Genomic DNA, 227010 nt, shown 5'->3' with positions numbered 1-227010 from the left:
GCGCCGAAGCAGCATGCCGTCCGTCCGCGGCAACCCGCACCGCAGCCGTACACCGTCCGTCCGCGGCAACCCGCACCGCAGCCGTACACCGTCCGTCCGCGGCAACCTGCACCGCAGCCACGCCGCCCCTCCCGCCTCGATCTGCGCCGAAGCGGTATCCCCCGGCCGGACGGACCCCCGGCCGGACGGACCCCCCGTCCGGACGGACCCCCCGTCCGGACGGCCGGAGACCGCGCGCCGCGGCCGTCGGCCGTCCGGCCGCACACCCGCGGCATGCCCCGGGGCCCGGGGCATGCCGCGCGGTCGTACACCGGGCGACCGCAACGCCGTACGCCGCGACGACGCCCGCCGTAACGGCGTACGCCCGCACGCGGTGCGGCCGTCGGGCCGTCCGTCGTGCCGCCGTACGTCATTCCGTCGCACGCCGTGCGGCCGTGCGGCCGTACCTCGTGCGGCGGTCCCGGCCGCACGCCGTGCGGCCGTGCCCGTGGGCAGCCGCAAGGTCCCAGGTCCGTGGCCCGGACCGGTCACGCACGGCTGTCACGTGCGGGTACATCCGACCGCGCCCATGGCCTCCACGTCCAGCCGTCCGGAGGGTCGAACATCTCCTCGCCCGCGTGGTCTTGTCCGATCGGCCCGGCAGAGGCTAGCTTCTCTCTGGATAGAAAGCGCTTGCTGTCCTGCTCACCAGTAGGGCGGGACGGCGCGGAACTCGCGTACGAAGGGAATGACGTGACACGCAAGACGGTGCGGATCGCCATGAACGGCGTGACGGGACGCATGGGCTACCGCCAGCACCTCGTCCGCTCGATTCTCGCCCTGCGCGACCAGGGCGGCCTCGACCTCGGGGACGGCACCGTGCTGTGGCCCGAACCCGTCCTCGTGGGCCGCCGCGAGCACGCCCTGCGGGCCCTCGCCGAGCAGCACGGCCTCGAGCACTGGTCGACGGACCTGGACTCCGTCCTCGCCGACCCGACGACCGACATCTACTTCGACGCGCAGGTCACCTCCGCCCGCGAGGAGGCCATCCGGAAGGCCGTCGCCGCCGGCAAGCACATCTACACCGAGAAGCCCACCGCCACCGGCCTCGACGGCGCCCTCGAACTGGCCCGGCTCGCCCACGAGAAGGGCGTCAAGCACGGCGTCGTCCAGGACAAGCTCTTCCTCCCCGGCCTGCTGAAGCTGAAGCGGCTCGTCGACGGCGGCTTCTTCGGGCGGATCCTGTCCGTCCGCGGCGAGTTCGGCTACTGGGTCTTCGAGGGCGACTGGCAGAGCGCCCAGCGCCCCTCCTGGAACTACCGCGCGGAGGACGGCGGCGGCATCGTCGTCGACATGTTCCCGCACTGGGAGTACGTCCTGCACGAGCTGTTCGGGCGGGTGACCTCCGTGCAGGCGCTCACCGCCACCCACGTCCCGCAGCGCTGGGACGAGCAGGACAAGCCGTACGACGCCACCGCCGACGACGCCGCGTACGGCATCTTCGAGCTGGAGGGCGGCGCCGTCGCCCAGATCAACTCGTCCTGGGCCGTGCGCGTCAACCGCGACGAGCTCGTCGAGTTCCAGGTCGACGGCACCGAGGGCTCCGCCGTCGCGGGGCTGCGCAACTGCCGCGTCCAGCACCGGTCCGCGACCCCCAAGCCGGTCTGGAACCCGGACATCCCCGCCACCTACTCCTTTCGCGACCAATGGCAGGAGGTCCCCGACAACACGGAGTTCGACAACGGCTTCAAGGCCCAGTGGGAGCTCTTCCTCAAGCACGTCTACGCCGGTACGCCCTACCACTGGGACCTGCTCGCCGGCGCCCGCGGCGTCCAGCTCGCCGAGCTGGGACTGAAGTCCTCGGCCGAGGGCCGCCGCCTCGACGTGCCGGAGATCTCCCTGTGACCCTCCGACTCCCGGACGCGGCCGGCCGGCTGAGGACGTACCGGCCGCGCACCGAACCGCTCACCGTCACCACCGGGGCGCCGCTCGCCTCCCGCACGGTCTACTCGGCCGCGCACGTCGTCGCCGATCCGTACGCCGACGTCTCGCCCGACTCGCCCGCCGCGATCGACTGGGACGCCACCCTCGCCTTCCGGCGCCACCTGTGGTCGCACGGCCTCGGTGTCGCCGAGGCCATGGACACCGCGCAGCGCGGGATGGGCCTGGACTGGGCGGGCGCGGCCGAACTCGTCCGCCGCAGCGCCGCCGAGGCCCGCGCCGTCGGCGGCCGGATCGCCTGCGGAGTGGGCACGGACCAGCTGACGGGCCCGGCCTCCCTGGCGGAGATCCGCACGGCCTACGAGGAACAGCTCGCCGTGGCCGAGGAGGCGGGCGGCCGGGCGATCCTCATGGCGTCCCGGGCGCTGGCCGCGACCGCCGCCGGACCGGAGGACTACCTGGAGGTCTACGGCCATCTGCTCCGGCAGTCCGCCGACCCGGTGATCCTGCACTGGCTGGGCCCGATGTTCGACCCGGCCCTGGAGGGCTACTGGGGCTCGTCCGACCTCGACGCCGCGACCGACACCTTCCTGGAGGTCATCGCCGCCCACCCGGACAAGGTCGACGGCATCAAGGTCTCGCTGCTGGACGCACAGCGGGAGGTCGACCTGCGCCGCCGCCTCCCGGACGGCGTCCGCTGCTACACCGGCGACGACTTCAACTACCCGGAGCTGATCGCGGGAGACGAGCGGGGCTTCAGCCACGCGCTCCTCGGCATCTTCGACCCACTGGGCCCGCTCGCCGCGCAGGCGGTACGGGTCCTGGACACCGGCGACGTCAAGGGCTTCCGCGAACTCCTCGACCCCACGGTCGAGTTGTCCCGCCACCTGTTCCAGGCACCGACGCGCTTCTACAAGACGGGCGTGGTGTTCCTGGCCTGGCTGGCCGGCCACCAGGAGCACTTCACCATGGTGGGCGGACTCCAGTCGGCCCGCTCGCTGCCGCACTTCGCCCGTGCCTACGAACTGGCGGACGGACTCGGCCTGTTCCCGAACCCGGAGCCGGCCGAGGCACGGATGAAGTCCCTGCTGGCCCTGTACGGAGTGACCCCATGAGCCTCGCCCGTTTCTCCATCAACCAGATGACGGTCAAGCAGCTGTCCCTGCCGGAACTCGTCGACGCCTGCCGGGAACTGGGCGTCCCCGGCGTCGGCCTGTGGCGCGAGCCCGTCCGGGCCCACGGACTCGAGGCCACGGCCGCCCTCGTCCGCGACGCGGGCCTGGCGGTGACGACACTGTGCCGCGGCGGCTTCCTCACCGCGACCGACCCGGCCGAGCGCGCGCGGGCCCTGGACGACAACCGGGCCGCGGTCGACGAGGCGGCGACGCTCGGCACGGACACCCTGGTGCTGGTGTCCGGCGGTCTGCCGGCCGGCTCCAAGGACCTGCACGGCGCGCGGGAGCGCATCGCCGACGCCCTCGGCGAACTGGGCCCGTACGCCGCCGCCCGTGGTGTGCGCCTGGCCGTCGAACCGCTGCACCCCATGTACGCGGCGGACCGCTGTGTGGTGTCGACCCTCGCCCAGGCCCTCGACCTCGCGGAGCGCTTCCCCGCCGAGCAGGTCGGCGTCACGGTCGACACGTACCACCTCTGGTGGGACGACACGGCACCCGCCCAGATCGCCCGCGCGGGTGCCTCCGGCCGCATCCACTCCTTCCAGCTGGCCGACTGGACCACCCCGCTGCCGGAGGGCGTCCTCAACGGCCGCGGCCAGATCGGCGACGGCGCGATCGACATGCGTGAGTGGCGGTCCTACGTCGAGAAGGCCGGGTACGACGGCCCGATCGAGGTCGAGCTCTTCAACGACGCGCTGTGGGCGCGGGACGGGCGGGAGGTGCTGGCCGAGACCGCGCAGCGGTTCCTCGCCCACGCCGTCTGAGGCGCCCGGCGCCCGGAACAGACCACCGGAAAAAATCTTGGAAAGCCCGTGCAACCCTCCCCGTACCTCGCGGGTCGTACTTGGCATCAGGACTTCTGGAGGGGGGATCTGGGGGGATCCGCGGGGGTTCTGATACGGAGGGGAAAGCCGAGGGGCCCGGTCGACGGACCGGGCCCCTCGAAGTCTTCCGGCACGTCTTCCGGTAGGAATGTGCGCGCCCGTCGCCCCCGGCAGGCCCCCGCGGTCGGCGCCGGTGCGGCGCGCGCCCGCGGTCCGCCGCGGAGCCCGTCCGTACCGCCGGGCGCCACAGGACCGGCCTAGAAGAAGACCCCGCAGTGCAGCAGCACGTTCGCGTAGGGTCGCGCCTCGCCGGTGCGGACGATCAGCTTCGCGCCCGCCGACAGCGCCTTGAGCTCCTCGTGCGGCACGAGTTCGAGGGCGGGGAAGTGCCGCGTGAGCAGCCGCGTCGCCGCCGGATTGACCTCGCGGACCTCGCGCGCGGCCGTCGCGCCCTCGATCACCAGCTCGTCCAGCAGACCTTCCAGGACCTCGGCGAAGGACGGCACTCCGGCCCGGAACGCGAGGTCGACGAGGAGCGGGCCGGCGGGCACGGGCATCCCCGCGTCGCACACCAGGACACCGTCGCCGTGGCCCAGTCCGGCGAGCGCGCCCGCGAGATGACGGTTCAGGATTCCGGCCTTCTTCACAGCGCCGCCACCTCCTCGGCGGTGGGGAAGGACTCCTGCGCCCCCGGCCGGGTGACGGCGGCGGCGCCGACCCGGGCGGCGTACCCGGCGGCCTGTGCCAGCGACTCCCCGCGGCCCAGCCGCCAGGCCAGCGCCGCGGTGAACGCGTCGCCCGCACCCGTGGTGTCCACGGCCGCCACCGGCACGGACGGTACCCGGACCCGGGCGCCCGCCCGCTCGGCCACCAGCGCGCCCCGGGCGCCCAGCGTGATGACCACCGAACGGGGGCCGAGCGCGAGCAGGGCCTCCGCCCAGTCCTCGGGACGCTCCCCGAGCTCCGTGCCGGCGATCACCCGCGCCTCGTGCTCGTTCACGATCAGCGGGTCGCAGGCCGCGAGCACCTCGGCGGGCAGGGCCTGCGGGGGCGAGGGGTTCAGCACGAAACGACCGCCGTCCGCGAGATGCCGTACTGCCTCCGTGACCGACTCCAGCGGTACCTCCAGCTGTGCCGACACCACCCGGGAGGCCTGGAACAGGCTTCCCGCCGCGCGCACGTCCTCGGGCGTCAGCCGCCCGTTGGCGCCGGGCGAGACCACGATGCTGTTGTCCCCGGACGGGTCCACCGTGATCAGCGCGACGCCGGTGGGCGCCCCGCCGACCAGCACGCCGACGGTGTCGACGCCGGCCTCCCGCTGCGAGTCGAGCAGCAGCCGGCCGTGCGCGTCGTCGCCGACCCGGGCCAGCAGGGCGGTACGGGCGCCGAGGCGGGCGGCGGCGACCGCCTGGTTGGCGCCCTTGCCGCCCGGGTGGACGACGAGGTCGGAGCCGAGCACCGTCTCACCGGCCGCGGGCCGCCGCTCGACCCCGATCACCAGGTCGGCGTTGGCCGATCCGACGACCAGAAGGTCGTAGTCGTACATGAACTGTCTCCCTGCTCGGGTGCTGCTCGGGTGGGTCGGAGCGGCGGTGCGGCATTGCGTCGAGCGCCGTCAGGTGGGCCGGGGCGGTGTCCCCAGGGGTTCCCGCGCATCCGGGCGGGTGCCCGGGACGGGGTGCAAGGGAGGCCGGTGCGGCCTCCCTTGCACCCGCCGTCCGTGGCCGGGTCAGCCGCCGAAGCCGGCCACGTTCTCCTTCGTGACCACCTTCACCGGCACCTTCACCGTCTCCTCGACCTTCTTGCCCTCGGCGGCCTTCAGCGCGTTCTCCACCGCGATCCGGCCGAGCTCCTTGGGCTGCTGGGCGACGGACGCGTACAGCGTGCCCGCCTGGACCGCCTTGAGACCGTCGGGGGTGCCGTCGAAGCCGATGACCGACACCGACTTGCCCGCCTTGGAGCCGAGCGCCTTGATCGCGCCGAGCGCCATCTCGTCGTTCTCGGCGAAGACGCCCTGGATGTCGGGGTGGGCCTGCAGCAGGTTCGTCATGACGTCGAGGCCCTTGGTGCGGTCGAAGTCGGCGGGCTGCCGGGCGACGACCTGGATACCGGGGTAGGCCTTGAGGCCCTCGGCGAAGCCCGCGCCGCGCTCACGGCTCGCGGACGTGCCCGCCAGACCCTGAAGGATCACGATCTTGCCCTTGCCGCCCAGCTTCTCGGCCAGCGCCTGGGCGCCCAGCTTGCCGCCCGCGACGTTGTCGGAGGCGACCAGCGCCGCGGTGTCCGCCTTGTTCACGCCCCGGTCGACGCCGACGACGGGGATGTCGGCCTTGTTCGCCGAACGGACCGCGGGGCCCGCCGCGTCCGAGTCCACCGGGTTGACGATGATCGAACCGACGCCGGAACTGGTGAAGTTCTGGAGCTGGTTGGCCTGCTGCGAGGCGTCGTTCTGGGCGTCCGTGACGGTCAGGTCCGCGCCGAGCTTCTTCGCCTCCTGCTGCGCACCCGCCTTGATCTGGACGAAGAACGGGTTGTTCAGGGTGGACAGCGACAGGCCCACCTTCTGCGTCGTCGACGAGGACGAACCGGTGTGCAGGAAGGACATGGCGCCGACGACGGCCGCCGCGACCACCGCGGCGATGACGTACGTCGCCGCCTGCTTGCCCTTGCCGCCCGGGGTGCCCGCCCCGGCGGCGACCGGAGTCGCCCCGGCCTTGCGCCGCACCGTGTCGAGCAGCACCGCCAGCGCGATCACCACACCGATGACGACCTGCTGCCAGAAGGCCGACACGGACAGGAGGTTGAGGCCGTTGCGCAGCACCGCCAGGATCAGCGCGCCGATCAGCGTGCCGGACGCCTTGCCCGTGCCGCCGGCCAGCGAGGCGCCGCCGATGACGACCGCGGCGATCGCGTCGAGCTCGTAGCCCTGCGCGGCCTGCGGCTGCGCGGAGGAGAGCCGGGAGGCGAGCACGATGCCCGCGGCGGCCGCGAAGAGACCGGACAGGGCGTAGATGGCGAGCTTCTGCTTCTTCACGCGCAGCCCGGACAGGCGCGCGGCCTCCTCGTTGCCGCCGATCGCGTACATGGAGCGGCCGATGTAGGTACGGCCCAGGATCACCGCGGTGATCAGGCCCATCACGACCATCACCAGGACCGGGACGGGCAGCCAGCCGCCCAGGGTGTCACCGAGGTGCGAGATCGAGTCGGGGAACGGGATCGGGCTGCCCTGCGAGATCACCAGGGAGAGTCCGCGGCCCACCGAGAGCATGGCGAGCGTCGCGATGAACGGCGGCAGCTTCCCGTACGAGATCAGCACGCCGTTGACCAGGCCGCAGGCGATGCCCGTGGCGATCGCGAGGATCACCGCGATCCAGACCGGCACGCCCTGTGAGGTCGCCGTCCAGGCGAGGACGGTGGCGGAGAGTGCCGCGACCGAACCGACCGACAGGTCGATGCCCGCCGAGACGATGACGAAGGTGACGCCGAAGGCGAGGATGGCCGTCACGGCCGCCTGGACGCCGATGTTGAGCAGGTTGTCCGTCGTCAGGAAGTCGCCGGACAGCGCCGACATCACGATGACGAGGACGATGAGCGCGGTGAGCGCTCCGTTGTCGAGCAGGAGGCGGCGGACCGCCGAGGCGCCACTGGCGCGCGATGTGCTCGTTTGCGTGTCAGTGGCCACGGGAGCCCTCCACAGCGGTTTCGGAGTCGGAGTCGGTGGTCGGTGTGCTGACGGCGAGCGCCATCACGGAGTCCTGCGTGGCCTCGTCGGCGGACAGTTCGCCCGCGATCCGGCCCTGTGCCATCACGAGGACGCGGTCGCTCATCCCGAGGACCTCGGGAAGGTCGCTGGAGATCATCAGGACGGCGGCACCGGCGGCGGTCAGTTCGTTGACGAGCTGGTAGATCTCGACCTTGGCTCCGACGTCGATGCCGCGGGTCGGCTCGTCGAGGATCAGCACCCTGGTCTCGGCGAGCAGCCACTTCCCGATGACGACCTTCTGCTGGTTGCCGCCGGAGAGGGTGCGCACATGCTGGCCGAGGCCCGCCATCCGGACACCGAGCTGTCCGGCGATCCGGGCGGCAGCGGTCCGCTGGCCCTTGAGGTCGACGAGCCCGCCGTGCGTGGCGGAGCGCAGGGTGACCAGGCCGAGGTTCTCCTCGACGGAGGCGTCGAGGACGAGGCCCTGGCCCTTGCGGTCCTCGGGGACGAGCCCGATGCCGGCCTCCATCGCGGCGTTCACGTCGTGCCGGCGCAGCGCGGCCCCGGCGACCTTCACGGCGCCCTTGTCGTACGGGTCGGCGCCGAAGACGGCGCGCGCGACCTCGGTGCGGCCCGCGCCCACGAGGCCCGCGATACCGACGACCTCGCCGGCCCGCACCTCGAAGCTCACGTCGTGGAAGACACCGTCCCGGGTGAGCCCCTCGACGGTGAGCAGCGCCGAGTCGGCCGCCGCCCCGTCGCCGGTGCCGTCCCCGGACACGGGGCGCACCCGCGGGTACTGCTGCTCGATGGAACGGCCCACCATCAGGCGTACGAGTTCGTCCTCGGGCGTGGACGCGGGCACCTGGCCCACGCTCTTCCCGTCACGGATCACCGTGACCCTGTCTCCCAGGGCGGCGATCTCCTCCAGGTGGTGGGTGATGAAGACGACGCCGACGCCGTCCTCGCGCAGGGCACGCACGATCGCGAAGAGCTTCTCGACCTCCTCGGAGGTGAGCACGGCGGTCGGCTCGTCCATGATCAGGACGCGGGCCCGCAGGCTCAGCGCCTTCGCGATCTCGACCATCTGGAGGCGGGCTATGCCCAGTTCGCGCACCCGTGCGCGGGGGGACACGTTCACGCCGACGCGCCGGAGCAGCTCCGCGGCGTCCGCCTCCATCGCCTTGCGGTCGATCATCCCGAAGCGGCGCGGCTGCCGGCCCAGGAAGATGTTCTCGGCGACCGTGAGATCGGGGACCAGGTTGAACTCCTGGTAGATGGTGGCGATCCCGAGGCGCTCGGAGTCCTGCGCCCCATGGATGCGGACCTCCTCGCCGTCGACGAGGACCCGCCCGGCGTCGGGGTGGTAGGCGCCGGAGAGCATCTTGATGAGCGTGCTCTTGCCGGCGCCGTTCTCGCCGAGCAGCACGTGCACCTCGCCGCGGCGCAGGTCGAAGTCCACGCTGTCGAGCGCGACCACGCCCGGGAACGTCTTGCGGATCCCTTCGATGCGCAGCAACTCGTCCTGGTTGCTCACGACTCGCTCCTGTTCGTTGCGGGGAACTCGCCGCACGAGCGGCGTACGACGAGCCGGGCGGGGAGGGTGACGGACTGTGGGGGCCGCCCCTCGATGCGGTCGACCAGGGCGCGTACGGCGGCCCGCCCCAGGTCTCCCGTCGGCTGTGCGATCGCCGTGATCGGCGGATCGGTGTGCACGAACCACGGGATGTCGTCGAACGCGGCGAGCGCGATGTCCTCGGGGACCCGCATCCCGCGCGCGCGGACGGCGTCCAGCGCGCCGAGCGCCATCAGGTTGTCGGCGGCGAAGACCACCTCGGGCGGCTCGGGCAGGTCGAGGAAGCCCTCGGTGACCCGCCGTCCGCTCTCGGCCTGGAAGTCGCCCTGCCCTATGTAGGCGTCCGGCAGCGGGAGTCCGTGCTCGGCGAGGGCCTCCCGGAAGGCGTGGACGCGCTCGCTGCCGGTGGTGGTGGCCGCGGGGCCCGCGATGATCGCGAGCCTGCGGTGTCCCAGGGCGTGCAGATGCGCCACGAGGTCCCGGACGGCCGAGCGGCCGTCCGCCCGTACGACGGGCACCTCGACGCCGGCGATCCAGCGGTCCACGAAGACCATCGGCGTCCCCGTGCGCGCGGCGTCCAGCATGCCGGGGGAGCCGCCGTCGGTGGGGGAGACCAGGAGTCCGTCGATGCGCCGGTCCAGCAGGGTCCGTACGTGGTGGTCCTGGAGGTCGGGCCGCTCGTCGGCGTTGCCGATGATGACGCTGTAGCCGAGGGCGCGGGCCTCCTCCTCGACGGACCGGGCCAGTTCGGTGAAGTACGGGTTGAGCACGTCGCTGATGACCAGGCCGAGGGTGCGCGTCTGGTCGGTGCGCAGTGAGCGGGCGACGGCGTTCGGGCGGTAGCCCAGGTTCTGTACGGCGGCCATCACGCGGGTGCGTGCCTCCGCGCTGACCGACGGATGGTCGTTCAGGACGCGCGAGACCGTGGCGACGGATACGCCGGCCTCGGCGGCCACGTCCTTGATGCTCGCCATCGCCGCTCCACCTCCTCGTGGAATCGATTACACGAGGGATTGGAAACGATTACACGCGTGGATACAACCCCCTGAGACCGGATCGTGATGCACGGAACACCGGCCCTGCACACCGCCGGCCAGGTACTTCACGGGCCGGGACGTGATGCGCTCCCCGCACCACTGAGCCCACCGTTCCCCGGTCCCGGGCCGTCGTCCCCGGCCGTCGTCCCCGGGCACGCCCCACCGCTGTCACACCGCACCGGTACGGTCGGACCATGGCTCAGCAGGCGGGGACCCCATCGGCCGAGCGGCGGCTCGCCGTGCTCGAAGGCGTACTGGAACGCATCACGTACGCCAACGAGGAGAACGGCTACACGGTCGCCCGGGTCGACACCGGCCGGGGCGCCGGCGACCTGCTCACGGTCGTCGGCTCGCTCCTCGGCGCCCAGGTCGGCGAGTCGCTGCGCATGGAGGGCCGTTGGGGCTCCCACCCGCAGTACGGCAAGCAGTTCACCGTGGAGAACTACACGACGGTCCTGCCCGCCACCGTCCAGGGCATCCGCCGCTATCTGGGATCGGGCCTGGTCAAGGGCATCGGGCCAATCTTCGCCGACCGCATCACCCAGCACTTCGGCCTGGACACCCTCCAGATCATCGAGGAGGAGCCGAAGCGGCTCATCGAGGTCCCGGGCCTGGGCCCCAAGCGGACCAGGAAGATCGCCGACGCCTGGGAGGAGCAGAAGGCGATCAAGGAGGTCATGCTCTTCCTCCAGAGCGTCGAGGTGTCCACCTCGGTCGCGGTCCGGATCTACAAGAAGTACGGCGACGCGTCGATCTCCGTCGTCAAGAACCAGCCGTACCGCCTGGCGGCCGACGTCTGGGGCATCGGCTTCCTCACCGCCGACAAGATCGCCCAGTCCGTCGGCATCCCGCACGACAGTCCGGAGCGCGTCAAGGCCGGCCTCCAGTACGCGCTGTCGCAGTCCACCGACCAGGGCCACTGCTATCTGCCCGAGGAACGGCTGATCGCCGACGCGGTGAAGCTCCTTCAGGTGGACACCGGCCTGGTCATCGAGTGCCTGGCCGAGCTGGCGGCACCGGCCGAGGACGGCGAGGACCCCGGTGTCGTCCGGGAGAAGGTGCCCGGCCCCGACGGCGGCGAATCGGTGACGGCGGTCTATCTGGTGCCCTTCCACCGTGCCGAACTCTCCCTCTCCGCCCAGTTGTTGCGCCTCCTGCGGGCCGGCCAGGACCGGATGCCGGCCTTCGGCGACGTGGCCTGGGACCGGGCACTGGCCTGGCTGAAGGGGCGTACGGGCGCGGAGTTGGCCCCCGAGCAGGAGGCCGCCGTCCGGCTGGCGCTCACCGAGAAGGTCGCCGTGCTGACCGGCGGCCCCGGCTGCGGGAAGTCGTTCACGGTCCGCTCGATCGTGGAACTGGCCCGCGCCAAGCGGGCGAAGGTCCTCCTGGCCGCGCCCACGGGCCGTGCCGCCAAGCGCCTCGCGGAGCTCACCGGCGCCGAGGCCTCCACCGTGCACCGCCTCCTGGAGCTCAAACCGGGCGGCGACGCGGCCTACGACAAGGACCGTCCGCTGGACGCCGACCTGGTCGTCGTGGACGAGGCCTCCATGCTCGACCTGCTGCTGGCCAACAAGCTGGTCAAGGCCGTTCCGCCGGGCGCCCATCTGCTGTTCGTGGGCGACGTCGACCAGTTGCCCAGCGTCGGCGCGGGCGAGGTGCTGCGCGACCTGCTCGCCGACGGCAGCCCCGTCCCCGCGGTCCGTCTCACCCGCGTCTTCCGCCAGGCCCAGCAGTCCGGGGTGGTGACCAACGCCCACCGGATCAACTCCGGCCTGCACCCGGTCACCGACGGCATGAAGGACTTCTTCCTCTTCGTCGAGGACGACACCGAGGAGGTCGGCCGGCTCACGGTGGACGTGGCCGCACGGCGGCTTCCGGCCAAGTTCGGCCTGGACCCGCGCCGGGACGTGCAGGTGCTGGCGCCCATGCACCGGGGCCCCGCGGGCGCGGGCCACCTCAACGGCCTGCTCCAGCAGGCGATCACCCCCGGCCGCCCCGACCTCGCCGAGAAGCGCTTCGGCGGACGCGTCTTCCGCGTCGGCGACAAGGTCACCCAGATCCGCAACAACTACGAGAAGGGCGAGAACGGCGTCTTCAACGGCACCGTGGGCGTCGTCACCTCGCTCGACCCGGTCGATCAGCGGCTCACGGTCCTGACCGACGAGGACGAGGAGGTGCCCTACGAATTCGACGAACTCGACGAGCTGGCCCACGCGTACGCCGTGACCATCCACCGCTCCCAGGGCAGCGAGTACCCGGCGGTGGTGATCCCGGTCACCACGAGCGCGTGGATGATGCTCCAGCGCAATCTGCTCTACACCGCCGTCACGCGCGCCAAGAGACTGGTCGTCCTCGTCGGCTCACGCAAGGCCATAGGGCAGGCGGTGCGCACGGTGTCCGCGGGGCGCCGGTGCACGGCCCTCGACCACCGGCTCGCCCAGTACTGAGACCGTCGGCGCACCCGTGACCAGGCCTTCGGGCGGCCGGTGACCGGGCCTTCGCGCAGCCCGTGACCGGGCTTTCGCGCACCCGGCGAAAGGAACTGGGCGCGTTCCGGGAACGGACCTCGGCCCGACGGACGAACGCTCCGCGCGCGACCATGGAGAGGCCCCTGCCGACACCCGGACGGCCCCCGTCCCGAAAAATGATCGATCAAACGAGTCGTAAAGGTCACAGAGCACTTCCGGAACCGGCGCGAGGGGAGGCAGGATGTGCAGGTTGGCGGCACTGAGTGCCGCCAATAGGCCCAATGGTCGACCCCGAGTGCACTCTCCAGGGCCAAATGGGGGATGGTAGAGACAGTCAGGGCACCTCGAAGAAGAGGCACAACGTCGGTGAGGGATGACGTGAGCGACAACTCTGTAGTACTGCGGTACGGCGATGGCGAGTACACCTACCCGGTGATCGACAGCACCGTCGGCGACAAGGGCTTCGACATCGGAAAGCTCCGCGCCCAGACCGGGCTGGTGACGCTGGACAGCGGATACGGGAACACCGCCGCCTATAAATCCGCGATCACCTACCTCGACGGTGAGCAGGGCATCCTCCGGTACCGCGGCTACCCGATCGAGCAGCTGGCCGAGCGCTCCACCTTCCTGGAGGTGGCGTACCTGCTGATCAACGGCGAGCTGCCGAACATCGACGAGCTCTCCACCTTCAAGAACGAGATCACGCAGCACACCCTGCTGCACGAGGACGTCAAGAACTTCTACAAGGGCTTCCCCCGCGACGCCCACCCGATGGCCATGCTGTCCTCGGTCGTCTCGGCGCTGTCCACCTTCTACCAGGACAGCCACAACCCGTTCGACGAGAAGCAGCGCAACCTCTCCACGATCCGCCTGCTCGCCAAGCTTCCGACGATCGCGGCGTACGCGTACAAGAAGTCGATCGGCCACCCCTTCGTCTACCCGCGCAACGACCTCGGGTACGTCGAGAACTTCCTGCGCATGACCTTCTCGGTCCCGGCGCAGGAGTACGACCTCGACCCGGTCGTCGTCTCCGCGCTCGACAAGCTGCTGATCCTGCACGCGGACCACGAGCAGAACTGTTCGACCTCCACCGTGCGCCTGGTGGGCTCCTCGCAGGCGAACATGTTCGCCTCGATCTCCGCCGGCATCTCCGCCCTGTGGGGCCCGCTGCACGGCGGCGCCAACCAGTCCGTCCTGGAGATGCTGGAGGGCATCCAGGCCTCCGGCGGCGACGTCGACTCCTTCATCCGCAAGGTGAAGAACAAGGAGGACGGCGTCCGCCTGATGGGCTTCGGCCACCGCGTCTACAAGAACTTCGACCCCCGGGCGAAGATCATCAAGGCGGCCGCGCACGACGTCCTCTCCGCGCTCGGCAAGTCCGACGAGCTGCTGGACATCGCGCTCAAGCTGGAGGAGCACGCGCTTTCCGACGACTACTTCGTCTCGCGCAGCCTCTACCCGAACGTCGACTTCTACACCGGCCTGATCTACCGCGCCATGGGCTTCCCGACCGAGATGTTCACGGTCCTGTTCGCCCTCGGCCGCCTCCCGGGCTGGATCGCCCAGTGGCACGAGATGATCAAGGAGCCGGGTTCCCGCATCGGCCGCCCGCGCCAGATCTACACGGGCGTCGTCGAGCGCGACTTCGTCCCGGTCGAGGCCCGCTGACCCGCTGACGAGCGACGCGTGACGGCCGGGGGTCCGCCTCCCGGTCGCCGTGGCGGTCCCGGAGCCCGAGCCGAAGGGCGCACCGGAGGTGTTCCACACCTGCCGGGGCGCCCTTGAGCCGTTTCCGCCCGAACCGGAAGCGCTCTGCGGGCGGACCGACCCCGGACAGACGGAAAGCGCCCTGCTGCCGGTCCCCCCACGGGCCGGCAGTCAGGGCGCTTTCCTTGTCCCGGTGCGGATTCCCCCCACGGGATCCGGCCGGGCGTCTGTGGAACAGCGCCTGAATCGCTGCGAGCAAAACGAGCAAAACCATCGGTACTGCGGTGCGGCCTGTACTGCGGTGCGATCTGCCGGGACCCGTACGACGGGAGGGCCGCTCAAAGCTGCCCGGTGTACGCGCCCCGGCACCGCAATTTCCGGGAATGTCCCCCAAGACATCCCCAGATGTCAGTCACGCCCCCCAAGACGCTTCTGACATCGCCAACTTAGACTCACGAACCCCTTCGGTGGTTACGTTCACATCACTGTGATCTGCGTCTCTTGCATATGTCCCGAAGATGCGCAAGAGCCCCGGTACGTCAATGGGGGCCCAAGCGTAAGGAAGATGCGCGAGCCTTGTGAAGAGCTTATGTGAGGCTGCGGTTGGACTCTAGGGGGACTCTTACTCCGTCGTCATGAGAATGTCCTGAGCCGAAGACTGTTCGTCACCACGAACACCGAGGAGAAGGCCATCGCCGCCCCCGCGATCATCGGGTTCAGCAGTCCGGCGGCGGCCAGCGGCAGCGCCGCCACGTTGTACCCGAAGGCCCAGAACAGATTCCCCTTGATCGTCGACAGGGTCCGCCGTGCCAGCCGGATCGCGTCCGCGGCCACCCTCAGGTCTCCGCGCACGAGCGTCAGATCGCTCGCCTCGATCGCGGCGTCCGTGCCCGTGCCCATCGCGAGCCCGAGATCGGCGGTGGCGAGCGCCGCCGCGTCGTTGACCCCGTCGCCGACCATCGCGACGGTCCGGCCCTCGCGGCGCAGGCGCTCCACCACGGCGACCTTGTCCTGCGGCAGGACCTCGGCGATCACGTCCTCGGAGCCGATGCCGACGGCGCGTGCCACGGCCTGCGCGACCGCTCGGTTGTCACCTGTGAGCAGTACCGGCCTGAGCCCCAGGGCGCGCAGTTCGCGCACGGCCTCGGCGCTCGTCTCCTTGATCGCGTCGGCGACGGTCAGGACGCCGACCGCCACGCCGTCCCGGGTGACCACCACGGCGGTGCGGCCCTCCGCCTCGGCCGCGTCCTTCGCACGGGCCAGTTCGTCCGGGAGTGGGTGCCCGTCGACGGCGGGCGCGTCGGGCAGGAGCCGGCCCACCGTGACCTCGTGGCCCTCCACGTGTCCGCGCACTCCGCGCCCGGGCACGTTCTCGAAGTGCTCGACCGGGGGAAGCGCTCCGGTGCGGTCCTGGGCGCCTGCCGCGATCGCCTGGGCGATCGGGTGCTCGGAGGCGTGTTCCAGGGCTCCGGCGAGCCGCAGGACGTCCTGCTCGGTGTCTCCCGCGACGACGTGGACCTCCTGGAGCCGCATCCTTCCCGTCGTCACCGTGCCGGTCTTGTCCAGGACGACCGTGTCGACGCGCCGGGTGGACTCCAGGACCTCGGGTCCCTTGATGAGGATGCCGAGCTGGGCGCCGCGCCCCGTGCCGACCATCAGGGCGGTCGGCGTGGCCAGGCCCAGTGCGCACGGGCAGGCGATGATCAGGACCGCGACGGCCGCGGTGAACGCGGCGACCATGTCGCCGGTGACGCCGAGCCAGGCCCCGAAGGTGCCGACCGCGATCAGCAGCACGACGGGCACGAAGACGCCGGAGATCCGGTCGGCGAGGCGCTGCACCTCGGCCTTGCCGTTCTGCGCGTCCTCGACGAGCCGTGCCATCCGTGCGAGCTGGGTGTCCGCGCCGACCCGGGTGGCCTCGACGACGAGCCGGCCGCCCGCGTTGACCGTCGCGCCGGTCACCTCGTCGCCGACGGTGGCGTCCACCGGCACCGACTCGCCCGTCAGCATGGACGCGTCGACGGCCGAGGAGCCCTCCACGACCGTGCCGTCGGTGGCGATCTTCTCGCCGGGCCGTACGACGAAGCGGTCGCCGACCTGGAGCTGCCCGACCGGGACGCGGACCTCGCGGCCGCCCCGCAGTACGGCCACGTCCTTCGCGCCGAGCTCCAGCAGGGCCCGCAGCGCCGCTCCGGCGCGCCGCTTGGAGCGGGCCTCCAGATAGCGGCCGAGCAGGATGAAGGCGATGACGCCGGCGGCGACCTCCAGGTAGAGCGTCGACGCGCCGTCCGTGCGGGAGACGGTGAGCTCGAAGCCGTGCCGCATCCCCGGCATCCCGGCGTCGCCGAGGAACAGGGCCCACAGGGACCAGCCGAACGCGGCGAGGGTGCCGACCGAGACCAGCGTGTCCATGGTGGCGGCCCCGTGCCGGGCGTTCGTCGCCGCGGCCCGGTGGAAGGGCAGCCCGCCCCAGACCACGACGGGCGCGGCCAGCGTCAGCGAGAGCCACTGCCAGTTGTCGAACTGGAGGGCCGGGATCATCGACAGCAGGACGACGGGCAGGGCGAGCAGGGCGGAGACGAGCAGGCGTCCGCGCAGGGCGGCCAGCTCGGGGTCGTCGCCGGAATCCGCCGTCCGCGCCCGGTCGCCGTCCCCGGGGAGGTCCTCGGGGAGCGGGGGCGGCGGGGGTTCCTCCGCCGTGTACCCCGTCTTCACCACGGTGGCGATCAGGTCCGCGACGTGTACCCCCTCGGGGTATGAGACCTTCGCCTTCTCCGTCGCGTAATTGACGGTGGCGCTCACGCCGTCCATGCGGTTGAGCTTCTTCTCGACGCGGGCCGCGCAGGAGGCGCAGGTCATGCCGCCGATGGTGAGTTCGACTTCCGAGGTCGTGGCTATCGGTGTCGCAGCGGTGGTGCTCGTCACGTCCGTACTCCAGGGAGCGGACCGGGCCGCACGGAGCCAGTATCAGCTGGTCGGTACGGCCCGGTGGGGAGAGTTGCGTTTCAGAGTCGCGTGCAGGGTCCCGGCGCGGGTCAGGCCGGGCCGACGAGCTCGAAGCCGGCCTCGTCCACCGCGGCGCGGACGTCGGCCTCGGCGAGCGGGGCCGCGGAGACGACGGTGACCTCGCCGGTCGAGGCGACGGCCTTCACCGAGGCGACGCCGGCGATCCCGGAGATCTCGCCGCCGACCGAGCCTTCACAGTGTCCGCAGCTCATTCCGCTCACCTTGTAGACGGCGGTGACGGAACCCGGGGTTTCGGTCTGGGCGGTCATGTCGTTCTCCTCGTCTGGACCTGTGTGGTGTGCGTGTGCGGAGGGGGTCCTGTTGGGCCAGGTTCCCTCGATACTCACCACACTATACCCCTAGGGGGTATTTCTCCAAGCAGGTGCGCGGCGCGCCAGGGAGCGCACCCAGGCGATCCCGGCGAGCGCGACGAGGACCAGGCCGCCGACCGAGAAGAGTGTGAAGAGGTGTCTCTGTTCGTCGGTGGGCCACGGCAGGTGTCCCTGGGTGAACAGTGTCCGGTCGAGTCCCCTGGCGGTCAGCCGGGCCACCAGCCACAGGGCGATGCCGTGCGTCGAGTCCCACAGCGCGTGCAGCAGGGCCACCCCGGCCCAGGCGGCGACCACCGGCGAGGCGGGCCGGAAGCGCCCGTTCGGGCGGCGGCAGGCCAGCAGCGCGGCGCCGGTGACGGCCGTCCACAGGCCGTGCCCGAAGGGGGTGAGCACCCCGCGCAGGATCTCGGTCTCCAGCAGTGCGCGCAGATCGATGCCCTGGAGCGAGACGGTGGCGTTGAAGGCGTAGCCCGCGCTCTCCAGCGCCGCGAAGCCGAACCCGACGCTCGCGCCCAGCACCAGGCCCGCCCGTGGCCCGCGTACGCGGGGGTGGCGGTGCAGCACGAACACCAGCGCGGCGAGCTTCGCCGCCTCCTCGATCAGCCCGGCGCCCATGTACATCCCCCAGGAGGGGTGGAGCAGGTGGCGCTCCGTCATCGACGCGCCCACGACGCCGAGGGTCCCGCCGGTCAGGAAGCAGCCCAGGATCAGATGGACGCCCAGGTCGCGGCCGTGTCGCTGGTATGCCCAGAGCACGAACGCGACCGGGGCGAGGAAGCTGCCGAGCAGGATCAGGGTCGGCAGCAGGGCGGTGGCCCGTGTCGCGTACGTGACGGCCGCCGTCAGTGCCCAGAGCGCGAGCCCCACCGCCAGGCAGCGCCTCCAGAGGCCGGCGTGCGGGCGGGGGTACGGCAGCGGGGGCTGTGAGGGGCCTGGAATGCGGGCCCGGGGGGCGCCGGGCGGCTGATTCTGGGTCACGGCTCATCCCTCGGGCTCGGACGGTCTGATCCGACGTCAGTGCGATCCGATGCGGCGCGCGACGAGGGGCCGGGGAACGATCTCCGCCGCGGCGCGCATCGATTCGACGAGTCGATTTGTCCGAACCTTATGGGAAACGTCCCCTATGTCGCAGACCGGAACGCTCATTCCGGCCACGGTCGTCGCGGCACCCGCTCAGCCGCCGGTGGCGGGCTTCGGCGGGGCGAAGGTGTGGCGGGGGTCGGGCGGCCGGTCCCTGCGAGGCGTGGTGAGGGCGGGCGGTCGGGCCCCTGAGGGCGCGGTGAGGGCCGGCGGCCGGGGTCGGTCCGTCAGGGGAGTGGGGGTGCGGCGGGATCGGGGGTCGGTGCGGCACCGTCGCGCGTCAGGGGTTCGAGGTAGCGGAAGAGGGCGTTCTTCAGCTCCTGGACATAGGCGCCGCGCTCGGCCTCCTCGTGGGCGAGGACCAGCTCCAGGCCGGCCTTGTACATGCCCAGGCACATCTGCGCCGTGCGCGTGACGTCGGCGTCCGGCGCGTCGGGCAGGAACGAGCGGATCAGGCCTTCGATCCGCGTGACCAGCGTCTGGTGCAGGGCGTCGTGCTCCTCCGTGATGCGGCCGGGGACGTCGGGGCCGTGCATCAGGGCGAAGAACACCGGGTGCTCGCAGTTGAAGGCGATGAAGCGGTCCACGGCGGCGCCGACGGCCTGCTCCAGCGGTGTCGCCGGGTCGACCGGTGCGAGGGCCTCGCCGTACGTCTCGCGCATCTCGTGCATGAGCCGGTCGCCCAGCTCGATCGCGATGGCCTCCTTGTTCGGGAAGAACTGGTACAGCGTGCCCGGCGAGACGCCCGCCTCGCGTGCGATGGCGTTGGTGCTCGCGGCCGTGTAGCCGGTCGTGCAGAAGACGGCGGCGGCGGCCTCCAGCAGCTGGGCGATGCGGCGCTCGCCACGGGCCTGCCGGCGACGCGGCCTCTCGTCGCCGGCCTGCTGCTTCTCGGGCATCTCGGGCACGAGTTATCCCCAGCTCTCCGAACGCGATTGACAAACGCGAGTGCCCGCTCGCATTCTGGTGAAACGCGAGCGATCTCTCGTGTTTGCCAGTCTATGGCAATGGTCGATCCATGCTGCCTGCTCGTGCGCGGGCAGCGGGTCACGGTGAAGGGGACACCGCACGATGACCGACGTCAAGAGCGCAGGTGAGGACCGAGGGAGGGGCGGCGACGACCGGGCGACGAGCGTCGGCCGAAGCGGCGCCGGCCCGGCCGAAGCGAGCCGGGGTGACGACGGCCGGGACGCGCTGAGCGGGGGCGGCGGAGACCGCGGGGCCGGAGCCGACGACGTGTCGACGGCCGGCGCGGGCGACGACACGTCGAAGACCGGCGCGGGTGACGGCGTACGGATCGGCGGCTGGACCCGGTTCGTGACCGCGCGTCCCCGGCTCTCCCTGCTCGTGGCACTGCTGATCACCGCGCTCGCCGTGGTCGCGGGCAGCGACGTCGCCGACCGGCTGGGCAGCGGAGGCTGGGAGGACCCGGCCGCGCAGTCGACGTACGCGACCAAGGCGCTGGAGCGGGAGTTCCCCGCCTCGCAGCCCAATCTGCTGCTCCTCGTCGACTCGGGCGGCGCCTCGGTCGACGACCCAGCGGTCGCCGCGGAGGCGAAGCGGCTCGCGGCACGGCTGGCCACCGAGCGGGGCGTCACCGGCGTCGGCTCGTACTGGCAGTCCGGTGCCCCCGCGCTGAAGGCGAAGGACGGGCACGAGGCGCTCATCGCCGCGCGGATCACGGGCGAGGAGAAGACGGCGGGCGAGACCCTGGACCGCCTCGCCCCCTCGTACCGCGGGAAGCACGGCCCGGTCGAGGTCGAGGTCGGCGGACCCGTGGCCGTACGGCACGAGATGCAGACGACCATCCGTGAGGACCTCACCAGGGCCGAGCTGATCGCCCTGCCCGTGACCCTCGTGCTGCTGGTGATGGTCTTCGGCAGCGCGGTCGCGGCCCTCCTGCCGCTCGGCGTCGGCATCATCGCGATCCTCGGCACGAACGCGGTGCTGCGCGGCCTCACCGAGTTCACGGACGTCTCCGTGTTCGCGATGAACCTCACCACGGCACTGGGGCTCGGCCTCGCCATCGACTACGCCCTGTTCATCGTCCGCAGGTTCCGTGAGGAGCTGGCCGCAGGTTCCGTGCCGCTGGCGGCCGTCGCCACGACCCTGCGCACCGCGGGCCGTACGGTGCTGTTCTCGGCCCTCACCGTCGCCGTGTCGCTGGCCGCGATGCTGCTCTTCCCGCAGTACTTCCTGCGCTCCTTCGCCTACTCGGGCATCGCCGTGGTGCTGCTGGCCGCGGGCGCGGCCCTGATCCTGCTGCCCGCGGCGCTGATCCTGCTCGGGGCCCGGGTGAATTCCCTGGACCTGCGGCGCCTGTTCCGCCGGGGCGAGCGGCGGACGACCGGAGGCGGAGCCGCCTGGGGACGCATGGCCTCCCTGGTGATGCGCCGGGCCCCGCTCTTCGCGGTGGCGACCACGGTCGGCCTGATCGTGCTCGGACTGCCCTTCCTGGGCGTGAAGTTCGGCACGGCGGACGACCGGCAGCTGCCCTCGGACGCCGAGTCCCATGTCGTCCAGCAGCACATCCGCGACGGGTTCCCCGGCAGCCCCGGCGGCGGCCTGGAGGTCCTCGCCGAAGGACCGGCGACCGAGACCCAGTACGCGCAGTACAAGGCACGGATCGCCGCGCTCCCCGAAGTGCTCCGCGTGGACGGACCCCTGGTGCAGGGCGACTCGGCGTACTTCACGGTGCTGCCGAAGGGCGAGGCCGTGGACGAGGAGGCACAGCACCTGGTCGGCGAACTCCGGGCGACGGACGCGCCGTTCGACACGTCGGTCACGGGCACCGCCGCCGTCCTGGTCGACTCCAAACACGCGATAGCCGACCGGCTTCCCTGGGCCGCGGCGTTCATCGCCGTCGTCACCCTGTTCCTGGTCTTCCTGCTGACCGGCAGCGTGCTCATCCCCGTCCAGGCGGTCCTGCTCAACGCACTCAGCCTGACGGCGATGTTCGGCGCCGTGGTCTGGGTCTTCCAGGACGGCCATCTCTCCGGACTGCTCGACTTCACCAGCCCGGGTTCGATAGAGACGACCCTCCCGGTGCTCATGTTCTGCGTCGCCTTCGGCCTCTCGATGGACTATGGAGTCTTCCTCCTGTCCCGCATCAAGGAGGAGTACGACCACACCGGCGACCACCGGGAGGCGGTCCGCTTCGGCCTCCAGCGCACCGGCGGTCTGATCACCGCGGCAGCGGTCATCCTCGCGGTGGTGATGGTCGCCATCGGCACCTCGCGGGTGACCAACACCAAGATGCTCGGTCTGGGCATCGCCCTCGCGGTGCTGATGGACGCGATGGTCGTCCGCAGCCTGCTGGTTCCGGCGGTCATGCGCCTCACGGGCCGCGCCACCTGGTGGGCGCCGGGACCGCTGCGGCGGTTCCACGACCGGTTCGGACTCAGCGAGGGCGAGTCCCCCGCGGAGCCCGCACCGGGCGGGGACGGTGACGCCCGCCGGACCGACCCGGAGGAGGACGCCGGGCGCCGGGGCGGCGAGGAGGAGCAGGGCCGCGAGGAGGGCCGGGACCGGGACAAGGTGGAGGCGCGCGGCTAGCGTTCGCTGCGGAAGCTGATCTCCGGGCGGAGGGCGAGACGGATGCGGGCAGTGGTGTTCGAGCGGTACGAGGAACCGGCCGAGGTACGTGAGGTCGCGGACCCGGCGCCCGCGGAGCACGGGGTCGTGGTGCGCGTCGAGGCCACTGGGCTGTGCCGGAGCGACTGGCACGGCTGGATGGGCCACGACCCCGACATCACCCTGCCGCACGTGCCGGGCCACGAACTCGCCGGAGTCGTCGAGGCGGTGGGTGCCCGGGTGACCGGCTGGCGTGCCGGCGACCGGGTCACCGTTCCGTTCGTGTGCGCCTGCGGAAGCTGCCCTTCGTGCGCGGCGGGCGACCAGCAGGTGTGCGAGCGCCAGACCCAGCCGGGCTTCACGCACTGGGGCTCCTTCGCCGAGTACGTGGCACTCGATCACGCCGAGGTGAACCTGGTCGCGGTGCCGGACGAGCTGTCCTTCGCGACGGCCGCCTCGCTCGGCTGCCGTTTCGCCACGGCCTACCGCGCGGTGGTCGCGCAGGGCCGGGTGGCGGCGGGGGAGTGGGTCGCCGTGCACGGCTGCGGGGGCGTGGGCCTGTCGGCGGTGATGATCGCGGCGGCGTCGGGGGCGCGGGTCGTGGCCGTCGACGTGTCGCCCGCGGCGCTCGATCTGGCACGGAAGTTCGGGGCGGCGGAGTGCGTGGACGCGTCCCGGACGGGGGATGTCGCCGAGGCAGTCCGGGAACTGACCGGCGGCGGCGCCCACCTGTCGCTGGACGCCCTCGGCTCCGAGGCCACCTGCGCGGCCTCGGTGCACGGGCTGCGCCGCCGCGGCCGGCATGTCCAGGTCGGTCTGCTGCCCTCGCCGACCGGCGCCACTTTGGTCCCGATGGCCCGCGTGATCGGCCTGGAACTGGAAGTGCTGGGCAGCCACGGGATGGCCGCGCACGCCTACCCCGGCATGCTGGAGCTGGTCCGCGCGGGTGTGCTGCGGCCCGACCTCCTGGTCACCTCGACGATCCCGCTGGACGCGGCGCCGTCCGCGCTGGCGGCGATGGGCACGGCGCCGGGGTCGGGGGTGACGGTCATCGAGCCGTGGAGCTGACCCGGCCCTCCGGGTGGCCTCCGTGAGCGGCCCACTCGTGGTCGAGGATCGCCATGAGCACCTCGTCGACCCACTCACCGTCCCGCAGTGCGGCCTCCCGCAGGACGCCCTCCACCACGAAACCGACCTTCTCGTACACGCGCCGGGCACGGTGGTTGTTGCCGTAGACGCCCAAGGAGATCCGGTGCAGGCCGAGTTGTTCGAAGCCGTGGCCGACGATGAGACGGACGGCCTCGGTGCCGAAGCCCCGGTCCCGGCCGCGGGGGCCGATGAGTGTGCGGAAGGAGCAGCTGCGCTGGACGGGGTCCCACTCGTTGAGGACGACCTCGCCGACGAGTTCGCCGGTGGCGGGGTCGGTCACCGCGAGGTCGAGCCGGTCGGGCTGGGTGGCGCGGGCGCCGTAGACGGCCCGCAGCCGCTCCAGGGTGAAGGGGGTGTCCGGCTGCGACGGGAAGGTGAAGCGAATGACGTCGGGGTCGTCGAGGATCTCCAGGATCGCCTCCGCGTCGTCCGCGGTGAACGGGCGCAGCACGGTCTTCTCGCCGGTGAGGACGGGTTTCACGGAGAAGTTCATGCGAAGAAGGGTGCCCCACCCGGAGGTGGGGCAGCTGGGCGGGCCGGCTCAGTCGTCCCGGCGGCCCCGGTTTCCCGGGCGGGAGGCGACCCAGGCCCTGACGGTGTCGGCGTACCAGTAGGGCTTTCCCCGCTCCACGTGGTCGGGTGCGGGCAGCAGCCCGTGCTTGCGGTACGACCGGACGGTGTCCGGCTGCACCTTGATGTGCGCCGCGATCTCCTTGTACGACCAGAGCCTACGGTCGGTCATGAGTGGCACCTCCCTGCGCGCACCGCGGCGGCGGCCGGGGGCGGCCGTCGGGGGAGCCGGGCGCTGCGCTGGCGATCACAAAGCCTGTGCTCCGTGAACGACGCGGCGTGAGCGCCGGGCAGCGCCTGTGAACCGGGTGTGACGCAAGACCCGCGTACACGCGACATGTGTGACAGGGGGGTGGTTTTTGTGACACGAGTGACGCATTGGCGAACGAGCGAAGAGGTGTACGCCGGGTGGCCGTGGGCATCAAGTGCCTTTTGAGCACGGGACGCCGACGGACGCGCGGAGCGGAGCCGTCGGCGGGCCGGGCCCCTTGTCCCCCGGGGTTCTCCCGCCGTGTTCGCGCGGGAGCCGCCCTCGCCGGGCCCGGCCCACCGGCTCCCCGCATCCCCCCTGGTGCGTGGCCGGAAGGATCAGCGTGCCGTCAGCGCGTCCCGTGGGTCTTGGAAAAAATCGCATTCGGGTCGATCACGTTCCGGCGGAGTGCCGTTCCCCCGGAGCGGTCCGGGCCCGGTCGGGAGGGGGCCCGTCGGGAGCGGGCCGCGCGTCGGCCGGGAAGAGCGGTGTCCCCGTCGGCCGGGAGGAGCAGGCTGGTGGCCTCGCCCGCCATCCGGTCCGCGCCCGGAGGGCCGGGCGGGGCCACGGGAGGAGCCACCCGCGCCGCCGTGAACTCGCCCGGTGTGCAGCCGGTCATCGTCCTGAACTCCCCGCTGAGATGCGCCTGGTCGTAGAACCCGCACGCGGCCGCGGTCTCCGCCTGCGAACGCCCCGCCGCGAGCAGCCGCCGTGCCCGTTGCAGGCGCAGCACCCGGGCGGCGGCCTTCGGACCGAGTCCGATCTGTTCCCGGAACCGGTTCTCCAACTGCCGTACGCTCCAGCCGACCTCGTCGGCGAGCCGGGGCACGGGCACCGCGCCCCAGGTCCGCTGGAGCCGGTCCCAGGCCCGTACGACCCGCGCCGAGCTGGGCGGTCCCGCCGCGGCCCACCGCGCGAACACGTCGTCGAGCAGCCGGAACCGCTCCGCCCAGCCGGGCAGCGCGGCCAGTGCGGCGGACAGTTCACCGATGCTGCTCCAGCGGTCCCGGCCCGGCCCCGCGCCCGGCGGACACGGCAGTTCGTCGGGGTCCACCGTCCGGTCGGCGAGCTCGTACTGGGGTGTGCCGAACAGCGTGAACGCCGCCCACGGCGCGAGCATGACCTCGATGCCCGCCAGCCGTCCGCCGTGCTCGCCGACGGCCGAAGTGGTGGTCGGCCCGGAGAACACCGACACGAGTGTGGCGGGGGGCCGGCCCTCCCGGGAGACGCGCAGGGGCTGGTCGAAGCCGAGGAGCAGGGTCGCCGCGCCGATCGGCGCCTCCAGCCTGCGCCGGGGGCCGTCGAGGGCGAGCCGGATGCCGCGGTAGCTGACCACGCCCGGCCGTAGTCGCGGATGGGGCGACGCGAGCGCGGTCTCCCAGGTGCCGCCGGGTCCGCACCCGGCCCGCGAGACGATTCCCGTCGTCATCCGTCCCTCCCGCCGTCCGTCCGCACCGGGGAAACACCCATCGTGCAACGCGGCCCCACCGGCCGGAAGGCCCGTCTCGTTCCACGCTCCCGGTGGGGCGGCCGCGTTGCTGCGCTTCGCAGGTCCCGTCCTGCTCCCTTCTCCCGATGGGGCGAAGGCGCCGCTCCGCTCCGCAGGTCCCGTCCCGCTCCCCGTTCCCGACGGGGCGACCGCGTCGCTACGCCCCGCACGACCTCAGGAACGCCCGGGTCCGCCGGGCGATCGGCAGCGGCTTGTCCGGCGGGCACGGGTACATGTCCTGCTCGACGATGGCGAAGAGTTCGACGCCGAGCCGCTGGGCGGCGGCGAGCACGGGCTCCAGCGCCGGTACACCGGACGGCGGTTCGCACATCACGCCGCGGGCCACGGCGGGCCCGAACGGCACCTCGTCGGCCCGCACCTCGGCCAGGACCAGCGGGTCCACCTGCTTGAGATGGAGGTAGCCGATGCGCTCGCCGTACGTCTCGATGAGCTTGACGCTGTCCCCGCCGCAGTAGGCGTAGTGGCCGGTGTCGAGGCACAGGGACACGAGCGAGGAGTCGGTCGAGTCGAGGAAGCGCGTGACGTTCTCCTCGCTGTCGATGTGTGTGTCGGCGTGCGGGTGGACGACGATCCGCAACCCGAAGCGTTCGCGCACCTCGTGGGCGAGCCGCTCCGTCTGCGCGGTCAGGTTGCGCCACTGCGTGGGGGTCAGCGTGCTGTCCTCCAGCACCGCGCCGGTCTTGTCGTCGCGCCAGAAGGCGGGAATGACGACGAGGTGCTCGGCGCCCATCGCCCGGGTGAGTGCGGCGATGTCCGCGACGTGCGCCCAGGTGGACTCCCACACCTCGGGTCCCTTGTGCAGTGCGGTGAAGACGGTGCCGGCCGAGACGGTGAGCCCGCGTCGCGCCGTCTCCTCCTTCAGGACGCCGGGATCGGTGGGGAGATAGCCGTACGGGCCGAGTTCGATCCACTCGTACCCGGACTCGGAGACCTCGTCCAGGAATCGCCGCCAGGGGATCTGCCGGGGGTCGTCGGGGAACCAGACGCCCCAGGAGTCGGGAGCCGAACCGATCCGGATGCGGGACAGTGAGGACGAAGGCGGCGACGGGTGAGGCGATGACTGGGGCGGCAACGACGTCATGGGCGTCAGCTTCGGGCGGCCCCGGAAAGCTGTCAAGCCATCGTCCGAATGTCTGGACAAAACGTTGACAGGGTTCCCCGCGCGGGACTAGACCTGGGTTCAGCCGTAGCGAAGGGAAGGCGATGGCGTACGACCTGATCACCATGGGGCGGATCGGTGTGGACCTCTACCCGTTGCAGACGGGGGTCACGCTGGCCCGGGTGACGTCCTTCGGGAAGTTCCTCGGCGGCTCGGCGACGAACGTGGCGGTGGCCGCCGCCCGGCTCGGACGGCGTACGGCGGTGATCACACGGACGGGTGAGGACCCGTTCGGCGCATACCTCCACGAGGCGCTGCGCGGTTTCGGGGTCGACGACCGCTGGGTCACTGCGGTTCCCGGACTGCCCACCCCCGTCACCTTCTGCGAGGTCTTCCCGCCCGACGACTTCCCGCTCTACTTCTACCGGCAGCCCAAGGCCCCGGACCTGGAGATCCACGCACGGGACCTCGATCTGGAGGCCATCAGCGCGGCCCGTCTGTTCTGGGTGACCGGCACGGGCCTGAGCGAGGAGCCCAGCCGCACCGCGACCCTCGCGGCCCTCGCCCACCGCGCCCGGTCCGCCGCGACGGTCTTCGACCTGGACTGGCGGCCCATGTTCTGGAAGGACCCCGGGGCGGCCCGCCCGTTCTACGCCGAGGCCCTGCGCCACACCACCGTCGCGGTCGGCAATCTCGACGAGGTCGAGATCGCGACCGGCGAGCGCGAACCGGACGCCGCCGCCCGCGCCCTGCTGGACGCGGGCGTCGAACTCGCCGTGGTGAAGCAGGGACCCAAGGGCGTCCTCGCCGTCCACCGCGACGGCTCCCGCGCGGAGGTCCCGCCGCTCCCGGTGGACGTCCTCAACGGCCTCGGCGCCGGCGACGCGTTCGGCGGATCCCTGTGCCACGGACTGCTCGCCGGCTGGGACCTGGAGCGCGTCATGCGGCACGCCAACGCCGCCGGAGCCATCGTCGCGTCCCGCCTGGAGTGCTCCTCCGCGATGCCGACGCCCGAGGAGATCGAGGACGCGATCACGGCGGGAGAAGTGCGATGAGAGCGGGCCACGTCGGGGGCGCCCGGCACGAGCAGGGCGGCGACGCGAGAGGCTCCGCCGACGCGGCCGCCGGTGCCCGCGCCGGCCACGGCGAACTCCGCCCGCCGTACCGCACGGTCGACCTCGCCGGACTCGTCCGGACCCGCGCCCGGCACCCCGAGGCGATCGCCGAGGCCGCCGCCCGTCGGGTGCGCCGTCCCCTGGTGGGCGACTCCGGGCGGCTGATGATCGTCGCGGCGGACCACCCGGCCCGGGGCGCGCTGGCCGTCGGCGACCGCAGGCTCGCCATGGCCGGCCGCGCCGACCTCCTGGAGCGTCTCTGCCTCGCCCTGTCCCGTCCCGGTGTCGACGGCGTGCTCGCCACCGCCGACATCCTCGACGACCTGCTGCTGCTCGGCGCGCTCGACGACAAGGTCGTCCTCGGGTCGATGAACCGGGGCGGACTCGCGGGCGCCTCCTTCGAGTTGGACGACCGGTTCACCGGCCACCGGCCGCAGGACATCGAGCGGCTCGGTTTCGACGCGGGCAAGCTCCTGCTGCGCATCGACTACGACGACCCGGGCTCCCTGCGCACGCTGGAGTCCACCGCCCGGGTGATCGACGAGATGGCCGAGCGGCGGCTGCCGGTCTTCGTCGAGCCGTTCCTGTGCCACCGCCGCGACGACGGCACGCTGCGCAACGACCTGAGCGCCGAGGCCGTCATCAAGTCCATCGCCATCGCCAGCGGTCTGGGCGGCAGTTCGGCGTACACCTGGCTGAAGGTTCCCGTCACGGACAACCCCGACGACATGGCCCGTGTCATGGAGACCTCCACGCTGCCCGCGGTCCTCCTCGGCGGCGACGTCGCGGAGGACCAGGAGGGCGCGTACGAGAAGTGGCGCGGCGCACTCCAACTGCCCACCGTGCGAGGTCTGGTGGTGGGCCGCTCCTTGCTCTACCCGGCGGACGGCGATGTCGCCGCGGCCGTGGACACCGCCGTAGGACTCCTGTGAGGGCCGCATGAGCAAAGAGCTGTACGTCCCCCGAGGCGCCACCGCCGACGCGCACTACGCGCTCGACATCGACCCCGAGCGGGCCGGCTGGACCCATGCGAGCCTGCGGGTCGTCGAACTGCCGCCCGACGGCACCCACACCTTCACCACCGGTGACAGCGAGTGGATCGTGCTCCCGCTCGCCGGCGGCTGCACGGTCCGCGTCAAGGACGGCATCGAGGAAACAGAGTTCCCCCTCCTGGGCAGGGAAGGCGTGTTCGCCGGAGTCTCCGACTTCGCGTACGTGCCCCGCGACGCCCGGGTCCAGATCGCCTCCGGTGCGGGAGGCCGCTTCGCCCTGGCAGGAGCGAAGTGCGAGCGCCGACTCCCCGCCCGCTACGGCCCCGCGCCGGAGGTTCCCGTCGAAGCCCGCGGCAGCGGCAACTGCGCCCGCCAGGTGCGCAACTTCGCCTCCGCGGACGCCTTCGAGTGCGACCGGCTCATCGCCGTCGAGGTCATCACCCCGGGCGGCAACTGGTCCTCGTACCCGCCGCACAAGCACGACGAGTACCGGCCGGGCGAGGAGAGCGAACTGGAGGAGATCTACTACTTCGAGATCGACGGCCCGAACGGTTTCGGCTATCAGCGCGTATTCCCTTCGCGCGAGGGTGGCTCCGACGTCCTCGCCGAGGTCCGCACCGGCGATGCCGTCCTCGTCCCCGACGGATGGCACGGCCCGTCCGTCGCCCAGCCCGGCCACACGATGTACTACCTGAACGTCATGGCCGGACCGGGCAAGGACAGGGAGTGGCGGATCTGCTTCCACCCGGGACACCTAGAGACCACAGAGGGATACCGATGACCTCAACGACGAGGCTGACGGTCGCACAGGCGCTGGTGCGCTTCCTGGCAGCCCAGCACACGGAACGGGACGGCGACCGGCAGCGGCTGATCGGCGCCACCTGGGGCATCTTCGGCCACGGCAACGTCGCCGGGATCGGTCAGGCACTCGTCGAGTACGGCGACGCCATGCCCTACCACCAGGGCCGCAACGAACAGGCCATGGTGCACGCGGCGGTCGGCTACGCCCGCCAGTCCGGCCGGCTGTCCACACACGCCGTCACCACCTCCATCGGCCCCGGCGCCACGAACCTCGTCACCGGCGCGGCCCTCGCCACCGTCAACCACCTCCCGGTCCTGCTGCTGCCCGGCGACGTCTTCGCGACCCGCCCCGCCGACCCGGTCCTCCAGCAGCTCGAAGTCCCCTACGCGGGCGACGTGTCGGTCAACGACTGCCTGCGCCCGGTGTCCCGGTACTTCGACCGGATCACCCGCCCCGAGGCGCTGATCCCGGCGGCCCTCCAGGCGATGCGTGTGCTCACCGACCCCGTCGAGACCGGCGCCGTCACCCTGGCGCTGCCGCAGGACGTGCAGGCGGAGGCGTACGACTGGCCGGAGGAGTTCTTCGCCGAACGGACCTGGGCGGTGCGCCGCCCGGCGGTCGACCAGGCCGAGCTGGCCGCCGCCGTGCGGGCGATACGTGAGGCCCGGCGTCCGCTGATCGTCGCGGGCGGCGGCGTCCACCACAGCCGTGCCGAGGGGGCGCTCGCCGAGCTGGCCTCCGCCACCCGCATCCCGGTGGCCTCCACCCAGGCGGGCAAGGGCTCGCTGCGCTGGGACCACCCGCAGGACGTCGGCGGCATCGGCCACACCGGCACCGCGACCGCCGACGAGCTGGCCCGCACCGCCGACCTGGTGATCGGCGTCGGCACCCGCTACACCGACTTCACCACCGCCTCGGGCACCCTCTTCGGCGGCTCGGACGTCCGTTTCCTGAACCTCAACATCGCGCCGTACGACGGTCACAAACTCGGCGGTCTCCCGCTGGTCGCCGACGCCAGGGCGGGACTCGAGGAGCTGACCGAGGCGCTGCTGCTGCACGACCACCGCGCCGAGCCGGCCTACGTCACCGAGTACACGGACGACAAGGAGCGCTGGGAGTACCGCGTCGAAGCGGCCTACGAGACCGAGGACGACGACATACGCCCGACCCAGCCGCAGGTCCTCGGTCTGCTCGACGAGCTGGTCACCGAGGACGACATCCTGATCAACGCGGCCGGCTCGCTCCCCGGCGACCTGCACAAGCTGTGGCGCACCCGGTCCCGGGACCAGTACCACGTCGAGTACGGCTACTCGTGCATGGGCTACGAGATCCCGGCGGCGATCGGTGTGCGGATGGCGGCCCCGGACCGCCCGGTGTGGGCGCTGGTCGGCGACGGCACGTATCTGATGATGCCGACGGAGATCGTCACCGCCGTGCAGGAGGGCGTCGCGATCAAGGTGCTGATCCTGCAGAACCACGGGTACGCCTCGATCGGCGGTCTCTCCGAGGCCGTGGGCGGCGAGCGCTACGGCACGGCGTACCGCTTCCGGGCCGAGGACCGCACGTACACGGGCGCTTCGCTGCCCGTCGATCTCGCGGCCAACGCGGCCAGCCTGGGGATGCGCGTCCTACGCGCGAAGACCGTGCGTGACCTGCGGGCCGCCCTGGCCGAGGCGCGCGCGGCGGACACTCCCACATGTGTCTACGTCGAGACCGAAACGGCAGACACAGTGTCGGGCGCGCCCCCGGCGCAAGCCTGGTGGGATGTACCTGTGGCCGAGACCGCGACCCGATCGTCGGCGGTCAAGGCGCGCGAGGAGTACGACCGGCACGTCGCCGCCCGACGCCGCCATCTGTGAAGGAGTTTTGGCCATGACGAAGACCGTCGACCACTGGATCGGTGGCAAGACCGTCGAAGGTGCGTCGGGTACGTACGGGCCGGTCACCGACCCGGCGACCGGCGCCGTGACCACGCAGGTCGCCTTCGCGACCGTCGACGAGGTGGATGCCGCGGTCGCCGCCGCGAAGGACGCGTACGCGACCTGGGGCCAGTCCTCGCTGGCCAAGCGGACCACGATCCTGTTCAAGTTCCGCGCGCTGCTCGACGCCCACCGAGACGAGATCGCCGAGCTGATCACCGCCGAGCACGGCAAGGTGCACTCGGACGCGCTCGGCGAGGTCGCCCGCGGCCTGGAGATCGTCGACCTGGCGTGCGGGATCACCGTGCAGCTGAAGGGCGAGCTATCGACCGAGGTGGCCTCGCGGGTCGACGTGTCGTCGATCCGCCAGCCGCTCGGCGTCGTCGCGGGCATCACGCCGTTCAACTTCCCGGCCATGGTGCCCATGTGGATGTTCCCGATCGCCATCGCGTGCGGCAACACCTTCGTGCTCAAGCCGTCCGAGAAGGACCCGTCGGCGTCGATGAAGGTCGCCGAGCTGCTGGCCGAGGCCGGTCTGCCGGACGGCGTCTTCAACGTGGTGCACGGCGACAAGGTGGCCGTCGACCGCCTCCTGGAGCACCCGGACGTCGCCGCCGTCTCCTTCGTGGGCTCGACCCCGATCGCCCGCTACATCCACACCACGGCCTCGGCGAACGGCAAGCGCGTCCAGGCCCTGGGCGGCGCCAAGAACCACATGCTGGTCCTCCCGGACGCGGACCTGGACGCCGCGGCGGACGCCGCCGTGTCGGCCGCCTACGGCTCGGCCGGTGAGCGCTGCATGGCCATCTCGGCCGTGGTGGCCGTCGGCTCGGTCGGCGACGAGCTCGTCGCGAAGATCCGCGAGCGCGCCGAGAAGATCAAGATCGGTCCCGGCAACGACCCGACCTCCGAGATGGGCCCGCTGATCACGGCCGCGCACCGCGACAAGGTCGCGTCGTACGTGGCCGGCGCGGCCGCCCAGGGCTCCGAGGTCGTCCTGGACGGCACCGGCTACACCGTCGAGGGCTACGAGGACGGCCACTGGATCGGCCTCTCGCTGCTCGACAAGGTGCCCACGTCGGCGGACGCGTACAAGGACGAGATCTTCGGCCCCGTCCTGTGCGTGCTGCGCGTCGACACCTACGAGGAGGGTGTCGCCCTCATCAACGCCTCGCCGTTCGGCAACGGCACCGCGATCTTCACCCGGGACGGCGGCGCCGCCCGCCGCTTCCAGCTGGAGATCGAGGCGGGCATGGTCGGCGTGAACGTGCCGATCCCGGTGCCCGTGGGCTACCACTCCTTCGGTGGCTGGAAGGACTCCCTCTTCGGGGACCACCACATCTACGGCAACGACGGCACGCACTTCTACACCCGCGGCAAGGTCGTCACCACCCGCTGGCCGGACCCGTCCGAGGCGCCGGCCGGCGTCGACCTGGGCTTCCCGCGCAACCACTGAGACTTCCCCTCGGTGCCCCGGAACCGCGAGCCGGTTCCGGGGCACCGGTGCGTCCGGCGCCGTTCCTCCCGCGCGCCTGTCGTGTGTCTTCCGCCCAGCAGGCTTCCCCTTCTTCTTGTGCGGCCGCGCTTCCCCCGCGGGAGCCGGGGCCCTACCGCTCGGTAGTCGTCCCGACCGCCGAGAAATTCAGGCGAATTTACGCGGCCGCGCTGCGGTTCCCGTGTGCGGGTGATGAAACGGGTGGCGTAAGTATTTCGCGCATTCAGCCTTTGAAAGCAAGGTCATGGTCCGCTGAGTCTTGATGATTGCCATATAGAGGCGCACTTACCTGGGAAAGCGATGTGACATGGGTCGCTCCGCTAGTGCGGATTCCGAAGGTAAACGGCCATTGACGCAACGGTTTCCGTCAAGGTTCCATCAACGTCGGGAGCGGACGAAAAGACGTACGACGCGAGCCGCCGGAGGCGATATCGCTCCCGACCGAATCACCTGACGCACGAGTCGATCGGAACCGCTTCATGACCGACACGCTCCGCCCTGTCGAGACCGCAGTCCTGGACGCCGCCCCTTCGGCGTCGGACAGCCCTCGAAAGCTCAAGCGCTCCATCGGCATCGTCGGCGGCACCCTGCTGACGCTCTCCTGCGTGACGCCCGCCTCCACGCTCTTCGTGGTCGTGCCCGACCTGTTCGGCTCGCTCGGCACCGCCACCGCCCTCACGATCGCCATCGGCTCCCTGCTCTGCATAGCCGTGGCGTTCTGCTACTCGGAGCTGGGCACCCTCATCCCCAGCGCCGGCGGCGAGTACGCGATGGTCTCGACGATGGCCGGACGCCTGGCGGGCTGGCTGGTCTTCGTGCTCTCCCTGCTGGTCGTCATGATCGTGCCGCCGGTGATCGCGATGGGCACCGCCGACTATCTCGCGCCGATCGTGCACCTCGACCCCGCCATGACCGGCGCCGGCGTGATGCTCCTCGCCACCCTCGCGGGCCTGCTCGACCTGCGGGCCAACGCCTGGATCACCGGCATCTTCCTGGTGCTCGAAGTCATCGCGGCGGCCGTCGTGGCGGTGCTCGGCTTCGCCCACAGCGAGCGCGGCCCGGGCAGCCTGGTCTCGATGCAGGTCGCGGGCTCCGGAGGCCACACGGACACCGTCACGGCCATGCTGGTCGTGTCCGGACTCGCCATCGCCCTCTTCGTCACCCAGGGCTTCTCCACCGCCGTCTACCTCTCCGAGGAGCTGGAGAACCCGCGCCGCAACGTCGCCCGCACGGTCCTGGCGACCCTCGCCATCTCCACCGTGATCATCCTGGTGCCGGTCGTCGCCATCACCATGGGCGCCTCGGACCTGTCCGCCCTCACCGGCGGCGACATCAGCAGCATGGTCACCGCGTGGTCGAACTCCGCCGTCGGCACCTTCGTCAGCCTGTGCGTCGCCCTCGCGATCATCAACGCGGGCATCGTCATGGTCATCCAGAACTCGCGGGTCCTGTTCGCCTCCGCCCGTGACAAGGCCTGGCCCGAGCCCGTCAACAAGGGCCTGTCGCGCCTCGGCCGCTTCGGCTCCCCCTGGGTCGCCACGCTCCTCGTGGGCGTCCCCGGAGCACTGCTGTGCTTCGTCAACCTGGACACGCTGTACGGCGTCACCGGCGTCTCCGTGACGGCCATGTACCTGCTCGTCGCCGTCGCCGCCCTGCTCGCCCGGCGCGGACAGCACCGCCACACGCAGGCCTGGCGGATGCCGCTGTGGCCCGCGATGCCCGTCCTGCTCATCGCGGTCCTCGCCTACGTCCTCAGCCAGCAGGAGACCTCCTACCTGCTGTGGACCGGCGGCATCACGGCCGTCGCCACCCTGTACTGGGCCTTCTACCTGCGGCCGCGCCGCGAGACCCGATGGCTGGTGTCGATCCCGGAGGACGCGCAGGCCTAGGCGAAGTCCCAGGTCACCACCGTGCACGACCCGTCGTCCTTGCCACCCGCGCTGCGGTAGGTGGCAAGGGCGACGTCGTTCCCGGTGTCGACACCGACCCACATGCCGTAGCAGCCGCGCTCCCGGGCCAGCGCGGCGAGCGCCCGCACCAGCGCGCTCCCGGTGCCGCGCCGCCGGAACGGTCCGGCGACCGCCAGTTCGTAAAGGAACATCTCGGTGCCCTTGTCGGGATGGACCGTCTCCACACCGCTGACGAACCCGACGGGACCGCCGTCCTCGTACGCCAGGAACAGGTGGTGGCCCTGGGTCTCCAGGAAGCGCCGGGCCCATTCGGGACGCACGGGGTGGTCGAAGAGGTACTCGGCGGCGGTCAGTTCCCCGACCGTGGTGGCGCGGCGCATCTCCATGGGCCGTTCGTACCACGGACGCGGTACGCCGGTACCCGCCCGTACTCCTGTGGGAGGGGCCGGGGTTCAGCCCGGTGGCTGCATCCGTCGCCGGTCCCCGCCCGTACCGTTGGAGCATGGATCTTCGACTGCCCCGACCGCGCGGGCCGCGCCGGGGCCCGCTCCCCGGTCGGACGTGGCCGGGCACCCGGGGGAGGTTCGCCGCCGCGGCGGCCGCCCTCGCCGTGCTCGCCGGCGCCGGCACCTGGACGGCCGTCGCCTCGGACGACGCGCCTCCCGTGCACCGCGCCGACCGCGTCATGGCCATGAGCGGCGGCGTGCGCGTCGACACCTCGTACTTCACCGCGGGCCCGTCCTCGCACCGCCGCCCCGCCGTGCTCCTCGCGCACGGCTTCGGCGGCAGCAAGGCCGACGTCGGGGACGAGGCGGAGCGGCTCGCCCGTGACGGATACGCGGTGCTGACCTGGTCGGCACGCGGCTTCGGCCGCTCCACCGGCACGATCGGGCTGAACGACCCCGAAGCCGAGGTCGCCGACGTGTCCCGGCTGATCGACTGGCTCGCGCGGCGGCCCGAGGTCCGGCTCGACGCGGACGGCGACCCGCGCGTCGGCGTCACCGGTGCCTCGTACGGCGGCGCGGTCTCGCTGCTCGCCGCCGCGTACGACCGGCGGGTCGACGCGATCGCCCCGTCCGTCACGTACTGGAACCTGGCCGACGCCCTCTTCCCGAACGGCGTGTTCAAGAAGCTCTGGGCCGGTGTCTTCGTCAACACCGGTGGCGGCTGCGACCGTTTCCAGCCCCGGCTGTGCGCCATGTACAACCGCGTCGCCGAGTCCGGCAAGCCCGACGAGGCGGCCACCCGGATGCTCCAGGAGCGCAGCCCCTCCGCCGTCGGCGACCGCATCAAGGTGCCCACGCTCGTCGTCCAGGGCCAGTCCGACTCGCTGTTCCCGCTCGGTCAGGCCGACGCGACGGCCCGCGCGATCCGGGCGAACGGAGCACCGGTGGACGTCGACTGGATCTCCGGTGGCCACGACGGCGGCGACATGGAGACCGGCCGCGTCGAGTCCCGGGTCGCCGCCTGGTTCGACCGCTACCTGAAGGACGACAAGGGCGCCGACACCGGCCCCGCCTTCCGCGTCACCCGCACCGGCGGCATCGACTCCACCGACGGCGCCGCACAGCTGCGCGGCGCGAGCGCGGACAGGTACCCCGGCCTGACCGCCGGGCGGCGCACCGTCCCGCTGAGCGGCCGCGAGCAGAGCTTCGACAACCCCGCCGGCGGCGGCCCGCCCGCCATCTCGGCGCTGCCGGGCCTCGGCGGCTCGGGCGGCCTCGCCCAGCTGTCCTCCCTCGGCGTCGGGGTCTCCCTCGACTTCCCCGGCCAGTACGCGCACTTCGATTCCCCGGTGCTCCGCGACGACCTGCGGATCACCGGCACCCCCACGGCGACGGTGCACGTCACGTCGAGCGCCGACGACGCCGTCCTGTTCGCGAAGGTCTACGACGTCGGGCCGGGCGGCCGGCAGCAGGTGCTGCCCTCCCAGCTCGTCACACCGCTGCGCGTCGAGGGCGCCAGGACCGGCAAGGACGTCACGGTCACCCTGCCCGCCGTCGACCACGAAGTGCGGAAGGGCCACCGGCTGCGCCTCGTCCTCGCCTCGACCGACCTCGGCTACGCCTCACCGTCCGCCCCGGCCACGTACACCGTGTCCCTGAAGGGCGACCTCACGGTCCCCACGGCGCCCGGCGTGAAGACCGCCGCCGCGCCGCTGCCCTCCTGGGTGTGGTGGCTGCCACTCGCCGGAGCGCTGGCCGCGCTCGCCCTGCTGCTCACCGCCCGCCGCCGCACGGCACCGGCCGCACCCGACCCGGACCTCGCCGAAGTCCCGCTCCAGATCACCGGCCTGAGCAAGCGGTACGCCGGGTCCGCCGACCGGTACGCGGTACGGGACCTGTCGTTCCGCGTGGAGAAGGGCCAGGTCCTCGGCCTGCTCGGACCGAACGGCGCGGGCAAGACGACCACCCTGCGCATGCTCATGGGCCTCATCGGGCCGGACGACGGCGAGATCCGCGTCTTCGGGCACGGGATCCGGCCGGGCGCGCCGGTCCTCTCCCGCGTCGGGGCGTTCGTCGAGGGCGCGGGCTTCCTCCCGCATCTGTCCGGCCGCGAGAACCTGGAGCTGTACTGGCGGGCGACGGGCCGCCCGCCCGAGGACGCCCACCTGGAGGAGGCCCTGGAGATCGCGGGCCTCGGCGACGCGCTGGCCCGCGCCGTCCGCACCTACTCCCAGGGCATGCGTCAGCGCCTCGCCATCGCCCAGGCGATGCTCGGCCTGCCCGACCTCCTCATCCTCGACGAACCGACCAACGGACTGGACCCGCCGCAGATCCGCGAGATGCGCGAGGTCATGATCCGTTACGCCGCCGCGGGCCGCACGGTCATCGTCTCCAGCCACCTCCTCGCCGAGGTCGAGCAGTCCTGCACGCACCTCGTGGTCATGGACCGCGGCCGGCTGGTCCAGGCGGGCCCGGTGAGCGAGATCGTCGGCTCCGGCGACACCCTTCTCGTCGGCACCGTTTCGCCCGTGGACGAGCCCGTCGTCGAGAAGGTCGGCGCGCTGCCCGGCGTGGCCTCGGCCGTCGCCACCGAAGGCGGACTGCTGGTCCGGCTGGCCGCCGGGGGCAGCGCCGAGCGCCTGGTCGTCGAACTCGTACGGCTCGAAGTGCCCGTGGCGTCGATGGGCCCGCACCGCCGTCTGGAAGACGCGTTCCTCACCCTGATCGGAGGCTCCGCATGAGCACGCTCGTCGAGCGCGGCGAGACGGCCGACGGGTACCGTGCCCGGCGCACCCTGCCGCTGCGCGTCGAACTGATCCGGCAGCTGAAGCGGCGCCGCACCCTCGTGATGGGGGCGATCCTCGCGGCGCTGCCCTTCGTCCTGGTCGTGGCGTTCGCGATCGGCGGCGACCCGGGCTCGCGCAACGGCCAGGTCACGCTCATGGACACGGCCACCGCGTCCGGCGCCAACTTCGCCGCGGTGAACCTGTTCGTGTCCGCGGGCTTCCTCCTGGTGATCCCGGTCGCCCTGTTCTGCGGGGACACGATCGCTTCCGAGGCGAGCTGGTCGTCGCTGCGCTATCTGCTGGCCGCGCCCGTGCCCCGGGCCCGGCTGCTGTGGTCCAAACTCGTCGTCGCCCTCGGCCTCAGCCTTGCCGCGATGATCCTGCTGCCGGTCGTCGCGATCGCGGTGGGCACCGCCGCCTACGGCTGGGGACCGCTGGAGATCCCCACCGGCGGCGCGCTCCCCGCGGGCACCGCGACCCAGCGGCTCCTCGTGGTGATCGCCTATGTCTTCGTGTCCCAACTCGTCACCGCGGGCCTCGCGTTCTGGCTGTCGACGAAGACGGACGCTCCGCTCGGCGCGGTCGGCGGCGCGGTCGGCCTGACGATCGTGGGCAACGTCCTGGACGCCGTCACCGCCCTCGGCCACTGGCGTGACTTCCTTCCCGCGCACTGGCAGTTCGCGTGGGCCGACGCCGTCCAGCCGACCCCGGAGTGGAGCGGCATGATCCAGGGCACGGCGATTTCCATAACGTACGCGCTCGTGCTGTTCGCGCTGGCCTTCCGCGGTTTCCGGCGCAAGGACATCGTGTCCTAGGTCTCCGGAGGATCACCCACCGGTCTCGAAGGCCCCCCGTCGTGGCCGCTTCGAGATCCATCCGCAACCCCCCGGAGCGCACGTCCCGGCCCCCTCGGCCGTCACAGTCACAGACGTCGGCCCACACACGGCCGCTCACCGAGGGGGCAGCATGGGGATGCACCTGACACGGATACGCACACGGGCCGCGGGAGGCCGCCGGCTGCGCGGCACCCTGCTCGCGCTGACGGCCGCGGGCGCCGTCCTGCTGACGGGATGCAGCGCGAGCGACGGCAGCAACTCGGCGGACCACGCCGACAAGTCCGGCGGGCGCACCCTCCCGCTGCCCGCCCCCGACCGGCCCACGGGCGACGCCCAGGGCGCCCAGGAGGGCGAACAGACCGGGGCGCCCGACCGGGAGATCGCACCGTCCCCCGACTACCTCTCCACCTTCGCCCTGGACGTCGACACCGCCTCCTACGGCTACGCCCGCCGCACCCTCGCGGGCGGCAGGGTCCCGGACCCCTCCACCGTCCGACCCGAGGAATTCGTCAACAGCTTCCGCCAGGACTACCGGCGCCCCGACGGCAACGGCTTCACCGTCACCGTCGACGGCGCCCGCACCGACGACGAGCGCTGGTCACTCGTCCGCGTCGGCCTCGCCACCCGCGCCGCCGAGGACGAGCGGGAACGGCCGCCCGCCGCCCTCACCTTCGTCATCGACATCTCCGGCTCCATGGCCGAGCCCGGCCGCCTCGACCTGGCCAAGGACTCCCTCGACGTGATGACGGACCGGCTGCGCGACGACGACTCCGTCGCCCTGGTCACCTTCAGCGACAAGGCGGAGACCGTCCTGCCGACGACCCGCCTCGGCGACCACCGGGGCCGCGTCCACGACGCGATCGGCAGCCTGGAGCCGACGGACTCGACCAACCTCGGCGCCGGCGTGGACCGGGGCTACGAGACGGCGGTCGAGGGCCTGCGCGAGGGCGCCACCAACCGGGTCGTGCTCATCTCGGACGCTCTCGCCAACACCGGCGACACGGACGCCGACAGCATCCTGGAGCACATCTCCGACGCCCGTCGCGAGCACGGCATCACCCTGTTCGGCGTCGGGGTCGGCAGCGACTACGGCGACGCCCTCATGGAGCGTCTCGCCGACAGGGGCGACGGGCACACGGTGTACGTCTCGGACCGCGACGAAGCCCGTACCGTCTTCTGCGACCAGCTCCCGCGGAACATCGACCTGACGGCCCGCGACGCCAAGGCGCAGGTCGCCTTCGACCCGCAGACGGTCGAGCAGTTCCGGCTCATCGGCTACGACGATCGCGCGGTGGCCGACGAGGACTTCCGCGACGACCGGGTCGACGGCGGCGAGGTCGGTCCCGGCCACACGGTCACCGCGCTCTACGCCGTCCGCACCCGCCCCGGCGCCTCGGGCCACCTCGCCACCGCGAGCGTCCGCTGGCTGGACCCCGACACCCGCGTCCCGCACGAGGAGTCCGGACTGCTGGAGGCCGGTTCCCTCGACGGCGACCTGTGGACGGCCGACCGCTCCCTCCAGGTCGCCGCCGTGGCCGCCTACTTCGCCGACGGTCTGCGCGCGGGCGACACTCGGTTCGACGCCCTGCCCGGCGCGCTTCCGCTCGGCGAACTCGCCACCCGCGCCGACCGGCTCGCCGACGACTCCGAGGACCCGGCGGTACGCGGGCTGGCGACCGCGGTCGAGCAGGCGAACCGGCTGAAGGGCTGAGCAGAGCGGCCCTGGAGGGCGGACCGGGGGACGTCCCCCACAGGGCTGGACGGCGGGCGTCCGCCGCCGTCCGGCCGGCCCGGTTCATCGACCGTGCGCAACCCATTGAATTTCCGTTACGCCTGAGTAAGTTGACTCCGGAGTAAGTACTTCGAGCAAGTCCCCCCGACCGGGAGCCGTCATGGGCGTACGCAAGGATCTGAAACGGGCGAAGCGGCGCGCCGACCTGGCGGACCGCAGCAGGGTGGAACTGGTCCGGGACGAGGACGGCACGGTCCGCGAAGCGCGTGCCGCACGCCTCGCCCCGGCCCCCGCCACCGGCAGCACCGCCGACCTGCCCTTCACCAACGCGGCCGAGGCCCCCGACGCGGTCGTCCTGCGCCGCGCGGAGAAGGGCGTGTGGCGGCCGGTGACCGCGGCTGCCTTCGCCCGCGAGGTCACCGATGCCGCCAAGGGCCTGATCGCGGCGGGCCTGGAGCCGGGCGGCCGCGTCGCGGTGATGTCCCGCACCCGTTACGAGTGGACGGTCCTCGACTTCGCCGTCTGGGCGGCCGGCGGCCAGACCGTCCCCGTCTACGCGACCTCGTCGGCCGAGCAGGTGGAGTGGATCGTCCGGGACTCGGGCGCCCGGTTCGCCGTCGTCGAGACCGACCAGAACGCGGACACCGTGGCCACCGGCACGGCACGGCACCCCGAACCCCCGCGCGTGTGGCGGCTGGACGCCGACGCGCTCGGCGAACTCACCGCCCTGGGGCGGGACATCGCCGACGAGGAGGTGGCCAAACGGCGCGCCGCGCTGACCCCCGACACCGTCGCGACCGTCTGCTACACCTCCGGGACCACCGGGCAACCCAAGGGCTGCGTCCTCACCCACGCCAATCTGCACGCCGAGGCCGCCAACACGGTCGAGCTGCTGCACCCCGTCTTCAAGGAGGTCACCGGCCAGACGGCCTCGACCCTCCTCTTCCTGCCCCTCGCCCACATCCTGGGCCGCACCCTCCAGATCGCCTGCCTCATGGCGCGCATCGAACTGGGTCACTGCCCGAGCATCAAGCCGGACGAACTCCGGCCCGCGCTCCGGCAGTTCCGCCCGACCTTCCTCGTCGGCGTCCCGTACCTCTTCGAGAAGATCCACGACACCGGGCGGGCCACGGCCGAGAAGATCGGCCGGGGAGCCTCCTTCGACCGTGCCGACCGCATCGGCGTCCGTTTCGGCGAGGCCTACCTGAACAAGTTCCTGGGCGTGGGCAAGGGCCCCGGTCCCGGCCTGTACGCCGCCTGGGCGCTGTACGACCTGCTCGTCTACCGCCGTATCCGCAAGGAACTGGGCGGCCGGGCCCGCTACGCCATCAGCGGCGGCTCCCCGCTCGACCGCAACCTCAACCTGTTCTTCTACGCGGCCGGAATCATCGTCTACGAGGGGTACGGCCTCACCGAGACCTCCGCGGCCGCCACCATCGTCCCGCCCCTCGAACCCCGCCCCGGCACGGTCGGCCTGCCGGTCCCGGGCACCGCGGTGCGCATCGCCGACGACGGCGAGGTCCTCATCAAGGGCGGCATCGTCTTCGGCTCCTACTGGAACAATCCGGCCGCCACCGACGCCGTCCTCACCGACGACTGGTTCGCCACCGGCGACCTCGGTGCCCTGGACGAGGACGGCTACCTCACCATCACCGGCCGCAAGAAGGACATCCTCGTCACCTCCGGCGGCAAGAACGTCTCGCCCGCCGTCCTGGAGGACCGGCTGCGCAGCCGCTCGCCCGTCGGCCAGTGCGTCGTCGTCGGCGACAACCGCCCGTACGTCGCGGCCCTGATCACCCTCGACGCCGAGTCCCTCGCCCACTGGCTCGCCGTGCGCAAACTGCCCGCGGACACCCCGCTGTCCGACGTCGTCGCGGACCCCCGGATGCGCGCCGACGTCCAGAAGGCCGTGGACCACGCCAACGCGGCGGTCTCCCGGGCCGAGTCGATCCGCCGCTTCGCCCTGGTGGCGGGCGAGTTCACCGAGGACAACGGTCTGCTCACCCCATCGCTGAAGGTGAAGCGGCACGCGGTCACCACGGCGTACGCCGCGGACATCGAGGAGCTCTACCGGAGCTGAGCGGCCCTCGTGCCGACACGGGGAGCGGCCGGTCCCCGCACACGGGAACAGCGGGCCGCCCCGAAGGGCGGCCCGCTGTCCGCGGTACCGGGAGGTCAGCTGCCGGTGGCGCCGTTGCCCGACAGGACCGGGATGTTGTCCAGGATGTGCGAGAGCGGCTCGTCGCCCTTGGCCTGGGTGGAGTTCTCCGTGCACTGCTGGTTCTGCGGGGCAGACAGGACCGGGACGTCCTGGACGGCGGTGATCGGGATCGCGCCGACGACGGAACCGACGTTGGCCTTGGCGGGCAGGCCCACACAGGGCTTGTTCAGCGAGCCCTGCACCAGCGAGAGCTGGGGGCTCAGGTCGCCGTTCGTGGCCTGGTTGCCGTAGGACTGCGTGGAGTTGGTGCCCTGGGTGGTGGTGACACCGTCGTCGTTCCCGATCGCCAGCGCCTGCGGCGCGGCGGCAGCCGAGACGCCGGCGAGAGAAGCGGCAATGGCCGCGGTCGCCCACAGCTTCTTCATGTTCGTTGCCCTTTCGGAGAGCGGACTCCGGTGCGGAGCCGCGTAATGATCAACTCTGGTGCGGGCCGTCCGGTTGCTGCGTGTGCACCGAACGGCCCAAGGGGTCTGAGGGATCCGAGTGCCGGTGCCGCTGTCGTCATGGAGCCGACAGCGGCAGCGGGCCGCCGGGACACCCGGCGGCCCGCTGTGCGCGGTGCCGGAAGGTCAGCTGCCGGAGGCGCCGTTGCCCGACAGGACCGGGATGTTGTCCAGGATGTGCGAGAGCGGCTCGTCGCCCTTGGCCTGGGTGGAGTTCTCCGTGCACTGCTGGTTCTGCGGGGCAGACAGGACCGGGACGTCCTGGACGGCGGTGATCGGGACGAGACCGACGACCGAGCCGACGTTGCCCTTGACCGGCAGGCCGATGCAGGGCTTGTTCAGCGAGCCCTGCACGAGCGCCATCTGGGGGCTCATGTTGCCGGAGGTGGCCTGGTTGCCGTAGTTCTGCGCGGAGTCGGTGCCCTGGGTCGTGGTGACACCGTCGTCGTTCCCGATCGCCAGCGCCTGCGGCGCGGCGGCAGCCGTGGCTCCGACGACGGAAGCGGCGACCGCCGCGGCGGCCATAACCTTCTTGATCACTTGCTGATCCCTTCTGGAGTAACCCCGTACACCGGAGCGTTCTGGACAACTGGAACCGGCCCACATGGTTGCTCCGGTTCACCCCAATGGCCCATACGGGTTGCGTCTTCGCCGAGTCCTCGGGCCAGAGGTTCCGTGAATTCCGCAACCCTGAACGCACCATCCGGGTGACGGGACGAAACCAATCGCGTCGACGCCGGTTGATGTGGGAGCAGGAATACCTGCTCTCTGCCAGGAAAGGACCGGAGTAATGCTCAAGAAGGCAATGGCCGCGGCGGCGGTCGCGGCTTCCGTCGTCGGTGTCTCGGCGACGGCCGCCCCGCAGGCGCTGGCGATCGGGAACGACGACGGCGTCACCACGACCCAGGGGACCGGTGCCGAGCAGACCTACGGCAACGGCGTCACCCAGGGCGACCAGAGCCCGCAGCTCTCCCTCGCCCAGGGCGACCTGAACAAGCTGTGTGTGGGCCTTCCCGCCAAGGCCAACGTGGGTTCGGTCGTGGGTGTCCTGGTGCCCGTCACCGCCGTCCAGGACGTGCCGGTGCTGTCGGCCCCGCAGAACCAGCAGTGCGCCGAGAACTCCACCCAGGCCAAGGGCGACGAGCCGCTCTCGCACATCCTGGACAACATCCCGGTGGCTTCCGGCAGCGGCGCCACCAACAGCTGACGACTGTTCACGGGAGGCTCGGGCCGAGTGCCGCGTCATGCGGTCGGCCCGGGTCTTTCCGTGCTTTCCCGCCGTAGGCGGCGAGATATTCGAACCAGCCGGGAGAAGCGTTTCTTCCGATGTGAAGTTTTCGTGCGTATTCGGTGCGGGCGATTCGAGTGAATTAACAAGCCGACCGGGTTTCGCAGTTTCTTCGCCCCGCTGTCGCTCGTTTGCAGTCCGTAGGTCATGGTGCGAGCCGTTCATGCTGTGCTCGCTCGGTTTCGGCCGTCAAACGGGCATGACCGCAGAGAAGGGAAAGTGCGTGAAGCTCAAGAAGAGCGCTGCAGTCGTCGCGGGCACGATCGCGGCCCTGGGCATGGCCGTCCCCGCCTTCGCCGACTCCGGTGCCCAGGGCGGCGCCGCCGAGTCCCCCGGCGTCCTGTCGGGCAACGTGGTCCAGGTCCCCGTGGACGTGCCCCTCAACGTGTGCGGCGACACGGTCGACGTCATCGGGCTGCTGAACCCGGCGCTGGGCAACGGCTGCGCCAACACCTGACGCGGCGACGGCTCGGCCGCCTCGGCTGAGCCGCGGCCGGCCTCGGACTGCCTCTTCGCGTCCGGGGTCGGCCTTCCTCACTTCTACCAGCAGGAAGATCAACGAGATTGCGACAGACTCTGAGTAGGGGAATGGTCGTGGCCGCGGCCGCGACGAGCATCGTGTCCCTGTACGGGAACCCGGCTTTCGCCGACGCGGGCGCGGAAGGGGTCGCCGCGGACTCGCCCGGCATCGCCTCGGGCAACAACGTCCAGGTTCCGGTGAACGTACCGGTGAACGCCTGCGGCAACACCGTCGACGTGGTCGCATTGCTCAACCCGGCCTTCGGCAACTCCTGTGCCAACGGCTCGGGTTCGGGCGGAACGAGCAGCTCGACGGAAACGAGCGGGACGTCGCGTGTGCCGGGTGTGTCGCAGCAGCCCGTGCACCACGACGACTCCGTCTACGGTCCGGACGACTCCGTCTACGGTCCGGACGACATCGAGCGCGCGGTGCCCGGCACGTACAGCGGCTCCTCGGCGCACGGGGAGACCACCGGATCGCCCGGCGTCCTGTCGGGCGGCCTGTTCCAGGTTCCGGTGGACGTGCCGGTGAACGCCTGCGGCAACACCGTGGACGTGGTCTCCGCGCTCAACCCGGTCTTCGGGAACGAGTGCGGCTACGGGGACACGCCTCCGACGACTCCGCCGACGACCACGCCTCCGACGACCACACCTCCGACGACGACGACGCCTCCGACGACGACGCCGCCGACGACCACACCTCCGACGACGACCACGCCGCCGAAGACCACGCCGCCGACGACGACGCCTCCGAAGACCACGCCTCCGAAGACGGTGACTCCGCCGTCGACTCCGCCGGCGACGACTCCGCCGACGTACACCCCGCCCACACCCCCGGCGTTCACCCCGCCGCCCCCCGTCGAGGAGCAGACGCCTCCTCCTCCGGGCGGATCGCTGGCGCACACGGGCAGTGAGGGCACCCTCGCGGCGTCGGCCGCCAGCGCCGCCCTGCTGGGGGGCGGAATCCTCCTGTACCGGCGAGGCCGAGCCGCCTCCCGCCGGTAGCACCCCGCTACGGGTGCCGGACGACGCGGGCGCGCGTCCGGTACCCGAGCCGGTGCCGCGCCCGGCGGCCACTCGGAGCAACGGGACCGGCCATGTCCGCGGCGGGCGAGCCGGGCCCGGGTGCTCGACGCGTTCAGGGAACCCGGCGTGATCGTCACGGGGAGCGGCGGGGGCGACTCCCCGGCCGCGGTCATCCGTGCGAGTGATCATCACCGATGAAGACCGATGCCGTGTTCGGCAAAAGGGGTATTTGTATGACTGTATGTCAGTAATCGAACGCATCACGCGGTTCCGAGCGCGCCGGGAGCGGACATGGCCCCACAGCACCTGCGGCCTCGAAGCGGGCGGTCGGCGTTCGTCGCGGCCGGCGTCGTAGCGGCGGTCGTCCTCGCGGCGGGTCCGGGACACGCAGCCGGAGCCGGAGCGGTCCGGGTCACCGACCCGACAGTCCCGCCGCCCGCCTCGATGCCGTCGGCACCGGTGATCCCCGCCACGCCCACCACCCCCGCGACGCAGCCGGAGACCGCGACACCGTCCGCCGAGCCGCCGCCGTCCACCGAGGGGCGCAACGCCTTCGGGGCCTACCTCGACTACGGCCCCACGGGCATCGCCCGTATCGCGAAGTTCGGCGAGTGGCTGGGCGGCGCCGACGTGCGGGTCGGGCACACGTATCTCCCGGGTGACCGCTGGAGCAACATCGAGGGCGCGCCCGACTTCCTCGACGACTGGGCTCGATGGCGGCGCGAGCGGGACGACCGGCTGTTCGTCCTCAACGTGCCGATGCTGGAGCGCAACGAGGAGAACATCTCCGACGCCGGGGTCCGGCTGGGGCTGCGCCAGGGAGCGGCCGGGATGTTCGACGGTCACTTCCGGGCCCTCGCCGAACGTCTCGTCGAGCTGAAGGTGCCGGACACCGTCATCGTGCTCGGCTGGGAGATGAACGGCATCACGTACACCCACCGGTGCGGTCCCGACCCCGCGGCCTGGAAGAAGTACTGGGAGCGCATCGTCACCACCATGCGCGCGGTGCCGGGGCAGAAGTTCCGGTTCGAGTTCACCCCCAGCCGCGGCCGGGACGCGATTCCCTGGACCCAGTGTTATCCGGGGGACGACACCGTCGACATCATCGGGATGGACGCGTACGACCAGCCGAACGGGCTGCCCTTCGAGGAGCAGGTGACGGAGCCGTACGGCCTCCAGCGGCACGTGGACTTCGCGAAGGCCCACGGAAAGCCGGTCGCCTACCCGGAATGGGGGCTCTACCGCAACGGCGACGACGCGTCGTACATGAAGGGCATGCTCGCGTGGTTCGACGAGCACAAGCCGGTGTACAACACGATCACGGACTACTGCCCGCACGGCGTCTGGCAGTGCGGAGAGAACCCGGAGGCGGCTGCGGTCTACCGTGCGGCGCTCCTGGGACGCACCGACCCGACACCTACGCCCACCCCGACGCCTACGCCTACGCCGGAGCCGACGCCCACACCGACGCCTGAGCCGACGCCCACACCTACGCCTACGCCTACGCCGACTCCGACACCGACGCCGGAGCCCACACCTACGCCTACGCCGACTCCGACGCCGGAGCCGACGCCCACACCTACGCCCACGCCTGAGCCGACGCCCACACCGACTCCGGAGCCGACGCCGGTGCACCCGCCGGGCTGCACCTCCCTCGACCTGGGGGACTGGGTCGAGTACTGGATGTGCGGCAAGCTGTGCCTGCGCTTCGACCGGTGGTCGCGCAGCCGGTGAGACGAGGACGGCGGCGGACCGTTCACGGCCTGCCGCCGTCCTGCTCCTGCCGGCCCCGCATCAGCTCTCTGCCCCGGTTGCGCGCGGCGACGTCGCAGACCACCGCCGACATCAGCGGCGCGGTGCGGTGCCGGGCGAGCAGCAGACGCTGGTTGACGACGGTCTCCGGGCGCCAGTGGTGCTTGTACGGTTCGTCGCCGCGCAGCAGGCTCAGCGTTCCGCGCCCGCTCCCCTCGGTGTGCCGGGTGCAGGCGCTGAGCAGCATCACGGCCACGTCCGCCTTGCGTTCGCGCAGCCGGGGGTGCGCGCCGTACAGATAGCCGCCGGCGAGGCACCGGGACAGCAGGGTGAGGTCCACGGCCACCACCGAGTCGTCGAGCCGGAACTCGGTGACCACCGCGTCCCCGGAGCGCACCATCGGGACCATCGACCGGACCAGATGCTCGCAGAACCGCTCCTGGACGTGCTCGGCGGTCATCGGCCGGCCCTCCCACTGGAGCCGGTGCAGTTCGAGGAGCCGGTGCAGCGCCGCACCCACCCCGTCGGGGCCCACGACGTGCTGCTCCACGCCCAGCGCGGTCAGCTTGCGCAGCTTGGCGCGGACGCGCTGGGCCTTCGAGGAGGGCAGCCGGCCCGCCAGTTCGTCCATCGACGTGGCGGGCAGTTCCAGGCACACGGAGTCCCGCACCCGGCGGCGCGGCCCGCGCCAGCGCTCGTAGATCCGCTCCGCCGCGCCGCCGGGGCGGACCTCGCGGAAGTCGATCAGGGCGCTGCGGGCGGCCACGGACAGCCCCTCGGTGAGCGTGGCCGCCGCCCGGTCCGCGTACTCGTCGTCGAGCAGCACGTCCCCGTAGTCGGTGATCGGCCCACCGAGCGGCACGAGGGCGGGCAGCGGTCTGCGCTGCCGCATCAGGGGCGCGACGGCGCGGAGTTCACCCCCGTCGCGGACCACCATCAGGCGCAGCTGTCCCGGCATGCCGTACGAGAGCCACCAGGAGTGCAGCCAGGCGTGGTTCTGGAACGGTGTGGCGGCCCCGCAGCGGCGGTACAGCCGCCCCCAAGCCGGCTCCAGCGCGGCGAACTCCCGCTCGTCGGTCACGAGTTCAGTTCTCGACGAGCCTCGTACCGCGGCCTGCAGTGTGCCGCTCACAACTGGCCGTGCACTTCGACGGCGGGCGCCGGGCTCGGCACGGACGCCGGGCGGGCGGCCTCCGCACCGCGCCGCGGGCGGACGAGCAGCACAAGGCCGCCGAGCAGCCCGCCCGCGCTGGCCCCCACCAGCCCCGTCACCGTCGGCGACGGCGAGGAGGCATGGGTGGGACGCACCGCGCGGGAGAACGAGACCAGTTCGACATGGGTGCTGCTCCGGTTGTCGTTCGCGTGCCGGGTCAGCGAGCGGGCGACGGCGTTGGCCATGTCGGCGGCGACGTCCGGGCGCCCGGAGGTGGCCGACACGGAGACCATCGGGGCGTCGGGCGAGGTCGCCGTCCGCACGTCCGACTGGAGCGTGCGCACCGGCACGCCCGCCCACACCTGGGCGTCCCCGAGCACCGCGAGCTGGGTGGCGACCCGGCCGTACGCCTGGGCGAAGCCGAGCGCGGCCGCCGGGTCGCCCTTGTCGGTCGGCACGGCGATGACGTAGCTCGTGGCGGTGTACGTCGGAGGCTTCACCATCCCGTAGGCGCCGCCCAGCGCGCCGCCGAGCACCGTGCCGGCGGCGAGCAGCGACCAGGAGGGCAGGGCCCTCGCGCGGGTGAAGGCCCTGCCTGTCGGACGATGGCCTCTGGTGTTTTCGGACATGAGGAACTCACTCCCAGTCAGGTGCACGAGACGGCGGCCGCGTACACGTCCATGAGCTGCGCGGCGCTGCGGGTGATGGAGTAGTGGTGGGCGGCGTCCGGCGCCGAGCGTGCGGCGGGGCCCCGCGCGCGGAGCCGGGTCAGTCCGCCGACGAAGGACGCCGTGTCGCCCTGGACCCGCACGGCCCCGCCCACGGCGTCCGGCGGCAGGTCCTCGACGGCCGGGCAGGAGACGTACAGCACGGGAAGTCCGGCTGCCAGCGCCTCCACGACGGCGAGGCCGAACGCCTCCTCCGCACTGGGCGAGGCGAGGACGTCCATGGCCGCCATCAGCGACGGAAGATCGGCTCCGGGGCAGTCACCGGTGGGGCGCTCACCGGTGAACAGCACCCGGTCCGCCACCCCGGCCCGCTGCGCCGCCCGCCGCAGCGTGCTCTCCCCGGCGCCACCGCCCACCAGCAACAGCCAGTGGTTGTGCGGCAGTTCGGCGAGTGCGCGGATCAGCACGTCGAACCGCTTGCTCGCGGTGAGCCGGCCCACCCCGCCGACGACGTACGCGCCCTCCGGCAGGCCCAGCCGGCGACGGGTGAGGTCGCGCAGCTCCGGGTCGAACCGGAACCGGGCCACGTCGATGCCGTTCGGCACGATCTCGATGCGCGGCCCCGGTACGCCCCAGCGCCGCAGCCGGGCGGCGACGGTCGGGGAGACGGCGACGGTCGACCGGCCCAGCCGCTCGCTGGCCAGGTACAGCGCGCGTACGCCGGCACTGAGCCGGCGCCCCTCCATCTGCGAGTCGCCGAGCGAGTGTTCGGTCGCGACGACCGCCTTCACCCCGGCCAGCCGCGCGGCGAGCCGCCCGTACACGCAGGCCCGGTACAGGTGCGTGTGCACGAGGTCGTAGTCGCCCGCGCGGATCACCCGCACCAGGCGGGGCAGCGCGGTCAGGTCGCGGTTGCCGGACATGCCGAGGTGGATGACGCGTACGCCGTCGTCGGCGAGGCCGTCCGCGACCGCGCCCGGGTTGGTGAGCGTCACCACGTCGCAGTCGACCGGCAGATGGCCGAGCAGCAGGCGCAGTTGCTGCTCGGCCCCGCCGACACCGAGACCGGTGATGATGTGCAGGGCCTTCACCGGAGCCCCGCGACCGGGCGCCGGCGCAGACGGTGCAGCTTGTACTTGAGCAGGAGGCGCACGGCGTTGTCGTTCTCGCCGATGTGGAGGCGGGGCAGGGCGTGCCGTCCGGTGAGCGGGCCGGGGTCGATCGCGCAGGCGTACCCGTATCCGGCCGCGCGGACCGCGTCGACCACCCGACCGTCGACGGTCCCGTACGGGTAGCAGAAGCCGTCGACGGGGGCGCCGATCAACTCCGAGAGCATCGCCCTGCTTTCGGCCACCTCCGCGTGCAGCAGGGCGTCGTCCGCCCGGGTCAGGTCGACATGGGTGAGCCCGTGCGAACCGACCTCGATGCCCCCGGACGCGGCGGCCAGCCGGATGCCCTGCTTGTCCAGGAGCGGTTTGCGGGGGCCCAGCGGGTCCCACGCGTTGTCGCCGCCCAGCCGGCCCGGCAGCACGAACAGGGTCGCGCCGCAGTCGTGGTGCCGCAGCAGCGGGAGCGCGGTCTCGACGAAGTCGGCGTACCCGTCGTCGAAGGTGAGGCCCACCAGTCCGTGCGCGACGCCACGCGCGTGGGCGGCCAGGAGGTCGGCCATGCTCACGCCGCGCAGACCGCGGCGGCGCAGCCAGCCCAGCTGCCGGTCGAGCCGGTCCGGCGAGACCGTGATGCGGTACGGGTCGTCCGAACAGTCGCCCACGGAGTGGTACATCGCGACCCAGGGCGGCGTCTCGGGGGAGTGCGTACCGGTACGTCTGATGCTGTCAGCGGAAACGGACATGCGGGAGCCTCCGTGTGACGGAACGGAATGCGGGTGCGCAGGCCTGGACCTTGAAGGCCCAGGCCAGCAGGGCGAAGACGACGGTCACGACCGTGCCGCCGACCACGAGACCGAGCACGGGGGAGCGGGTGCCGCTCGCGGCGACCGCCCCCGCCACGGCGGCGACGGCCGCCGCCCGTACGGGTTTGCCGAGCTCCGACACCACACGACGGGTCCGGATCGGCACACTGCGCGGGCCCATGCCGCACAGCAGGAGCACGGCGCTGACCGTGATGCCGAGGGCGTTGGCGGCCGCGATCCCGTGCACCCCCCAGACGCCGACGGTCAGCGCGCCGGCCCAGGACGTCACGACGAGCCCGACCGTCATCGCGATCAGCGGGTACCAGGTCGGCCGTCCCGCCGAGAAGAACGAACGGACCAGCGCGCCGACCAGGGTGTGGCCGAGCAGTCCCAGGGTGTACACGCGCATGACCGACGCGGTGGCCGCCGTGTCCCGAGCGGTGAACGCCCCGCGCTGGAAGAGCAGTTCGATGATCTGCGGGGCGCACGCGACGACCGCCGCGGCGCCGAGCAGCACCGTGCAGGAGACGAGCGCCAGGTCGCGTTCCACCCGTGCCCTGGCCTGCTCCGTGTCGCCCTCCGCCTGCGCCCGCGCGACCACCGGAAAGGTGACCGTGCAGAGCATCAGGGCGAGCACCATCGGCATCTGGGCCACTTTCTGGGCGTAGTTCAGATGCGAGATGGCGCCGGCGGGCAGCGAGGACGCGAGGAAACGCTCGACGAGGACCTGGCACTGCCGGCACAGGGCGAACAGCAGGACCGTCGTGATCAGCGTCAGATCCACCGGCCGGGCCTGCGCGCCGTCGCCCGAGTCGACGGCCAGTGCCATGGCGGCGAGGTCGTCGCCGGGCGCCTTCCCGGCCCTGAGCTGCCGCCACAGCGACGGCAGTTGCGCCCCCACCATCAGTGCGCCGCCGAGTGCCACACCGAGGGCCGCGGAGCGCACGCCCCAGTGGCCGCCGAGCACGAGCATCGTGGTGATGATCGCCGCGTTGTACGCCACGTAGATGGCCGCCGGCGCGACGAACCGCTGGTGTGCCCGCAGCACCGCGCTGCAGTACCCGGCGAGCCCGAAGCTCAGCACCCCGGTCGCCGTCAACCGTGTGCAGTCCACGGCCAGTCCGGGATCCGGCAGGCCGGGCGCCAGCGCCTCGACGAAATACGGCGCCCCGACGACCAGCACCCCGGACGCGGCCATGAAGGCCAGTGACAACCGCGGCAGGGTGGCGCCGACCAGGGCGCGGACCGGGTCGCCGACCGTCCCCCGCGCGCGGCGCGCGACGGCCACGCTGAACGCCGGTACGAGCACGAAGGCCAGACCGTCCTCGATCAGCAGCGTCGCCGCGAACTCCGGCACCGTCCAGGCCACCAGGAACGCGTCCGTCTCCGAACCGGCCCCGAACAGGCGTGCCAGCGCCTGGTCGCGGCCGAGGCCCAGCAGCGCCCCGGCGATGGAGAGGGCGATCGTGACGAGTGCGGCCTTGGCGAGGAAACGTCCGGCGGCCGTCTCCTGGGGTTCGGCGGGGGCAGGCGGAGAGGCTCTGCGGGCCGCGGGCAGCACGACGGGGGGCCGGGTGCGCGGGGGACTCACGGTGCGGACCGGGACCGAGGTGCGCACCGGGCCGGCGTCGGCACGTCCGGCACCCACGCCGCCCGCCGCGTCCCCACTCTGCGCCGCGCCGACCCGCGCGGCCTCGGCCGTGCCGGCCCGGTCGGCCTGCGCCGTGCCGGCCCGGTCGGCCGCCGTCGCGCCGACTGCGCCGACCCGGCCCGCCTCCGCGGCGCCCGGCGCGCCGACCTGGTTCGCCTCCGCCGCGCTCGGCGCTGCGCCCCGGTCTGCGTCAGCCGGGCTTGCGGTGTCGGCCGCCGAGCGGGTTGCGATGCCGGCCGCTTCCGCCGGGTCCGGGGCGCCCGCCGGGTCCGGCACCCCCGTCGCCCCGTCGGTGCCGGCCCCGGTCTCGGCTGCCGTCCGTACCCCGGCGACCGGCGCGGTGCCGTGCGCCGGGTCCGCAGGGAGCTCGCTGCGCGGTCCGGCCGTACGCTCGCCGTCGGCGCAGGGGACGGGCGTGGAGCCGGGCTCCGGGTGCTCCTCCGTGCCCGTACCGGGCGGATCCACCGTCATCGTGCCGTCGCTCCTTCCGCCGGGGCGGGCGTCGCGGCGGACGCGTCCACCGGTGCTGTCGTGGACGTGGGATCCAGCAGCGCCCACCAGGCCGCCAGCCCGAGCACGAGGCCCGTCAGCACGGTCGAGGGCCCGCCGATGTCCGCGTACACGAAGTCGGTCAGCTGCCAGACGAGCAGCCCGCAGGCGACGAGCGCGCAGTCGAGGCCGGACGGGGTGCGCCGTACCCGGACGAGTCCGCGCAGCGCGCACACCAGGAGCGCGAGCCAGCTGCCCGCGAGGGCGAGCAGTCCGATCAGCCCCTGTTCACCGAGCACCAGCAGATACATGTTGTGCGGGGAGAGCAGCGGCTGGCGGTGGTACGCCTCGCCGGCGCCGCCGACCTCGCTGCCGGAGGACAGGGCGAGGGAGGCGTGGCTGTCGCGGTGGTCGGGGAAGCCCTTCAGACCGACCCCGGTCAGCGGGCGTTGGCGCCACATGTCCACGGCCGCCACCCACATCGTGTACCGGTCGACGACCGACTGGTCCGGCGCGTCGGCGACCTGGGTGATGCTGTTGATCCGTTCCTGGAGCATCGCGGTGCCGACGCCGAACCCGCCCACCAGGATCACCGCGGCGGCGGCCACGGCGGCGCCCGCCTTCACCGCGCGCCGCGCCCCGGCGAGCGCCAGCTGCGTTCCGCAGGTCACGGCGGTGGCGATCCACGCGCCCCGGCTGAACGAGAGCGCGAGCGGCAGCAACAACGCCACGGCGCACACCACGGCTGCGGACCGCCCCCATGGCCTGGGCCCGCCCTGCCCACCGGGTGCCGTGGACGGCCCGAGCGCCAGCGCCACCGCGCACACCAGTCCGAAGGAGACCACGGTCGCCATGCCCATCACGTCCGTGGGCCCGAAGGTGCCCACCGCCCGGATGTCCTCACCCATGTACGTGGCCCCGGTCCCGGTGGCGTACTGGTGCACCCCGACCGCCCCCTGCCACAGGGCCAGGGCGATGAACGACCAGGCCAGCAGCCGGAAGTCGGCGCGGTCGCGCACCGACAGCAGGACGGCCGCCGGGACGAGCACGAAGATCTGCAGATAGCGCCCGAGCCCCGCGAGGCCCGTCCCCGGGCTCACGGCATCGGCCGCGGCGACGGCGATGCCGACCACGGGCAGCCCGACGATCAGGGCGGCCGTGCCGGACAGGGGGCGCAGGCGGCCGCGCAGGAGCCGTACGGCGCAGCACACCACGAGCAGGCCCGACATGACGTCCGCGGGCGTGGCGCCGCCCTCCGTGCCGGGGGCGTGCGGCAGCCCGAGCAGGGCGATCACCGCGATGGCGGGCAGGACGGGCAGCGCGCGCCGGACGGCGGACACGCACGTGTCCAGCGGCGTGAGGGGCAGGGCGTGGCTCAAGGGGCTCAGCTCCCCGTCGGGCGTACGAGCGCGGCGGCGGTGCGCAGCAGGATGCAGACGTCCTGCCACAGCGACCAGTTGTCGATGTAGGCGTTGTCGAAGCGGCAGCGGTCCTCGATGGAGGTGTCGCCGCGCAGCCCATGGATCTGGGCGAGCCCGGTCATGCCGGTCGGCATGCGGTGCCGGGCCGCGTAGCCGGGGTAGGTCTGGCTGAACTTCGCGACGAAGTAGGGCCGTTCGGGCCGGGGCCCGACCAGGCTCATGTCGCCCCGGAAGACGTTCCACAGCTGGAGCAGCTCGTCGAGCGAGGTACGCCGGAGGAACTGGCAGAAGCCGCTCATCTCCTGTTCGTTCGCGACGCTCCAGCGGGTCGCGGCCTCGTGCGCGTCGGCCGGCCGGTGGGTGCGGAACTTCAGCAGCGTGAAGGGCCGCCCGTCCTTGCCGATGCGCTCCTGGCGGAAGACCACGCCGCGGCCCTCGCGCAGCCGCAGCGCCGTCGCGCACGTCAGCAGCAGCGGACTGACGAGCAGCAGCAGCGTCCCGGACACGGCGACGTCGAGGGCCCGTTTGCCGACGCCGCCGCGTCGCCGCCCCATGGACAGCCGGCGACAGGGGAACCCGGCGAGCGTGTGCCGGCCGGCCCTGTCGTACGCGGGCGAGTCCGCGTCGACCTCCCACAGGGCGCACCCCGCTTCGGCCAACGCTCGAAGCAGCGGCTCGCGTTCGCCGCGGGGCTCGACGACGAGCACGGCCCGTACGCCGTTCTGGATGAGCGCCCGCTGCACCTCCTCGCCGGTGGTGAGGACCGGCAGCCCCACGCCTCCCGCCGCGCGGTCGGAGACGACGCCCACCGGCCGCAGACCGCAGCGCGGATGGCGCAGGAAGGCGGCGGCCACCCGCTGGGCCGTCGCGGCGGGCCCGACGACCAGGGCCGCGCCGGGGCGCAGGAGGAGCGTCCTGCGACGCCGCCGGTGCACGGTGGCGCGGCCCGCACAACTCGTCGCCCACTGGAGGGCGCAGCCCGCCGCCAGGGTGGGGGCGGACAGCGCGGCGGCCGGGGCGAGCGCCGCGACCACGGCGGCCAGCGCGCACCACAGGACCGTGATCCGCACGCACAGGGCGGGCAGTTCGTCGAGGACGGCGGGTACCGGCTCGGGCCGGTACAGCGACGACCGCGCGTTGACGGCGACCATGCCGAGCAGCAGCGCGGCGAGGAGCAGCGGCCGGCGCTGGATCTGCGGGAGCGCGAGGCCAGTGAGCAGAGCCGCGGCGGCGTCCGCGGTGAACAGCGGCAGCCACGTGGCCCGTCGGCCCGACGGCCGCCGCCCGGCAGGGAATCTGAAGCCGCCGTCCGCGCTGCGGGCGGGGATGACCGAGACGGCCGGGAATCCGTGCTCCCGGGGCTGGGCGCCGGGGGAGGGAACGGTGCTTTCCGCAGTCACGTGTGGATGGACTCCCTGCACTCGGTGTGGTCCTCGCACGTGACGCGCCCGGCGTGCGGTGTCCGTCGGCCGGTCAGCAGTTCGCGGTAGACCTCCGCGATCGCGTCGGTCATGTGGCGCACGTCGTGCGTGGTCAGTACGTGGTCGCGTCCCTCGCGGCCGAGCGAGTCGCGCAGGAGCGGGTCGCGCAGCAGGGCGCTGATCGCCTCGGCGAGCGGTCCGGGCGCCTGCGGCGGCACCAGACAGCGCGGGACGAGCGCCGGCGGCAGACTCTCGCGGGCGCCGTCCACGTCCGTCACGAGGACGGGGCGCCCGCAGGCCATGGCCTCCAGCGGAACGAGCGCCATGCCCTCCCAGCGGGACGGCAGGACCACCAGATCCGCGGCCGAATACCAGGGCAAGGTGTCGTCGGCGGCCCCGGCGAAGAGCACGCCGTCGGGTGCCGCGGCCCGCAGCGCCGCCGCGTCCGGCCCGTCGCCGACCAGGACGAGCCGGGCGCCGGGGATCTCCCGCAGCACCGAACTCCAGGCCGCGAGCAGGACGTCCTGCCCCTTCTGTCGGCACAGCCGCCCCACGCACACCACCAGAGGAGCCGCCGGATCCACGCCGGCCCCGGCGAGCAGCGGAAGCCCGGCCCGTGCGGAGCGGGCGTCGGCCGGACGGAAGCGTGCCGTGTCGACGCCGTTGGGGATCACGTGCCACTGGGCGTGCACTCCGGCGCGCACGCCGATCCTGCGCTCCGCCTCGCTCACGCACACCACTCGCGACGCCCAATGCGCCCCCCAGCGCTCCCAGATCACCGCCAACCGGGCGGCGGTCCCGCCGACGGCCTCGAACGACCAGGCGTGCGGCTGGAACACGGTGGGCACCCGCCCGCGCACGGCCAGCCGCACGGCCAGCCCCGCCTTGGCGCTGTGTGCGTGCACCACGTCGGGCCGCGCCTCCGCGAGTAGGCGACCGAGCCGGTGCACCTCCTGCGGCAACCGCGGCCCCGGCGCACGCGTCGCCTGCCAGTGCCGTACGTCGGCGCCGAGCGTCCGCAGCGAGCGGGCCAGGGGGCTGTCGTCCGGGCAGGCGACCGTGACATGCGCACCCGCGGACAGTTGGGCCCGCGCCAGGTCCGTGACGACCCGGGGTACCCCGCCGTCGACGGGCTGGGTGACGTGAAGGACCCGCGACGGAGGGTCGGTTGACAGTTGCATGCGCGGTTCCTTGCTCACGGGCGGCGCGCGAAGGCGCGCGCGTCACTGCTTCGCGTCGACGGCGCCGAACTGTGCGCCGATCCAGGCCGCGTCCCGCTGCGAAACGATCCGGGAGGCCAACTGGTCACCCCCGCACCGGATCGCGGTGCCGGCCGGTGCCCGGAGCGCCGCGCGGGCCGAGCGGCCCACCGGCGTGTCGCGCGGCGGAAGACCCGGGGGACGACGCATGACCGGCGATGCCCTTTCGGGGAGAAAAGGTTCTGGATCAGCGGACGGTCGGAATCTGTACATCACATGAATTCGTGTCGACTCCCCGTCCTTCGGAGGCCTGTTGACGTCTGGCCGACGTCCGGTTCCGAGCGGCGCCAGGAGGAGCCCGACTCTAGCCCTCTATCCGCATTTGTCGCTGAAACCATTGAAGTGTGTCGGAATGGTGAAGCTGAGCGTTTTGCGGCATCACTCGTCCGGGGCACAACCCGCGCGTGGCTCACGCGTTGACTTTCTGTGCCGGGCATCCCGCCCGGATGTTGTGTCGATCTCCAAGGAGCACTTCTCCATGTCGCGTATCGCGAAGGGCCTGGCCCTGACCTCCGTTGCCGCCGCCGCTGTGGCCGGTGCCGCCGGTATCGCCGCCGCCGACAGCGGGGCGAACGGCGCGGCCGTCCAGTCCCCCGGCGTCCTGTCGGGCAACGTCGTGGAGGTCCCCGTGCACGTGCCGGTCAACGCCTGTGGCAACACGGTCGACGTCATCGGCCTGCTGAACCCGTCGTTCGGCGACCGCTGCGCCAACGACTGACGTCCACGCGGACCCTTCCGGCCGTCCTCCGAATCGGAGGACGGCCGGTTCGCGTTGCCCCGAATGGGGGGAATGTCGTGCGATCCCCCGCATGGCTCCTCACCAGGGATGATGCAGGTGTTATGGACGCGAGGGCGCTACGCGGAGCGGTCGCTCGGTTGCGCACGGCGACAACCGCTTTCACGGTGATTCCAGGTTCGATCAAACATCGAAGGGAACATCGATGCGTGCTCTGCCCGCACGACGCATCGCCTCCACCGCTCTCAGCGCCACGCTTCTGCTCGGGATCGCCGCTCCGGCCGCCATCGCTGCCGACGGCGACTCGTCGCGTGGCAACAGCCACGCGGCGGCGGCACCCGCCCCCGGCGCGGACGCGCTTCTCGCGCAGGTCCAGTCCCTGGCCGACATAGGTGGCGTACCGGGCCCGGTGACCGACCTGCTGAACGCCGTCCTCAAGGCGGACAACGGCCGGCTCACCCTGACCGGGCGACGAAGCTCGGCCAGGCCGTGAAGGACGCCATCGCCAAGGCCGCCGCAGCCGCCCCGGCGACCCCGCCGGTCGCGCTGCCCGACACCACGACGCCGACCACCACCACACTGCCCTCGGTGACGAAGAGCACCGAGGCCAAGGACGGCAAGGCGCCGGCCGCGAAGGCGCCGACGGACCTCAAGGGCGACGCCCTCGCCGCGCTCCAGGCGGCGGTCGACGCGCTGCTCAAGGCGGCCACCTCGGGCGATGCCGCCCAGGTCGCGCCGGCGGTCACCGCCGTGGTCACCGGCCTCGTCGACTTCGTCGCCGCCACGGTGCTCGGCGGCGGGCTCCCCGCGCCCGACCTGCCGGGTCTGCCCTCGCTGTCCAGCGCGACGAGCACGCTGCCGACGGGCGGTGTCCTGCCCACCTTCTGAGCCCGGGGAGCGGTGTCTGAGGCGAAGCAGTCGCCACCCTGCCGTCGTGCCGACCGTCTCCGGTCGGCATGACGGCTGTTTTGTATGAGAATGCGACACGCCGTTCGTTCGGGTGGGGTGCAGGAATTTTCTGCATGCGGGGTTTCCGGCGGGAGCGGGGCTCGTTAGCCGGGCGAAGAGGAATTCCCTCTGGTGACCTGAGTTGCCGATGAAAGGAACCCGATGAAGTCCCTGAAGGCCGCCGCTGTCGTTGCCGGGTCCGTGGTCGTCGCTGGTGCCGCCGCACCCGCCTTTGCCGCCGATGCCTCCAACCTCACGCCCAGCAGCCTCAACGGCGCCCTGGAGACCGTCACCAGTCAGCGCACGCTCAACGCCGAGGACCTGATGCCCCTCCAGCACCGGTCGAACGCGCTCGACACCGAGAACAAGGGCTCGCTGCTCAACTCCGTGGACGGCGTCACGGAGGCGGTCAACTCCTCCGGCACCCCCGCGAAGCTCCTCGGCGGACTTCCCCTCCAGAGCTGATCGGTTCATTTCATCGCGTGTCTTTCCGGGGGGCCTGCGGCGATTTCCCTAGGATTTGGGGCAAATCTCCCAGGAAAGGGTTGATGATGAACACTGCCAAGAAGGTCGCTCTCATTCTTGCCGCCGCCGGAATGGCCATGGGTGTCGCTGCCGGCAGCGCCGTCGCCGACACCGGTGCCGAGGGCCTCGCGGCCAACTCCCCCGGCCTGCTCTCCGGCAACGTGATCCAGGTTCCCGTGCACGTCCCGGTGAACGCCTGCGGCGACTCCGTCAGCGTCATCGGTCTGCTGAACCCGGCGCACGCCAACGCCTGCGCCAACGACTGACGTCGTACGCGACACGAAAAGGGCCGATTCCGCGGAATCGCGGAGTCGGCCCTTTCGCGCCGTAAACGCGGGACCGGCCCTTCCGTGCTGTTCGAGAAGCGTCCCTCATTCGTGTGGTCGACCCTCCGGACGTCCCCCGGGCGGGTGATGAACCGGCCGGACCCGTTCGGGTGCGTCGATAAGGTTCCGCGGTGACTTCAACCCCAAGTGAAACGCGCCCTTTCCGGGCCGCCGACCTCGGCACGCTCGCCGTCATGGCCTTCAGCGGTGAAGCCCCCGACGGCGACATGCCCTATCTCCTCGCCTACTCCCTGGGCGACGGCGCGGGCGGCCCCGAGGCCTCCGCGACGGCCGTCGAGCAACTGCTCACCAGCAACGGCCTGCCCGTCGGCGAGACCCTCCTCGACGCCTCGCGCAAGCCGAGCCTGCCGCTCACCCTCCTCGTCGAGGCCGGTCAGGCCGTCGTCACGATGCCGCACCTCAACGCCCAGTGCGTCGCGCCGCCGGAGTGGCTCGCCGCCGTGGCCGAACGCGGTTACGCCTACTTCCTGTTCGCCACCCGCGCCTGGCCCGAGGCGCAGCCCGGCAAGCCCGTCGCGCCGGAGAGCCTGACGGCCTTCGCGGGCGACGAGGAGACCCTGCTCAGCGCCGCGCATGTGCTCCTGCCCGCGCGCACCCTGCGCGGCTGATGGCGTCCACCACGGGGCGGGGGACACACGGCGAGCACGGCGCGTCCGTACGGACCGCGGGCAGCAGTCGCGCGTTCGCCCTGATGCTGGTGATCACCGGGGCCGCCGGGCTGCTCGCCGCGTGGGTCATCACGATCGACAAGTTCAAACTGCTGGAGAACCCGGACTTCGTGCCCGGGTGCAGCCTGAACCCGGTCGTCTCCTGCGGCAACATCATGAAGAGCGACCAGGCCTCCGCCTTCGGGTTCCCCAACCCGATGCTGGGACTGGTGACGTACGGCATCGTCATCTGCGTCGGCATGAGCCTGCTCGCCCGCGCCGCTTTCCCGCGCTGGTACTGGCTCACCTTCAATGCCGGCACACTCTTCGGCGTCGGATTCTGCACCTGGCTGCAGTTCCAGTCGCTGTACCGCATCAGCGCGCTCTGCCTCTGGTGCTGTCTCGCCTGGGCCGCCACGATCATCATGTTCTGGTACGTGACGTCATTCAACGTACGAAATGAATTCCTGCCCGCGCCCGCCTGGCTCCGGCAATTCCTCGGGGAGTTCACCTGGGTCCTGCCGCTGCTGCACATCGGCATCATCGGCATGCTGATCCTGACCCGTTGGTGGGATTTCTGGACGAGCTGACTATTGCGTCCGTCGGGGGAATCTTGCACTGGTGGCGTTCTCGGCATCGTTACGCGGTACGGACGTTGAGCCCGCCGAACCCTGAAAGGGCCGTACCTGAGATGAAGCCGACCACACGAGGAACTCTCGCCGCCGTCATGACCGGCGTCGTGGCAGCGGTGGGCGCCGCCGCCGCGGCCCCCGCCGTCGCGGCCGGCACGGTCCCCGTCCCCGTGCCTCTGGAAGGTGTCGAGAACTCCCTCAACCTGCCCGCTCCCAAGATCTCCGGGCAGTTGCCGCTGCCGACGCCCGGCAGTCCCGAGGGCCCGCGGTACGTCGAGGGACGGCTGGTCCCCGAGGGTGCACTGCCGCAGTTGCCGCTCAGCGGCGGACTGCCCGGGGCGGACGTCCGTACGCCCCTCCCGCACGTTCTCGGCGACGGCCTCGAGCACGTCGGCGTCGACGCGCCCGCGGCCGGCCTGCGGACGCTGACCCCCGGACTGTCGCTGGACGCGCCGCTCGGCCCCCCGAACCCCGACCACCTCGGGCTCCCGGACACCAAGCTCCCGCAGGCCGCCGTGCTCACGCCGCTGCTCAGGACGGCTCCCGGCGCGAACGTGGAGGCGGGGTCGGGCTCCTAGGGGCCGGCCGCAGCAGAGGCGAGGCCCGGGTGTCCGGTTCCGGCCCGCCGCCGCCACTGAACCGGACCGAATTCGCCGAGGAGAGAACCATGTTCGTCAGGAGACCGTCGGCCGAGGCGTCCGGTGGGGCGCCGGGCAGCGTGTCGAGTCGGGTGTCGAGGCGTGTGTCCGACGGGAGGTCGGTGACGCGGCGAGGCGCCATGCGCGGCCTGTTCGCGTCGGCCGTCGCCGTCGCGCTGGCCCCGGTCGTCGCGGCCTCGCGGCCCTCGCGCGCCCTGCCCGCCGGCGACAAGTCGTTCGACGAGATGTACCGCGGCCGGCACATCCTCGGGACGAGGACCGGCTCCGACGGCCGGGCCGCGTACGGGACCGGCGGCGTGTGGGTGGTCACCGTCGACGGCCGCCCGCTGCACCTGATGCGCCGCGCGGACGGCAGCTACATGAGCATGGTCGACCACTACGAGTCCTATCCGACACCGCTCGACGCGGCCCGCGCGGCCGTCGACGGACTCGGCCCCTCGGAGCACCTGCGCGAGATGGACATGGGCCGGCCCGGGTTCGGCGGACGCGACCTGGGGAGCGGCACGCTCGTGCGCGGAGGCCTCGGGCGAACGGACACCGGGGCCGACGGGGACAGCGGGAACGGCGTTCGCGGGAGCGGCGCGGAGGGGAGCAGCCACCACCATGGTGTACACGCGTAAGGACGTCAGCACGCTCACCCGCACGGAGCGGCGCCGCTTCGTCGACGCGCTGCTGGCGGTCAAACGCAGGGGCGAGTACGACGAGTTCGTCCGCATGCACGTCGAGTACTACGTCTCCGACGGTGACGGCCAACTACGTGCGGCCCACATGGCGCCGTCCTTCCTGCCGTGGCACCGGCGGTTCCTGCTGGAACTGGAGCGGGCCCTGCGCCGGGTGGACCCGTCGGTGAGCGTGCCGTACTGGGACTGGACGCGGGACCGCACGGCCAAGTCGGTGCCCTGGACAGAGGACCTGCTCGGCGGCACCGGACGGCGCTCGGACCGGCAGGTCATGAGCGGGCCCTTCGCCCATGTGCACGGTAAGTGGACGATCAAGGAAGGGGTGACCGACGGCGCGTACCTCACACGCGAGCTCGGCCGCCCGCGCAAGCCGATCCAGCTGCCCACGCGGAACGAGCTGAACTCCGCACTGGACGACGGCGTCTACGACACGGCTCCGTGGAACTCCACGTCCACCCGCGGGTTCCGCAACAAGATCGAAGGGTGGGGCTCCGGTTCCGGCAGCTCGGCGTGGCGCAACCACAACCGCGTCCACCGCTGGGTCGGCGGGCACATGCTCGGCGGCGCCTCCGTGAACGATCCCGTCTTCTGGCTGCACCACGCCTTCGTGGACCTGCAGTGGTCACGCTGGCAGAAGCGGCACGGCGGCGCGCGGTACCTGCCCGACCGGCCGCCGGCCCGGGACGAGTCGCAGTACGGCCGGATCGTCGCCCGGCACGAGAAGATGCCGCCGTGGGGCGCGACTCCGGACTCGCTGGAGGACCACAGCGCCATCTACCGGTACGCGTAGGTACCTGGGAGCGGGTCCGGCACGTGGTGAGCGGCCCGCCGGCACGGTGGCGCGGCTGCCGGCGCGTGGTGTGCGGCCGGTGGGCGGGCGCGGTCGGGTCGGCGGTGCGCGGTCGGGTCGGCGGTGGTGCCGCCGGACACACGGGAGACAGCGGAAGGCCCCCGGCGGTGACACCGCCGGGGGCCTTGCTCGTGCGCGTCGGCTCAGCTGCCGTAGCCGTAGCCCTCGTCGTCGCCGCCGTCCCTGTTTTCCTCGGGGGTGCCGGCGTTCTCGCACTGGTTGCCGAACACCGGGTTCAGCAGGCCGACGACGTCGACGGTGTCCCCGCACAGGTTGACCGGTACGTGGATGGGGGCCTGGACCGCGTTGCCCGAAACGGCGCCGGGCGAGCCGTCTGCCTCGCCGGCGGCACCGGCGTCCGCCATGGCGAGGCCGGCCCCGCTGAGCATCACGGCACCCGTGCCCAGGGCCACGACGGTGGCCTTCGCGATGCGTGACATCACGTTCTCCTTTGGGTCGATGAGCGCGGCTGCATGGACGCGGCCGCACTGCCCCTACAACGCGCCCACTCACACCTGGTCACGGCGTCCGTCGGTGCATCACCCTTCCCGAACTGGGAGTTCGACGCGCCCACCGCCCACGGCCGGGCTCGGGAGGAAATTCGTTACGGCACCCGGCCCACCCAGGACTAGCCTGCCGGGCATGCCGACCGACGAACCGACCGACCTTCCCACCGACCTGCCGAGCGACCGGAGCGACCTGCCCGAGCTGCCGGACCCCGCCGAACTCGTCGGCCTGATCGGCCTGTTCGCGGAGGAGAAGCGGGTGCGTGCCTTCGCCGCGGTGGCCCTCGGGGCGGGCGACCCGACGCAGGTCAGGGAGCGGGCCGGACTCTCCCCGAAGGACACAGCTGTCGCCTTGCGCCGGCTCCGCGACCAGGGCGTGATCGCCGAGGACGACGGACGCCTGGGCGTCGCCCACCAGCGCTTCCGGGAGCTGGCGCGCGCCGCCCGCCCGCGCACGGCGGCCATCGAGGACTACGGCTCGCAGGACGAGCGGTCCGAGACGGTGCTGCGGACCTTCGTGCGCGACGGCCGCCTGGTCCGGCTGCCGTCGCAGTGGGAGCGCAAGCTGGTCGTGCTGCGGCACATCGCGGAGCGGACCTTCGAGCCGGGTGTCGAGTACCCGGAGCGGACCGTCAACGAGAAGCTCCGCGCCTGGTGCGAGGACGCCCCCGTCGACCATGTGACCCTGCGGCGCTACCTCGTGGACCTGCATCACCTGCAACGCCAGTACGGCTTCTACTGGCGGCCCGCGGCGACGGCTTGAGAGTGCGTGACGACGGTCTGGGAGCTCGCGGCGCCGGCCTGAGTGCCTGCGGCGCCGGCTCGGGCGCCCGTGGGCCGGGCGCTCAGCCCAGCCGGCGCACGGGCTCGCCGGCCAGGAACGCCTGGATGTCCTCGACCGCCGCGCCGTAGTACGTCTCGTAGTTGGCCCGCGACACATAGCCGAGGTGCGGGGTCGCCAGCAGGCGCGGGGCCGAGCGCATCGGGTGGTCGGCGGGGAGCGGTTCGATGTCGAACACGTCGACGCCCGCGCCCGCGATCCGGCCCTCGTGCAGGGCGGCGAGCAGCGCGTCCTGGTCGACGATCGCCGCACGCGAGGTGTTGACGAGGTACGCGGTCGGCTTGAGGAGCGCCAGCTCGGACGCGCCGACCAGACCCCGGGTGCGTTCGCCGAGGGCGAGGTGGACCGAGACGAAGTCGCTGCTCGCGAGCAACTCCTCCTTGGAGGCCGCCCGTTCCACGCCGACCTCGGCGGCGCGCTCCGCGGTCAGGTGCCGGCTCCAGGCGCTGACCCGCATGCCGAAGGCGAGTCCGACCTGGGCCACCCGGCCGCCGATCTTCCCGAGTCCGAGCAGGCCGAGCCGACGGCCGTGCAGATCGGCGCCCACGGTGCTCTGCCAAGGACCGCCCGCCCGCAGCGCGTCGTTCTCGGTGACGATGCCGCGGGCCAGGCCGAGCAGCAGCGCCCAGGTCAGCTCCACCGGCGGCGTCGAGGAGCTGGGGGTGCCGCACACGGTCACGCCGTACGTCTCGGCGGCGGCGTAGTCGATCACCGAGTTGCGCATCCCGGAGGCGATCAGCAGCCTGAGCCGGGGCAGCCGGGCGAGCAACGACGCCGGGAAGGGCACCCGCTCGCGCAGGGTGACGACGATGTCGAAGTCCGCCAGCGCCGCCGCCAGCGCGTCCTCGGCCGTGATCTCGCCGCCCCCGGCGGCCCGGGGCCGCTCGCGGAAGCTGACGACCTCCACGTCGTCGGCGAGCGGCGACCAGTCGGCCACCTCGGTCGCGACTCCCTGGAAGTCGTCGAGCACGGCGCAGCGAAGTCGCATGTCAGGTCCCTCCCAGGATCAACCGGACCCTATCCGAGCCGTGTCGGGGGCCGGAGCGTCCGGATGCGGGGCGGCTCCCGGGAAGCCACGACGGCCCCGCCCGCCGCATGGCAGTATCTGGGCTCCATGAGTGCGTCCCCGGCAGTACGGAGCCTGCGCGCGGCGGTGTTCGCCGTGCTGTGCGTGCTGCTCGCCGCCGGGGGACACGGACTGGCCACGGGACAGGCACCGCCGCTCCGGGCGGACGCCGTCGGGGTCCTCGCCGTCTTCATCGCCGCCTGCCTGCTGGGCGGCCGGGAACGGTCGCTGCTCGGGATCGGCGGCGGGATGCTGGCCGCGCAGGCCGGGCTCCACTTCGGGTTCGAGGCAGCCCGGCCGCGCATGACGATGACCATGCACGGGGCGCACATGACGCACACGCACGCCATGACACCGCACGCCACGGCCGCACATCTGGCCGCGGCCCTGCTGGTGACCTGGTGGCTGCGGCGCGGTGAGGCCGCGCTGTGGACCCTGCTGCGGTGGGCCGGGACGCTCGTCCCGGGTCTCGTGGCGTGGTGGCGGGTACGGACGGGAACATCCTCCGCACCGGCGCGCCGGGGTGCCGTACGCCCCGCGTCGGTGCCGGCGCGTCCGCTGCGGCAGGTGCTGCTGCGGCACGCCGTCTCCCGTCGGGGACCGCCGGCCGGGCTCGCGTACACGCCCTGACCGCGTTCCACACCAGTACGGAGTCCCCTGATGTCCCCGATGAGCACCACCCTGCGCCGCGCCGGCGTCGTCGCCGCCCTGAGCACCGCCGGAGTCCTGACCGCGGCTGGTGCCGCCTTCGCGCATGTGACGGTTCACCCCGAGAGCTACCCCAAAGGCGCCACGGACGGTGTCCTGACCTTCCGCGTCCCCAATGAGGAGGACACCGCCAGCACCACGAAGGTGCAGGTGTTCCTGCCCACCGACCACCCCGTCCTGGGCGTTCTGGTCACTCCGCAGGCGGGCTGGACCGCCAAGGTGACGACCAGCAGGCTGAAGAAGCCGATCAAGACGGACGACGGCACGATCACCGACGCCGTCTCGGAGATCACCTGGACCGGCGGCCGGATCCGGCACGGCGAGTTCCAGGACTTCGACGTCGCCTTCGGTCAACTGCCCGACGACACCGACCAGCTGGCCTTCAAGACCCTGCAGACCTATTCGGACGGCAAGGTGGTCCGCTGGATCGAGGAGACGCCGAAGGGCGGCGAGGAGCCGGAGAGCCCGGCGCCGCTGCTCTCGCTCACCGCCGAGAGCGCGGGCGGGGCGGGCTCCGGTGAGGGGTCGTCCTCGGCCTCCTCGTCGGCGCCGGCGTCGGAGTCGACCGCCAGGGCCTCGACGGCGAGCGACAAGAGCAGTGACTCGACCGCTCGCGGCCTGGGTGTCGCCGGGCTGGTCGTGGGTGTCCTCGGGCTGCTCGCCGCCGGGTTCGCCCTCGTCCGCGGCCGGAACGCACGCTCCTAGGGGGCAGCGGCGCAGCCGCCCCGCCGGTTCCGGCCGGTGGGGCGGCAGCTCGGTGTCAGTTCCCGTCGGCGGGGCGGACCGCCCAGCGTTGCTCGACCTTGGCGAGCCGCCAGTACGCCACGGCCGCCGCCCAGACGACGACGAACAGGCCGACGATGATGTAGCCGACGTTGTCCAGGTCGAGGCCCGCTATCCAGCCGGTCACCGCGTCGCTCAGTCCGAGCTTGTCGTGCAGGACGCCCACCAGCTCGATGGTGCCGATGAAGAAGGCCACCGCGATGGACAGGCCGGTGATGGTGAGGTTGTAGAAGACCTTCCGGACCGGGTTGGAGAAGGCCCACTGGTAGGCGAAGTTCATGAAGGTGCCGTCCAGGGTGTCGAAGAGGCTCATCCCCGCGGCGAACAGCAGCGGCAGGCACAGGATCGCGTACCAGGGCAGCCCGGCCGCGGCGCCGCTGCCCGCCATCACCATCAGCGTGACCTCGGTGGCGGTGTCGAAGCCCAGGCCGAACAGGAAGCCCAGCGGATACATCTGTCCCGGCCGGGTGATGGACTTCGTGAAGCGGCCGAGGACGCGGTTCATGAACCCGCGCGAATCCAGGTGCTGTTCGAGTTCGGCCTCGTCGTACTCGCCCGCGCGCATCGCCCGGAACACCCGCAGGATGCCGACGAGCGCCACCAGGTTCAGGGCCGCGATCAGATAGAGGAACGACCCGGAGACCGTGGTGCCCATGACGCCGAGCACCTGATGCGTGCTGGAGCCCTCGTTCATGATGTGCCCGGCCAGCTGGGTGCCTCCGGCGATGAGCGCGGCCAGCAGGACCACGACGCTGGAGTGCCCGAGCGCGAACCAGAAGCCCACCGACACCGGCCGCTTGCCGTCGGCCATCAGCTTCCGGGTGGTGTTGTCGATCGCGGCGATGTGGTCGGCGTCGAAGGCGTGCCGCATGCCCAGCGTGTAGGCGGTGACGCCGAGGCCGATGCCGAAGGCCTTGGACCCGACCTCGTAGTGCTCGGGCACCACGAGCAGGAACAGGACGCCGAAGGCGACGACGTGCAGGCCCGCGATCACGGCGAGGAGCACGGCGGTCCGTACCGTGTCCTCGCGCCGCCAGCGGAACGCGGCGGGGGAAGGGGACGACTGCGTGGGCAGGGTCATGCGGTCACGCTCCAGCACCTCGTGGATCACTTCGTGAGATGCCGTGGCCGGTCTCCTGGCTGACGGGTTCGCGCGTCCGCCCCTGCCTTCCCGGCCGCACGGCCAGTGGCGCCGCCCGAGGAGGGCGGCACGGGACGGAAACTCCCCGATCACAGTGGCGAGGGCCGCTCCGGCCTGGGCCCCTGAGGGGCCGTCACCGGTCTTCCCGAACACCACGGCCCGACCACCGTAGGGGCGGCCCGGGCCCGCTGCAAAGCCGTGCGCCCGCGCGGGTATCGAAGATCACAAACGGCTGCCCGCGGCACGGGACCGCCCGGCCCGGGGCGCGGGACACGTCCGGCCGGCCGGTGGAGCGGCACTTCAGCGAGGCGCGTGGCCCCGGGCGCCTGGGGCGGGCCGGGGCCACGGGATCACGAAGCCGTCCTGAGTACGGTCACCCGCTGTCGAGCTGTCGAGCTGTCGAGCTGTCGAGCTGTCGAGCTGTCGAGCTGTCGAGGTGCAGGGTGGCGCAGCCCTGCGCGGTTCAGTCCTGTGTGGGTGACTTCTTGCGGCGGACGAGGACGACCGCGGCGCCGCCGATGACGACGAGGGCGATGGCGATCCCCGCGATGACGGGCGTCGCGTTCGAGCTGCCGGTCTCGGCGAGATCGCTGTCGCCCGCGGACGTGCCGCCCACCGAGGCCGGGCTCGGCTCACTGACCGTCTGGGTCGAGATGTCGTTCGCGCTGCCCTGGGTCTTGCAGTCGAGGACGCCCTTGAACCGCTTCTGGAAGCCGTTCGGACCGGTGATCGTGAAGTCGTACGCCTGGTCCTCCTGGAGCGGAATGGTCACCGTCCCGGACGCGCCCGCCCCGATGGTGTGCTCGCTCCCCATCAGCTCGAAGGTGAACGGCTCGTCGCCCTCATTGGCCGCCGTGATGTCCACGCCGCCCTCGGCGCAGTTCTTCTTGGCGGACAGAGCCGGTATGGCGCCCTTCTCGGCCCAGTTGGCGGTCGCCGTCGCGGAGACCGTCGACTCGCTGGAGCCCGCGAGGATCTGTGTCTGGCTGCGGGTCTCGGAGGTGAAGGCACGGCCGACCGGCACGGTCGTGGAGGCCTGCACCGTCAGCGCGGCCGAACCGTCCGCGCTGTCCTTCGGCACGTCGAAGTAGACGTGGCCGCCGTCGACGGCGGACGTCACCGGCTTGCCGTCCTTGTCCACGATCTTCACGCCGGCGGCTGCGGCGTCCGCCGGGGGCGCCACCGCCACCCTGTCCGCGTTGGTGTGCACCGTGACCGGGCCGAGCCGCTCGCCGGCATGACCGGAGACCGCGGGCGGGGTGAGGTTCAGCGAGGCCTTGGGCTCGGGTAGATTCCGCGCGTTCTTCTGCAGGTAGTCCGCGAGCTTCTGCGCCCCGGGGTCGGCCGCGTCCACGTCGGCACCGTCCGAGTACCTCCAGATGGCCACCTGCGTACCGGCCGCCGCGTCCTTCTCCGTGAGGCTTGCGACGCCGGCCTTCGCGGCGAGGGCCGCGAGGTCGTTCACCTGCGGGTAGGAGTTCTGCAGGATCCAGCGGATCTTGCCCGCGTCCTTGTTGGCGCCCAGCGAGGTGCCGCTCCAGGGCGTCTCCTGGTACTTGGCGTCCCGCTGGGTCGGGTTGTGGAGGTCGACGCAGTAGGTCTGCAGCATGCCGCCGTCGTCGACGGACATCTCGAAGAGACCCGCGGAGACCCACGAGTCCTCGCCGTGATCGTGGATGACGGCCGAGCCGTAGGTCTTCAGGTCGCCGATGGTGGCGGTCGCGCCACCCAGGCTCTGCGGGGTCTCGTCGGCGGCGGCCGTTCCGGCGGTGGCGAGCGCCCCCGCGGCGACGAGACCCGACACCAACGTCGCGGCGGTGAGACGGGCTGTCACCCGCCTGCGCGCGAACGACGCAGAGAACGAACGAAACACAGAATTCCCCTTCGCGCAGGACCCGTTGATGTGGGGGACGGTCCCGCCAGCAGAATCAGAAGCCCCGTGAGCTATGCCCGGCATCCTAAAGACGCGGCGCACCACGCTCCCCGGTCATTCCATCCGATAACCGATCCGACTCGGAATCGTTATCGCTCACCTGCTTGTGAGCTGCGCTTATCGACAAATCCACGATGGAGGATCGGTTCGAATTCGTCGATAAGGCGCAGTTCGGTCAGATCGCGCGGGTCCCTGACGTCACGTCACTCCGACAGGTTCGAGCCGCTGTTGGGAGGCCGCGTCCGAAGAGGCGGGTGGGGGTGTCTCCCAACTCGGTTCAGGCTGGGGCGGCGAGGCCGCTCCCGTGTCCCCCTTCGGGGGCCGACGGAAGGCCGATGTGCCGCGGGACAGGTCGTGTCCGATCGCCGTGGCGTCGACGTCCGCGGACGTCCAGCTCTGGCCGTCCCGCGTCTCCGTGCGGATCTTCAACCGTCCCTGGACGAGGACCGGATCGCCCACGGACACGGACGCCCCCACGTTCGTCGCGAGGGACTTCTTCGCCCACACCGTGAAGAAATTGGTGTGCCCGTCGACCCACTGGTTCTTCTCGCGGTCCCAGTAACGCGAGGTGACCGCCAGCCGGAACCGGGCCGACGCCCCGGCCGGCGCCTCCCGGTAGACCGGTTGCGTCGCGACGTTCCCCACCACGCACACCGTCGTCTCGTTCATGCCCGAACCCCTCTCCCGTGCGAATGCGTCCGACGCGGCGACCGCTGCGCTGCTGCGGTCGCCGCGAGTTCAGACTGCCTCCGCCGGGCCGGGCCCGCCGGGCCCTGTGGGTCACCGGCCGATTGTGGACAACCGTCTCACTCGAAGGAGTGGCAGCCGTCCGGCACGATGCTTTACCCGACGGATGCCGGCGCCGCCCCCGTCACCCGCCCGTACTCCTCCCGGACCTCCCGGTACCGCAGCAACTCCGCGGCCAGGGGATCGAGCACACGGGCCCTGCCGCATCCGGTGGCCGCCTCGCGCAGCCGCCGTTCCGCCTCCTGCCCGTAGCGCCGGGCCGGCCCGCGGGCCGCCATTCTGCTGCCCCACTCGACGAGCGGGCCTCCGACGATGCCCGCCACCATCAGCAGCACCGGCACCCCGAGGTTCGGCGACATCACCCCGACGATCTGCGCCACCAGCCACAGTCCGCCGACGATCTGGAGGATCGTCATCGACGCCTGCGCGAGCACGGCGATCGGCCACCAGCCGGGCCGCGGTGGACGCCTCGCCGGAGTCGTGGCGCGCGCCGCCATCTCGTCCAGGGCCTCGGGCAGCCCCTGCGCCCCTCGCACGGCGGCCTCGCGCACCGCCAGGGACCAGGGGGCTGGCAGCCCGTACGCCGCTCGGTCCGAGACCACCCGTACGGCCTGCTCCACGCGCTGGCGGGCCGTGGCCTCCTCGTCGGCGGGGTCCCGCACCGGCAGACGTCCCGTCTGGGGATCGCGCCGCTCCTGCGTCCACCGCCACAGCCTCAGCCAGGGCGTGCCGCAGGCGCGGTTGGCGTTGCGGCGCCAGGCGCGCTCGGCCGCCTCCCCGGCCGCGACGGCGCCCACCGCGTCCGCGAGCCGGTCCGAGAACTCGTCGCGGGCCTCCTCGCTGAGCCCGACGCGCCGACCGGTCACGTACGCCGGGCGCAGCTGCGTGGCGGTCGCGTCGACATCGGCCGAGATCCGGCGCCCGGGCGCGTTGCGCCGGGTCACGAACTGGCCGAGGACCTCGCGCAGTTCCCCGACTCCGTCCCCGGTGAGCGCGGACAGCGCGAGCACGGTCGCGCCCGGTTCACCGTGCTCGCCGAGCGCGATGCCGTCCTCGTCGAGCAGCCGCCGCAGGTCGTCCAGGACCTGGTGGGCAGCCTCCCCGGGCAGCCGGTCCACCTGGTTGAGCACGACGAACATGACCTCGGCGTGTCCGGCCATGGGCCGCAGGTAGCGCTCGTGGATGACGGCGTCCGCGTACTTCTCGGGATCCACCACCCAGATGACCGCGTCGACGAGCTTCAGGACGCGGTCGACCTGCTCGCGGTGCTGGACGGCGGCGGAGTCGTGGTCGGGCAGGTCGACCAGGACGAGACCGCGCAGCTGCGCCTCGGCCTCCGGGCTCTGCAACGGCCGCCTGCGGAGCCGGCCCGGGATGCCGAGCCGGTCGATGAGCGTGGCCGCGCCGTCGCTCCAGCTGCACGCGATGGGCGCAGCGGTGGTCGGCCGGCGGACGCCGGTCTCCGAAATGGCCACACCCGCGAGCGCGTTGAACAGCTGGGACTTGCCGCTGCCCGTCGCGCCGGCGATGGCCACGACGGTGTGCTGCCCGGAGAGCTTGCGGCGCGCCGCGGCCTCGTCGAGGACCCGGCCGGCCTCCGCGAGGGTGCCGCTGTCGAGCCGCGCCCGCGAGATGCCCACGAGTTCACGCAGCGCGTCCAGACGCGCGCGCAGCGGGGCGTCGTACGCGAGCGGTGCCGGCGGGGCCTGTACGGCGGGTCTGGTGTCCGGCGCGGGCGGTTCCCCGCCGGTGGCCGGCTCCGTCACGCGCCGTGCGATGAGCCCGTCGTCCCAGACCGCGTCGCCGTCCGCGCGCGCGGACCCGTCGTCGGCGTTCACGCGCGCGTGCCCGTCGCCTTCACCGGCCGGGGCGCGCTCGGGGAGTCCGGCCGCGGAGGGCTTCCCGGCTCCGGCACCCCTGCGGAACCGGCCCTCGGCGGCAGCCGCCTCCTTGCGGACCGCCCGCCGCTCCTTGGAGAGTCCGATGCTCTTCCGGCGCGTGTCCTCGGAGGGGGCGTCATCCCTGGCGGCGCCCGCGGAGCGTTCGTCGCCGGCGCGGTTCCGGCCCGGTCGCCCCGCGGAGCGTTCGTCGCCGGCGCGGTTCCCGCCCGGCCGGCCGCCGCCCTCGGACGGGGCGTCCCCGGACCGGACGCCTCCGGACGAGGCACCCTCGGTACGGACGCCTCCCGACGAGGTGGTCTCGGTACGGGCGTCGGCCCGCGTGTCCTCGGTGCGGCCCTCCTGAGTCCCCCTGCCTTCGGACCGGGCCTCTCGCGGATTCCGACCCTCGGAACGGGCCGGTGAGGGCTCAGTACCTCCCGAGCGGGCCCCGTCGGACGGGGCCCCCGAGGGGCGGGGCTCTCCGGACCGGGCGTCCGCCGGGCGGGCGTCCTCGGCCCGGCCCTGCGGCGTGCCGCCGTCTCCGGACCGTTCGTCCCGTGGGCGCCCTTCCTGCGGGCCGGCCTCCGCGGGGCGGCCCGCTGCCCCGGGTCCCTGCGTGCCACGTCTCTCACCGTCGTGCGCGTCCCCGTCGTGCCCGCCGGCGGGACGGTCGCCCCCGAGGCGGCCGTCCCGGGAGCGTTCGTCGCGAGGGCGCTCCTGACCGCGTGAGGCCTCCCCGCGGGGAGTCTCTCCGCGCGGCTCGTCCCCGTGCGGGTCGTCTCCGTGCGGGTCGTCTCCGGGACGGTCGGCGTGATCCGTGTGGTCAGTGACGGCAGTCACCGCGGTCACCTCTCCTTCTGCAGTACGGACAGCGCGGCGATGAGTTCGGCCTGGGGTTCCGCGTGGACGTCGAGTGCGTCGAGCGGCGCGAGACGGCGTTCGCGCTCGTTGTTCAGGGTCCTGTCGAGGTAGTCCGTCAGCAGCCGGCCGCCCCGGTCGCGCAGCCGCAACGCGCTGTGGGCTCCGATCCGCTCCGCGAGCCCCTCGCCGGCGTTCCGCGCCCGGCGGCCGCCCAGGAGTGCGGTGGCGACCAGCGCCGCCACCATCTCGGTGTCGGGCGCGACGCTCTTCTCGAGACCGCGCACCTCCTCCTCCGCGTACTCCTCCATGACGCGCCGCCAGCGCCGTACAGCCATCCCGATCCGGTGCTCGGCGCTCTCCAGCGTGGGGTCGCGGTCCATCAGGCCCGGGGCCTCCGCGGCCGGTTCGCGCCGCCACACCTCGTCCACGCGCTCGTCGGCCGCCGTGACCGAGCACAGCAGCAGCTCGCTCAGGCTCTCGACCAGGGAGTCGAGCAGTTCGCCCGCGGTGCAGTCGAGGGGAAAGGCGCGCCACCGCTTGAGCGCACCCCCGGAGAGCACGGCACCGGCCTGCAAACGGCCCTTCACGCGCGCGTGTTCGATGTCGTAGGCACTCTCGACGGCGGAGGTGAGTCGCAGCGCCGCGGCGTACTGCGCGGCTGCCGCACCGGCCAGTTCAGGCATCCGCCTCATCAGCGAATCGAGCACTCCCTGCGCCGTCCGGGCCATGGCCTCGTGGCGGGCACCCGGCTCCTGGGCGCGGTGCAGGAGCCACGTACGCAGCGGCGCGACGGCGGTGGCGGGCAGCAGGCCGCCGCCCCACGCGGACTCCGGCAGCTCGGGCACGGTGAAGAGGGGCACCTCGCCGAGCCCGGCCTTGGTGAGCAGGGCGCCGTACTGGCGCGAGACCTCCGTCACCACCTGGTGGGGCACCCGGTCGAGCACGGTCACCAGGGTCGCCTTGTTCTCCTTGGCCGTGCGCAGCATGTGCCACGGCACGGCGTCGGCGTACCGGGCGGCCGTAGTGACCATGACCCAGATGTCGGCCGCGCAGATCAGCTCGGCCGCGAGCACACGATTGTCGGCGACCAGGGAGTCGATGTCGGGGGCGTCGAGCAGGGCGAGGTTGCGGGGGAGCGTGTCGGCGGTCTCGATGCGCAGCACCGGTTCCATGGACTGCCCGGAGAGCCCGGGAAGATCGTCGCCCGGCTCCTGATGGGGTCTCCACACGCGCGTGAGCTGGGGCAGCACGCGCATCCCGCTGAACCAGTGATGGTCTTCGGGATGGCATACGAGCACCGGGGTACGGGTCGTCGGCCGCAGCACCCCCGCCTCGCTGACACGCCGTCCGACAAGGGAGTTGACGAGAGTCGACTTGCCCGCGCCGGTGGATCCACCGATCACGGCGAGGAGCGGTGCTTCGGGCTGTCTCAGCCGGGGCACCAAATAGTCGTCGAGCTGTGCGAGCAGTTCGTCGCGGTTGGCACGCGCGCGTGGAGCCCCGGCCAGGGGCAGCGGAAAGCGTGCGGCGGCGACACGGTCGCGCAGGGCGGAGAGTGCGTCGAGCAGCTGAGGCCGTACGTCCAAGGTCACCACATGCGAAGAATGCCCAATTTTGGCGGCATTCTGAAGCATATGGGTGTGTCTGCGCGCCGACAGGACACACGGGGCGGAAGGGATGACTGGGGCGCAGGCATAACGAGTGCACAACACCCGATGCGCGAGGCGCCAAAAGCGGTGCACGATTCGTACCCGCCTGCGATTATCGGGACCGCTTCACCGAACCTCCACATCGAGCCACGGAGGCGAAGCGCGAGGGACAAGGAGGCGGGAGCCCTATCCTTGTGCCCGGCAAGGTCAAGGATCAGCCCACACCCGGGCACCGCGACACAGGCCACCACACCCGGCCCCCGTAGCTCAGTGGATAGAGCAGGCGCCTTCTAAGCGCTTGGCCGCAGGTTCGAGTCCTGCCGGGGGCGCCATGCTGCTCAGACCTGCGGATTCGCTGTTCGATCGAGCGCTCGGGGCTGTGATCCATCCGCGTCATCGAGCTCGGGCCGAGCGCCTGTGGTCACTTTCGCCCTCCTCTCCGGCAATACGCCCATGGACGCGCCGAGTGCGCCGCGACGGCCGACCTGACGGCGCGGACCCCGGGCCGGTCGGCGCGGGGACGGACGGTGGAACCGTCTCTCCGACGCGATCACGGATTTCCGGAACGTCATCGCCCGGATGGCGGTCATCGAGGACGACACACCGGCGCGATCCGACTCTGCGTGCCGAAACGGCGCGGTACTCGCGCGCTCGTGGCAGGTGCCGATGCGGGAGCGCGGTTCCAGTGCGTCCACGCCGCTTGCCGAAAGGAGCCGCGGGGCTTGTGCGCTGACGGCTCCTCAGGGGCGGGAGCGGCCCTTTCCGCCTGGCGCGTGCCCGCCCCGAGTCGGCGCCCACTCGTCCCGAGCCGGCGCGAGTCCCTGCGTACGACGGTGTCCCTGTGTGCGGCGGCGTCCCGGGTACGACGGCGTCCCGCACCGTGAATCCGGTGCGGGGCGCCCCGCCGATACCGGAGGCCCGGTCGAAGAAGTCGGGCCGGAGAGGCCCGGTCGTCCCGGCTGCCCGGGCCGACCCTGATGGGGGAGGCCCGGTTCCGTCCGACCGGGCACGCTGCCCGGACCGACCCCGGTCGGGGAGGTCCGTCTCCGGCCGACCGGGCACGGCTGCCCGGACCGAACGGCCCGGGCCGGTCCGCTCGGGTCAGGCCCTCAGCGGGTGCGAGGTCCTGCCCGACGCCTCGTCGATCTCGTCGTGCGCCTTGGTCAGCAGCCTCATCGCCAGCTCGTTCAGAGCACGAGCCCCCGCGACCTCCTCGCCGACCCTCGGCTGATTCGAGTCGGAGGGGTGGCGGCTGGCGTATCCGTGGGCGCGTACCTCACTGCCGTCGGGCAGTCTCAGGAGCGCGGCGGCACGTGTGCGGTGGTCGTCCTCCTCGAACTCCATCTCCACGTGCCATCCGACCGCGGTCCGTGTCTTTGTCTCCATCATTGTGATCACCTCCGGGGCAGGCCCCAGCCCCTACTACCAGAGTGTGCCCCTTCGCCCTGCTCCGCACGAGGTGGCGGTCGACCCGGACGCGCAGTCACGCACCGGTCACCCACAGGGCCCGGCGGAGAGCCGGACGGCGGCGACCGGGTTCTTCTCGGTTTCGGCTTGCGCTGGTGGGAGCAGGCGAAGCTCCACAAAGGACCGAGTCCCCGTCACGGCGGGCGCTTCTACTCGATCCCCCTGCTCATAGGTCTCGCCATAATCGCCGCCAAGACGCCGAACCTCGCGGGCGCGCCCTTCGCCGTTGTGATGACTGCTGACTCGTTGAGCCTTGTGCTGATGATCACGGCGGTGCTGGTCTTGGCTGTACCGGCGATGCGTCGGGCCGGCTCCGGGCCATCCGCCGAGTGACGGCAATGCTGGTAAAAGCCGCGTCGGCGGCTGACACCAGCGACTGACACAAAGGGCTATGCCGCGTAGGCGCCCCTCGCGCCTCCGGGCGAACAACAGGCACTTTGCTCCGCATCACAACTACTCAAGGATCGGCCGGCTTTCCGGCCCAGCTCAGGCTCAGATCATTCAGTTGGAGCGGACGCGGCTCCAGCCCGGCCTGATCGAGCAGGCTCTCTCCCGGTGGGCTGCCATTGCCGTGCCCCTGCTGTGCCCGATCGAACGGGGAGCACGGGGAACACCGGTCACTCGCAGGCGGAGGCCAAAACGACGGCCCCCGACCGATTCAACTGGTCAGGGGCCGTTCACCTGCGCGGTGGGTGTGGGATGTGAACCCACGGTGACATCGCAGCCACGACGGTTTTCAAGATCGCTTGGGGGCCGCCGAGTCCGCGAGGCGCGTGGGGCCCGCGCTGTTCAGGCGGAGTAGAGCTTCTCGCTGTTGTCGTGCATCTGGTTGGCCAGCGGCGGTGCGGTGTAGGTGTCGGTCATGACCTCGATGTAGCAACCGGTGCCGGCCTTCGCCGCGGCGTCCATGGCCTGGTCGAGTTCGGCGAGGGTCGAGACGCGGGCGGTGAACCAGTCGTCGCAGCCCAGGGCCTTCGGCAGTTCGGAGTAGCGCCAGTTGGCCAGGTCGTTGTAGGCGATGTCCGGCTGCTTGCAGAGCAGGCGTTCGATCAGATAGCCGTGGTTGTTCAGGACGAACACCACCGGGCGAAGGCCGTATCGTCCGAACTGGCTGATCTCCTGCGCGGTGAGCTGGTGGGAGCCCTCGCCGGTGATCAGGACGACTCGCCGGCCGTCCTGGGCGGCGACGGCCGCACCGAGAGCGGCGGGGGTGGCCCAGCCGATCGAGCCCCACAGGGTCTGGTTCTCGAAGGTGGCACCGCTGGGCAGCTTGGCGAACGCCATGCCCATGGAGGCGGTTCCGGTCTCGGCGACCAGGATGTCGTCGGGCTTGAGGAAGTTCTCCCAGCGGGGGTAGAGGTTCTCGGCGGTGATGGAGTCGCCGCCGTTGCCACCCACGGGGGCCATCCGGCTCACCTCGGCCGACGGTAGCTGCCACTTCTTCTGCGGCAGCCTGTCGGCGAGCGCTTCGAGGAGATCCTTCATCTCCACGCTCTGGTAGGTCATGCCGTCCACGCTCACGTGGTGGTGGCGGATGTCGATCGTGCGACCCGGGTCCAGGCGGGCAGTGAACGCGCCACTGCTGAAGTCGTTCATCAGCGCACCGACCAGGAAGACGACGTCGCTGTCCTCGACGAAGCGGCGGACGCTCTCGTTCATGAGATTGCCGTCGTACATGCCGGCGTAGGCGGGCTGGTCCTCGTTCAGAACGCCCTTGTCGGCCATCATCGTGGCGAAGGGCATCCCGGTCGCGTCGAGGAACCGCTGGAGTCGCGTGCTCAGGCCGGAGCGGGCGGTCAGCGCGCCGGGCAGGACGCAGGCGCTCTTGGCCCCGGCGAGCATGTCGGTGATGGCCTGGACGGCGGCGTCCAGCTGCGCGGGGTCACTGGCCGGCGCGGGGATCGGCTGGGCCGACCCGAGCACCGGCATCTCCGCGAGGTCGGCGGGGAAGGCCATGTAGACCGGGCGGCGGTGGTAGAGCGCCGCCGCGATGAGACGTTCGGTCTCGGCCGCGACATTCTGCGGCGTCATGATGGCACTGGCGCACGTCACAGCCCCGGACAGCTTCTGGAAGAGGTCGAACTCGCCGTTGCCGAGGGTGTGGTGCACGATCGCGCGGTGCGCCTGGGCGGGCATCCTGGGCATGCCCACCAGGTGGAAGAGCGGCAGGTGCTCGGTGTAGGCGCCGGCGATGGCGTTGATCGCGCTGAGCTCACCGACTCCGTAGGTGGTGCACACGGCGCCGACACCGTTGACCCGGGCGTAGCCGTCGGCGCAGTAGCCCGCGTTGAGCTCATTGCAGTTGCCCATCCACTGGATGTCCGGGTGCTGGGCGATGGCGTCGTTGACGGGGAAGGCGTAGTCGCCCGGGACACCGAAGACGTGACGTACGCCGATGTCCCGCAGCCGGTTCAGGACATGCTGGATGACGGTGGTGGACATGAGGAAGTTCCTTTCGTGGTGATGGCACCACCACCCCCGTGGTGCTGACTCTCCGGCAGTCGGTGCCGATCTCGCCGGGAGTGTGGGATTCGCGTGGACCCACCTTCGGAAGCGCTCCTGCGGTCTCTTCTCCCCGGTTGTTGCCTCACCTCTGCCGATTACGCTAAGTGACGACCAGGGCGGGTCTTCCGGTAGCGCATGTTTCGCAATGAAAAAGGCCAATTCAGACTTATCTCCCCCAAGGCATGCTGTCCGCACCCCGCACGGCACGCAACCACCGACGTACTCGCGCTGCTCCACCCGGGTCCGGAGACGGGCGGCCGGCCCCATGGAGCGCGACGCGATGCCGGCTGTCGCCCGGTAGGGCTGCCGGCGCTTCCCGGCTCGCTGGACGCGTCCACGGAGCTGGTGGCAACCCAGCCTCTGGAGCGAGCCGTGCCGACGCTGGGCCGTTCCTGGGCCGTTCCTGGGCCGTCCCTGGGCCGTACGAGGCCGCTCGAGGCCGACCAATGGCCACCGGCAGTGACGGACAAGCCTCAGTCCCCAGCAGCGAAACACCAGGTCAGAGCCTCTCGACCTAACGGGTTTCCATCCAGGGGTGGCGGTCAGGCAAGATGGGGTGTATCTGCCCACTGCCGATTTCAAGCGTCCGGACGGTTTCTCTTGGCTGAGTTCATTTACACCATGCGCAAGACGCGCAAGGCGCACGGCGACAAGGTGATCCTCGACGACGTCACCTTGAACTTCCTGCCGGGTGCGAAGATCGGTGTGGTCGGTCCGAACGGAGCCGGTAAGTCCACCGTTCTCAAGATCATGGCGGGCCTCGAGCAGCCCTCCAACGGTGACGCGTTCCTGTCGCCGGGCTACAGCGTCGGCATGCTGCTCCAGGAGCCCCCGCTCGACGAGTCCAAGACGGTCCTGGAGAACGTGCAGGACGGCGCCGCCGAGATCATGGGCAAGCTCAAGCGCTTCAACGAGGTCGCCGAGCTCATGGCGACCGACTACTCGGACGCGCTCATGGAGGAGATGGGCAAGCTCCAGGACGACCTGGACCACGCCAACGCGTGGGACCTGGACGCCCAGCTGGAGCAGGCCATGGACGCCCTGGGCTGCCCGCCCGGCGACTGGCCGGTCACCAACCTCTCCGGTGGTGAGAAGCGCCGCGTCGCGCTGTGCAAGCTGCTCATCGAGGCGCCCGACCTGCTGCTGCTCGACGAGCCCACCAACCACCTGGACGCCGAGTCCGTGCAGTGGCTGGAGCAGCACCTCGCGAAGTACACGGGCACCGTCGTCGCCGTCACCCACGACCGGTACTTCCTCGACAACGTCGCCGAGTGGATCCTCGAGCTCGACCGCGGCCGCGCCATCCCCTACGAGGGCAACTACTCCACGTACCTCGACAACAAGGCCTCCCGCCTGAAGATCGAGGGTCAGAAGGACGCCAAGCGCGCCAAGCGGCTCAAGGAAGAGCTGGAGTGGGTGCGGTCCAACGCCAAGGGGCGTCAGGCCAAGTCCAAGGCGCGTCTGGCGCGCTACGAGGAGATGGCGGCCGAGGCCGACAAGATGCGGAAGCTGGACTTCGAGGAGATCCAGATCCCGCCGGGCCCGCGCCTGGGCTCCATCGTCGTCGAGGTCAACAACCTCTCCAAGGCCTTCGGCGAGAAGGTCCTGATCGACGACCTCTCCTTCACGCTGCCGCGCAACGGGATCGTCGGTGTCATCGGCCCGAACGGCGCCGGCAAGACCACGCTCTTCAAGATGATCCAGGGCCTGGAGACGCCGGACTCCGGCTCGATCAAGGTCGGCGACACCGTCAAGATCTCGTACGTCGACCAGAGCCGCGAGAACATCGACCCGAAGAAGACGCTGTGGGCCGTCGTCTCCGACGAGCTGGACTACATCAACGTGGGCCAGGTCGAGATGCCGTCGCGCGCGTACGTCTCCGCCTTCGGCTTCAAGGGCCCCGACCAGCAGAAGCCGGCCGGCGTCCTCTCCGGTGGTGAGCGCAACCGCCTCAACCTGGCGCTGACGCTCAAGCAGGGCGGCAACCTGCTGCTCCTCGACGAGCCGACCAACGACCTCGACGTCGAGACGCTGTCCTCCCTGGAGAACGCGCTGCTCGAGTTCCCGGGCGCGGCCGTGGTCGTCTCCCACGACCGCTGGTTCCTGGACCGGGTCGCGACCCACATCCTCGCGTACGAGGGTGAGTCCAAGTGGTTCTGGTTCGAGGGCAACTTCGAGTCGTACGAGAAGAACAAGGTCGAGCGGCTCGGCGCCGAGGCCGCGCGTCCGCACCGTGCCACCTACAAGAAGCTGACCCGGGGCTGATCGATCTTGCGGCACATCTACCGCTGCCCGCTGCGCTGGGCGGACATGGACGCGTACGGCCACGTCAACAACGCGGTCTTCCTCCGCTACCTGGAGGAAGCACGTATCGACTTCCTGACCCGCCCGGACAAGCAGTTCAAGCAGGGGTCCGTGGTGGCGCGCCACGAGATCGACTACAAGCGGCAGCTCGTCCACCGGCGCGAGCCGGTGGACATCGAGCTGTGGATCACGGAGATAAGGGCGGCGGCGTTCACGATCACGTACGAGGTCAAGGACGCGGAGCAGCTCTACGTCCGCGCCGCGACCGTGGTCGTGCCGTTCGACTTCGAGGCCCAGCGCCCGCGTCGCATCACCGCCGAGGAACGTGAGTTCCTGGAGGAGTACCGGGACGACGAGGGCGGCAAGGGCACCGAGGCCGCCGAGGACGGAAAGCTCGACGAGGACGGCGAGGCCGTCGCGGCATGACCGTCCTGCACCTCGTCGACGCGGGGGAGGCGGCGGACCTCGCCGCCTTCCTCTCCCGGCTGGTCCACTACGACCGCGCGGCGGCCGTGCGCCTTCAGGCGCAGGGCACCACGCTCGCGGTCTTCGGCCGGCCACCGTCGTTCGAGGTCCTCGCCGTCCGTACGGCACGCCTCGCCAAGCCGTACGAGAACGGGCTCGACCTCATCCTGGACGTGACCGTCTCGGCCGGTGAACTCCTGGAGTCCGTCGACGAGCCGGCGGCCACCGCTGCGGTGCCGGCCGCCGTCACCGGGCCGCCGTGGGCCGGGGTGCTCCCGCCGCGCGGCGGCTGGAGGCCCGAGCCGGGACTGCCCGCCGCGGACGCCGTGCGCGCCATGGTCGCCGGTGCGGTGGCCGAATTCCGGTCCCGCACACAGGAGTTGACGCCCGAGCGGCGTACGCGCGCCGAACTCGACCGGATCGGGCGGGAGATCTGGTCCCGGCCGATCGGCGACACGGGTCTTCCGGTACGGGCCGCGCACGCGGCGCAGTCACTGGGATTCCTGCGACCCGCGCGGCCCGGGACGGGGTCCGGGGCCGCGGCCGGGGAGAGCCCGCTCGGGCTGTACTCGTCCGGCGCGTGGCTGCGGCTGCGCACGCCGTACGGCTCGATCGCGGTCCGCCGGGCAGGACTCGGCGCGCTGGACGTCAGCGTCCGCTGACCGCGCGCGAGGCCGCCTTCGCGGGCTTCGTCCGCCTACCGCGCGCAGGGCCGCGCCTTCGCGGGCTTCGTCCGCCGATCGCGCACGGCAGTGCCTTCGCGGGCTTCTCAGCCGGGCGTGCTGTCGTCCGGCCAGACGCCGATGTGGTCCGGCTCCAGTTCCAGTGCCACGCGGTCCCGCATGCCCAGCGTCTCGGTGTACTCGGCGGGGAGCTGGAGACGGCCCGCCCGGTCGAGCATCGCGTACTCACGGGCCACCACCGCCTCCTGACCGGTCGCGGCGTCGACCTCGGTGCGGCGCAGCACCTCCGTGGAGGTGCGGCCGTCGCGGATCGCGACCGTGCGGCGGACCTCGCCGGCGACCGCCTGGTCGTGGGTGACGATCACGATGGTGGTGCCGAGGTGTTCGTTCGCCGTGCGGAACGCGGCGAAGATCTGCTCGGCGGTGTGGGAGTCGAGTTCGCCGGTGGGCTCGTCCGCGAGCAGCACGGCGGGGGCGTTCGACAGCGCCACGGCGATGGCGACGCGCTGCTGCTGACCGCCCGACATCTGGTGCGGGCGGCGGTTGCGGCAGTCGGCGATCCCCAGCAGCTCCAGCAGCTCCAGGGCGCGCTCGGACTGGGCGCGGCGGGTGCGGCGGCCTCCTCGGGCGGCGCCGGACAGCTGCATCGGCAGGGCGACGTTCTGGGCCGCGGTCAGATAGGGGAGGAGGTTGCGGGACGTCTGCTGCCAGACGAACCCGACGACCTCCCTGCGGTAGCGCAGGCGGTCCTTCGACCCCATCGTCAGCAGGTCGCGTCCCGCGACGCGCGCGGCGCCCGCGGTGGGGGTGTCCAGGCCGGCCAGGATGTTCATCAGGGTCGACTTGCCGCTGCCCGACGCGCCCACCAGCGCCATCAACTCGCCCTCGCGGACCAGCAGGTCGAGCCCCTGGAGCGCCTGGACCTCCACGCCGTCCGTGGAGAAGATGCGGACCAGCCGGTCACAGGTGATCAGGGCGTCGTGGCCGTAGGCCGGACGGTCCCGGCGTGCGGTGGCACGGTCGGCGAGATCGGCGAAGGTGGGATCGGTGGTGGTCATCGCCTGCCTCCGGCGGGGGTCACGGGGACGCTGGTCGAGTACGGGTCCGGGCGCACGGCCCGACGAGCCGCAGGGCCGTGCCGGGCCGGATGGCTTCCTGAACCGGGGGACTGCCGAGCCGGGCGGCTTCCAGGACGACTGGCCTCTCGGGCCGGGTGGCCTCCCGGGCGGGTGACCTGCCGGGCCGGCCGGCCCACCCCGCTCGTGCCCTGTCCCGCCCGGCGGGACGCGCGGCACATGACCGGGTGGGCCGAGGCGTGCGCCGGGGTCGTGCCCGGGGTCGAGGGGATCATCGGGAGTCCCCCGCCCTCAGTTCCCGGACCGACCCCCGTCGACCCGACCACCACGCCTGCGCCGCCGCGATGCCCGTCGCCAGGGCCAGGACGGTCAGGGACGGCAGGATCAGCGAGACGGCGTCGGTGCGCAGCCGGGCGCCCCCCGACGAGGAGTCGGGCGTGGCGAGGGCGATCGCCGTCAGGTCGATGCCGGGGGACAGCAGACGGATCGCCGCCCAGCCGGTGAGCGCGCCGCCCGCCGCGGCCAGCAGAGCCTGGGGCAGGGCCTCCAGCACGAGCAGACGGCGGCCCTGGGCGCGGGTGAGCCCCATGGTGCGCAGGCGGGCGAGGAGCGCGGTCCGTTCGGGCGCGGCGCGCACGAGGGCCAGCAGCAGCGCCAGCACGGCGTACCCGGCGCCCGCGGCGACCGCGGCCGTGTAGATCCGCTCCGCACCGGTCTGCAACGGTGAGTCCACGTACCCGTCCCGCACCTCGGCCCGCAGCCGCACCTCCACACCGGAGCCCGCCGCGTCGCGCAGGGCGCCCCCGTCGAGGTGGCCGCCGGTCACGAGCAGCGCGGTCGGCCGGGCGGGGCGGGAGGGCAGACCCGCGCGGTCCACCACCAGGAAGTCGAGATCGGAGACGGCCGGGGTCAGGTCCCGTACGGCGGTGATCCGCACGGTCACCTGGCTGCCGTCCTCCAGCCGTACCGCGAACGGTCGCGTGCCGTACCGGCCGGCGACGGCGGGCGAGGCGAGCGCGGGCAGCACCCGTTTCCCCGCGCTCGCGGTGGTCCCCGAGGAGCCGCTCGCGGCCGGGACGGCCAACTCCGTGCCGGAGAAGCCCCCGAGGCCGACGCGCCGGGCCAGCCGCCCGTACGCCCCCGGCTCCACGCCCACCAGAGCCACCACTTCCTGCTCGGTTCCGGAGCCGTCGCCCACCTGGGCCTCGTAGGCGATGCTCACGGGTGTGACCTCGCGGACGCCGGACGCCTGCCGGACCTGCCCCGGCAGGGCGGCCGGGAGCGTGTGGGTGGCCTCGATACGGGCGTCCGCGCCGGTGACCAGGAGCGCCGCACGGTCGCGGGCCTCATGGACGCCCGCGAGGACCGAGCCGCCGAACGCGGCGGTGGTCAGGGCGGTGAGCAGGGCGAGGAGAGGCAGCACGGTGGAGGTGGAGGTGCGTCCCGCGCGGGCCAGCGAGAGGTGGGCGACGGCACCCCGCAGCCGCCCGGCGGGCCGGGCCAGCCGGCGCAGCGGCAGCGGGTAGAGCCGGACCAGGACCAGCGCCGCGATGACGCCCACCAGAACCGGCGCCAGCGCGACCAGCTGATCGCCGGACGCGCCGCGGCGCCGCAGCGCGACGACGGCACCCGACGCCAGCACCAGCAGCGTGAGTTCCGCGACCGTGCGACGGCGTGAGGGACGTACGGACGCCAGGTCCTCGCGGCCCCCGTGGATGCGTACGGCGCGGTGGGCGAACGCCGCCCGGACGGGCAGGGTGGCGCAGGCCAGGACGGTGACCGCGACGGCGGCGGCGACCGCGTGGGCGAGGCGGCCCTCGGGCACGGCGAGCAGGGCCACCGCGAGGCCGAGTGCGCCCGCGGGTACCGCGACGACGGCCGTCTCGGCCAGCAGCCGTCCCGCGACGCCGCGCAGGGAGCCGCCGCGGGCGCGCAGCAGGGCCAGTTCGGCGCGGCGCCGGTCGACGGCGAGGCCGCCCGCCATCAGCAGCACGACGGCCGCGACCGTGCCGGCGCCGAAGGCGGCCACGGCCACCAGCGGGCCGATGCCGGACCGCAGCCGGACGAACGACGTCAGGACGTCGTCCAGGTCCGTGGTCGCGTCCGCCAGCGGGTCGACCTTCTCGCGCACTCGTCCGAGTCCCGGCCCCGACTCCAGCGCGGCGATCGCGGAGGACAGCCGGTCCACCTCGTGCGCGGTCAGCGACGTGGTGTCGGGCGCCAGCTGCCAGTAGCGTTCGGGCTTCCCCGCCGTGCCGAGCAGGGCGGGCGCGGCGTCCGGCGGCAGCAGCAGCCCGCCCAGCCAGTACCTGTCCGGCGGGCCGCCCTGGGTAGGAATCTGGATCAAGGAGGGCTTGCGCAGCACGGGCATCGCCGACCAGTACGAGCCGTCGGGCTCGCGCGGCTCGACGATCCCGGTGACCCGTACGGCCAGCGGCTCGCGCTCCACGCCGGGCAGGTGGATCACCGAACCCACCTTGATCTTGAGCGTTCGGGCCGTGGCGGTGGTGACGGCCGCCTCCACCTCGGGCGTCGCCGCGGTCACGGCGCCCCGCACGCGCGGAAGGCGTCCTTCGCGCAGCCGGGCATGGCCGGCGAGATCGTTCTGCGCGGTCAGCGACATACGGGCGGGCAGTCCGGTCGGCCGGGGCAGCCAGGGGTCCAGCGCGGCGCCGGGGTTGGAGGTGCGCACCCCGTACGAGGACTGCGCGCGGTCGGGCACGAGGGGCCGCTCGACGGAGGCGAGCACCTTTCCGTACGCCGTGCGCAGGGCGGCACCGCGCACGGCCTGTTCCCGCTCCTTCTGCGGGAGTTCGACGCCGGGCTGCGGGGCGTACAGCTGGACCGTGGTCCGCCGGGCGGTGGCGTCGTCGAGCAGCCGGCGCAGCCCCGCGTCCTCGTAGCGGTCGACCGCCCGCGGGAACGCGGCGGCCAGGCACGCGGTCAGCGCGACGAGCAGGGCCAGCGCGACCGCCACGCCGGGTGCGGCGCGCAGCCGGGTGCGGACCCACGGGGCCACCACCGCCGCGACGCCGGTGCTCGCGGCGCCGCCCGTGTCGCCCGCGCCGTTCGTCTCGTCCGTGGGACCGGTCATGTCACTCACCCCCCTGCCGTCGCAGTGAAGTCGCCGGGTCAGGGCGGTGCAGCGAAAGGAAAGCCGTGATCGCCAGCGGGGTCACCGCCACGGCGGCCAGCAGCACCGCCACGTGCGGGAGCGGGAGTTGGACCAGGACCTCGGGGGTCGGCCGGGTCGCCTGGGACGTCAGCACGATCAGCGGCACCACGGCCCGTGCCAGCACCGCGCCCAGGGCCACGCCCACCACCAGCGCCAGGGTCACCAGGACGCCCTGCTCGACGGCGATCAGCCGGGCCAGCTGGCGGCGCGGCGCGCCCAGCGCCCGCAGCACCGCGAACTCGGCTCCGCGCTCCCGCAGCGACCCGGCGGTGCTCACCGCGAACCCGACCGCCGCGAGAGCGGCGGCCACCGCGGCCGCCGCGGCGAACGCGGCCTCGGGGCCCGCCCCGAACGGGTCGTCGCGCAACCGGTCCGCGATCTCGTCGCGGACGACGACCTGCGACGGCTCGATGCCGGGCCGCTCCCGCAGCTCCGCCGCGACCCGTGCCGAGTCGCCGGGCGAGGTCCGCATCCACCACTCACTGGGCGGGACACTCTGCCCGTAGCGCGCTTGGAGCACCCGGTTCACCGACCGGAGATCGATGATCAGCGCACCGCCGTTCTCCGAGGCCCGGATCGTCGCCCCGGCCGCCGTGCCGTCCGGCGGGGTGTCCGTCGTCGGCAGCGCGTGGACGCTGTCCACGATCCGCACCGGCACCGTACGGCCGCCGAACGGCACGTCCACGCGGTCTCCGGTCCGGGCGCCCGACGAGGTCAGGAAGCGGTCCGTCGCGACCGCCGTGATCTCCGGCGCCTTCGGCTGCACCACCTGCATACGGATGGTCACCGAGGTGATCTGCCAGGCGAGTTGGAGCGGGAGGTAGCCGGTGCCGTAGCGGACGGACAGCGACTGCTTCGAGGCCTTGTCCACGCGCGGGGGAGTGGGGCGGGTGGCTTCGTCGGGGGACGCCGCGGTGCTGGTGGTCCCCGACGCCGTCTTCCAGTCGGTGGGCAGCGGCAGCGCGTGCTCCTCGCCGTCGGCGCCGGTCGCGTTCAACGCCTCGACCCGGAAGCGGTGTTGCTGCGCGGTGTCGGTGGGCTGGGTCATGTCCAGCTGGAGTCCGGTGAGCAGCAGGGACGCGGTGCTCCGCGGGAGGTCGAGGGTGAGGGGGTGCGCCCGCCCGTCGGAGGGGAGCCGGCCGATCCGCAGCGAGTGGGGCGTTCCGTAGCGGTCCTCCAGGGTGACCGACACGTCCGCGGCCGTCGTGCCGCCCGTGCTGCTCAGACGTACGGTCATGCCGAGCCGTTCGCTGCCCTTGGGGACCGGCGTCCCCCTGGAAGCCCCCTTCGGCCCGAGTCCCGCGAGCAGCGGGCGCACCGGCCGGTCGGCCAGGTCCCGCCGCAGCAGCACACCGTCCGCCGCGTGCGCCGTGTCGAGGGCGAGCACCGTCGCGGTACGGCTGCCCGACAGTGGCAGCGTGGTGCGGACGGCGGGGGCGGCCTGTTGTACGCGGGGCAGGGCCGCGTACGCCTCGGCCTGGCCGAGCGCGTCCTCGTCGCCCGCGAGGACACGGACCGAGGTACCGGCCCGGAAGTCCGCCTGGTCGTCCTGCGAGCGGTTCCAGGACGCGCCCTGGCCGATGGCGAGCATGCCCATGGCGACGGCGAGCACGAGCAGCAGGACCGGTCCGGCGCCGCGCATCGGGCGGCGGCTGAGCTGCCAGCCCGCGAGCGCCGTGGGCAGTCCCCGGCCGCTCGCGGCCCGGTGTTCCGCGAGCCGCGCCACCGGCGGCAGCAGCCGCAACGTGAGGACGGTCCCGGCGAGCAGCGCGAGGGCGGGGGCGGAGACCAGCAGGGGGTCGACGCCGAGGGTGCCCGAGGTGTCGCCGCTGACGGCGCCGGACGTCTGCCGGTCCAGCTGCCAGTACGCGACGCCCGCGATGGCCAGCAGCCCGACGTCCGCGCCCGCCCGCACCGGCGCGGGCAGCGTGCGCGCCCGGCCCCTGTCACTGTCGCCCGCCGTCAGTGCCGGCACGATCACCGCGAGCGCGCAGCCCAGTGCCACGCCCGCCGCGACCAGCCACACCGCGCCGAGCCCCTGCGAGGTGTCGAGGCGCAGCCCGATCCGCGCCAGCGCGCCCTGCCCGGCGAGCAGCCGGGTCAGCGGTCCGGCGAGGAGCGGGGCGCAGAGCGCGGCGGGCAGCGCGAGGAGCAGTGCCTCCAGCGCGGCGAGCGTTCCGACGCGGGCGCGCGAGGCGCCACGCGCCCGCAACACCTCGGTCTCGCCGACGCGTTCGGCGCTCAGCAGCCGGGCGACGAGCAGCAGCGCGTATCCGGCGAGCAGGGCCAGCTGCGACGCGACGATCAGGAGTGTCGAACGCGAGACGAGCAGCGAGCGCTCGACGCTGTCCAGGACCTCGGGCAGCGAGGTCGACACGGCCGTCGCCCCGGTCAGGGCCGGGTCCTTGCGCAGCTTCCGCTGGCCCTCGCGGGCGGCCTCGCGCAGTGCGCCGATCCCGCCGGGCGTCAGCGTGGAGAAGTCGGCGGACGTCAGCCACGCGGTCTCACCGGCGCTCACCCGGCTCCCGGACAGGATCGCGGGATCGGTGAGCAGCGGTCCGTACGTCGTGAAGTCGACCTTGTTGATCCCCCGGCCGCGCAGCGCGTCCAACTGCCAGTACGGGGCGGTGGGGCGGACGGGCTTGTAGAGGCCAGTGATGCGGACGTGGACCTTGGGGCCGCCGAGCCGGTCGACGAGGGTGAGGCGGGCGCCGGGCTTCAGGCCGAGGCGGTCGGCGGCGGCGGAGGGCAGGGCGACGTCGACGACCGGGCCGGCCGGGGGACCGGGCAGCCGCCCGTCGGTGACCCGCACCTGGCTGTGGTCGAGGGCGGCGAAGTGCGTGAGGTCCGGGTCCCCGGCGCGGGCGGCGGGGGGCTGGAGGGAACGGGGCAGGGCGTACGGGCCCGAGCGCGTCAGGGTCCGCCGGGTGACCGGCAGACCGGAGAAGGTCTTCCGGGCCCCCTCACGCACGGCGCTGTCGGCGGCTCCGCGCTCCTTCGCCGGGACGTCGGCCCGGACGATCAGGGCGGTGCTCACGGCGTTCCCCGGGTCCTTGAGCGCGTGGCGCAGGGACGCGTCGCCGATCGAGCCGGAGTAGGCGGTGAGGGTCGCCAGCACCGCCGTCGTCAGCAGGACGGTGAGCAGCGCGGCGGCGAGCAGCAGGCGGTGCGCCCTCGCCCGCAGTAGTACGAACCCCGTCACCCGGACCCCCGCCCGCCCCCGTCACCCCGTCGGTCCCTCTGTCGTCGTCCCGGGACCTTCGGGCGATGCTGGCAGAGGGACAGGGGCGCGGGTAAGCGCTTGTAGGCAGGCCTTGACCGGATTGTGACCGGAATTCGGCGTCCGGCGACCGGAATGCGCGCGTCAGCCTCCGTGCGGGGCCGGAACCGGTCCGTCCGGAGCCGCCGCCGGGTCCGCCGCCGAGCGACGGACCGGCGGCGGGGGGATCAGCCCGCGGTGTTCACCATCGAAGCCGCCGCGTACGTCAGGTAGTTCCACAGCGTGGTCTCGTGCTCCTCGGAGAGGCCGAGTTCCTCGACGGCGACCCGCATGTGCTTGAGCCAGGCGTCGTGCGCCGCCTGGTCCACGGTGAAGGGGGCGTGGCGCATCCGCAGCCGGGGGTGGCCGCGGTTCTCGCTGTACGTGGTCGGGCCGCCCCAGTACTGCATCAGGAACAGCGTGAGCCGCTCCTCCGCCGGGCCCAGGTCCTCCTCGGGATACATGGGCTTCAGCAGCGGGTCCTCGGCGACACCCTGGTAGAACCGGTGCACCAGGCGCCGGAAGGTCTCCTCGCCGCCGACCTGCTCGTAGAAGGTCTGCTCCTGAAGCGTGCCGCGCCGAATCTCTTTCACGCGTCCATGGTCTCAGACGGGGTGACCGAGGACTCGAGGCTTAGGTCCTGACCGACAATTCCCGCCTGCCCGGCGACGCCGTGCACGCACGACTCCTCGCCGTCGGCCGGTCCGTCGCTCGCCCGGCGGCCCGTCCGGCAGCACAGTGGAGACATGGGCACGCACGCACTCGACCACGAACTCGACGACCTCGCCGCGCAGGCGCGGGCCGCGATGGTGCGCGAGATCGAGGCGAGCGGCGCCTGGGAGGCCGATCCCGTCTGGCGGGAGGCGTTCGAGGCGGTCCCGCGCCATCTCTTCGTGCCGTACTACTACATCGGCGTCCTCGGGGGCTTCGAGCGCGTGTGGGGCGAGGACCCGGACCCGCGCAGCCGGGAACGCTGGGTGCGCGGTGCGTACGCCGACGCCCCGCTGGCCACCCGCGTGCGCGACGGCGTACTGGTCTCCTCCAGCAGCCAGCCCTCCCTGATGGCGGCCATGCTCACCGAACTGGAGGTACGGGACGGGAACGCCGTGCTGGAGATCGGTGCCGGGACCGGCTACAACGCGGCCCTGCTCGCCCACCGGCTCGGCGACGACCGGGTGACCACGATCGACCTGGACGCCGAGATCACCGAATCCGCGCGCCGGCATCTCGCGGCCGCCGGCCATCACCCGCTCGTCGTCACCGGCGACGGAGCCCGTGGCGTCCCTGAGCGCGCCCCCTTCGACCGGATCATCGCGACCTGCACGCTGTCCACGATCCCGCACCCCTGGCTGGCCCAGTGCACCCCGGGCGCCCGCATCCTCGCGCCGCTGGCCACCGGTCTGATCGCCCTGCGGGTACGGGACGCCGGGCACGCCGAGGGGCGCTTCCTGCACACACCCGCCTACTTCGTGCCCCTGCGCGGCGCGACCCGGCCCGAACGCGCGCCGGAGCACGTCGAAGGGCTGCCTGCCCGGGCCCGGAACGAGGAGCTGCTCCGCTTCCTGCTGGCCCTGACCGTGGGCGGTCTCGACCCGCGGGAGGCCTACGCGCTCTGGGAGCGCGAGGGCCATCCGGTGCGGGAGCGGTACGGGATCACGGTCAGCGGGGAGCGCGCCCGGGCCTGGCTGGACGACCCCGAGGGGCCGCACACCTGGCCGCTGCCGTGAATCCCGTACGGGCTCGTGGGGCGGTGCTCAGCCCCGGCGGATCGTGATCGTCGTCCAGGCGCCGACGTGCACCCGGTCGCCGTCCTGGAGAGGTACCGGTACGAACGGCTGGATGGGCTCCTCCCCGCCGTTGACCGTGGTGCCGTTCGTCGAGTTCTGGTCGACGACCGCCCAGCCCCCGTCCGGCTGCTGGACCAGGACGGCGTGCTGGTGCGAGACGCCCGGGTCCTCCGGGGGCACCGACAGGTCGACGTCCGGGGTGTCGCCGGTGGAGTGCCGGCGACGGCCGATCGTGAGCTGGTTGCCGGTGAGCGGACGCTGCTGCTCCGGCGAGTACGCGGGCAGGTTCAGCCCCGCGGCCTCGGGGCCCGAGCGCTGCATCATCGCCATGAAGTACTCGCGGTCGGGACCGATCGTCACGCTCCACGCCAGCGGCTGCTGCTGGTAGCCGGGGCCGGGCGGGGCCTGGGTCACGCCGGGCTGCGGGTAGCCGTAGCCGCCCTGGCCCGCGCCGGGACCGTTCGGACCGCCGGGACCGGCAGGGCCGCCGGGCGCGCCCGCCGAGGGCGGGGAGATCACCCAGTCGTCGTCACCGCCGAAGGCCGGGCCGCCGGGCTGCGGGACGCCGGGCTGCGGCGGGCCGCCCTGGGTGAAGGGCGAGGCGGGCTGCTGGGTGTACGCCTGCGGGACGCCGGGGCCGCCGGGCGTCGGGCCCGGAGGCGGCGGCACGGGCCGCGAGGGGTCGCCGCCGAAGCCCGAGGGGCCGTCCGCACCCCACGGAGAGGAGGGCGGGCCGGGCGGGATCGGCTCGGCGGGCCGGTTCATCTGCGAGGGCCGCGAACTCTGGTACTCGAACGGGTCGTGACCGGGACCGGCACCGGGACCGCCCGGCTGGCCGGGGCCCTGCTGCGGGAACCGCGGCGGGGGGTTGCCACCGGGTCCGCCCATGCCACCAGGACCACCCGGGCCGCCGGGTCCGCCCATGCCGCCGGCCGGCGGACGCGGCGCCGCCGGCGTGTACGACGTGGCGGTGTTGGTCAGGAAGTTCCACCGGCACTCCTCGCAGAACGGCGCGGCGCCCTCACGGGGCGTGCGGCACTGCGGGCAGAGCTCCGGCTCGGGGTCCGGCACGGCGGACAGGTGCGGGCGCCCGCCGGCGCCGGGCGGCGGCGGGGGCGAACCGGGCGGCGGATAGCCGTACCCGGCGCCGGGCGGCGGCGGGGGAGGTGGCGGGGGCACGGCTCCGGCCATGCGGTGACCGCAGACCTCGCACCAGTCGTCGGAACCCGACTGATGTCCGTTCGGGCAGGTCGGCATGTCGGCGCTTCCCCCTTTCCTTTCCGGCCCTCGGGGCCGGGTTTCTCCGGCTCCCCTCGGGAACCGGGCTCGCTACTTCTTTACACGAACAGTCTTTGTGGACCGTGTCTCGAGAGTCATCTCGTCGGCCTCTTCGACCTTTGCCTTCAATCGCACAGTACCTGCCGCGGCGTCGACCACGTCCACCACCTTCGCAAGCAGTTTCGCAGTATCGGCGTTGCCGGAGGCGCTGGCGAGCTGAACGGCACGTCCCAGCTTGGCCGTTGCGCCGTCCACATCGCCCGCTTTGCGGGCATCCAGGCCTTGTTGGATGACTTGAGCCAGTTCGGCCTGTCCTGTGTAGTGCGCCACCTGCGGGTTGATCGACGTCGAGGCGGCCATGTCGTCCGTCCACACCGCCCGGACGAGACCCTGCGCGCCGAGGTTCTGCACGCTCCCGTCGCCCTGCGGGATGACCAACGACACACGGGCCGCCAGCATCTCCTGGCCGATCCCGGCCGCCGGGACCTCCACGCACACGTGGTAGTCGCGCGACTCGTCGCCCCAGGAGCCCGTCGGATAGTCCCCGGCACGCGGCCCGGCCTCGCTCCGGCGCTCCGTCAGTTCCTCGACCGTGGGCGCCACTTGCTTGACGAACTTGATCTGCGTCCCGACCGGCGTCCACAGGCGCAGCGCGACGTCCGCGACCTCCTTGCCCATGGCCGTCTCCATCATCTGCGTGAAGTCGGCGGACAGGGCGGCGGGGTCGGCCACGATGTCGGCGGTGCCGAGGAGCGCGGAGGCGATCCCGGTGACCTCCTTGACCTCCCAGTCGGTGCCCACTCCACGCGCGTCACACGTGAACCGTCCGGCGCAGGAGTCCAGCGCGGCCTTCAGGTCCTCGGGCGACTCGTGTTCGTTGCGGCCGTCGGTGAGCAGGATGCCGTGCCGGATGGAGACCTCCGCGGAGGACAGCAGCCGGTCGGCCAGGCGCAGCCAGGTGCCGATGGCCGTGCCGCCGCCCGCGCTCAGCCGGCGCAGGGCCTGCTTCGCCTGGTCGCGGGTGGCCGCGTCGGCGACGGCGAGCCGTCCGCCGCCGGGATAGACCTCCTTGGCGACGTGCGTGCCGCCGATCACCGCGAAGTGCACGCCGTCGCGCAGCGTGTCGATCGCGGCGGCCGTCGCGTCGCGGGCGTTGCGCATCTTGGTCGGCGGGTAGTCCATCGACCCCGAACAGTCGACCATGATCGCCACGGCCGCGTCCGGTCCCTGTCCGGGCGAGTAGAGGTGCGGTGCCGCCACGGCGCTTCCGATGGTGCCGCCGCCGGTCGCGCTCACGGTGACGATCGCGTTGACCTCACGACCGCTCTCGGGCAGGTACTCGTTCTGGTACACGTCCACCGAGAACTGCGGCACGTTCGACTTCGAGAAATTGGCCATGCCTTCTCTGTCCCCCTCGGGCCTCCGGTGCTGGCGGAGGTCATGACTGTATGCGGACCGGTCCCCTCCGGTCCGAGGCCGTCGCCCTGTGCGCGGTCCGCGGTGCCGGGACCCGCGGTGCCACCACCCGCGGACCTGCGGTCCGCGGGCCGGTGGTTCCGTGGCCCGGCTGATCCGGGTTTCGCGGCCTCAGGCCGATCCTGCCCCCTGTGGTGGGGCGGGGAACGGCAGGACGGCCACTGTTACGTTGTCGTGGCCCCCGCCGTCCAGGGCGTGACCGACCAGCACCTGTGCGCTGTGCAGCGGCCGTTCGGCGGCGTCGAGGGGTACGACCTCGGCCATGTCCTCGGCCGCCTCCGCGTAGTTCCACAGACCGTCGGTGCACACCACCACTACACCCGGCCGGTCCGGCTTGAAGGAAGCGGTGTGCGGCTCCAGTTCGTAGGCGTCCGCGCCGAGCCAGCCCGTGATGGCGTGGGCGCGCTCGTCGGCGTACGCCTCCGCCTCGTTCATCAGGCCCGCCGCGACCATCTGGGCGGCCCACGAGTCGTCCTCGGTGAGCCGGGCCGGCGGCGAGGAACGGTCGACGGGCACCCAGTAGGCGCGGCTGTCGCCGACCCAGCCGACGACCAGCAGGGCGGTCGTGACGACCGCGCCGACGAGGGTGCACGCGGGCGCGTTGACGTGGGGCGCGTGCTCGCCCTGGGCGGTGGACGGGTCGGCCAGCGCGTTGACGGAGTCCGCGGCGGCGACGATCGCGTCGTGCATCGCCTGCTGCGGATGCGTGCCCCGCGGCAGGGCCGCCAGGAGCGCCTCGTTCGCCGCGTTCGACGCGGCGAACGAGGCCTCGTCCGGACGGGTCGCCGAGGAGACGCCGTCGCACACGATGGCGAGGACCGCGGGCGACCCGTCGGGCAGCGCGGTGGACGAGATCGCGAACGCGTCCTCGTTGCGGTGGTGGCGCAGACCGCGGTCGCTGACCGCCGCGACCGCGCCGAGTTCCTGCTCCATGTGGTCGCGCTCCCGGGGCTGCGCGTGGCCGCAGTTCTCGCAGTAGCCGTCGTCGTCGACGCGGCCCGAACGGCAGGCGACGCACAGCTTGGTACCCGCGGACGGGCTCGCCAGATCGGCGGTGCGGGGATCCGCGGGGGCGCCGGCCGCGGGGGCCTCGGCGGCCGGGGGAGCCAGGGGGTACTCGTCCGGCTCGGAGGGCCGGTCGAAGCGCACCCCGGACGGTTCCGCGCCGGGCGGCTGCCCGCCGGACGGACGGCCGGCCGGAGACGGCGCGCCCGCCGCCGTGGCGGGCGGCTGGGCGTCGGGGAGTCCGCCGGACACCTGTCCGACGGGTGCCTGCGTGCCGGGGAGTTGTCCGCCCGGCACCTGGCCGCCGGGCGACTGCGCCCCCGGCGCCGGAGCGCCGGTGCCCTGAGGGGTGGGGGACGCCGGAGGAGACTGCGGGGCGGGCGGCCGCCCACCGGAGACCGGGGCGGCCCCGGGCCGCGCCGGACCGGGCTCGTGCGCACCCGCGGACTCCAGGTCCGGGTGCGGGAGCTCGGAGCCGCCCGAATCCGTGCCGCGGATGTCGGCGGCCCGGTGCATCGGCGCTGGCATGTCGGAGCTGTCGACCTCGGGGGCGACGGGCCACTCCACGGACGCGGCGGCGGCCGGAGGCCGCGCCGACGTGCCGTTCATCGTGATCGTCGCGTCGTCCGGGCTGTCCTGCGGCGGTGCGGGCACGGCCGACAGGTCGTAGCCGCACGCACCGCAGAAACGGTCACCCGCCTCCAGCGGCTCCTCGCACACGGGGCACCGCGAAAGGGCCGTCGGCTGGGGCATCTGGGACATCAATCACACCCACGTCCGGGGGCGGTAACGATTCGCACGTTCCACCAGGTCGATCCTCTCCTCGCCGCCCTGCGCGAGCCGGGCCAGCGTGCGGTACGAACGCTCCAGTCCGAAGCGGAGACCGCGCTCGTCCAGCGCGCTGCCGAGCAGCACACGTCCGCCTCCGGGAGCCGGAGCGGAACCCTGGCTACCGGAGAGTACCCAGTCCAGCGCACAGCCAAGGACTTCCGTCGACAACTGCTCGCGTCGGACCGCGTCCAGACCGTACCCGTCGAGCGCCTCGACCTGGCCCGCCGCCGCGGTCAGATCGTCCAGGAACGCCGCTGCCGCCGCCTCCTCGGCCAGCCGCTGGCGCAGCCGTGCGCGGACGGCCGCGACCCGCGCGGCGGTGTAGTGGATGGACGCCTCCGGCACGGACTCCAGGGTGGCCACGGCGGCGCGGCGGTCGCCCGCGGCGAGCTGCACGCGGGCCAGCCCGAACGCCGAACTCACATAGCTGGGATCGGTCGTCCACACCAGCCGGTAGTACTCGGCGGCGTTGTCCAGCTGTCCGAGCACCTCCGCGCACAGGCCGAGCGCCAGCTTGGGCGCGGGCTCGCCGGGGAAGGCGTCGTAGACCGCGTCGAAGGACAGCGCCGCGATCTCGAACTCCCCGGTGGCCAGCGCCGCGACACCGCGGTACCAGACCACCCGCCAGTCGTCGGGATGGTCGGCCTCCAGGGTGTCCAGGGCCTTGCCCGCGCTGGTCAGCTCGCCCATTTCGAGGCGGGCCCGCAGCTCGCGCAGCCTGAGCTCGGGCGATCCGGCCGGCGCCGCCTGGAGCGCGGTGATCAGCTCCGCCGGGGCGGACGCCATGAGACCCGCGAGGAAACCCGCGTTGGGGTCGCCCGGGTCCACCAGCGGGACGGGCAGCGCGAGCGCCGTGCCGCCCGCCTGGACGGGCTTGACGAGCGCGCTCGGCGCAGTCGTCGGGGGCAGCGCCCGAGCCGCGATCGCCCCGTCCGGCCGCGGGGCCGCGCCCTTCTTCCCGCGTACGGGCAGGGCCCGCGCGCCCAGGCGCGACACCTGGCCGTCCAGCTTCCCGAACAACTCGGTGTCCGTGACCTTCACTTCGGGGCCGAACAGCGTCGACAGCGCCGGCCGCGCCCGGCCCGTCTGGAGGGAGACGACCTCGCGCAGGACACCGGTCAGCTGCTCGGACATCTCCTGCGCGGACGCGAACCTGCGGGCCGGGTCGGGATCGGTGGCCCGGACGAGGAGCCGGTAGAACGACTCGTACTGGCGGAAGACCTCGATGTTGTCCGGGTCCGGCAGGGAGTCGACGAAGACGTTCGTGTAGCCCTGGAAGTCGAAGGTGAGCACCGCGAGGGTGCGGGCGACCGTGTAGAGGTCGCTCGCCACCGACGGCCCGAGCTCCGCGACCTCCGGCGCCTGATAGCCGACCGTGCCGTAGATGGCCGACTCGTCGTCGTCCATCCTGCGCACCGCGCCCATGTCGATCAGCTTCAGCTGGTCCTCGGTCTGGATCGCGTTGTCGACCTTGAAGTCGCAGTACAGGAGGTTGCGGCTGTGCAGGTGGCCGAGGGCCTCCAGGGCCTCGATGCCGTACGCGCAGGCCTGCTCCACGGGCAGCGGGTCCCGCTTGCCGTCCGCCGTGCGACGGCCGTTGGCGATCTCCTTCAGCGACTTTCCGCCGACGTACTCCATGACGATGTACCCGTCCAGCGAACCCGTCCGCTGGTCGAGGTGCTCGACGAAGTTGTAGATCCGCACGATGTTGGCGTGCTCGATCTCGGCGAGGAAGCGCCGCTCGGAGATCGCGGCGGCCATCGCGTCCTGGTCGCCGGTGTCGAGCAGGCCCTTGAGGACCACCCAGCGGTCGGAGACGGCGCGGTCGACGGCGAGGTAGACCCAGCCCAGCCCGCCGTGCGCGAGACAGCCCACCACCTCGTACTGGCCGTGCACGATGTCGCCCGTGTGCAGCTTGGGCACGAACGAGTACGGGTGGCCGCACTTGGTGCAGAAGCCCTCGGTGCGTCCCGGCCGTTCGCCGCGGGCGCGACCCACCGGGGCCCCGCAGTCGGAGCGCGAGCAGAACCGCTTGCGCTCGGGGACCTCGGGGTTCTCCTGGACCATCGCGCGCGGGTCGGGCCGCGGCACGTCCGGCACCTCGACGAGACCCGCCCCGAGCCGGCCGCGCCCGGAGGCACCGGCGGTCGAACCGGAGCTGCGGACCGACACCGAACGGCCCGTCGTCCGGCCCGACAGCGAGCGCGACAGGCGTCCGGAGACCGAGCGGCGCGACTGCGAGGAACGTGACGAACTGCGCGAGCTCGCCCGTGAACTGCTGCTGGATCCCCGGCCGGAGCCGCGCGAGCCCTTCCCGCCCGCGGTGATCCCGGTCGGGGGCGAGCCCACCATGCCGGTCGCCGACACCACCGGCGCCAGGCCGCACGTGTCGCAGTACAGCTCTCCGCCGCCCACGTCCTCGTACGAACCCGAGCAACCGGGCCGCTGGCACTTCTGCTGCCCACCCGGAGCCTGCTGACTCACGATTCCCCCCTCCGGTCCGCCCCGTCGATCCGGTCGACGGGCCCACCGCCCTGCTCAGGCACGCGCGGACTCAACAGGTCGGCCGCGGCGCGCTGGTAGCGCAGCACCGCCTCCCCGGCGACCCGCAGATCGCAGGGCGCGCTCCACAGCATGCGGCGCGCCGCGTCGTACCGCTCGACGAGGAACGGGTCCTCGGCGAGGCCGTGTCGTGCCACCTTCGCCTTGTACGCGTCGAGGCGGCCGCGCAGCTCCGCGCGGACCGCCAGCGGCGCGGTGACCGCGGTCAACGACTCGCGGGCACGCAGGAGTTCGTCCTCGGCGCGCTCCTCCAGCGATTCGAGCAGCGGGGAGAGCCGGTGCCACTGCGCGTGTCTGCGGTACTCCGCTGCCGTCGCCAGCTGCTCCTGGAGCGCGGTCGGCGGACCGCTGACCACCGGGACCTCGGACGCGGCGATCTTCGCGAGGACCTCACCGCGGGCGCTGCGCGCCTCGGCGAGCGTGCGGTCCGCGCGGCTGAGTATGTCCCGCAGCTTCACGAGCCGTGCCTCCGCGTCCTGGCGGACGGTGAGCACCGCGTCGATCTCCCGGCGCACGTCCTCCAGGGCACGCGCCTCGCGGTCGTACGTCGTCGTGTCCGGACGGCCGCCGCCGGGGGCCGAACTGCCCTGCGCCGGGGTCCAGAAGGCCAGCGGGTCGGACACCACCCGCTCGCGCAGCGCGGTGAGCGTGCGGGTGATCCGCTCCAGGTCGTCGCCCGCCGGGTGCTCGCCCGGGCGTACGCCGACGGAGTGCGCGAGCTGACGGGTGCGCTGGAGCTCCGCGGCCAGTAAATCGATGCGGGCGGGCAGCGCGGACCAGACGGCGTCCGCGGCGACGACCATGTCGAGGGAGGACGCGTACAGCTCGTTCATCCGCTCCACGAGGGCGGCCAGCGAGAACTGTTCGCTGAGCTTGCCGGCGGAGAGCGTCGGGGCGTTCGCCGTGGCGGTCGCGCTGCCCGCGACGGTGACGCTCTCGCCGCGCAGCAGTTCGGTGAGTTCGACCAGGTCGTCACGGCTGGACCAGCGTCTGCGGGAGCGGATGTCGCGCGCGGAGCGCAGCGCGTCCGTGTACGCGTCGAAGTAGGCCCACAGCAGGGTGATCGACGCGTCCGCGGCCGTCCAGCGCTCCTTGGTGGTGCCGGTGAGCTCGGCGCCCTCCAGGAGCCTGCGGCCCGCGTGGTCCTGCAGGGCGAGGAGCGAGGTCTCGATGGCCTCGTGCTCCGCGCCGAGCCGCGCCAGCGCACGGTCCACCTCGTCCCGGTCCATCACCGGCCCGGGGGGTCCCGTGACGCCCATCGATCACCTCTCGCTCTCCGTCGTCCCCGTGCGCCCGCCGTTGCCGGTGGTCCGCGCCGGGTAACTCTCCAGTCGTATCAGGTCGGTTACTTGTACTTCGCCGCGGGCGGGTCCGCCGACAGCGAGTCCTCGCCCAGGGTGGCGGACAGCCACTTGTCGTACGAGGCGCGCCAGCCGCTCTTGCGGTAGTCCACGAGGACCTGGTTGACCCGGCGTACCAGATCGTCCGCGCCCAGTTTCATCGCCACGCCGTAGTACTCCGTCGTGAACGTGTCGCCCTTCAGCACGACCGTCGGGTCCTGCGCGGCCTGGCTCGCGGCGAGCGCGCCGTCGGTCACCACGGCGTCGACCTCGCCCAGTTGGAGCCGCACCAGGCAGTCGAGCTGGTTGGGGACCGTGGTGGAGATGTCGGCGGAGGAGACGAGCTCGCCCGCCTTCTTGTCCGCGTCCAGCTTGTCGTAGGCCGTGGAGCCCGCGGCCGTGCAGATCCGCTGGTGCGCCAGCGTCTTGCCGTACCCCTTGATGGGGGAGGTCCGCGGGGCGAGGACCTGCTGGCCGGTCTTGAAGTAGGGGGCGGAGAAGGCGACCTGGTCCAGGCGCTCGCAGTTGATCGTCATGGTGCGGACCACCATGTCGACCTGGCCGCTCTGGATCGCCGGGATGCGCTGGTTGGTGGGGATGGCGTGGAACCGGATCGCCTTCTCGTCACCGAGGATCTCGCGCGCGATGCGGCGCGCGAGGTCGATGTCGAAGCCCTCCAGGTCGCTGCCGCCGTGGTTCGGGTTGCGGTAGCCCCAGCGGTAGCTGTTCTGGTCGACGCCCACCGACAGATAGCCGCGCTTCTTGATGGCGGTGATGGTGTCGCCGCTCTCGTCGCCGGACGGGGCGAGGCTCCGGTCCTGCGGGTCGGTGCACTCCTCGGCCCTCGCCTGGGTGCCCTCGGCCACGCCCCGGCTGCCGATTCCCGTGCTGCCGTCCCCACGGCTGCCGCTCAGGGGCAGCAGCAGGGCGAAGACCACGGCGAGCGCGCAGGCGACGGCCATCGCGCCCACGCCGCCCCAGCCCTTCAGGCTCGCCCTCAGGCGTCGTGCCGTCATTGCCGCTCCCCCTCTCACCGGTACTCCGAAAGCCTGCGCCCGATACCGAGCACGGCGCCCGCAGCGGCCAGCACCGCGAGGACCGCCGCGCCGACCGGCAGACCGGTCATCGCGTCCAGGCCGTCGCCCGCCGCCTGCTTGAACTCGGCCTGCTCGTGGTCGAGCGCCTTCTCCAGGTTCTTGTCCACGCCGTCGAAGCACTCGCCGGTCGGCTTGACCTTGTCGGAGCCGATCACCAGGTCCAGGGCGCCCTGGTAGTCGCCGCCGTTGTCGGCCTCGCGGGCATCGGCGTGGCGGGACTTCCACACCTTCATGTTGGCGGTCGCCGCCTTGACGGGCGTCTCGCCCGCCGCGTCGTCGGAGAGCTCCGCGGCCTTCGCCAGGCCCTTGGTGAGCGTCTTCATGTCCTGCTGGAAGTCGTAGTCGTACAGGTCGACGGTCGTCTTGCCGTCGGCCAGCGTCTTGGTCTCCGCGCCGCGGCTGACCAGGGTCAGGTTCTCGTTGCCCCGGGCCTTGAGGGAGGCGATCCGGGCGTCGTGCAGCACGTTCAGCGAGCGGACTCCGTGGTCGTACGACTCAGCGAGGCCGGCCCGCGCGACGCTGTGCCCGACCACCAGCCAGAGCAGCACGACCGCCGCGGCGGCGGAGGCGGCGACCATGCCCTGGTTCAGCACACGGTTCGTCCGGCGGTAGTTGCGCCGCTGCGCCCACACGAGACCGCCGAGCGCGAGCACGCCGAGGCCGATCGCGGCCCACGGGTACGGCTTCGCGTCCGCGTAGTCGGAACCGAGCCGCTGGTTCTCCCGCTTGTAGAGGTCCTCGGCGGCGGGCAGCATCTCGTGCTGCATCTTGTCGTTCGCGTAGCGCAGGTACGCGCCGCCCAGCGGGTAGCCCTGGCGGTTGTTGGCACGCGCCCGCTCGATCAGGCCCTTGTACTCGGGCAGCAGACGGTTCAGCTTGGTGATGGTCCTCGCCGAGGGGGAGCCCGGCTTCGAGCTGTTGGCCGCCGTGATCAGCTTGGCGGCCGCCGTCCTGATGTCCAGCTCGTACCGGTCGCGGGAGGCCTTCGTCTCCTGGCCGCCGGCCAGGAAGCCGCTGGAGGCCGCCGTGTTCGCGTCCGCCAGCGAGCGGTAGATGTCGGCGGCGCTCGCGCTCAGCGGCTGGCTGCTGTGCAGCACGTCGTCCGCCGCCGCCGCACGCTCCGTCATCTGCCAGGCGGTGACCGCGCCGAACGCGACGACCAGCAGCGCGATCAGCGCGCCGATGATCCGCAGCCGGCCCGGCTCGGTCGTGGCGGCGGCGCTCAGACGGTCGACGCCCTCCGCCCAGGCCGTGCGCCGGGCGGGGGCCTCGGGGTCCGTCCGCGGGCCGGCGGGGCCGCCCCGCGGGCCGGGAGGCCCGGGCTGCGGCGGGACCGCGGGCATCGTGGGCGTGGCCCGCCCCGGTGGTGCCGTGCTGCCCTTCGGCGGCTGTGTCACTTGACCTCCCCCATGGTCATCCGTTCCGTCACCGTCGTCCCGTGCGCCGGTGGTACGGAGCGCGGACGAAGGTGCACGGCCGCAAGTATCCCCGCCGTGGCTGACATCCGCACAGGCCTTGACTGGATCTTGTTCGGATTGCCCCGCGGCCTCCGTACGACAGCGGGCCGTTCGGGCGGCAGCGCAGCGCGAAACCCCCGCACCACCCCCCTTCCCATGAATACGCGATCCGGATCTGTTCGGTTCCCGTTCGTGTCAGAGCAGACCGGTGAGCCGCCGCAGGCTGCGCTCCCCCTCGCGTCGCACGCCGAGCGGCACCAGCGCCGCGCGTCCCGGCACGCGCACGCCTCCGGTGAAGGCCACCCGGGTCCCGGTGCCCTCGGGCGACGCCGCGACACCGATCAGCAGGAAACGGCTCTGCAGCCAGCACCAGCCGGGCCGTTGCTCCCCGCGCAGCCCGGCCCGCATCCCGTACCTGCTGCGGGCCAGCGCCTCCACGCGCGGTCCGTCTCGCCGCACGACGCGCAGCCGTCGCATGTCGGGGACGATCCGCCCGAAGTCGCCCTCCAGGTCGTCGAGCAGCGCCCACACGCGGTCGTACGGGGCCGGCACGAAGCCCTCGGTGACATGTGCGCCCCGGACACCGACGGCGAGGACCCGCAGCCGCCGCACCGGGTCGAGGTCGGCGACCGGCCATCCACCGGCCGTCCCGAAGGGGCGCGCCACGTGTCCGGGCGCCCCGGGTTCGGTCCTGTCGGGTTCCGTCATGAGCTCCACGCCTTCCGGAAGGTGTCGCGCGCCCGGTGCAGCCGGGACTTGACCGTGCCGACGCGGATGCCGAGCAGGTCGGCCGCGGCCCGCTCGTCCAGGCCCTCCACGTCGCGCAGGACGAGCACGGCCCGGTGCTCCGGGGACAGGCGGTCCAGCACGTCCCTGATGTCGGCGCCGAGTTGGGGGTCTCCGCGGGCCGGGAGGGTGCTCAGATCGGCCGGCAGCGTGCGGCCGGCCCGCCCGGCGAGCCGGACCGCCTCGCGCACCGCGATGGCGCGGACCCAGCCGCGCAGCGCGGCCGGCTCCCGCAGGGAGCGCAGCGAACGGAAGACCGCGACGAGGGCCTCCTGCGCGGCGTCCGGACCCTGGTCGAGTGCGATGGGACCGCAGATACGGGCCACGTAGGGGGCGAGTTCGTCGAGCAGCCCGGCCATGGCGAGGGTGTCGCCGCGCTGCGCGGCACGCACCAGGCGGGCCGTTTCGTCATCGGACACGTACGGCATCTTCCCCGCGCGCGGCGAACCCGGAGACAGCGGGGCGCCGGTGCCGGGCGACGTGCAGGGCGGCGACGCACAGCAGGGCGCACAACGGGGTGTAGAGCGTGAGGTTGAGCCGGTGGAACACCGTCGAGGTGTCCTGGGCGAAGACCCAGTAGACGCCGGCGAGAGCGCGCAGCGACAGTCCGGCCGCCACGGCGAAGGTGCCCAGCCGCAGCAGGCGGCCGGGCCGTACGGACTGGGCGACGACGATGCCGCTCGCCGTCAGCAGCAGCGCGGCGAGCGGCAGGAGGACGGGCGGCGTGAACGGTGCCTCGACGCCCAGGACGGCGTGCGACAGGCTCTTCTCGTCGGCGGCGGGCCAGGTGGAGCCGGTCGCCCAGAAGAGGTGGAGCAGGGCGTCCGCGGTGAGCACCGTGGCGAGCGGTGCGGCGGCTCGTCGTGCCGTGCGGTCGGACATGAGGCCTCCTGCGGTAGGGATCGACACCCACCAGAGGCGCCGTCCGCGCCGTTCGTTCCCTCGGTTGTGCGGGAATTCCCGGCGCGGACCGTCCGACGGCCCGAGGCGGCCTCAGGCCTCCTCGTAGTGCGCCCGCACGCGCGCGTGCACCGCGTCCGGGGCGTCGACGTGGTCGAGGCCCAGGAGTGCCGCGCCGAGCACCGGGCTGCTGGTGACCACGCGGGGTACCGCCTTGGGGGCGCGGGCGGCGAGGAGTTCGCGTACGCGGTCGTCGAGCTGGGGGTGGCGTGCCGCGAGGACGGACCCGCCGAGCAGGACCGGGGTCTCCTCGGCGAGCAGGTCGAGACGGGTCAGCGCGACCGTGGCCATCGCCACCACCTCGTTCGCGAGCCGGTCGACGAGGGAGCGGGCCACCGCGTCGCCGTCCCCCGCGGTGGCGAACAGCACGGGTGTCAGCTCGTGCCGCCGGGCCGTGTCGACGTCCCCCAGATGGAGGGCCTCGATGAGCGCGTACATGGAGGTGAGCCCGAAGTGCGCGGGCAGGGTCCGGGCCAGGGCCGTGGGGCCGCCGCGCCCGTCCTCGGCGCGCGCCGCGTACCACAGGGCCTCCTCCGCCAGGCCCCAACCGCCGCCCCAGTCACCGGAGATACGACCTATCGCGGGGAAGCGGGCGGTGCGGCCGTCGGGCCGCATGCCGACGCAGTTGATGCCGGCCCCGCACACGACGGCCACACCGCGCGGCTCGGCGATCCCGGCGCGCAGGATCGCGAAGGTGTCGTTGCGCACCTCCACGCTCGGCCCCCACGCGCGCGCGTGCAGCGCGGCGGCCAGCTGCTCCTCCTCCACGGGGAGGTCCGCGTTGGCGAGACACGCGGACACGTGCGAGGCGGAGGTCACGCCGGCTTCGGCGAAGGCCCTCCGTACCGCCTCGCCGACGGTGTCCACGGCGGTGTCGACCCCCACGGCCGGCGGGCGGAAGCCGCCGCCGCGCGCGGTGCCGGCGACCTCGCCGTCGGCGGTGATCACGGCGACGTCGGTCTTGCTGTTCCCCGCGTCGATGGCCAGGACCAGCGCCGTGTCCCGGGAGGCCGGGGCGGGCGCGGGGTGCGCGGGGCCGGTCCCGGCGGCCGTCCCGGCGCCCGGACCCGATGACGTCATGCCCACGCGAGGTGCTCCCGGTTGTGCGCGATCAGCTGGTCGGTGAGGGTGTCGGCGTACGCGTACTGGCCGATCAGGGGATGGGCGAGCAGAGCCCGGAAGACGCGGTCGCGGCCACCGCGCAGGGCGGCCTCCAGCGCCAGGTCCTCGTACGCGGTCACGTTCGCCATCAGGCCCGCGTACAGCGGGTCCACGGCAGGCACGGGCAGCGGTGCGGGCCCGTGGGACCCGATGGCGGCCTGCACCTCGATGACGGCGTCGTCGGGCAGGAAGGGGAGCGTGCCCTTGTTGTACGTGTTCACGACCTGGTACGGGCTGCCCCCGCCGCCGAGCAGGGCGGCCGCGAGGTCCACGGCCGCCTCGGAGTAGTAGGCCCCGCCGCGCCTGGCGAGCAGCTCGGGCTTCTCGTCGAGCGCCGGGTCGCCGTACATCTCCAGCAACTGCTTCTCCATCGCCGCGACTTCGGCGGCCCGGGACGGCTTGGTCCGCAGATCGCGCACGACCTCGTCGTGCGCGTAGTAGTAGCGCAGGTAGTAGGAGGGGACGACGCCGAGGCGGTCGACGAGGGTGCGCGGCAGGCGCAGGTCGTCGGCGACGGCGTCGCCGTGCTCGGCGAGCAGCTTGGGCAGCACGTTCTCGCCCTCGGGGCCGCCGAGGCGTACGCCGGTCTCCCAGGTGAGGTGGTTGAGGCCGACGTGGTCGAGGTGCACGTCGGCGGGGGCGACGCCGAGCAGCGCGGCGAACTTCCGCTGGAAGCCGATGGCCACGTTGCACAGTCCGACGGTCCGGTGGCCGGCCTGGAGGAGGGCGCGGGTGACGATGCCCACGGGGTTGGTGAAGTCGATGATCCAGGCGTCCGGGTTGGTGCGGCGGACACGCTCGGCGATGTCGAGCACCACCGGGACCGTGCGCAACGCCTTCGCCAGGCCGCCCGCGCCGGTGGTCTCCTGCCCGATGCAGCCGCACTCCAGCGGCCAGGTCTCGTCCTGTTCGCGGGCCGCCTGGCCGCCGACGCGCAGTTGCAGCAGGACGGCGTCGGCGCCCTCGACTCCGGCGTCCAGGTCGGACGTGGTGACGATCCGTCCGGGATGCCCCTGCTTCGCGAAGATCCGCCGGGCGAGGCCGCCCACCAGTTCCAGGCGTTCGGCGGCGGGGTCGACGAGGACCAGTTCCTCGACGGGCAGGGTGTCCCTGAGCCGCGCGAACCCGTCGACGAGTTCGGGGGTGTAGGTCGATCCCCCGCCGACCACGGTGAGTTTCATGTGTGGTTCAACCCTTCACTCCGGTGAGCGTGACACCCTCGACGAACGCCTTCTGTGCGAAGAAGAACACGAGGATCACAGGGGCCATGACCAGCACGGTAGCGGCCATGGTGAGGTTCCAGTCGGTGTGGTGCGCGCCCTTGAACGACTCCAGTCCGTAACTGAGGGTCCAGGCGCCCGGGTTCTCCGACGCGTAGATCTGGGGCCCGAAGTAGTCGTTCCAGGCGTAGAAGAACTGGAAGAGCGCGACGGCGGCGATGCCCGGCCTGGCCATCGGCAGGACGACGCGCAGCAGGGTCCGCAGCTCCCCGCAGCCGTCCACCCTCGCCGCGTCCACGTACTCGTTCGGGATGGTCATCAGGAACTGGCGCAGCAGGAAGATGGAGAACGCGTCGCCGAAGGCCATCGGGATGATCAGCGGCCACAGGGTGCCGGACAGGTCCAGCTGCTTCGCCCAGAAGAGGTACATCGGGATGACGACGACCTGCGGCGGCAGCATCATCATCGAGATCACCAGCATCAGCGACAGGTTCCGGCCGCGGAAGCGGAACTTGGCGAGCGCGTACGCCACGGGGATGGACGACACGACCGTGAGGACGGTGCCGGCACCGGCGTACAGCAGGGTGTTCTTCCACCAGGTCAGGAAGCCGGGCGTGTCGAAGACCTTCTTGTAGTTGCCCCACTCCCAGGTGTGCGGGATCAGGTCGCGGCTGAGGGCCTGGGTGTCGCTCATCAGCGAGGTCAGGAACACGAACACGAAGGGCAGGACGAAGAAGAGGGCTGCGGCGATGCCCAGCGCGTGGACCGCGACCCACTCCAGAAGGGCCCGGCGGCGGGCGGTGCGCTCGGCGGGCGAGGAGGGTGCCTTCAGTCCCACCGGCTTGTCGAGTACTTGGGTCATGGTCAGTCACCTGCCTGGATGAGGCCGCCCCGGCGCCGCATCAGGAACGCGGTGAACACCATGGACAGGGCGAACAGCACGAGCGCGACCACACAGGCGGAGCCGTAGTCGAAGCGCTGGAAGCCGAGGTTGTAGACGAGCTGCGGCAGGGTGAGCGTCGACTTGTCGGGGTAGCCGGGCTCGAACTGCGTGCCGGCGCCCTGGATGACGCCCGAGGCGACCTTCCCGGCGATCAGCGGCTGCGTGTAGTACTGCATGGTCTGGATGACCCCGGTGACCACGGCGAACATCACGATCGGCGAGATGTTCGGCAGCGTGACGTACCGGAACCGCTGCCACGCGGAGGCGCCGTCCAGCTGGGCGGCCTCGTACTGCTCGGTCGGTACGTCGAGCAGCGCGGCCATGAAGATGACCATCAGGTCGCCGATGCCCCACAGGGCCAGCAGGGTCAGGGCGGGCTTCGACCACGTCGGGTCGTTGAACCAGCCGGGGGCAGGGATGCCCGCCTTCTCCAGGATCGAGTTGACCGGTCCCGTACCGGGGTTGAGGAGGAAGGCGAAGGCCATGGTGGCGGCGACGGGCGGTGCCAGGTAGGGCAGGTAGAAGAGGGTACGGAAGACCCCCGTACCCGTCTTGATCTTCGTGATCAGCAGACCGACCCCGAGTCCGAACACGACCCGCAGGCTGACCATCACGACGACCAGCCACAGGGTGTTGCGCAACGCGGGCCAGAACAGCGGGTAGTTCTCGAAGACGTACGTCCAGTTCTTCGTGCCGCTCCACGTCGGCGGCTTGAAGCCGTCGTAGTGCATGAAGGAGAAGTAGACGGTCGAGATCAGCGGGTAGGCGAAGAAGACCGCGAAGCCGATCAGCCAGGGCGACATGAAGGCGAGGGTCCGAAGCGCCGAACGACGGCGCTTCGAAGCCAGCGTGACGGTGCTCATCCCGGGCCTACTTCGCCTGCGCGATGTCCGTGTCGATCTGCTTGGCGGTGCTCTCCAGACCCGCCTTCAGATCCTTGGCCTTGCCGCTCTCGTAGTCGTACCCGAACTGCTGGAGCGTCACGAGGTAGGTGCCGCCGTTGATGGAGGCGGGCGTCGTCGTCGAGTTCGGGTCGGACGCGATGTCCAGGAAGGTCTTGAAGCGCGGGTCGTACTTCAGCTTCGGGGACTTGAGCGCGGCGAGCGTGGACGGGACGTTGTGGATGTCGTTGGCGAAGCCGACCACCGCGTCGGTGTTCGTGGTCATGTATTCGACCAGTTCCCAGGCCGCGTTCTGCTTCTTGCTGGTGGACGCGATGCCCGCGATGGTGCCGGTGATGTAGCCCTTGCCGTACTGGTCGGCCTGGTCGTCGGGCACGGGCAGCGGTGCCACGCCGATCTCGAAGCCGGGCTTGGCGTCCTCGGCCATGCCGAGGCGCCACTCGCCGTCCAGCTGCATGGCGACCTGGCCGGTGTGGAAGGGGTGCTTGGGGCCCCACTCGTCGCCGAGCTTGGAGCGGTACCGCTCCAGCTTCTGGAAGCCGCCGAGCTCGTCGACGAGCTTCTTCTGGAGGGTGAACCCGGCGGTGAAAGCGGGGTCCTTGGCGATGTTCGACTTGCCGTTGCTGTCGAAGTACGTCGGCGAGAACTGCCCGAAGTAGTGCTCGGTGGTGGACTCCCAGCCGTGGTAGTTCGGCATGAAGCCGAGCTGCTCGTAGGAGTCGCCCTTGGAGACGGTGAGCTTCTTGGCGTCCTTCTCGAACTCGGACCAGGTCTTCGGCGGACCGTCGATCCCGGCCTTCTCGAAGGCGGTCTTGTTGTAGTAGAGCCCGTACGCGTCACCGAGCAGCGGCACCGTGCAGCGGTTGCCGTCGAACTGGGTGTACTCGTTCATCGCCTTCGGGAACGTCGTCTCCGGGTCGATGCCCGACTTCTTGAAGAAGGGGTTCAGGTCGACGAAGGCGCCCGACGAGCAGAACTTGCCGACGTTGTTGGTGGTGAAGGACGAGACGACGTCGGGCGCCTTGTCGCCGCCGGCCCGCAGCGCCTGGTTGATCTTGTCGTCCGTCATGTTGCCGACGATGTTCACGTGGATGTTGGGGTGCGCCTTCTCGAAGCCCGCGACCAGCGACTTCACGGCCTTGACCTCGCCCGGCGCGCTCCACGCGTGCCAGAAGTTGATCGTCTGTTCCTTGGACGCGTCGTCGTCGGCGCCGGAGCCGGACTGGCCGGTACAGGCGGTGGTGAGGAGGGCTATGGAGGCGGAGGCGGCGAGCGCGACGACCGCTTTCCTGGACATTCCGGGCATGACGGGGTCTCCCTAGGCAGGGCGGGGCGGTGAAGGGGGTGAGAGGGTGCGGGAACCGGCTAGCGGGAGGTGTCGAAGACCTCGTCGCGGGTGGCCGCCAGGGCGCTTTCCAACGCGCCCCGGAGCACGGGGTGTTCGTGTACGTCGCCGACGACGAGGCGCGGCCGGGACGCGGCCAGCTCCTCCAGCTCGGCCTGGACCAGGGTGCGCAGTGGCTCGCCGCCCGCGGTGAGCGAGGTGCCGCTGAGGACCACGAGCTCGGGATCGAGCACCGAGACGAGCGAGGCGAGACCCGTGGCGAGCCCCGTCGCGTACGTCTCCAGCAGCCGCCGGTACGGCCCCTCGTCGAGGGCGGCGGCCCGCTCGACGACGGCGGCGGCGACCTCGGCGTACGGACCGGCGGGTACGTCCTTGATGCCGAGCTCGCGCGCCAGCTTGGGGATGGCCTGCGAACCGGCCAGCTCCTGGTAACCGCCGCTGTTGGCCTTGGTCACCTGGCGGACCAGGGGCGCGCCCGGCACCGGCAGGAAGCCGACCTCGCCCGCGCCGCCGGTCCAGCCGCGGTGCAGCCGGCCACCCAGGACGAGTGCGGCGCCGAGACCGCCCTCGTTCCACAGCAGGACGAAGTCGTCGTGGCCGCGGGCCGCGCCCAGCCGCTGTTCGGCGATGGCCACGAGATTGACGTCGTTCTCGTACTCGACGGGCATCGGCAGCGCGGCCGCCAGTTCGTCGAGCAGGCTGGGGGAGTGCCAGCCGGGCAGGTGCGAGGCGTAGCGCAGCCGGCCGGTGTTCGGGTCGAAGGCGCCGGGGGTGCCGATGACGAGCCGGCGGACGTCGTCGCGGGCGAGCCCGGCCGCCTTCACCGCGCCGTCGAGGGCGTCGGTGACCTGGCGGACGACCGGCTGGGAGGGGTGCCGGCCGGGGGTGGGCAGTTCGTACTCGCCGACCGTGCGGCCGGTGATGTCGGCGACGGCGGCGAGGATGCGCTCGGGGGTGACGTCCAGGCCCGCGGCGTGGCCCGCGCCCGGATTGACCACGTACAGCTGGGCGTTGGGGCCGGGGCGGCCCTCGCTGGTGCCGGTGGCGAGGACGAGGCCCGCCGCCTCCAGACGGGCGAGGAGCTGCGACGCGGTGGGCTTGGACAGCCCGGTGAGCTTCCCGATCCTGGTCCGCGACAGCGGTCCGTGCGCGAGGAGCAGGTCGAGGGCGGCGCGGTCGTTCATGGCGCGCAGGACGCGCGGGGTGCCCGGCGTACCGGCGGATCCTGCCATCGGGGTCGACACCTGCCTTTCTCGACTGCCCAGCTTCCCAGTGACCGGACGGGGGAGTCCACGGGGGGTCCGCGTGAGGTCGCGAGGTCCACCCCAAGATCACTGTTAGGAAAGTTTCCTGTTCGGTGGGAGGAACGTAGGCCGGGGGCCGAGGGGGCGTCAATAGAAACCGCCCCCGAGGCAACAGACTCGTTACCTGCGGGGGCGGTGTGCCTACCTGCGGGGCCGTGCTACCTCGCCGGGCCGGGCGGGGTGCCCTGCGCGACGGCCGGCGCGGGGATCGGCGCGACCGCGGCGGTCTGCGGCGACGCGGGGTTGGCGAGGGCCGAGGGTGCCGCGACGTTCTCCGTCGGGTCGGGCGCCTCCTCCTCGGGCACCGCGGTCGGGCCGCCGACGATGCGGATGTCCGCGGCGTCGAAGGCCCGCTTGATGCGCCAGCGCAGCTCGCGCTCCACGGACAGCGCCTTGCCGGGCATGGTCTTGGCCGAGACGCGGACGACCATCGAGTCGAGCAGCACACTGTCCAGGCCGAGCACCTCGACGGGGCCCCACAGCTGCTCGTTCCACGGCTCGGCCTTGCTCATGGACTCGGCGACCTCGGTGAGCACGGACCGGACCTCGTCCAGGTCCTCCGAGGCGCGCACCGTGACGTCGACGCCGGCCGTGGCCCAGCCCTGGGAGAGGTTGCCGATGCGCTTGACCTCGCCGTTGCGGACGTACCAGATCTCGCCGTTGTCGCCGCGCAGCTTGGTGACGCGCAGGCCCACCTCGATGACCTCGCCGGAGGCGACGCCCGCGTCGATCGTGTCGCCGACGCCGTACTGGTCCTCCAGGATCATGAAGACGCCGGAGAGGAAGTCGGTGACCAGGTTGCGGGCGCCGAAACCGATCGCCACACCGGCCACACCCGCGGAGGCGAGCAGCGGGGCCAGATTGATCTCGAACGTGCCGAGGATCATCAGCGCGGCGGTGCCCATGATCAGGAACGACGCCACCGAGCGCAGGACCGAGCCGATGGCCTGCGAGCGCTGCCGGCGGCGCTCCACGTTCACCAGCAGGCCGCCCAGCGAGGTGCCGTCGACCGCCTGCGCCGTGCGGTTCATACGGTCGATGAGCTTGGTGATCGCCCGCCGGACGGCCACTCTCAGTACGGCCGCGATCACCAGGATCAGCAGGACCCGCAGTCCGATGGCGAGCCAGGTGGACCAGTTCTGCTGGACCCAGCTCGCGGCGTTGGTCGCACTTTCCTGGGCGTCCTGAAGCGTGGCGGTCGTCGGGTCCGTCGACGTCGAGGGGGACGGCGACGGCGTCGAACCGACGGCCAGTAGGACGGGCAGGGACACGGCAGGTACCTCCAGGCGTAGCGGTCCGCCCGCGGCAGGGGACACAAGAAGGGCACCGTCGGGCAGACCCACCACACTAACGGGGCATCGTGTGTGGATCGTTGCAATGTTCGAGGGAGAGACCGTGCTCACCTGGGGATGAAGGGGGTGTGGTCGAAAACACTCCCAGCCCGTTACCGGGACATGGTGGCGCTTCCACCAGGCATGAGGGGAGACTGACTGCAGATCGTCCCGGCGCGAGCCACGCGCCGCCGGCGTACAAGGAGGCATCCGTGCCGCATGTCCTGGTCCTCAACGCGTCGTACGAGCCCCTCGGCGTCGTACCGCTCCGCCGCGCGCTCGTCCTCGTCCTCGAGAACAAGGCTGTCTGTCTCGAGGAATCCGGCGCCTTCATGCACAGCGCAACCGTTACTGTCCCCGCACCCAGCGTGGTCCGGCTGAAGAGGTTCGTGCGGGTCCCTTACCGGGGGCCCGTTCCGCTGACCAGGCGAGCGCTGTTCGCCCGCGACGGCGGCCGGTGCATGTACTGCGGTGGCGTCGCAACCAGCGTCGACCACGTCATCCCGCGCAGTCGCGGGGGTCAGCACGTCTGGGACAACGTGGTGGCGTCGTGCCGCCGCTGCAACCACGTCAAGGCCGACCGCCACCTGGTCGAGATCGGCTGGCGCCTGCGCCACAAACCCGCCCCGCCGACGGGGCTCGCGTGGCGCATCATCGGAACGGGGCATAGGGACCCGCGCTGGCTGCCATACCTGCAGCCGTACGGCGCGGACGACGCGATGGCCCGGATCGACGGCATTTCCGCCTGACGATCCGGGCTTTTGCATACCCGGTCCCGCTTCCGGCCCGTGAGACCCCGCGTCAGGCGCGGGGTCCTTCGGGACGGACACCGCGCGCTGCGCAGAGTGCCGTGCCGAGCACGAAGAGTCCGAGGCCGACGGCCCAGGCGCCGCGCTGTGGACCCGGTTGCAGGGACCAGGCCAGAACTGTCGCATTGCTCACACGGGACGAGGCGCCCGAGAGGTACACGGCGCTGAAGTAGAGCGTCGTGGGCATCCAGCTCAGCCGGGCGCCCAGCAGCACTGCCGCGGCGGCCGTGATGCCGACGGCCCCCAGCGTGTTGCGGACCATCGCCGCCGCGCCGAACTCCTGGGAGAGCCCCGGCACGGCGAGGGCCGACAGCGCCGCCGCGAGCGCGGCCAGGACCAGCAAATGGGCCAGGCGCCGCGGCCACCACGGGCGTACGGCGGTGTCGTCCAGGTCGCGCGTGTACGTGTGGAGGCTCACGCCGATCGCCGACGAGGTCAGCAGCGGGGCGAGTGAGATCAACGGCATTCTGCGATACGGGTCGAGGTACGCGTCCGGACGGCCCGCCACCCACAGGGTGAGGAGTGCGGCACAGACCAGGGCCGCCACGGTCGCGGGGATGCCCCGGGAGCGTGCATAGAGGGCGAAGGGGGTGAGCCCGCGTCCGGGTGCCGCGTTCACGGTGACTCTCCGTATGACATTCACAGGGACGGGACCTCGCTCGGCTTCGGGTCGCACTGCGTGGCCGTCGCGAAGTAGCCACTGAGCCAGGTGCGGCGTTCGCCGTCGGTCATGGCGGTGAGGTGCGCGTACGCCTCGTCCTGGGCGCGGAACCTTGCGAGTTCCTCCGTGTCACCGTGCTGCCGGGCCTGCGCCACGTATTCCTCGCGGATTCCCTCGGACACGGAATCCGGGGCCAGCCAGCGCAGTACGGCCTCGTCGGTGACCTGGATCCGCTCGGACGGCAGCTCCCCGCAGTCCTGGCGGACCAGCGCCTGGACGGCCTCCCACGCGTACCGCTCCGGATCGGTCACCTTGCCGCGGACGGCATTCCAGCCGAACGGGGTGAGTATCGGCAGCTGTGCCTCGTCCTGGCGTGGAGATCGACCGGCGTCCTCGAAGCGGACCGGCAAGTTCTGCACCCCCTTCAGCCGGCCGGTGAGATCGGACAGCGCGTGGGTCACCTCCGGCAGCAGACCTGGATGGGTGGCGTTGACACAGACGCGCGGGGTCGTCGAGTCGTCGCACACCTGCCGGTGGATGAGCGGGTTGTCGCGCAGCAGGCCGTCGCCCGTCCGGACGAGGAGAACGGCGGCGACGAGAGCGACCGCGAGCGGCAGCAGCGCGCCGGCACGGCGGTACGCGGCCTGGGCCAGCACCGCGGCGGCGGCGAGCCCGACCACCCACGCGGCTGACAAAGCCGGATACCACCAGACAGCGAGCTTTGCGTCACCGAGGAAGCCGACCGGGGCGAACGTGAGGTAGCGGAGGTCGGACCGGTGGTTGGTGGTGATGCCGGCGACGACGTAGCCGCAGACCGCCAGCACGGGAGCGGTCAGCCGGAAGGGGGCCACCCGCCCTGCCGTGTGACCGAGGACCGCGCAGGCGGCGAGCGACAGGGCCGTCCCGGCGTGGACGAGCGGCATCGGGCCGCCCGCCGAGGCGTACGGAGCGCAGGCGAGCAGCGCTCCTGCGGTCGCCGTCAGGTAGGCCGCAGCCAGCCAGCAGGCGAGGGGCAGCGCGGCCGTCAGGAGCTGGACGAGTGGCGTACGGACGGTCGAGGCGCGCAGCTCCGTCATCCGCAGTCTGCACTCCCGGCCGCCCTGCCAGGCGCCCGCGGCGAGCGCGAACGGAGCGCCGATGATGCCGGCCGCGGTGCTCAGCTTCATGGTGGTCGTGCCCCAGCTCCCCTGCCACTGGGCCGACGAGGCGGCGAGAACCCAGGCGAGGGCGAGGAGCAGCCCCGCGCCTGCCCAGGGGGCGAAGCCACGCAGGGACTCGACACGGAGGGGGTGGGGAGCGGACCGGGGGCGAGGTCCGGGGGCAGGCGGATCCGGGCGGCGCGTGGTCTGCTGACGGCCTGCGCCGGGCTGATGGATTCGCGCGGCCGTCGGATGGCCGCCCTGGAGCTGCCGGTCCGACGGAGGTGTGTCGTCGGGCCCGGTCCGCCGACTCGTGCGTCGGCCTCCGCCGGCCGGGGCGTGCGTGCCTCCCGGGCCGTCGCCGTCGGGCTGGATGCGTACGTTCATCGGCCGGCCCCCGCAGCCCTCGCCGCGCGGTGGGCGCGCAAGGCCGCCGTGTAACCGCGCTCGGTGGCGTTGCCGTCGGACTCGTGACCGTTCGCGCCGAGGGCCGCGAGCGAGCGGGGCGTGCCGCGGTAGGCGACCTGACCGGCCTCGATGAGGGTCACGTCCGTGCAGGCCGCGGCAACGTCCTCCACCAGGTGGGTGGAGACGAGCACGGTCGAGGTGCTGCCCAACTCCCGCAGCAGCGCACGGAACTCAACGCGCTGTTCCGGGTCGAGGCCCGCGGTGGGCTCGTCGAGGAGCAGGACGCGGGGGTCGTTCACGATGGCCTGGGCGATGCCGACGCGGCGGATCATGCCGCCGGACAGGGTCTTGACCTTCGCGTCGATACGGTCGGCGAGGCCGACCCGGGCCACGGCCCGTTCGACCGCGGCCGGGGCGCTCGCGGCCGACAGCTCCTTCAGCCACCCCACGTAGGCGACGAACTCCCGCACTGTGAAGCCCGGGTAGTACCCGAAGTCCTGTGGTAGGTAGCCGAGTTCCCGGCGGACCGCGCTGCGCTCCCGGTGGCCGTGGAGGTCGCTGCCGAGCATCTCCACCTGGCCCGCGGTGGGCTTCGCGACCGTGGCGAGGACACGGATGAGTGAGGTCTTGCCGGCGCCGTTGGGGCCGAGCAGACCGTGGACGCCGGGGCCGAAGTCCAGGTCGACGGCGTCCAGGGCGGTGGTCCTGCGGTGCCGGACGGTCAGCCCGGACACCCGTATGGCGGTGGTCCGCAGACCGCCGCCGTCCATGGCCGTGGCTGTCCCGGGAAGGTCATCGCCGCTCATGGCCGGCATGCCGGTCGCGCGGGGGATGTTCACATCGTCTCCAGACGGTCGTATGCGCTGCGGCGCGCGGCAAGGAGGAGGGCGCAGAGCGCGGCCGCTGCCGCCCAGCCCCCCTGGGGCGAGGCGCCGGTGAAGTAGAGGGAGAGCTGCTGCGTGAGCCGGGCCGTCAGGCCGGAGCCGGTGGCCGAGAGGACGGGGGCCGCGAGCGCGAGCAGCCAGCCTCCGCCGACCACCGCCGTCGCGGTGCGGCAACCCACGTACCCGGACAGCACGAGGGTGGCCAGCGTCAGGGCCAGCCCGGGCAGCAGCCAGGTGGCCGACGCCGGAGCGGCGGGCAGGCGGGAGCCGGGGGGCGGGAGCAACAGCCCCGCCGCCGTCAGCAACGGCAGACTCACCGCCAGCACGGCGGACGTGCGCATCAGCAGGAGGCGCAGCCCGCCGGAGGGAGAGGCCGCGACGATCTCGTGCAGCGGATCCGCATGCCGCCCGTAGGAGAGGGCGACCCCCGCCACGGGCACGAGCGGTGCGACAGCCAGCAGGAACGGCCGCGCGCTCGCCGACCCGCCCCCGTACGCGAGTGCGACCGCCCCCACGGCCACCAACACCACGGCCACGGACCAGGGTCCACGCAAGGCGGGCCCGGCCGCCCAGGCGATCCGCGCGAGCCGCCCCCCGACGGCCCGTGCGCCCCTCGATACTGCCGGCGCGGAGGCGGAGGCCGGGACCTGGGTGGTCGCGGGGGCCGCGGTGCGCGCGGTGGTCGGTGCCGGTTCGCGTACCGCGTTCAGAACCGCGTCCCGCACCTCCGCCAGCATCACCCCGGCCGCTCCCGCGCGGGCCGCGTGCGAGACCCGCACGGCGCACGGCCCGCAGTTCTCCAGGTGTGTCTCCAGGGACCAGGCGTCCGCCTCCGCAAGGGAGCCGTCCGCGTAGCGGGTGACGAGGTCGTCGGGGGCGTGCCAGCCGGTCATGCCGGGCCTCCCAGCGGGGACGGGGCCAGGGACGGATTCAGGCGGGAACTCAGGGGTGGGTTCAGCTGGGCGAGGGCGGCGCGGAGTTCGGTGCGGGCGCGCATGGCACGGGTCTTCACCGTTCCTTCCGGGATACCGAGGAGACGGGCGGTCTCCCGCGTGGTCAGCCCGTCGACGACGGTGGCCCGCAGCACCTCGCGCAGTTCCGGGGAGATCCGGTCCAGGGCCGTGCCCACGTCCCCGTACTCCAGGCCCGCCAGCACGCGCTCCTCGGCGGAGGGGGCCGGCGCCGGCGCCGTGTACTCCACACGCTCCGCCCGCTCCTGCATCCGTCGCGCGTCCACCAGACGGCGCGCCGCGATGGTCCACAGCCAGCCGCCCACCTCCGCGCCGCGGTGCGTGCCGGCCGACCGCCACACGGCCACGAAGGTGTCCTGCAACACCTCGCGCACCACCTCGGGATCGGCGCACCGTCGGGTCAGCCGCGTGTGCAGCCACCCGGCATGCCGGTCGTACAGCGCGGCCATCGCCGCCGAGTCCCCGTCCGACACGGCCCGCAGCAGCGCTGTGTCCGTGTCGTCCTCCCGGTGGCCCCCCATGGGGCGGAACAGTCTCACACCCCGTCTATCGCCCGCCTCGGGGCCATCGGTTCATTCCCCGGCGGTCTTCTCCGCGACCTCGAAGGCCTCCACCGACCACAGCGAGTAGCCGTACCGCGTCGCCCTCTTGAGCCCCTGGACGCGCACGTACCGGACATCGCGTTCGTCGAAGCGGACCGACTCGCGCCCGCCCCTGCCGTCCCGCACCGTCGCCGCCGTGCGCCAGGTGCGCCCGTCGGCGGAGACCTGGACCCGGTACTCCGACGGGTGGGCGTCCTGCCAGTGCAGCGCGACCTGGCCGAGGTGCGCCGGTTCGGCGAGTTGTACCTGCCACCAGGCGCCGTCCTCCACGGGCGACGACCAACGCGTCGCCGGGTCGCCGTCGTTCGCCGCCGCGGCGGGGAAATCGGGCGTCTCGTCGCCGGAGGAGGACGCCGTGCCGGTCCGGGCCAGGTCGGGGCCCGCCGTGCGGGGGAAGGCACGCACCGTCAGGGTGCGGGTCTGCGCGCCGAAGGCGACGGTGACGGTGTAGGAGCCGGCCGGTGTCCCCGGCGGCACGGAGACCTCGACGGGGACGTCCACTGCCGTTCCGCGCGGGAGGGCGGCGGGTGCCCGCGGGACCTCGGCCCGGATGCCCTTCGGCGCCTTCGCGGTCAGTTCGCCGTGCACGTCGGCCGGGCGCAGCGACGTCAGCCGGGCCGTCACCCGGCCCGTGCCGCCGATCTCCACATCGGTCTCGGAACGCGCCAGTTCCAGCGCGGCGGCCGGGGAGTCGGCGAACCACGGCACGAGATGGCGCACCTGGGAGGGCCGGGGGCCGGTCACACGGACGGCGTCGGCGCGCAGCCCCGCCGCCGTCGCCCCGCCGTCCCCGGCCTTCTCGCCCGTGTCCTCCCCGCCCGTGTCCTTCCCGCCCGTGTCCTCCCCGGCCGGGACCTCCGTCGCACCTCCGGCCGCGAGGGGGCCGAGCCGTCGCCAGCCCTCGCCCGGCACGTGCGCCTCGACGGAGCCGGCCGTGCCGGGCTCGGTGAGGACGCTCACGGCGGTGAGGGTGCGGGCGCTCGGGAAGCGGACGGTGCGGCCGTCCGTGGCCGCGCCGTGCTCCGCGGCCGGTTCGTGGCCGAGGCCCGCCCACGACCCGTACGCCGACACCGCCTTCTTCAGGAACGCGTCCAGCACTCCCTTGCCGACCGTCACCTCGCTCGCGGCGATCCCGGCACGCAGCCGGCCCAGGGTGCGGTACGCCGTCCAGGCCGCCGTCGCGTCGCCGTCCGCCTGGGCGCGCAGCATGTCGACCGCGGTATCGCCGGCCTCCCCGTAGCGCGCCAACTGCTCCGCCCAGGGCGCCACTTCGACATCGAGGGTGCTGTCGGACAGCCGCTCGGGGGTCTCGCGCATCACGGTGAACGCGGCACGCAGCCGACGTGCGGCCGTCTCGTTCGCCGTCCGGTCCGTGCTCGTCCGCGCCTGCCAGAACGCCTCGATCAGCGGGCGCAGATACGCCGACTCCTCGCCGCCGAGGACGGAGGACGCGTCGTTGCCGGCGAGGGCGTGCAGCGCCTCCCCGCGGCCCGGGTCCCCGTCCGCCAGGTCGTCCACCGCCGCCCTCCAGGACTCCTGGGGGCGGTAGTCCCGGGGGTTCCACGCGTAGTCGGCGGCGGTGAACAGCGGGATGCGCGAGGCCACGGCCTGCGGCATCGCGTTCGCCAGCAGCGCCGCCGAGCCGGTCGCGACCGCGGGCTCGCGTCCCTGGTACGGCCCCAGGAAGATCCGGTCCTGCGCGTAGTCGTTGACCGGGTAGTTGTCCATGGTGACGAGCCGGTGGCCGCCGAACGCGTCCCGGGCGCGCGCCAGTTCGGCCCCGGTGATCGTCCTCGGCACGACGCCGACGCCGGTCCAGGCGATCTCGATCCCCTCGTCCAGGGCGCTCGCCAGGTCCCGGCGGTAGTCGGTCGAGCCGTCCTCGTAGTACTCCGTCGGCATCAGGGACAGGGCGGTGGTGTCCGGACGGCGCTCGGCGAGATACCGGGCGACCGTGTTCGCCACCCGGGCTTGCGCCTTCGCGGCCGCCTCCGGGCCGGATCCGAAGGCCTGGGCGTCCGCGCCGCAGTGCCACTCGCTGTAACTGACGTCCTGGAACTGGAGCTGGAAGGACCGGAACCCGAGCGCCCACATGGCGTCGAGCTTGCGTGTCAGGGCCTTCACGTCGGCGTCCGACGAGAAGCACATCGCCTGGCCGGGGGCCACCGCCCACGTCAGGGTGACGTGGTTGCGGAGCGCCCGGTCGGTCAGCTCCCGGAAGTCCGAGCGTTGCGCGGCCGGGTACGGCTCCCGCCAGCGGGCCTGCCGGTAGAGGTCGTCGCCAGGGGCGTACACATAGCGGTTCTGCTTGGTGCGGCCCATGAAGTCCAGCTGGGAGAGGCGCTGTTCACGGGTCCACGGGGTGCCGTAGAAGCCCTCGGTGGTGCCGCGTACGGGTGTGCCGGGCCAGTCGCGGACGACGACGCCCTTGATCCGCCCGTCGGAGCCGACGAGCTGACGCAGCGTCTGCACCGCGTGGAAGAGACCGTCCTCGCCCACTCCGGCCAGGACCACCGTGTCCCGGCCGTCCGTGCGGCCGACGGCCAGCCGGTAGCCCCCGGCGGGCAGGTCGGCACGGGGGGCGGCGCCGAGAGCCGTGAGGACCCGCTCCAGGGAGCTCACACCGGCACGCGCGCCAAGACCGTGCGCTCCTTCGGAGGCCCTGCTTCCGGCGTGCCCACCGAAGGAGTGGCGGGTGGTCGGGGCCGACGGGGAGTGCGAGGAGCCGGTGACCTTCGTGCTCATGCCGCCGCGCGCGGTGGGCGTGCCCGTCGCGCCGCCGGTGCCCGTCGCGCCCCGTACGCCGGACCGGGGCGCGGCTGCCGGGTCCTCGCCGAGGCGTACCACCAGCGCACCCGCCGGGAGCGCGTCCCCGTCGCGCACCGTGGTGATCTTCCGCGCGCCGGCCTGGCGCAACAGCGCGCGCAATGCGTCGAGGGCGTACGGATCGGTCGTCGCGCCAGGCGCGTACGGACCCGACCCGGCCGTGGGCCCGGATGCGCCCGGTGCTTCGGTGACCAGGACGACCTCGTCGGTGACCGTGACCGCGGCGCTGCCCGCGCGCAGCGACTGGGGGCGCGGCCAGACCGCGGGCAGACCGCCCCCGGTGGGCTCGGGTTCGTCCGCGGAGGGCAGCGGTGACACAGGCGCGGCGACGGCGGCGGGCGCCGATCCCAGTGCGCCCGCGACGACGGCGAACGCGAGCGCGGCCGCCCCTTTCCCACGCCGGAGCTGCACGCTCCCCCTCCTCGTGGCCCGGCTCCCCGGCAGCCTGTGCCCGGTTCCCCGACAGCCCTGTCGCTGAGGCGTCGAGCCCACCATTCGTGTGGTGAGGGTGTCAATGAGTGTGGTTGAAGTGCGAGGATTGCCCGGATCTGGAGTCGCGCCACGGAGACGGAATGTGACCAGGAGCACGTTGTCCGCCCTTGTACGTCTGCCATCGCGTCCGCTGGGTAGGGCTGCGTTGACCGCCAGGGCCGGAGCGCGCGGCACGACTCCGCGGGAACCGCCCTGGGCCGCCGTACTCGACGTACTCGACAAGGAGGCCACCGTGGCCGCATCGGCACACCTTCTGCTCTCGGCCCTCTCCAAACGCGAGGCGGAGCTGTCCGCCGAGCCCGAAGGCGCCTACCTGTGCCTGCTCAGCGCCGAAGGCGCCTGCGCGGAGGCGCCGCTGACCAGCGAACCCCCGCTGCCCGACGCCGAACCGCTCACCAGCGAGCCGCCGCTCACCGACGCCGTGCCCCTGACGAGCGAACCCTCCCCCCAGCTCTCGGCCCTGCCCGACCAGGGGGCGCCCCCCTACCCCGGCGCCGTGTCGGAGGTCTAGATGCCACCTCGCCGGCCCGCCGATTTACCGCAGGCGCCGTCACCGACACCCCTGTCGCGGCTCGCCGACCTGCACGGCGTCGCCACGTCCTACGAGCCGTCCCCGGGCCGTACGGTCGCCGCGTCCGACACCGCGCTCGTCGCGGCCCTGGCGGCGCTCGGCGTCGACGCGGGTACCCCGGACGCCGTGCGCGCCGCCCTCGCGGCGCGGGAGGACGCGCTGAGGGGACGGCTGCTGCCGCCGACGGTGGTGTCCTGGGGCGAGAGCGCCCCCGCCGCGCTGGCCGCCCTGCCGGACGGAACCCGGCTCCGCATCGTGACCGAGCAGGGCGAGACCCGCGCCCGGCCCGAACAACTCCCGCCCGGCGTGCACGCCCTGCACGCCGCCGCGCCCGACGGCCGCACCGCCGACGTCCACCTCGTCGTCGCGCCCGCCCGGCTGCCCGCGCCGCCCGGACGCGCGTACGGGCTGCTCGTCCAGCTCTACTCCCTGCTGTCGCGCCGCTCCTGGGGCATGGGCGACCTCGGCGACCTCGGGGAGCTGACCGCCTGGGCGGGACGGGCACTCGGCGCCGGATTCGTCCAGGTCAACCCCCTGCACGCGGCCGTGCCCGGCACACCCACCGACCCGTCCCCCTACCGGCCCTCCTCCCGCCGCTTCCCCGACCCCGTGCACCTGCGCGTCGAGGACGTCCCCGAGTACGCGTACGCCGACGGCTGCGACCGATCGCTGCTGGAACGCGCCGAACGGCTCCGCGACTCCGTACTGACCAAAGGCGCCCTGATCGACCGCGACGCCGTCTGGGAGCTCAAGCGCGAGGCGCTCGAAGCCGTGCGCGCGGTGCCGCTCGGTCCCGGCCGGCAGGCCGCGTACGCCGACTTCCTCGCCGAGGAGGGCGAGGCCCTGGAGGACCACGCCACCTGGTGCGCGCTCGCCGAGCTGTACGGCTCCGACTGGCGGCGCTGGCCACCCGGCCTGCGCGACCCCCGCTCGTCCGAAACCGCCCGCGCCCGGGGCGAGTTGATGGACCGCGTCGACTTCCACAGCCGCCTCGCCTGGCTCACCGACGCCCAACTGGCCGCCGCTCAGCGGGCCGCGCGCGACGCGGGCATGGCGGTCGGCCTCGTGCACGACCTCGCCGTCGGCGTCCACCCCGACGGCGCCGACGCCTGGGCCCAGCAGGAGTACTTCGCCGCGGGCATGTCGGTCGGCGCGCCCCCGGACGCCTTCAACTCCCGCGGCCAGGACTGGGGTCTGCCACCCTGGCGCCCCGACCGGCTCGCCGCGTCCGGCTACGCCCCCTACCGCCGCCTCCTGCGTGCCTTGTTCCGGCACGCCGGCGCCCTGCGCATCGACCACGTCATGGGCCTGTTCCGGCTCTGGTGGATCCCGCAGGGACACCCGCCCACCGAGGGCACGTACATCCGTTACGACGCCGAGGCCATGCTCGCGATCCTCACCCTGGAGGCCTCCCGGGCCGGGGCGCTGGTGATCGGTGAGGACCTCGGCACCGTGGAGCCCGGTGTGCGCGAGACGCTCCAGTCGCGCGGGGTGCTCGGCACCTCGGTGCTGTGGTTCGAACGGGACTGGGACGGCGACGGACTCCCGCTTCCCCCCGAACGCTGGCGCGCCGACTGCCTGGCCACCGCGACCACGCACGACCTGCCGTCCACCGCCTCCCGGCTCACCGGCGACCACGTCGAACTCCGCGACCGGCTCGGCCTGTTGACCGGCTCCCTGGAGCAGGAACGGGCCGCGGCCGCCGCGGACACCGGGGAGTGGCTGGCGCTGCTCGCCCGGCTCGGGCTGCTGCGCGGCGCGAGCGGCGGGTGCGCGGCAGTGTCGGAGGAGGCCGAGATCCAGGCCGTGCACCGGTTCCTGCTGCGCACCCCGGCCCGGCTGGTCGGCGTCTGGCTCCCGGACGCCGTCGGCGACCGCCGTCCGCAGAACCTGCCCGGCACCTGGGACCAGTACCCCAACTGGCGCCTGCCCGTCGCCGACGCAGAGGGCCGGCCGGTGACCCTGGAGGACCTCGCCGCCTCGCCCCGGCTGCACGCCCTGATCGACGTGGTGCGGGGGCGCGCGGCGGGGGACCGGGTCGTGCGGGACGGCACGGGTGCGGCGGACGGTTCGGGCCCGCGGGACGGCGCTGGTGCGGGGGACGGCACGGGTGCGCGGGACGGCGCTGGTGCGGGGGGTGGCCGAGGAGCGGGGCCGGTTCCGGAGGCCGACGGAAAGACGGCCGGGACACCGGCCTGAGGGCGAGCAGGACGCGCGTCCCGGGCCCCGCGGAGGGGTGCCCTCCGGTCCCGGGGCCTCCGTACGGCACCCCCGGGCGCGCGGCTCATTCAGGTGTTCGCTACGTTTGCACCGTGGACAAGAAGAACGCCCTGCGCGCCGGCGCCCTGGCTGCCGGTACGACGCTGATGATGCTGCTCATGTCGTCCCCCGCGCTCGCGCTGACCCGCGACGACGGCGACGACCCCGGCACCGGCCTGAGCGTGATCGACACTCTGGGTCTGTACGTAGCTGCGCCGATCGTGCTGTTCCTGGTCATCGCCGGCCTCGTGATGGTTCTCGACAAGTCCGACAGGCCGCAGAAGCAGAGCTGACCCGGGTACACCGGTTTCTTCACTTCCGTCGAGGGAGTCCGCGCACGTGTCGCGCGGGCTCCCTCGACGTTTTTGTCCCGCGCCCGTGGCGCCTCTCGCGGTCGTGGCGCCTCCCGCGCCGGGGCCGTGGCGCCGCGCCCGCCCGCGTCCGTCCCGGTGGCACCGGGGCCGCCCGCCCCTGTAGCGCCGGGTCCGGGTTCGCCCGTGCCCGTGACGCCGGGTCCGCCCGTGGCGAGGGTGATCGGGTCGGGGTCGCGGCCTACGGATGCGGCGCCGTCAGATACCGCTGGACCGTCGGGCCCAGCCAGGCCACGATCTCCGGACGGCTCAGCGCGACGGCCGGGCCGATCCGCAGGACGTAGCGGGTGAGCGCGAGCCCGAGCAACTGCGAGGCGCACAGCGCGGCCCGTACCGGCGCCTGCTCGGGATCGGGGCAGGCACGCCGTGCGACCGGCGTGAGCTGGTCCTTGAAGATGCCCTGGAGGCGCTCGGCGCCCGCCTGATTGGTGACACCCACCCGGAGTATCGCGGTGAGGACTCCGTTCTCCTCCCACAGGTCGAGGAAGTGGCTCACCAGGACGCGGCCCACGTCCCGCGGATCGAGGCCCGCCGGATCCGGCAGCCGCAGGTCGACGTCGAGGACGGCGGCGAACAGCCCGTCCTTCGAGCCGTAGTAGCGCATGACCATCGAGGGGTCGATCCGGGCGTCCCTGGCGATGGCGCGGATGGTGGCGCGCTCGTAGCCGTCGGCGGCGAAGCGGGCGCGTGCCGCGTCGAGGATCGCGGTGCGGGTCGCGTCGGAGCGTCGGGGCGCGGGCGCGTCCGTCGCCGCCGACGTCGGTGCGGGGTGTTCCTTGAGTGCCATGCCAACGACCGTAGGCCAACACGTGTTGACAGTCCAGTGGGGTCGTCCTATGTTGGCAAACAAGCGTTGGCCAACAAGCGTTGGCAAGCGAGGCAGTGTGGATCGGCCGACAGGCGCTGCGGGTCAACCACGGTTGGCCCACCACCGTTGGCCCACAGGTGTTGGCATCGGAGGTCACCATGAAGGACCACACGCAGAGCGCACAGATCATGCGCGACGCGCATGACGAGCAGCCCGCCGAGCCCCGCACCACCGCCGCGGACGCCACCGCCCCTCGCCGCGCGGCGGCGCGCCCCACCGGCGCCCGCGGTGTCGTCGTCGTCGGTTCCGGCCCCACCGGGCTGCTGCTCGCCGGTGACCTCGCCACCGCCGGCGTTCCCGTCACCGTCGTCGAGAAGCGGCCGCACGGGATCAGCAACCTCTCCCGGGCCTTCGTCGTGCACGCCCGCACGCTGGAGCAGCTCGACGCCCGCGGCCTCGCCGACGACCTGGAGCGCGAGGGCCGACGGCTCGACCGTCTCCAGCTCTTCGGCGCGTTCTCCCTCTCGCTCGACACCCTCCCCTCCCGCTTCAACCACCTGCTCGTGATCCCGCAGTACGAGGTGGAGAAGGTGCTGGTGCGCAGGGCGGAGGACGCCGGGGTGCGGTTCCTGTACGAGACCGAGGTGACCGGTCTGGGCCAGGACGCGGACGGCGTGACGCTGACGGTCCGCCGCCCGGACGGCGCGGCGGCGGAGCTGACGGCGGCGTACGTCGTCGGGACCGACGGGATGCGCAGCGTGGTGCGGACGGCGGTCGGGCTGCCGTTCCCCGGCAGGTCGGTGATCCGGTCCGTGGTGCTCGCGGACGTCCGGCTCGACGAGGAACCGGAGTCGGTACTGACCGCCGCCGCGGTCGGGGACGCCTTCGCCTTCCTGGCTCCCTTCGGCGACGGCTACTACCGGGTGATCGGCTGGCACCGCGGTCGGAACGTCCGCGACGACGAGCCGCTCGATCTCGACGAGGTCAAGGAGATCACCCGGCTCGCCCTCGGTCGCGACTACGGCATGCGGGACGCCCGCTGGATGTCACGCTTCCACAGCGACGAACGCCAGGCGCCCGCCTACCGGGTGGGCCGTGTCTTCCTCGCCGGAGACGCCGCGCACGTGCACACCCCGGCCGGCGGCCAGGGCATGAACACCGGGCTCCAGGACGCGGCGAACCTCGGCTGGAAGCTCGCCGCCGTCCTCGGCGGGCACGTGGACGCGGCTCTGTTGGACACCTACCAGGCGGAGCGCCACCCGGTCGGCCGGGCCGTGCTGCGCAGCAGCGGCGGCATCGTCCGGCTCGCGATGGCCAAGTACCCCTGGACGCTGGCGCTGCGCACCGGGCTCGGCGCGTTCCTGAGCCATGTCGGACCGGCCCGGCGCAGGGTGCTCGGCCGGATCACGGGCATCGGTTACGCGTACGGCGCGCCGCACGGCTCCCACCCGCTGGTCGGCCGGCGCATCGCGGACGTCGCGCTGAGGAGCGGCCGGCTCTACGAGGCGCTTCGCGGCGGCCGGTTCGTCCTGATCGCCCCGCGGCCCCACGCCGCGCAAGGCCGCGCGGACCGCCTCGCCGTGGAGCGATGGGCGGACGGCAGGAGTACGACGGTGCTGGTGCGGCCCGACGGATACGTGGCCTGGGCCGCGGAGTCCCCGGACGCGGCGGCGGTCGAGGCGGCGCTCACCACCGCGCTGGGCGCGCCGGACGACCGCCGCCTAGGCGGCGGTGCTGGTCAGCAGTCGGCGCAGCAGCTCGGCGAGTTGGGCGACCCGGGCCCCATCGAGGCCGGCGAGCGCGTCGGTCTGGACGGCGAGCCCCGCCCCGACGGCCTCGTCGATCAGGCGCAGTCCGTCGTCGGTGAGCGTGACCTGGAGTCCGCGCCGGTCGTGCGGATCGGGTGACCGGCGCAGCAGTCCGGCGCGCTCCAGCTTGTCCAGGCGTCCGGTCATCCCGCCGGTGGTGAGCATGAGCGTCGCCGAGAGCTGCCGCGGGGAGAGGGTGTACGGAGCGTCGGAGCGGCGGAGCGTGGCGAGCACGTCGAACTCGCCCCGGGAGATCCCGAAACGCGTGTAGGCCTTCTCCATCTGGTCGCCCATCGCCCGCGAGAGGCGGAAGATCCGCCCGAAGACCTCCATCGCGGTGGTGTCGAGGTCCGGCCGCACGGCGGCCCACTGCTCGATGATCGCGTCGACGGCGTCCTTGTCGGCCGGGACCTCGGTCGGGTCCTCGACCGGGCTCTTCGTGGAGGCCTCGGCAGAGTCGTCGACGGGGTTCTCGACGGGGTCCTTGGGGGTGTTCATGCGGGTGAGTATCCGCCGAGGCCGGATCGGTCGCAAGAAAGTAGCTCACAGGAAAGTGGATGGGTGCCGAGTAGATCAGCAGAAAGCGGCTTGACGATAAGTAGCTTGCGACTAAGCTAATTAGTGTCGAGCCGCTCGCGGCCGACGTGCTTCTCCAGGCCCAGTTCTCGCCGGTCTACTGGAAATCGGGTGTCCCATGGCCATGAACCGCCCCGCCCTCATAGCGCTCACCGCGCTCGCCCCCGTGTCCTGGGGCAGCACGTACGCCGTCACGACCGAGCTGCTGCCGGCCGACCGCCCCCTGTTCACGGCGATGATGCGCGCCCTGCCCGCCGGACTGCTCCTCCTCGCCCTCGCGCGGGTGCTGCCGCGCGGCATCTGGTGGGGCAAGGCGGCGGTGCTGGGCGCCCTGAACATCGGCGCCTTCTTCCCGCTGCTGTTCCTGTCCGCGTACCGGCTGCCCGGCGGCATGGCCGCGGTGGTCGGCTCCGTCGGCCCGCTGTTCGTCGCCGGGCTCTCGGTGCTGCTGCTCGGTGACCGGCCGACCCTCCGCACGCTCCTCACCGGTGTCGCCGCGGCCCTCGGGGTCAGCCTGGTCGTGCTGAAGGCCGCCGGGGCCCTCGACGCGGTGGGTGTGCTCGCCGCGCTCGCCTCGACCGCGTCGATGTCCACGGGCACCGTCCTCACCAAGCGCTGGGGACGCCCCGACGGGGTCGGGCCGCTGGCGCTCACCGCCTGGCAGTTGACGGCCGGCGGACTGCTGATCGCGCCGCTCGCACTCGTGGTCGAGGGTGCGCCGCCCGCGCTGGACGGCCGCGCGGTCGGCGGCTACCTGTACCTGGCGCTGGCGAACACGGCCCTCGCCTACTGGCTCTGGTTCCGCGGCATCGGGCGGCTCTCCGCCACCCAGGTCACCTTCCTCGGACCGCTCTCGCCGCTGACCGCGGCGGTGATCGGCTGGGCGGCGCTGGGACAGGAGCTGACTCCGGTGCAACTGGCGGGCATGGGGATCGCGTTCGGGGCGACCGTCCTCGGTCAGCTCCGGCCCCGCGCGGTGGCGGTCAGGACCGTCTCCGGGTCCGGATCTTTCAGTTCTGCTGAAGGGAATGCTCGAAAAGATTCGATGGACGTGACGGGTTCCGCCTTGCGACGGTAGCCGGGCAACCCACCCGACCACCGGAGAGGCGAGGGATACACGTGACAGTCCTGGACCGGACGCGAACGCAGGGCGTGCCCGCAGGGGCCGCCGGGTCCGCCGAGACGACCGAGCCCATCGAGAACGCCGGGCCCGCCGAGACCATCGAGTCCGCCGACAGCGCCGACAGCGCCGACAGCGCCGAGCCCGCCAAGACCATCGAGTCCGCCGACAGCGCCGAGCCCGCCAGGGCCACCGAGCCCGAGAAATGCACCGAGACCGTCGCCCCGCTGGAGTCCATCGAGTCCATCGAGTCCGTCGAGTCCGTCGAGTCCGTCGAGCCGTCCGGGGCCGCCGAGCCGTCCCGGGCCGCTCGGCCGGGCAGGGCCGGAGCGGGCGCGCGGAAGGGTTCGGTCGGACTCGGTCTCGCCCTCGCCGCCGTCGCCACCGTCGTCTGGTCCGGCAGCTTCGTCGCGTCGCGCGCCCTGCACGACAGCGTGCCGCCCGTCCAGCAGGCGTTCTGGCGCTGGGTCGTCGCCCTCGCGGTGGTCGCCCCGTTCGCGGCGCGGGAGACCTGGCGGCAGCGGTCGCTGATCCGCGGACACCTCGGTCACCTGTTGCTCGCGGCGCTCCTCGGCGTCACCGTCTACAACACCCTGGTCAACCAGGCGGGCGTCACCACGTCCGCCGGCACCATGGGCATGATCATGGCCGCGTCGCCGGTCCTGATGGCGGTGTACGAACGGCTCGGCGGCGTACGCCTCGGCGCGCGCCGGGTCACCGGCATGCTGATCGCCTGCGCGGGCGTCCTCCTCCTGGTGGGCGGTGGCCCCGCGGCGTCGACGGACTTCACGGCGGGCGACCTCTGGATGATCGCGGCGGCGACGTGCTTCGCCTCGTACAGCGCGCTGCTGCGCCGCCGGCCCGTCGAACTCACCGGTCCCGTCTTCCTGCTCACCACCTTCACGCTGGGCACGGCGATGCTGCTGCCGGTGTTCGTGCTGAGCGTGGCCGTCCAAGGGGCCTTCACCCCGGCCCCCGCGACGGTCGGCCCGCTCCTCTACGTCGGGGTCGCCTCCTCCGCGATCGCCTTCTTCACCTGGAACAAGGCGATCTCGCTCATCGGCGCGGCCCGCGCCGGAACGGTCTACTACCTCCAGCCGGTCTGCGTGACCGTCCTGTCCTACGCGCTCCTCGGCGAACGCACCACGGCCGGGCAACTGCTGTGCATGGCACTGATCCTGGGCGGAGTCGTCCTGGGCACCGCCTCCCGGGCCCGCTGAACTCCCGGGATAGGTTGCCGCCATGGCCGAGTACGACAAGTGGGACATCCGGAAGCTGGAGATCCTGCGGACGCTGCGCGAGCGCGAAACCGTCACCGCGACCGCCCGGGCCCTGCTGATGACCCCCTCGGCCGTCTCGCAGCAGCTGACCAACCTCGCGAAGCAGCTCGGTGTGCCCCTGCTGGAGGCGCAGGGCAGACGGGTGCGGCTGACCGACGCGGCGGAACTCGTGCTGCGGCACGCCGAGGCCGTCTTCGAGCAACTGGAGCGCGCCGACGCCGAGTTGTCCGCGTACGCGCACGGCGAGGTCGGGCAGGTGCGGGTCGGGGCCTTCTCCACGGCCGTGCCCGCGCTCGTCGTCCCCGCCGTACGGGCGCTGCGGTCGGCGCGGCCCGGGATCGCCGTGCAGGTGCGGGAGGCCGAGGCGGCGGAGGCGTACGAGCTGCTCGGCGCCGGGGCGGTGGACCTCGCCCTGTCCCTGGCCGCGCAGGCCCCGACGGCGACGGACGCCCGCTTCACCCGGGTGCCGCTGCTCGCCGACCCGCTCGACCTGGCGCTGCCGCACGGCCACCCGCTCGCCACCGCGCCGGAGGTGCGGCTCGCCGACTTCGCCGCCGAGCCGTGGATCTTCGGCGGGAGCGGCCCGTGGTCGGACATCACGCGCAGCGCGTGCGAGGCGGCCGGGTTCAGCCCGCACCAGGGCCACTCGGCGGCCGGGTGGACCGCGATCCTCGCGATGGTCGAGGCGGGGATGGGGGTGGCGCTGGTGCCGCGGATGGCCGCGGCGCGGCGGGAGGGGGTGGTGATGCGGGAGCTCGCGGGCGAGCGACCGCATCGGCACGTGGTCGCGGCGGTGCGCCGCGGCGCGGAGGAGGGGGCCGCGGTGGGGTTCGTGCTGGGAGCGCTGCGGGAGGCGGCCCGGGGGTCGGACCGGTAGCCGCCAGTCCCGAGTACCGGTCGTTCGGGGGCGGGAGACGCCAGGAGACGTATAACGTCACGTCGTCCCTGTGTGACGCAATCGCCGGAGGCCCCATGGACGTCGACGCCGTGTGCCGCAGCTGCGGGAAGCCGCTGCCCGGCCGGTCGGGGCGCAAGGGCCGGAGCTCGGTGTACTGTTCCGCCGCCTGCCGGCAGAAGGCCTACCGGGACCGGCGGACCGAGCCCGTGGACACCGTGCGCGGACTGATCGAGGAGGTGGCCCGGCAGGTCGACGCGCTGGTCCCGCAGCCGCCGTCGGTCTTCTACTCCGGTGTGACGGAACTGTCCTCGTCCGTGGGCCGGCTGCGACGCGTCGCCCGCGTCGCACGGGACACCGCACACCGGGACCGGGAAGCCCGGGAAGCCCGGGAAGCCCGTGAAGCCCGGGAGGATCAGGGAGGCCGGCCGGACCGCGAGGCCGGCGCGGTCCGCAAGGCTGGCGCGGTCCGCAAGGCCGGCGAGGACCACAAGGCCCGCGAGGACCACAAGGCCCGCGAGGCCCCCGAAGCCGGGCCGGATTCCGTAACGAGGGGCGCCGTTACGGAATCTCCGGCCGTGCGGGCGGCCGCGGCGGACCCCGGCGCCACGGTGACCGGCGCCCCGGAGGCCGGGCACGGGGGAACGGTTGCGGCGGATCCCGGCGTCACGGGGGCCGGGCACGGGGGAACGGTCGCGGCGGAGCCCCGCGCCCCGGAGGCCGAGTACGGCGCGCCAGTCCCGGCGAACCCCGCCCCCGCGCAGGCCGGACACGGTGAAGCCCCCCTCGCAGAGGGCGACTTCGCCGCCCTGGTCGAGTCGTACCGCCGCGAGCTGCGCGTGCACTGCTACCGGATGTCGGGCTCGTACGACGACGCGGAGGACCTCGTGCAGGAGACGTTCCTGCGGGCCTGGCGGGCGCGGGACGGTTTCGCCGGCCGGGCGAGCCTGCGGACCTGGCTGTACCGGATCGCGACCAACGCCTGTCTCGACTTCCAGCGGCGTACCGCACGCCGCCCGCAGCGCTACGAACCGCTGCCCGGCATGAACCACGGGGATGCCGAGCCGCCCGCCCGCGTCACCTGGCTCCAGCCGTACCCCGACGAGGACCTGCCCTCCGCGGAGGAGCAGCCGGACGCCCGTGCCGTCTCCCGGGAGACCCTGGAGCTCGTCTTCCTCGCCGCCGTCCAGCACCTGCCGCCCCGCCAGCGCGCCGTCCTCGTCCTGCGCGACGTGCTGGGGCTCGCCGCTGCGGAGACCGCCGAGGCCCTGGAGATGACGGTGGCCTCCGTCAACAGCGCCCTGCAACGCGCCCGGCCCACGCTGCGCGACCACCTGCCGCGCCGCCGCGCCGACTGGACCGCCGGGGTGGACGCCGGTGAACGCGAGGTCCTGCGGCGCTACATGGCCGCCGCGGAACGCCTCGACCTCGACGAGATCGCCACCCTGCTCAGCGAGGACATCACGCTCACCATGCCGCCGAACCCCTTCTGGTTCGTCGGCCGCGAGGCGCTCACCGAGTTCCTGCGCCCGAGCCTCGATCCGGCCTCGCCGATGTTCCTCGGGGACTGGCGCCATCTCCCCGCACGCGCCAACGGGCAGCTCGCGGCCGGGGGTTACGTCAGGCGCCCCGGGACGACCGTGTACCGGGCGCAGGTCCTCGACGTGCTGCGCATCGAGGGCGACCGCATCGTGGAGATCACCTCCTTCGAACCGCACCTCTTCCCGGCGTTCGGTCTGCCGTTGCGGCTCCCCGCCGACCGGTGAGGGCCGGGGGAACGACCCGCGACCGATGAGTGACCGGAGGTTCGTACGTCTCCATGACCGACACGTACGAACGGTTCGTGCGACCTGCCTTCAGGAGATCATCATGCTGCTCACCGACAAGACCGCGATCGTCTACGGCGCCGGCGGAAGCATCGGCGGCGCCGTCGCCCGTGCCTTCGCCCGCGAGGGCGCCCGCGTGCACCTCGTGGGCCGGACGGCGGCCACGCTCGACGCGGTGGCCGAGGACATCGCTGCGGCCGGCGGCCGGGCCGAGACGGCGGTGCTGGACGCCCTGGACGAGGCGGCGGTCGAGGCGCACGCGGCGTCCGTGGCCGCCGACGGCGGAATCGACGTCTCCTTCAACCTGGTCACGCGCGGCGACGTGCAGGGCATGTCCCTCCTCGACATGCCCGTCGACGACTTCGTGGCGCCCGTCGTGACCGGCATCCGCGCCAACTTCGTCACCGCCCGCGCCGCGGCCCGGCACATGGCCGAGCGCGGCTCCGGCGTGATCCTCACCCTCAACAGCGGTTCCGCGCACGGCAGTCCGATGATGGGTGGCACCGGGCCCGCGGACGCGGCGATCGACACGCTGGTACGGAACCTGGCGGTGGAGCTCGGCCCGCGCGGACTGCGCGCCGTGGGCCTGTGGGCGGCCGGTGTGCCCGAGACGCTGACCAAGGAGAAGCTCGCCGCGGTCGACAGCGGCATGGACCTCGACGAGAACGCCGTCCAGGGACTGCTGGCCCACCTGGCGGGCATGCGGATGACCCGCCGCAACCCGACGCTGCCCGAGATCGCGGCCACCGCAGCCTTCCTCGCCTCCGACCACGCCGGCGGCATCACCGGCACGTTCGTCAACGTCACCGGGGGGATGTTCCCCGGCTGATCCTGCGCTCGCGGCGCCCGCGCCACCATGTGCGGGCCCAGAGCAGATGGATGCCGCCCAGCGCGACGACGACCGCGGCGGCGTCGAGGTTCCGCGCCACCGGCTCCCCGGGGCCCAGTCGGGTCACCGCACGCGCGAACAGCGTGATGTCCGCGGGCAGGGTGACGGTCGCGAGGAACGCGAGACACAGTGTGGTGCCGACGACGAGCACCACGCTGTACGCGCGCACGGCCCGCCGCTCGTGCCGCGGGAGCCCGAGACTGGGGTCGGACTCCCCGGTGCGGCGCAGCAGCCGCCGTGCCGCGTACTTCGTGTACGCCACCCCGTCCCCGTACAGGTCACGGCAGCGCGTCACGTCCTGGAGCACGAAGTAGAGGTCCGTGCGCATGAAGACCATCAGCTGGAAGGGGAGCGGCAGCAGGGCCAGCAGAGCCACGGCGGCGAGGACCCGCCGGGCCGTGCCGTCGGCGGCCCCCGCTCCCAGCGCGGCGAGGCAGGACACCGCCAGATTGGTCGCGATCCCGGCGAGGTAGGCGGTCAGCCGGTGGCGGCGCGGGGCGAGTTCGATGCCGCTGATGTCCGTCTGCATGACCAGGAACTGGAGCCGCGTGCCCAGCCGCATCCGGCCCGGAACGCCGGTGGCGCGCGCGGTCAGCAGGTGCGCGCACTCGTGCAGGAACAGCAGGCTCCAGCCCACGCCCGCGCCGAGCGCGATGACCGCGCTGCCGTGCGGGCTCCACAGCAGGGTCCGGTAGCTCAGCGGGACCGGCGGGCGGGTGAGCAGGGTCACCGCGATCAGCAGGCCGACGAGGGCGGGCACGACGGGGCTCAGCGCCCAGCGCACGTGCCGCGGCCGTATCCCGGCGAGCGTCGCCCTCGGCGGGGCGGGCTGCGGTACGGCCCGGCCGTCCATCTCGGCGACGAACCCCAGCCCCAGCAGGGCCTCCACGAAGTCCGGTACGTCGATCTCGTCGCCGGTCTCCACCCGCAGCCGTTCCCCGACCTCGGCGGCGCTCAGCCCCTGCGCGAGCAGGTCCAGCGCCTGCTTGCCGACCTCGGGCAGCGCGACGAACCGGCCCGTGGCCATCCGTCCGACGATCCATTCCTCGCCGTCGGGACGGGAGTCCAGCGCGTGCAGGCGGACGTGGGTCACTCGGCCACCCCGCCCGCCCGGTCGCCGCAGGCCGCGCAGTCGAGGTGCCGTGGGGTGCGCTGAAGGACCGGGTCGCCCAGCAGCATCAGGTTGATCCCGAAGCGGAAGCCGGGTTCGAGGGCCGGGACCCCGGTCAGCAGAGCGAGGGCCGCATGCGCGAGCAGGCCCCCGGAGAGTCCGGCGGTGACGGCGCTCGCGGGGTTCCACGGCATGCGCGGGGAGGCGACCTCCGGGTCCTGGCCGGGCGCGAGGCGCAGATCGCGGCGGGCCGCCTCGCCGGCGCGCAGGCACTCCCAGCAGGCGCCCCGGCCGGGTACGTACACACCCGCCGTCACCAGTGGGCCGCGGTAGCCGGCGTCGGCCCACGGCAGGCCCGCGGCCAGACAGACCCGGTTCGCCCAGCGACGGATGTCGTCGGGCCGGTCGGCGGCGAGGACGAGCAGGTCGTAGGCGGACGAGCGAGGCCCGTCGCCTGGCACCGCGGCGGGCGGGTCCGGCCGGCGCGCGTCGTCCGGCAGCCCCGCGGCGGGTCCGGACGGGTCCGGGTCCCGGGCGCCGGACACGGAGTGCGGGACGAGGTCGCCGGAGTCCAAGTCCCCTGGGCCTGCCGCGAAGTGCGGGTCCAGGCCGTCGGGGTCCGGGTCCGGCGCGCCGGACGGGGAGTGCGGGACGAGGATGTCGGAGTCCACGTCCCGGGGGCCGGCCACGAGGTCCGCCAGGTCCGCCGGGCCCCGGACCTCGCGGCGCTCCCCGGTCACGGTGACGTCCGAGTTGACGGCCCGCAGCGCGGCCACCGCCGCCTCCGCCTTGGGGCGGCCGATGTCGGACTCGCGGAACAGGGGCTGGCGGTTGAGGTTCGACAGCTCCACGACGTCCGGGTCCACGCAGTGCACCCGGCCGACGCCGGAGGAGACCAGGCTCTGCGCGGCGTGACCGCCCGTGCCGCCGACGCCGATCAGCAGGACACGGGCCCGGCGCAGCCGCAGCTGGGCGTCCCACGGGTTGCTGCGCGGGGCCAGATCCATCCAGCGCAGCAGCGGCACCCCGCGGCTGTAGCGGACCCGTTCCCGCTCGGGCAGCGGCACGGCCGCGCCCGCGTCGTCCACGAACCCGGCGGCGAGCAGGTCCGCCATCGCCTGGCGGGCGTCCTCGCCGGGGAGGTCCGGGTGCGCCCGCACCACCTCGTCGACCACCGCGGCCGGCCCTCGTGTCCCGTCCATCGCCTCCACCAGCGTCCAGACCCAGCCCTGCGGGTCGGCGATCTCCGCGCCGATGCCGTGAATGACACTGCCGATGCGGACGTTGCCGTCGACCGTGCGATAGGCGCGGTGCTCGGGCTTGATACGGGGCCGCCGGAGTGCTTCGACCGTCACTGTCACCAGGATCCCTCCCGTTTACAGGCACATGCCTTGACACTCTGATCCCACGAGTCGAGCCTTGACAAGAGTGGTCGACCATGACGTCGGAGAGCTCAACCCCACAACAGAGGTGAGGAGTTGACGTGCCCACCAAGATCGTGATCCGCCCGCTGGACAAGAAGGAGACCACGGGCGACAGCAGCGGAGGCAACGGCGGCTGAGTGCCCCCGCCGCTCGGACAACACCCTTCAGCACGCCCCAGGTTGTGAACGGAGAGGAGTCGGCATGCCTACCAAGATCGTGATTCGCCCGCTGGACAAGAAGGAGACCACTGGGGACAGTAACTCCCAGGGCGCCTGATCGGAGGACCAGCGTGCGGACACCGCTCCATCCGGTCTATCCGGCCGTCGACGAACTGGAGCGGCGGGCCCGCGCGCTGGTCGCCGCGGCACCGCGGGTGCTGCGGCTGCGCCCGGCAGGCGAGAGCCGTGCCGGGCACCCGCTGTGGCTGCTGTCCGCCGGACACGGGGACCGGCAGATCCTCACCGTCGCCGGCGCGCACGCCAACGAACCGGTGGGCGGCACCTCCGTGCTCCGCCTCGCCGCGCTGTTCGCCCACCGGCCCGAGGTGCTCGAACGCCTCGGCTGCACCTGGCACTTCCTGCTCTGCCTCGACCCGGACGGCGCGCGACTCGCGCACGGCTGGACGCCCGAGGAGCCGCAACCCTCCCTGGAGGAGTGCCATCGCGCCTTCTACCGGCCGGCGTTCGCCCGCCAGCCGGAGTCGCTGCCCGGGCCCGACGAGCCCCGCGCACCGCTCCCGGAGTCGAGGGCGCTCGTCGGGCTGCTCGACGAACTGCGGCCCGTCGCACAGTTCACGCTGCACGGCATCGAGGTCGGGGCGGCCTTCATGATGGCGACGCGGGAGGTGCCCGGCGCGGCCGACGCCTTCCGGAGGACGGCCGCCCGCCTGCGGATCCCCCTCGACCGGCACCCCTGCGACGGCCCCGACTGGCGGCTGGACGCGCCCGGCGTCCTGCTGCTGCCCGACGACCGTGGCGGCGGCGAACGGGACCCGAGCGGTTTCGTCGCCGAGAGCACCTGGCTCTACCCCCGCCGCTACGGCACCCTCACCGTCCTGGTCGAGACCCCCGCCTGGTGCGTGCCGGCGATGAGCGACGCACGCCCCGCCGGCGCCCCGGAACGGGAGATCGCGCGCGTCGGCGACGTCCTGCTGGGACACACCCGGGAACTCGTGGAGGCGCTCGGCGACCGGACGGCCGCCGACGTCCCCGACGACCTGATGCCGCTCTACGACGCGGCATGCGAACTCGTCGAGGTGGCGCCGTCGATCGTGCGGACCTGGGCCGCGGAGGAGCCGAGCCCCTACCAGGGACACTTCGCGACCCTCGGGATCTCCGCGCGCCGCATCCCGCTGCGCGCGGCGGCCATGATGCGCCGGGCCCTCGCCCGCACCCGGCCCGACACGGCCGCCGTCCTCGCGGACCTCGTGCGCGAGTGGTGCCAGGAACTGCAGAAGTCGTACGACCTGCGGTGGGTGCCGGTGTCCGCGCAGACCGGACTGCATGTGCGGACCATGCTCGACACGGCCCGTCTGGTGTGCGCGGCGGGCGGGTGACCGGCCCGGTCACCCGCCCGCCGTCGCCCGCCGCTAGGCGGTCGCGGCCTGCGCGTCGGCCCGCTGAGCCTTCAGGGCCCGCTCGACGCCCGAGCGGGACTCCGAGACCAGGCGCCGCAGGGCCGCGTTGGGCTCGGCGGCGGCCAGCCACGCGTCCGTCTTGGCGAGGGTGTCCTCGAAGACCTGCACGGACGGGTAGAGACCGACGGCGATCTGCTGCGCCATCTCGTGCGACCGGGCGTCCCAGACGTCCTTCACCACGGCGAAGAACCGGTCCGTGTAGGGCGCCAGCAGCTCACGCTGGTCGGTCTGCACGAAGCCCGCGATGACCGCCTCCTGCACGGCGTTCGGGAGCTTGTCCGACTCGACGACCGAGGCCCACGCCTCCGCCTTGGCCTCCTCGGTGGGACGGGCCGCACGGGCCGTGGCCGCGTGCCGCTCGCCGGCCGCCGTCTTGTCGCGCTCGTACTCGGCGGCGATCTCCGCCTCGTCGAAGCGCCCGACGGCCGCCAGCCGTTCCACGAACGCCCAGCGCAGCTCGGTGTCGACGGCGAGACCCTCGATGCTCTCGCGGCCTTCGAGCAGCGCCTCCAGGAGGTCCAGCTGCTCCGGTGTACGGGCGGTCGCCGCGAAGGCACGCGCCCAGGCCAGCTGGTGGTCGCCGCCCGGCTCGGCCGCGCGCAGGTGGGCGAGCGTCGCGTCGGTCCAGCGGGTCAGCAGGGCCTCGCGGGCCGACGGGTCGGCGTACAGCTCGATCGCCAGCTTCACCTGGCGGTGCAGGGACTGCACCACGCCGATGTCGGACTCCTTGCCGATGCCGGACAGCACCAGGGACAGGTAGTCGCGGGTCGCGAGCTCCGCGTCACGCGTCATGTCCCAGGCGGACGCCCAGCACAGGGCGCGCGGCAGGGAGGCCTCGAAGTCGCCGAGGTGCTCGGTGACGAAGGCCAGCGAGGCCTCGTCCAGACGCACCTTGGCGTACGACAGGTCGTCGTCGTTGAGCAGGACGACGGCCGGGCGGGCCTTGCCGACGAGCTGCGGCACGGCGGTCAGTTCGCCGTCCACGTCCAGTTCGACGCGCTCGCCGCGGACCAGCTTGCCGCTGTCCGCGTCCAGGTCGTACAGGCCCACCGCGATGCGGTGCGGGCGCAGCGTCGGCTCGCCCTTCGCGCCGGCGGGCAGCGCCGGGGCCTCCTGACGGATCGCGAAGGACGTGATGACACCGTCCGCGTCCGTCTCGATCTCCGGGCGCAGGATGTTGATGCCCGCGGTCTGGAGCCACTTCTGCGACCAGGTCTTCAGGTCGCGTCCGGAGGTCTCCTCCAGGGCGCCCAGCAGGTCGGACAGACGCGTGTTGCCGAACGCGTGCGCCTTGAAGTAGGCCTGCACCCCGCGGAAGAACTCGTCCATGCCGACGTACGCGACGAGCTGCTTCAGGACGCTGGCGCCCTTGGCGTAGGTGATGCCGTCGAAGTTGACGAGGACGTCGTCCAGGTCGCGGATCTCGGCCATGATCGGGTGGGTCGACGGGAGCTGGTCCTGCCGGTACGCCCACGTCTTCATGGAGTTGGCGAACGTGGTCCACGAGTGCGGCCAGCGGCTGTCCGGCGCGTACGCCTGACAGGCGATGGAGGTGTAGGTGGCGAAGGACTCGTTCAGCCAGAGGTCGTTCCACCACTCCATGGTCACGAGGTCGCCGAACCACATGTGGGCCAGCTCGTGCAGGATGGTCTCGGCACGCACCTCGTACGCGGCGTCCGTCACCTTGGACCGGAAGACGTACTGGTCCCGGATGGTCACGGCACCGGCGTTCTCCATGGCGCCCGCGTTGAACTCGGGCACGAACAGCTGGTCGTACTTCTTGAACGGGTACGCGTAGTCGAACTTCTCCTGGAACCAGTCGAAGCCCTGCCGGGTGACCTCGAAGATCGCGTCCGAGTCGAGGAACTCGGCGAGCGAGGGGCGGCAGTAGATGCCGAGCGGGACGGACTGCCCGTCCTTCTCGTACACGCTGTGCACCGAGTGGTACGGGCCCACGATCAGCGCGGTGATGTACGTCGAGATCCGCGGCGTCGGCTCGAACGCCCAGACGTCGTCCTTGGGCTCCGGCGTCGGCGAGTTGGAGATGACGGTCCAGCCCGTGGGCGCCTTCACGGTGAACTGGAAGGTGGCCTTCAGGTCGGGCTGCTCGAAGGAGGCGAACACGCGCCGGGCGTCCGGGACCTCGAACTGGGTGTACAGGTAGGCCTGCTCGTCGACCGGGTCGACGAACCGGTGCAGACCCTCGCCGGTGTTGGTGTACGCGCAGTCGGCGACCACGCGGAGCACGTTGCGGCCCTCCAGCAGGTTGGGCAGCGCGATCCGCGAGTCGGCGAAGACCTCGGCCGGGTCGAGCGCGTCCCCGTTCAGGGTGACCTCGTGGACGGTCGGGGCCACCAGGTCGATGAAGGACTCCGCGCCGGTCTCGGCGGAGTCGAAGCGCACCGTGGTCACGGACCTGTAGGTGCCGCCCTCCTGCGCGCCGGAGAGGTCGAGATCGACCTCGTACGAGTCAACGGTGAGCAGCTTCGCGCGCTGCTGCGCCTCTTCGCGGGTCAGGTTTGTGCCAGGCACGCGGTCATCTCCTCGTTATGTGTGGGTTGCGCCATCCTTCCACGGGACCTGCATCGAATGCGATGTCCGTTTCCCGCCGGTGCGGGCCCCCGGCGGGCGGGAGCCTGGACACATGACGACGTACACCGCACAAGCCGTTCCGCCGGCCGTCCTGAAGGAGCTCCGCGACACCGACGACGCGGGCCGCCGCCGTGTCCCCCTCGTGGACGAGGAGGGGGGCGCCCCGCTGCGCTGCTGTCTGCGCCGCAGCGAGCCGGGGGAGCGGATCGTGCTCGTCTCCTACGCGCCGCTGCGGCGGTGGGCGGCCGGGTCGGGGGCCGATCCGGGGCCGTACGACGAGCAGGGGCCCGTCTTCGTGCACGCCGAGGAGTGCGCGGGGCCGGACGGCGGCCTGCCGTTCACGAACGCCCACCGCACGGTGCGCCGCTACTCCGCGGACGGCCGCATCCTCGGCGGGCGGCTCGTGGCGGCCCCCGCGGAGTTCGAGGACGCCTTCGCCGAGGCCTTCGCCGACCCCGAGGTGGCCCTCGTCCATGTGCGGGCCGTGGAGTACGGCTGCTTCCTCTACGAGGTGCGCCGCCCCTGACGCCACGAGGCGCGCCCACCCCGACGACACACAGCCCCCGGGGCGGGACCGGTCAGGTCCCGCCCCGGGGGCTGTGGGCAGCGTCCCGGTAGGTCAGGCGCGCAGCTCGGCGGCGACCAGCTCCGCGATCTGGACCGCGTTCAGCGCGGCACCCTTGCGGAGGTTGTCGTTGGAGATGAAGAGGGCGATGCCGTGCTCGACGGTCTCGTCCGAGCGGATCCGGCCCACGTACGAGGCGTCCTTGCCGGCGGCCTGGAGCGGGGTCGGGATGTCGGAGAGGGTCACGCCGGGGGCGCCCGCGAGCAGCTCCGTGGCGCGCTCGGCGCTCAGCGGACGCGCGAAGCGGGCGTTCACCTGGAGGGAGTGCCCGGAGAAGACCGGGACCCGGACGCAGGTGCCGGAGACCTTCAGGGCCGGGATCTCCAGGATCTTGCGGGACTCGTTGCGGAGCTTCTGCTCCTCGTCGGTCTCGTTCAGCCCGTCGTCGACGACGGAACCGGCCAGCGGGAGCACGTTGAACGCGATGGGGCGCTTGTAGACCTGCGGCTCGGGGAAGTCGACCGCCTCGCCGTCGTGGGTCAGCCTGTCGGCGTCGGCGACGACCTTCATGGCCTGGCCGTGCAGCTCGGCGACGCCCGCGAGGCCGGAGCCGGAGACCGCCTGGTAGGTGGCGACGACCAGCGCCTCCAGGCCCGCCTCCTCGTGCAGCGGCTTCAGCACGGGCATGGCGGCCATCGTCGTGCAGTTCGGGTTGGCGATGATGCCCTTGGGGCGGTCCGCGATCGCGTGCGGGTTCACCTCGGACACCACCAGGGGCACCTCGGGGTCCTTGCGCCAGGCGGAGGAGTTGTCGATCACGACGGCACCCTGGGAGGCGACCTTCTCGGCCAGCGCGCGCGAGGTCGCGCCGCCCGCCGAGAACAGCACGATGTCCAGGCCCGAGTAGTCCGCCGTGGAAGCGTCCTCCACCGTCACACCGTCGATCTCCGTCCCGGCCGAGCGGGCCGAGGCGAACAGGCGCAGCTCGTCGACCGGGAACTCCCGCTCGACCAGGATCCTGCGCATGACCGTGCCGACCTGACCGGTGGCTCCGACGATTCCGACCTTCACGGCGACTCCCTTTGCGTGCGTTTCACGTGGTCCAGCGCTTCCATGATGCGTCTCACCAGTCCCCGCGTGTCCAATCCTTTCGTCGTGGTGACCGAGGAGTGGGACGCCCGGAACGGGTGGACCCGCCCCGATCGTCCGGTGCCCGCCGCCCCCGATCCGAAGAAAACCGCCCGCCGCCCGCCCCGGACCGCAAGCCGTACGGTGCGGCCGCCGCCCCCCGGCGCCGTGCGGTGTGACGTACGACTCCGGGCCGGGGGAGGGGTGTGCGCGGCGGTGTCAGCCGCGCGCCTCGATGGTCCACTTGCCGCCGCCGCTGGTCCTGACCTGGACGAGGCCCTGCGGTATGTGCTGGAGACCGGTGGCCATGCTGATCCGGCGGATCGGTTCGAGACGCTCGTCGAGCTCCCACAGGGCGATGAGGTCGAGCAGGCCGCGCACCTCGTAGCGGACCATCATCTCGGCCGCCGGGCCGGTGTGACGGACGACCGCGTAGCCCTGCCCCGACACCTTGTCGGTGAACGCGGGCACGGTGTCGAGGGAGGCCGGCTCGATCTGCCAGCCCGTCGTGTGACGGGCGGTGACCAGCAGGTAGCAGTATCCGGCCGCCGACACCGACAGGGGGCCGACGACGGGCCGGCGCCGCCCCGCCGTGCTCGCGCTCATGCTCTTCCTGCCGTCCGCCTGGACGACGGAGGTCTCCAGCGGATCCTCGTCCCGGGTGAGGCGGCGCAGGGTCTGCACCGCGGGCGGTCCGGTGTGGCGGAACACCGTGCTGCCCTTGCCCTCCGTCTTCCCGGTCAGCGGTGTCGCGGCCTCGACGGGCAGCAGGCGCAGACTCCACGCGCCCACGCGCTCCAGCCGCAGCCGGACCTCGCTCTCGCCCGAGCCGAACACGAGGGTGCGGCCCTCCACCCCGTGCGTGCTCGATTCCATGAACTTGTCGGCGTCGTCGTACTCGTCCAGCCGCTCGACCCGGTAGCCGCCGTACTCGTTCTCGTCCTTGATCGAGTATTCGAGGATCGCGGGCTTCCCGGGCTCCGGGTTGACCAGCGTGACCGTCTTCGCGCCGCGGCCCGAGTGCTCGTCCTTGGCGCGGCCGAAGCGGCCGAGGAGGCCTTTCGTGCGGGGCCCGTCCTTGGCCGCGCCGTCGCCCGCGGCCGGGTACGGCTGGGCGGGCGGTGCCGCGGGGACGGCGGCGGGAGGTGCCTGCGGGACCGCGGCGGGAGGCGCGGGCGGCACGGCGACGGCCGGCGGCTCGAACGTCGTGGCCGGGCCGGGGTCGAGGGCGGGCAGCGGCCGGGCGGTCAGCTGCCAGGGGCCGTCGGCCTCGACGAGCAGCAGCAGCGGGCCCGCCGGGACGGGCGCGGTCTGCCGGAGCCGCCCGACGTCGTTGAAGATCAGGTCCTGGGAGCCCTGGAGATTGTGCGCGTCCACGCTCCACACGACGAACGAGCCGTCGCCGTCGCTGTCGCCGGCGAACTCCGCGTCGACGTCGGCCTCCGTGCCCGTGTAGGCGAGCACCTCGGGGCCGATGCCCTGCACGGTGCCTTCGAGATGGCGGACCGCCGACAGCGGCTGGAGGGACACCGTCCAGTCGTTGTCACCGGTGACCCGCAGCCGCAGGCGCCGGTCGTCCCCCTGGAAGACGAGAGCCCGCCCGTGGAAGTCGGTGATGGTGTTGTTGAAGACGAGCTTGTCGTCCTTGTTCCGCTTGGTGAGCGTGTACGCGTAGATGTAGCCCTCGCCCTGGTGCCAGGCCTCGACGAGCACGGGGCCGGGAGGGACGGACCCGCCCACGCTGACCACTCCCTGACCGCGGCCGCGCTGCACGACGGGCGCGAAGCCGGGCCCGAACGGGAACGGGGCGCCACTGTGCGGGACCGGCGGCACGGCTCCCGTCGGGCCCGGCCCCGGCGGCGGCGCGGGCACCGCGGCCGCCGGCATCGGTGCCGGTACCGGCACCGGTCCCGTCGTCTTCGAGGGCACGGTGTCCAGCGGTACCGGACCCGACGGCGACGGGGGCACCGCGTCGGACGGCTCGGGCCCGGTCGGCTCCTCCTCCACCGCGATGCCGAAGTCCGTGGCCAGCCCCGCGAGCCCCGACGCGTACCCCTGGCCGACCGCCCGGAACTTCCACTCCCCGTTGCGCCGGTAGAACTCGCCGAGCACGAAGGCCGTCTCGCTCGACGCGTCCGTGACCTCGTAGTGCGCCACGACCGCGCCGTCACCGGTCAGCGCCTGCACGGCGAGGCCGGGCACCTCGCCGAAGACCCCGCCGTCGCAGGAACCGGCGATCAGCACCCGTTGCACCTGCGGCTCGACGCGCGGCAGGTCCAGCTCCAGCCATTCGGCGAGCTGCCCGTCGCCCTTCGCGTTGCCGGCGTGCCGCACGGCCCCCGAAGGATGCGCCGGCTGGTTGTAGAAGACGAGGTCGGCGTCGCCGCGCACCTTGCCGACCGCGTCGAGCAGCAGGGCCGAGGCGTCCACGGGCGGTGTCCCGGGGGCGTCGCGACGGCAGACGGCGACCCGCAACAGAGCTGCGGGGACAGGGGTGTTGGCTCCTTTGGTGATGTGCGTCATGAGCCACATGCTGACAGTGAGGATCATGTGAAGTCGAGGGGTGAGGGAAAGGGAGGGCGGCGGTCCGGAAAACTGCGCCGAACAGGGCCGAACGTTTCGGCCCGCACCCGCGTCGTAGGGGAAACGCGGGAAGGGGAGGGGTGGCTGTGCTGCGCAGAAAGGCCCGCGCCGCCCAGGGGGTGGACGACCCCCTGGACGCGGCCCAGGAACGCCGGGTGCGTGCGGTGCTCGCGCTCGGCGGTGTACCGCAGACGGACCTGCCGGACGGGGTGCAGCAGGTCCGCCTGCGGTTGCTGGAGCGCGCGGCGAAGGGGGACGAGGCACCGCGCGACGTGTCGGCGTGGGCGGCGGTCGTCGCCTCGAACCTGGCGATGGACTGGCACCGGGCCAAGCGCCGCCAGGAGCGGCTCGGTGAACGCCTCGCCTCACTGAGGCAGCTGGAGCACCCCTCGGGCGAGGACTCCAGCGTGCTCTCGCTGGCGGTCGCCCAGGGCCTGGACGAACTGCCCGACGCCCAGCGTCAGGTCCTCGTCCTGCGCTTCTACGCCGACCTGTCCGTGCGCGGGATCGCCGAGGAGCTCGGCGTCCCGGAGGGCACGGTCAAGAGCCGGCTGCACGCCGCGGTGCGCGCCCTGCGCGCCCGCCTGCACGAGGACGAGGTGGTGTGACGTGGCCGAGTACGAAGGTGTGGACGCGCTGCTGGCCGCGATCACGGACGAGTCGTTGCCCGAAGGAGCACGCGACGACGCGGAGTTCATGGCCGAACACCGCTCGGCGGCGGCGGACCTGACACTGCTGCGGGAGCAGCTGGGACTCATCGGCGACGCCCTGGCGGACGCCGGGAAGGTGTCGGAGACGGGCGGGGCGCGTGCCCCGGGGAAGGCGGCACGGGCCAGGAGGCCGCGGCGGACCGGGAACCGGGGGCCGGCGGGCGGACCGGGGAAGCGCTCCCGGCATCCGGGGGCGCTCGCCGTGTCGCTCGGCACGCTCGCGGTCGCCGCGGTGGCCGCGGTGGTCGTCGGCATGAGCTGGCTGCTGGCGCAGGGCGGGGGATCCGCGCTCGGGGGAGGCTCGGCGGACTCCGCGAAGTCGGACCAGCGCGGCAGCGGCGAGGACTCCTCGCTCAGCGCTCCGGGCTACCTCGCGTGCGCCCGTTTCGTCGTCGAGGGCAGGGTCACAGCGGTCGAGCGGGTGCCGGGCAGCGGGCAGGACCGGGTGACCCTGGACGTGGAGCGCTCCTACAAGCCGGCGAAGGGCGACGACCGGGTGACGTTCCTGATGGCCGAGGACTCCGTTCCGCGGCTCCACGAGGGTGAGCACGCCCTCGTCGCCGTACGGCGCCACCAGGAGACCGCCGACCAGTGGACGACGGGAGAGAAGGCCATCGCGGAGCAACGGGCCTGGATCCTCGACGCGCTGCCCGCCTCCCGCGGCCTGGCCTGCGAGGAGTGAGACGACCGAATCCGAGGGGCAGGCCCGGCGCGGGCGGAGGGGCAGGCCCGGTGCCGGGAGCGGAGGACGCGCCTCATCGAACCGGACGGAACGCCCCTGCTGGAGCGAGGGATTGCCGGCCGGAGGCGAGGGGACCGCTCGGCGTCCCGGGTACGCGGTGGTCGGGCTCGGGAACGCGGTGGTCGGGCCCGGGTAGGCGGTGGTCGGGCCCGGGTACGGCGAAGGGCGGGTGCCCGGTACCGGACACCCGCCCCGTGCCGTCCGGACGGGCGCCCGTTTCCGGGCCCCGTCCCACGGCGGGACGCGCGCGTCGGCGCACGCCCCGCACGCGCTACGGCGTGACCTTGTCGATCTTCACGCTGCCGATGCCCGCGACCGTGCCGCGCGCGTTCACCAGCTGGACCTGGCCGAAGAACTCGCGTCCCTCGGGCGCCGGGGCCGCCGCGGTGACCGAGCCGGACACCGTCGCCGAGTCGCCCGTGCCGAGCTTGACCGGCGCGGACTCGTCGACCGTGACCGTGCCGAGCGCGGACGAGAAGAACACGTCCTGGTAGTCGTAGGCGGTCGAGCCCGACGGGACCGAGTAGCCGACGACCTCGATGGTGTAGGTCCCGGCGGCGGGGGAGGCGATGGACACGGCCTCCTCGGAGTCGCCGTCCGCGGACTGCGCGACCTGCGCGCCCTTGGAGTCGTAGACCGTCAGGTCGAGGTCGGCGGCGTTGTCCGAGACGTTGCCGATGGCGACGTCGAGGGACTTGGCGCCCGCGGGCACCTCCACGGTGGTGGTCTGCGTGGCGCCCTCACCGATGGTCGGCCGCGCGTTCTTCGAGGAACCGAGCGGGCCGCCCTTGAGGGTGCCGTCGAGCGCGGCGTACTTGTTCGTCACCTTCCAGGAGGCGGCGGCCGGGGTGCCGACCTTGGCCTCGGGGACGGTCACGACGGCGGGGTCGAAGTCCGCGCCGAGCACGGAGACGCCGAGCTTGTACGGGTTGTCGAGCAGCGGCGACGTGCGGCGCGACTCGACCTCGATCTCCCAGACCCCGGCCTGCGGGTCCGCGTACGAACGCACGTCGGGCTTGCAGCCGTTGCCGTCGAGGTAGTTGTTGTAGCAGAACGGCGTCGAGGTGTTGTCGACCGGAACGCCGTACGGGTGGATCGAGATGAACCGGGTCTGGCTCTTGTCCTTGAGCCCGCCGATCGCGACCTCCAGCGACCTGGCGCCCTCGGGCACGGTCACGAAGTACGACTGCGTGCTGTTGCGCTGCACCGAACCCGACGCGGAGTAGGTGTACTTGACGGGTGCGGAGACCACGACCGTCGTCAGGACCTGCTTGTCGACGCCCTCGGTCCTCGGGTCGTCGACCTCCAGGATCGCGCTCTTGAGGCCCGCGGACCGCGGGTTCGCCTGCACCTTGACGGTGACCGGCTGGTTCAGCCCCAGCTTCACCTCGTCGGAGCCGACGATCCGGAAGGTGTCACCGGCGTTGTTCTCGAAGTGCAGCTCGTGGCGGATCGCCCGGTCGGCGCCCGACGTACGGGTCAGCGTGATGTCGTACGTCTTCTTGTCACCGGCCTTGAGCCCGCCCTCGCGGTCGTACAGGCCCGTGCCGAAGCCCGGCGTCTTCAGCGCGAAGTCGATCGCGGTGTCGACCGGTGCCTTCACGGTGTAGTCGTGCGCGGTGGCGCCGTCCTTGATGGAGTCCCAGGCGTCCTCGATGTTGATGAGGCCCGCGCCCTCCTCGTACGCCTGCACACCCTTGATGTGGTCGGCGGTCGAGGTCAGTGCCGTGCGCAGGGTGGCGGGCTTCAGCTCGACGCCCTTCTGCTTCGCGGCGCTCAGCAGCAGCGCGGACGCGCCCGCGGCCTGCGGCGACGCCATCGACGTGCCCTGGAGCATCGAGTAGCCGGCCGGCAGCGAGTAGCCCGCCTCGGCGACCGGGGAGCCCGGCAGCCAGGTCTGCGTGGAGTTGATGGAGGCGCCGGGCGCGCTGAGCGTCGGCGTGAAGCCGCCGTCCTCGCGCGGGCCGCGCGAGGAGAACGGCATCATCGCGTACGACTTCGCCACCTGCGAGCCGTAGTTGGCCGCCCAGGTCTGCTGGGAGATGGTCGCGCCGACCGAGATGACCTTGTCGGCCAGGCCCGGGTCGCCGATGGTGTTCGCGCCGGGGCCGGAGTTGCCCGCGGAGATCACCAGCTGCACGCCGTAGGTGTCGATGAGACGCGTGTAGAGCTCGGCGCGCGCGTTGTTGCCGTCGTTGAGCGCGGGCAGACCGCCGATGGACATGTTCACGATGTCCACGCCGCGGTTGGCCACGAGGTCGATCATGCCCTCGGTGAGCGCGACGTTGGTGCAGCCGCCGGTCCAGGTGCAGGCCCGGGAGGAGACGATCTTCGCGCCGGGCGCGGCGCCGTTCATCTTCCCGCCGAACAGGCCGTTGGCGGAGGTGATGCCGGCGACGTGGGTGCCGTGCTCGGACTCGATGACACCGATGTTGACGAAGTCGGCCTTCTTGCCGACCCAGTCGCCCCCGTAGGGGTCCATCGGGACGTCCTTGCGGATCTCGACGACGAACGGCTGCCGCTCGACGACGTCGGTCGTCGGGTTGTCGGTGCCGAAGTAGCCGATCTGGTAGCCGTCCTTGTACGGCTTCATCGGCTTGTCGTCGGTGAAGTCGCCGTTGTTGTTCAGGTCGACGGTGACTGTGCCCGCCGCCGGGTCGTACAGGACGCCCCACGCGTCGGTGGTGTCGCCGTCGCGGTTCGCGTCGCCCTTGGCGTCGCCGCCCGCGGTCACCGACTCGCGGAAGGTGCTGATCTCGTACGAACCGGCCGGTGCCGTCCAGGTCCTGCCGCTGTAGGTGAAGGTGGGCCCGGTGACCGCGGTGACCATCGGGCGCCAGGTGGCGTCGCCGTCCACGATCGGGTCGGTCGCGGTGACCCAGTCGACGATCTTGCGCTCGCCGGTCGTCGTCTTCTGCAGCGCGGGGTGGCCGAGGTCGACGCCGGAGTCGAGGATGCCGATGGTGATGCCCCGGCCGTCCGCCTTCGGGTGATCCTTCACGAAGTCGACGGCGCCCGTCTCGAAGGACGGGTTGTACGGGTTCTCGGCGGGGGTGCTCTTGGACGGGCCGGAGTACGTGGCCGTCGAAGTGGCCTGCTCCCGGGCGCCCTTGGCGGTGTCGGCGCTCGGCGTCGGGTCGTCCAGCGCGATCTCCTGGCGCAGGTCGATCCCATGCACCGAGGAGAGCTTCGCGGCGGCGGCGATGGCCGCGTCGGCCCGGCCGGTGGGGACGGTCGCCCGGACGTACCCGAGCTTGTCGTAGGTGCGGCCCACGGAGCCGCCCTTGACCGCGTCCAGTTCCTCGGCGACCTGCTCGGTCTGCCCAGGAGCGGTGGCGATCATCATGGTGACGTTCTTGTCGCCGTTGGCCTTGGCCTCGGTGAGGAGTTCGGCGTCGGCGGAACCGAGCTTGGCGGCGGCCGACTTGGTGCCGGGGTCGGCTGCCGGTGCGCCGGAGTCGGAGGAGAAGGCCATGGGTATCGGCCCGGCCGTGGAGAGCGCGGCCACCAGGCCGGCCGCCACGGCGATGCGGGCCGCGCGTCTCGCGCCGGATATCGGAGCGCGCTGAGGGTCGGAGGTCATCTGCATCCCTTGTAGGTAAAGGAACGAGCGCGGAGCGACCGGCTCCGAGGGTCCTTCGGGGTCCGATCGCATCAGTCCGGTATGTGGACCCGGATGACCGCTCAGCTTTGCCTAAGGGGCAGTTGTTTGGGGAGTGTTGACCGAGGCGGGATGGAGCCATGGCGTACTTCCGCCATACGTCACGCCGGTTATGCCGGTGTATCACCGGACATGTAGGGCGTCTCAGCTCTCCTTCGTGCGCGCGTAGTGGCGGGATGCCTTCGCGCGGTTACCGCATGCCGCCATCGAGCACCAGCGGCGGGTGCCGTTCCGTGAGGTGTCGAAGAAGTGCAGGATGCACGCCTCGTGGGCGCAGCCGCGGATGCGGTCGGGGGCGGTGTCCAGCAGCGTGAGGTAGTCGCGGGCCGCCAGCCAGGCCGGTCCCCAGGAAGGGTCGTCGAACTCGGCGTTCTCGGCAGGCCCCTGCTCGGTCAGGGTCAGGCGGACCCGCCCGTGCGCGAGGACCGCGTCGATGCGCGCGACGGTCTGCGGGGAGATGCCGTCGACGGCCGCGCGGAGGGCGTCGCGTGCCTGGAGCGTGTGCCGCAGGACGGCCTCCTCGGCCGGGAAGTCGAGCCCGTTGGCCGCCAGCCATACGGCCAGCCCCTCGGTGTCCGTCAGCAGGTCCTGCGTCTCGCCCTCGCGGTTCCAGCGGGTGTTGAGCAGATCGAGCGAGACCGGCTCCCCGGTGAGCGGGCGCGGGTCGGGGCGGGTGGGCATGGCGGGGCTCCCTTCGCCGCCGGTCGCCGCGGCGGCACTCACTGCTAACCAGTCAAGGGTAGGTCACCGGTTGCACCTCCTCGCTCTAACCTTTAAAGTCGAAGACAGAGGTTAGCTCCCGGATGGGGCTGCCATCGACAGAGGGGACTGCCATGACCTTGCGCACCGGCCACATCGGCCTGAACGTCACCGACCTCGACCGCTCGCTCGCCTTCTACCGCGACGTCCTCGGCTTCGGGGTGCTCGGCGAGGGCAAGGAGGAAGGGCGGCGGTACGCCTTCCTCGGCTCGCTGAGCGGCGACGGCCGCCCGGTCGTCACGCTCTGGCAGCAGGCGGGGACGCCGTACGACAAGGGCCGCGCGGGCCTGCACCACCTCGCCCTCGAAGTGGACACGATCGAGCAGGTCAAGGAGTACGAGACCGCCCTGCGCGGCTACGGCGTCGACTTCGCCTACGACGGTGTCGTCGCCCACCGCGAGGGCTCGGCCTCGGGCGGCATCTTCTTCCACGACCCGGACGGCACACGGCTGGAGATCTACGCGCCCAGCGGGGCCGAGGAGGCCACGGCGCCGGTCACCGCCGCCCCCACCTGCGGATTCTTCTGACCGGCCGACGGCTTCCCGAGGAGACGCCATGACCTATCACTCCGGGTCGCGCGCCGTGCAGGACCGCGTCGGCGTCCGTGACCTCGCCGACCACGTGGGCCGGTCCATCGGGCAGGGCATCCGGCCGGTGGCCGCCGCCTTCCTGGAGCAGCAGCCGATGCTGGTCCTCGGCGCCGCCGACCCCGGCACCGGCGCGGTCTGGGCCTCGCTGCTCACCGGCAGGCCCGGCTTCGTCCGGGCCACGGGCGTCCGGCAGATCTCGGTCACGGGCGGGCTCCGGCCCGGCGATCCGCTCGCGCCCGCGCTCCGCACCCCCGGGACGCCCGTCGGCACCATCGCGCTCGACCCGCGGACCCGCCGCCGCATGCGTGTCGACGGCCGTGCCAGACCCACCCCCCGAGGCCTCGCGGTCGAGGCCGACCAGGTCTTCTCCAACTGCCCCAAGTACCTGCAGAGAAGGGAGACGTACGAGACGACCGGGCGCGTCCCGGGCACCCCGCGCCGCGGCAGCCTGCTCTCGCCCGCCCAGGCGGAGTCCGTGGCTGCGGCCGACACCTTCTTCCTCGCCACGGTCCACGCGCACGGCGCCGACGCCAGTCATCGCGGCGGCAACTCCGGCTTCGTCCGCGTCACCGCGCCCGGCGAACTGCGGTGGCCCGACTATCCCGGGAACTCGATGTTCCTGTCCCTCGGGAACCTGGCGGCCGACCCGAGGGCCGGGCTGCTCTTCGTGGACTGGACGGCGGGGACCACGCTCCAGCTCACCGGCACGGCCCGTACGGAGTTCGCGTCCGACGGGGAGCGGAGCGTGCGCTTCACCGTCACCGGGGTCGTCGAGACACCGGCGGCCAGCCCCCTGCGCTGGTCGGCGCCCGAGTACTCACCCGCCAATCCGTGAGCCGCCGCGCCGCCCCGTGAAGCACCGCCGCCGGCCCGCGAGACCCCTGACCCTCGCCGGTCCGGCGGCGGTGGCCCGGCTTCGGCTCCCGGTCCGGCGGTGGTGGCCCGGCTTCGGCTCCCGGACCGGCGGCGACGTCCGGAACCAGGTTCCGTACCCGGGAAGATGAACACGGAGTGACCGTCCCCGGGCCGTTCGAAGAGGGCTCCATGGCCGCGCAGGGTGGTCCAAGATCCACGTACGGTGATCTGCGCCGGTCGTTGCCGCCCAGTTAACGCGCAGGTCACCCCCGGTGCCAACGATCCAGTGTGAGCGGGGAGTTCGCACGGCGGACGCCCCGCGACCACTGCCGACGCGTTCGCACTCGGGGAGACCGCGCCATGTCGCGCATACGCTCTGTCGCCGCCGTACCCGCCCTCAACCGCCGCAGCCTGCTGGCCGCCACCGGAGCCGTGTCCCTGTCCGCGGGGGTCGGCTTCGCCCTGCGTCCGGACGCCCCGGCGCACGCCGCCACGACGAGCCAGGAGCCCGTCGCCGACTCCCTCGCGCACACCGGAGCGAGGTCGACCGCGGTGCGCCCGCCGGCCCCCGCCGCGCTGGTCCCGTACACGCGCGGCACCACCCTGCAGTCCGTCGCCGCCCCGCGCTCCGGCTCCACCGGATACCGGCGGCTCGGCGACGGCCGCGGCTGGACGCGGGTCCTGCGCGACGAACTGGCCGCCGCCAAGTCCGGCCGCGCCGACCGGCGCACCACGCTCGCCGCGTTCGTGCAGCTCACCGACCTGCACCTGATCGACGCGCAGCACCCGTTGCGCCTGGAGTACCTGCGCGCCCAGAACAAGAGCGCCTGGCGCCCCCAGGAGACGCTGACCGTCGCCGGCGCCGTCTCGCTCGTCGAACGGGTCAACTCGCTGCGCGGAGCCCCCGTCACCGGCTCCCCGCTGCATTTCGTCATGACCACCGGGGACAACACGGACAACAACTCCAAGACCGAACTGGACTGGTTCCTGAAGGTCATGAGCGGCGGCCGTGTCACCCCCAACAGCGGCGACCCGCGCCACTACGAAGGCGTCCAGGCCAGCGGCCTCAAGACGTACTGGCAGCCCGACGCGGCGCTGCGCGACGCCGACAAGCAGCTCGGCTTCCCGCGCCTTGCGGGCTTCCTGGAGGCGGCGATCCGCGAGGTCCGCAGTCCCGGCCTGAAGCTGCCCTGGTACTCCACCGTCGGCAACCACGACGCGCTGCCGCTCGGCTGCTACGGCTCCCGCGGCGACTCCTACCTCACGGACTTCGCCGTCGGCGGGAAGAAGCTGATGTCGCTTCCCGACGCCGAGTGCACCGCCCTGGCCAAGAGCATCAAGGACGGCAGCAGCCCCAAGGGAACCGCGTTCCGGGACCTGCTCAAGTCGCACGCCCGGCAGATGCGCTCGGTCACGCCCGACGAGAACCGCGCCCCCTTCACGCCCGCCGAGTATCTGCGCGCGCACCTCGACCCGGCGCACACCGGCCCCGGCCCGATCGGACACGGCTACTCCTCGGCGAACCTGGCCGCGGGCACCCAGTACTACACGTTCCGCATCGCCGAGGACGTCATCGGCGTCAGCCTGGACACCACCGACCCCGGCGGCCACTACGAGGGCTCCATCGGCACGGCGCAGCTGCGCTGGCTGGAGAAGACCCTGCGCGAGAACAAGGACTCCTACGTCGTCGTCTTCAGCCACCACACCAGCAAGACGATGCGCAACCGCCACGCCGACCCGGCCCACCCCGTCGAGAAGCGCCATGGCGGCGACGAGGTCGTCGCGCTCCTCGTGAGCTTCGCCAACGTCCTGGCCTGGGTGAACGGTCACACCCACAAGAACGAGATCATCCCGCACGCCGCGCCCGGCAACCGCTCCTTCTGGGAGATCTGCACCGCCTCCCACGTCGACTTCCCCCAACTCGCCCGCGTCATCGAGCTGGTGGACAACAAGGACGGCACGCTCTCGCTCTTCACCACGCTCGTAGAGTCCGCGGCCCCGCACGCCACGGACTTCTCCGACCTCAGCCAGACCGGGCTGGCGGCGCTCTACCGGGAGCTCTCCTTCAACGCGCCCGGAGCCCGCACGGACCTGTCCGGCGCCTCCCGCGACCGCAACACGGAGCTCGTCCTCAAGAAGGGCTGACCGGCCAGGCCGCACCTGGATCCGCACCTGGATCCGCACCTGGATCCGCACCTGGATCCGCACCTGGATCCGCACCTGGATCCGCACCCGGATCCGTCCGCGGGCCGACCCGCCCGGCCGCACCCTGAGCGCCGGTCACACGGCGCTCCGGGTGCACGCCGGTCAGGCGGCGCCGGCCGGTGCGAAGCTCACCTCCGCCGTGACAACGGTGCCGCCCCGGCGGCCCGGTGCGTTCTGCTCCGCCCAGTAGAGGTTGGTGTGGGCGATCACCAGGGCGGGGGCCGGTGCGCCGTACGCGGTGAGGTCCTCCGTCGTGTGGGCGTCGGCGACCAGCGTCACGTCGTATCCCCGGACGAAGCCGCCGTGGAGGGTCGAGCGGATGCACACGTCGGTCTGGGCGCCCGTGACGACGAGACGGCCCACACCCAGTCCGGCGAGCAGCTCCTCCAGCTCGGTGGCCTCGAAGGAGTCGGCGTAGAGCTTGTGGACGAGGGGCTCGGTGTCGTGGCGGACCAGCTCCGGCACGTACTGCCAGCTCTCGCCGCCCTTCTTGAGCTGGTCGTCGGAGTGCTGGACCCAGATCACCGGCGCGCCCTCGGCGCGGGCCCTGGCGGCCAGGGCGCCGATGTTGGCGATCACGCCGTCGCGGTCGTGGCAGCCTTCCACCACGCCGTTCTGGACGTCGATGACGAGCAGTGCGGTGTTCGGGCGGCCGGGAAGCGTCGTCACGGGCCTCTCCTGTCTCTTCCGTCTTTTCCTCAGTCGTGCCTGTCCTCGCGTGGGCACCACCGTAGAGGGGGCCACCGACAACGCGGGCGGGTCCGGGCGGGCCGGTGGAACCGGCCATGTTCCACGGATGGAATTACGCCAATTCCACTTCCGCTTCGCCGCTTTCACTCAGCCGGATTTCTGGATTCCGGCCCGAAAGCCTGCGCCGGGCCCATTCCGCTTGCGCGACCGCCCGCCTGTCGCGGGTCGCGGGTCCCAACTGTGAGCCCTGTTTCCCATGTTCCCGGTGTGGTTAGAGTGGACAGGTGTTCGGCGGCCCTGACCAGGCCATGACCAGCCGGACTCCATGACGGGGGTGTCCTGTGCCTTCTCTCTCCCTTTTCTCTTCCGTACATGTTCCTTCCGTACGTCCTTCTTCCGTGTCCCTTCGTTCCATAGCTCCGCCTCTCCCCCTTCTCTCTTCCTGTGCAGGCCGGCACCCCCGCACCTGACGAAAAGAAAAGAGCTGAGAGGAACCCGTGAGAAATCCACGCCTGTTGATTCCGTCGCTCGCCGCCGCGCTGCTCGCGATACCGGTGGCCTCGGCCTCCCCGGCCTCCGCCGACGTCACCCCGGCCGCGCCGACGCACCGCTGCTACGACCGCATGGCCTGCTTCTACTACAACAGCAACCAGCAGGGAGCCCTCGCGACGATCGGGAACGGCGGCTACAACCTGGACGGCGAGGTGTTCAAGCCCGGCTCGGGCCCCGGAGCGGGCACGCAGCTGGAGGACCACGCCGCCTCCTGGGACAGCCGTACCCGCAACACCGCCTTCTGCGTCCACCGCGACCGCTGGTGGAAGGGCCCCTACAACTCGCTCAAGCCGCAGGGCCGCAAGAACCTCACCTCCGCGCTGAAGAACAAGAACTCCTCCACCAACTGGTACCCGCGCCACGAGGACGGCTCCGGCCACTGAGGCCACCGCAAGCCACTGACCAGGAAAGGAACCCCCCACCCATGCGTGCAAGAACAGCTTCCCTGGCGGCCGCGGCCTCGATGGCGGCACTCGCCCTGACCGCCTGCGCGGGACACGGCGCCGACGGCGCCGGCTCCGGCCCGGACGGCACCGCGGACCGGCGGACGAAGGTGCAGGCCTCGGCGGTCCGCGCCGTCGCCCGCATGACCCTGCCCCTGGACGCCTACCAGCTCTCGCCCGAGGAGTACGAACGGAGCCGGCGGGCCACTTGGGCGCTCGTGCGGCCGTGCATGGTCGACCTCGGGTTCAAGGACTTCACCTTCCGGCCCGCGCCCGTCGCCGACGGCCTCGAAGCGCACGAGGACCTCCGCTACGGCACCTACAACGTCACCGAGGCCGGCAAGTACGGCTACCGGCCCGCCTTCGCACAGACCACCTCCCTCGCACGCGGCGGCGAAGTGGGCGGCGAAGAACCCGAGTTCAGCCCCGAGGAGGAGGCCGCGCTCGACGGGTACCAGGCCGGTCGCACCGCCGCCCCGAAGCGGGTGACCAGGACCGCGGCGGGGGAGACGATCCCCCAGGACGGCTGCTACGGACAGGCCCTCGCCGAGGTCACCGGCGGGCAGGCCGACACCTACCTCGACGACACCCTCGTGGAGGAACTGGACGGCCAGTCCTACGAGAAGTCCCTCACCGACCCGAAGATCCGGGCGGCCTTCGCGTCGTGGTCGGCGTGCATGAAGGGCAAGGGCTTCGCGTACGCGTCACCGATCGACGCGAACAACGATCCCCGGTGGACCGGCGACAAGCCGTCGCAGGCGGAGATCGAAACGGCCACCGCCGACACCCTGTGCAAGGAGGAGACCGGCCTGCTCGGCATCTGGCACGGCGCCGAGACCGCCATCCAGAAGGACCTCATCTCCTCGCACACGCAGGAACTGGCGGCCGTGCGCGACATGAAGACCGCCACCGTCGCCAACAGCGAGAAGTCCCGCTAGGGGGCGGGGACACCCGCACACGAGGAGGGGCCGCCGGCAGCCCGGCGGCCCCTCCTCTCCCCTCCGGACACCGACTCCGGTCGTCATGACCGGGGCAGCACCACGACATAGGCCGCGGGTTCGCGGTCGTTCGACGCCATCAGAGCGGTGCGCACCACCGTGGCCTGCTGCTCCGCCGAGTCGCGGAGCTTGCGCGGCGTGATGTGGACGACGGTGATGCCCAGGCGCTCCAGATGCTCGCGCTTGCGGGCGTACTCGGACCACAGCGCGTCCTCGTCCTGGCGGGGCGCGCGGGTGTCCAGCTCCAGCGCGACCGCCTGCTCCGGCCAGTAGGCGTCCAGACCGCCCAGATGGGGGCCGCCCGGCAGTCGCAGATCCACGTTCCAGACCGGGTCGGGCAGCCCGTGCTCGCGGACCATCCGGTACAGGCGCTGCTCGGCGATGGCGCGGCCCTCGGCGAGCAGGGCGTCCACCGCGTCCACCACGTGCGGGCGGCTCAGCAGCCGTGCCTGCGTCAACTCCCGCACCACGGCGGCCGGGTCGCAGTGGCCGCCGCGCACCGCCTCCGTCAGCAGGCGGCGCACGGCGCCCGCGTCGGGTAGTTCGGCGACCGCGTCGGCGAGGGCGCGGGGGACGGGCGCGACCGGGACACCGGTGATCCAGGATCCGCCGGGCAGGGAGGGCGCGCGGACGATGCGGGCGCAGCCCGTGGAGCGCAGCCGGCGCAGGCGGGGGACGAGGACGTCGATCCGGTCGAGGGACGGCAGGGGCGGGGCCGACGAGAAGCCGTGCAGGGTGAGTGCCGCCAGTCCCGTGATCAGCGCGTCCGCGTAGGGCTGGGGGGCGTGGGGCCCCTCCGCGCCGGGCTGTGCGGGGATGGTCTGCGCGGTGCCGGGTGCGGGGGAGCGGGCGGCGTACAGCAGGACCGCGTGCAGGCGCTCCTCGGAGGTGGGCGGGCCGGGGTGCAGCAGGAAGACGCCGGGGAGGATCTGCTGCCAGGGGCCGCCGGGGCGGCACTGTCCGTTGGCCTCGGCGGCGGTCACGCCGTGGCTGCGCAGCTGCGCGGAGGTCAGGACCCGCCGCTGTACGTCGGACAGGTGGTGCAGGGGGCGGGGGGAGAGCGGGGTGTTGTGGTTCATGCCCCGGGGTTTCCCGCCCCGGAGCCGCCCTCTAACCGCTGTTACACGCCCGTCGACAAATGCGGACAAGGACGTCCTAAAGTACGGACGTTCGACTGCCGAAAGGCGCTGGTCCGGACGGGAAGTAATACAGGTTACGGCTCTGAATACCTGTATTTCGTAACTGCCTGGTGTCGCCCATCGGACAAGCGGAAGGAACGACTCGCACGGCGTTGCGCGGAACGCCCGTGCGACGACCGGAGGCGCCGACGCGACCGGAGGCACCGGTGTGGCCGGAGGCCGGCACAACCGAGGGCACCGGCCGGAGCCGGTGCCCTCACGATGCCGTGCCGTGCGGCGGGGGCGGGCGACGGGCCCGCCGGATGAGCCACATCGGATCACCTTCGGCGGAGCCGATCCGCCCGAGCGGATCCGCCCGAGCGGATCCGCCCGAGCGGATCCGCCTGAGCTGGCCCGCCCGAGCTCGCCCGCCCGAGCCGATCCGCCCGAGCGGATCCGCCTGAGCCGGTCCGTCGGAGCCGGCCCGCCGGAGCCGGCCGCCCGGCTCAGCCCGCCGCGGCGATGTCGCACGCCTGACCGCGCAGCGTCCGCGCCAGGTCGTCCCGCGCCTCCAGGACCAGCCGCCGCAGCGCCGGCGCCGCGTCCTCGTGCGCCGCCAGCCACGCGTCCGTCGCGTCCAGCGTGTCCTGCGAGTCCCGGAGCGCCGGGAACAGGCCCTTCACGACGTCCATGCCGATCTGGATGGACCGCTCGGCCCACACACGCTCGATCGACGCGAAGTACTTCGCCGCGTACGGGGCGAGCGTCGCGCGCTGGGACGGCTGCATGAAGCCCGCGATCGTCGCCTCGACGAGCGCGTTGGACAGCGAGTCGGACTCGACCACCGCCGCCCAGGCCTGCGCCTTGACCGCCGCTGAGGGGCGGGCCGCCAGGCAGCGGACCTGGTGGCGCTTGCCGGACGCGGTGTCGTCACGGGCGAGTTCGGCGGCCAGCACCGACTCGTCCGCGGCTCCGTGCGCGGCCAGCGGCTCCAGGAAGGCCCAGCGCAGCTCCTGGTCGACGTCCAGTCCGTCGATCTTCGCCGTACCCTCCAGCAGGCCCTGGAGCAGCTGGAGATCGGCCTCGCCGGACGCGACGTTCGCGAAGAAACGGGCCCAGGTGAGCTGGTGCTGGCTGCCCGGCTCGGCGAGCCGCAGTTCCTTCAGCGCGCCCTCGGTGAGCAGCCGCCCGCCCTCCGTGCGCCAGTCCGGCGCCGCGTAATGGGTGAGCGCGGAGTTCGCCCAGGCGTGCAGCATCTGGAGCACACCGATGTCGGACTCGCGGCCCGCGAACCGCAGCACCAGGTCGATGAAGTCGCGGGCCGGCATCAGCGCGTCGCGCGTCAGGTTCCACAGCGCCGACCAGCACAGGGCGCGCGCCAACGGGTCCGTGATCTCGCCGAGCCCGTCCCGCAGGGTCGCCAGCGAACCCTCATCGAACCGGATCTTGCAGTACGTGAGGTCCTCGTCGTTGACGAGGACGAGCTCGGGCGCCTCGGCGCCGGCCAGTTCACCGACGACCGTGCGCGGCCCGTCGACGTCGACCTCGGCGCGCGCGTACCGCACGAGCGGGCCGTCCCCGTCCGCACGCCGGTACAGGCCCACCGCGACCCGGTGCGGGCGCAGTTCGGGGTGCGACTCGGGGGCCTCCTGGACGATCGCCAGCTCGCTGACGCGCCCCTCGGAGTCCAGGATCACCTGCGGGGTCAGGGAGTTGACGCCCGCGGTCTGGAGCCAGGAGCGCGCCCAGCCGGCCATGTCCCGTCCGCTCGTCTCCTCCAGGGCCGTCAGCAGGTCGCCCAGGCGGGTGTTGCCGTAGGCGTGGCGCTTGAAGTAGCGGCGGGCGCCGTCGAGGAAGGCGTCCTGGCCCACGTACGCCACCAGCTGCTTGAGCACGGAGGCGCCCTTGGCGTACGTGATGCCGTCGAAGTTGAGCTTGGCGTCCTGGAGGTCGCGGATGTCGGCCGTGATCGGGTGGGTGGAGGGCAGCTGGTCCGCGCGGTACGCCCACGCCTTGCGGCGGTTGGCGAAGGTGATCCAGGCGTCCGTGAAGCGGGTCGCGCCGACGTTGGCGAACGTGCCCATGAAGTCGGCGAAGGACTCCTTCAGCCACAGGTCGTCCCACCACACCATGGTGACGAGGTCGCCGAACCACATGTGCGCCATCTCGTGCAGGATGACGTTCGCCCGGCCCTCGTAGGAGGCCTGTGTCACCTTGCCGCGGAAGATGTACTCCTCGCGGAAGGTGACGAGACCCGGGTTCTCCATGGCGCCGAGGTTGTACTCGGGCACGAACGCCTGGTCGTACTTCCCGAACGGGTACGGGTAGTCGAAGTGGTCGTGGAAGAAGTCCAGGCCCTGCTTCGTCACCAGGAACACGTCGTCGGCGTCGAAGTAGGGGGCGAGGCCCTTGCGGCACATGGCGCCGAGGGGGATCTCCAGCGTCGTGCCGTCGTCGAAGGTCCGCGTGTAGCGGTCGGTCACGTAGTGGTACGGACCGGCGACGACCGCGGTGATGTACGTCGAGATCGGCTTGGTCTCCGCGAACTTCCAGACACCGTCCGTGAGTTCACCGGCGCCGTTGCCCCAGACCGTCCACCCCTCGGGGGCCCGCACCTCGAAGCGGAACGGGGCCTTGAGGTCCGGCTGCTCGAAGTTCGCGAAGACACGGCGCGAGTCCGCGGGCTCGTACTGCGTGTACAGGTACACCTCGCCGTCCTCGGGGTCGACGAAGCGGTGCATGCCCTCACCGGTGCGCGAGTACGCGCACTGGGCGTCGACCACCAGCTCGTTCTCCGCGGCCAGGTCCTCCAGCTGGATCCGGGAGCCGTCGAAGACCTCCCCCGGATCGAGGTCCTTCCCGTTGAGTGAGACCGAGGTCACACTCGGCGCGATCAGGTCGGCGAAGGAGGCGGCGCCCGGCTCGGCGCACCGGAAACGGATGGTGGTGACCGAGCGGAACGTGCGCGGCACCCCCTCGGCCCCCGCCTCCCCGACGGCCGAGCGCAGGTCGAGGGAGACCTCGTAGCTGTCGACGGACAGCAGCGCCGCCCGCTCCTGGGCCTCGTCGCGGGACAGGTTCTCACCGGGCACGGGCTGCACTCCTTCGGACGTCTCGGTGCGCTTCGGACATGGCGCAACAGCACCGATCCTGCCATGTGCCCCTGACCGTCGACACCCGGGAATGAGGCGGCGCGGGTCCCTGTTGCAGGTTCGGAGAAACCCCTTCCTGAGGAGAACCATGTCCGAGACCGCGACCACGTCCGCGAAGACCCCCGTCGACTTCTGGTTCGACCCGCTCTGCCCCTGGGCCTGGATGACCTCGCGATGGGTGCTGGAAGTGGAGAAGGTCCGCGACATAGAGGTGCGCTGGCACATCATGAGCCTTGCGGTGCTCAATGAGAACCGGCTCGACGAGCTGCCCGAGGAGTACCGGGACATGCTCGCGACCAAGGCGTGGAAGCCGGTGCGCGTGGTCACCGCGGCCTGGCAGAAGCACGGCGACGACATCCTCGGCCCGCTCTACACCGCGCTCGGCACCCGCATCCACAACGACGGCGAGGGCCCGACCGTCGAGGCGATCGCCGGTGCCCTGGCGGACGTCGGCCTGCCCGCCGACCTCATCGACTACGCCGACCAGGAGGACTTCGAGTTCGACTCCGAGCTGCGCGCCTCCCACAAGGAGGGCATCGAGAAGGTCGGCCAGGACGTCGGCACCCCGGTCATCGCCGTCCCCGGCGCCGACGGTGAGCAGATCGCCTTCTTCGGCCCGGTCGTCACGCCCGCCCCCAAGGGCGAGGAGGCCGCCAAGCTCTGGGACGGCACCCTCCTCGTCGCCTCGGTCCCGGGCTTCTATGAGATCAAGCGGACGCGCACGGCCGGTCCGGACTTCAGCAACCTCTGAGCATCACTCGGGCGCGGCGGCCTCCTCCCGGAACTCCTCGGGCAGGAGGCCGCGGTCGCTCTTCTTGTCGTAGCGCTGGTAGGTCCGGCAGCCGGGGGCGGTGCAGCGCCAGTAGTCGTCGACGTACTGGATCCCCTTGTCCTTGCGCACCGCTTCCTTCTCGACGTCGTCGAGACGACGGAAGTCCTGCATCGTGCCGCAGGTCGGACAGGACTTGCTCTTCGTCATGAGCCCCTCCTCGCGATCACCGCCAGGTCCGGGAAGTCGGTCACCACCGCGTCGACCCCCAGCCCGTAGTACAGCGCGTACTCCGCGAAGGCGTCCCCGAAATCATTGGGTCCGGTACCGCGTCGGAAGTCGGCCGGCAGGAACTGGTTCTCCGCCCGGTAGGTGTACGGACCGATCCGCAGGCCGGCCGCGTGGGCGTCCGCCACGAGCGAGGTGGGTGTGCCGAGACGGCCGTCCGGGCCCACCGGGACGAGCGACGTCTTGTCGGGGCCGATCCAGTCGGCGTACTCCGCGATCCTCGCCAGACCGGCCGGCGTCATCATGTCCTTGTACGTCGTCGGGCCCCCGGCGGACACCAGGTCGTACGGTCCGCCCGTGGTGCCCAGCGCCTGCCAGAGCGGCACACCGAGCCGCTGGTCCGCGACGCGCTTCAGGCTGGTCGGCTCGAAGGACTGCACGACGCACTCGCGCGGGCCCAGCCGGTTGCGGCGCACCAGCGCCGCCAGCTTCGGCTCCAGCTCCAGGCCCATGGAGCGGAAGTACGTCGGGTGCTTCGTCTCCGGGAAGACCGCGATCGTCCGGCCGTACCGCTTCGACAGGGCGCGGGCCAGGTCCACCACCTCCTGGAAGGTGAGGACCTCGTACCGGCCGTCCAGGACGGTGTTGCGGTTGCGGACCAGCGGGAGGCGCTCGACGGCCCGCAGCGTCTTCAGCTCCGCCAGGGTGAAGTCCTCCGTGAACCAGCCCGACACGGCCCTGCCGTCCACCGTCTTCGTGGTGCGGCGGGCCGTGAACTCCGGGTGCGAGGCGACGTCCGTCGTCTGCGAGATCTCGTTCTCGTGCCGGACCACCAGGACGTGGTCCCTGGTCGCCACCAGGTCCGGCTCGATCCAGTCGGCGCCGGTCTGCACGCCGTACGTGTACGCCGCCGCCGTGTGCTCGGGGCGCCAGCCGGCCGCGCCGCGGTGCCCTATGACGAGCGGACCGCGGGGGCGGTGGGGTGGTCCGGCCGCCGCGGCGGGTACGGCTGCGGCCGCCGGGGTGGCGGCGGCCGCGAGCAGCACGGAGCGGCGTCTCGGGTGCGAGGCCTTCATACAAGTCCCCTTCCGTATCGCATGGTCGACGAACTCCTCCGGCCCCGCCGCCCGGGGGCTCCGCCCCCAGACCCCCGATCGGCCTGGACGGCCTCGTCCTCAAGCGCCGGACGGGCTGAATCAGCCCCTCCGGCGTTTGAGGAGCGGGGTCCGGGGCGGAGCCCCGACGGGACGGGCAGGGGCGGCGGGGGCGAGAACAACCTCAACGGCGAGCCCGGGTGCGGGCGTCGTGCAGGTGGGCCAGATGGTCCTCGTACGCCTTGGCGTAGTGGGCCGCCCGCCCGGCATCGGCCCGCACGACCCGCGCGGGCCGCGTCCACGCGTCCGCGTCGAGGGAGACCCCGTGCCGCCCGGCCGCGGCGAGCACCGCCCCCCGCGCCCCCACCTCCCCCTCGATCACCCGCAGCGGACGGCCCAGCACGTCGGCGAGCAGCTGCATCCACGCGGGGCTGCGGGTGCCGCCGCCGCAGACCGCCAGCGATCCGGTCAGGCCCGCGGCCTCCAGACAGTGCCGGGCCGCGAACCCGATGCCCTCGCAGGTCGCGCGGACGAGGTCCGCCTTCGTCGACTCCAGGGAGACGCCGGTGAGTTCGGCGCGCAGCCGGGGCTCGACGAAGGGGGCGCGTTCGCCCGAGGGGGCGAAGTAGGGCAGGACGCGCACGCCATGTGCGCCGGGCGGGGTCTCGGCCAGCAGGCCGTCCACCTCGTCGTGGCGGACGCCGGTCGTCGACAGCACCCAGTCCAGCGCCGCCGTGCCGACCATCGCGGGCATGGCGCGCAGCCAGTACCCGGCCCGGTCGGTGGAGATGTACAGGCCGGCCGGCTCGCCGGACAGGTCGAGGTCGGTCGTCCCGACCAGGCTGGCGAGGCAGGTCCCGACGATCAGCAGGCCGTCGCCGGGGGCGGTGACGCCCGCGCCGAGCGCGCAGGCGGGCAGATCGTAGGGGCCGTTGGCGAGCGGGGTGCCGGACGGCAGGCCCTCGCCGCGAGCCCGCCCGGTGGCCAGCGGGTCACTGACCGGCGCGAGGAGTCCGCGCCGGTGGGTCAGGCCGAGGAGCTCGACCACCCGGTTGTCGTAGCGGCGGGTGCGCGGGTCGAGGAACGGCATCGAGGCGTCGGAGACATCGGTGGCGCGGACCCCGGTCAGCCGCTGGAAGACCATGTCCTTGCAGTACAGGGCGGTGGCCGCGGCGTCGAGCGCGGCCGGCTCGTACCGGTCGAGCCAGGCGAGCAGCGGTCCGGGGCAGCCGGGGAACATGGCGCTGCCGGTGCGCCGGAAGACCGTCTCGAACGTGCCGTCCGCGAGCCACTGGTCGACCAGTTCGTGCGCCCGGCCGTCCATCCAGGACGCGGCGGCGCGCACCGGGCGGCCCTCGTCGTCGACGAGCCACACGCCGTCGCCCTGCCCGGTGAGCCCCGCCAGCTCGACCGGTCCCGGCACGGCGGTGGTCAGCGCGGACAGCACGCCGACCACAGCCGTGTACACCTCCTCCATGTCCTGCTCGACGAAGCCGTCGTGCAGGGAGAGGCGCACGGGCTGTGTCTCCACGGCCAGTTCGCGGCCCGATTCGTCGAAGGCGGCGGCCTTCACCATGGACGTGCCCACATCGATACCGACGTACATGCCCCTCGGCCTCCCTCGGCCCCGCTCGCGCTGCAACCGTCAACTTCCCTGCCATGGGCCTCAGTCGAGGCAGTGTGCCAGCGGCTCCCCACGTGTCCAGCGGCCCACCTCGGCAGCCGCGATCCGTGCGGCCTTTTCGGCCACGGCGCGGCTCGCCCCGCCCAGGTGCGGTGTCATCACCAGCCGTTCGGTCCCGGCGAGGTCGAGCAGCGGTGAGGCGGGCGGCACCGGCTCCTGCTCGAAGGTGTCCAGGGCCGCCGCCGACAGCCGGCCGTTCTTGAGGGCCTCGCACAGCGCCTGTTCGTCGACGAGCGGGCCGCGCGCCACGTTCACCAGCACGGCGCCCGACGGCAGCAGCGCCAGTTCGCGGGCGCCGATCAGGCCACGGGTCTCGGGCGTGAGCCGCGCGTGCAGGCTGATCACCCGGGAACGGCCGAGGAGTTCGTCGAGCGAGCCGACCCTGAGCCCGTGCACCTCGCCGCGTACGTAGGGGTCGTGCACCAGCACCCGCGCCCCGAACGCGCCGAGCACCCGGGCGACACGGCTGCCGACCGCGCCGTAGCCGACGAGCCCCACGGGCAGGTCCTCCAGCTCCAGCCCGCTGTTCTCGTACGTGTAGTAGGCCGCTCCGCCCCAACTGCCCTGCCGGGCCAGCAGGTCGTGGGCCTGGGGGATACGGCGCAGCGCGGCGAGCAGCAGACCGACGGTGAACTCGGCGGTCGCGGCGGCGTTGCGGCCGGGCGCGAAACACACCCGTACGCCGTGCGCGCGGGCCGCCGACAGGTTCACGTTCACCGGGCCGCCCCGGCAGACCACCACGAGCCGCAGCCGGGGTGCGGCGGCCAGTACCCGTTCGGTCACCGGGCCCATCTGGGTGACCAGCACGTCCGCGTCGGCGAGTGCCTCGGCGAGCTCGTCCTCGGCGTCGCTGGCCTCCTCGACCTCGGCGACCCGGCCGAAGGGTTCGAGCGGCCAGCCGAGCGTCAGCTCACGGACGGAGAAGGGGTGGTCGCGGAGTTCTTCGCGGACGGCGGAGGTGATGAGGGCGGGGAGGACGAAGTGGTCCCCGGCGGCCACCACCCGCACGGGCGCCGGCACGGCGGGGGCCGACTCGGGGGCCGTCGATGGTCTCGTGGTGGAGGGCGCCTCCGACGCCGTCCTCGGTGTCGTCGTGGCGGAGGCCGTGTCGGGTGTCGTCGCGGGTGTCGCGGGCGTCATCGCAGGGAGTCTCCCGTCTCGGCGTCGAAGACATGGGTGAGGGCGGGATCGGCGGTCACCCGGACCCGTTCGTCCCGGGCGAGCCGCGCCTCGGGTCCGGTGAGGACGACGAGCGGCCGTGCGACGCCCTCCAGGGACAGGGTGGCGATACCCGACTCCAGAAGCGGCTCGTGGGCGGTCACCCGGGCGGGGACCCCGCTCTCGCCGGACAGTTCCAGGTCCTCGGGCCGGATGCCGATCACCACCTCGCGTCCTTCCGCCACCTTCAGCGGCAGCGCGAAGGCGACCGTGCCGGAGAGCCGCACGTGTCCGTCGCCCGTCGCCGTCCCCGGCAGCAGGTTGACCGCGGGCTCCCCGACGAAGTCGGCGACGAACACGTTGGCCGGGCTGTCGTAGATCTCGTACGGCGTGCCCAGCTGCTGGATCACGCCGTCCTTCATCACGGCGATCCGGTCGGCGAGGGAGAGGGCCTCCTCCTGGTCGTGCGTGACCAGGATCGTGGTGTGCCCCAGGTCCCGCTGGATGCGTTTGAGCTCGCGGCGGGTGGTGTCGCGCTGGGCCGCGTCGAGATGCGACAGCGGTTCGTCCAGGAGCAGGACGTCGGGTTCGCGGATGAGGGCGCGGGCGAGGGCCACGCGCTGCTTCTGGCCGCTGGACAGTCCGGCCGGACGGGCCTGGAGGATGTCCGCGAGGTCGACGCGCTCGGCGATCTCGGCGACCCTGCGGGCGATGTCGTCGCGGGAGCCGCGTGTCCTCCGGCCGCGCGCCCGCAGCCCGAACGACAGGTTCTCGGCGACGCTCAGCGGCGGGTACAGCGCGTAGTTCTCGAAGGCGACGCCGATGTTGCGGTCCTGTGCGGGCCGCCCCACCACCGAGGCGCCGCCCACCAGGATGTCACCGCCGGTCACCGTCTCCAGGCCGGCGATCATGCGCAGCGTGGTGGACTTGCCGCATCCGGACGGGCCGAGCAGGCCGAGCAGTTCGCCGGAGCGCAGCTCCAGGTCGATGCCGCGCACCGCGTCCACGGCGGGGCGGCCCCGGGACCGGTACGTCTTGCGCAGCTGCCGGAGCTCCAGTGCCGTCATCGCTGCCCTCCGTGGCCATGGGGTCAGGTGCCGCCGCCGACGGCGCACACTTCGTAGGGGACCTTGTGCTCGTCCAGATCGCGCAGCGCCTCCGCCGACGCCCCGTCGTCGACGAGGACCAGATCGAAGCGGGACAGCGGGGCGACCCGGTGCAGGGCGACCCTGCCGAGCTTGGTGTGGTCGAGCAGCAGGATGTTGCGGGCGGCCGAGTCGAGCATGGCGCGCTTCACGGACACGATGTGCTGCTCCTGGTGGTATGCGTACCCGCCGAAGACCGCGGACGTCGACGCGAAGCACACGTCGACGCGCAGCGACTGCACCGCCTCCACGCACGACACGCCGAGGAACGAGGAGTGCAGCGGGTCGTAGTCGCCGCCCAGCGCCATCAGATGGATGCCGCGCCGGTCGGAGAGCAGGTTGATCGCCTCCAGGAAGTTGGTGACGACCGTGAGCGGGGTGATGTCGCCGGCCCTGAGCCCGCGGGCTATCTCCAGCGCGGACGTCGAGTCGTCGAGGAGGACGGCCATGCCGGGCTCGACGAGGCTCAGCGCGTGCTCCGCGACGGCCGCCTTCTGCGGGCGCATCGACTTCAGCCGGTACTGCACGTTCGACTCGAACACCCCGGACGGCTGCGCGGTCACCCCGCCCCTGAACTTCCTTACGATTCCCTGCCGTTCGAGCTCGTCGAGGTCCCTGTGTATCGTCATCAGGCTCACCCCGAAGCGTTCGGCCAGCTCGGCGGCGGTCGCCGATCCGTCGGCCAGTACCTGCTCGGCCATGGCGGCCTGGCGGACCGCGGGGCCCTGGGGTGCGCCACCGGTGTTGCTGCTGCTCATTGCCCGATCCTTCGTCCTGGACGCTCCGGCCGGTCGGCCTCGAACAGCAGCAGGTTCTCAGGCCGGACGGTCAGCCGTACCGGATCGTCGGGACGCAGGTGTGTCGCGTCGGCCCGGGGCACGACCAACGACACGTGCTGTGTGCCGAGCCGGACGGTGACCTCGACGGCCCGGCCGAGCACCTCGGTGACGTAGACGGTGCCGGTGAGCTCGTGGCCCTCGCCGCCGAGCGCCAGGTCGCGCGGGCGCACCCCGGCCAGTACCTCGGTCCCCGCGGCGGTCCGTGCGGCGACGGGCAGCTCGAAGGCCCCGTCCACGGCGCAGAAGCGGCCGTCGTCGGTGATCGTCCCCGGCAGCAGATTGATCCGCGGCCGGCCGAAGGCCCGCGCGACCTCGGTGTCGCGGGGCCGGTACCAGATCTCCTCGCGCGTCCCGCTCTGCACGATCCGGCCGTCCCGGATGACGCCGATCCGGTCGCCGAGCGCCAGTGCCTCCACGGAGTCGTGGGTGACGTACAGCGTGGTGGTGCGGCGCACGGCGCCGATCGCCTTGAGTTCGGCGCGCATCGACTGGCGGAGCTTGGCGTCGAGGTGGGAGAGCGGTTCGTCGAGGAGGAAGGCGCGGGCGGGCCGCACCAGTACCCGGCCGAGCGCGATCCGCTGCCGCTGCCCGTTCGACAGCGCGCCCACCGGCCGGTCCAGCAGCGCGCTGATGCCGAGGAGTTCGGCGATCGCGCCGACGCGGTCGCGGGCCTCGGACGCGGGCAGCCGGTGCCGGGGCGAGCGCAGCGGGGAGGCGAGGTTGTCGTATGCCGAGCGGTGCGGGTAGAGCGCGTAGCTCTCGAAGCACATGGCGACACCGCGGTCGTAGGGTTCGACGCCCGCCATGTCCGTGCCGTCGAGCTCGACCGTGCCGGAGTCGGGCTGTTCGAGTCCGGCCACCGTCTTCAGCGTCGTCGTCTTGCCCGCTCCCGAGGGCCCGAGCAGACAGAAGAACTCGCCTTCCGCCACATCCAGTTCGAGTCCGTCGAGGGCCGTCCTGCGCCCGTACGCCTTGTGGATCCCGCGCAGCGCGATCGCCGCGGGCCGCGCGGACGCGTTCAGCGTGTCGGAGACGCTCACGACTTCACCGCCCCGAAGGACAGCCCGCGCACCAGATAGCGCTGGATGGTCAGCGCGAGCAGCAGCGGCGGCACGACGGACACGAGCGCGGCGGCGGCCGTCAGGTTGTACTTGGGCCGGTCCCCGCCGAGGAAGGAGAGCGCGCCCACGGTGACGGTCTGCGCCTGCGACGAGGTGAGGATGAGGGGGAAGACGAAGTTGTTCCAGGCGAAGATGAACGCCAGCAGCGACACGGCCGCGATCCCGGGCTTGACCAGGGGCAGGGCGACCCTGAAGAACGCCTGCTTGCGGGTGTAGCCGTCGAGGAGCGCGGCCTGTTCCAGCTCCGGGGTCAGATCGGCGAAGTACGACCGCATGATCCACACGATCAGCGGGAGGGTGATCAGCTGCAGCACCCACACCATGCCGACGTAGGTGTCGAACAGGCCGAGCTTCTGGTAGAGCACGAACAGCGGGATGATCACGGTGAGTTCGGGGGCGAAGCGGAACGACAGCAGCGTGAACATCAGGTTCTCGGAGCCCTTGAACCGCCACCGTGCCGACGCGTACGCCGCCGGGAGGCCGACGACGAGGGAGAGCGCCACCGCGCCGACCGACACGACCAGGCTGTTGACGAAGAACCGCACGAACGGGATGCCCTCGCTGTCCCCGAGCACGGTCCGGTACGCGTCGAGGGTCGGAGTGAACGAGAAGTAGGTGCTGAAGAGTTGGTCGGCGGGCTTGAGCGAGAGGATCGCCATCCAGGCGATCGGGAAGAGCGCGAAGACGAAGTAGAGGATCAGCGCGGCGTCCGCGAGCCACCCCCACAGCCTTTTCCTGCCGGTCATTCGGTCACCTCCGCGGCCCGGCGCTGGATCTTGCCCAGACGGCGGACCAGTACGGTCGCCGCCAGATAGACCACGGCCCACAGCACGACGGTGTAGCTGATCCCGAAGGAGTACCGCTGGAAGCGGATCGCCTCCAGGTAGGCCCGGATCTGGAGCACGACGGTGGAGTCGCCGGGCCCGCCCTCGGTGAGGGCGTAGATGATGTCGAACACCTTGAGCGAGTCCATGAACCGGAAGATCACCGCGACCAGCACGTACGGCCACAGCATCGGGAGCGTGAGCCGCCGGAAGGTGTACCACCAGCCGGCGCCGTCCACCGCCGCCGCCTCGAAGGGGGAGACGGGCAGCGAGCGCAGTCCGGCCAGGGCGAGGACGGCGACGAACGGTGTGTACACCCACACGTCCACGGCGATCGACGACAGCAGCGCGCCGGTCGGGGTGTTGGTCCACTGCACCCCGCCGAGACCGAACGGTTCCAGCAGGTGGTTGACCACGCCCACCGACGGCTGGAGCATCAGCTTCCACATGATCGCGGCGATCACGGGGGCGATCATCAGCGGCAGGATGAGGATCTTCTCCAGGACCCGGCCGACGCGCGTGGAGCGGTGCAGCAGCAGCGCGACGCCGACCCCGAGCACGGTCTCGGCCGCCGCCGCTCCCACCGCGTACAGGGTCGTCACCCATGCGGAGTTCCAGAAGGCCTCCTGGGTGAAGACCGTGCGGTAGTTCTCGAAACCCACCATGTCCGGCTGCGGCTTGCTCGCCGAGAAGTCGAACAGCGTGTAGTAGAGGCCGAGTCCGAAGGGGTACAGGATGCCGCCGGTCAGCAGCAGGGCGGGCACGATCAGCAGGTACGGGCGCAGACCGCGCCGCCAGCGCGGTACGGCCCGTACCTGCCGGGTGCCCTCCTCGTGGGAGGCCGCCCCGTGGTCGGTCTCCTTCAACGAGGTCGTCGGGGGCATCGGGCTCAGCCCACCTTGGCGGCGAGGTCGCTCGCCAGTCCGCCGAGGACGGACTTGGCGTTCTTGCCGCCGTAGATCTCCTGGAGCGCCGCCGCCCAGCTCGTCGTCGCGTCGAAGAACTGTTCCTGCGGAGTGAACTGGATCTTCGTCTGGTCGACGACCGTCTCGAAGGTGTCGATGAAGCCCTCCAGATGCTTCATCTTGTCCTTGTACGCGCCGTCCTGACTGATCGACCTGCGGACCGGGTCGATGTGGTTGTGGGTGATCGCGCCCTTGCGCAGGTGCTCCTTGCCGGTGGCCCACTGGAGGAACAGCCAGGCCGCGGACTTCTTGCCGCTCTTGGCGTTCATGCCGAGCGACCAGATCCACATGTTGGTGGCGAGGGAGCCGCCGGGACCCTTCGGACCAGGGTGGAAGGCGATCTTCCCGGACGCGGGGCTCGCCCCCGCCACGGCCTGGAAGTACGCGGCCGTGTCCGCGTCGAAGAGCATCCCGGCCTTCTTCGCCCCCAGGTCGCTGGAGCACTGGTACCAGGTGTACGACGTCCAGGACGGCGGGCCGCCCTTCTTGACCATGTCCGTCCAGTCCTGGGTGAAGGCGACGGCCTCCGGGCTGTTCATCGCGGGCTTGAGCCGGCCGTCGGTGACGGTGAAGTCCTTCAGGCCGTTGCGCGCGTACATCGTCATGAACCCGGGGTGGATGGTCGCCCAGCTGCGCGAACCGCGCACCGCGATCCCGTACATCCCGTCGAACCCGGCGCCGGGCGCCTTGCGCTTGATGACGGAGGCCAGTTCACGCAGTTCGTCGAAGCTCTCCGCGGGCTTCAGCCCGAGCTTCCTGAACACGTCCGTGTTGTACGCGACCACGTTCGTCTCCCAGCCCCACGGCAGCGCGTACTGCCCGCCCCGCCCGAGCGGCGCCCCCGCCTTCAGCGACCACTGGTCGGCCTGGAGGAGGTTGGGGAAGAAGTCGTCCTGGTCCCATTCGTCGCCGGTGGCCGAGGAGTTGCGCATCCACGGCCCGAGGTCCTCCAGCCATCCCGGCGGCCCGTACTGCCACACCATGTAGGCGCCGAGCATGAACACGTCGTACGAGGCGCGCCCGCTGGACAGGTCGACGGTGAGCTTGTCGAAGTAGTTGTCCTCGGGGAAGACGTCGTACTCGACCTTGATGCCGGTCTTCTCGGTGAACGTCTTGAGGTCGGCGATCAGGGCGTCCGTGTACGGGTGCTTGTTCAGCAGGGCCTTGACCGTCTTGCCCTTCTCCCGCTTCCAGTCGAAGGAACCGGTGACGTCGTCGGCGGCCGACCCGTCGCTCTTCTTGTCGTCTCCGCCGAACCCGGCGCCGCAGGCCGTCAGCAGCGGTGCCGAGGCGGCCGCGGCGGCCAGGGTGAGGAAGCGCCGGCGGTCGTGCACGTGCATGTCCATCCGTGACCTCCACGTCGGTACGGTCCGGTCCGGTTAACACGTCGAGTCGACTCGTTAACAGAGGGTGTAACGGCGGGGGTTGACCGTCAATCCCTCGCGCAGGGGAAAATATCGGGGCAGAGTGTGAAGTTCACAGTGCCGGTCGCGATGTGGGAGGTCCTCATGGAGGAAGCCGGGACGGCATGGCTCGGCGTCGACCTCGGCACGCAGAGCGTCCGCGTCCTGCTCGTCACGGGCGACGGCACGGTCCTCGGCAGCGCCGTCGCCCCGCTGCGCGGGCGACGCGCGGGAGTGCGGCACGAGCAGGACCCGGGGGACTGGTGGGACGCGGTGTGCACGGCGTCCCGGGCAGCGCTCCGGGACCGCCTGCGGGTGCGGATCGGCGGGCTCGCGGTGTGCGGCACGTCCGGGACGGTGCTGCTCGCGGACGCCGCCGCACGTCCGGTCGGCCCGGCCCTCATGTACGACGACGGACGCGCCGCCCAGGACGCCGACCGTGCCCGCGCGAGAGGCCTCGTGGTCCAGAACGCCTGGGGTCTGCCGAAGGCGCTCTGGCTGGCCCGCGAGCACGGGGCGGGCGACGGGCGCGCGGTCCGGCTGATGCACCAGCCCGACGTGATCGTCGCGCGGCTCACCGGCACGCTCCCGCCCACGGACTCCAGCCACGCCCTCAAGACCGCCTACGACGTGGAGCACGACACCTGGCCGCTCGCCGCGTTCGCCGAACTCGGCTTCGAAGTCGCGCTGTTGCCCGATGTCGTCCGTCCCGGGACCCGGATCGGCGAGGTCTGCGCGAGCGCCGCCGAGCGGACCGGCATCCCCGTCGGCACCACCGTCGTCGCCGGGATGACCGACGGGTGCGCGGCCCAGATCGCCTCCGGCGCCCTGCACGAGGGCTCCTGGAACTCGGTCCTCGGGACGACGCTCGTCCTCAAGGGCGCGGCCCCGCGGCCGGTGCGGGACGCCACCGGCGTGGTCTACAACCACCGTGCGCCGGACGGGGGATGGCTGCCGGGCGGCGCGTCGAGCGTCGGCGCCGGCGCGCTCGCCGTGTACTTCCCCGACGCCGAGCCCGCCGTCCTGGACCGGGCCGCCGCCGCCCACGAACCCGCGTCCGTCATCGCCTATCCGCTGGCCTCACCCGGCGAACGTTTTCCCTTCCTCGCCCCCGAGGCAACCGCCTTCGTCCTCGGCAGCCCCGCCTCGGACGCGGACCTGTGGGCCGCCCTGCTCCAGGGCGTCGGTTTCGCCGAGCGTCTCTGTCTGGACACCCTGCACTCCCTCGGAGCCCCCATGGACGGCACGCTCACCTTCACGGGCGGCGCCGCCCGCAGCCCGTACTGGAACCAGCTCCGCGCCGACATCCTCGGCCGCCCCGCCCGGATCCCCGAGGAGACCGAACCCGCCCTGGGCATGGCCGCGCTGGCCGCCCACGGCATGGGCGCGGCGTCCACCCTCGCCGGGGCGGCCGACCGGATGGTCCGTGTCCGCACGGTCGTCACCCCCCGCCCCGCCCGCACCGCGCTGTTCGCCGCGTCCTACGCACGGCTGGTCGGCGAACTGGAGCGGCGCGGCTGGCTGGCCGCCCCCGTCGCCGCGCACGCACGCTCGCGTCTCGGCCTCGGCGCTACGGGCTCATGAACGCGTCCTGGCCTGGATACTGCGGCCTCATGAGGACCACGAGCACGACCTTGCTGCTGGCCCGGCACGGGCAGACCGTCTGGCACGCCGAGAACCGCTACGCCGGAGTGAGCGACGTCGCCCTCACCGACGAGGGGCGCGCCCAGGCGGAGGCCCTCGGGCGCTGGGCCGCCGCCCACCCCGTCGACGCGATCTGGACCTCGACCGTGTCCCGCGCCATCGCCACCGCCGGCCCCGCCTGCCGGGTCCTCGGCCTCACCCCGCACCGCGAACCGGCCCTGCGCGAATGCGACTTCGGTGTCGTGGAGGGCCGTACGCTCGCCGAGTTCGAGGCCGAGAACCCGCAGCGCGCGAAGGCCTTCCGGACGGATCCGGTGTCGTACCCCTTCCCGGAGGCGGAGGACCCGCGCACGGCCGCGGCCCGCGGCGCGGACGCCCTGCGCCGCATCGCCGCCGCCCACCCCGGCGGACGTGTCCTGGTCGTCGCCCACAACACCCTGCTCCGCCTGGTGCTGTGCTCCGTCCTGTCCGTCCCGCTGAGCGAGTACCGCCGCGTCTTCCCGCAGCTGCGTAACGCGGCGGTCAGCGAACTCCGCTTCGAGGACGGACGAGCCGCCCTGCTGTCGCTCAACGTCCCCTGCGACTGAGTGACCGGCCCGCCCGCGCCGGTGCCGGCCGGTGCCCGGGAACGGGGGAAGCCCCCACGAGTCAGGTCCTCGCGGGGGCTTCCCGTTCATCCGCCTGCCACGTGAAGGGTGAGAAGACGATCACGAGCAGGACGCTTCATACCCGGCTCAACGGGCCGGCAGCAACACGTCGGCGCGGGACGTGGCCGCTTCGTGACGCCGGGCCACGTCCTGCCAGTTCACGACCTGCCACATGGCCTCGATGAAGTCGACCTTCTGGTTCTTGTACTGGAGGTAGAAGGCGTGCTCCCAGGCGTCGAAGACGAGGAGCGGCACCGACCCCTGGCCGACGTTGCCCTGGTGGTCGTAGATCTGCTCGACGATCAGACGCCCGCTGAGCGGCTCGTGGGCGAGGACGCCCCAGCCCGAGCCCTGGGTGGTCGCGGCGGCCTTGGTCAGCTGGGCCTTGAAGGCGGCGAAGGAGCCGAACGACTCGGTGATGGCGTCGGCCAGGCCGCCCACGCCGTCCGCCGCCAGCGGTTCGCCGCCGCCGTCGCCCGTCATGTTGTGCCAGTAGATCGAGTGCAGGATGTGGCCGGACAGATGGAAGGCCAGATTCTTCTCCAGGCCGTTGACCGAGCCCCACGCCTCCTTGTCGCGCGCTTCCGCGAGCTGCTCCAGCGTGTCGTTGGCGCCCTTCACATAGGCCGCGTGGTGCTTGTCGTGGTGCAGCTCGATGATCTCGGGGCTGATCACGGGGGCGAGCGCGGAGTAGTCGTACGGAAGTTCAGGGAGCGTGTAGACGGGCATGGCGGGTCCCCTCCGACCTCTTATTGCGAACAACTTGCAAGTGCACGCTAACAGCAAGAAGGTGAGGACGCGTGCCCGGGCACGCCGAAGGGCCCTCGCGCGGAATCCGTCCTCCGCGCGAGGGCCCCTCGGTGATGCGTGTCAGGCGCGGGTGCGCGCCTTCGCCCGCTGCCAGGCGTAGCCGACGACCGCCAGGAACACGGTCATGCCGCCGGTCGAGTACAGCTGCACCCGCGTGTCGGGCTCCCGCGCCATCAGTACGAAGATCGCTGCCATGCCCGCCAGCGCCACCCAGGTCAGCACCGGGAACGCCCACATGCGCACGACCAGCTTCTCCGGCGTCTCGCGCTCCATGCGGCGGCGCAGCAGGAGCTGGGAGACCGCGATGAAGATCCAGACCACCAGGATGACCGCGCCGATCATGTTCAGCAGCCAGGGGAACACGTCGTCCGGCCGCCAGTAGCTGAGCAGCACGCACACGAAGCCGAACACGCTGGAGGCGAGCACCGCGATCCGCGGCACCCCGCCGGACGCCCGGCCCAGCACCTTCGGGCCCTGCCCGCGCTGCACGAGCGAGTACGCGATGCGCGAGGAGCCGTAGATGTTCGCGTTCATCGCCGACAGCAGGGCGGCGAGGATGACCACGTCCATCACCTGGCCGGCGCCGTCGATGCCGATGTGCTGGAGCGCGGCGACGTACGGGCCGGCCTCGACGACCGCCGGGGAGTCCCACGGCACGAGCGTGACGACGACGGCCATCGAGCCGATGTAGAACAGGGCGATGCGCCACATGGCGGTGCGGACGGCGCTCGCCACGCCACGGACCGGGTTCTCCGACTCGGCCGCCGCGATGGTCACCGTCTCCATGCCGCCGTACGCGAAGACCGAGGCGAGCAGTCCGATGACCAGTCCCTCACCGCCGTTGGGCAGGAAGTCGGTCAGGTTCGAGGTGCCGGGCGCGTCCGTGCCCGGCAGGACGCCGGTGACGGCCAGCACGCCGAGCACCAGGAACAGCGTGATCGCGCCGACCTTCAGGGCGGCGAACCAGAACTCGAACTCGCCGAAGTTCTTCACCGCGGCGAGATTGACCCCGCAGAAGACGACCATGAACAGCGCCACCCACGCCCAGGCGGGTGTGCCGGGCAGCCAGCCGGTGACGATCTTCGCGGCGCCGATGCCCTCCAGGCCCACGGCCGTGCACAGAAGCACCCAGAAGGACCAGCCTGCGGTGAAGCCGGCCCAGGGGCCGATCGCGCGCTCCGCGTGCGCGGAGAAGGAGCCGGACGAGGGATACGCGGCCGACATCTCCCCGAGCATCCGCATCACCAGCATGACGAGCAGGCCGGAGACGGCGTACGCGATGACGATCGAGGGCCCGGCGGCGGCGATGCCCGCCCCGGAGCCGACGAACAGGCCCGCTCCGATGACACCGCCGAGGGCGATCATCGAGAGGTGGCGCTGCTTGAGCCCGTGGGAGAGGGCGACGTCGGCTCCGGGCGCGGCGGGCGGCGCGTCGGGCGGTGAGTCGAGGGTGGTGCGGGACATGAGAGCGGGTGGTCCCTTACGTTGCGAGTGCAAAAACGCCCACAGTCTGGGCGGCCTCTCCGCTCAGCGGGAGAGACCGCCCAGTATCCGGACACTCGTCTCACGTCGTGTAGCCGCGCGCTCACCGCGGACGCGCCGCGGTCAGGGGCTCGCGGGCGCCCCCACCAGGTGCGTTCGCACGCTCACGCGGCGACCGGCGTGTAGTGCGAGGCGTCCCCGGTGATCGAGTAGCTCTCCTTGCCCTCGATGCCGACCGGCACGTCACCGGCGACGGTCACACGGTGCAGCCGGCGCGGCAGACCGTCGTAGTTGTCGATCGCGTAGTGCTGGGTGATCCGGTTGTCGAACAGCACCAGCTGGCCGGGGGACCAGCGCCAGCGCAGGATGTTCTCCGGGCGGGTGACGTACGCCTGGAGCAGGTCGAGGATCTTGCGGGACTCGCCCACCGACAGCCCCACGATCCGCTGCGCGAACCCGCCGATGAACAGCCCGCGTTCGCCGGTCAGCGGGTGGACGCGGACGACCGGGTGGGCGGTGCGGTACTTGATCGACGTGAACTGGGCGCGCTGTGCGGCCTGCTCCTCGTCGACCTGCTCCTCGGGCACCGCGTAGTCGTAGTCGTTGGTGTGCTCGGCCCACAGGGTGTCGGCCAGCGCGCGCAGCGGCTGCGGCAGGTCGCGGTAGGCGGCCGCCGCGTCGGCGATGAGGGTCTCGCCCCCGTACGGCGGGACGGTGATGCTGCGCAGCGTGCTGGCCTGCGGCGGGTTGAGGACGAAGGTGACGTCGGTGTGCCAGTGGTTGGCGGCCCGGCCGCGTTCGCTGTCCACCGGCAGCACGTTCGGGGCGCCGTCGACCGCCGGCACCGTCGGGTGCGCGGTGGTGATCCCCCCGAAGTGCCGGGCGAAGGCCTGCTGGCCCTCGTCGTCCAGGTCCACCGCGTCGAAGACGAGCGCCTTGTGGATGTTGAGGGCCTCACGCAGCGCGGCGACGGTCGTCTCGTCGAGCGGCGCGGCGATGTCGATCCCGGACACCTCGGCGCCGATGTGCGCGGTGACCTTGCGGATCTCGATGTCGGGCATGACGGGTCCTTTCAGACGAGGGCGGACGAGGGCTGCGGGAGCGCAGCCGGGAGCTCGGGGACGTGCTGGTTGGCGGGGCGGGGGAGGCCGTAGCGCTCCCGGAGGGTCTGGCGCGGGCCGTACTCGGTGCGGAGCAGCCCGCGGGCGCGCAGCAGGGGCACGACGTGGTCGACGAAGGCGTCCAGGCCGGACGGCAGGACCGGCGGCATGATGTTGAAGCCGTCGGCGGCGCCCTGGGTGAACCACGCCTCGACGGCGTCGGCGACCTGCTCGGGCGTGCCGGTGAACGTGAGGTGCCCGCGACCGCCGCCGAGCCTGCCGATGAGCTGCCGGACGGTGAGCCGTTCGCGCCGGGCCAGCCGCACGATCAGCGTGTACCGGCTCTTGGCGCCCTCGATCGCGCTCTCCGGCGGCAGGTCGTCGGGCAGCGGCGCGTCGAGGTCGAGGGCACCGGGCTCCAGGTGGAGCAGCCGTTCCAGGTGCGCCACCCCGTGCGTGTGCACGATGTGGTCCTCCAGCTCCTGCTCGTGGGCCCGTGCCTCGGCCTCGGTGGAGCCGATGACGGGGACGATGCCGGGCAGCACCTTGATGTGGTCGGGGTTCCTGCCCTCCCGCGCGGTGCGGGACTTCAGGTCGGCGTAGAAGGCCCGGGCGTCCTCGACGGTCTGCTGGGCCGTGAACACCGCCTCCGCGTGGCGGGCGGCGAACCGCTTGCCGTCCTCGGAGGAGCCCGCCTGCACGAGGAGCGGGTAACCCTGCGGGGAGCGCGGCACGTTGAGGGCGCCCTCGACGCTGAAGTACGTCCCCTTGTGCCGGGGCGGGTGGATCTTCGCGTCGTCGCCCCAGACGCCGGCCGCCTTGTCGGCGACGATCGCGTCGTCCTCCCAGCTGTCCCAGAGCTTGAGCGCCACGTCGAGGAACTCGGCGGCGCGGGCGTAGCGGTCGGCGTGGGCGGGCTCGGCGTCCAGACCGAAGTTGCGGGCGGCCTCCGCGCCCGCGGTGGTGACGATGTTCCAGCCCGCCCGGCCGCCGCTGATGATGTCCAGCGAGGCGAACTTGCGGGCCAGGTTGTACGGCGAGTTGTACGAGGTGGAGGCGGTGGCGATCAGCCCGATGTGTTCGGTGGCCGTCGCCAGCGCGGTGAGCAGGGTGAGCGGTTCCAGCGCGCCCGCGGGACGCTGGCCCACGCTGCTCCACAACTGGGGGCCGTCGGCGAGGAACAGGGAGTCGAAGGTGCCGCGTTCGGCGGTACGGGCGAGGCGGACGTAGTGGGCGAGGTCGACGTGCGCGTACGGGTCGCTCTCGGGGAGCCGCCAGGACGCCTCGTGGTGACCGGTGCTCATCAGGAACGCGTTCAGGTGCAGGTGCCGGGTCATGCGTGGTCCTCCGTCACGCCCAGGGCGGCGAGCAGCCGCTCCCGGTACTCGCCGAGCAGCGGGTCCCGGTAGGAGCGCGGGTGTGGTCGGTCGATGGTCAGGTCCAGGCCGATACGGCCCTGGTCGAGGACGAGCACGCGGTCGGCGAGCACGATCGCCTCGTCCACGTCGTGGGTGACGAGCAGGACGGAGGGCCGGTGGCGCTCCCACAGCTCGCGCAGCAGGTTGTGCATCTTGATCCGGGTGAGGGCGTCCAGCGCGCCGAACGGCTCGTCGGCCAGCAGGAGTTCGGGCTCACGGACCAGGGAGCGGGCCAGGGCGGCCCGCTGGGCCTCGCCGCCCGACAGCTCGTTGGGCCAGGCCCGTTCGCGTCCCGCGAGCCCCACCTCGGCGAGGGCCGAGCGGCCCTTCGCGGCGGCGTCCTTGCCGTCCGTGCCGAGCAGCACGTTGTCGAGGACGCGCCGCCAGGGCAGCAGCCGCGAGTCCTGGAAGACGACGGACACCCTCCCCGGCGCGGTGAGCCGGCCGCTTCCGGTGACGTCGTGGTCGAGGCCGGCGATGGCCCGCAGCAGGGTGCTCTTGCCGGACCCGCTGTGCCCGAGGAGGGCCGTGAACTGTCCGGCCGGGAGGTCGAGGTCGATGCCGTCGAGAACCGTGCGGCCCGCGAACGACCGGGTCAGACTCCGCAGTTGGACGGCGGGCCGGGTCAGCTGCTCAGTGTTCGGCGCCATGACAGCACCCTCCGTTCGATGAGACGGACCGTGCTGTCGGAGACCAGGCCGAAGACGCCGTAGACCAGCAGGCCGACGAGGATGACGTCGGACTGGCCGTAGTTCTGGGCCTGGAACATCATGTAGCCGAGGCCGCTGGTGGCGTTGATCTGCTCCAGCACCACCAGGCCCAGCCAGGAGCCCGTCACGCCGAGCCGGAGCCCTACGAAGAAGCCGGGCAGGGCGCCGGGGATGACGATCTGGCGGATGAAGGCCCACCTCGACAGGCCCTGCACCTCGGCGAGTTCGACGAAACGGCTGTCGATGCCGGACAGTGCCGCATGCGTGTTGAGGTAGATCGGGATGTAGACGACGATGGCGATGATCGCGATCTTGAAGCTCTCGCCGATGCCCAGCCACAGGATGAACAGCGGGATGAGGCCGAGGGTCGGGATCGCCCGGTTCAGGTTCACCGTCCCGTCGATCAGCGCCTCGCCGATCCGGCTCAGTCCGGAGGCGAGCGCGAGGGCGACGCCGGCGGTGAGGCCGATCGCGAAGCCGTACGCGGCGCGCTCCAGCGAGGTCAGGATGTCCGTGGGCAGGGTCCCGGCGGTCCACAGATGACCGGCTGTCCTCAGCACGGTCCAGGGAGCCGGGATCGCACCGGGGTCGAGCCGTCCGGCGGCGGAGGCCCCGGCCCACAGGGCGAGGAGCACGGCGGGTCCGACGAGCCGGGAGGCGGGCAGACTCCTGCCGGGGGACAGACTGCGGCGCCGCCGCCGTGTCCCATGGCCCTCCTCCCGGTCCTTCACCGGTGCGGCAGTGGTCGAGCCGGTGCCTGTAGCCGTACTCGCGGTCGTGGTCGTGGTCACGGCGCTCACCTCCGGTACTCGGCGGCCACGGACTTGGCGGCGATGCCCTCGAAGCGGTGGTCGAAGAGCGAGGAGACGTCGAACTTCTTCACGAAGCCGCCCTCCGCCAGCAGGTCGGCCGTCTCCTGCTCCCACTTGACGGCCTCGTCCCAGCTCGGCGGGAACAGAGGCTTGTTGGCGAGTGCGGTGATCCCCCGGGCCTGCGCGAGGGTCAGGTTCTGCGTCTTGACGTAGAACTCCTCGTTCCAGACGTCGGGGTTCTCGTACGTCCAGACCTGGCCCTTGGCCCAGTACGGGATGTACGCGGCGACCGCGGCGGCCTTCGCGGAGTCGTTCAGCACGGAGGTCGGCGCCCACAGCAGGTTGAGCAGGTCGACGACGTCCGTGGGGATGGTGCGGGCGCCCTTGGACTCGTACTGCTGCAGATAGCCGGGCGCCTGGCTGTTCGCGAGCGGGGCGACGTCCACCTGCCCCGACTGGAGGGCCGTCAGGAACTGGTTGCTGGTCAGCGGGACGAGCTTCACGTCGTCGTACTTCAGCCCGGCCTTCTTGAGCGCCCGCAGGAGGACTACACCCTGCGCCTGGCCCTGCGAGAAGGCCAGCTTCTTCCCCTTGAAGTCGGCGACCGACCGGATGTCGCTGCCGGGCTTCGTGGCGAAGAGGTAGTTGGGCTTGCGGGTGACGTTGATCGCGACGATCTTCGCCTCGAAGCCCTGGTAGTGCGCCTGGATCGGCGGAATGCCCGCGTTGTTGGCGACCTCCAGGGACTTGGCGCGGAAGGCGTTGATGACATCGGGGCCGGCGCCGGTGTTCACCCAGCTGGACACCTTGAAGGGCAGCTCGCCCAGCTTGGCCAGCTTGAACTGGAGCTGCTGCACGTTCTGGTAGGAGGCGATCTTCAGGCTCGTGCCGGCCGGGACCTTGTCGGCGAGCGGGGCGGTGGAGGCGCCCTTGCCGGCGGCGGCCGCGCTGTCCTGGGCGCAGCCGCTGAGCCCGGCGACACCGGCCGCGGCACCGAGCAGGGACGTGAGGAAGAGCCGTCGGTCGACACCCGACACGGGGGAGGAAGGCATGGAAGGACTCCGCGAGTTCATAGGGCAGGGCAAAGGGTGGATTCAGAGGAGGATGCGCATGCGGAATTCCGGGCCGCAGAAGGCCGTGCAAAGGAAATTCACGCAGGAGGAAATGAGCGCTTCACACGCGGCAACGTGTCAGCAACAAAGGGTGCGACAGCTCACGAACAGGCTCATGAGCAGGATGTTCCTGGTCATCGGCGGTCCCTGTCAACATTCGGAGTTTCTGAATTAAATAGCCTCAGGTGACGCGGCCAGCGGATCCCGGTAGAGCACGTCCAGAGCCACCGAACCGCCAGCCACGGCAAGGACGGAATCCGCGAAACTCGTCGGGACGACGGACGCCGCGCGTTCGTCGCCGACCGCCTCGCGCAGCGCGTCGAGGCAGTCCTCCCGGTGGATGACCCCGACCTCCGTCACGACCACCGTCTCCGGATTGAGCACGTCGAGCAGCAGCCGCGCCGCCCGCCCGACGGCGCCGGCCCGCTCCACCAGCAGCCGTACGGCCGCACGGTCGCCCGCGGCCGCCGCCGTGACCACGTGCATGGGGTTCGCCCCTTCGACGACCCCCGCCTCCCGCGCCCGCCGGCACAGCGTGCGCTCGCTCAACTCGGCCTGGAGGCAGCCGGACCGGCCGCAGTCGCACGGCTCCGTGCCGCCCGGCACCGGCAGATGGGAGATGGCGCCCGCCTGCGAGCGGGGCCCGTGGTGCACCTCGTCGTTGGTGGCGAACGCCGCGTCGACCACGTTGCCGACGAACAGATGCAGCACGCTCCCGCTGCCCCGCGCCAGCCCGAACAGCCGCTCCCCGTTGACCAGCGCCCGCGCGTGCCCGTCCACATGGACCGGCAGCCCGGTGCGCTCGCCGAGCACCTCCCGCACCGGCACGTCACGCCAGCCCAGCAACGGGTGCTCCACGACGGTCCCGGACTCCCGGTCCACCCAGCCGCCGACGGCCACGCCGACGCCGAGGGGCCGGCAGTCGGGGGCACCCGCCAGCAGGGCTCCGAGCCCCTCGGCGGCCCGCGCCAGCACGGCCCCCGGATCGGTGCGCTCGTGCTTCAACTCGCGCCGGGCCAGCACCCGGCCGCGCAGATCGAGCAGCGCCACCGTGGTGTACGGCACGGCGACGTGCACCCCGCCGACCACGAGCCGTGAGTCGTCCAGGTCGACGGGGACGTGCGGGCGGCCCACCCCGTTCGACCTCCGGGGCGCGGCCGCCTCACGGATCAGGCCGCGTTCGGTGAACCGGGCGCAGTAGTCCGTCACCGACGCCGGCGACAGCCCGGTCAGCCGGGCGATGGTGCTGCGCGCCACCGGGCCGTGCTCCAGAACGGACCGCAGGACGACACTCGCGCTGGTCCGGCGCCGGTCCGGGTCGGCCGCGCGGGGTGTGCGGGGGGAGGGGTAGGAGGGGGAGGGGAGAGTGGGTGCCGCGGCACGGGGCATGGCGATCATCCTCGGGAACGGGTCCGACACTGCGCCGTCTCGTGAAGCGAGGCGCACCGGATCCGCTCCGTCCGCCTCGCTAACGCGGGCGACAGGCGGCTGTGCCGACTCGTCGCAGGTCGACGTGGCGACGCGACGAGAAGTTCCGGGCCTGGGCAACCATGTGCTCGAAGCTAGCAAAGCGGGCCACGGCTGCACAGACGGCGACCGACGGGCGAGACGGCGCAGGGAGAAGCGGCCGGCCCGTTTGGCAGGATCCTACAGACGCCGGGCGGCGCGTCCTCGTAGGCCAGGCCACTTCACCTCAGTGACCCGTATCACGTCGTACTCGGTGTAACCCCCACTCTTTGTCCGGAGCCCACCAAGTCCCCGTTCCAGCCTTTGTCGAGCGCTGACGGTGATCGGCTCAAGGGCGCTGGGATAGCGTCACCGTGTCCCGAATCTGCCCGCACCCGCCGGAGTCCCCATGAGCACCGCTGCCGTCACGACCTCCCGCCCCGGCGAGGTCCTCGCCGATCTGCTGCCTTCCTCCCGTGTCCGGGATGCCGCCCTCGTGATCGGCGGTGCCGCGCTCACCGGGCTCGCCGCCCAGATCTCGGTGCCCGTGCCGGGCTCCCCGGTGCCGGTGACCGGCCAGACCTTCGCGGCGCTCCTCGTCGGCACGGCGCTCGGCGCCGGCCGCGGCTTCCTGTCCCTCGCGGTGTACGCGCTCGTCGGCATGGCCGGTGTGCCGTGGTTCGCCGGCGGCAGTTCCGGTGCCGGTGCCCCGTCCTTCGGCTACATCCTCGGCATGCTGCTGGCCTCCACCGTCGTGGGTGCCCTGGCCCGACGCGGCGCCGACCGTTCCGTGCTGCGCATGGCCGGCACGATGCTCCTCGGTGAGGCGATCATCTACGCGGTCGGCGTGCCCTACCTGGCCCTCGCCACCGGCATGTCGGCGAGCGCCGCCGTCGCTGCGGGCCTCACCCCGTTCCTGATCGGTGACGCCCTCAAGGCCGCCCTGGCGATGGGCGTGCTGCCCACCGCCTGGAAGCTCGTCAAGCGGTGACGTCCGGCCGGCTCCGGCCGGTGACGTCGTAGTTCCTGCGGAAGAGGTTCGCCGGGTCGTACTGAGACTTCAGCCCGGCGAGCCTCTCGTGCGTCGCGGGGTCGTACAGCCCTCGGGTGCGGTCGCCCGCGCCGAAGGCGAAGTTGAGCGCCCGCCCGGTCGTCCACGGGGCGAGGCGCTCGAACGCCGGGTCCAGCAGGCCGCGGGCCTGCTGCCGCTCCGCCATCGCCAACAGCCGTACGAGGAAACGCCCGTCGCGGTGCGGCACGGAGTTCGGCACGGTCCGGGCGAGCGCTCCGCCGAGGTGGTTGATCTGCACCACGCACATGGCCGACGCGCCCGGCCCGGTGCGGGCGAGGACGTCCGCGGCGGCGTCGACGTCGAGTTCCCGCAGCACCGCGCTGTCGCCGTAGTAGGTGTGCGGGAAGTCCGGGTCGCTGTGGATGGTGTGGCTCTCGCCGTACGGCATCTCGCGCAGCGTGTCCGCCAGGGCCGGACCGGTCTCCCGCAGCGGGGCCACCAGGCGCTCCCCCTGTGCGGCCGTGCCCGTGTACGCGACGCGCACGGAGACGACGTGACGGCCCCGCAGATGCGGTGGCAGCCCCGCCGCGTCCGGGTACAAAACCGCCGCGAACGACGAGGTCAGCCCGTCCGGAACGGTCCGTGTCCAGCGCTCGTACGCGCGCAGCACCGTCACCGGGTCGACCACGGCCGCGTCGAAGGCGACCGACCCGCCGTACAGCCGGGCCACCGGCACCAGGCCGATCTCCAGCTCGGTGACCGCGCCGAAGTTGTGGCCGCCGCCGAGCAGCGCCCAGTGCAGGTCGGGGTCCGACTCCCGGGTCACCCGGCGCAGCCGGCCGTCGGCCGTGACCACCTCCAGCGACCGCACATGATCGGCCGCGTACCCGAACTCCCGCGCCAGGATGCCGAGTCCGCCGCTCAGGGTGTACGAGACGGCGCCCACGCCCGGTGCCGACCCGTTGAGCGGGGCCAGCCCGTGCGGCGCGGCGGCCCGGACGACCTGGCCCCAGCGAACGCCCGCCTGGAGCCGGGCGGTGCGCGCCTCCGGATCGATGCGCAGCCCGTCCATCCGCCGTGTGGTGATCAGGATGCCGCCCTCGGCCGCGCCCGGCAGCCCGTGCCCGGTGGCCTGCACACCGACCGGCAGGCGCCGGGACGCCGCGTACGTCACCGCGGCGGCCACGTCGTCGGCCGACGCGGCGGCGAAGACGACGGCGGGGCGCTGCGTGAAACCGGTCTGGAAGCCGGCGAGTTCGTCGTCGTAGCCCGGGTCGCCGGGGCGGAGGACGAGCCGGGCACGGTCTGCGGTGGTACCGACGGTGTTCATGCGGCTCACCCTGGCGGCATTACCTGACATCTGCCGTCAGGCTTTCCTGGAGACGTGCGAGACGTGCGAGACGTGCGGGACGTGCCGGGGCGGCAGGTCCCGGGGAGCACGGACGCGGGCCGGATGCCGCATGGGTCGTGGGGCCGGTGCCGCCTTCTCCGGGGGCGTGGAAACGGGCCGAGCGCCGCCATGGCGCGGGAGCGCGACGCGGGCCGGGTGCCGTGCCCGGCACCCGGCCCGCGTCGTCTCCGCCGCGTCCCGTCAGGACAGCTGCTGCCGCCTGCGCGGACGGTGGGCCCACCACAGTCCCGCCGCTCCCGCGGAGATCAGTGCGGCACCCGCCATGCCCAACGGCACGACCTCACTGCCGGGTCCCGTCTTCGGCAGCCGGTCGCCGCCGGGCGCCACCGGCTGGTTGTCGGTGCCGAGCAGCAGCGGAGTGGCGGGGGCGTTCGGCGACGGGTTCGTCGTCCCGAACGGCACGGGACCCTGCTGCCAGTACGTCTTCTTCCCGTCGCTCGTCTGGACCGGAAGGCAGATCTTCCCGGTCTTGCTCGTGTCGAACGTCGCGTCCACGGCGTACGACTTCGACTTCCCGGCCGCGAGACTGCCGACCGAACAGACGAAACCACTGTTCGAACCGTCGGGCAGATCCTTGTCGGCCATGGCGTCGCAGCCTTTGACGCCCTTGACCTCGAGGCCGTCGAATCCGACCACCAAAAGCCTGATCTCGCCGCTCTCCTTGGTCCCCTCATTCTTTACCGTGGCCGTGATCGCCGTCTTCTGCGTGCTGTTGTCGACCGAGATCTTCTCCGGCAGAAGCGTCGTCATCTTGACACCGGCCGGCGCCTCGTCAATTGCCTTTCCCCCCTTGCTGCTCCCCGGTCCCTGGTCGTCCGCGACGGCGGTGAAGGAAAGGATCATCACGGCCGAGAAAGATGCCGTGAGCAGCGATCCTGCGATGGTCGTCGTGCGACGAGAACTCATGTTCGTCCCCCTTGGCTGCGCCTGAATTCGCAGTACTTGAAGAGGTACCACAAGATTTCTCCGCACTATGCTGGTACGGCCTGAAGTGTGACCATTGTGTTTCCGTTGTGGCGGGCGGGTGTGACTGATGTTGAGGGGGGTGCGGGGATTGTCGGCGAACGTTCAGGGCGGTGTTCCGGGATTACTGGTGACGGGGCGTTATCGCCTGGTCGAAAGCATCGGACAGGGAGGAATGGGGCGGGTGTGGCGAGCCGCCGACGAAATGCTCGACCGGCAGGTCGCGGTCAAGGAAATGCGTATCGACGGACTCGACGCCGAGGACACCCGCACGCGCCGCGAACGCACACTGCGCGAAGCCAGGGCCACCGCCCGGATCGACCATCCCAACGTGGTGCGCATCTACGACGTGGTGGACGAGGGCGAGCGGCTGTGGATCGTCATGGAACTCGTCGCCGGGCGCTCCCTCGAACAGATCGTGGTGCGGGACGGGCCGCTCGACGAGCGCGAGGCGGCCCGGATCGGGCTCGAACTCGTGGCGGCCCTGCGCCAGGTGCACGCCGGGGGAGTGCTGCACCGCGACATCAAACCGGGCAACGTGCTCGTCGAACACCAGGGGCACCGCCGCGTCGTCCTCACCGATTTCGGCATCGCCGCCCTTCAGGACGCGGAGGCGCTCACCATGGTCGGGATGCTGGTCGGTTCCCCCGACTACATGGCGCCCGAGCGCATCTCCGGCCGGCCCCAGGGACCGCCCTCCGACGTCTGGTCCCTGGGCGCGACCCTGTGCGCGGCCCTCGGCGGCCGCTCCCCCTTCTCCCGGTCCACCACCTTGGCCACCCTGCACGCCGTGCTGTACGAGGAGCCCGAACTCCCGGAGGCCGCGGACGACTTGCGGTACGTGCTGGCCGCTCTCCTGGACAAGGAACCGGATGCCCGGCCCGGCCTGGAGGAACTGGAGGCGGCGCTCGGACGCATCGTGCGGTCCGCGTACGACGTCGGCCACGACGCCGGGTTCGCGTCCCGCGAGGAACCCGTGCCCGGCACGACGCCCGTGCCGGAGGCGGGATCCGGGCCCGACCGGACGTCGGCACCGGGAAGCGGACAGCGGCCCGGGGCGGGGCCCGCGTCCGCGACAGCGCGAGGACCCGAGTTCGAGACGGTGCCCGAGTACGACTTCGAGCCCGGGGCCGTCGCCGGGCCCGACCCGACGCTCGTGGCCGGACCCGACACCTTCGGGCCCGGACCCGACGTGACGTCCGGGCCCGGACCCGTTGCGGCTTCCGGGTCCGGGGCACGTGCGGACCTCGTGCCCGAACCGGACGCGGCCCTGGTGGCCGGGTCCGATCCAGATCCCGTGCCCGACGCGGTCTCCATGTCGGACACGGACGCGGACACGTACACGTACACGGACGCGGTCACGGACTCGGACACGGTCACGGACTCGGACTCGGACACGGTCACGGACGCGGCCACGGAGTCCGGGCCCGATCTGGCGCCCGATTCCGGACCTTCCGCCGGGCAGGCCCAGCAGCCGTCCGCCGGCCCGGTCCCGGCCTCTGCTGCCGAGCGGCCCGTCGGCCGGGACCCGGCGCCCGCCGCCGAGGTGGCCGCCGGCTCCGCCCCGGCACCGGCCGCCGAGGTGTCCGCCGACCCGCCCGCAGAGCCCGTTGCGGAGCCCGTGCCCGAGCCGCCCGTCCCGCCGGTCCCGGGGCCGGCGGAAGGCGAGTCGTCCTCCCCGCCCGAGCCGGGCCGCGACGCACCGGAAGCCGTGCCCCCGGCCCCCGGGCCCGTGCCGCCGACCCGTGAGGAACCGGCGCACGACACCCATGACATCCGCGGGACACGGCGGATCCCCCGGGAGAGGCCGACTCCCGCGCTGCTCGACGCCCAGTTGATCCGTGCGGCACGACAGCACCCCTCGGACCTGCCCGAGGCCACTCCGCCGCCCGTGCACGACGCGGTCCCGGTGCGGCGCACCCCGACCCCCAAGAGCTCTCTCGACTTCACGAAGCCCCCCTCGGAGCGTCCGCCTGCCGAGGCTCCCGCCCCGGCCCCCGTTCCCGACCCGACGCCCGTCCCGGAGCCGTCGTCCCACTCCGAGGCCCGGAACGCGTCCACCGAAGTGCCCTCGGAGCTGCGTGCGGAGCCCGGCTCGGAGATCCCTTCCGTCGGCGTCCACCAGGCGTCGGCGCGGGCGGTGACGGAGGCCGCGCTGCCGACGGCGCCCTCACCCGGCGGCATGCCGCCGGGCGAATTCCCCGGCTCCGCGGTGCCGTCCGGCTCCGGCACGGCCGGCGGTACGCGCCGGGGCGGGCGACACGTCGGGCTGCTCGCCGCCGGCGGGGTGGCCGCCGCGGGACTCGTCGTCTGGATCGTCGTCGCCGCGTCGGGCGGACCGTCGGGCGACCGGACCGGGGCGTCCGGTTCCTCGGGCCCGGCCGTCACCGCCGGTGGCAACGGCGGACCGTCGCCCCGTACGTCGTCCTCGCCCACCGTCGAGGGCACGTCCCGCCCACCCAGCCTGCCTCCGGGAGCGCACCGGGAGGCGGGCGGCTACGCGTGGGCGACGCCCAAGGGCTGGCGGCGCGATGTGAAGACGGGTTCGGAGGTGCACTACACCTCGCCCGACGGCACCCAGGAACTGGCGGCCAAGTCCTCGCTGGCGAAGGGGGACCTGATGGACACCTGGCAGACCTCGGAGCGCAACGCCCGCGAGGGGCGGGACTACCGGAAGATCCGCCTGGAGGAGACGGTGTTCCAGGGCCGGCCCGCGGTCGTCTGGGAGTACACGTTCACGCTCAAGGGCGAGCACTGGCACGCGCGGCTGCTCGGCTTCGACGAGAGCGGGAAGTCGTACCAGATCAACACCTGGTACCAGCCGGGGATCGAGGCGCAGGCCCTCGGGACGTACGACAAGGTCAAGGACAGCTTCACCGTGCTGTGAGGGCGAGATGCCGCGGACGCGCGGTGCCATGGACGCCGGGTGTCCCGCCCGGAATACGGCCGCGGCCACGCGATGCCCTGGGTGCCGGGTGCCGGGAACACGAGAGGGGAGGGAGCCCCGAAGGACTCCCTCCCCTCGCCGCGGGGGACGGGGACGGGGCTAGCCGACGGACACCTTGTCCGCCTCGGCCTCGACGGCGGGCGCCGGGCGGTTGCCGCGGACCTTCTCCTTGACCACGGCGATCACGATCACGACCGCCGCGACCAGCAGGGACAGCAGGACGGTCGTCCGTCCGCTGCTCTCGCCCTCGGTGTCGGTGAGCATGTAGCCGAGGACGAAGACGATCAGCGCGGCCGTCGCCCAGGTCAGGTACGGGTACAGCCACATCTTCACGACGAGCTTCTCGGGCGCCTCGCGCTGGATGATCTTCCGCATGCGCAGCTGCGAGAAGCAGATGACGAGCCAGACGAACAGGGCCACGGCGCCGGAGGAGTTCACCAGGAAGAGGAAGACCGAGTCCGGGAACTTGTAGTTGAAGAAGACGGCGACGAAGCCGAAGACGACGGAGACGACGATCGCGGCCGTCGGCACACCGCGCGAGGTGGTCTTCGCGAAGGCCTTGGGCGCGTCCCCGCGCTGGCCGAGCGAGAAGGCCATGCGGGAGGCCGTGTAGAGCCCGGAGTTGAGACAGGACAGCACCGAGGTCAGCACGATGAAGTTCATGATCTGACCGGCGTGCGCGATGCCGAGGGAGTCCAGGGCCGCGACGTAGGAGCCCTTCTCCTTGATGGAGGGGTCGTTCCAGGGCAGCAGGGAGACCACGATGAGGATCGAGCCGAGGTAGAAGACGCCGATACGCCAGATGATGCTGTTGGTCGACTTGGTGACCGCGCGCTGCGGGTCCTCGGACTCACCGGCGGCCAGCGTCGCGATCTCGCTGCCCATGAAGGAGAAGACGACGAGCAGCACACCGGTCAGGATCGTGCCCGGACCGTGGGGCAGGAAGCCGCCGTGGTCGGTCAGGTTGCCGAACGAGGCCTTGTCGCTGTCGGCGCCCGGCAGGATTCCGAGGACGGCGAGCGCGCCGACGACGATGAATCCGCCGATCGCCACGACCTTGATCCCGGCGAACCAGAACTCGAACTCGCCGTAGGACCCCACGGACACCAGGTTGGTGGCGGTGAGGACGACCATCACGATGAGGGCCCAGCCCCACTGGGGCACCGCCGGGATCCAGCCTTCGAGGATCTTGGCGCCGGCGGTGGCCTCCACGGCCAGCACCACCACCCAGAAGAACCAGTACAGCCAGCCGATCGAGAAGCCGGCCCAGCGCCCGAGAGCGCGGTCGGCGTGTGCCGAGAAGGAGCCCGAGCTCGGGTTCGCGGCGGACATCTCTCCGAGCATCCGCATCACGAGCACGACGAGCGTGCCGACGAGGGCGTAGGACAGGAGGATGCCGGGTCCTGCGGTGGCGATGCCGGTGCTGGAGCCGACGAAGAGTCCGGCTCCGATGACACCGCCGATGGCGATCATCGAGAGGTGACGGTTCTTGAGACCGGCCTGGAGGCCGCCACCGGGTTCTCCGGGGCCTCCGGGGCCGTGGGCGGCCTTTGTGGGGGTCGGCTGCGAGGTCATGGAGGGGATTTCCTTTGCGCCGGGTGAGCGTTGCTCCGTACGAGCGGCGTACGGATCGGCCCAGTGAATCGGAGGCAAAGGAATTCGTGAACCTTTGAATCCAAATCGTTACTTGAGGTTTACTTGAGGATCTGTGGCCTTGCTCATATTTTTAGAGATCGACGGTGAGCGTTGCGCGTGCAAAACGACGGCCGGGTGAAGGGTGACACCCGGCTCTGCTGCCCCGGTGCGGCCGTGTCACACTCGGACCATGCGCGTGTATCTCGGCTCGGACCATGCCGGCTTCGAACTCAAGAACCACCTCGTCGAGTGGCTCAAGGCCGCCGGCCACGAGCCCGTGGACTGCGGGCCCCACATCTATGACGCCCAGGACGACTACCCGCCCTTCTGCCTCCGTGCCGCGGAGCGCACGGCCGCGGACTCCGAGGCCCTCGGCATCGTGATCGGCGGCTCCGGCAACGGCGAGCAGATCGCGGCGAACAAGGTGAAGGGCGTCCGTGCCGCCCTCGCGTGGAGCGAGGAGACCGCGTCCCTCGGCCGTCAGCACAACAACGCCAACGTCGTGGCCGTCGGCGCCCGCATGCACACGCAGGAGGAGGCGACGAAGTTCGTCGAGACCTTCCTCGGCACCCCCTTCTCCGGTGACGAGCGTCATATCCGTCGCATCGACATGCTGTCGGTCTACGAGACGACGGGCGACCTGCCCCCGATCCCGGCCCACCACCCGCAGCAGGACTGACGTGTGACGGGGGGCACCGCGCCCCCCGTCCGAGGCGACCTCACCGCCGACCGGACAGGCGGCAGGGCGGGAGACGGGCTCCGGGGCGGAGCCCGGGGCGGCAGGAAAGGACGCGGCCACCGTGCCAGAGGGGCACACCATCCACCGGCTGGCGCAGGACTACGCCGACCGTTTCGCCGGCACGCCCACCCGGGTGACCAGCCCGCAGGGCAAGTTCTCCGACGCCGCCGAACTGCTGACCGGAGCGGAACTCACCCGTACCGAGGCCCACGGCAAGCACCTTTTCCTCGGCTTCCGCGACACCGACTGGGTCCACATCCACCTCGGCCTCTTCGGCAAGGTCGGCTTCGGTGACGCCCCCGCGCCCCCGCCCACCGACACGGTCCGCCTCCGCCTGGCGAACGAGACCGCGTACGTCGACCTGCGCGGCCCCACCACCTGCGCGCTGATCACCGACGCCGAGAAGCGGGCGATACACGACCGCCTGGGCCCGGACCCGCTGCGCCCGGACGCCGACCCGGCGGCCGCGTACCGCCGGATCTCCCGCAGCCGTACGACGGTCGCCGCGCTGCTCATGGACCAGAAGGTCGTCGCGGGCGTGGGCAACGTCTACCGCGCGGAGGTCCTCTTCCGGCACGGCATCGACCCCTATCGCGCGGGCAGGGACCTCACCGGCGCGGAGTGGGACGCGATCTGGGCCGACCTCGTGGGCCTCCTGCGCGAGGGCGTCCGCAACAACCGCATCGACACGGTCCGCCCGGAGCACACCCCTGAGGCGATGGGCCGTCCGCCGCGCGTGGACGACCACGGCGGCGAGGTCTACGTGTACCGCAGGGCGAACCTGCCCTGTCACATCTGCGGCGGCGAGATCCGCACCGCCGGTCTGGCCGCCCGCAATCTGTTCTGGTGCCCCACCTGCCAGACCCGCTGACGGCACGACCGCGCGCCGGACCAGGTGGGCAAGGCGCCCACCAGGAGCACGCCTAGAACCCGTGCGGCAGCCAGGGCGCGACCGCCGAGGAGAACGCGACGGACGCCTCCGCCAGGGCGCCCTGGCGCAGCTCCCGCACCCGGCCGGCCGCCCCGAGCGAGACCAGGGACACCCCGCCGAGATAGGCCGCCCCCAACTCCCGTACGGACAGGGCGAGATCGGCGGTGTCCTCGGTGCGTACGCAGGAGGCGCCCTTCGCGTCGCCCGTGAGTCGCCAACGCCCCTCGTTCCAGGGGCAGAACGCGTCCTCGACCTCGAACACCACATCCACCGGCGCCTGGTAGGTCCGTACCTCCAGCGCGGCGCCGACGTCGACGAGCCGCACATGCAGCGAGTCCTTCACCCGCAGGCCGCAGCGGCGGATGTCGGACACCATGTGCTGCCACTCCTCGTCGACGGGACGGCCCCGGGTGTGCAGCCCGGTCGTCAGGTCGATGCCGAAGAGGAACCGCCACAGCGCGGCACGGGCCGCCGGGTCGAGCCCCTCGACGTCCTGCACCAGCACCGTGCCGTCGTGGCCGGACGGTCCCCAGGCAGGCTTGACCCGGAAGCGCGTGTAGCCGACGACCTCGCCGTCCCGCTCGGCGACCACGCACTGCAGGGGCGAGGCCCCGTCGCGGTCGCTCTCCGGGTCGAGCAGTCCGAGCCGCTCCCAGCCGGGCTGCCGGGCCAGCATGCCCGGACGGGCCGGCACCAGCCGCGCGTACACCGCCTCGCACGCGTCCAGGACGTCGGCGGGCGCCTCGTAGCGCAGCCGTACGTCGTCGGTGCCGGGCGGTACGGACAGCCGGACCCGGCCGGTGTCGATCTCGGCCCTGATCTGGAGGGTGCCGATGCCGTAGCCGAACCGGCCGTAGATGTCCGGCTCCGACGCGGTCAGGACGGCGAGCGGTTCGCCCCCGGCGTGGAGGTCGTCGAGCTGGCGCCGCATCATCGCCGTCAGCACCCCGCGCCGCCGGTGCGTGGCCGCGACGCTGACCATCGTGACGCCCGCCGCCGGCACGGAGGCGCCGCCGGGGACCGTCATCCGGAAGGAGAAGGCGCCCGCGGTGCCCACGCACCGCTCTTCCTCCCACACTCCCAGCGAGCGGTCGCACTCGGTGAGCGCGTCCCACAGCTCGCGCTCCTCCGCGGCCTCCTGCACGCCGCTGAACGCGCGGATGAGGGTTTCGTACCACGTGTTCCACTCGCTCTGCCGCAGCACCCGCACGTCAGTCGTCATGGCCCATGAGTACCAGGGCAATGCGGTACGAGCGAGGGAATTTCGGCCGAAGCGGGGGCCGCTGGCGGTGATGTTCTCTGTGAAGTTCAGCGCTCGGACGGGGGACAAGTGGGACCTCCCGTGCCAAGCACCTGGTCCGATGGATAGGGTCCCGAACTAATGGCAGCAGGACGAGAGCGGCGCGCGGAAGCCGATACGTTCACGGCCCGGTTGAAGAAGCAGTGGCACCGGGCCCGCACAGGGCTGCGCAGATCCGCGGTCGACTACTTCCGCGGGGACGGCTCCGACTGGATCGCGCTGGCCGGCCTGCTGCTCACGGTCCCGGTGATCGCCTCCACGACGCTGGTGAACTCGGTGTGGTGCTCTCCGGCCGCGCTGGTCCTGCCGATCGTGGCCGGCGGACTGCTGCTGCGCCCGGCCAGCCTCCTCGGCCTGTACGCGGCCGCCGCCACCGCGCTGATAGTGGAGTCCGTGCAACTGGGCCCGTACACCGAGGGCCCGTCCCGGGTGACACCGGGCGTGGTCCTCGTCGTCGCCGCCTGCGGCTTCTTCGGTCTGCTGATCGCCCAGTTCCGCAGCCGGGTGGGCGTCCCCTGGCGGCGCGGCGGCACGATGCTCTTCGACCTGCGCGAACGCATCAGAGTGCAGAGCAAGCTGCCGAAACTCCCGCTGGGCTGGCACCGCGAGATGGCGCTGCGTCCGGCCGGCGGGCAGTCGTTCTCCGGGGACTTCGTGGTCGCGGCCCGGACGAACGGCGGCCGCACCCTGGAGGTCGTCCTCACCGACGTCTCCGGCAAGGGCATGGACGCGGGTTCCCGCGCGCTGCTGCTGTCGGGAGCCTTCGGCGGCCTCCTCGGTTCGCTCCCGCCGCACGCCTTCCTTCCCGCGGCCAACGGCTATCTGCTGCGCCAGGACTGGGACGAGGGCTTCGCGACCTCGATCCACCTGGTCCTCGACCTCGACTCCGGCGACTACGAACTCTTCTCCGCCGGACATCCGCCGGGCCTGCAACTGAGCGCGGGCAGCGGCCGGTGGGAGGAGAAGGCCGCCGAGGGGCCCCTGCTGGGCGTGTACGACGGCGCCCAGTTCGACCCGGTGAAGGGGTCCCTGCGCCCCGGCGACGTGCTGATGCTGTTCACCGACGGCCTGGTGGAGACCTCCGACCGGGACATCGTCGAGGGCATCGACCGGCTGACCGGTGAGGCCGACCGCTATGTGGCGGGCGGCTTCCACGGCGCGGCCTGGCACCTCATCGAGGCGGTGGCCAGGGACGTCAACGACGACCGAGCCCTCCTCCTGATCTGCCGCGAGGGCCCGGCACCGGCGCGGGTCTGATCCACCGCGCGAGTCCACTTCGCCGCGGGGCCGACCCATCCTGCGGGCCCGGCCTTGCGCCCCGCGGGTTCTTCGTCCGCACGGGTCCCGAGCGGACCGGTGCGGGGCGACACTGGTGCCGTGACCCACACTCTCCTGACCCTGGCCGAAGTCGAGGCCCTCGCCCGTGAGGCGCACGCCGGCCAGACCGACAAGGCCGGCCGGCCCTACAGCGAGCACCTCCGGGCCGTGGCGGAGGGCGTCCGTGAACGCGGCGGCGACGACGAGCAGGTGGCCGCGGCCTGGCTGCACGACGCGGTCGAGGACGACGCGCTCTCCGAGGACTGGCTGCGCGAGGCCGCACTGAGCCCGCGCACCAAGGACATCGTGCTGGCGGTGACGAAGCGGGAGGGAGAGGCGCCGGAGTCGTACGCGCGGCGCATCCGCACGACGCCGGGCGCCCTCCTGGTGAAGGCCTCGGACCTGGCGCACAACGCGGATCCGGTCCGGCTCGCCGTCCTCGACGAGCACACCCGGGCCCGGCTGACCAAGAAGTACGCGACGATGCGCGCCCTCCTGGGGCTCCCGCCCGGCTAGGACGCGACAAGGGGCCGAACAGCGAAGTGCGGGCCCGGAGTTCTCTCCCGGACCCGCACTCCCGCCGTCAGGGGGCCGTACGACCTGCCGATGTGTGCCGCGCGACTCGCCGAGGTGTGCCGTACGGCGCCGCCTACGCCCTGGCCTTCTCCCGCTCCCGGGCCAGCTCCTTGGCGTCCCGCTTGAAGGCCCACTCCATCTTCGGCTCCATCGCGAAGCGGAAGATCCGTTGGAAGGGCCGGGTGCACAGCACGGTGACCGCCGCGGCCGCGACGAGCGTCACGGCGATCTCGCCGAGCGGCTTGTGCAGCCAGGAGGGCTCGTACCAGCCCCAGTAGTCGGCGGCCTTGACCAGGAATCCGTGCAGCAGATAGCCGTACAGCGTGCCCGCGCCCAGTGCCGTGAACCAGAAGGTGCGACGCGGCACCCAGGCGAAGAAGCAGGCGGTCAGCAGCAGCGAGCAGCCGAAGAGCGCGAAGGTCATGACCGCGCCGGACCACCACGGGGCGTCGAGGTTCTGCGCCGCGTCACGGTGGTAGAACCACGCCGTGTTCATCCGGGGCACCGCCCACCAGCCGACGGCGAGCGCGGCGGCGAAGACCGGAACCGACAGGATCCGCACCTCGCGGCGGCGCACCAGCTGGAAGTGCTCGGGCTTCATGACCAGACCCAGCACGAAGAACGGCAGGAACTGCAGGACGCGCTGGAGGTCCAGGTCGTCGCCGATGTCGGGCGACACCGAGGCCAGCACCGCGATCGTCAGCGCGAGCGGCAGCGGCCAGCGAACCAGCTTCCACAGGGGGGTGGTCAGCCGCCAGACGAAGAGCGCGACCAGGAACCAGGTGAGATACCAGGGGTCGAGCAGGGTGATCGACTGACTGGGGTCCGGAGCGGCGTAGCGCTGGAAGAGGGAGTACGCCGTCTCGAAGAGGACGTACGGCACGAGCACGCCCGTCACCAGGCGCTTCAGCCGGTCGGGCCGCATGTCGAAACTGCGGGAGAAGTAGCCGGAGATGATGATGAAGGCCGGCATGTGGAAGGTGTACACGACCGTGTACACGGCTTCGATGATGCGGCTCTGGTTCTTCAACGGCTCCCATGCGTGGCCCATGGCCACGAGCACGATCGCCAGGTACTTGGCGTTGTCGAAGAACGCGTCGCGTTGCTTGGCGGGCTCGGTGCCCGCCGGGGCGGCCTCACCGGCCGCTCTCGGGGTCTGCGGGGAGCGCGGGCTCGGCACTCCGTCCGCCGGCTCCTGTGCCGGGGGGAGTGGCGCTCTGTGGTGGCCGTTCGGTCGGAGCGAGTTCGTCACAGGCCCTCCCACCAAGCACTCGTGGAGAAGATCCTGGACCTCGCTGCGCATGCGGGGGACGTGGCGGCGTGGAACATCTGAGGCACCCTAGCGTTGTCTGTGCGAGTTAGTAAAACTCTCGACGTCATTCCTGCTTATCGCCTGCGAGTACCCCGTATTTGAAGATGTGTGCCTGCCTCTTCGCAAGTGGTTCCACATACCGATTCGCTTACCGTATGGGCGTGTTCTGTCCTATTTCATCCTGACTAAATGGTGCATAACGTTCGCGGGCGACTCTGGTGATATGTCCGATTGATTGGTCTTTCGGGTCGGCTTGGGCGGGCCCCGGTGTGCCCGTGGCAACAATTCGAATTACCTGCGAACAGGATGTGTGGACACGGCAACGGTTCCTCTGAATTACATCCGCCGTACTCGTGCGAGGGGAGTCTCGAATTGCCGTACGGGACCACTCCGTTCACGCACCCCGAGGCGTTGCGCCTGTGCGGGTCGGGCGCGTCCGTGGCCGACGATGCGTCACCGGCCGCATACGCAGGCCGGGTTGGTGGCACGATGGTTTCTGGCGGGGGTGTGCGGGGCTTGCACCTCCGGGCCGGGAGAGCGGACCGACCGTAGGGTGTGATCAGTTGTGGCCATTTCGCTGTCAGTGGTGCTGCTGTTGGCGATCATCCTCGTGGTGCTGATCCGAGGGGGATCGATCAAGGCGGGACCTGCCATAGTCGCGGTGCTCTTCGGCTTCTTCCTCGCGTCCACCGGCATGGCTCCGTCCATCAACCGCTTCCTCAACTCATTGGCGGAGACCATCAACTCGATCAGCTTCTGAGCGGAACCGGACGGATACGCTCGCCCTCGGAACACCGGCGGAAGCCGGGTGACGCGGAAGCGGGGGGCGTACGAGGATGGCGCTGCGTGCATCGGACCCACCGGAGGTGGGCGGGTACCGCATCGAGGACCGCCTCGGATCGGGCGGCATGGGCGTCGTCTACCTCGCCCGCTCCGCCTCCGGCCGCCGCCTCGCGATCAAGGTCGTGCACGGCCAGTACGCCGACGACGACGAGTTCCGCATCCGCTTCAGCCGCGAGGTGGCCGCGGCCCGTCAGGTGAGCGGAGCCTTCACGGCCCCCGTCGTGGACGCGGACGCCGACGCGCCGCGCCCCTGGATGGCCACGCTCTACATACCGGGCGAGAACCTCGGAACCCGCGTGCGCGACCACGGCCCGCTGCCGCCGGACCGGCTGCGCGAGCTCGCCGCCGGCCTCGCCGAGGCGCTGCGCGACATCCACCGCGCCGGGGTCGTCCACCGCGACCTGAAGCCGGCCAACGTGATGCTCGCCGACGACGGGCCCCGCGTCATCGACTTCGGGATCTCGCGCGCGGCCGAGTTCGGCGGCGCCGACGCGCTCACCCAGACCGGGCGCGTGATGGGCACCCCGCCCTTCATGTCCCCGGAGCAGTTCTCGACCCCGCACGACGTCGGCCCGGCCGCCGACATCTTCTCCCTCGGCGCCGTCGTCGCCTACGCCGCCACCGGGCGCGGCCCCTTCGACAGCCCCAGCCCCTACGAGACGGCCACCCGTGTCGTCGAGGGCACCCCCGAACTCGACGGACTGTCCGCCGGGCTGCGCCCCTTCGTCGAGCTGTGCCTGCAGAAGCACCCCAAGTCTCGGCCGAACCCCGACGAACTCCTCACGCTCCTGCGCGACGGCACCCGCCCGCACCCGCGCCCCGGCCCGGACCGGCTCCCGGACCAGGCCCCGGGCCCGCCCACCGGACCCGGCCGCCCCCGGCGCCGCCGTCGCCTCCTCGTCGCCGCCTGCGCGGGCGCCCTGCTGCTCGCCGTCGCCGCCTCGGCCGCGGTGGTGCGGTACACCGGCGCCGACCCCGTCCGCAGCGACCTGCCGCCCGGCTGGCGCCCGTGGCACGCCGCCGCGGAGCCTGCCTACCCCGCCGACCGGGCCGGCGGGCCGTTCAGCAGCTGCGGTGCCGCCGGCAGGTCCCTGGTCTGCGCGGGGGACGACGTCAAGGCGGCCCGCTTCTCCCTCGCCACGGGCCGGCACGCGTGGACCCGGCCCGTCGACTCCACTCCCGACGACTTCGGCAGCGACGAGGGCTCCGTCCTGGGCACCCGCGCCGGCCGCGTCTACGTCTACGCCAACGACGAGACGGAGTCCCCCAGGGGCCGGGAGACCGGCACGAGCCACGCCCACTCCTCGGTCCAGTCGGTGGACGCCGCCACCGGGCGGGTGATCTGGCGGACGCGCACCGCCGACGGCGACAGCGCCCTGGCCCCCGACCTCCAGGACGGTGGCGCCACGGCGGTCCCCGAGGGCGTCGTCACCGTCTTCGGCGACGACGCCCGCGCGTACGCCCTCCTCGACGCGGACGACGGCCGGATCCGCTGGACGCGGTCCATGCCCGCGGACACGGCCTGCGTCGTCGTGGCCGCCGCGCACCGCCCCTACCTGGTGTGCCGGCCCGACGACGCCGGGACCACCAGCGTGTCCGCCCTCGACACCGCCACCGGAAAGCCCCGCTGGACGGCCGTCGCCAAAGGCTCCCTCGATCTCCTCGGCCAGGACCACGGCCGCTTGATCCTCGCCGAGACGGCTCCGGAGACCGCCCACCGCGCGCTCACCACCGTGGACGCCACCACCCACCGGCTGCTCAGGGTCCCGCTCGCGCGCCCGCAGCCCGCCGGAGCGGCCGTCCACCTGGCACGCGGCACCCTCTACTTCACCCTCGGCAACGGCAGCGTCCGCGCCGTCTCCCCGCGCACCGGCCGCCAGGCCTGGGAGAGCAACTCGTCGGTGGAGTTCCCGGGCCCGCCGCTCGCCTCCGCCACCCATGTCTACGTCGCCTCGCCGAACGGCCGCCTCGCCGCCCTGGACCGCCGCACCGGCCGCGTCGACGCCACCCGCCCCGGCCGCAACGACGCCGGCCCCACCGGCATGGCCGACTCCGGCGCCCCGCTCCTCCTGGTCGGCGACGCCCTGTACGTCCCGTACGGAACGCGCTGCGTGTACTCCGTCGACGTACGCCGCTTATGAACACCGGCCCCGAACGCCCGAGCCGAACCCCGGACGCCGTGGCCGAACGCCGTCCCCGGACGCCGCGGCCGGCGGCCGCGCCGGGCTTAGTCAGTGATCGCGCCTGATCGGGGCCGGTGGCTGGGCGCATCGAGCAACGTCGAGTGCGGTAGTCGAAGTTCCAACATCGCACGTTCGTGATCTGCGGCTCCGCCATCGGTCAACTCCCTGACCAGCGGCGGAGCGTGCCGACATTTGTCGGCCTTGGTTGTCGTTGAGCACCCCCGGACGGCCCGGAGGCGGCCCGAGCGCGGTGCTGCGGCATGCCCCTCGATGCGCACTATGGGCGTGAGGGGCACTGAGGTCTGCCGAGCACGTCAGTTGATCGTTTGAGGCCGGCGAGCTCGGACTGCGTACCTGCGGCCGGCTCAGCTTGCGGCACGCTGGTCTGGCACGCGACGCACAGTTTGTGTCGGCCTTCGATGGTGACCACCGTTCCCCAGCCACGGCACGCCTCACAGTCCCGGGCGACCATTAGGTTGGCACGGGGCGCAGGTTGGTAAGCACTGTCGGCTCTACGGGCCATGATCGATCTCTTCTCAGTGATCCATAGGGCGACAACGCGCCCCCTACGTGATTTACATAGGTTTACGCCGATTTTGGGTAAGTCGGATGCAGCTTTCGCGCGAAGGTCGGTGTAGCGACTTCGGCCGGGAGCTGCTTCGGCGCGAGTGATCATGGCCCCGTAAGCTTCCGGCGCGTCGGGCACTCTGTGGACCTGCCCGGTAAAGCACGACGTTGGGGCCATGATCTGCGAGGCCCGCGCCAAAGTGGCTGGCTGAAGTCGCGGAGCCGGCCGCCCCAGCCATAGAGGGGTTCTCGCTCCGCTCATGGTCGTGCCCGTCGTCCGGCCGGCGGCCTGGTGCGGGCTCAGCGGGCCGTATGAGCGTCCGCGCATCCGGCAGCGTTGGTCCGCATGCCATCGCCACCATGATCCGGCCTCTTACGGGATGACAAAGGGGCCGCGCTGATCTACCAGCACGCCAGTGCCGAGCGTGACCTTCTGATCGCTGACGCGGTGAGCGGTCTGGTGAAGAAGGGCCGGAAGAGCACGGGGAAGCCGAAGAAGAAAGATCGAAAGCCCAAGGGGCACGCGGGGGACACGGCGGACTGAACGGCGCCTCCGGAAAAGACAAGGGCCAGGCAGAGGATCGAATCTCTGACCTGGCCCTGAGCCATGTGGAGCGGGCGACGGGAATCGAACCCGCGTAGCTAGTTTGGAAGATCGCGTACGTGGATCCGGGCTGAGCTGGCGAGACGCTGACGTGCGGGTTCTCGCGCCGTTCGCCGACGTTCCCCGTAGCTCCCCGCCGGTCGCCGCTCGATCGGGCACGCTGCGGGCACGGCGGTCCGCGGCCCTCGCGCTGTGATCGACGTCTCACGCTACTCGAGGACGCACATCATGCGGTGGGCCGGGACGACGGGCTCGCCCGGGAGTGGATCGACTCCACGGACCCGTACAGCCACGATGTCGGTGACGATGGGGGATCGGGCCGGGAGCTTCGTCAAACGCCACCGGAAGGGCTCTGGGACGTCTTTGGCGGGCAGTTCCACCGTAGCGAGGCTGACCCATCGGTCGTAGTTCGTGGGACATACCTGAACTAAGGCTCCGCATATGGGGCAAGTGGGTGGCTCGATCCATGACACGTCGTCCGGGTCGGGATCGGGTCTAGGGGCAGCCGTGGCCCCGTCGACTTCGGCCATCTCGTTGGCGATGGTGTTCCAGCAGGCATCGCACAGCTTGGCCATGAGGTCGATGCGCCCTCGCTCGCGCACGGTGGGGTCGGCGACAGCACAGCGATCACATGCGAACTGGGATTGATCGGATAAACCCCCCATGTGGTCAAGTGTGGTTCATTCTGAATCGATTTGAGTAGGTCGCGATTCGGCCTCGTGCTCAGCCGCCCTGTGCCAGGTGGCCTGAGGTGGCACTCGGGAAAACTGGGCTCGCCAGTCTTCGAGTTGGTATGGTCCGCCTGGCCATGAGTCCTCTAGCGGCCTAAGACCCTGCGCGCGGGTTCGCCCGACGCAGAAACCCCGGTTCGAATCCGGGCCGTGGCCACCTTTTGCTTTCCCGGGTGCGGTTCCACCTCAACCCACCTTCGTTGATGGGCACTTGCGCAAGTGCCCTACGTGCCGTCTCTCTGGGCTGGGGCAGCGCTTTTGCCGCCTGTCGTCATCTGCCGTCGCCGGCCGTCATCGGGCGACTCAAAGACGTCCCCAGGGATAGCCCGGGAGTCCGACAGCGTGGCCCCTCGATGCGAACTATGGGCGTGAGGGGCGCTGAGGTCTGCCGAGCACGTCAGTTGGTCGTCTGGAGCTGGTGGTGGTCGGTTACGGTCGCGATGGTTGCTGTACTTCGCTGCGGTACAGCACCGGTTCGGCGATGGGGCACGGTCGTCAGAAGGCGTCTCGCCACCAACAATGAGGTGGGTTGCCATACGGCACCGCGTCGGGACGTTTGAGGATCTTTAGATCGAGAGGCTCCACGCTGTTGCGGAGCTCCCGAGCGGTCTTCTTGGGGAGAGCGCAGATCGCTAGTTCCAGCAGATCTCGCTCCTGCGCCGGTCCTGGGCAACAGTCCGGAACTCCACACCAGTCGCTGTACGGTGAACCGAGCTGATCCCACGGTGCACGTGCCATGGCAGCCCACCGAGTGAGAGCCTGCTCAACCAGGCCGGGTTGGAGACGCGTCCGCTCCAACTGAATGATCTGTGCCTGAGCTGGGCCAGAGAGCCGACCGAGCTTCGAGTAGCGGCGATGCGCAGCAAAGCGCCTGCTGTCCGCCCGCAAGCGTGAGGGGCGCCTACGCGGCATGGACCTTTCGGATGTGAATCATGAATGGCAGTCTGACACGCGGCCGTGCTGATGCGAAGGCCGGTGGAGTCAGTGGCAATCCAGAGGCCCTCTTCCGTCAAGGTGAGCCCATGGTCGACGGCAGGATTTGAACCTGTGGCCTCATCCTTATCAGGTCGATCACGGAGAGACTCCGACCTTGCCCAACCCGGCTCATGCCTCGGCTGTCTGTCCGCTGAGGTCTAGCGTCGACCGCCGCTGTTCACGCCTGTTGGTGTCAACTGCTGATGTCAGGATCCCGCGCGCTCGACAAGTTCGGGGTACTTGTACGCCGAATCATCTCCACAACGTGCTCCACGTGCTCCACGCGGGCCCATAGCCGTACGGGCCCGGCAGACGATTCACACTCGATCACCAGCAGACTGGGCGAGAGCCACAACCGTTCGCGGGAGGTCGATTTGCGTGCGCGGACATAGCGCAGATCTGTCGGGAGTTCACGCAGCCGCGTCCACGACCAGCGGGGCTTCCATCGGAACTCACCTCCGGCCTGTACCAGGCCAAGGCTGTATCGGCGCCCCTTGTCCGGCAGGTTGGCCCCGACCTGGAAGAAGACTGCTTCCCCTGCCTCGGCCCGAGCAGCTGTCCGCCGTGCTTGCCGTCTCAAGAACAGCGAGCCGATAAACAAGCCGACCAACGTGCAGAGCCCCGTGACCATGCGCGAAGTAAAACAGCCGGCCAACTTGTCGCCAAGGGGTAGGGGGACCTGACATCACCCACCACTCACCCTGGCTCCCATCCCGTCTGCCGTCGACCCACACACCGTGGAGCGGGCGTGGTTCAGGGCGTCAAGGTGGAGCGCGCCACTGTACGAACGACCTTGACGCCCTGGGCCGCGACTGCTCGGCTCTGCCTGGGTCGGCGGTGGACGGGATGGGAGCTCCCCGCGCACGCCACACTCGGCCGGCACTCGCGAACGGCGCCCCCGCCATCCCGGAGCCTGAGCGCCCCCGCCGGAGGCATGTTCTGACCGGGGCACTCCGTGTCCAGGCTCTACTCATGGGCCGTTGCTTGCTGCGGCCCCAGGGGTCGGCCCCGGCGCCGAAGGCACAGAGGGGTCGGGCCCCAGGGGCCAGCCCGCGCTCGCGCGGGCACTTGATCACTTGGAGCGCTACGCGGAGCCGGGGGCCGACGGGCGCGTCTTCATCGGAGCCAAGGGGGCTACCCCGCGCCGCAACCATTTCAACCTTCTGTGGCGCCGGGCCTGCGCGGATGCCGGGATCAAGGGCATGCACTTCCATGATCTTCGGCACACGGGCAACACCCTCGCCGCGTCCACGGGCGCGAGCACGCGGGAGCTGATGGCTCGCATGGGCCACAGCACCGCCCGCGCCGCGCTGATCTACCAGCACGCCAGTGCGGACCGTGATCGGCTGATCGCCGACGCGGTCAGCGGTCTGGTGAAAAAGGGGCGTAAACGGGGGGCGCGCCGAAGCAAGAAGAAAGACCAGAAGCCCAACGGGCACGCAGCGGGCACGGAGGGCTGATCGGAGCCCCCGGACACGACAAAGGCCAGGCGGAGGATTCGTCCTCTGGCCTGGCCTTACGTCTTTTGGAGCGGGCGACGGGAATCGAACCCGCGTAGCTAGTTTGGAAGACTAGGGCTCTACCATTGAGCTACGCCCGCACAGGCGGCGCCGCAGGTCAGTGACCGCGGCACAGGAGGCATCGTAGCGGGTCGAACCCCTCCGCCGCACACCCCGTTTCGGCGTCGCCCGCACGCCTGGGAAATGCGGCAGCTGCACTGCCTGCGGGCATGTACCCTACGTGTCGCACCGACGGGGTGTGGCGCAGCTTGGTAGCGCGTCCGCTTTGGGAGCGGAAGGCCGTGGGTTCAAATCCCGCCACCCCGACCACGAGCCGGAACCCTGCGGGGCGCCGACCCTCAGAAGATCACCTTTTGGGGCGTGTACCGCCTGCGGTTACTATGCAAGCTGCGCGCCCGTGTGTCTGCACTCTCACGTCTCTCAAGGGCCGCGAATCCGCTGAAGGCCCTGCCGGATCCGGCAGGAGCACGCAGCAGAACCCCCAAGAAGTCAGCCACAAGGAGACCGAACCGTGAAGAGCGCCGTGGAGAACCTGAACCCGACCCGGGTTCGGCTCACTGTCGAGGTGCCCTTCGAGGAGCTCAAGGACAGCCTCGACGCGGCGTACAAGAAGATCAACCAGCAGGTCACGGTGAAGGGCTTCCGGAAGGGCAAGATCCCGGCGCGCGTCATCGACCAGCGGTTCGGTCGGGGCGCCGTGCTCGAGGAGGCCGTCAACGACGCGCTCCCGAAGTTCTACACCGAAGCGGTCAACGAGGCTGAGCTGAACGTCCTCGGCCAGCCCGAGGTCGACATCACGGAGCTGAAGGACGGCGAGACGCTGAACTTCACCGCCGAGGTCGACGTCCGCCCCGCCATCGAGATCCCGGACTACTCCGGCATCGAGGTCGAGGTCGACGCCGTCGAGGTCACCGACGAGGACATCGACAAGGCCGTCTCCGACCTGCGCGAGCGCTTCGCGTCGACCTCCCCGGTCGAGCGCGCCGCCGAGGACGGCGACGTCGTCACCATCGACCTGGAGGCCAAGGTCGACGGCGAGGTGCTGGAGGACGGCATCGCCAGCGGTGTCTCCTACACCATCGGCTCCGGCGAGCTGCTCGACGGCATCGACGACGCCGTGAAGGGCCTGGAGGCCGGTGGCGAGGCCACCTTCACCTCCGAGCTCAAGGGCGGCTCAGCCGCCGGCAAGGAGGCCGAGGTCGCCGTCAAGGTCACCCAGGTCGCCGCGCGTGAGCTCCCCGAGCTCGACGACGACTTCGCGCAGCTCGCCTCCGAGTTCGACACCCTCGACGAGCTCAAGGCGGACAGCCGCAAGCGCCTCGAGAACATGAAGCAGTACGACCAGGCCACGCAGGCCCAGGAGCGCGTCCTGGAGAAGCTGCTCGAGCTGGTCGAGGTGCCCGTCCCCGAGAAGCTGCTCGAGGACGAGATCAACACCCGCAAGCACAACCTGGAGCACCACCAGCTCGGCCAGATGGGCCTCGACCTCGCGAAGTACCTGGAGATCCAGGGCAAGACCGAGGAAGAGTTCGACGCCGAGACCAAGGAAGCGGCGGTCAAGGGCATCAAGACGCAGTTCGTCCTTGACGAGCTCGTCAACAAGGAGAAGCTGAACGTCAACCAGGAGGAGCTCACCGAGCACCTCATGCGGCGCGCGGCCTCCTCCGGCATGTCCCCCGACCAGTTCGCCCAGGCCGTCGTCGAGGGCGGCCAGGTGCCGATGCTCGTCGGCGAGGTCGCCCGCGGCAAGGCCCTCGCGGTCGTCGTCGAGGCCGCCACGGTCAAGGACACCAACGGCGAGATCGTCGACCTGGACGACGAGGAGGACGAGACGGCCGAGACCGTCGAGGCCGCCACCGAGTCCGAGGAGACCACCGAGGCCTGATCGCCTCAGCGGTAAGCCTTCGACGGGCCCCCGGAGACTCCCACGTCCCCGGGGGCCCGTCGGCATACCCCGCAGGGGCCCCGGGACCTCCGCTCCGCGGGCCCCCACGGACATGCCCAGGGGCCCCGGGACCTTCGCTCCGCGGCCCCCACCGACATGCCCAGGGGCGCGGGGAACTGCGCGAGCAACCCCCACCGTCCCGCAGCCGCGTCCCGCCCCCCGGGCCCTCGTCGGGTGCGGCCGTTCGGGGGTGCCCCCACCGCCCCGAGCCCCCCGGGCAACGGGACCGAGACCCTGGTGGAGCGAGCGGAGCGCATGCGCTCACAGCGAACAGTTCCCTCTGCGGGATTCCCCGGAGGGAGCCGCGCGTTAGGGTCCATGAATACGAGGGCAGGGGAGTCCCCGGACGCCGCCGGGAGGCGGTGCGGAACCCGGGGTCCCAGGCCCCTGCAGAAGACGTGAGACGGCCCGGCGCCGTCGTAAGACGAGCAGGTGGATACGTGACGAATCTGATGCCCTCCGCCGCCGGTGAGCCCAACTTCGGTGGTGGCCTCGGCGACCAGGTCTACAACCGGCTGCTCAACGAGCGGATCATCTTCCTCGGCCAGCCGGTGGACGACGACATCGCCAACAAGATCACTGCGCAGCTGCTGCTCCTTGCCTCCGACCCGGACAAGGACATCTACCTCTACATCAACAGCCCCGGCGGATCGATCACGGCCGGCATGGCGATCTACGACACCATGCAGTACATCAAGAACGACGTGGTGACGATCGCCATGGGCATGGCGGCCTCGATGGGCCAGTTCCTGCTCAGTGCCGGTACCCCCGGAAAGCGCTTCGCCCTGCCGAACGCCGAGATCCTGATCCACCAGCCCTCCGCGGGCCTCGCCGGCTCCGCGTCGGACATCAAGATCCACGCCGAGCGGCTGCTGCACACCAAGAAGCGGATGGCGGAGCTGACCTCCTTCCACACCGGGCAGACGGTCGAGCAGATCACTCGTGACTCGGACCGCGACCGCTGGTTCGACCCGATCGAGGCCAAGGAGTACGGCCTCATCGACGACATCATGCCCACCGCTGCCGGCATGCCGGGCGGCGGCGGCACCGGGGCGGCGTAACCGGCGTACGCGGCGCACTGTGGCGCGAGCCGGAGTGCATCGACGTACACGCGCCCCTCAAGGCCCCCAGCCGACCGCCTCAGCCCTTTTCAGGCTCTTCAGGAGACACAGTGAACGACTTCCCCGGCAGCGGCCTCTACGCCCGCACGCAGGCCGAGTACACCGGCCCTCGCGCGGAGTCCCGCTACGTCATCCCGCGCTTCGTCGAGCGCACCTCGCAGGGCGTGCGCGAGTACGACCCGTACGCGAAGCTCTTCGAGGAGCGCGTGATCTTCCTCGGCGTGCAGATCGACGACGCCTCCGCCAACGACGTCATGGCGCAGCTGCTGTGCCTGGAGTCGATGGACCCCGACCGTGACATCTCGGTCTACATCAACAGCCCCGGCGGCTCCTTCACGGCGCTCACGGCCATCTACGACACGATGCAGTTCGTGAAGCCGGACATCCAGACGGTCTGCATGGGCCAGGCCGCCTCGGCCGCCGCGATCCTGCTGGCCGCCGGTACGCCGGGCAAGCGCATGGCGCTGCCGAACGCCCGAGTGCTGATCCACCAGCCCTACAGCGAGACCGGCCGCGGCCAGGTCTCGGACCTCGAGATCGCGGCGAACGAGATCCTCCGGATGCGTTCGCAGCTCGAAGAGATGCTGGCCAAGCACTCGACCACGCCGATCGAGAAGATCCGCGAGGACATCGAGCGCGACAAGATCCTCACCGCCGAGGACGCGCTCGCGTACGGTCTGATCGACCAGATCATCTCCACCCGGAAGATGAACAACTCCGCGGTCGTGTGACGTATCGCTGTACCGTCTGTCGCTCCTTGGTGTGGTTCACGACAAAGTGAACCACGCCAAGGGGGGCCCGAACGGGGGGCTCGGCAAGGTACCGTCGGACATAAGGCAGCACCAGGAGCCGCTGGACCTAGGCGTCTCCCAGGCGAAGGGGAAGCACACCGTGGCACGCATCGGTGACGGCGGCGATCTGCTCAAGTGCTCGTTCTGTGGCAAGAGCCAGAAGCAGGTCAAGAAGCTCATCGCAGGCCCCGGTGTGTACATCTGCGACGAGTGCATCGATCTCTGCAACGAGATCATCGAAGAGGAGCTCGCGGAGACGAGCGAGGTGCGGTGGGAGGAACTCCCCAAGCCCCGCGAGATCTACGAGTTCCTGGAGGGGTACGTGGTCGGCCAGGAGTCGGCCAAGAAGGCCCTCTCGGTCGCGGTGTACAACCACTACAAGCGGGTCCAGGCCGGCGAGAACAGCACCGGCCAGAACCGTGACGACGCCATCGAGTTGGCGAAGTCGAACATCCTGCTGCTCGGCCCCACGGGCTCGGGCAAGACGCTCCTGGCGCAGACCCTGGCCCGGATGCTGAACGTGCCGTTCGCCATCGCCGACGCGACCGCGCTGACCGAGGCGGGGTATGTCGGCGAGGACGTCGAGAACATCCTGCTGAAGCTCATCCAGGCGGCGGACTACGACGTCAAGAAGGCCGAGACCGGCATCATCTACATCGACGAGATCGACAAGGTCGCCCGCAAGAGCGAGAACCCGTCGATCACGCGTGACGTGTCCGGTGAGGGCGTCCAGCAGGCCCTGCTGAAGATCCTGGAGGGCACCACCGCCTCCGTACCGCCCCAGGGCGGCCGCAAGCACCCGCACCAGGAGTTCATCCAGATCGACACGACGAACGTCCTGTTCATCGTGGGCGGTGCCTTCGCGGGCCTGGAGAAGCTCATCGAGGCGCGGGCGGGCGCGAAGGGCATCGGCTTCGGTGCGACCATCCGCTCCAAGCGGGAGCTGGAGTCCAAGGACCAGTTCGAGGACGTCATGCCCGAGGACCTGGTCAAGTTCGGCATGATCCCCGAGTTCATCGGGCGTCTGCCCGTCATCACCTCGGTCCACAACCTGGACCGCGAGGCCCTGCTCCAGATCCTCGTCGAGCCGCGCAACGCACTGGTGAAGCAGTACCAGCGCCTCTTCGAACTCGACGGCGTGGAGCTGGACTTCGAGCGTGAGGCCCTGGAGGCCATCGCCGACCAGGCCATCCTCCGCCAGACCGGTGCCCGTGGTCTGCGCGCCATCATGGAGGAAGTCCTGATGTCAGTGATGTACGAGGTCCCCTCGCGCAAGGACGTCGCCCGGGTCGTCATCACGGCGGACGTCGTCCACTCGAACGTGAACCCCACCCTGATCCCCCGCGACGCCCGCCGCGGCGGCTCGGGGGAGCAGAAGACGGCGTAACGCCGGCCAGGCATACGGCGAAGGGCGCCCGGTGAATCTCACCGGGCGCCCTTCTGCGTGCGCACAGGGCGTCGGGCCTCCCGGCCAACTGCCCTGAGCACAAACGGAGGTGGGGCCCGGCCGTCCGGCCGGGCCCCACCTCCGTCGTCCGTTCCGCGCGTCAGATCTTGACGCGGACGTCCTTGCGGAGCTTGGCGGCGATGTCGGCCGCGGCCTCCGGAGTGCTGCCCTTGCCGGCCATCATGCTGGCGATGTCGATCGGCATGACGAACCCGAGGGTGCTGTGGTCGCCCCAGATGCAGACCGGCATCGTGAACTCGCTGGGGCCGCCCGAGGAGGACTTGTCGTTCTTGACCTTGACCTCCTGGCACTTGAGGACGGCGCCGTCGAGGCCGCTCGGCTCGTAGGCCTTGGGGCTGCCGACGAGTTCGCCGTCGTCGGTGCCCTCCTTCTCCTGGTTCTTCTTCATGTCGGCGAACATGTTGTCGACGGCCTTCTCGGGGTCGTCGATGGTGCCGTAGACACCGCCGAACGAGATCTGCTTCATGGCGAGCGGGTTGCTCTCGTCACCCGACTGGTACGCCGCGCTCACGTCCTTGGGGTTCTGCACACCCCAGCCCTCGGCGTCCTTCAGGTCCGACTTGGTCATGCCGCCGGTGTCGTCGGACTTGTCGCTCTTCTTGTACTCGCCGTTGATCACCGTCGCAGGCGTCGTCAGCTTGTGCGGGCCGTCGTCCGCGACGTCCGAGCCGCCGCCTCCGCCGCCGATCACGAAGTACGCGCCCACCGCGATCGCCGCGACGACCGCGACCGCGCCGATGATGAGGCCGGTCTTCTTCTTGCCGCCCTCCGGGGCCGGCGGCTGCGGCACGGCGCCGTAGGGCTGCTGGCCGTACGGCTGCTGGCCGTAGGGAGGGGTCTGCGGCGGGACGCCCTGGGGGGCCTGCTGCGGGTAGCCGTAGCCGGGCTGCTGCGCGGGCGGCGCCTGCTGGGGGTAGCCGTAGCCGGGCTGGGGGGCCTGCGGCGGCTGCTGGCCGTACGGGCCCGGCTGACCGTGCGGTCCGGGCTGCTGGGGCTGCCCGCCGTACGGGCCCGGCTGGTTGTAGCTCATTACTGGGTTCCCCTCCAGATGCTTATGTGTTCCGAACATCCTGGCGCACAGGTCAGGCGCCCCACCCCCCGGGGCCCGCACCGTTACGAAAGAATCGTGTTTCGGGACAGGGGCGTGACGCCCCTAAACTGACCCCGTGACCGACAACGCTCAGCAGCAGCCGCCAGCATCCACTCCCGAACTGCCGACCCAGTACGCGCCGGCCGAGGTAGAGGGGAAGCTGTACGAGCGCTGGGTGGACAAGGGGTACTTCGCCGCCGACGCGAAGAGCGAGAAGCCGGCGTACACCATCGTCATCCCCCCGCCGAACGTCACCGGTTCCCTGCACCTGGGCCACGCCTTCCAGCACACGCTGATGGACGCCCTCACCCGCCGCAAGCGCATGCAGGGGTACGAGGCCCTGTGGCTGCCCGGCATGGACCACGCCGGCATCGCCACCCAGAACAAGGTCGAGCAGCAGCTCGCCGAGGAGGGCAAGTCCCGGCAGGACCTCGGGCGCGAGGAGTTCGTCGAGCGCGTCTGGCAGTGGAAGGAAGAGTACGGCGGCAAGATCCTCGGCCAGATGCGGCGCCTCGGGGACGGCGTCGACTGGGACCGCGAGCGGTTCACCATGGACGAGGGCCTGTCGAAGGCCGTCCAGACCATCTTCAAGAAGCTGTACGACGACGAGCTGATCTACCGCGCCGAACGCATCATCAACTGGTGCCCGCGCTGTCTGACGGCGATCTCGGACATCGAGGTCGAGTACCAGGAGGACGACGGCGAGCTCGTCTCCATCAAGTACGGGGAGGGCGACGAGACCCTCGTGGTCGCCACCACCCGTGCCGAGACGATGCTCGGCGACACCGCCGTCGCCGTCCACCCCGACGACGAGCGGTACAAGCACCTGGTGGGCAAGCGGATCAAGCTGCCGCTCACCGACCGGACCATCCCCGTCGTCGCCGACACCCACGTCGACCCCGAGTTCGGCACCGGTGCCGTCAAGGTCACCCCCGCCCACGACCCGAACGACTTCGCGATCGGCCAGCGCCACGGCCTGGAGTCGATCACGGTCATGGACGAGCGGGCCGTCATCACCGTTCACGGGCCCTTCCAGGGCCTGGACCGCTTCGAGGCACGCAGCGCCATCGTCGCGGCGCTGCGCTCGCAGGGCCGGATCGTCGCCGAGAAGCGCCCGTACGCCCACTCCGTGGGCCACTGCTCGCGCTGCCGGACGACCGTCGAGCCGCGCCTGTCCATGCAGTGGTGGGTCAAGGTCGGCCCGCTGGCGCAGGCCGCCGGTGACGCGGTCCGTGACGGCCGGGTCGCCATCCACCCCGCCGACATGTCGAAGCGCTACTTCGACTGGGTCGACAACATGCACGACTGGTGCATCTCGCGCCAGCTGTGGTGGGGCCACCGCATCCCCGTCTGGTACGGGCCGGACGGCGAGGTCGTCTGCGTCGGTCCCGACGAGGAGGCGCCGACCGGTGAGGGCTGGCGTCAGGACACCGACGTCCTCGACACCTGGTTCTCCTCGGGCCTGTGGCCGTTCTCCACGCTCGGCTGGCCGGAGAACACCCCCGACCTGCAGAAGTTCTATTCGACCGACGTCCTGCTCACCGGCCACGACATCATCTTCTTCTGGGTCGCCCGGATGATGATGTTCGGTCTGTACGCGATGGACGGCGAGGTCCCGTTCAAGACCATCGCCCTCACCGGCCTGGTCCGCGACGAGCGCGGCAAGAAGATGTCGAAGTCCTTCGGCAACGTCGTCGACCCGCTCGACTGGATGGACAAGTACGGCTCCGACGCCGTCCGCTTCACCCTGGCCCGCGGTGCCAACCCCGGTACGGACGTGCCGATCGGCGAGGACTGGGTCCAGGCCTCCCGGAACTTCGCCAACAAGATCTGGAACGCCACCCGCTTCGCGCTGATGAACGGCGCGACGGTCGAGGGCCCGCTCCCCGAGCCGGAGAAGCTGTCGGCGACCGACCGCTGGATCCTGTCCCGGCTCAACAAGACCGTGGCCGCGGTCGACGCGTTCTACGAGGACTTCCAGTTCGCGAAGCTCTCCGACGCGCTCTACCACTTCGCCTGGGACGAGGTCTTCGACTGGTACGTCGAGCTGTCCAAGACGACGTTCATGGGCGGCGGCGAGGCCGCGAAGGTCTCCGGCCGGGTCCTCGGTGAGGTCCTGGACGTGACGCTGCGCCTGCTCCACCCGGTCGTCCCGTTCGTGACGGAGACCCTCTGGACCACCCTCACCGGTGGCGAGTCGGTCGTCGTCGCCGACTGGCCGAAGGACAGCGGCTTCCGTGACGACGCCGCGGAGCGGGAGATCGAGTCGCTCCAGCAGGTCATCACCGAGGTCCGCCGGTTCCGCGCCGACCAGGGCCTCCAGCCCGGCCAGCGCGTCCCGGCCCGGCTGACGCTCGACGGCACGGCGTTCGCCCCGCACGAGGCGGCCATCCGCCAACTGCTGCGTCTTCAGCCGGAGGGCGACGGCTTCTCGGCCACGGCGACCCTGCCGGTCGCGGGCGCCGAGGTCGCCCTCGACCTGTCGGGCACCATCGACGTGGCCGCGGAGCGCAAGCGCCTTGCGAAGGACCTCGCGGCCGCAGAGAAGGAGAAGGCCCAGGCGAACGCCAAGCTCGGCAACGAGGCCTTCCTCGCCAAGGCGCCGGACAACGTCGTGGAGAAGATCCGCACGCGGCTCGCCAAGGCGGACGAGGACATCGCCCGTATCCAGGCACAGCTGGACCGCCTGCCCGAGGCGTAGGCGCCGGCGCGTGACACCCCGGGGAGCAGGGCTCCTTGGGGTGTCACGCTGTCTGCCCTCCGGCGCCCGGCGCCGAGGCCGCACGAGCCCGTGCGGGGCCCCGGAAGCCCCACGTGCGCGGACCAGGGACGGGTCGGGCGGACGGGGCGAAAACCCCACACGAACACAACCCCGCGGCGCTCCGTAGACTGGCCTCGTGAGTGACCTGCCCCCGCACGACAGCAGCGAGCCGGACGAGCCGGAGCCCCGCGATCCGCTGGGTCTCTTCGACGAGATCGTCGCGGCCGAGACCGACCGAGACCCCGACCTGGCGGTGATCGAGGCCGGCAGCCGCACCCTGCGCACCCAGGGAGGTGGCGCCCCGGCGGCCGACGTCCCCGCGCGCCCGGCCGACCCCGAGGTCGACAAGGCGCTGCGCGAGGTCGAGGCGGAGCTCGCGACCCGCTGGGGCGAGACCAAGCTGGAGCCGTCCGTCGCCCGGATCGCCGCCCTGATGGACGTGCTCGGCGAGCCGCAGCGCGCCTACCCCTCCATCCACATCACCGGGACGAACGGCAAGACGTCCACGGCCCGCATGATCGAGGCCCTCCTCGGCGCCTTCGACCTGCGCACCGGGCGGTACACCAGCCCGCACGTGCAGTCGGTCACCGAGCGGATCAGCCTGGACGGAGCGCCGATCTCCGCCGAGCGGTTCATCGAGACGTACGAGGACATCAAGCCGTACGTGGAGATGGTCGACTCGCAGCAGGAGTACCGGCTGTCCTTCTTCGAGGTGCTGACCGGCATGGCGTACGCCGCCTTCGCGGACGCGCCGGTCGACGTGGCCGTCGTCGAGGTCGGCATGGGCGGCAGCTGGGACGCCACCAATGTGATCGACGGTGACGTCGCCGTGGTGACGCCCATCGACCTCGACCACACCGACCGGCTCGGCGGGACCCCCGGCGAGATCGCCGTCGAGAAGGCCGGCATCGTCAAGCAGGGCGCCACCGTCATCCTGGCGCAGCAGCCGGTCGACGCGGCCCAGGTGCTGCTGAAGAAGGCCGTGGAGGTCGACGCCACCGTCGCCCGCGAGGGCCTGGAGTTCGGCGTCGTCGCACGGCAGGTCGCCGTCGGCGGACAGCTGGTGACGCTGCGCGGGCTCGGCGGGGAGTACGAGGACGTCTTCCTGCCGCTGCACGGGGCGTACCAGGCGCACAACGCGGCCGTGGCGCTCGCCGCGGTCGAGGCGTTCTTCGGCGTCGGCGCGGCCCGCGCCGAGCGGCTCGACATCGACACCGTCCGCAAGGCCTTCGCCTCGGTCTCCTCGCCGGGCCGCCTGGAGATCGTGCGCCGCTCGCCGACCGTCGTCCTGGACGCCGCGCACAATCCGGCCGGAGCCCGTGCCACCGCCGAGGCCGTCAGCGAGGTCTTCGACTTCAGCCGGCTGATCGGTGTCGTCGGCGCGAGCGGCGACAAGAACGTACGCGGGCTGCTGGAGGCCTTCGAGCCGATCTTCGCCGAGGTCGTCGTGACGCAGAACTCCAGCCATCGCGCGATGGACGTGGACGAGCTGGCCGGGATCGCCGTCGAGATCTTCGGCGACGAGCGGGTGCAGGTCGAGCCGCGGCTCGACGACGCCCTGGAGGCCGCGATCACGCTCGCCGAGGAGGAGGGCGAGTACGCGGGCGGAGGCGTCCTCGTCACCGGTTCGGTCATCACGGTCGGCGAGGCCCGGCTGCTGCTGGGGAGGGGCTGACCCACATGCGTACGCTCTGTGCTTCGACGCTGATCGGCGAGTTCTTCGTGATCGGTTTCGCCGGGCTCGTCGCCATGAAGGACCCGGATCTGTCGACGTCCACGGTGTGGACCGTCAGCGGGATCGTCATGGCGTTGAGCGTGCTGCTCTGCGGCATGATCACCCGGCCCGGGGGTGTCCAGCTCGGCTGGGCGCTGCAGATCGCGCTGATCGCCGGCGGGTTCGTGGTGCCGTCCATGTTCTTCCTCGGCGCGATCTTCGCGGCCCTGTGGTGGGCGTCCGTCCACTACGGTCGCAAGATCGACGAGGCGAAGGCGAGGTTCGCCGCCCAGGCGGAGGCCGGCCACAACGCGGCGTAGCCGCCCGCGAGTTGTCCCTCCCGCGCGCCGCGCGGGAGGGTTCGTCCCGGGAGGGCCGGGCGCGCCCGGTGCCCGTCACACCTGACTCTGCGTAACAGGCACCCGGACACGCCCTGTAGCCTCGGTCATCCGCACACTTGTGACCTGAAGGAGCCACCCCGTGAGCCAGCGCACCCTCGTCCTCCTCAAGCCCGATGCCGTCCGTCGGGGACTGACCGGCGAGATCATCAGCCGTATCGAGCGCAAGGCCGGCTGGCAGATCACCGCGCTGGAGCTGCGGACGCTGGACCAGGACACGCTGGAGCAGCACTACGGCGAGCACAAGGGCAAGCCGTTCTACGAGCCGCTGGTGGCGTTCATGTCCTCGGGCCCCGTCGTGGCGCTGGTCGTCGAGGGCGAGCGCGTCATCGAGGGTGTGCGGGCGCTGGCCGGTCCGACCGACCCGATCGCCGCGGCCCCGGGCTCCATCCGCGGTGACTTCGGTGTCATCGTCCGCGAGAACCTGATCCACGCGTCGGACTCCGAGGAGTCGGCCGAGCGTGAGCTGAAGATCTTCTTCCCGGGTCGTGTCTGAGGGTCGCGGATGTCAAGTTTTCGAATTATTTTCTGAGGGGCCGTCACGTCACTCGGATGCCTGACCTGGGACGGCCGATGGTTTTCGGTCGTCCCGTGGCATATGCGTGGCGATCGGGGGAACGCATGCCTCCGATGGCCCGTCTCCAGAAGCGAGGCGGTTCATCATCTGCTGACAATGGCGAAGACCCTCGCGCAGTGTTCGGGCAGGCGCGTCTACGATGGAAGCCTTCACGTCACTGCACCCACCTCGCCGTCCTAAAAAGCCGTCAAAGCTCCACTTGGGAAGGCCAGACGAATCCTGATGGGGAACTCAATGTCGTTCATCGGCCGTGACATGGCTGTCGACCTCGGGACCGCCAACACGCTGGTGTACGTCAGGGGTCGCGGGATCGTACTCAACGAGCCGTCCGTCGTCGCGATCAACACCAACACCGGTGGGATCCTGGCGGTCGGCGCGGAAGCGAAGAAGATGATCGGCCGGACGCCGGGCAACATCGTGGCCGTGCGTCCGCTGAAGGACGGTGTGATCGCCGACTTCGAGATCACCGAGCGCATGCTCCGCTACTTCATCCTGAAGATCCACAAGCGGCGCTACCTCGCCCGTCCCCGTGTCGTCGTCTGTGTGCCCTCCGGTATCACCGGCGTCGAGCGCCGTGCCGTCATCGAGGCGTCGTCCCAGGCCGGCGCCCGCCAAGTGCACATCATCGAGGAGCCCATGGCCGCGGCCATCGGATCCGGCCTGCCGGTCCACGAGGCCACGGGCAACATGGTGGTGGACATCGGCGGCGGCACCACGGAGGTCGCGGTCATCTCGCTCGGCGGCATCGTCACCGCCCAGTCCATCCGCGTCGCGGGCGACGAGCTGGACAATGCGATCATCCAGCACATCAAGAAGGAGTACAGCCTCCTCCTCGGTGAGCGCACCGCCGAACAGATCAAGATCACGATCGGTTCGGCGTACGACCTGGACGCTGACGAGCACACCGAGATCCGTGGCCGGGACCTGGTCTCCGGACTGCCCAAGACCGTCGTCATCTCCGCGGCCGAGGTCCGCAAGGCGATCGAGGAGCCGGTCAACGCGATCGTCGACGCCGTGAAGACGACGCTCGACAAGTGCCCGCCCGAGCTCTCCGGCGATGTGATGGACCGCGGAATCGTTCTGACCGGCGGCGGCGCGCTGCTGCGCGGTCTCGACGAGAGGCTGCGGCGCGAGACCGGCATGCCGATCCACATCGCCGAGGACCCGCTGGACAGCGTGGCGCTCGGTTCCGGCAAGTGTGTCGAGGAGTTCGAGGCGCTCCAGCAGGTCCTGGACGCCCAGCCCCGCAGATGACGTAACACTTCGATTCCGCCGTACGAGATCATCCCTTCTCGTGCGGCGGATCGTTGATATGGAGGCATAAACTCCTCCGACATAGAGTCATATCCTCCCCCATAACAGCCTGATCGCCCCGTGAGCATCTTCTTGCTCGGGGTTCGCCCCTGTTGAACCATTCCAACGAGGAAGGCACGGCCGCCGCACGTGAGGGACACACGAGAGAGCCGGCTGCTCCTGGTGCTGCTGATCGCCATCGCGTTCGCACTGATCACGGTGGACATCCGCGGCGGGCAGGACTCGCCGGTGGACGGTGCCCGACAGGCCGCCGCCACCGTCTTCGGCCCGATCGAGAACGGGGTGTCGTCCGCGGTCGACCCCGTCGGCAACGCGATCTCGGCGGTCCGTGACTCCGGCGACCGGCACGACCGCATCGCGCAACTGGAGCGCGACAACGCGGCGTTGAAGGCGAAGCTCGGAAGCGACGACCGCAACCGCAGCCGCCTCAAGCAGCTCGACAAGATGATCAAGGTGGCCGGTGAGGGCCAGTACGGCATCAAGGGAGCCGAGGTCATCGCCATAGGGGCCGCCCAGGGCTTCTCCTGGACCGTCACCATCGACGTCGGCGCCAACGACGGCGTCAAGCGCGACATGACCGTCCTGAACGGCGACGGTCTGGTCGGCCGCGTCACCACGGTGGGGCCCGACACCGCGACCGTCCTCCTCGCCAACGACCCCGACTTCACCGTCGGCACCCGGATGGAGTCGAGCGACGAACTCGGCTTCGCCTCCGGGCAGGGCGACCGCCCGCTGCGCGTCGAACTCCTCAACGGCAAGGCCAAGATCAAAAAGGGTGACCGGCTGATCACCTTCGGCTCGCAGGCCGACAAGCCCTTCGTGCCCGGCGTCCCCGTCGGTGTCGTCTCCCGTGTCGACCCGTCCGGCGGAGGCCTGACCCGCACGATCTACGTCAAGCCGTTCGCCTCGTTCACCAAGCTCGACATCGTCGGCGTCGTCGTCACGGCCCCCCGCAAGGATCCGCGCGACGAAGTGCTGCCGCCCAAACCCAAACCGACGCCCACGCCGACGGTGACCGTCACGGTCACCCCCTCGGCGGACGCGACCGACGACGGCCAGCAGCAGTAACAGGAGGAGCCGAATCCCATGCGTTTCAACCGGATGCTGCTCTCCGCCACCCTGGTGGTCGTCGCCCTGGTGATCCAGGTGAGCGTCCTTGCCCGGCTCCACCTCCCGGGCGCCGTCCCGGACCTGGTGCTGCTGACCGTCCTCGCCCTCGCCATGGTCTACGGCCACGTCGGCGGAGCCCTCATCGGCTTCGGAGCCGGCCTGCTCGCCGACCTCGCACCGCCCGCCGACCACGCCGCCGGACGCTACGCGCTCGTCCTGTGCGTCATCGGCTACCTCGCCGGACTGGTGAAGCCGGAGACCGGCCAGCTCAAGTCGGCGACCGGACCGATGGCCGTGGTCGTCGCCGCCGCGATCGGCTCCACGCTGCTGTACGCCGGTGTCGGCGCCCTCGTCGGCGACACCGCCGCCCGCCACGTGGGCCTCAGCAGCCTGCTGCTCACGGCCGCGGTCTACGACCTGCTGCTCGCGCCGTTCGTCGTCCCCGCACTGATGGCCCTGGCCCGGCGCGCCGACAACGACCCGCTCGCCGAGGCCGGTTCATCCAAGGCGGCCGACGTCTCCACCGGCTGGCTCTCGTCCGGCACCGGCCTGCGCATCGGCAGCCAGCGCGGCGGCCTGCGCGTCAAGGCGGCCAAGGCGCGTGTCGCCCGCGCCGGACGCATCAAGGGGGTCAAGCGGCTGTGAGCGCACCCCAAGCGCCGCTCGCGACACGGGACTTGACCGGCCGCGGCGCCGCCGCGCACAGGTTCGCCGTGTACTCGTATGTCCCGTACACACACTGAGAGGGGGAGGCACCAGTGACCAACATTCCCGAGACCGGCCGGACCCCACGGGTCCAGATCCGGCTCGTCGTCATCCAGATTCTCGTACTCTCCCTCCTCGGCACGCTCGGCGGACGCCTCTGGTACCTCCAGATCCGCAACGGGGACGAGTACGCCAAGGAAGCCTCCGGCAACCACGTCCAGCAGGTCGTGCAGCCCGCCGTGCGCGGCTCGATCCTGGACGCGCGGGGCGTGCCCATCGCCGACAACGAGACCCGGCTCGTGGTCTCCGCCTCCCGCACCGATCTGCTGAAGATGAAGGACGACGGCAAGGCCGTCCTGACCAAGCTCGCCGCGGTCCTGGGCATGAAGCCCAAGGACGTCATGGAGAAGGTCCGCCTCTGCGACGCCAAGACGCCGCAGCCCTGCTGGAACGGCTCGCCCTACCAGCCGATCCCCATCACCGACGAGGCCACCCCCAGGCAGGCCCTGCAGATCCGCGAGCGCTCCGAGGACTTCCCCGGCATCACCGCCGAGCCCGAGGCCGTGCGCCGCTACGCCGCCCCCGGCAAGGCCAACAGCGCACAGGTCCTCGGCTATCTCTCGCCCGTCACCGACGACGAGATCACCAAGGCCAAGGACAGCGACTCGCCCTACCTGCGCTCCGACCAGGTCGGCCGCAGCGGCCTGGAGCGCGAGTACGACAAGGAACTGCGCGGCAAGGCCGGCGTCACCCGCTACGAGGTCGACAACCTCGGCCGCGTCATCGGCAAGGCCAAGAGCGACGAGGCCGAACCCGGCGCCAACCTGGTCACCAGCATCGACGCCCGGGTGCAGCGCGTCGCCGAGTACGAACTGAACGAGGCGATGAAGATCGCCCGCACCCAGTTCGACAAGATCACCGGCGAGAACTACAAGGCCGACTCCGGCGCGGTCGTGGTGATGGAGGCCAAGACCGGCCGGGTCGTCGCCATGGCGTCCAACCCGTCGTACGACCCGAACGCCTGGGTCGGCGGCATCTCCGGCAAGGACTACGCGCGGCTCACCGGCAAGAAGTCCAACTACCCGCTGCTGAACCGCGCCATACAGGGTCAGTCGGCGCCCGGCTCGACGTTCAAGGTGGTCTCCACGGCCGCCGCGGTGGAGGCCGGATACGACTTCGACGGCCGGTACCCGTGCACCAGCTCGTACTCCGTCGGCGGTCAGACCTTCAAGAACTTCGAGGGCGAGAGCTTCGGTCCCATCTCGCTCGGCCGGGCGCTGGAGGTCTCCTGCGACACCGTCTTCTACGGACTCGCCGACCGGGAGTGGAAGAGGGACGGCGGCATCAACCCGAAGAAGACCCCGAAGGACTACTTCTACAAGACCGCCCACCAGTTCGGCCTCGGCAAGGAGACCGGCCTCGACCTGCCCAACGAGGTCACCGGCCGCATCCCGGACCGGAAGTGGAAGGCCGACTACTGGAAGGCCAACAAGGACGCCTGGTGCAAGACCGGCAAGAAGAACGGCAGCTACGTCGAGAAGATCGCGTACGAGAACTGCCTCGAGGGCAACAAGATGCGCGAGGGTGACTCGATCAACTACTCCATCGGTCAGGGCGACACGCTCGTCACCCCGATCCAGGAGGCCGTGATCTACGGGGCACTCGCCAACGGCGGCACCATGTACAAGCCGACCCTCGGCAAGGCGATCGTCAGCGCCGACGGCAAGTCGGTCCAGGAGATCAAGCCCCGGGTCAGCGGCAAGCTGCCGATCACCAAGGCCACGCTCAAGGGCATGGACGCCGCCCTCGAAGGCGTCGTCACCCGCGGTACGGCCGCCTGGAAGTTCGGCGGCTGGCCGCAGGACAAGATCCCGCTGCACGCCAAGACCGGTACCGCCGAGGTCTACGGCAAGCAGACCACGTCCTGGCTCGCCACGTACTCCAAGGACTACACGATCGTCATGACGATCGCCCAGGCCGGTACGGGTTCCGGCGCCTCCGGTGAGGCCGTGCGCAGCATCTACAACGCGCTCTACGGCGTCGGCACCGACGGCTCGATCGACAAGAAGAGGGCCCTGCTGCCCACCCCGCAGAAGAGCCTGCCGAAGATCCAGACCGACGGCTCGATCGACGCACCGGCGATGTCCAAGGACCCGGCCAAGGACCTTCAGGCCACCGAGAAGGACACGTCCGAGGACGGCGACCAGGAGCAGCCCGCCGGCACCACACCGTCGCCGACCGCGAGCAACCGCGACACCCGCAGGCGCACCGCCCGCCCGAAGAAGCGGCGGAGGAACCTGACATGACGACCGGAGCGACGAAGCTGCTGAGGATGCCGACATGACCGGAGCGAACAACTTCTCCGTCTCCGGGTACGGACCCGAACGTGCCGGCTGGACCCGCCTGTTCGCCCGCGACTCGCTGGCCCGCCGGCTCGACTGGCCGATACTGCTGTCGGCGATCGCGCTCTCGCTGATCGGTACGGCGCTCGTCTACTCGGCGACCCGCAACCGCACCGAGATCAACCAGGGCGACCCGTACTACTTCCTCGTCCGGCACCTCATGAACACCGGCATCGGGTTCGCCCTGATGGTCGGCACGATCTGGCTCGGCCACCGCACCCTGCGCACGGCCGTGCCGATCCTGTACGGCGTCTCCGTCTTCATGATCCTGCTGGTGCTGACCCCGCTGGGTGCCACCGTCAACGGCGCCCACGCCTGGATCGTCTTCGGCGGCGGCTTCTCGCTCCAGCCCTCCGAGTTCGTGAAGATCACGATCATCCTGGGCATGGCGATGCTCCTCGCGGCCCGTGTCGACGCGGGCGACAAGCCCTACCCCGACCACCGCACGGTCCTTCAGGCCCTCGGCCTCGCCGCCGTCCCGATCATGATCGTGCTGCTCATGCCCGACCTCGGCTCGGTCATGGTCATGGTGATCATCATCCTCGGTGTGCTGCTCGCCTCCGGCGCCTCCAACCGCTGGGTCTTCGGCCTGCTCGGCACCGGCGCCCTCGGCGCGATCGCCGTCTGGCAGCTGCACATCCTGGACGAGTACCAGATCAACCGCTTCGCCGCCTTCGCCAACCCCGACCTCGACCCGGCCGGCGTCGGCTACAACACCAACCAGGCCCGTATCGCCATCGGTTCGGGCGGTCTCTTCGGCACCGGGCTCGGCCACGGCTCGCAGACCACCGGCCAGTTCGTCCCCGAGCAGCAGACCGACTTCGTCTTCACGGTGGCGGGGGAGGAACTGGGCTTCGTCGGCGCCGGGCTGATCCTCGTCCTGCTGGGCGTCATCCTGTGGCGCGCCTGCCGCATCGCCCGCGAGACGACCGAGCTGTACGGCACGATCGTCGCCGCCGGCATCATCGCCTGGTTCGCCTTCCAGGCCTTCGAGAACGTCGGCATGACGCTCGGCATCATGCCCGTCGCCGGCCTTCCCCTGCCGTTCGTCTCGTACGGCGGCTCGTCCATGTTCGCGGTATGGGTGGCCGTCGGGCTGTTGCAGTCGATCCGGGTGCAGCGGCCTATGTCGGCGTAGCCGGTGCCGGTGCCGGTGCCTGGCGTAGGCACCGGCCTGGGAGCCGGGCCCTGGTCCGGGGCCGGGGCGAATTCCGGCCCCTTCCTGCACTCCCGCGGGGCCGGGCACTGCCATCCCGGCCCCGACGGCACTAGATTCGGTTCATGGCGGACACGAAGCGCGAAATCGAGCGGAAGTACGAGGGTCCCTCGGCCGGAGGGGATACCGGTCTGCCGGATCTGACCCGCGTACCGGGAGTCGCCGGCGTCATCGACAAGGGTCTGGCCGAGCTCGACGCCACCTACTACGACACGGCCGACCAGCGGCTCGCCGCCGCCTCCCTCACGCTGCGCCGCCGCACCGGCGGTGACGACGCGGGCTGGCACCTCAAACTCCCTGTCTCCGAAGGCGTCCGTGACGAGATCCGCGCGCCGCTCTCCGACACCGTCCCCCGCGCGCTGAGCGGCCTCGTCCGCTCCCGTGTCCGCGACGCCGAACTCGTCCCCCTCGTCCGCCTGCTGTCGGCCCGCGACGTCCGCCACCTCGTCGACGCCTCCGGCGCCCTGCTCGCCGAGGTCAGCCTCGACCGCGTCCACGCGGAGCGGCTCAGCGGCGGCAAAGGCACCGCCGAGTGGACCGAGATCGAGGTGGAACTCGCGGACGACGGCGACCCCGCCTTCCTCGACAAGGTCGAGAAGAAGCTCCGCAAGGCGGGCATCAGCCGCTCCTCCGCGCCCTCGAAGCTCGCCAGGGCGCTCGGCGAGACGGGCAAGAAGAAGTCCGCCGCCGCCGGGCCCGAGGACGCCCCCGTCACGGCGGGGGACCATGTCCTCGCCTACCTCCGCGCCCAGCGCGACGCGATCGTCGAACTGGACCCCGCCGTCCGCCGCGACGTCTACGACTCCGTGCACAGCATGCGCGTCGCCACCCGCCGGATGCGCAGCGCCTTCCGCTCGTACGCCAAGGTCCTCGACCGTTCCGTCACCGATCCGATCGGTGACGAACTGAAGTGGCTCGCGGGCGAGCTGGGCGTCGACCGCGACCAGGAAGTACTCACCGAACGGCTCACCGAGTCCCTCGACGGCCTTCCCCGCACCCTGGTCGCCGGGCCCGTCCGCACCCGGCTGCGCACCTGGGCCCACGCCCGCAGCGGCGGCTCCCGGCGGCGCCTGATCGCCGTACTGGACGGCAGCAGGTACCTCGACCTGCTGATCGCGCTCGACGCGCTCGTCACCGACCCTCCGCTGCTCGAGGCGGCGGGCGGCGACCCCTCGACGGTGATCGCGAAGGCCGTCCGCAAGGACTACGGGAAGGTCGCTGGCCTGGTCGGCCAGGCCCTCGACCTGCCCCCGGGCGCCGACCGCGACGGCGCGATGCACGAGGCCCGCAAGAAGGCCAAGCGCGCCCGGTACGCGGCCGAGGCCGCCACCCCCGCCCTCGGAGGGCCCGCGGACGATCTGGTCAGGTCCATGAAGTCCCTGCAGACCCTGCTCGGCGACCACCAGGACAGCGTGATGACCCGCGAGGCGCTGCGTGAGCTGTCGGCACAGGCCCATGGGGCGGGGGAGAACGCCTTCACGTACGGCGTGCTGTACGGGCGCGAGGAGCAGCGGGCGGCGGCGGCCGAGGCGGCGCTGCCCGGCCTGTGGGAGGCCGTGGAGGAGCAGACAGCGGTCTGACCGCCCGGCGAGCTGCCGCGCCCGTCCCTCGGGCACCCT

At 72.0% G+C, this 227010-nt stretch carries 178 protein-coding genes, 3 tRNA genes, 3 pseudogenes and 1 riboswitch; of the genes and pseudogenes, 85 read left to right on the top strand and 99 right to left on the bottom strand.

Annotation, left to right across the window (positions count from 1 at the left end):
• Positions 1-732: 732 nt before the first annotated feature.
• From BKI49_RS13385 to BKI49_RS13375, 3 genes are read left to right on the top strand one after another with little or no spacing between them, the layout of a single operon-like run.
• On the top strand, positions 733-1884 hold the full coding sequence (locus BKI49_RS13385) for a Gfo/Idh/MocA family protein (RefSeq protein ID WP_095934457.1): 1152 nt from the start codon (positions 733-735) through the stop codon (positions 1882-1884).
• Positions 1881-3035 carry a dihydrodipicolinate synthase family protein gene (locus BKI49_RS13380; protein ID WP_095934456.1) on the top strand — a complete coding sequence of 385 codons (1155 nt, stop codon included), beginning with the start codon at positions 1881-1883 and terminating at the stop codon, positions 3033-3035. Before BKI49_RS13385 ends, BKI49_RS13380 begins: the two co-directional genes overlap by 4 nt.
• Positions 3032-3859, top strand: coding sequence for a sugar phosphate isomerase/epimerase family protein (locus tag BKI49_RS13375; protein WP_095934455.1), 828 nt, complete (start codon positions 3032-3034; stop codon positions 3857-3859). Before BKI49_RS13380 ends, BKI49_RS13375 begins: the two co-directional genes overlap by 4 nt.
• A 317-nt stretch (positions 3860-4176) precedes the next feature.
• Here the strand turns inward: BKI49_RS13375 and rbsD are convergent, their stop codons facing one another.
• The 5 genes from rbsD to BKI49_RS13350 form a co-directional block, all read right to left on the bottom strand.
• The gene (rbsD, locus tag BKI49_RS13370; RefSeq protein WP_095934454.1) at positions 4177-4566 is read right to left on the bottom strand and encodes a D-ribose pyranase; all 390 of its coding nucleotides are present in this window, start codon (positions 4564-4566) and stop codon (positions 4177-4179) included.
• Complete coding sequence (locus BKI49_RS13365; RefSeq protein WP_095934453.1) at positions 4563-5465, bottom strand: ribokinase; 903 nt, start codon at positions 5463-5465, stop codon at positions 4563-4565. The genes rbsD and BKI49_RS13365 overlap by 4 nt, the downstream gene beginning before the upstream one ends.
• A gap of 183 nt (positions 5466-5648) precedes the next feature.
• Entirely contained in the window at positions 5649-7601 is a 1953-nt protein-coding gene (locus BKI49_RS13360; RefSeq protein WP_095934452.1) for an ABC transporter permease/substrate-binding protein, read from the bottom strand.
• A complete protein-coding gene (locus BKI49_RS13355) occupies positions 7591-9159 on the bottom strand; it encodes a sugar ABC transporter ATP-binding protein (protein ID WP_095934451.1) in 1569 nt (522 codons plus the stop codon). Before BKI49_RS13355 ends, BKI49_RS13360 begins: the two co-directional genes overlap by 11 nt.
• On the bottom strand, positions 9156-10172 hold the full coding sequence (locus BKI49_RS13350; protein ID WP_095934450.1) for a LacI family DNA-binding transcriptional regulator: 1017 nt from the start codon (positions 10170-10172) through the stop codon (positions 9156-9158). The genes BKI49_RS13355 and BKI49_RS13350 overlap by 4 nt, the downstream gene beginning before the upstream one ends.
• A 257-nt stretch (positions 10173-10429) precedes the next feature.
• Here BKI49_RS13350 and recD2 point away from each other — a divergent pair, with 257 nt between their 5' ends.
• Positions 10430-12682: an SF1B family DNA helicase RecD2 gene (gene recD2 / locus BKI49_RS13345; protein ID WP_095934449.1), complete on the top strand. Its 2253-nt coding sequence runs from the start codon at positions 10430-10432 to the stop codon at positions 12680-12682.
• A gap of 399 nt (positions 12683-13081) precedes the next feature.
• Positions 13082-14371: a citrate synthase gene (locus tag BKI49_RS13340; RefSeq protein ID WP_028803556.1), complete on the top strand. Its 1290-nt coding sequence runs from the start codon at positions 13082-13084 to the stop codon at positions 14369-14371.
• 672 nt (positions 14372-15043) lie between these two features.
• Here BKI49_RS13340 and BKI49_RS13335 read toward each other — a convergent pair.
• The 4 genes from BKI49_RS13335 to BKI49_RS13320 all read right to left on the bottom strand — a co-directional run bounded on the left by BKI49_RS13335 (position 15044) and on the right by BKI49_RS13320 (position 19727).
• On the bottom strand, positions 15044-17335 hold the full coding sequence (locus tag BKI49_RS13335) for a heavy metal translocating P-type ATPase (RefSeq protein WP_179332431.1): 2292 nt from the start codon (positions 17333-17335) through the stop codon (positions 15044-15046).
• Between the two features lie 110 nt (positions 17336-17445).
• Entirely contained in the window at positions 17446-17685 is a 240-nt protein-coding gene (locus BKI49_RS13330; RefSeq protein WP_095934448.1) for a heavy-metal-associated domain-containing protein, read from the bottom strand.
• Positions 17686-17775: 90 nt separating this feature from the next.
• A complete protein-coding gene (locus tag BKI49_RS13325; protein ID WP_095934447.1) occupies positions 17776-18726 on the bottom strand; it encodes a PrsW family intramembrane metalloprotease in 951 nt (316 codons plus the stop codon).
• A 329-nt stretch (positions 18727-19055) separates the two neighbouring features.
• Positions 19056-19727 carry a TetR/AcrR family transcriptional regulator gene (locus tag BKI49_RS13320; protein WP_095934484.1) on the bottom strand — a complete coding sequence of 224 codons (672 nt, stop codon included), beginning with the start codon at positions 19725-19727 and terminating at the stop codon, positions 19056-19058.
• 172 nt (positions 19728-19899) lie between these two features.
• Here BKI49_RS13320 and BKI49_RS13315 point away from each other — a divergent pair, with 172 nt between their 5' ends.
• Both BKI49_RS13315 and BKI49_RS13310 read left to right on the top strand, forming a co-directional pair.
• Entirely contained in the window at positions 19900-22383 is a 2484-nt protein-coding gene (locus BKI49_RS13315) for an MMPL family transporter (RefSeq protein WP_257004767.1), read from the top strand.
• Between the two features lie 42 nt (positions 22384-22425).
• Complete coding sequence (locus tag BKI49_RS13310; protein ID WP_095934446.1) at positions 22426-23469, top strand: zinc-dependent alcohol dehydrogenase family protein; 1044 nt, start codon at positions 22426-22428, stop codon at positions 23467-23469.
• Here the strand turns inward: BKI49_RS13310 and BKI49_RS13305 are convergent.
• The 4 genes and pseudogenes from BKI49_RS13305 to BKI49_RS13290 form a co-directional block, all read right to left on the bottom strand.
• Complete coding sequence (locus BKI49_RS13305; protein ID WP_095934445.1) at positions 23450-24043, bottom strand: GNAT family N-acetyltransferase; 594 nt, start codon at positions 24041-24043, stop codon at positions 23450-23452. The genes BKI49_RS13310 and BKI49_RS13305 overlap by 20 nt on opposite strands.
• Before the next feature lie 48 nt (positions 24044-24091).
• Positions 24092-24292 (bottom strand): helix-turn-helix transcriptional regulator, encoded by a 201-nt coding sequence (locus BKI49_RS13300; RefSeq protein ID WP_028803562.1) that lies wholly within the window; start codon positions 24290-24292, stop codon positions 24092-24094.
• A 583-nt stretch (positions 24293-24875) separates the two neighbouring features.
• A pseudogene (locus BKI49_RS13295) lies at positions 24876-25799 on the bottom strand (helix-turn-helix domain-containing protein); the annotation flags it as partial.
• 217 nt (positions 25800-26016) lie between these two features.
• Positions 26017-26961: a sugar phosphate isomerase/epimerase family protein gene (locus BKI49_RS13290; RefSeq protein WP_095934443.1), complete on the bottom strand. Its 945-nt coding sequence runs from the start codon at positions 26959-26961 to the stop codon at positions 26017-26019.
• A gap of 122 nt (positions 26962-27083) precedes the next feature.
• On the opposite strand from BKI49_RS13290, the gene iolC reads away from it, so the two are divergent.
• The 6 genes from iolC (at position 27084) to BKI49_RS13260 (ending at position 35191) form a co-directional block, all read left to right on the top strand.
• Positions 27084-28034: a 5-dehydro-2-deoxygluconokinase gene (gene iolC / locus BKI49_RS13285; protein ID WP_095934442.1), complete on the top strand. Its 951-nt coding sequence runs from the start codon at positions 27084-27086 to the stop codon at positions 28032-28034.
• Positions 28031-29026: a Cgl0159 family (beta/alpha)8-fold protein gene (locus BKI49_RS13280; protein WP_179332430.1), complete on the top strand. Its 996-nt coding sequence runs from the start codon at positions 28031-28033 to the stop codon at positions 29024-29026. Before iolC ends, BKI49_RS13280 begins: the two co-directional genes overlap by 4 nt.
• A gap of 7 nt (positions 29027-29033) precedes the next feature.
• The gene (iolB, locus tag BKI49_RS13275) at positions 29034-29867 is read left to right on the top strand and encodes a 5-deoxy-glucuronate isomerase (RefSeq protein WP_095934441.1); all 834 of its coding nucleotides are present in this window, start codon (positions 29034-29036) and stop codon (positions 29865-29867) included.
• Entirely contained in the window at positions 29864-31747 is a 1884-nt protein-coding gene (gene iolD, locus BKI49_RS13270; protein WP_095934440.1) for a 3D-(3,5/4)-trihydroxycyclohexane-1,2-dione acylhydrolase (decyclizing), read from the top strand. Before iolB ends, iolD begins: the two co-directional genes overlap by 4 nt.
• Positions 31748-31760: 13 nt before the next feature.
• Entirely contained in the window at positions 31761-33263 is a 1503-nt protein-coding gene (gene mmsA / locus BKI49_RS13265; RefSeq protein WP_095934439.1) for a CoA-acylating methylmalonate-semialdehyde dehydrogenase, read from the top strand.
• 518 nt (positions 33264-33781) lie between these two features.
• Positions 33782-35191 carry an APC family permease gene (locus BKI49_RS13260; protein WP_095934438.1) on the top strand — a complete coding sequence of 470 codons (1410 nt, stop codon included), beginning with the start codon at positions 33782-33784 and terminating at the stop codon, positions 35189-35191.
• On the opposite strand, the gene BKI49_RS13255 is transcribed toward BKI49_RS13260, so the two are convergent.
• Entirely contained in the window at positions 35188-35598 is a 411-nt protein-coding gene (locus BKI49_RS13255; protein ID WP_095934437.1) for a GNAT family N-acetyltransferase, read from the bottom strand. The two genes, BKI49_RS13260 and BKI49_RS13255, sit on opposite strands and share 4 nt — an antisense overlap.
• A 116-nt stretch (positions 35599-35714) precedes the next feature.
• Between BKI49_RS13255 and BKI49_RS13250 the strand changes: the two genes are divergently transcribed.
• From BKI49_RS13250 to BKI49_RS13235, 4 genes are all read left to right on the top strand, one after another.
• A complete protein-coding gene (locus tag BKI49_RS13250; protein ID WP_095934436.1) occupies positions 35715-38399 on the top strand; it encodes an alpha/beta fold hydrolase in 2685 nt (894 codons plus the stop codon).
• Positions 38396-39259, top strand: a complete 864-nt coding sequence (locus BKI49_RS13245; protein WP_095934435.1) for an ABC transporter permease — start codon at positions 38396-38398, stop codon at positions 39257-39259. Before BKI49_RS13250 ends, BKI49_RS13245 begins: the two co-directional genes overlap by 4 nt.
• Before the next feature lie 157 nt (positions 39260-39416).
• On the top strand, positions 39417-40991 hold the full coding sequence (locus BKI49_RS13240) for a YfbK domain-containing protein (RefSeq protein ID WP_095934482.1): 1575 nt from the start codon (positions 39417-39419) through the stop codon (positions 40989-40991).
• A gap of 181 nt (positions 40992-41172) precedes the next feature.
• Complete coding sequence (locus tag BKI49_RS13235) at positions 41173-43092, top strand: AMP-dependent synthetase/ligase (protein WP_095934434.1); 1920 nt, start codon at positions 41173-41175, stop codon at positions 43090-43092.
• A gap of 95 nt (positions 43093-43187) precedes the next feature.
• Here the strand turns inward: BKI49_RS13235 and BKI49_RS13230 are convergent, their stop codons facing one another.
• Together BKI49_RS13230 and BKI49_RS13225 are read right to left on the bottom strand one after the other, a co-directional pair.
• The gene (locus BKI49_RS13230) at positions 43188-43598 is read right to left on the bottom strand and encodes a rodlin (RefSeq protein WP_095934433.1); all 411 of its coding nucleotides are present in this window, start codon (positions 43596-43598) and stop codon (positions 43188-43190) included.
• Between the two features lie 204 nt (positions 43599-43802).
• Positions 43803-44216: a rodlin gene (locus tag BKI49_RS13225; RefSeq protein WP_095934432.1), complete on the bottom strand. Its 414-nt coding sequence runs from the start codon at positions 44214-44216 to the stop codon at positions 43803-43805.
• A gap of 250 nt (positions 44217-44466) precedes the next feature.
• On the opposite strand from BKI49_RS13225, the gene BKI49_RS13220 reads away from it, so the two are divergent.
• The 4 genes from BKI49_RS13220 to BKI49_RS13205 all read left to right on the top strand — a co-directional run bounded on the left by BKI49_RS13220 (position 44467) and on the right by BKI49_RS13205 (position 48243).
• Entirely contained in the window at positions 44467-44883 is a 417-nt protein-coding gene (locus tag BKI49_RS13220; RefSeq protein WP_095934431.1) for a rodlin, read from the top strand.
• Positions 44884-45163: 280 nt separating this feature from the next.
• Positions 45164-45421, top strand: coding sequence for a chaplin (locus tag BKI49_RS13215; protein ID WP_095934481.1), 258 nt, complete (start codon positions 45164-45166; stop codon positions 45419-45421).
• Between the two features lie 131 nt (positions 45422-45552).
• On the top strand, positions 45553-46488 hold the full coding sequence (locus tag BKI49_RS36165; protein ID WP_179332429.1) for a chaplin: 936 nt from the start codon (positions 45553-45555) through the stop codon (positions 46486-46488).
• 312 nt (positions 46489-46800) lie between these two features.
• Positions 46801-48243 carry a glycoside hydrolase family 26 protein gene (locus BKI49_RS13205; RefSeq protein ID WP_095934429.1) on the top strand — a complete coding sequence of 481 codons (1443 nt, stop codon included), beginning with the start codon at positions 46801-46803 and terminating at the stop codon, positions 48241-48243.
• Between the two features lie 22 nt (positions 48244-48265).
• On the opposite strand, the gene BKI49_RS13200 is transcribed toward BKI49_RS13205, so the two are convergent.
• From BKI49_RS13200 to BKI49_RS35045, 9 genes are all read right to left on the bottom strand, one after another.
• Complete coding sequence (locus BKI49_RS13200; RefSeq protein WP_373557545.1) at positions 48266-49381, bottom strand: GNAT family N-acetyltransferase; 1116 nt, start codon at positions 49379-49381, stop codon at positions 48266-48268.
• Between the two features lie 8 nt (positions 49382-49389).
• A complete protein-coding gene (locus tag BKI49_RS13195) occupies positions 49390-50043 on the bottom strand; it encodes a YveK family protein (RefSeq protein ID WP_095934427.1) in 654 nt (217 codons plus the stop codon).
• 17 nt (positions 50044-50060) lie between these two features.
• On the bottom strand, positions 50061-51173 hold the full coding sequence (locus tag BKI49_RS13190) for a glycosyltransferase (RefSeq protein WP_095934426.1): 1113 nt from the start codon (positions 51171-51173) through the stop codon (positions 50061-50063).
• A complete protein-coding gene (locus BKI49_RS13185; RefSeq protein WP_179332428.1) occupies positions 51170-51934 on the bottom strand; it encodes a polysaccharide deacetylase family protein in 765 nt (254 codons plus the stop codon). The genes BKI49_RS13190 and BKI49_RS13185 overlap by 4 nt, the downstream gene beginning before the upstream one ends.
• On the bottom strand, positions 51918-53612 hold the full coding sequence (gene murJ, locus BKI49_RS13180; RefSeq protein ID WP_218835035.1) for a murein biosynthesis integral membrane protein MurJ: 1695 nt from the start codon (positions 53610-53612) through the stop codon (positions 51918-51920). Before murJ ends, BKI49_RS13185 begins: the two co-directional genes overlap by 17 nt.
• Before the next feature lie 500 nt (positions 53613-54112).
• Positions 54113-55513 (bottom strand): O-antigen ligase family protein, encoded by a 1401-nt coding sequence (locus BKI49_RS13175; protein ID WP_095934423.1) that lies wholly within the window; start codon positions 55511-55513, stop codon positions 54113-54115.
• Positions 55514-55518: 5 nt separating this feature from the next.
• Positions 55519-56955: an exopolysaccharide biosynthesis polyprenyl glycosylphosphotransferase gene (locus BKI49_RS13170; RefSeq protein ID WP_095934422.1), complete on the bottom strand. Its 1437-nt coding sequence runs from the start codon at positions 56953-56955 to the stop codon at positions 55519-55521.
• A complete protein-coding gene (locus tag BKI49_RS13165) occupies positions 56952-58157 on the bottom strand; it encodes a glycosyltransferase (RefSeq protein ID WP_095934421.1) in 1206 nt (401 codons plus the stop codon). The genes BKI49_RS13170 and BKI49_RS13165 overlap by 4 nt, the downstream gene beginning before the upstream one ends.
• Positions 58158-58199: 42 nt before the next feature.
• Positions 58200-58385 (bottom strand): hypothetical protein, encoded by a 186-nt coding sequence (locus tag BKI49_RS35045; protein ID WP_143658441.1) that lies wholly within the window; start codon positions 58383-58385, stop codon positions 58200-58202.
• A 328-nt stretch (positions 58386-58713) separates the two neighbouring features.
• On the opposite strand from BKI49_RS35045, the gene BKI49_RS13160 reads away from it, so the two are divergent.
• The 10 genes from BKI49_RS13160 (at position 58714) to BKI49_RS13120 (ending at position 64199) form a co-directional block, all read left to right on the top strand.
• Positions 58714-58953, top strand: a complete 240-nt coding sequence (locus BKI49_RS13160) for a chaplin (protein ID WP_095934480.1) — start codon at positions 58714-58716, stop codon at positions 58951-58953.
• Between the two features lie 223 nt (positions 58954-59176).
• Positions 59177-59464, top strand: a complete 288-nt coding sequence (locus BKI49_RS36160) for a hypothetical protein (RefSeq protein ID WP_306453553.1) — start codon at positions 59177-59179, stop codon at positions 59462-59464.
• Positions 59461-59859 (top strand): hypothetical protein, encoded by a 399-nt coding sequence (locus BKI49_RS36155; protein ID WP_306453552.1) that lies wholly within the window; start codon positions 59461-59463, stop codon positions 59857-59859. Before BKI49_RS36160 ends, BKI49_RS36155 begins: the two co-directional genes overlap by 4 nt.
• A 222-nt stretch (positions 59860-60081) precedes the next feature.
• A complete protein-coding gene (locus BKI49_RS13150; protein ID WP_095934420.1) occupies positions 60082-60384 on the top strand; it encodes a hypothetical protein in 303 nt (100 codons plus the stop codon).
• A gap of 86 nt (positions 60385-60470) precedes the next feature.
• Complete coding sequence (locus BKI49_RS13145) at positions 60471-60710, top strand: chaplin (RefSeq protein ID WP_095934479.1); 240 nt, start codon at positions 60471-60473, stop codon at positions 60708-60710.
• A gap of 191 nt (positions 60711-60901) precedes the next feature.
• Positions 60902-61399: a DUF5949 family protein gene (locus tag BKI49_RS13140; RefSeq protein ID WP_095934419.1), complete on the top strand. Its 498-nt coding sequence runs from the start codon at positions 60902-60904 to the stop codon at positions 61397-61399.
• Positions 61399-62028: a vitamin K epoxide reductase family protein gene (locus BKI49_RS13135; RefSeq protein ID WP_095934418.1), complete on the top strand. Its 630-nt coding sequence runs from the start codon at positions 61399-61401 to the stop codon at positions 62026-62028. Before BKI49_RS13140 ends, BKI49_RS13135 begins: the two co-directional genes overlap by 1 nt.
• 101 nt (positions 62029-62129) lie before the next feature.
• Entirely contained in the window at positions 62130-62648 is a 519-nt protein-coding gene (locus BKI49_RS13130) for a hypothetical protein (RefSeq protein WP_095934417.1), read from the top strand.
• A 200-nt stretch (positions 62649-62848) separates the two neighbouring features.
• Positions 62849-63349: a tyrosinase cofactor gene (locus tag BKI49_RS13125; protein WP_257004759.1), complete on the top strand. Its 501-nt coding sequence runs from the start codon at positions 62849-62851 to the stop codon at positions 63347-63349.
• The gene (locus tag BKI49_RS13120) at positions 63333-64199 is read left to right on the top strand and encodes a tyrosinase family protein (protein WP_095934415.1); all 867 of its coding nucleotides are present in this window, start codon (positions 63333-63335) and stop codon (positions 64197-64199) included. The genes BKI49_RS13125 and BKI49_RS13120 overlap by 17 nt, the downstream gene beginning before the upstream one ends.
• A 203-nt stretch (positions 64200-64402) precedes the next feature.
• On the opposite strand, the gene BKI49_RS13115 is transcribed toward BKI49_RS13120, so the two are convergent.
• The gene (locus BKI49_RS13115; RefSeq protein ID WP_095934414.1) at positions 64403-64699 is read right to left on the bottom strand and encodes a chaplin; all 297 of its coding nucleotides are present in this window, start codon (positions 64697-64699) and stop codon (positions 64403-64405) included.
• Between the two features lie 202 nt (positions 64700-64901).
• Here BKI49_RS13115 and BKI49_RS13110 point away from each other — a divergent pair, with 202 nt between their 5' ends.
• Positions 64902-65528 carry a DUF2087 domain-containing protein gene (locus BKI49_RS13110; protein ID WP_095934413.1) on the top strand — a complete coding sequence of 209 codons (627 nt, stop codon included), beginning with the start codon at positions 64902-64904 and terminating at the stop codon, positions 65526-65528.
• An 82-nt stretch (positions 65529-65610) separates the two neighbouring features.
• Here the strand turns inward: BKI49_RS13110 and BKI49_RS13105 are convergent, their stop codons facing one another.
• Entirely contained in the window at positions 65611-66594 is a 984-nt protein-coding gene (locus BKI49_RS13105) for a D-2-hydroxyacid dehydrogenase family protein (protein WP_095934412.1), read from the bottom strand.
• Positions 66595-66720: 126 nt separating this feature from the next.
• On the opposite strand from BKI49_RS13105, the gene BKI49_RS13100 reads away from it, so the two are divergent.
• Positions 66721-67302, top strand: a complete 582-nt coding sequence (locus tag BKI49_RS13100; protein WP_095934478.1) for a hypothetical protein — start codon at positions 66721-66723, stop codon at positions 67300-67302.
• 30 nt (positions 67303-67332) lie between these two features.
• Positions 67333-68085, top strand: coding sequence for a YcnI family copper-binding membrane protein (locus tag BKI49_RS13095; RefSeq protein WP_095934411.1), 753 nt, complete (start codon positions 67333-67335; stop codon positions 68083-68085).
• A gap of 55 nt (positions 68086-68140) precedes the next feature.
• Here the strand turns inward: BKI49_RS13095 and BKI49_RS13090 are convergent, their stop codons facing one another.
• The 5 genes and pseudogenes from BKI49_RS13090 to BKI49_RS13070 form a co-directional block, all read right to left on the bottom strand.
• A complete protein-coding gene (locus BKI49_RS13090) occupies positions 68141-69244 on the bottom strand; it encodes a Nickel transporter NicT (RefSeq protein ID WP_095934477.1) in 1104 nt (367 codons plus the stop codon).
• Positions 69245-69272: 28 nt separating this feature from the next.
• Positions 69273-69476: riboswitch (cobalamin riboswitch) on the bottom strand.
• A gap of 291 nt (positions 69477-69767) precedes the next feature.
• On the bottom strand, positions 69768-71138 hold the full coding sequence (locus tag BKI49_RS13085) for a Cys-Gln thioester bond-forming surface protein (protein ID WP_257004758.1): 1371 nt from the start codon (positions 71136-71138) through the stop codon (positions 69768-69770).
• A 297-nt stretch (positions 71139-71435) separates the two neighbouring features.
• Positions 71436-71906, bottom strand: a complete 471-nt coding sequence (locus BKI49_RS13080) for a single-stranded DNA-binding protein (RefSeq protein ID WP_095934409.1) — start codon at positions 71904-71906, stop codon at positions 71436-71438.
• Between the two features lie 173 nt (positions 71907-72079).
• Positions 72080-73684: pseudogene (locus BKI49_RS13075) on the bottom strand (YfjP family GTPase); the annotation flags it as partial.
• Positions 73685-74709: 1025 nt separating this feature from the next.
• The gene (locus BKI49_RS13070; protein ID WP_095934408.1) at positions 74710-76320 is read right to left on the bottom strand and encodes a dynamin family protein; all 1611 of its coding nucleotides are present in this window, start codon (positions 76318-76320) and stop codon (positions 74710-74712) included.
• Between the two features lie 310 nt (positions 76321-76630).
• Between BKI49_RS13070 and BKI49_RS13065 the strand changes: the two genes are divergently transcribed.
• Positions 76631-76706, top strand: a tRNA-Arg gene (locus BKI49_RS13065).
• Positions 76707-77475: 769 nt separating this feature from the next.
• Here the strand turns inward: BKI49_RS13065 and BKI49_RS13060 are convergent.
• Together BKI49_RS13060 and BKI49_RS13050 are read right to left on the bottom strand one after the other, a co-directional pair.
• Positions 77476-77760, bottom strand: a complete 285-nt coding sequence (locus tag BKI49_RS13060) for a DUF1876 domain-containing protein (RefSeq protein WP_028802710.1) — start codon at positions 77758-77760, stop codon at positions 77476-77478.
• An 870-nt stretch (positions 77761-78630) separates the two neighbouring features.
• A complete protein-coding gene (locus BKI49_RS13050; RefSeq protein ID WP_095934406.1) occupies positions 78631-80283 on the bottom strand; it encodes an alpha-keto acid decarboxylase family protein in 1653 nt (550 codons plus the stop codon).
• A 663-nt stretch (positions 80284-80946) separates the two neighbouring features.
• On the opposite strand from BKI49_RS13050, the gene ettA reads away from it, so the two are divergent.
• The 3 genes from ettA to BKI49_RS13035 are packed head-to-tail and all read left to right on the top strand — an operon-like array spanning position 80947 to position 83777.
• A complete protein-coding gene (ettA, locus tag BKI49_RS13045; protein ID WP_095934405.1) occupies positions 80947-82611 on the top strand; it encodes an energy-dependent translational throttle protein EttA in 1665 nt (554 codons plus the stop codon).
• A gap of 6 nt (positions 82612-82617) precedes the next feature.
• The gene (locus BKI49_RS13040) at positions 82618-83076 is read left to right on the top strand and encodes an acyl-CoA thioesterase (RefSeq protein ID WP_095934404.1); all 459 of its coding nucleotides are present in this window, start codon (positions 82618-82620) and stop codon (positions 83074-83076) included.
• Entirely contained in the window at positions 83073-83777 is a 705-nt protein-coding gene (locus BKI49_RS13035; RefSeq protein ID WP_095934403.1) for a DUF8185 domain-containing protein, read from the top strand. Before BKI49_RS13040 ends, BKI49_RS13035 begins: the two co-directional genes overlap by 4 nt.
• A 107-nt stretch (positions 83778-83884) precedes the next feature.
• Here the strand turns inward: BKI49_RS13035 and BKI49_RS13030 are convergent, their stop codons facing one another.
• The 4 genes from BKI49_RS13030 to BKI49_RS13015 all read right to left on the bottom strand — a co-directional run bounded on the left by BKI49_RS13030 (position 83885) and on the right by BKI49_RS13015 (position 91901).
• The gene (locus BKI49_RS13030) at positions 83885-84856 is read right to left on the bottom strand and encodes an ABC transporter ATP-binding protein (protein ID WP_095934402.1); all 972 of its coding nucleotides are present in this window, start codon (positions 84854-84856) and stop codon (positions 83885-83887) included.
• Between the two features lie 289 nt (positions 84857-85145).
• Positions 85146-87968, bottom strand: a complete 2823-nt coding sequence (locus BKI49_RS13025; protein WP_095934401.1) for an FtsX-like permease family protein — start codon at positions 87966-87968, stop codon at positions 85146-85148.
• A 1-nt stretch (position 87969) separates the two neighbouring features.
• Positions 87970-91251, bottom strand: a complete 3282-nt coding sequence (locus tag BKI49_RS13020) for an FtsX-like permease family protein (protein WP_095934400.1) — start codon at positions 91249-91251, stop codon at positions 87970-87972.
• A gap of 245 nt (positions 91252-91496) precedes the next feature.
• Positions 91497-91901, bottom strand: a complete 405-nt coding sequence (locus BKI49_RS13015; RefSeq protein WP_095934399.1) for a globin — start codon at positions 91899-91901, stop codon at positions 91497-91499.
• 153 nt (positions 91902-92054) lie between these two features.
• On the opposite strand from BKI49_RS13015, the gene BKI49_RS13010 reads away from it, so the two are divergent.
• Positions 92055-93035 carry a methyltransferase domain-containing protein gene (locus BKI49_RS13010; RefSeq protein ID WP_095934398.1) on the top strand — a complete coding sequence of 327 codons (981 nt, stop codon included), beginning with the start codon at positions 92055-92057 and terminating at the stop codon, positions 93033-93035.
• A gap of 27 nt (positions 93036-93062) precedes the next feature.
• Here the strand turns inward: BKI49_RS13010 and BKI49_RS13005 are convergent, their stop codons facing one another.
• From BKI49_RS13005 to BKI49_RS12925, 17 genes are all read right to left on the bottom strand, one after another.
• Positions 93063-94352, bottom strand: coding sequence for an FHA domain-containing protein (locus BKI49_RS13005; RefSeq protein ID WP_095934397.1), 1290 nt, complete (start codon positions 94350-94352; stop codon positions 93063-93065).
• Positions 94353-94424: 72 nt separating this feature from the next.
• Complete coding sequence (locus BKI49_RS13000) at positions 94425-95771, bottom strand: vWA domain-containing protein (RefSeq protein ID WP_095934396.1); 1347 nt, start codon at positions 95769-95771, stop codon at positions 94425-94427.
• A gap of 189 nt (positions 95772-95960) precedes the next feature.
• The gene (locus BKI49_RS12995) at positions 95961-97616 is read right to left on the bottom strand and encodes a PP2C family protein-serine/threonine phosphatase (RefSeq protein ID WP_257004756.1); all 1656 of its coding nucleotides are present in this window, start codon (positions 97614-97616) and stop codon (positions 95961-95963) included.
• Positions 97617-97619: 3 nt separating this feature from the next.
• Complete coding sequence (locus tag BKI49_RS12990; protein ID WP_095934394.1) at positions 97620-100169, bottom strand: serine/threonine-protein kinase; 2550 nt, start codon at positions 100167-100169, stop codon at positions 97620-97622.
• Entirely contained in the window at positions 100166-101506 is a 1341-nt protein-coding gene (locus tag BKI49_RS12985) for a coiled-coil domain-containing protein (protein ID WP_095934393.1), read from the bottom strand. Before BKI49_RS12985 ends, BKI49_RS12990 begins: the two co-directional genes overlap by 4 nt.
• Positions 101507-101592: 86 nt before the next feature.
• The gene (locus BKI49_RS12980) at positions 101593-102603 is read right to left on the bottom strand and encodes a glutamate ABC transporter substrate-binding protein (protein ID WP_095934392.1); all 1011 of its coding nucleotides are present in this window, start codon (positions 102601-102603) and stop codon (positions 101593-101595) included.
• Between the two features lie 14 nt (positions 102604-102617).
• Positions 102618-104081, bottom strand: coding sequence for a hypothetical protein (locus BKI49_RS12975; protein WP_373557544.1), 1464 nt, complete (start codon positions 104079-104081; stop codon positions 102618-102620).
• Between the two features lie 255 nt (positions 104082-104336).
• Positions 104337-104849 (bottom strand): hypothetical protein, encoded by a 513-nt coding sequence (locus BKI49_RS12970; RefSeq protein WP_257004755.1) that lies wholly within the window; start codon positions 104847-104849, stop codon positions 104337-104339.
• A complete protein-coding gene (locus BKI49_RS12965; RefSeq protein WP_095934391.1) occupies positions 104846-105355 on the bottom strand; it encodes an RNA polymerase sigma factor in 510 nt (169 codons plus the stop codon). Before BKI49_RS12965 ends, BKI49_RS12970 begins: the two co-directional genes overlap by 4 nt.
• The gene (locus tag BKI49_RS12960; protein ID WP_095934390.1) at positions 105336-105809 is read right to left on the bottom strand and encodes a DUF3995 domain-containing protein; all 474 of its coding nucleotides are present in this window, start codon (positions 105807-105809) and stop codon (positions 105336-105338) included. Before BKI49_RS12960 ends, BKI49_RS12965 begins: the two co-directional genes overlap by 20 nt.
• Before the next feature lie 111 nt (positions 105810-105920).
• The gene (locus BKI49_RS12955) at positions 105921-106967 is read right to left on the bottom strand and encodes an N-acetylglucosamine kinase (protein WP_095934473.1); all 1047 of its coding nucleotides are present in this window, start codon (positions 106965-106967) and stop codon (positions 105921-105923) included.
• Positions 106964-108229, bottom strand: a complete 1266-nt coding sequence (locus BKI49_RS12950; RefSeq protein ID WP_095934389.1) for a 6-phospho-beta-glucosidase — start codon at positions 108227-108229, stop codon at positions 106964-106966. Before BKI49_RS12950 ends, BKI49_RS12955 begins: the two co-directional genes overlap by 4 nt.
• A gap of 7 nt (positions 108230-108236) precedes the next feature.
• On the bottom strand, positions 108237-109130 hold the full coding sequence (locus BKI49_RS12945) for a carbohydrate ABC transporter permease (RefSeq protein ID WP_095934388.1): 894 nt from the start codon (positions 109128-109130) through the stop codon (positions 108237-108239).
• A 2-nt stretch (positions 109131-109132) separates the two neighbouring features.
• Positions 109133-110074 carry a carbohydrate ABC transporter permease gene (locus BKI49_RS12940; RefSeq protein ID WP_095934387.1) on the bottom strand — a complete coding sequence of 314 codons (942 nt, stop codon included), beginning with the start codon at positions 110072-110074 and terminating at the stop codon, positions 109133-109135.
• 7 nt (positions 110075-110081) lie between these two features.
• Complete coding sequence (locus BKI49_RS12935) at positions 110082-111419, bottom strand: ABC transporter substrate-binding protein (protein WP_095934386.1); 1338 nt, start codon at positions 111417-111419, stop codon at positions 110082-110084.
• Between the two features lie 59 nt (positions 111420-111478).
• Positions 111479-112690 carry an ROK family transcriptional regulator gene (locus tag BKI49_RS12930; protein ID WP_095934385.1) on the bottom strand — a complete coding sequence of 404 codons (1212 nt, stop codon included), beginning with the start codon at positions 112688-112690 and terminating at the stop codon, positions 111479-111481.
• 230 nt (positions 112691-112920) lie between these two features.
• Positions 112921-114033 (bottom strand): mechanosensitive ion channel family protein, encoded by a 1113-nt coding sequence (locus BKI49_RS12925; RefSeq protein WP_095934384.1) that lies wholly within the window; start codon positions 114031-114033, stop codon positions 112921-112923.
• 272 nt (positions 114034-114305) lie between these two features.
• On the opposite strand from BKI49_RS12925, the gene BKI49_RS12920 reads away from it, so the two are divergent.
• Positions 114306-114842, top strand: coding sequence for an HNH endonuclease (locus BKI49_RS12920; protein ID WP_028802683.1), 537 nt, complete (start codon positions 114306-114308; stop codon positions 114840-114842).
• A 52-nt stretch (positions 114843-114894) separates the two neighbouring features.
• Here BKI49_RS12920 and BKI49_RS12915 read toward each other — a convergent pair whose 3' ends face one another.
• From BKI49_RS12915 to BKI49_RS12890, 6 genes are all read right to left on the bottom strand, one after another.
• Positions 114895-115521, bottom strand: a complete 627-nt coding sequence (locus BKI49_RS12915; RefSeq protein WP_095934383.1) for a hypothetical protein — start codon at positions 115519-115521, stop codon at positions 114895-114897.
• 20 nt (positions 115522-115541) lie between these two features.
• Positions 115542-116729, bottom strand: coding sequence for a hypothetical protein (locus tag BKI49_RS12910; protein WP_257004754.1), 1188 nt, complete (start codon positions 116727-116729; stop codon positions 115542-115544).
• A 356-nt stretch (positions 116730-117085) separates the two neighbouring features.
• Positions 117086-117880, bottom strand: coding sequence for an ABC transporter ATP-binding protein (locus BKI49_RS12905; RefSeq protein ID WP_257004772.1), 795 nt, complete (start codon positions 117878-117880; stop codon positions 117086-117088).
• 65 nt (positions 117881-117945) lie between these two features.
• On the bottom strand, positions 117946-118887 hold the full coding sequence (locus tag BKI49_RS12900) for a zf-HC2 domain-containing protein (RefSeq protein WP_095934382.1): 942 nt from the start codon (positions 118885-118887) through the stop codon (positions 117946-117948).
• On the bottom strand, positions 118884-119486 hold the full coding sequence (locus BKI49_RS12895; protein ID WP_095934470.1) for an RNA polymerase sigma factor: 603 nt from the start codon (positions 119484-119486) through the stop codon (positions 118884-118886). The genes BKI49_RS12900 and BKI49_RS12895 overlap by 4 nt, the downstream gene beginning before the upstream one ends.
• A gap of 51 nt (positions 119487-119537) precedes the next feature.
• Positions 119538-122804: a glycoside hydrolase family 84 protein gene (locus BKI49_RS12890; RefSeq protein WP_257004753.1), complete on the bottom strand. Its 3267-nt coding sequence runs from the start codon at positions 122802-122804 to the stop codon at positions 119538-119540.
• 313 nt (positions 122805-123117) lie between these two features.
• Here BKI49_RS12890 and BKI49_RS12885 point away from each other — a divergent pair, with 313 nt between their 5' ends.
• From BKI49_RS12885 to BKI49_RS12875, 3 genes are all read left to right on the top strand, one after another.
• A complete protein-coding gene (locus tag BKI49_RS12885) occupies positions 123118-123396 on the top strand; it encodes a hypothetical protein (protein WP_095934469.1) in 279 nt (92 codons plus the stop codon).
• Positions 123397-125655, top strand: a complete 2259-nt coding sequence (gene malQ / locus BKI49_RS12880) for a 4-alpha-glucanotransferase (RefSeq protein WP_095934380.1) — start codon at positions 123397-123399, stop codon at positions 125653-125655.
• Positions 125656-125768: 113 nt separating this feature from the next.
• Positions 125769-126008, top strand: coding sequence for a hypothetical protein (locus tag BKI49_RS12875; protein WP_095934379.1), 240 nt, complete (start codon positions 125769-125771; stop codon positions 126006-126008).
• 259 nt (positions 126009-126267) lie between these two features.
• Here the strand turns inward: BKI49_RS12875 and BKI49_RS12870 are convergent, their stop codons facing one another.
• Entirely contained in the window at positions 126268-126873 is a 606-nt protein-coding gene (locus tag BKI49_RS12870; protein ID WP_095934378.1) for a TetR/AcrR family transcriptional regulator, read from the bottom strand.
• Between the two features lie 179 nt (positions 126874-127052).
• On the opposite strand from BKI49_RS12870, the pseudogene BKI49_RS12865 reads away from it, so the two are divergent.
• A pseudogene (locus BKI49_RS12865) lies at positions 127053-128597 on the top strand (FAD-dependent monooxygenase); the annotation flags it as partial.
• An 18-nt stretch (positions 128598-128615) separates the two neighbouring features.
• On the opposite strand, the gene BKI49_RS36150 reads toward BKI49_RS12865, so the two are convergent.
• Complete coding sequence (locus BKI49_RS36150; RefSeq protein ID WP_095934377.1) at positions 128616-129200, bottom strand: MarR family winged helix-turn-helix transcriptional regulator; 585 nt, start codon at positions 129198-129200, stop codon at positions 128616-128618.
• A 196-nt stretch (positions 129201-129396) separates the two neighbouring features.
• Between BKI49_RS36150 and BKI49_RS12855 the strand changes: the two genes are divergently transcribed.
• The 5 genes from BKI49_RS12855 to BKI49_RS12835 all read left to right on the top strand — a co-directional run bounded on the left by BKI49_RS12855 (position 129397) and on the right by BKI49_RS12835 (position 135228).
• Positions 129397-130356 (top strand): EamA family transporter, encoded by a 960-nt coding sequence (locus BKI49_RS12855; RefSeq protein ID WP_095934376.1) that lies wholly within the window; start codon positions 129397-129399, stop codon positions 130354-130356.
• 287 nt (positions 130357-130643) lie between these two features.
• Complete coding sequence (locus tag BKI49_RS12850; RefSeq protein ID WP_095934468.1) at positions 130644-131618, top strand: DMT family transporter; 975 nt, start codon at positions 130644-130646, stop codon at positions 131616-131618.
• A gap of 22 nt (positions 131619-131640) precedes the next feature.
• On the top strand, positions 131641-132555 hold the full coding sequence (locus BKI49_RS12845; protein WP_095934375.1) for a LysR substrate-binding domain-containing protein: 915 nt from the start codon (positions 131641-131643) through the stop codon (positions 132553-132555).
• A gap of 596 nt (positions 132556-133151) precedes the next feature.
• Positions 133152-134339 (top strand): RNA polymerase subunit sigma-70, encoded by a 1188-nt coding sequence (locus tag BKI49_RS12840; protein WP_441350887.1) that lies wholly within the window; start codon positions 133152-133154, stop codon positions 134337-134339.
• A gap of 103 nt (positions 134340-134442) precedes the next feature.
• Complete coding sequence (locus tag BKI49_RS12835) at positions 134443-135228, top strand: SDR family NAD(P)-dependent oxidoreductase (protein ID WP_095934374.1); 786 nt, start codon at positions 134443-134445, stop codon at positions 135226-135228.
• Here BKI49_RS12835 and BKI49_RS12830 read toward each other — a convergent pair.
• Together BKI49_RS12830 and BKI49_RS12825 are read right to left on the bottom strand one after the other, a co-directional pair.
• The gene (locus BKI49_RS12830) at positions 135203-136381 is read right to left on the bottom strand and encodes a hypothetical protein (protein ID WP_095934373.1); all 1179 of its coding nucleotides are present in this window, start codon (positions 136379-136381) and stop codon (positions 135203-135205) included. The genes BKI49_RS12835 and BKI49_RS12830 overlap by 26 nt on opposite strands.
• Positions 136378-137724, bottom strand: a complete 1347-nt coding sequence (locus BKI49_RS12825) for a HesA/MoeB/ThiF family protein (RefSeq protein WP_095934466.1) — start codon at positions 137722-137724, stop codon at positions 136378-136380. The genes BKI49_RS12830 and BKI49_RS12825 overlap by 4 nt, the downstream gene beginning before the upstream one ends.
• 388 nt (positions 137725-138112) lie before the next feature.
• Between BKI49_RS12825 and BKI49_RS12820 the strand changes: the two genes are divergently transcribed.
• The gene (locus tag BKI49_RS12820; protein WP_095934372.1) at positions 138113-139378 is read left to right on the top strand and encodes a M14 family zinc carboxypeptidase; all 1266 of its coding nucleotides are present in this window, start codon (positions 138113-138115) and stop codon (positions 139376-139378) included.
• 33 nt (positions 139379-139411) lie between these two features.
• Here BKI49_RS12820 and pepN (BKI49_RS12815) read toward each other — a convergent pair whose 3' ends face one another.
• Positions 139412-141991 (bottom strand): aminopeptidase N, encoded by a 2580-nt coding sequence (gene pepN / locus BKI49_RS12815; RefSeq protein WP_095934371.1) that lies wholly within the window; start codon positions 141989-141991, stop codon positions 139412-139414.
• A gap of 112 nt (positions 141992-142103) precedes the next feature.
• Between pepN (BKI49_RS12815) and BKI49_RS12810 the strand changes: the two genes are divergently transcribed.
• Complete coding sequence (locus BKI49_RS12810) at positions 142104-142577, top strand: DUF1203 domain-containing protein (RefSeq protein WP_095934370.1); 474 nt, start codon at positions 142104-142106, stop codon at positions 142575-142577.
• A gap of 93 nt (positions 142578-142670) precedes the next feature.
• Here the strand turns inward: BKI49_RS12810 and BKI49_RS12805 are convergent, their stop codons facing one another.
• Positions 142671-143687, bottom strand: a complete 1017-nt coding sequence (locus BKI49_RS12805; protein ID WP_095934369.1) for an aspartate-semialdehyde dehydrogenase — start codon at positions 143685-143687, stop codon at positions 142671-142673.
• Positions 143688-143963: 276 nt separating this feature from the next.
• Positions 143964-146267 carry a TerD family protein gene (locus BKI49_RS35785; RefSeq protein WP_143658439.1) on the bottom strand — a complete coding sequence of 768 codons (2304 nt, stop codon included), beginning with the start codon at positions 146265-146267 and terminating at the stop codon, positions 143964-143966.
• A 140-nt stretch (positions 146268-146407) separates the two neighbouring features.
• On the opposite strand from BKI49_RS35785, the gene BKI49_RS12790 reads away from it, so the two are divergent.
• Both BKI49_RS12790 and BKI49_RS35035 read left to right on the top strand, forming a co-directional pair.
• Positions 146408-146935 carry an RNA polymerase sigma factor gene (locus BKI49_RS12790; protein ID WP_179332427.1) on the top strand — a complete coding sequence of 176 codons (528 nt, stop codon included), beginning with the start codon at positions 146408-146410 and terminating at the stop codon, positions 146933-146935.
• 1 nt (position 146936) lies between these two features.
• Entirely contained in the window at positions 146937-147719 is a 783-nt protein-coding gene (locus BKI49_RS35035) for a hypothetical protein (protein ID WP_095934367.1), read from the top strand.
• A 331-nt stretch (positions 147720-148050) separates the two neighbouring features.
• Here the strand turns inward: BKI49_RS35035 and BKI49_RS12780 are convergent, their stop codons facing one another.
• Positions 148051-151362 (bottom strand): S8 family serine peptidase, encoded by a 3312-nt coding sequence (locus BKI49_RS12780; protein ID WP_095934366.1) that lies wholly within the window; start codon positions 151360-151362, stop codon positions 148051-148053.
• 222 nt (positions 151363-151584) lie between these two features.
• Positions 151585-152121, bottom strand: a complete 537-nt coding sequence (locus tag BKI49_RS12775; RefSeq protein WP_095934365.1) for a CGNR zinc finger domain-containing protein — start codon at positions 152119-152121, stop codon at positions 151585-151587.
• Between the two features lie 152 nt (positions 152122-152273).
• Between BKI49_RS12775 and BKI49_RS12770 the strand changes: the two genes are divergently transcribed.
• The 3 genes from BKI49_RS12770 to BKI49_RS12760 all read left to right on the top strand — a co-directional run bounded on the left by BKI49_RS12770 (position 152274) and on the right by BKI49_RS12760 (position 155789).
• Positions 152274-152726 carry a VOC family protein gene (locus BKI49_RS12770; RefSeq protein WP_095934364.1) on the top strand — a complete coding sequence of 151 codons (453 nt, stop codon included), beginning with the start codon at positions 152274-152276 and terminating at the stop codon, positions 152724-152726.
• 28 nt (positions 152727-152754) lie between these two features.
• Positions 152755-153624 carry a pyridoxamine 5'-phosphate oxidase family protein gene (locus BKI49_RS12765; protein ID WP_095934363.1) on the top strand — a complete coding sequence of 290 codons (870 nt, stop codon included), beginning with the start codon at positions 152755-152757 and terminating at the stop codon, positions 153622-153624.
• Positions 153625-154004: 380 nt separating this feature from the next.
• Positions 154005-155789 (top strand): TIGR03767 family metallophosphoesterase, encoded by a 1785-nt coding sequence (locus tag BKI49_RS12760; RefSeq protein WP_095934362.1) that lies wholly within the window; start codon positions 154005-154007, stop codon positions 155787-155789.
• Between the two features lie 162 nt (positions 155790-155951).
• Here the strand turns inward: BKI49_RS12760 and BKI49_RS12755 are convergent, their stop codons facing one another.
• Positions 155952-156518 carry a cysteine hydrolase family protein gene (locus tag BKI49_RS12755; RefSeq protein ID WP_095934361.1) on the bottom strand — a complete coding sequence of 189 codons (567 nt, stop codon included), beginning with the start codon at positions 156516-156518 and terminating at the stop codon, positions 155952-155954.
• Positions 156519-157036: 518 nt separating this feature from the next.
• On the opposite strand from BKI49_RS12755, the gene BKI49_RS12750 reads away from it, so the two are divergent.
• A complete protein-coding gene (locus tag BKI49_RS12750; protein ID WP_143658437.1) occupies positions 157037-157474 on the top strand; it encodes a hypothetical protein in 438 nt (145 codons plus the stop codon).
• A gap of 41 nt (positions 157475-157515) precedes the next feature.
• Positions 157516-158472, top strand: coding sequence for a hypothetical protein (locus BKI49_RS12745; RefSeq protein WP_143658435.1), 957 nt, complete (start codon positions 157516-157518; stop codon positions 158470-158472).
• An 83-nt stretch (positions 158473-158555) separates the two neighbouring features.
• Here the strand turns inward: BKI49_RS12745 and BKI49_RS12740 are convergent, their stop codons facing one another.
• Positions 158556-159611, bottom strand: coding sequence for a hypothetical protein (locus BKI49_RS12740; RefSeq protein WP_095934358.1), 1056 nt, complete (start codon positions 159609-159611; stop codon positions 158556-158558).
• Positions 159612-160156: 545 nt separating this feature from the next.
• Positions 160157-162742 (bottom strand): aminopeptidase N, encoded by a 2586-nt coding sequence (gene pepN, locus BKI49_RS12735; protein ID WP_095934357.1) that lies wholly within the window; start codon positions 162740-162742, stop codon positions 160157-160159.
• Between the two features lie 148 nt (positions 162743-162890).
• Here pepN (BKI49_RS12735) and BKI49_RS12730 point away from each other — a divergent pair, with 148 nt between their 5' ends.
• Positions 162891-163553, top strand: coding sequence for a mycothiol-dependent nitroreductase Rv2466c family protein (locus tag BKI49_RS12730; protein WP_095934356.1), 663 nt, complete (start codon positions 162891-162893; stop codon positions 163551-163553).
• Positions 163554-163556: 3 nt separating this feature from the next.
• Here the strand turns inward: BKI49_RS12730 and BKI49_RS12725 are convergent, their stop codons facing one another.
• The 10 genes from BKI49_RS12725 to BKI49_RS12680 form a co-directional block, all read right to left on the bottom strand.
• Positions 163557-163781, bottom strand: coding sequence for a hypothetical protein (locus tag BKI49_RS12725; protein ID WP_095934355.1), 225 nt, complete (start codon positions 163779-163781; stop codon positions 163557-163559).
• Positions 163778-164875: a glycerophosphodiester phosphodiesterase gene (locus BKI49_RS12720; RefSeq protein WP_095934354.1), complete on the bottom strand. Its 1098-nt coding sequence runs from the start codon at positions 164873-164875 to the stop codon at positions 163778-163780. Before BKI49_RS12720 ends, BKI49_RS12725 begins: the two co-directional genes overlap by 4 nt.
• Before the next feature lie 202 nt (positions 164876-165077).
• Positions 165078-166499: an FGGY-family carbohydrate kinase gene (locus BKI49_RS12715; RefSeq protein ID WP_095934353.1), complete on the bottom strand. Its 1422-nt coding sequence runs from the start codon at positions 166497-166499 to the stop codon at positions 165078-165080.
• A gap of 60 nt (positions 166500-166559) precedes the next feature.
• Positions 166560-167717, bottom strand: coding sequence for a 2-hydroxyacid dehydrogenase (locus BKI49_RS12710; RefSeq protein ID WP_095934352.1), 1158 nt, complete (start codon positions 167715-167717; stop codon positions 166560-166562).
• Positions 167714-168802: an ABC transporter ATP-binding protein gene (locus tag BKI49_RS12705; protein WP_095934351.1), complete on the bottom strand. Its 1089-nt coding sequence runs from the start codon at positions 168800-168802 to the stop codon at positions 167714-167716. Before BKI49_RS12705 ends, BKI49_RS12710 begins: the two co-directional genes overlap by 4 nt.
• Before the next feature lie 23 nt (positions 168803-168825).
• Positions 168826-169638, bottom strand: coding sequence for a DeoR/GlpR family DNA-binding transcription regulator (locus BKI49_RS12700; protein WP_095934350.1), 813 nt, complete (start codon positions 169636-169638; stop codon positions 168826-168828).
• Positions 169635-170759, bottom strand: coding sequence for an ABC transporter ATP-binding protein (locus BKI49_RS12695; protein WP_257004748.1), 1125 nt, complete (start codon positions 170757-170759; stop codon positions 169635-169637). The genes BKI49_RS12700 and BKI49_RS12695 overlap by 4 nt, the downstream gene beginning before the upstream one ends.
• Positions 170756-171586 (bottom strand): carbohydrate ABC transporter permease, encoded by an 831-nt coding sequence (locus BKI49_RS12690; RefSeq protein ID WP_095934349.1) that lies wholly within the window; start codon positions 171584-171586, stop codon positions 170756-170758. The genes BKI49_RS12695 and BKI49_RS12690 overlap by 4 nt, the downstream gene beginning before the upstream one ends.
• Positions 171583-172548, bottom strand: coding sequence for a carbohydrate ABC transporter permease (locus tag BKI49_RS12685; protein ID WP_257004746.1), 966 nt, complete (start codon positions 172546-172548; stop codon positions 171583-171585). The genes BKI49_RS12690 and BKI49_RS12685 overlap by 4 nt, the downstream gene beginning before the upstream one ends.
• A 5-nt stretch (positions 172549-172553) precedes the next feature.
• Positions 172554-173975, bottom strand: coding sequence for an ABC transporter substrate-binding protein (locus BKI49_RS12680; protein ID WP_095934348.1), 1422 nt, complete (start codon positions 173973-173975; stop codon positions 172554-172556).
• 162 nt (positions 173976-174137) lie between these two features.
• Here BKI49_RS12680 and BKI49_RS12675 point away from each other — a divergent pair, with 162 nt between their 5' ends.
• Together BKI49_RS12675 and BKI49_RS12670 are read left to right on the top strand one after the other, a co-directional pair.
• Positions 174138-175616 (top strand): FGGY-family carbohydrate kinase, encoded by a 1479-nt coding sequence (locus BKI49_RS12675; protein ID WP_095934463.1) that lies wholly within the window; start codon positions 174138-174140, stop codon positions 175614-175616.
• A gap of 29 nt (positions 175617-175645) precedes the next feature.
• Entirely contained in the window at positions 175646-176263 is a 618-nt protein-coding gene (locus tag BKI49_RS12670; RefSeq protein ID WP_095934347.1) for a histidine phosphatase family protein, read from the top strand.
• A gap of 147 nt (positions 176264-176410) precedes the next feature.
• Here the strand turns inward: BKI49_RS12670 and BKI49_RS12665 are convergent, their stop codons facing one another.
• From BKI49_RS12665 to BKI49_RS12625, 8 genes are all read right to left on the bottom strand, one after another.
• Positions 176411-177052, bottom strand: a complete 642-nt coding sequence (locus tag BKI49_RS12665; protein ID WP_095934346.1) for a superoxide dismutase — start codon at positions 177050-177052, stop codon at positions 176411-176413.
• A gap of 141 nt (positions 177053-177193) precedes the next feature.
• Positions 177194-178597: an amino acid permease gene (locus BKI49_RS12660; protein ID WP_095934345.1), complete on the bottom strand. Its 1404-nt coding sequence runs from the start codon at positions 178595-178597 to the stop codon at positions 177194-177196.
• A gap of 182 nt (positions 178598-178779) precedes the next feature.
• Positions 178780-179676, bottom strand: coding sequence for a TauD/TfdA dioxygenase family protein (locus BKI49_RS12655; RefSeq protein ID WP_095934344.1), 897 nt, complete (start codon positions 179674-179676; stop codon positions 178780-178782).
• An 11-nt stretch (positions 179677-179687) separates the two neighbouring features.
• A complete protein-coding gene (locus BKI49_RS12650; protein WP_095934343.1) occupies positions 179688-181052 on the bottom strand; it encodes an LLM class flavin-dependent oxidoreductase in 1365 nt (454 codons plus the stop codon).
• On the bottom strand, positions 181049-181783 hold the full coding sequence (locus BKI49_RS12645; protein ID WP_095934342.1) for an ABC transporter ATP-binding protein: 735 nt from the start codon (positions 181781-181783) through the stop codon (positions 181049-181051). Before BKI49_RS12645 ends, BKI49_RS12650 begins: the two co-directional genes overlap by 4 nt.
• A complete protein-coding gene (locus BKI49_RS12640; protein ID WP_179332426.1) occupies positions 181759-182643 on the bottom strand; it encodes an ABC transporter permease in 885 nt (294 codons plus the stop codon). The genes BKI49_RS12645 and BKI49_RS12640 overlap by 25 nt, the downstream gene beginning before the upstream one ends.
• Positions 182640-183707 (bottom strand): ABC transporter substrate-binding protein, encoded by a 1068-nt coding sequence (locus BKI49_RS12635; RefSeq protein WP_095934340.1) that lies wholly within the window; start codon positions 183705-183707, stop codon positions 182640-182642. The genes BKI49_RS12640 and BKI49_RS12635 overlap by 4 nt, the downstream gene beginning before the upstream one ends.
• A gap of 231 nt (positions 183708-183938) precedes the next feature.
• Positions 183939-185156 (bottom strand): ROK family transcriptional regulator, encoded by a 1218-nt coding sequence (locus BKI49_RS12625; RefSeq protein ID WP_095934462.1) that lies wholly within the window; start codon positions 185154-185156, stop codon positions 183939-183941.
• Positions 185157-185622: 466 nt separating this feature from the next.
• Here BKI49_RS12625 and BKI49_RS12620 point away from each other — a divergent pair, with 466 nt between their 5' ends.
• Positions 185623-186204 (top strand): biotin transporter BioY, encoded by a 582-nt coding sequence (locus BKI49_RS12620; RefSeq protein WP_095934338.1) that lies wholly within the window; start codon positions 185623-185625, stop codon positions 186202-186204.
• On the opposite strand, the gene BKI49_RS12615 is transcribed toward BKI49_RS12620, so the two are convergent.
• Together BKI49_RS12615 and BKI49_RS12610 are read right to left on the bottom strand one after the other, a co-directional pair.
• A complete protein-coding gene (locus BKI49_RS12615) occupies positions 186194-187555 on the bottom strand; it encodes an FAD-binding oxidoreductase (RefSeq protein WP_095934337.1) in 1362 nt (453 codons plus the stop codon). The two genes, BKI49_RS12620 and BKI49_RS12615, sit on opposite strands and share 11 nt — an antisense overlap.
• A 261-nt stretch (positions 187556-187816) precedes the next feature.
• Positions 187817-188542 (bottom strand): LPXTG cell wall anchor domain-containing protein, encoded by a 726-nt coding sequence (locus BKI49_RS12610; RefSeq protein ID WP_095934336.1) that lies wholly within the window; start codon positions 188540-188542, stop codon positions 187817-187819.
• Positions 188543-188783: 241 nt separating this feature from the next.
• Here BKI49_RS12610 and BKI49_RS35780 point away from each other — a divergent pair, with 241 nt between their 5' ends.
• Positions 188784-191486, top strand: coding sequence for a serine/threonine protein kinase (locus BKI49_RS35780; RefSeq protein WP_373557543.1), 2703 nt, complete (start codon positions 188784-188786; stop codon positions 191484-191486).
• Positions 191487-191645: 159 nt separating this feature from the next.
• Here the strand turns inward: BKI49_RS35780 and BKI49_RS12600 are convergent, their stop codons facing one another.
• Positions 191646-193121 (bottom strand): amino acid permease, encoded by a 1476-nt coding sequence (locus tag BKI49_RS12600; RefSeq protein ID WP_179332425.1) that lies wholly within the window; start codon positions 193119-193121, stop codon positions 191646-191648.
• A 250-nt stretch (positions 193122-193371) separates the two neighbouring features.
• Between BKI49_RS12600 and BKI49_RS12595 the strand changes: the two genes are divergently transcribed.
• Together BKI49_RS12595 and BKI49_RS12590 are read left to right on the top strand one after the other, a co-directional pair.
• Positions 193372-193860, top strand: coding sequence for a ribose-5-phosphate isomerase (locus tag BKI49_RS12595; RefSeq protein WP_028802645.1), 489 nt, complete (start codon positions 193372-193374; stop codon positions 193858-193860).
• Between the two features lie 121 nt (positions 193861-193981).
• On the top strand, positions 193982-194791 hold the full coding sequence (locus BKI49_RS12590; RefSeq protein WP_095934335.1) for an Fpg/Nei family DNA glycosylase: 810 nt from the start codon (positions 193982-193984) through the stop codon (positions 194789-194791).
• Between the two features lie 52 nt (positions 194792-194843).
• On the opposite strand, the gene BKI49_RS12585 is transcribed toward BKI49_RS12590, so the two are convergent.
• Positions 194844-196073, bottom strand: coding sequence for a GNAT family N-acetyltransferase (locus BKI49_RS12585; RefSeq protein ID WP_095934334.1), 1230 nt, complete (start codon positions 196071-196073; stop codon positions 194844-194846).
• A gap of 159 nt (positions 196074-196232) precedes the next feature.
• Between BKI49_RS12585 and BKI49_RS12580 the strand changes: the two genes are divergently transcribed.
• Together BKI49_RS12580 and BKI49_RS12575 are read left to right on the top strand one after the other, a co-directional pair.
• Positions 196233-197408, top strand: coding sequence for a PP2C family protein-serine/threonine phosphatase (locus BKI49_RS12580; RefSeq protein ID WP_095934333.1), 1176 nt, complete (start codon positions 196233-196235; stop codon positions 197406-197408).
• Between the two features lie 120 nt (positions 197409-197528).
• Positions 197529-197984: an HD domain-containing protein gene (locus tag BKI49_RS12575; RefSeq protein ID WP_257004744.1), complete on the top strand. Its 456-nt coding sequence runs from the start codon at positions 197529-197531 to the stop codon at positions 197982-197984.
• A 133-nt stretch (positions 197985-198117) separates the two neighbouring features.
• Here the strand turns inward: BKI49_RS12575 and BKI49_RS12570 are convergent, their stop codons facing one another.
• Positions 198118-199296 carry an acyltransferase family protein gene (locus BKI49_RS12570; RefSeq protein WP_095934332.1) on the bottom strand — a complete coding sequence of 393 codons (1179 nt, stop codon included), beginning with the start codon at positions 199294-199296 and terminating at the stop codon, positions 198118-198120.
• Between the two features lie 625 nt (positions 199297-199921).
• On the opposite strand from BKI49_RS12570, the gene BKI49_RS12565 reads away from it, so the two are divergent.
• Both BKI49_RS12565 and BKI49_RS12560 read left to right on the top strand, forming a co-directional pair.
• On the top strand, positions 199922-200116 hold the full coding sequence (locus BKI49_RS12565) for a hypothetical protein (protein WP_028802639.1): 195 nt from the start codon (positions 199922-199924) through the stop codon (positions 200114-200116).
• A 76-nt stretch (positions 200117-200192) separates the two neighbouring features.
• The gene (locus BKI49_RS12560) at positions 200193-202340 is read left to right on the top strand and encodes a serine/threonine-protein kinase (protein ID WP_095934331.1); all 2148 of its coding nucleotides are present in this window, start codon (positions 200193-200195) and stop codon (positions 202338-202340) included.
• Between the two features lie 1422 nt (positions 202341-203762).
• On the opposite strand, the gene BKI49_RS35775 is transcribed toward BKI49_RS12560, so the two are convergent.
• Positions 203763-204083 carry a DUF6083 domain-containing protein gene (locus BKI49_RS35775; protein WP_257004770.1) on the bottom strand — a complete coding sequence of 107 codons (321 nt, stop codon included), beginning with the start codon at positions 204081-204083 and terminating at the stop codon, positions 203763-203765.
• 2252 nt (positions 204084-206335) lie between these two features.
• Here BKI49_RS35775 and BKI49_RS12540 point away from each other — a divergent pair.
• Complete coding sequence (locus BKI49_RS12540; protein WP_257004743.1) at positions 206336-206719, top strand: tyrosine-type recombinase/integrase; 384 nt, start codon at positions 206336-206338, stop codon at positions 206717-206719.
• Positions 206720-206785: 66 nt separating this feature from the next.
• Here BKI49_RS12540 and BKI49_RS12535 read toward each other — a convergent pair.
• A tRNA-Gly gene (locus tag BKI49_RS12535) sits at positions 206786-206859 on the bottom strand.
• Between the two features lie 152 nt (positions 206860-207011).
• Between BKI49_RS12535 and BKI49_RS12530 the strand changes: the two genes are divergently transcribed.
• The 5 genes from BKI49_RS12530 to clpX all read left to right on the top strand — a co-directional run bounded on the left by BKI49_RS12530 (position 207012) and on the right by clpX (position 212023).
• Positions 207012-207088, top strand: a tRNA-Pro gene (locus BKI49_RS12530).
• Between the two features lie 202 nt (positions 207089-207290).
• Positions 207291-208664: a trigger factor gene (gene tig / locus BKI49_RS12525; protein ID WP_095934327.1), complete on the top strand. Its 1374-nt coding sequence runs from the start codon at positions 207291-207293 to the stop codon at positions 208662-208664.
• A 512-nt stretch (positions 208665-209176) separates the two neighbouring features.
• Entirely contained in the window at positions 209177-209785 is a 609-nt protein-coding gene (locus BKI49_RS12520; protein WP_028802636.1) for an ATP-dependent Clp protease proteolytic subunit, read from the top strand.
• 110 nt (positions 209786-209895) lie between these two features.
• Entirely contained in the window at positions 209896-210576 is a 681-nt protein-coding gene (locus BKI49_RS12515; protein WP_095934325.1) for an ATP-dependent Clp protease proteolytic subunit, read from the top strand.
• A gap of 160 nt (positions 210577-210736) precedes the next feature.
• Positions 210737-212023, top strand: a complete 1287-nt coding sequence (gene clpX, locus BKI49_RS12510) for an ATP-dependent Clp protease ATP-binding subunit ClpX (RefSeq protein ID WP_028802634.1) — start codon at positions 210737-210739, stop codon at positions 212021-212023.
• A 160-nt stretch (positions 212024-212183) separates the two neighbouring features.
• On the opposite strand, the gene BKI49_RS12505 is transcribed toward clpX, so the two are convergent.
• Positions 212184-213134: a hypothetical protein gene (locus BKI49_RS12505; RefSeq protein ID WP_095934324.1), complete on the bottom strand. Its 951-nt coding sequence runs from the start codon at positions 213132-213134 to the stop codon at positions 212184-212186.
• A gap of 136 nt (positions 213135-213270) precedes the next feature.
• On the opposite strand from BKI49_RS12505, the gene BKI49_RS12500 reads away from it, so the two are divergent.
• From BKI49_RS12500 to BKI49_RS12455, 10 genes are all read left to right on the top strand, one after another.
• Entirely contained in the window at positions 213271-215895 is a 2625-nt protein-coding gene (locus BKI49_RS12500) for a valine--tRNA ligase (protein WP_095934323.1), read from the top strand.
• 196 nt (positions 215896-216091) lie between these two features.
• Complete coding sequence (gene folC, locus BKI49_RS12495) at positions 216092-217630, top strand: bifunctional tetrahydrofolate synthase/dihydrofolate synthase (protein ID WP_179332424.1); 1539 nt, start codon at positions 216092-216094, stop codon at positions 217628-217630.
• A gap of 5 nt (positions 217631-217635) precedes the next feature.
• Positions 217636-217989 carry a DUF4233 domain-containing protein gene (locus BKI49_RS12490; RefSeq protein WP_095934322.1) on the top strand — a complete coding sequence of 118 codons (354 nt, stop codon included), beginning with the start codon at positions 217636-217638 and terminating at the stop codon, positions 217987-217989.
• A 160-nt stretch (positions 217990-218149) separates the two neighbouring features.
• The gene (gene ndk / locus BKI49_RS12485) at positions 218150-218563 is read left to right on the top strand and encodes a nucleoside-diphosphate kinase (RefSeq protein WP_095934321.1); all 414 of its coding nucleotides are present in this window, start codon (positions 218150-218152) and stop codon (positions 218561-218563) included.
• A gap of 315 nt (positions 218564-218878) precedes the next feature.
• Positions 218879-219898, top strand: coding sequence for a rod shape-determining protein (locus BKI49_RS12480; protein ID WP_028802628.1), 1020 nt, complete (start codon positions 218879-218881; stop codon positions 219896-219898).
• A gap of 189 nt (positions 219899-220087) precedes the next feature.
• Entirely contained in the window at positions 220088-221026 is a 939-nt protein-coding gene (gene mreC / locus BKI49_RS12475; protein WP_095934320.1) for a rod shape-determining protein MreC, read from the top strand.
• 18 nt (positions 221027-221044) lie between these two features.
• On the top strand, positions 221045-221713 hold the full coding sequence (mreD, locus tag BKI49_RS12470; protein ID WP_095934319.1) for a rod shape-determining protein MreD: 669 nt from the start codon (positions 221045-221047) through the stop codon (positions 221711-221713).
• A 113-nt stretch (positions 221714-221826) separates the two neighbouring features.
• On the top strand, positions 221827-224079 hold the full coding sequence (gene mrdA / locus BKI49_RS12465) for a penicillin-binding protein 2 (protein ID WP_095934318.1): 2253 nt from the start codon (positions 221827-221829) through the stop codon (positions 224077-224079).
• A gap of 34 nt (positions 224080-224113) precedes the next feature.
• Complete coding sequence (rodA, locus tag BKI49_RS12460) at positions 224114-225313, top strand: rod shape-determining protein RodA (protein ID WP_028802624.1); 1200 nt, start codon at positions 224114-224116, stop codon at positions 225311-225313.
• A gap of 143 nt (positions 225314-225456) precedes the next feature.
• The gene (locus BKI49_RS12455; RefSeq protein WP_095934317.1) at positions 225457-226971 is read left to right on the top strand and encodes a CYTH and CHAD domain-containing protein; all 1515 of its coding nucleotides are present in this window, start codon (positions 225457-225459) and stop codon (positions 226969-226971) included.
• Positions 226972-227010 lie beyond the last annotated feature (39 nt).

Origin of the sequence: Streptomyces sp. Tue6028 (assembly GCF_002300165.1) — a bacterium.
GTDB classification, from domain to species: Bacteria; Actinomycetota; Actinomycetes; order Streptomycetales; family Streptomycetaceae; genus Streptomyces; species Streptomyces siamensis.
Note: the sequence above shows the minus strand (reverse complement) of the source record. Positions and strands in the feature narration are given on the sequence as shown.

Excerpts from the sequence above, each read along its gene's own strand:
- BKI49_RS13375 (WP_095934455.1), top strand. The coding sequence starts at position 3,032 with ATGAGCCTCGCCCGTTTCTCCATCAACCAGATGACGGTCAAGCAGCTG.
- BKI49_RS13365 (WP_095934453.1), bottom strand. The coding sequence starts at position 5,465 with ATGTACGACTACGACCTTCTGGTCGTCGGATCGGCCAACGCCGACCTG.
- BKI49_RS13350 (WP_095934450.1), bottom strand. The coding sequence starts at position 10,172 with ATGGCGAGCATCAAGGACGTGGCCGCCGAGGCCGGCGTATCCGTCGCC.
- recD2 (WP_095934449.1), top strand. The coding sequence starts at position 10,430 with ATGGCTCAGCAGGCGGGGACCCCATCGGCCGAGCGGCGGCTCGCCGTG.
- BKI49_RS13330 (WP_095934448.1), bottom strand. The coding sequence starts at position 17,685 with ATGACCGCCCAGACCGAAACCCCGGGTTCCGTCACCGCCGTCTACAAG.
- BKI49_RS13320 (WP_095934484.1), bottom strand. The coding sequence starts at position 19,727 with ATGCCCGAGAAGCAGCAGGCCGGCGACGAGAGGCCGCGTCGCCGGCAG.
- BKI49_RS13315 (WP_257004767.1), top strand. The coding sequence starts at position 19,900 with ATGACCGACGTCAAGAGCGCAGGTGAGGACCGAGGGAGGGGCGGCGAC.
- BKI49_RS13310 (WP_095934446.1), top strand. The coding sequence starts at position 22,426 with ATGCGGGCAGTGGTGTTCGAGCGGTACGAGGAACCGGCCGAGGTACGT.
- BKI49_RS13305 (WP_095934445.1), bottom strand. The coding sequence starts at position 24,043 with ATGAACTTCTCCGTGAAACCCGTCCTCACCGGCGAGAAGACCGTGCTG.
- BKI49_RS13300 (WP_028803562.1), bottom strand. The coding sequence starts at position 24,292 with ATGACCGACCGTAGGCTCTGGTCGTACAAGGAGATCGCGGCGCACATC.
- BKI49_RS13290 (WP_095934443.1), bottom strand. The coding sequence starts at position 26,961 with ATGACGTCGTTGCCGCCCCAGTCATCGCCTCACCCGTCGCCGCCTTCG.
- iolC (WP_095934442.1), top strand. The coding sequence starts at position 27,084 with ATGGCGTACGACCTGATCACCATGGGGCGGATCGGTGTGGACCTCTAC.
- BKI49_RS13280 (WP_179332430.1), top strand. The coding sequence starts at position 28,031 with ATGAGAGCGGGCCACGTCGGGGGCGCCCGGCACGAGCAGGGCGGCGAC.
- iolB (WP_095934441.1), top strand. The coding sequence starts at position 29,034 with ATGAGCAAAGAGCTGTACGTCCCCCGAGGCGCCACCGCCGACGCGCAC.
- iolD (WP_095934440.1), top strand. The coding sequence starts at position 29,864 with ATGACCTCAACGACGAGGCTGACGGTCGCACAGGCGCTGGTGCGCTTC.
- mmsA (WP_095934439.1), top strand. The coding sequence starts at position 31,761 with ATGACGAAGACCGTCGACCACTGGATCGGTGGCAAGACCGTCGAAGGT.
- BKI49_RS13260 (WP_095934438.1), top strand. The coding sequence starts at position 33,782 with ATGACCGACACGCTCCGCCCTGTCGAGACCGCAGTCCTGGACGCCGCC.
- BKI49_RS13255 (WP_095934437.1), bottom strand. The coding sequence starts at position 35,598 with ATGGAGATGCGCCGCGCCACCACGGTCGGGGAACTGACCGCCGCCGAG.
- BKI49_RS13250 (WP_095934436.1), top strand. The coding sequence starts at position 35,715 with ATGGATCTTCGACTGCCCCGACCGCGCGGGCCGCGCCGGGGCCCGCTC.
- BKI49_RS13245 (WP_095934435.1), top strand. The coding sequence starts at position 38,396 with ATGAGCACGCTCGTCGAGCGCGGCGAGACGGCCGACGGGTACCGTGCC.
- BKI49_RS13240 (WP_095934482.1), top strand. The coding sequence starts at position 39,417 with ATGCACCTGACACGGATACGCACACGGGCCGCGGGAGGCCGCCGGCTG.
- BKI49_RS13235 (WP_095934434.1), top strand. The coding sequence starts at position 41,173 with ATGGGCGTACGCAAGGATCTGAAACGGGCGAAGCGGCGCGCCGACCTG.
- BKI49_RS13230 (WP_095934433.1), bottom strand. The coding sequence starts at position 43,598 with ATGAAGAAGCTGTGGGCGACCGCGGCCATTGCCGCTTCTCTCGCCGGC.
- BKI49_RS13220 (WP_095934431.1), top strand. The coding sequence starts at position 44,467 with ATGCTCAAGAAGGCAATGGCCGCGGCGGCGGTCGCGGCTTCCGTCGTC.
- BKI49_RS13215 (WP_095934481.1), top strand. The coding sequence starts at position 45,164 with ATGACCGCAGAGAAGGGAAAGTGCGTGAAGCTCAAGAAGAGCGCTGCA.
- BKI49_RS36165 (WP_179332429.1), top strand. The coding sequence starts at position 45,553 with ATGGTCGTGGCCGCGGCCGCGACGAGCATCGTGTCCCTGTACGGGAAC.
- BKI49_RS13205 (WP_095934429.1), top strand. The coding sequence starts at position 46,801 with ATGGCCCCACAGCACCTGCGGCCTCGAAGCGGGCGGTCGGCGTTCGTC.
- BKI49_RS13195 (WP_095934427.1), bottom strand. The coding sequence starts at position 50,043 with ATGTCCGAAAACACCAGAGGCCATCGTCCGACAGGCAGGGCCTTCACC.
- BKI49_RS13185 (WP_179332428.1), bottom strand. The coding sequence starts at position 51,934 with ATGTCCGTTTCCGCTGACAGCATCAGACGTACCGGTACGCACTCCCCC.
- BKI49_RS13165 (WP_095934421.1), bottom strand. The coding sequence starts at position 58,157 with ATGCAACTGTCAACCGACCCTCCGTCGCGGGTCCTTCACGTCACCCAG.
- BKI49_RS35045 (WP_143658441.1), bottom strand. The coding sequence starts at position 58,385 with ATGCGTCGTCCCCCGGGTCTTCCGCCGCGCGACACGCCGGTGGGCCGC.
- BKI49_RS13160 (WP_095934480.1), top strand. The coding sequence starts at position 58,714 with ATGTCGCGTATCGCGAAGGGCCTGGCCCTGACCTCCGTTGCCGCCGCC.
- BKI49_RS36160 (WP_306453553.1), top strand. The coding sequence starts at position 59,177 with ATGCGTGCTCTGCCCGCACGACGCATCGCCTCCACCGCTCTCAGCGCC.
- BKI49_RS13150 (WP_095934420.1), top strand. The coding sequence starts at position 60,082 with ATGAAGTCCCTGAAGGCCGCCGCTGTCGTTGCCGGGTCCGTGGTCGTC.
- BKI49_RS13145 (WP_095934479.1), top strand. The coding sequence starts at position 60,471 with ATGAACACTGCCAAGAAGGTCGCTCTCATTCTTGCCGCCGCCGGAATG.
- BKI49_RS13135 (WP_095934418.1), top strand. The coding sequence starts at position 61,399 with ATGGCGTCCACCACGGGGCGGGGGACACACGGCGAGCACGGCGCGTCC.
- BKI49_RS13130 (WP_095934417.1), top strand. The coding sequence starts at position 62,130 with ATGAAGCCGACCACACGAGGAACTCTCGCCGCCGTCATGACCGGCGTC.
- BKI49_RS13125 (WP_257004759.1), top strand. The coding sequence starts at position 62,849 with ATGCGCGGCCTGTTCGCGTCGGCCGTCGCCGTCGCGCTGGCCCCGGTC.
- BKI49_RS13120 (WP_095934415.1), top strand. The coding sequence starts at position 63,333 with ATGGTGTACACGCGTAAGGACGTCAGCACGCTCACCCGCACGGAGCGG.
- BKI49_RS13115 (WP_095934414.1), bottom strand. The coding sequence starts at position 64,699 with ATGTCACGCATCGCGAAGGCCACCGTCGTGGCCCTGGGCACGGGTGCC.
- BKI49_RS13110 (WP_095934413.1), top strand. The coding sequence starts at position 64,902 with ATGCCGACCGACGAACCGACCGACCTTCCCACCGACCTGCCGAGCGAC.
- BKI49_RS13105 (WP_095934412.1), bottom strand. The coding sequence starts at position 66,594 with ATGCGACTTCGCTGCGCCGTGCTCGACGACTTCCAGGGAGTCGCGACC.
- BKI49_RS13100 (WP_095934478.1), top strand. The coding sequence starts at position 66,721 with ATGAGTGCGTCCCCGGCAGTACGGAGCCTGCGCGCGGCGGTGTTCGCC.
- BKI49_RS13095 (WP_095934411.1), top strand. The coding sequence starts at position 67,333 with ATGTCCCCGATGAGCACCACCCTGCGCCGCGCCGGCGTCGTCGCCGCC.
- BKI49_RS13090 (WP_095934477.1), bottom strand. The coding sequence starts at position 69,244 with ATGACCCTGCCCACGCAGTCGTCCCCTTCCCCCGCCGCGTTCCGCTGG.
- BKI49_RS13080 (WP_095934409.1), bottom strand. The coding sequence starts at position 71,906 with ATGAACGAGACGACGGTGTGCGTGGTGGGGAACGTCGCGACGCAACCG.
- BKI49_RS13060 (WP_028802710.1), bottom strand. The coding sequence starts at position 77,760 with ATGGAGACAAAGACACGGACCGCGGTCGGATGGCACGTGGAGATGGAG.
- BKI49_RS13050 (WP_095934406.1), bottom strand. The coding sequence starts at position 80,283 with ATGTCCACCACCGTCATCCAGCATGTCCTGAACCGGCTGCGGGACATC.
- BKI49_RS13035 (WP_095934403.1), top strand. The coding sequence starts at position 83,073 with ATGACCGTCCTGCACCTCGTCGACGCGGGGGAGGCGGCGGACCTCGCC.
- BKI49_RS13030 (WP_095934402.1), bottom strand. The coding sequence starts at position 84,856 with ATGACCACCACCGATCCCACCTTCGCCGATCTCGCCGACCGTGCCACC.
- BKI49_RS13025 (WP_095934401.1), bottom strand. The coding sequence starts at position 87,968 with ATGACCGGTCCCACGGACGAGACGAACGGCGCGGGCGACACGGGCGGC.
- BKI49_RS13010 (WP_095934398.1), top strand. The coding sequence starts at position 92,055 with ATGGGCACGCACGCACTCGACCACGAACTCGACGACCTCGCCGCGCAG.
- BKI49_RS13005 (WP_095934397.1), bottom strand. The coding sequence starts at position 94,352 with ATGCCGACCTGCCCGAACGGACATCAGTCGGGTTCCGACGACTGGTGC.
- BKI49_RS13000 (WP_095934396.1), bottom strand. The coding sequence starts at position 95,771 with ATGGCCAATTTCTCGAAGTCGAACGTGCCGCAGTTCTCGGTGGACGTG.
- BKI49_RS12995 (WP_257004756.1), bottom strand. The coding sequence starts at position 97,616 with ATGTCCCAGATGCCCCAGCCGACGGCCCTTTCGCGGTGCCCCGTGTGC.
- BKI49_RS12985 (WP_095934393.1), bottom strand. The coding sequence starts at position 101,506 with ATGGGCGTCACGGGACCCCCCGGGCCGGTGATGGACCGGGACGAGGTG.
- BKI49_RS12980 (WP_095934392.1), bottom strand. The coding sequence starts at position 102,603 with ATGACGGCACGACGCCTGAGGGCGAGCCTGAAGGGCTGGGGCGGCGTG.
- BKI49_RS12970 (WP_257004755.1), bottom strand. The coding sequence starts at position 104,849 with ATGACGGAACCCGACAGGACCGAACCCGGGGCGCCCGGACACGTGGCG.
- BKI49_RS12965 (WP_095934391.1), bottom strand. The coding sequence starts at position 105,355 with ATGCCGTACGTGTCCGATGACGAAACGGCCCGCCTGGTGCGTGCCGCG.
- BKI49_RS12960 (WP_095934390.1), bottom strand. The coding sequence starts at position 105,809 with ATGTCCGACCGCACGGCACGACGAGCCGCCGCACCGCTCGCCACGGTG.
- BKI49_RS12955 (WP_095934473.1), bottom strand. The coding sequence starts at position 106,967 with ATGACGTCATCGGGTCCGGGCGCCGGGACGGCCGCCGGGACCGGCCCC.
- BKI49_RS12950 (WP_095934389.1), bottom strand. The coding sequence starts at position 108,229 with ATGAAACTCACCGTGGTCGGCGGGGGATCGACCTACACCCCCGAACTC.
- BKI49_RS12945 (WP_095934388.1), bottom strand. The coding sequence starts at position 109,130 with ATGACCCAAGTACTCGACAAGCCGGTGGGACTGAAGGCACCCTCCTCG.
- BKI49_RS12940 (WP_095934387.1), bottom strand. The coding sequence starts at position 110,074 with ATGAGCACCGTCACGCTGGCTTCGAAGCGCCGTCGTTCGGCGCTTCGG.
- BKI49_RS12935 (WP_095934386.1), bottom strand. The coding sequence starts at position 111,419 with ATGCCCGGAATGTCCAGGAAAGCGGTCGTCGCGCTCGCCGCCTCCGCC.
- BKI49_RS12930 (WP_095934385.1), bottom strand. The coding sequence starts at position 112,690 with ATGGCAGGATCCGCCGGTACGCCGGGCACCCCGCGCGTCCTGCGCGCC.
- BKI49_RS12910 (WP_257004754.1), bottom strand. The coding sequence starts at position 116,729 with ATGAAGCTGAGCACCGCGGCCGGCATCATCGGCGCTCCGTTCGCGCTC.
- BKI49_RS12905 (WP_257004772.1), bottom strand. The coding sequence starts at position 117,880 with ATGGACGGCGGCGGTCTGCGGACCACCGCCATACGGGTGTCCGGGCTG.
- BKI49_RS12900 (WP_095934382.1), bottom strand. The coding sequence starts at position 118,887 with ATGACCGGCTGGCACGCCCCCGACGACCTCGTCACCCGCTACGCGGAC.
- BKI49_RS12895 (WP_095934470.1), bottom strand. The coding sequence starts at position 119,486 with ATGGGGGGCCACCGGGAGGACGACACGGACACAGCGCTGCTGCGGGCC.
- malQ (WP_095934380.1), top strand. The coding sequence starts at position 123,397 with ATGCCACCTCGCCGGCCCGCCGATTTACCGCAGGCGCCGTCACCGACA.
- BKI49_RS12870 (WP_095934378.1), bottom strand. The coding sequence starts at position 126,873 with ATGGCACTCAAGGAACACCCCGCACCGACGTCGGCGGCGACGGACGCG.
- BKI49_RS36150 (WP_095934377.1), bottom strand. The coding sequence starts at position 129,200 with ATGAACACCCCCAAGGACCCCGTCGAGAACCCCGTCGACGACTCTGCC.
- BKI49_RS12855 (WP_095934376.1), top strand. The coding sequence starts at position 129,397 with ATGGCCATGAACCGCCCCGCCCTCATAGCGCTCACCGCGCTCGCCCCC.
- BKI49_RS12845 (WP_095934375.1), top strand. The coding sequence starts at position 131,641 with ATGGCCGAGTACGACAAGTGGGACATCCGGAAGCTGGAGATCCTGCGG.
- BKI49_RS12835 (WP_095934374.1), top strand. The coding sequence starts at position 134,443 with ATGCTGCTCACCGACAAGACCGCGATCGTCTACGGCGCCGGCGGAAGC.
- BKI49_RS12810 (WP_095934370.1), top strand. The coding sequence starts at position 142,104 with ATGACGACGTACACCGCACAAGCCGTTCCGCCGGCCGTCCTGAAGGAG.
- BKI49_RS35785 (WP_143658439.1), bottom strand. The coding sequence starts at position 146,267 with ATGACGCACATCACCAAAGGAGCCAACACCCCTGTCCCCGCAGCTCTG.
- BKI49_RS12780 (WP_095934366.1), bottom strand. The coding sequence starts at position 151,362 with ATGACCTCCGACCCTCAGCGCGCTCCGATATCCGGCGCGAGACGCGCG.
- BKI49_RS12775 (WP_095934365.1), bottom strand. The coding sequence starts at position 152,121 with ATGCCCACCCGCCCCGACCCGCGCCCGCTCACCGGGGAGCCGGTCTCG.
- BKI49_RS12770 (WP_095934364.1), top strand. The coding sequence starts at position 152,274 with ATGACCTTGCGCACCGGCCACATCGGCCTGAACGTCACCGACCTCGAC.
- BKI49_RS12765 (WP_095934363.1), top strand. The coding sequence starts at position 152,755 with ATGACCTATCACTCCGGGTCGCGCGCCGTGCAGGACCGCGTCGGCGTC.
- BKI49_RS12760 (WP_095934362.1), top strand. The coding sequence starts at position 154,005 with ATGTCGCGCATACGCTCTGTCGCCGCCGTACCCGCCCTCAACCGCCGC.
- BKI49_RS12745 (WP_143658435.1), top strand. The coding sequence starts at position 157,516 with ATGCGTGCAAGAACAGCTTCCCTGGCGGCCGCGGCCTCGATGGCGGCA.
- BKI49_RS12740 (WP_095934358.1), bottom strand. The coding sequence starts at position 159,611 with ATGAACCACAACACCCCGCTCTCCCCCCGCCCCCTGCACCACCTGTCC.
- BKI49_RS12730 (WP_095934356.1), top strand. The coding sequence starts at position 162,891 with ATGTCCGAGACCGCGACCACGTCCGCGAAGACCCCCGTCGACTTCTGG.
- BKI49_RS12725 (WP_095934355.1), bottom strand. The coding sequence starts at position 163,781 with ATGACGAAGAGCAAGTCCTGTCCGACCTGCGGCACGATGCAGGACTTC.
- BKI49_RS12720 (WP_095934354.1), bottom strand. The coding sequence starts at position 164,875 with ATGAAGGCCTCGCACCCGAGACGCCGCTCCGTGCTGCTCGCGGCCGCC.
- BKI49_RS12715 (WP_095934353.1), bottom strand. The coding sequence starts at position 166,499 with ATGTACGTCGGTATCGATGTGGGCACGTCCATGGTGAAGGCCGCCGCC.
- BKI49_RS12710 (WP_095934352.1), bottom strand. The coding sequence starts at position 167,717 with ATGACGCCCGCGACACCCGCGACGACACCCGACACGGCCTCCGCCACG.
- BKI49_RS12705 (WP_095934351.1), bottom strand. The coding sequence starts at position 168,802 with ATGACGGCACTGGAGCTCCGGCAGCTGCGCAAGACGTACCGGTCCCGG.
- BKI49_RS12700 (WP_095934350.1), bottom strand. The coding sequence starts at position 169,638 with ATGAGCAGCAGCAACACCGGTGGCGCACCCCAGGGCCCCGCGGTCCGC.
- BKI49_RS12690 (WP_095934349.1), bottom strand. The coding sequence starts at position 171,586 with ATGACCGGCAGGAAAAGGCTGTGGGGGTGGCTCGCGGACGCCGCGCTG.
- BKI49_RS12685 (WP_257004746.1), bottom strand. The coding sequence starts at position 172,548 with ATGCCCCCGACGACCTCGTTGAAGGAGACCGACCACGGGGCGGCCTCC.
- BKI49_RS12680 (WP_095934348.1), bottom strand. The coding sequence starts at position 173,975 with ATGGACATGCACGTGCACGACCGCCGGCGCTTCCTCACCCTGGCCGCC.
- BKI49_RS12675 (WP_095934463.1), top strand. The coding sequence starts at position 174,138 with ATGGAGGAAGCCGGGACGGCATGGCTCGGCGTCGACCTCGGCACGCAG.
- BKI49_RS12670 (WP_095934347.1), top strand. The coding sequence starts at position 175,646 with ATGAGGACCACGAGCACGACCTTGCTGCTGGCCCGGCACGGGCAGACC.
- BKI49_RS12665 (WP_095934346.1), bottom strand. The coding sequence starts at position 177,052 with ATGCCCGTCTACACGCTCCCTGAACTTCCGTACGACTACTCCGCGCTC.
- BKI49_RS12660 (WP_095934345.1), bottom strand. The coding sequence starts at position 178,597 with ATGTCCCGCACCACCCTCGACTCACCGCCCGACGCGCCGCCCGCCGCG.
- BKI49_RS12655 (WP_095934344.1), bottom strand. The coding sequence starts at position 179,676 with ATGCCCGACATCGAGATCCGCAAGGTCACCGCGCACATCGGCGCCGAG.
- BKI49_RS12650 (WP_095934343.1), bottom strand. The coding sequence starts at position 181,052 with ATGACCCGGCACCTGCACCTGAACGCGTTCCTGATGAGCACCGGTCAC.
- BKI49_RS12645 (WP_095934342.1), bottom strand. The coding sequence starts at position 181,783 with ATGGCGCCGAACACTGAGCAGCTGACCCGGCCCGCCGTCCAACTGCGG.
- BKI49_RS12635 (WP_095934340.1), bottom strand. The coding sequence starts at position 183,707 with ATGCCTTCCTCCCCCGTGTCGGGTGTCGACCGACGGCTCTTCCTCACG.
- BKI49_RS12625 (WP_095934462.1), bottom strand. The coding sequence starts at position 185,156 with ATGCCCCGTGCCGCGGCACCCACTCTCCCCTCCCCCTCCTACCCCTCC.
- BKI49_RS12620 (WP_095934338.1), top strand. The coding sequence starts at position 185,623 with ATGAGCACCGCTGCCGTCACGACCTCCCGCCCCGGCGAGGTCCTCGCC.
- BKI49_RS12615 (WP_095934337.1), bottom strand. The coding sequence starts at position 187,555 with ATGAACACCGTCGGTACCACCGCAGACCGTGCCCGGCTCGTCCTCCGC.
- BKI49_RS12610 (WP_095934336.1), bottom strand. The coding sequence starts at position 188,542 with ATGAGTTCTCGTCGCACGACGACCATCGCAGGATCGCTGCTCACGGCA.
- BKI49_RS12600 (WP_179332425.1), bottom strand. The coding sequence starts at position 193,121 with ATGACCTCGCAGCCGACCCCCACAAAGGCCGCCCACGGCCCCGGAGGC.
- BKI49_RS12595 (WP_028802645.1), top strand. The coding sequence starts at position 193,372 with ATGCGCGTGTATCTCGGCTCGGACCATGCCGGCTTCGAACTCAAGAAC.
- BKI49_RS12585 (WP_095934334.1), bottom strand. The coding sequence starts at position 196,073 with ATGACGACTGACGTGCGGGTGCTGCGGCAGAGCGAGTGGAACACGTGG.
- BKI49_RS12580 (WP_095934333.1), top strand. The coding sequence starts at position 196,233 with ATGGCAGCAGGACGAGAGCGGCGCGCGGAAGCCGATACGTTCACGGCC.
- BKI49_RS12560 (WP_095934331.1), top strand. The coding sequence starts at position 200,193 with ATGGCGCTGCGTGCATCGGACCCACCGGAGGTGGGCGGGTACCGCATC.
- BKI49_RS35775 (WP_257004770.1), bottom strand. The coding sequence starts at position 204,083 with ATGGCCGAAGTCGACGGGGCCACGGCTGCCCCTAGACCCGATCCCGAC.
- BKI49_RS12520 (WP_028802636.1), top strand. The coding sequence starts at position 209,177 with ATGCCCTCCGCCGCCGGTGAGCCCAACTTCGGTGGTGGCCTCGGCGAC.
- BKI49_RS12505 (WP_095934324.1), bottom strand. The coding sequence starts at position 213,134 with ATGAGCTACAACCAGCCGGGCCCGTACGGCGGGCAGCCCCAGCAGCCC.
- BKI49_RS12490 (WP_095934322.1), top strand. The coding sequence starts at position 217,636 with ATGCGTACGCTCTGTGCTTCGACGCTGATCGGCGAGTTCTTCGTGATC.
- BKI49_RS12480 (WP_028802628.1), top strand. The coding sequence starts at position 218,879 with ATGTCGTTCATCGGCCGTGACATGGCTGTCGACCTCGGGACCGCCAAC.
- mreD (WP_095934319.1), top strand. The coding sequence starts at position 221,045 with ATGCGTTTCAACCGGATGCTGCTCTCCGCCACCCTGGTGGTCGTCGCC.
- rodA (WP_028802624.1), top strand. The coding sequence starts at position 224,114 with ATGACCGGAGCGAACAACTTCTCCGTCTCCGGGTACGGACCCGAACGT.
- BKI49_RS12455 (WP_095934317.1), top strand. The coding sequence starts at position 225,457 with ATGGCGGACACGAAGCGCGAAATCGAGCGGAAGTACGAGGGTCCCTCG.